Annotated in this window: 175 protein-coding genes and 1 tRNA gene (2 of these 176 cut by a window edge); 98 read left to right on the forward strand and 78 right to left on the reverse strand. The window is 38.4% G+C overall.

Annotation, left to right across the window (positions count from 1 at the left end; all coding sequences use genetic code 11):
* The 3 genes from IM793_RS07585 to IM793_RS07595 form a co-directional block, all read left to right on the forward strand.
* Positions 1–1,463, forward strand: the 3' portion of a protein-coding gene (locus IM793_RS07585; protein ID WP_193420436.1) for a DNA mismatch repair protein MutS. 352 nt of this gene lie to the left of the window's left edge; the window shows 1,463 of its 1,815 coding nt (coding positions 353–1,815); the start codon falls outside the window, past its left edge; it ends in the stop codon at positions 1,461–1,463.
* 253 nt (positions 1,464–1,716) lie between these two features.
* Positions 1,717–3,054 carry a GH1 family beta-glucosidase gene (locus tag IM793_RS07590; RefSeq protein WP_193420437.1) on the forward strand — a complete coding sequence of 446 codons (1,338 nt, stop codon included), beginning with the start codon at positions 1,717–1,719 and terminating at the stop codon, positions 3,052–3,054.
* Positions 3,055–3,107: 53 nt separating this feature from the next.
* Positions 3,108–3,545, forward strand: a complete 438-nt coding sequence (locus IM793_RS07595; protein ID WP_193420438.1) for a putative signal transducing protein — start codon at positions 3,108–3,110, stop codon at positions 3,543–3,545.
* Positions 3,546–3,921: 376 nt separating this feature from the next.
* On the opposite strand, the gene IM793_RS07600 is transcribed toward IM793_RS07595, so the two are convergent.
* From IM793_RS07600 to IM793_RS07610, 3 genes are all read right to left on the reverse strand, one after another.
* The gene (locus IM793_RS07600; RefSeq protein WP_193420439.1) at positions 3,922–6,201 is read right to left on the reverse strand and encodes an aconitate hydratase; all 2,280 of its coding nucleotides are present in this window, start codon (positions 6,199–6,201) and stop codon (positions 3,922–3,924) included.
* Positions 6,202–6,393: 192 nt separating this feature from the next.
* On the reverse strand, positions 6,394–9,159 hold the full coding sequence (locus IM793_RS07605) for a bifunctional aconitate hydratase 2/2-methylisocitrate dehydratase (protein ID WP_193420440.1): 2,766 nt from the start codon (positions 9,157–9,159) through the stop codon (positions 6,394–6,396).
* Between the two features lie 669 nt (positions 9,160–9,828).
* Positions 9,829–10,506, reverse strand: coding sequence for a polysaccharide deacetylase family protein (locus IM793_RS07610; RefSeq protein WP_193420441.1), 678 nt, complete (start codon positions 10,504–10,506; stop codon positions 9,829–9,831).
* A 19-nt stretch (positions 10,507–10,525) separates the two neighbouring features.
* On the opposite strand from IM793_RS07610, the gene IM793_RS07615 reads away from it, so the two are divergent.
* From IM793_RS07615 to IM793_RS07630, 4 genes are all read left to right on the forward strand, one after another.
* Positions 10,526–11,926: a TolC family protein gene (locus IM793_RS07615; RefSeq protein WP_121283801.1), complete on the forward strand. Its 1,401-nt coding sequence runs from the start codon at positions 10,526–10,528 to the stop codon at positions 11,924–11,926.
* A gap of 58 nt (positions 11,927–11,984) precedes the next feature.
* The gene (locus tag IM793_RS07620; protein WP_193420442.1) at positions 11,985–13,325 is read left to right on the forward strand and encodes an efflux RND transporter periplasmic adaptor subunit; all 1,341 of its coding nucleotides are present in this window, start codon (positions 11,985–11,987) and stop codon (positions 13,323–13,325) included.
* 174 nt (positions 13,326–13,499) lie between these two features.
* Positions 13,500–14,498 (forward strand): NAD(P)H-dependent glycerol-3-phosphate dehydrogenase, encoded by a 999-nt coding sequence (locus IM793_RS07625; protein WP_227256173.1) that lies wholly within the window; start codon positions 13,500–13,502, stop codon positions 14,496–14,498.
* A gap of 522 nt (positions 14,499–15,020) precedes the next feature.
* Positions 15,021–15,365, forward strand: a complete 345-nt coding sequence (locus IM793_RS07630; protein WP_121283797.1) for a hypothetical protein — start codon at positions 15,021–15,023, stop codon at positions 15,363–15,365.
* A gap of 180 nt (positions 15,366–15,545) precedes the next feature.
* Here IM793_RS07630 and rimO read toward each other — a convergent pair whose 3' ends face one another.
* The 6 genes from rimO to rpmB all read right to left on the reverse strand — a co-directional run bounded on the left by rimO (position 15,546) and on the right by rpmB (position 19,179).
* Complete coding sequence (gene rimO, locus IM793_RS07635; protein ID WP_193420443.1) at positions 15,546–16,877, reverse strand: 30S ribosomal protein S12 methylthiotransferase RimO; 1,332 nt, start codon at positions 16,875–16,877, stop codon at positions 15,546–15,548.
* A gap of 91 nt (positions 16,878–16,968) precedes the next feature.
* Positions 16,969–17,343, reverse strand: a complete 375-nt coding sequence (locus IM793_RS07640) for a GxxExxY protein (protein ID WP_193420444.1) — start codon at positions 17,341–17,343, stop codon at positions 16,969–16,971.
* A 75-nt stretch (positions 17,344–17,418) separates the two neighbouring features.
* On the reverse strand, positions 17,419–18,381 hold the full coding sequence (gene ftsY, locus IM793_RS07645; protein ID WP_193420445.1) for a signal recognition particle-docking protein FtsY: 963 nt from the start codon (positions 18,379–18,381) through the stop codon (positions 17,419–17,421).
* Between the two features lie 84 nt (positions 18,382–18,465).
* Positions 18,466–18,621: a DUF4295 domain-containing protein gene (locus tag IM793_RS07650; RefSeq protein WP_010599808.1), complete on the reverse strand. Its 156-nt coding sequence runs from the start codon at positions 18,619–18,621 to the stop codon at positions 18,466–18,468.
* Positions 18,622–18,718: 97 nt separating this feature from the next.
* On the reverse strand, positions 18,719–18,901 hold the full coding sequence (gene rpmG, locus IM793_RS07655; RefSeq protein WP_010599807.1) for a 50S ribosomal protein L33: 183 nt from the start codon (positions 18,899–18,901) through the stop codon (positions 18,719–18,721).
* A gap of 44 nt (positions 18,902–18,945) precedes the next feature.
* The gene (gene rpmB, locus IM793_RS07660) at positions 18,946–19,179 is read right to left on the reverse strand and encodes a 50S ribosomal protein L28 (protein ID WP_025145121.1); all 234 of its coding nucleotides are present in this window, start codon (positions 19,177–19,179) and stop codon (positions 18,946–18,948) included.
* Positions 19,180–19,480: 301 nt separating this feature from the next.
* On the opposite strand from rpmB, the gene acs reads away from it, so the two are divergent.
* Entirely contained in the window at positions 19,481–21,376 is a 1,896-nt protein-coding gene (gene acs / locus IM793_RS07665; protein WP_193420446.1) for an acetate--CoA ligase, read from the forward strand.
* Positions 21,377–21,461: 85 nt separating this feature from the next.
* Here acs and IM793_RS07670 read toward each other — a convergent pair whose 3' ends face one another.
* The 5 genes from IM793_RS07670 to IM793_RS07690 form a co-directional block, all read right to left on the reverse strand.
* On the reverse strand, positions 21,462–22,616 hold the full coding sequence (locus tag IM793_RS07670) for a S41 family peptidase (protein WP_193420447.1): 1,155 nt from the start codon (positions 22,614–22,616) through the stop codon (positions 21,462–21,464).
* The gene (locus IM793_RS07675) at positions 22,603–23,355 is read right to left on the reverse strand and encodes an outer membrane beta-barrel protein (protein WP_193420448.1); all 753 of its coding nucleotides are present in this window, start codon (positions 23,353–23,355) and stop codon (positions 22,603–22,605) included. Before IM793_RS07675 ends, IM793_RS07670 begins: the two co-directional genes overlap by 14 nt.
* 90 nt (positions 23,356–23,445) lie before the next feature.
* Complete coding sequence (locus IM793_RS07680) at positions 23,446–25,026, reverse strand: hypothetical protein (RefSeq protein WP_193420449.1); 1,581 nt, start codon at positions 25,024–25,026, stop codon at positions 23,446–23,448.
* A gap of 444 nt (positions 25,027–25,470) precedes the next feature.
* Positions 25,471–26,832, reverse strand: a complete 1,362-nt coding sequence (locus IM793_RS07685) for a RagB/SusD family nutrient uptake outer membrane protein (RefSeq protein ID WP_193420450.1) — start codon at positions 26,830–26,832, stop codon at positions 25,471–25,473.
* A 17-nt stretch (positions 26,833–26,849) separates the two neighbouring features.
* Positions 26,850–29,969, reverse strand: a complete 3,120-nt coding sequence (locus IM793_RS07690; RefSeq protein WP_193420451.1) for a TonB-dependent receptor — start codon at positions 29,967–29,969, stop codon at positions 26,850–26,852.
* A gap of 198 nt (positions 29,970–30,167) precedes the next feature.
* Between IM793_RS07690 and IM793_RS07695 the strand changes: the two genes are divergently transcribed.
* Together IM793_RS07695 and IM793_RS07700 are read left to right on the forward strand one after the other, a co-directional pair.
* On the forward strand, positions 30,168–30,353 hold the full coding sequence (locus tag IM793_RS07695) for a CsbD family protein (protein ID WP_121283788.1): 186 nt from the start codon (positions 30,168–30,170) through the stop codon (positions 30,351–30,353).
* A 66-nt stretch (positions 30,354–30,419) separates the two neighbouring features.
* Positions 30,420–31,469, forward strand: coding sequence for a glycoside hydrolase family 130 protein (locus IM793_RS07700; RefSeq protein WP_193420452.1), 1,050 nt, complete (start codon positions 30,420–30,422; stop codon positions 31,467–31,469).
* Between the two features lie 406 nt (positions 31,470–31,875).
* Here IM793_RS07700 and IM793_RS07705 read toward each other — a convergent pair whose 3' ends face one another.
* Positions 31,876–34,809 (reverse strand): pitrilysin family protein, encoded by a 2,934-nt coding sequence (locus IM793_RS07705; RefSeq protein WP_193420453.1) that lies wholly within the window; start codon positions 34,807–34,809, stop codon positions 31,876–31,878.
* Between the two features lie 221 nt (positions 34,810–35,030).
* Between IM793_RS07705 and surE the strand changes: the two genes are divergently transcribed.
* From surE to IM793_RS07805, 20 genes are all read left to right on the forward strand, one after another.
* Positions 35,031–35,870 carry a 5'/3'-nucleotidase SurE gene (gene surE, locus IM793_RS07710; protein WP_193420454.1) on the forward strand — a complete coding sequence of 280 codons (840 nt, stop codon included), beginning with the start codon at positions 35,031–35,033 and terminating at the stop codon, positions 35,868–35,870.
* Between the two features lie 12 nt (positions 35,871–35,882).
* Positions 35,883–36,155, forward strand: coding sequence for a stationary phase survival protein SurE (locus IM793_RS07715; RefSeq protein ID WP_167296916.1), 273 nt, complete (start codon positions 35,883–35,885; stop codon positions 36,153–36,155).
* An 86-nt stretch (positions 36,156–36,241) separates the two neighbouring features.
* Entirely contained in the window at positions 36,242–37,348 is a 1,107-nt protein-coding gene (lpxB, locus tag IM793_RS07720; RefSeq protein ID WP_193420455.1) for a lipid-A-disaccharide synthase, read from the forward strand.
* Positions 37,349–37,817: 469 nt separating this feature from the next.
* Positions 37,818–41,039 carry a SusC/RagA family TonB-linked outer membrane protein gene (locus IM793_RS07725; protein WP_193420456.1) on the forward strand — a complete coding sequence of 1,074 codons (3,222 nt, stop codon included), beginning with the start codon at positions 37,818–37,820 and terminating at the stop codon, positions 41,037–41,039.
* A gap of 10 nt (positions 41,040–41,049) precedes the next feature.
* Entirely contained in the window at positions 41,050–42,726 is a 1,677-nt protein-coding gene (locus IM793_RS07730) for a RagB/SusD family nutrient uptake outer membrane protein (RefSeq protein ID WP_193420457.1), read from the forward strand.
* Between the two features lie 198 nt (positions 42,727–42,924).
* Entirely contained in the window at positions 42,925–43,929 is a 1,005-nt protein-coding gene (locus IM793_RS07735) for a LacI family DNA-binding transcriptional regulator (RefSeq protein WP_193420458.1), read from the forward strand.
* Between the two features lie 198 nt (positions 43,930–44,127).
* A complete protein-coding gene (locus IM793_RS07740) occupies positions 44,128–46,572 on the forward strand; it encodes a glutaminase family protein (RefSeq protein WP_193420459.1) in 2,445 nt (814 codons plus the stop codon).
* 104 nt (positions 46,573–46,676) lie between these two features.
* Complete coding sequence (locus tag IM793_RS07745) at positions 46,677–48,944, forward strand: GH92 family glycosyl hydrolase (protein WP_193420460.1); 2,268 nt, start codon at positions 46,677–46,679, stop codon at positions 48,942–48,944.
* 69 nt (positions 48,945–49,013) lie between these two features.
* Positions 49,014–49,889, forward strand: coding sequence for an ROK family protein (locus IM793_RS07750; RefSeq protein ID WP_132398691.1), 876 nt, complete (start codon positions 49,014–49,016; stop codon positions 49,887–49,889).
* Between the two features lie 689 nt (positions 49,890–50,578).
* Entirely contained in the window at positions 50,579–51,139 is a 561-nt protein-coding gene (locus tag IM793_RS07755; RefSeq protein WP_193420461.1) for a discoidin domain-containing protein, read from the forward strand.
* Between the two features lie 132 nt (positions 51,140–51,271).
* Positions 51,272–54,472, forward strand: coding sequence for a TonB-dependent receptor (locus IM793_RS07760; RefSeq protein ID WP_193420462.1), 3,201 nt, complete (start codon positions 51,272–51,274; stop codon positions 54,470–54,472).
* Positions 54,473–54,482: 10 nt separating this feature from the next.
* Positions 54,483–56,315 (forward strand): RagB/SusD family nutrient uptake outer membrane protein, encoded by a 1,833-nt coding sequence (locus IM793_RS07765; RefSeq protein WP_193420463.1) that lies wholly within the window; start codon positions 54,483–54,485, stop codon positions 56,313–56,315.
* Positions 56,316–56,374: 59 nt separating this feature from the next.
* Positions 56,375–57,346, forward strand: a complete 972-nt coding sequence (locus tag IM793_RS07770; RefSeq protein WP_193420464.1) for a hypothetical protein — start codon at positions 56,375–56,377, stop codon at positions 57,344–57,346.
* 72 nt (positions 57,347–57,418) lie between these two features.
* Positions 57,419–58,399 (forward strand): basic secretory protein-like protein, encoded by a 981-nt coding sequence (locus IM793_RS07775; protein WP_193420465.1) that lies wholly within the window; start codon positions 57,419–57,421, stop codon positions 58,397–58,399.
* Between the two features lie 482 nt (positions 58,400–58,881).
* Positions 58,882–59,553, forward strand: a complete 672-nt coding sequence (locus IM793_RS07780; protein WP_193420466.1) for a basic secretory protein-like protein — start codon at positions 58,882–58,884, stop codon at positions 59,551–59,553.
* 40 nt (positions 59,554–59,593) lie between these two features.
* Positions 59,594–61,882 carry a GH92 family glycosyl hydrolase gene (locus tag IM793_RS07785; RefSeq protein WP_193420467.1) on the forward strand — a complete coding sequence of 763 codons (2,289 nt, stop codon included), beginning with the start codon at positions 59,594–59,596 and terminating at the stop codon, positions 61,880–61,882.
* Positions 61,883–62,023: 141 nt separating this feature from the next.
* On the forward strand, positions 62,024–63,427 hold the full coding sequence (locus IM793_RS07790) for a DUF1080 domain-containing protein (protein ID WP_193420468.1): 1,404 nt from the start codon (positions 62,024–62,026) through the stop codon (positions 63,425–63,427).
* A gap of 11 nt (positions 63,428–63,438) precedes the next feature.
* Entirely contained in the window at positions 63,439–65,400 is a 1,962-nt protein-coding gene (locus IM793_RS07795; RefSeq protein WP_193420469.1) for a c-type cytochrome, read from the forward strand.
* Between the two features lie 1,016 nt (positions 65,401–66,416).
* On the forward strand, positions 66,417–67,106 hold the full coding sequence (rpiA, locus tag IM793_RS07800; RefSeq protein ID WP_193420470.1) for a ribose-5-phosphate isomerase RpiA: 690 nt from the start codon (positions 66,417–66,419) through the stop codon (positions 67,104–67,106).
* Positions 67,107–67,514: 408 nt separating this feature from the next.
* A complete protein-coding gene (locus IM793_RS07805) occupies positions 67,515–67,904 on the forward strand; it encodes a LiaI-LiaF-like domain-containing protein (protein WP_193420471.1) in 390 nt (129 codons plus the stop codon).
* A 267-nt stretch (positions 67,905–68,171) separates the two neighbouring features.
* On the opposite strand, the gene IM793_RS07810 is transcribed toward IM793_RS07805, so the two are convergent.
* Positions 68,172–69,158: a GlxA family transcriptional regulator gene (locus IM793_RS07810; protein WP_193420472.1), complete on the reverse strand. Its 987-nt coding sequence runs from the start codon at positions 69,156–69,158 to the stop codon at positions 68,172–68,174.
* Between the two features lie 166 nt (positions 69,159–69,324).
* Here IM793_RS07810 and IM793_RS07815 point away from each other — a divergent pair, with 166 nt between their 5' ends.
* The 4 genes from IM793_RS07815 (at position 69,325) to IM793_RS07830 (ending at position 72,721) form a co-directional block, all read left to right on the forward strand.
* A complete protein-coding gene (locus IM793_RS07815) occupies positions 69,325–69,744 on the forward strand; it encodes a VOC family protein (RefSeq protein ID WP_193420473.1) in 420 nt (139 codons plus the stop codon).
* On the forward strand, positions 69,741–70,118 hold the full coding sequence (locus IM793_RS07820; protein ID WP_193420474.1) for a DoxX family protein: 378 nt from the start codon (positions 69,741–69,743) through the stop codon (positions 70,116–70,118). The genes IM793_RS07815 and IM793_RS07820 overlap by 4 nt, the downstream gene beginning before the upstream one ends.
* Before the next feature lie 154 nt (positions 70,119–70,272).
* The gene (locus tag IM793_RS07825; protein ID WP_193420475.1) at positions 70,273–71,592 is read left to right on the forward strand and encodes a DUF3887 domain-containing protein; all 1,320 of its coding nucleotides are present in this window, start codon (positions 70,273–70,275) and stop codon (positions 71,590–71,592) included.
* Between the two features lie 160 nt (positions 71,593–71,752).
* A complete protein-coding gene (locus IM793_RS07830) occupies positions 71,753–72,721 on the forward strand; it encodes a YihY/virulence factor BrkB family protein (RefSeq protein WP_193420476.1) in 969 nt (322 codons plus the stop codon).
* 1 nt (position 72,722) lies between these two features.
* Here the strand turns inward: IM793_RS07830 and IM793_RS07835 are convergent, their stop codons facing one another.
* The 9 genes from IM793_RS07835 to IM793_RS07875 form a co-directional block, all read right to left on the reverse strand.
* Positions 72,723–73,145, reverse strand: coding sequence for a secondary thiamine-phosphate synthase enzyme YjbQ (locus IM793_RS07835; protein ID WP_193420477.1), 423 nt, complete (start codon positions 73,143–73,145; stop codon positions 72,723–72,725).
* 146 nt (positions 73,146–73,291) lie between these two features.
* The gene (locus IM793_RS07840) at positions 73,292–74,326 is read right to left on the reverse strand and encodes a DUF2157 domain-containing protein (RefSeq protein WP_193420478.1); all 1,035 of its coding nucleotides are present in this window, start codon (positions 74,324–74,326) and stop codon (positions 73,292–73,294) included.
* A 95-nt stretch (positions 74,327–74,421) separates the two neighbouring features.
* Positions 74,422–76,635, reverse strand: coding sequence for a cation:proton antiporter (locus tag IM793_RS07845; protein ID WP_193420479.1), 2,214 nt, complete (start codon positions 76,633–76,635; stop codon positions 74,422–74,424).
* A gap of 690 nt (positions 76,636–77,325) precedes the next feature.
* Positions 77,326–78,312, reverse strand: a complete 987-nt coding sequence (locus IM793_RS07850; protein WP_193420480.1) for a bifunctional riboflavin kinase/FAD synthetase — start codon at positions 78,310–78,312, stop codon at positions 77,326–77,328.
* A gap of 147 nt (positions 78,313–78,459) precedes the next feature.
* The gene (locus IM793_RS07855) at positions 78,460–79,320 is read right to left on the reverse strand and encodes a YitT family protein (RefSeq protein ID WP_132398729.1); all 861 of its coding nucleotides are present in this window, start codon (positions 79,318–79,320) and stop codon (positions 78,460–78,462) included.
* Positions 79,317–80,048: a tRNA pseudouridine(55) synthase TruB gene (gene truB, locus IM793_RS07860; RefSeq protein WP_193420481.1), complete on the reverse strand. Its 732-nt coding sequence runs from the start codon at positions 80,046–80,048 to the stop codon at positions 79,317–79,319. Before truB ends, IM793_RS07855 begins: the two co-directional genes overlap by 4 nt.
* A gap of 26 nt (positions 80,049–80,074) precedes the next feature.
* Entirely contained in the window at positions 80,075–80,869 is a 795-nt protein-coding gene (locus IM793_RS07865; RefSeq protein ID WP_193420482.1) for an undecaprenyl-diphosphate phosphatase, read from the reverse strand.
* Between the two features lie 79 nt (positions 80,870–80,948).
* Positions 80,949–81,176 carry a DUF3098 domain-containing protein gene (locus IM793_RS07870; protein ID WP_121283753.1) on the reverse strand — a complete coding sequence of 76 codons (228 nt, stop codon included), beginning with the start codon at positions 81,174–81,176 and terminating at the stop codon, positions 80,949–80,951.
* On the reverse strand, positions 81,176–82,054 hold the full coding sequence (locus IM793_RS07875) for an ABC transporter permease (protein WP_090499014.1): 879 nt from the start codon (positions 82,052–82,054) through the stop codon (positions 81,176–81,178). Before IM793_RS07875 ends, IM793_RS07870 begins: the two co-directional genes overlap by 1 nt.
* A gap of 200 nt (positions 82,055–82,254) precedes the next feature.
* On the opposite strand from IM793_RS07875, the gene IM793_RS07880 reads away from it, so the two are divergent.
* Positions 82,255–82,662: a hypothetical protein gene (locus IM793_RS07880; RefSeq protein ID WP_132398737.1), complete on the forward strand. Its 408-nt coding sequence runs from the start codon at positions 82,255–82,257 to the stop codon at positions 82,660–82,662.
* A 218-nt stretch (positions 82,663–82,880) separates the two neighbouring features.
* Here IM793_RS07880 and IM793_RS07885 read toward each other — a convergent pair whose 3' ends face one another.
* Complete coding sequence (locus tag IM793_RS07885; protein WP_165902650.1) at positions 82,881–83,051, reverse strand: hypothetical protein; 171 nt, start codon at positions 83,049–83,051, stop codon at positions 82,881–82,883.
* A 219-nt stretch (positions 83,052–83,270) separates the two neighbouring features.
* Here IM793_RS07885 and leuS point away from each other — a divergent pair, with 219 nt between their 5' ends.
* The gene (gene leuS / locus IM793_RS07890; RefSeq protein ID WP_193420483.1) at positions 83,271–86,057 is read left to right on the forward strand and encodes a leucine--tRNA ligase; all 2,787 of its coding nucleotides are present in this window, start codon (positions 83,271–83,273) and stop codon (positions 86,055–86,057) included.
* Between the two features lie 372 nt (positions 86,058–86,429).
* On the opposite strand, the gene IM793_RS07895 is transcribed toward leuS, so the two are convergent.
* Entirely contained in the window at positions 86,430–87,734 is a 1,305-nt protein-coding gene (locus IM793_RS07895; RefSeq protein ID WP_193420484.1) for a DEAD/DEAH box helicase, read from the reverse strand.
* Positions 87,735–88,299: 565 nt separating this feature from the next.
* On the opposite strand from IM793_RS07895, the gene IM793_RS07900 reads away from it, so the two are divergent.
* Positions 88,300–91,569: a TonB-dependent receptor gene (locus tag IM793_RS07900; protein WP_193420485.1), complete on the forward strand. Its 3,270-nt coding sequence runs from the start codon at positions 88,300–88,302 to the stop codon at positions 91,567–91,569.
* A 15-nt stretch (positions 91,570–91,584) separates the two neighbouring features.
* On the forward strand, positions 91,585–93,297 hold the full coding sequence (locus IM793_RS07905; protein WP_193420486.1) for a RagB/SusD family nutrient uptake outer membrane protein: 1,713 nt from the start codon (positions 91,585–91,587) through the stop codon (positions 93,295–93,297).
* 329 nt (positions 93,298–93,626) lie between these two features.
* Here IM793_RS07905 and IM793_RS07910 read toward each other — a convergent pair whose 3' ends face one another.
* Positions 93,627–94,961 carry an MFS transporter gene (locus tag IM793_RS07910; RefSeq protein ID WP_193420487.1) on the reverse strand — a complete coding sequence of 445 codons (1,335 nt, stop codon included), beginning with the start codon at positions 94,959–94,961 and terminating at the stop codon, positions 93,627–93,629.
* 181 nt (positions 94,962–95,142) lie between these two features.
* Positions 95,143–96,480 (reverse strand): APC family permease, encoded by a 1,338-nt coding sequence (locus tag IM793_RS07915; RefSeq protein ID WP_193420488.1) that lies wholly within the window; start codon positions 96,478–96,480, stop codon positions 95,143–95,145.
* Positions 96,481–96,860: 380 nt separating this feature from the next.
* Here IM793_RS07915 and IM793_RS07920 point away from each other — a divergent pair, with 380 nt between their 5' ends.
* Positions 96,861–98,732 (forward strand): DNA topoisomerase IV subunit B, encoded by a 1,872-nt coding sequence (locus IM793_RS07920; protein WP_132398753.1) that lies wholly within the window; start codon positions 96,861–96,863, stop codon positions 98,730–98,732.
* 254 nt (positions 98,733–98,986) lie between these two features.
* Here IM793_RS07920 and IM793_RS07925 read toward each other — a convergent pair whose 3' ends face one another.
* The 5 genes from IM793_RS07925 to IM793_RS07945 all read right to left on the reverse strand — a co-directional run bounded on the left by IM793_RS07925 (position 98,987) and on the right by IM793_RS07945 (position 108,342).
* A complete protein-coding gene (locus IM793_RS07925) occupies positions 98,987–99,466 on the reverse strand; it encodes a DUF3368 domain-containing protein (RefSeq protein WP_227256174.1) in 480 nt (159 codons plus the stop codon).
* A complete protein-coding gene (locus IM793_RS07930) occupies positions 99,435–99,662 on the reverse strand; it encodes a UPF0175 family protein (protein WP_227256175.1) in 228 nt (75 codons plus the stop codon). Before IM793_RS07930 ends, IM793_RS07925 begins: the two co-directional genes overlap by 32 nt.
* Positions 99,663–99,913: 251 nt before the next feature.
* The gene (locus tag IM793_RS07935; protein WP_193420490.1) at positions 99,914–100,936 is read right to left on the reverse strand and encodes a YihY/virulence factor BrkB family protein; all 1,023 of its coding nucleotides are present in this window, start codon (positions 100,934–100,936) and stop codon (positions 99,914–99,916) included.
* Positions 100,937–100,943: 7 nt separating this feature from the next.
* A complete protein-coding gene (locus IM793_RS07940) occupies positions 100,944–103,256 on the reverse strand; it encodes a BamA/TamA family outer membrane protein (RefSeq protein ID WP_193420491.1) in 2,313 nt (770 codons plus the stop codon).
* On the reverse strand, positions 103,240–108,342 hold the full coding sequence (locus IM793_RS07945) for a translocation/assembly module TamB domain-containing protein (RefSeq protein ID WP_227256176.1): 5,103 nt from the start codon (positions 108,340–108,342) through the stop codon (positions 103,240–103,242). Before IM793_RS07945 ends, IM793_RS07940 begins: the two co-directional genes overlap by 17 nt.
* A gap of 37 nt (positions 108,343–108,379) precedes the next feature.
* Here IM793_RS07945 and IM793_RS07950 point away from each other — a divergent pair, with 37 nt between their 5' ends.
* The 4 genes from IM793_RS07950 (at position 108,380) to IM793_RS07965 (ending at position 114,997) form a co-directional block, all read left to right on the forward strand.
* Complete coding sequence (locus IM793_RS07950) at positions 108,380–108,868, forward strand: cytidine deaminase (protein WP_193420492.1); 489 nt, start codon at positions 108,380–108,382, stop codon at positions 108,866–108,868.
* A 1,107-nt stretch (positions 108,869–109,975) separates the two neighbouring features.
* Positions 109,976–112,873, forward strand: a complete 2,898-nt coding sequence (locus tag IM793_RS07955) for a DNA gyrase/topoisomerase IV subunit A (RefSeq protein ID WP_193420493.1) — start codon at positions 109,976–109,978, stop codon at positions 112,871–112,873.
* A 357-nt stretch (positions 112,874–113,230) separates the two neighbouring features.
* Positions 113,231–113,893, forward strand: a complete 663-nt coding sequence (gene pnuC, locus IM793_RS07960; RefSeq protein WP_193420494.1) for a nicotinamide riboside transporter PnuC — start codon at positions 113,231–113,233, stop codon at positions 113,891–113,893.
* A gap of 15 nt (positions 113,894–113,908) precedes the next feature.
* Complete coding sequence (locus IM793_RS07965) at positions 113,909–114,997, forward strand: acyl-CoA dehydrogenase family protein (RefSeq protein WP_193420495.1); 1,089 nt, start codon at positions 113,909–113,911, stop codon at positions 114,995–114,997.
* Here IM793_RS07965 and msrA read toward each other — a convergent pair whose 3' ends face one another.
* From msrA to IM793_RS08000, 7 genes are all read right to left on the reverse strand, one after another.
* Positions 114,998–115,540: a peptide-methionine (S)-S-oxide reductase MsrA gene (gene msrA, locus IM793_RS07970; protein ID WP_193420496.1), complete on the reverse strand. Its 543-nt coding sequence runs from the start codon at positions 115,538–115,540 to the stop codon at positions 114,998–115,000.
* Between the two features lie 370 nt (positions 115,541–115,910).
* The gene (locus IM793_RS07975) at positions 115,911–116,960 is read right to left on the reverse strand and encodes a hypothetical protein (RefSeq protein ID WP_193420497.1); all 1,050 of its coding nucleotides are present in this window, start codon (positions 116,958–116,960) and stop codon (positions 115,911–115,913) included.
* Positions 116,961–117,050: 90 nt separating this feature from the next.
* A complete protein-coding gene (locus IM793_RS07980) occupies positions 117,051–117,932 on the reverse strand; it encodes a class I SAM-dependent methyltransferase (RefSeq protein WP_193420498.1) in 882 nt (293 codons plus the stop codon).
* Positions 117,929–118,318 (reverse strand): type II toxin-antitoxin system VapC family toxin, encoded by a 390-nt coding sequence (locus IM793_RS07985; RefSeq protein WP_193420499.1) that lies wholly within the window; start codon positions 118,316–118,318, stop codon positions 117,929–117,931. The genes IM793_RS07980 and IM793_RS07985 overlap by 4 nt, the downstream gene beginning before the upstream one ends.
* Positions 118,318–118,560 (reverse strand): DUF2281 domain-containing protein, encoded by a 243-nt coding sequence (locus IM793_RS07990; RefSeq protein WP_193420500.1) that lies wholly within the window; start codon positions 118,558–118,560, stop codon positions 118,318–118,320. The genes IM793_RS07985 and IM793_RS07990 overlap by 1 nt, the downstream gene beginning before the upstream one ends.
* A 23-nt stretch (positions 118,561–118,583) precedes the next feature.
* On the reverse strand, positions 118,584–119,336 hold the full coding sequence (locus tag IM793_RS07995) for an ABC transporter ATP-binding protein (RefSeq protein WP_086547603.1): 753 nt from the start codon (positions 119,334–119,336) through the stop codon (positions 118,584–118,586).
* Positions 119,336–120,070, reverse strand: a complete 735-nt coding sequence (locus IM793_RS08000) for an ABC transporter permease (protein ID WP_056851567.1) — start codon at positions 120,068–120,070, stop codon at positions 119,336–119,338. The genes IM793_RS07995 and IM793_RS08000 overlap by 1 nt, the downstream gene beginning before the upstream one ends.
* A gap of 147 nt (positions 120,071–120,217) precedes the next feature.
* Here IM793_RS08000 and IM793_RS08005 point away from each other — a divergent pair, with 147 nt between their 5' ends.
* The 6 genes from IM793_RS08005 to IM793_RS08030 all read left to right on the forward strand — a co-directional run bounded on the left by IM793_RS08005 (position 120,218) and on the right by IM793_RS08030 (position 127,294).
* Positions 120,218–120,907 (forward strand): SDR family oxidoreductase, encoded by a 690-nt coding sequence (locus IM793_RS08005; protein ID WP_193420501.1) that lies wholly within the window; start codon positions 120,218–120,220, stop codon positions 120,905–120,907.
* Positions 120,908–120,926: 19 nt separating this feature from the next.
* Positions 120,927–121,622 carry a PspC domain-containing protein gene (locus IM793_RS08010; protein WP_193420502.1) on the forward strand — a complete coding sequence of 232 codons (696 nt, stop codon included), beginning with the start codon at positions 120,927–120,929 and terminating at the stop codon, positions 121,620–121,622.
* Between the two features lie 5 nt (positions 121,623–121,627).
* The gene (locus IM793_RS08015) at positions 121,628–122,617 is read left to right on the forward strand and encodes a LiaI-LiaF-like domain-containing protein (protein ID WP_193420503.1); all 990 of its coding nucleotides are present in this window, start codon (positions 121,628–121,630) and stop codon (positions 122,615–122,617) included.
* Positions 122,618–122,812: 195 nt separating this feature from the next.
* Positions 122,813–123,451 carry an RDD family protein gene (locus IM793_RS08020; RefSeq protein WP_227256177.1) on the forward strand — a complete coding sequence of 213 codons (639 nt, stop codon included), beginning with the start codon at positions 122,813–122,815 and terminating at the stop codon, positions 123,449–123,451.
* A gap of 350 nt (positions 123,452–123,801) precedes the next feature.
* The gene (gene ispG / locus IM793_RS08025) at positions 123,802–125,781 is read left to right on the forward strand and encodes a (E)-4-hydroxy-3-methylbut-2-enyl-diphosphate synthase (protein WP_193420504.1); all 1,980 of its coding nucleotides are present in this window, start codon (positions 123,802–123,804) and stop codon (positions 125,779–125,781) included.
* Between the two features lie 238 nt (positions 125,782–126,019).
* Entirely contained in the window at positions 126,020–127,294 is a 1,275-nt protein-coding gene (locus IM793_RS08030) for a mechanosensitive ion channel family protein (RefSeq protein ID WP_193420505.1), read from the forward strand.
* Here IM793_RS08030 and IM793_RS08035 read toward each other — a convergent pair.
* The 3 genes from IM793_RS08035 to IM793_RS08045 form a co-directional block, all read right to left on the reverse strand.
* A complete protein-coding gene (locus IM793_RS08035) occupies positions 127,291–127,740 on the reverse strand; it encodes a UPF0158 family protein (RefSeq protein WP_193420506.1) in 450 nt (149 codons plus the stop codon). The two genes, IM793_RS08030 and IM793_RS08035, sit on opposite strands and share 4 nt — an antisense overlap.
* 9 nt (positions 127,741–127,749) lie before the next feature.
* Positions 127,750–128,577 carry a S9 family peptidase gene (locus tag IM793_RS08040; protein ID WP_193420507.1) on the reverse strand — a complete coding sequence of 276 codons (828 nt, stop codon included), beginning with the start codon at positions 128,575–128,577 and terminating at the stop codon, positions 127,750–127,752.
* 395 nt (positions 128,578–128,972) lie between these two features.
* Complete coding sequence (locus IM793_RS08045) at positions 128,973–129,356, reverse strand: DoxX family protein (protein WP_193420508.1); 384 nt, start codon at positions 129,354–129,356, stop codon at positions 128,973–128,975.
* Positions 129,357–129,491: 135 nt separating this feature from the next.
* Between IM793_RS08045 and hemA the strand changes: the two genes are divergently transcribed.
* The 15 genes from hemA to IM793_RS08120 all read left to right on the forward strand — a co-directional run bounded on the left by hemA (position 129,492) and on the right by IM793_RS08120 (position 144,323).
* Positions 129,492–130,718 (forward strand): glutamyl-tRNA reductase, encoded by a 1,227-nt coding sequence (hemA, locus tag IM793_RS08050; RefSeq protein WP_193420509.1) that lies wholly within the window; start codon positions 129,492–129,494, stop codon positions 130,716–130,718.
* A 362-nt stretch (positions 130,719–131,080) separates the two neighbouring features.
* Positions 131,081–132,661, forward strand: a complete 1,581-nt coding sequence (gene hemC, locus IM793_RS08055) for a hydroxymethylbilane synthase (RefSeq protein ID WP_193420510.1) — start codon at positions 131,081–131,083, stop codon at positions 132,659–132,661.
* Positions 132,662–132,850: 189 nt separating this feature from the next.
* Entirely contained in the window at positions 132,851–133,819 is a 969-nt protein-coding gene (gene hemB / locus IM793_RS08060) for a porphobilinogen synthase (protein WP_193420511.1), read from the forward strand.
* Between the two features lie 98 nt (positions 133,820–133,917).
* Positions 133,918–135,288: a glutamate-1-semialdehyde 2,1-aminomutase gene (gene hemL, locus IM793_RS08065; RefSeq protein ID WP_193420512.1), complete on the forward strand. Its 1,371-nt coding sequence runs from the start codon at positions 133,918–133,920 to the stop codon at positions 135,286–135,288.
* Between the two features lie 114 nt (positions 135,289–135,402).
* Positions 135,403–136,269 (forward strand): sensor histidine kinase KdpD, encoded by an 867-nt coding sequence (locus IM793_RS08070; protein ID WP_193420513.1) that lies wholly within the window; start codon positions 135,403–135,405, stop codon positions 136,267–136,269.
* A gap of 8 nt (positions 136,270–136,277) precedes the next feature.
* The gene (locus IM793_RS08075) at positions 136,278–136,982 is read left to right on the forward strand and encodes a response regulator transcription factor (protein WP_025146905.1); all 705 of its coding nucleotides are present in this window, start codon (positions 136,278–136,280) and stop codon (positions 136,980–136,982) included.
* A complete protein-coding gene (locus IM793_RS08080) occupies positions 136,982–137,497 on the forward strand; it encodes a hypothetical protein (RefSeq protein ID WP_121283715.1) in 516 nt (171 codons plus the stop codon). The genes IM793_RS08075 and IM793_RS08080 overlap by 1 nt, the downstream gene beginning before the upstream one ends.
* Before the next feature lie 200 nt (positions 137,498–137,697).
* Positions 137,698–138,723: a uroporphyrinogen decarboxylase gene (gene hemE, locus IM793_RS08085; protein WP_193420514.1), complete on the forward strand. Its 1,026-nt coding sequence runs from the start codon at positions 137,698–137,700 to the stop codon at positions 138,721–138,723.
* A 46-nt stretch (positions 138,724–138,769) separates the two neighbouring features.
* Positions 138,770–139,003 carry a hypothetical protein gene (locus IM793_RS08090; RefSeq protein WP_193420515.1) on the forward strand — a complete coding sequence of 78 codons (234 nt, stop codon included), beginning with the start codon at positions 138,770–138,772 and terminating at the stop codon, positions 139,001–139,003.
* A complete protein-coding gene (locus IM793_RS08095; RefSeq protein WP_193420516.1) occupies positions 139,003–139,749 on the forward strand; it encodes a toxin in 747 nt (248 codons plus the stop codon). Before IM793_RS08090 ends, IM793_RS08095 begins: the two co-directional genes overlap by 1 nt.
* Positions 139,746–140,306, forward strand: coding sequence for a CopD family protein (locus tag IM793_RS08100; protein ID WP_193420517.1), 561 nt, complete (start codon positions 139,746–139,748; stop codon positions 140,304–140,306). The genes IM793_RS08095 and IM793_RS08100 overlap by 4 nt, the downstream gene beginning before the upstream one ends.
* Positions 140,307–140,495: 189 nt before the next feature.
* The gene (locus tag IM793_RS08105) at positions 140,496–141,653 is read left to right on the forward strand and encodes a hypothetical protein (protein ID WP_193420518.1); all 1,158 of its coding nucleotides are present in this window, start codon (positions 140,496–140,498) and stop codon (positions 141,651–141,653) included.
* A 473-nt stretch (positions 141,654–142,126) separates the two neighbouring features.
* Positions 142,127–142,696 (forward strand): RNA polymerase sigma factor, encoded by a 570-nt coding sequence (locus IM793_RS08110; protein ID WP_025146912.1) that lies wholly within the window; start codon positions 142,127–142,129, stop codon positions 142,694–142,696.
* Positions 142,677–143,432, forward strand: a complete 756-nt coding sequence (locus IM793_RS08115) for a hypothetical protein (RefSeq protein WP_193420519.1) — start codon at positions 142,677–142,679, stop codon at positions 143,430–143,432. The genes IM793_RS08110 and IM793_RS08115 overlap by 20 nt, the downstream gene beginning before the upstream one ends.
* A gap of 105 nt (positions 143,433–143,537) precedes the next feature.
* A complete protein-coding gene (locus tag IM793_RS08120) occupies positions 143,538–144,323 on the forward strand; it encodes an outer membrane beta-barrel protein (RefSeq protein WP_193420520.1) in 786 nt (261 codons plus the stop codon).
* Between the two features lie 116 nt (positions 144,324–144,439).
* Here IM793_RS08120 and IM793_RS08125 read toward each other — a convergent pair whose 3' ends face one another.
* Both IM793_RS08125 and IM793_RS08130 read right to left on the reverse strand, forming a co-directional pair.
* Positions 144,440–144,856, reverse strand: coding sequence for a PIN domain-containing protein (locus IM793_RS08125; RefSeq protein WP_193420521.1), 417 nt, complete (start codon positions 144,854–144,856; stop codon positions 144,440–144,442).
* Entirely contained in the window at positions 144,846–145,130 is a 285-nt protein-coding gene (locus tag IM793_RS08130; protein WP_116251742.1) for a DUF6364 family protein, read from the reverse strand. Before IM793_RS08130 ends, IM793_RS08125 begins: the two co-directional genes overlap by 11 nt.
* Positions 145,131–145,253: 123 nt before the next feature.
* Between IM793_RS08130 and IM793_RS08135 the strand changes: the two genes are divergently transcribed.
* Both IM793_RS08135 and IM793_RS08140 read left to right on the forward strand, forming a co-directional pair.
* Entirely contained in the window at positions 145,254–146,246 is a 993-nt protein-coding gene (locus tag IM793_RS08135) for an ABC transporter ATP-binding protein (RefSeq protein ID WP_193420522.1), read from the forward strand.
* Positions 146,247–146,339: 93 nt separating this feature from the next.
* Positions 146,340–147,548, forward strand: coding sequence for an ATP-binding protein (locus tag IM793_RS08140; RefSeq protein WP_193420523.1), 1,209 nt, complete (start codon positions 146,340–146,342; stop codon positions 147,546–147,548).
* 62 nt (positions 147,549–147,610) lie between these two features.
* Here IM793_RS08140 and IM793_RS08145 read toward each other — a convergent pair whose 3' ends face one another.
* Positions 147,611–148,024 carry a hypothetical protein gene (locus IM793_RS08145; protein WP_193420524.1) on the reverse strand — a complete coding sequence of 138 codons (414 nt, stop codon included), beginning with the start codon at positions 148,022–148,024 and terminating at the stop codon, positions 147,611–147,613.
* Between the two features lie 135 nt (positions 148,025–148,159).
* Between IM793_RS08145 and IM793_RS08150 the strand changes: the two genes are divergently transcribed.
* Positions 148,160–148,720 carry a DUF4230 domain-containing protein gene (locus tag IM793_RS08150; RefSeq protein ID WP_193420525.1) on the forward strand — a complete coding sequence of 187 codons (561 nt, stop codon included), beginning with the start codon at positions 148,160–148,162 and terminating at the stop codon, positions 148,718–148,720.
* A 145-nt stretch (positions 148,721–148,865) separates the two neighbouring features.
* Here IM793_RS08150 and IM793_RS08155 read toward each other — a convergent pair whose 3' ends face one another.
* From IM793_RS08155 to atpD, 19 genes are all read right to left on the reverse strand, one after another.
* Entirely contained in the window at positions 148,866–149,216 is a 351-nt protein-coding gene (locus IM793_RS08155; RefSeq protein WP_193420526.1) for a cupin domain-containing protein, read from the reverse strand.
* Between the two features lie 157 nt (positions 149,217–149,373).
* Positions 149,374–150,624 (reverse strand): threonine ammonia-lyase IlvA, encoded by a 1,251-nt coding sequence (gene ilvA, locus IM793_RS08160; RefSeq protein ID WP_193420527.1) that lies wholly within the window; start codon positions 150,622–150,624, stop codon positions 149,374–149,376.
* A gap of 304 nt (positions 150,625–150,928) precedes the next feature.
* Complete coding sequence (locus IM793_RS08165) at positions 150,929–152,089, reverse strand: 2-isopropylmalate synthase (protein WP_193420528.1); 1,161 nt, start codon at positions 152,087–152,089, stop codon at positions 150,929–150,931.
* Between the two features lie 10 nt (positions 152,090–152,099).
* Positions 152,100–153,191 (reverse strand): 3-isopropylmalate dehydrogenase, encoded by a 1,092-nt coding sequence (gene leuB, locus IM793_RS08170; protein ID WP_193420529.1) that lies wholly within the window; start codon positions 153,189–153,191, stop codon positions 152,100–152,102.
* Between the two features lie 142 nt (positions 153,192–153,333).
* The gene (locus IM793_RS08175; protein WP_193420530.1) at positions 153,334–154,797 is read right to left on the reverse strand and encodes an ATP-binding cassette domain-containing protein; all 1,464 of its coding nucleotides are present in this window, start codon (positions 154,795–154,797) and stop codon (positions 153,334–153,336) included.
* A gap of 70 nt (positions 154,798–154,867) precedes the next feature.
* The gene (gene leuD / locus IM793_RS08180; RefSeq protein ID WP_193420531.1) at positions 154,868–155,455 is read right to left on the reverse strand and encodes a 3-isopropylmalate dehydratase small subunit; all 588 of its coding nucleotides are present in this window, start codon (positions 155,453–155,455) and stop codon (positions 154,868–154,870) included.
* A 78-nt stretch (positions 155,456–155,533) separates the two neighbouring features.
* A complete protein-coding gene (locus tag IM793_RS08185; RefSeq protein WP_193420532.1) occupies positions 155,534–155,827 on the reverse strand; it encodes an antibiotic biosynthesis monooxygenase in 294 nt (97 codons plus the stop codon).
* A gap of 83 nt (positions 155,828–155,910) precedes the next feature.
* Entirely contained in the window at positions 155,911–157,317 is a 1,407-nt protein-coding gene (gene leuC, locus IM793_RS08190; protein ID WP_193420533.1) for a 3-isopropylmalate dehydratase large subunit, read from the reverse strand.
* Positions 157,318–157,377: 60 nt separating this feature from the next.
* A complete protein-coding gene (gene ilvC / locus IM793_RS08195; RefSeq protein ID WP_193420534.1) occupies positions 157,378–158,859 on the reverse strand; it encodes a ketol-acid reductoisomerase in 1,482 nt (493 codons plus the stop codon).
* Positions 158,860–159,054: 195 nt separating this feature from the next.
* Complete coding sequence (locus IM793_RS08200) at positions 159,055–159,516, reverse strand: DinB family protein (RefSeq protein ID WP_193420535.1); 462 nt, start codon at positions 159,514–159,516, stop codon at positions 159,055–159,057.
* Positions 159,513–159,911 carry a glyoxalase superfamily protein gene (locus IM793_RS08205; RefSeq protein WP_193420536.1) on the reverse strand — a complete coding sequence of 133 codons (399 nt, stop codon included), beginning with the start codon at positions 159,909–159,911 and terminating at the stop codon, positions 159,513–159,515. Before IM793_RS08205 ends, IM793_RS08200 begins: the two co-directional genes overlap by 4 nt.
* Before the next feature lie 98 nt (positions 159,912–160,009).
* A complete protein-coding gene (gene ilvN / locus IM793_RS08210; protein ID WP_121283696.1) occupies positions 160,010–160,648 on the reverse strand; it encodes an acetolactate synthase small subunit in 639 nt (212 codons plus the stop codon).
* A gap of 125 nt (positions 160,649–160,773) precedes the next feature.
* Complete coding sequence (gene ilvB, locus IM793_RS08215; RefSeq protein WP_193420537.1) at positions 160,774–162,525, reverse strand: biosynthetic-type acetolactate synthase large subunit; 1,752 nt, start codon at positions 162,523–162,525, stop codon at positions 160,774–160,776.
* A 21-nt stretch (positions 162,526–162,546) separates the two neighbouring features.
* The gene (locus tag IM793_RS08220) at positions 162,547–163,137 is read right to left on the reverse strand and encodes an ORF6N domain-containing protein (RefSeq protein ID WP_193420538.1); all 591 of its coding nucleotides are present in this window, start codon (positions 163,135–163,137) and stop codon (positions 162,547–162,549) included.
* Between the two features lie 46 nt (positions 163,138–163,183).
* Positions 163,184–164,866, reverse strand: a complete 1,683-nt coding sequence (gene ilvD / locus IM793_RS08225; protein WP_193420539.1) for a dihydroxy-acid dehydratase — start codon at positions 164,864–164,866, stop codon at positions 163,184–163,186.
* Between the two features lie 232 nt (positions 164,867–165,098).
* Positions 165,099–165,677: an O-methyltransferase gene (locus IM793_RS08230; protein WP_193420540.1), complete on the reverse strand. Its 579-nt coding sequence runs from the start codon at positions 165,675–165,677 to the stop codon at positions 165,099–165,101.
* Between the two features lie 119 nt (positions 165,678–165,796).
* The gene (ilvE, locus tag IM793_RS08235) at positions 165,797–166,687 is read right to left on the reverse strand and encodes a branched-chain-amino-acid transaminase (RefSeq protein WP_193420541.1); all 891 of its coding nucleotides are present in this window, start codon (positions 166,685–166,687) and stop codon (positions 165,797–165,799) included.
* Between the two features lie 737 nt (positions 166,688–167,424).
* Positions 167,425–167,670 (reverse strand): ATP synthase F1 subunit epsilon, encoded by a 246-nt coding sequence (gene atpC, locus IM793_RS08240; RefSeq protein WP_025145830.1) that lies wholly within the window; start codon positions 167,668–167,670, stop codon positions 167,425–167,427.
* Between the two features lie 85 nt (positions 167,671–167,755).
* Positions 167,756–169,258 carry a F0F1 ATP synthase subunit beta gene (atpD, locus tag IM793_RS08245; protein ID WP_116251722.1) on the reverse strand — a complete coding sequence of 501 codons (1,503 nt, stop codon included), beginning with the start codon at positions 169,256–169,258 and terminating at the stop codon, positions 167,756–167,758.
* A 161-nt stretch (positions 169,259–169,419) separates the two neighbouring features.
* Here atpD and IM793_RS08250 point away from each other — a divergent pair, with 161 nt between their 5' ends.
* The 3 genes from IM793_RS08250 (at position 169,420) to IM793_RS08260 (ending at position 171,068) form a co-directional block, all read left to right on the forward strand.
* Entirely contained in the window at positions 169,420–170,328 is a 909-nt protein-coding gene (locus IM793_RS08250; protein ID WP_193420542.1) for an SDR family oxidoreductase, read from the forward strand.
* A gap of 102 nt (positions 170,329–170,430) precedes the next feature.
* On the forward strand, positions 170,431–170,895 hold the full coding sequence (locus tag IM793_RS08255) for a redoxin domain-containing protein (protein ID WP_193420543.1): 465 nt from the start codon (positions 170,431–170,433) through the stop codon (positions 170,893–170,895).
* Between the two features lie 99 nt (positions 170,896–170,994).
* Positions 170,995–171,068, forward strand: a tRNA-Arg gene (locus tag IM793_RS08260).
* A gap of 416 nt (positions 171,069–171,484) precedes the next feature.
* On the opposite strand, the gene IM793_RS08265 is transcribed toward IM793_RS08260, so the two are convergent.
* Entirely contained in the window at positions 171,485–171,859 is a 375-nt protein-coding gene (locus IM793_RS08265) for a chorismate mutase (RefSeq protein ID WP_132400372.1), read from the reverse strand.
* A gap of 458 nt (positions 171,860–172,317) precedes the next feature.
* On the opposite strand from IM793_RS08265, the gene IM793_RS08270 reads away from it, so the two are divergent.
* The 7 genes from IM793_RS08270 to IM793_RS08300 all read left to right on the forward strand — a co-directional run bounded on the left by IM793_RS08270 (position 172,318) and on the right by IM793_RS08300 (position 184,121).
* Positions 172,318–172,896, forward strand: coding sequence for an RNA polymerase sigma factor (locus IM793_RS08270; protein WP_193420544.1), 579 nt, complete (start codon positions 172,318–172,320; stop codon positions 172,894–172,896).
* Between the two features lie 101 nt (positions 172,897–172,997).
* Complete coding sequence (locus IM793_RS08275; RefSeq protein WP_193420545.1) at positions 172,998–174,182, forward strand: FecR family protein; 1,185 nt, start codon at positions 172,998–173,000, stop codon at positions 174,180–174,182.
* A gap of 260 nt (positions 174,183–174,442) precedes the next feature.
* Positions 174,443–177,937, forward strand: coding sequence for a SusC/RagA family TonB-linked outer membrane protein (locus tag IM793_RS08280; RefSeq protein ID WP_193420546.1), 3,495 nt, complete (start codon positions 174,443–174,445; stop codon positions 177,935–177,937).
* 5 nt (positions 177,938–177,942) lie between these two features.
* Entirely contained in the window at positions 177,943–179,316 is a 1,374-nt protein-coding gene (locus IM793_RS08285; protein WP_193420547.1) for a RagB/SusD family nutrient uptake outer membrane protein, read from the forward strand.
* A 12-nt stretch (positions 179,317–179,328) separates the two neighbouring features.
* Complete coding sequence (locus IM793_RS08290; protein WP_193420548.1) at positions 179,329–181,326, forward strand: TlpA disulfide reductase family protein; 1,998 nt, start codon at positions 179,329–179,331, stop codon at positions 181,324–181,326.
* 4 nt (positions 181,327–181,330) lie between these two features.
* Complete coding sequence (locus IM793_RS08295) at positions 181,331–182,962, forward strand: S41 family peptidase (RefSeq protein WP_193420549.1); 1,632 nt, start codon at positions 181,331–181,333, stop codon at positions 182,960–182,962.
* Between the two features lie 10 nt (positions 182,963–182,972).
* Positions 182,973–184,121 carry an AhpC/TSA family protein gene (locus tag IM793_RS08300; RefSeq protein ID WP_193420550.1) on the forward strand — a complete coding sequence of 383 codons (1,149 nt, stop codon included), beginning with the start codon at positions 182,973–182,975 and terminating at the stop codon, positions 184,119–184,121.
* Between the two features lie 129 nt (positions 184,122–184,250).
* Here the strand turns inward: IM793_RS08300 and IM793_RS08305 are convergent, their stop codons facing one another.
* The 7 genes from IM793_RS08305 to IM793_RS08335 form a co-directional block, all read right to left on the reverse strand.
* On the reverse strand, positions 184,251–185,495 hold the full coding sequence (locus IM793_RS08305) for an arsenic transporter (RefSeq protein ID WP_193420551.1): 1,245 nt from the start codon (positions 185,493–185,495) through the stop codon (positions 184,251–184,253).
* Between the two features lie 14 nt (positions 185,496–185,509).
* Positions 185,510–186,631, reverse strand: a complete 1,122-nt coding sequence (locus IM793_RS08310) for a metallophosphoesterase (protein WP_193420552.1) — start codon at positions 186,629–186,631, stop codon at positions 185,510–185,512.
* Positions 186,632–186,774: 143 nt separating this feature from the next.
* Positions 186,775–187,992: an MFS transporter gene (locus IM793_RS08315; protein ID WP_193420553.1), complete on the reverse strand. Its 1,218-nt coding sequence runs from the start codon at positions 187,990–187,992 to the stop codon at positions 186,775–186,777.
* Between the two features lie 163 nt (positions 187,993–188,155).
* On the reverse strand, positions 188,156–189,493 hold the full coding sequence (locus tag IM793_RS08320) for a HAMP domain-containing sensor histidine kinase (protein ID WP_193420554.1): 1,338 nt from the start codon (positions 189,491–189,493) through the stop codon (positions 188,156–188,158).
* Positions 189,494–190,177, reverse strand: a complete 684-nt coding sequence (locus IM793_RS08325) for a response regulator transcription factor (protein WP_193420555.1) — start codon at positions 190,175–190,177, stop codon at positions 189,494–189,496.
* The gene (locus IM793_RS08330) at positions 190,174–190,902 is read right to left on the reverse strand and encodes a hypothetical protein (protein ID WP_193420556.1); all 729 of its coding nucleotides are present in this window, start codon (positions 190,900–190,902) and stop codon (positions 190,174–190,176) included. The genes IM793_RS08325 and IM793_RS08330 overlap by 4 nt, the downstream gene beginning before the upstream one ends.
* A 125-nt stretch (positions 190,903–191,027) precedes the next feature.
* The gene (locus tag IM793_RS08335; RefSeq protein ID WP_193420557.1) at positions 191,028–191,762 is read right to left on the reverse strand and encodes an OB-fold nucleic acid binding domain-containing protein; all 735 of its coding nucleotides are present in this window, start codon (positions 191,760–191,762) and stop codon (positions 191,028–191,030) included.
* A gap of 903 nt (positions 191,763–192,665) precedes the next feature.
* On the opposite strand from IM793_RS08335, the gene IM793_RS08340 reads away from it, so the two are divergent.
* The 12 genes from IM793_RS08340 (at position 192,666) to IM793_RS08395 (ending at position 212,427) form a co-directional block, all read left to right on the forward strand.
* On the forward strand, positions 192,666–195,653 hold the full coding sequence (locus tag IM793_RS08340; protein ID WP_193420558.1) for a TonB-dependent receptor: 2,988 nt from the start codon (positions 192,666–192,668) through the stop codon (positions 195,651–195,653).
* Positions 195,654–195,664: 11 nt separating this feature from the next.
* The gene (locus IM793_RS08345; protein WP_193420559.1) at positions 195,665–197,254 is read left to right on the forward strand and encodes a RagB/SusD family nutrient uptake outer membrane protein; all 1,590 of its coding nucleotides are present in this window, start codon (positions 195,665–195,667) and stop codon (positions 197,252–197,254) included.
* Between the two features lie 10 nt (positions 197,255–197,264).
* The gene (locus IM793_RS08350) at positions 197,265–198,329 is read left to right on the forward strand and encodes a phosphatidylinositol-specific phospholipase C1-like protein (RefSeq protein WP_193420560.1); all 1,065 of its coding nucleotides are present in this window, start codon (positions 197,265–197,267) and stop codon (positions 198,327–198,329) included.
* Positions 198,330–198,336: 7 nt separating this feature from the next.
* Positions 198,337–199,740, forward strand: coding sequence for an alkaline phosphatase (locus tag IM793_RS08355; RefSeq protein ID WP_193420561.1), 1,404 nt, complete (start codon positions 198,337–198,339; stop codon positions 199,738–199,740).
* A gap of 244 nt (positions 199,741–199,984) precedes the next feature.
* Complete coding sequence (locus IM793_RS08360; RefSeq protein WP_193420562.1) at positions 199,985–201,157, forward strand: CehA/McbA family metallohydrolase; 1,173 nt, start codon at positions 199,985–199,987, stop codon at positions 201,155–201,157.
* Positions 201,158–201,636: 479 nt separating this feature from the next.
* Positions 201,637–202,221, forward strand: a complete 585-nt coding sequence (locus IM793_RS08365) for an RNA polymerase sigma-70 factor (RefSeq protein WP_193420563.1) — start codon at positions 201,637–201,639, stop codon at positions 202,219–202,221.
* A gap of 115 nt (positions 202,222–202,336) precedes the next feature.
* Positions 202,337–203,500, forward strand: a complete 1,164-nt coding sequence (locus tag IM793_RS08370) for a FecR family protein (protein ID WP_193420564.1) — start codon at positions 202,337–202,339, stop codon at positions 203,498–203,500.
* A 202-nt stretch (positions 203,501–203,702) separates the two neighbouring features.
* Complete coding sequence (locus tag IM793_RS08375) at positions 203,703–207,176, forward strand: TonB-dependent receptor (protein ID WP_227256178.1); 3,474 nt, start codon at positions 203,703–203,705, stop codon at positions 207,174–207,176.
* Positions 207,177–207,198: 22 nt separating this feature from the next.
* Positions 207,199–208,776: a RagB/SusD family nutrient uptake outer membrane protein gene (locus IM793_RS08380; RefSeq protein WP_193420565.1), complete on the forward strand. Its 1,578-nt coding sequence runs from the start codon at positions 207,199–207,201 to the stop codon at positions 208,774–208,776.
* Between the two features lie 6 nt (positions 208,777–208,782).
* Positions 208,783–209,895, forward strand: coding sequence for an IPT/TIG domain-containing protein (locus tag IM793_RS08385; protein WP_193420566.1), 1,113 nt, complete (start codon positions 208,783–208,785; stop codon positions 209,893–209,895).
* A gap of 209 nt (positions 209,896–210,104) precedes the next feature.
* Positions 210,105–210,653, forward strand: coding sequence for a hypothetical protein (locus IM793_RS08390; protein ID WP_193420567.1), 549 nt, complete (start codon positions 210,105–210,107; stop codon positions 210,651–210,653).
* Positions 210,637–212,427: a glycoside hydrolase family 9 protein gene (locus IM793_RS08395; protein WP_227256179.1), complete on the forward strand. Its 1,791-nt coding sequence runs from the start codon at positions 210,637–210,639 to the stop codon at positions 212,425–212,427. Before IM793_RS08390 ends, IM793_RS08395 begins: the two co-directional genes overlap by 17 nt.
* 684 nt (positions 212,428–213,111) lie before the next feature.
* On the opposite strand, the gene IM793_RS08400 is transcribed toward IM793_RS08395, so the two are convergent.
* Together IM793_RS08400 and IM793_RS08405 are read right to left on the reverse strand one after the other, a co-directional pair.
* Positions 213,112–214,461 carry a paraquat-inducible protein A gene (locus IM793_RS08400; RefSeq protein WP_193420568.1) on the reverse strand — a complete coding sequence of 450 codons (1,350 nt, stop codon included), beginning with the start codon at positions 214,459–214,461 and terminating at the stop codon, positions 213,112–213,114.
* A gap of 12 nt (positions 214,462–214,473) precedes the next feature.
* Positions 214,474–215,796: a paraquat-inducible protein A gene (locus tag IM793_RS08405; protein ID WP_227256180.1), complete on the reverse strand. Its 1,323-nt coding sequence runs from the start codon at positions 215,794–215,796 to the stop codon at positions 214,474–214,476.
* Positions 215,797–216,470: 674 nt separating this feature from the next.
* On the opposite strand from IM793_RS08405, the gene IM793_RS08410 reads away from it, so the two are divergent.
* The 3 genes from IM793_RS08410 to IM793_RS08420 all read left to right on the forward strand — a co-directional run bounded on the left by IM793_RS08410 (position 216,471) and on the right by IM793_RS08420 (position 219,414).
* Positions 216,471–218,024, forward strand: coding sequence for a PAS domain-containing protein (locus IM793_RS08410; protein ID WP_227256181.1), 1,554 nt, complete (start codon positions 216,471–216,473; stop codon positions 218,022–218,024).
* On the forward strand, positions 218,017–218,379 hold the full coding sequence (locus tag IM793_RS08415) for a response regulator (RefSeq protein WP_193420569.1): 363 nt from the start codon (positions 218,017–218,019) through the stop codon (positions 218,377–218,379). Before IM793_RS08410 ends, IM793_RS08415 begins: the two co-directional genes overlap by 8 nt.
* Positions 218,380–218,805: 426 nt before the next feature.
* Complete coding sequence (locus IM793_RS08420) at positions 218,806–219,414, forward strand: hypothetical protein (protein ID WP_193420570.1); 609 nt, start codon at positions 218,806–218,808, stop codon at positions 219,412–219,414.
* Here the strand turns inward: IM793_RS08420 and IM793_RS08425 are convergent.
* Positions 219,411–219,884: an ankyrin repeat domain-containing protein gene (locus IM793_RS08425; RefSeq protein ID WP_193420571.1), complete on the reverse strand. Its 474-nt coding sequence runs from the start codon at positions 219,882–219,884 to the stop codon at positions 219,411–219,413. The genes IM793_RS08420 and IM793_RS08425 overlap by 4 nt on opposite strands.
* Before the next feature lie 260 nt (positions 219,885–220,144).
* Positions 220,145–220,702, reverse strand: a complete 558-nt coding sequence (locus IM793_RS08430; RefSeq protein WP_193420572.1) for a ferritin-like domain-containing protein — start codon at positions 220,700–220,702, stop codon at positions 220,145–220,147.
* Between the two features lie 351 nt (positions 220,703–221,053).
* Here IM793_RS08430 and IM793_RS08435 point away from each other — a divergent pair, with 351 nt between their 5' ends.
* The 6 genes from IM793_RS08435 to IM793_RS08460 all read left to right on the forward strand — a co-directional run.
* Positions 221,054–221,608, forward strand: a complete 555-nt coding sequence (locus IM793_RS08435; protein WP_193420573.1) for a ferritin-like domain-containing protein — start codon at positions 221,054–221,056, stop codon at positions 221,606–221,608.
* Between the two features lie 13 nt (positions 221,609–221,621).
* Positions 221,622–223,814 carry a catalase gene (locus IM793_RS08440; RefSeq protein WP_193420574.1) on the forward strand — a complete coding sequence of 731 codons (2,193 nt, stop codon included), beginning with the start codon at positions 221,622–221,624 and terminating at the stop codon, positions 223,812–223,814.
* Between the two features lie 258 nt (positions 223,815–224,072).
* Complete coding sequence (locus IM793_RS08445) at positions 224,073–224,264, forward strand: hypothetical protein (protein ID WP_193420575.1); 192 nt, start codon at positions 224,073–224,075, stop codon at positions 224,262–224,264.
* Positions 224,265–224,459: 195 nt separating this feature from the next.
* Positions 224,460–226,319: a malto-oligosyltrehalose trehalohydrolase gene (gene treZ / locus IM793_RS08450; RefSeq protein WP_193420576.1), complete on the forward strand. Its 1,860-nt coding sequence runs from the start codon at positions 224,460–224,462 to the stop codon at positions 226,317–226,319.
* The gene (gene treY, locus IM793_RS08455; protein WP_193420577.1) at positions 226,312–230,364 is read left to right on the forward strand and encodes a malto-oligosyltrehalose synthase; all 4,053 of its coding nucleotides are present in this window, start codon (positions 226,312–226,314) and stop codon (positions 230,362–230,364) included. The genes treZ and treY overlap by 8 nt, the downstream gene beginning before the upstream one ends.
* Before the next feature lie 257 nt (positions 230,365–230,621).
* Positions 230,622–230,686: the 5' end (the start) of a zinc-dependent alcohol dehydrogenase gene (locus tag IM793_RS08460; RefSeq protein ID WP_193420578.1), read on the forward strand. The gene runs 1,093 nt beyond the window's last position; the window shows 65 of its 1,158 coding nt (coding positions 1–65); its start codon is at positions 230,622–230,624; its stop codon lies off the right edge, out of view.

The following is a 230,686-nucleotide window of genomic DNA, read 5'->3' on the forward strand; positions in this document are numbered from 1 at the left end:
TCGAATCAGAGCTACATCCTTACACTTCTGATCTTGATATTTTTGGTACTGCATCACTGTTTGCCCTCATTAACCGCTGTAGTACCAAAAGCGGGAATAATATTCTGGCTAAAAATTTCGCAGAAAAATCGACGAGAGATAAGATATTACACCGCCAGGAAGCCATAAAAGAAATAAAAGATAAGATAACAGAAACGTATAGCTTTAGGGCTAATCTGCATGGTTACGATCCCGATAAAATAGAGCAGATTAAAATACAGCTTAAACACCAGTTGGGTGCTCAACTTGAATTTGTTAAGGGCAGTTTTTTGAGGTTGTACGTCAAGCTGGTACCATATATTTCGGTTGGGTTAATTTTAGCGGCAATTCTTATTAGCAGTGCTTTTTGGAAAGTATTGGCGCTTTTATTTGTAATCCATACAGGATGGAACGTTTTATTAGGCTCAAAAATTAATAAGGTTTTTTATACGTTTGGCGGAAGTTCGAATCTGTTAAATGGTTACGCCAGTGCTATTTTATGGACGGAGAATCAAAGCTGGAAAAGTTCGTATATTTTGAGTTTACTAGACTCAAAAATCCCGGTAAGCAAAGAAATTAAAGGGCTATCTAAAATTATCCAGAATTTTGATGCCAGGCTGAATATCCTTGTTGGAGGTATATTAAATGCCCTTTTACTTTGGGATCTAAAATGCTGCATCAGTTTAGATCGTTGGTATAAATCTTCATCAAAGGATGTGATTTCGGCCCTTGACCATTTAGGCGATTTTGAAGAACTGATCTCATTAGCGACAACTGCCTATAATCAGCCAGATTGGGTTTTTCCGGTAGTTTCCGGTCAGTTTGCATTAACCACTAAATATATTGGCCATCCGCTTATTAACGACCAAGTAAGGGTAAACAATGATTTTCATTTGGAGGCAAAACCAACCGTTGATATTGTAACGGGCTCTAACATGGCGGGCAAAAGTACTTTTTTACGTACTTTGGGTATCAATATGGTATTGGCTTATGCCGGTGCGCCTGTATGTGCAAAAACGATGCAATTATCTGTTTTTTCAATCAATACCTATATGCGGATTAAAGATTCGCTGAACGAAAGTACCTCTACCTTTAAGGCAGAGCTCAACCGTTTGAAGATGATTCTGGATAATGTTGTAAAGGATAAAGATACTTTTGTATTGATTGATGAAATGTTGAGGGGTACCAACAGCCGGGATAAATATTTAGGATCAAAAGTTTTTATACAAAAGCTGATTGCCGAAAAAACTCCTGCACTTTTTGCCACCCACGATTTGCAATTAGCAGATCTGATTGTTGATTACCCCGACACCGTTCGTAATTTTCATTTCGATATCCAGATTACGGAGGGAGAAATGAGATTTGATTATTTGCTAAAATACGGACCGTGCAAAACTTTTAATGCAGCTATTTTGCTGAAAGAGATTGGTTTGACTTTGGATTGATAGTTAGTGATATGTAAGTGGTGTTAGATGTTACCATCCTACACTGTAAAGAAATGTCGATTGTTTGTTCAATTTCATTAATCCGTAATTGGTGAATTAATATTTGGTTGTTTTTAAGATTTTAAGTTGTTTAATACTATCGAGGGTAGAAGCTTTGTTTTCTTTTTAAAATGACAAAATCTTAAAATTAAAATTTAGCGCTTAATGATTTGTTAATATTAAACTCGCAACTTATGGCAAATAATGGATAACAATGGTTAAGGCAAGCGATTTTGGTCAGGATTTTTTGTGGGGGGTAGCTACTGCAGCGGCGCAGATAGAGGGTACAGCAACCCAGTACGGTAAAGGCCCTTCCATTTGGGATACTTTTACGGCGAAAAACGGCAAAATAAAGAAGAGCCACAAATTAGATCCTGCCTGCGATTTTTATCATCGATATGCCGAAGATGTAGCTTTAGTAAAATTACTAGGCTTTAAAGTTTTTAGGTTTTCTATTGCCTGGTCCAGGATTTTGCCTGGCGGAAGGGGAGAAATAAATCAGGAAGGTATCCGTTTTTACCACAATCTTATAGACGAATGTTTAACACATGGAATTACCCCATACGTTACGCTTTATCATTGGGATTTACCACAGGCACTGGAAGATGAGGGTGGCTGGACAAGCTTTAGCATCAATGCCGCCTTTAATGCCTTTGTGAGCATCTGTGCGTTAGAATACGGAGATAAAGTAAAAAACTGGATTGTGTTGAACGAGCCTTTTGGTTATACATCATTAGGGTATATGCTTGGTATTCATGCTCCCGGTAAAACAGGTTTAAGCAATTTTTTCCCTGCAGTATTACATACGGCTTTGGCACAGGCAGAAGGAGGTAAAATTTTACGTGCAGAAATTAACAGGGCCAATATTGGAACTACTTTTTCCTGTTCGGAAATTATCCCTAATACACAAAGTGATAGCGATATCCTCACCGCTAAACGTGTAGACTGCCTGATGAACCGTTTGTTTATAGAACCTACACTAGGCATGGGCTTTCCCACAGCAGATTGGGATGTATTGGAGAAATTTCAGATCGAATATGGTACCTGGCGACTGCAGGAAAGGATGAAATTTGATTTTGATTTTATTGGTCTTCAGAATTACTTTCCTTTGGTAGTTAAGTATAATGCCTTTATTCCGGTAATCCAGGCCTGGGAAGTAAAGGCCAAAAGCCGGAAAAAGCCGCATACTACGATGGGCTGGGAGATTAATGCCGATAGCTTTTATAATATTGTAAAACAGTTTGCAGCTTATCCCAATGTCAAAAATATTATGATTACTGAAAACGGTGCAGCCTATCACGATAAATTGACAGATAAAAGGGTAGAAGATCCGGAACGGATCGAATATTTTAAACTTTACCTCAGTGCTTTACTAAAACTCAAAAATGAAGGGATAAATGTTACCGGTTATATGGCCTGGACACTCATGGATAATTTTGAATGGGCCGAGGGTTTTACAGCAAGGTTTGGACTGGTCTATAATGATTTTAAAACTCAGGAACGTACCATTAAAGATTCGGGCTATTGGTGGAAAGAATTTCTGAAAAGTTAGTTAATCGTTTACTGTTTTCACGTTCATAATTAAACAAATTCTTATGTTTGGATATGAATGATAGAACAGTAGTGTACAGCACCTATTATAATCCAATGGAGGCCAATATTATTAAAGCTAAATTGGAAGATAGCGGGTTTGCCTGTTACCTGGCGGATGAAAATTTTGCAACATTAAATCCACTTTACAATCAAGCTATTGGCGGTGTTAAACTTATTGTTTTTGAAAGAGATATAGAGGCCATCAATGCTTTACTGGCTGAAGACAATAGTTTGGCTTTTGAATCATCAGATGAAATTACTGATGAAGAAGAATCAGAAGAAGGTAAAACAGTTTGTGAGAAATGTGGATCTACTAATGTGGGCTATGGGATGGCTACGAATAAAAAATATAGTATCTGGGCAACTATACTTGCTTTCTTAACGCTTACCACTCCAGTTAAAGCCAATAAGTGCTATCATTGTTACGATTGTGGTCATGAGTTTAAGTAGATTGATTTTGCATTTTTTTGAAGCGCAAGGTCAGAGGCAGCTATTAAGGCTTGTTCCCGTGCTTCGCTGTATCCTTACGCTGCGCTTCAGGGATGCCGCTGCGCCCGGGGCTAAAAGGTTCTTTACTGCATTAAGGTGAAATTCCGCTCACAATTGTCATCCTGAGCATAGTGGAAAGACTTTTAAAACGATTTTATGGGATTTAGAATGAAATCTATCTTGATAGATCTCTCCGTTTCGTTGCACTTCAGTCGAGATGACGACTCTTTATTAGAAAATGCATTTTCGCTATAAAAAATCCCGTTCTGAATTAACAAAACGGGATTGATATTGTTTTCATCCAGACCTCGGACTTCCGACTCTGGACTTCGGACTATTAAAGCGCTGCCTTAGCCGCTGCTTCAGCCCTGATGATATTTAATGCACCACCAGCCTTAAACCATTCAATTTGTTGGTCGTTATAACTGTGGTTAACAGGGAATTCATCTTGAGTGCCATCAGCATGATGTAGTACTAATGTTAATGGTTTATCTGGAGCAAATTCTGTTAAGCCTAAGATATCAATGGTATCATCTTCTAAAATTTTGTCGTAATCATCTTTATCTGCAAAGGTTAAACCTAACATACCTTGTTTCTTCAGGTTGGTTTCGTGGATACGGGCAAAAGATTTTACCAATACCGCGCGAACGCCCAGGTGGCGTGGTTCCATGGCTGCATGTTCACGAGATGAACCTTCGCCGTAGTTTTCGTCGCCTACTACAATTGAACCTAAACCAGCAGCTTTATAATCGCGTTGCGTAGCCGGAACAGGGCCATATTCGCCAGTTAATTCGTTTTTAACGTTATCTGTTTTATCATTAAAGTAGTTAACTGCACCAATCAACATGTTGTTAGAGATGTTATCCAGGTGGCCACGGAATTTTAACCATGGGCCAGCCATTGAGATATGATCTGTTGTACATTTACCTTTTGCTTTGATTAAAAGTTTTAGACCTTTTAAGTCGGTGCCTTCCCAAGGGGTAAACGGATCTAACAATTGTAAACGGTGTGAAGTTGGAGAAACCAAAACCTGAACGGATGAACCATCAGCTGCTGGTGCCTGGTAACCTGCATCTTCAACAGCGAAACCTTTTGTTGGCAATTCAAAACCGGTAGGCGGGTCTAATTTAACCTGTTCGCCTTTATCGTTTGTTAAAGTATCCGTTAATGGGTTAAATCCTAAATTACCCGAAATGGCAATTGCAGCAACCATTTCTGGTGAAGCCACAAAAGCGAAAGTATTAGGGTTGCCATCAGCACGTTTAGCAAAGTTTCTGTTAAACGAGTGTACAATGGTGTTTTTTTCTGCTTTCTCTGCACCTGTACGATCCCACATACCGATACATGGTCCGCAGGCGTTGGTAAAGATCGTTGCATCTAAATCTTCGAAAGTTTTTAAGAAACCATCACGATCTGCCGTGTAACGTACCTGTTCAGATCCTGGGTTAATACCGAAAGCCGATTTGGTTACCAAACCTTTTTCAATAGCCTGGTTGGCAATAGACGCTGCCCTTGATAAATCTTCGTATGAAGAGTTGGTACAAGAACCAATTAAGCCCCACTCAACTTTTAACGGCCATCCGTTTTTCTCTGCCTCAACTTTCATCTGCGAAACCGGAGTAGCTAAATCTGGTGTAAAAGGACCGTTTAAGTAAGGCTCTAAAGTATCTAAATCGATCTCAATAACCTGATCGAAATAATTTTCAGGATCAGCATATACTTCAGCATCACCGGTTAGGTAAGCCGCAATTTTGTTTGCTTCGTCAGCAACTTCATTTCTGCCGGTAGCACGTAAGTAACGCTCCATGCTTTTATCATAACCGAAAGTAGAAGTGGTTGCCCCAATTTCGGCACCCATATTACAAATGGTACCTTTACCCGTACAGCTCATTGAAGTGGCACCATCGCCAAAATATTCTACAATAGCACCAGTACCACCTTTTACAGTCAGAATACCTGCCACTTTAAGGATTACATCTTTGGCTGCGGTCCAGCCATTTAATTTACCTGTTAGTTTTACACCGATTAACTTAGGGAATTTAAGCTCCCAGGGCAAACCTGCCATTACATCACAGGCATCAGCACCACCAACACCAATCGCAACCATACCCAAACCACCAGCATTTACTGTGTGCGAGTCGGTACCAATCATCATTCCACCCGGGAAAGCATAGTTCTCTAAAACTACCTGGTGGATAATACCAGCCCCTGGTTTCCAGAAACCAATACCGTATTTATTGGATACAGAAGATAAGAAATCAAAAACTTCGGCACTTTCTGTTTTGGCATGTGGTAAATCTATAGCAGCGCCTTCTTTAGCCGTAATCAGGTGATCGCAGTGAACTGTTGAAGGAACGGCAACCTGTGGACGGCCTGCCTGCATAAACTGCAATAAGGCCATTTGCGCCGTAGCATCCTGCATCGCTACGCGGTCTGGTGCAAAGTCTACGTAATCAGAACCACGCTTAAACGCCTTTTTAGGATCTCCATCCCAAAGGTGTGCATACAATATTTTTTCAGATAATGTTAAAGGTCTGCCAACAACTTTACGCGCAGCCTCTACGCGGCTACCAAAGTTTGCATACACCTTTTTAATCATGTCTATATCAAAAGCCATACTTTAATTTTTTATAATTATTGTCTATAAGGTACTATCTAAATTAAACAATTTTAAATAGATTTATTTTTGAGATTTGTCATAATATCTTATTTAAAACCATTCTATGCAACTATTATGCAAAAGAAAAGGCTACCAGATCTCTCGGATAGCCTTTTTTAAAGATTAACAAATAATATGCTTTTTTGTTTCTTATTGTTTTGTAGAAATAGGGGTAAACTTGGTTAAGTTAATGCCTTCTACTGCCATTTTATATTCTTCAATGCTCGGAATACGACCCAAGATAGCTGAAAGAACCACTACCGGGGTTGAAGCCAGTAAAGACTCTCCTTTTTTACCATCCCTGTCTTCTACCACACGGCCCTGAAATAAACGGGTCGACGTAGCCATTACCGTATCACCTTTAGCCGCTTTCTCCTGGTTACCCATGCAAAGGTTACAGCCCGGGCGCTCTAAATACATGATGTTTTCATATTCGGTACGTGCTGCAGCTTTAGGTAACGCATCGCTGAACTCAAATCCAGAATATCTTTGCAAGTATTCCCAATCACCTTCTGCTTTCAGTTCATCGATGATGTTGTAGGTAGGGGCTGCAACTACCAATGGCGCTTTGAACTCTACTTTACCAGTCTGCGTCTCTATGTTTCTTAACATTTGAGAAACGATTTTCAAGTCATCTTTATGCACCATGCATGAGCCAACGAAACCAAGATCTACTTTTTTATCGCCACCGTAGTAGGTTAAATCTCTGATGGTATCGTGTGTATAACGTTTAGAAACATCTGCGTTATTCACATCTGGATCGGCAATCATTGGTTCTTCAATGAGATCCAGATCAATTACAACCTCAGCATAATATTTAGCATTATCATCGGGCATTAAAGCTGGTTTGATACCGGTTTTAATTTCTTCAATACGTTTGTTTGCTTTATTAATCAAACCTTGTAGAACCTGGTTATGGTTGTCCATACCTTTGTCGATCATGATTTGAATACGGTTTTTGGCAATTTCTAACGATTGGATTAAAGTATCGTCCTGCGAAATACAGATAGATGCTTTTGCTTTCATTTCAGCAGTCCAATCGGTAAAGGTAAAGGCCTGATCAGCTAATAAAGTACCAATGTGTACTTCGATGATGCGGCCCTGGAATACGTTTTCGCCATCAAACTGTTGCAACATTTGTAATTGCGTAGCATGAACTACATCACGGAAATCCATGTGTTGTTTCATTTCACCTTTGAAGGTTACTTTTACTGACTCCGGAATTGGCATAGAAGCCTCGCCGGTTGCCAATGCTAAAGCTACTGTACCAGAATCGGCACCGAAAGCAACACCTTTAGACATACGGGTATGCGAGTCGCCACCGATGATAATTGCCCACTCATCAATGGTAATATCGTTTAATACTTTGTGAATAACATCGGTCATTGAATGATATTCCCCTTTAGGGTCGCGGGCCGTAATTACCCCGAAATCATTCATAAACTTCATCAGTTTAGGGATGTTTGCCTGTGCTTTTTTATCCCAAACAGATGCCGTATGGCAACCTGACTGGTAAGCGCCATCAACAATAGGAGAAATCACTGTAGCAGCCATTGCCTCTAATTCCTGAGCCGTCATTAAACCGGTAGTATCTTGCGAACCTACAATATTTACTTCAACACGAACATCAGAGCCGGCATGTAAAACTTTGCCTTGTGTTAAACCTACTGCATTTCTGTTAAATATTTTCTCTACAGCGGTTAAACCTTGCCCTTCTACAGATACCTCTTTTGCCGGAGCAAATACTGCAGAAGCTTCGATACCTAAGGTTTTAGCTGCAAAAGTTTGGATTTTTTTACCAAAAACGATAGCGTAAGAACCGCCAGCTTTGATAAATTCCATTTTTTGTGGTGTCAACGCTTTTGAAATGTCGATCAACTCCTGATCTCCATTATATAATTTTTTAGTTCTGGTATTAATGGTAAGTACCGTGCCCGTTTCTATGGAGTAAACCTGCTCTAAAATTGGCTCGTCATTTTCGTTACGGATAACATTTCCGTTCTCATCGGTTTTCTTTACCCAGTTTTTAAGGTCGATACCAATACCACCAGTTACATCAACTGTGGTTAAAAAAATTGGAGAAATACCATTGGTACCACCTACAATTGGCGCTATGTTTACAAATGGGATAAAAGGGCTGGATCTTTTGCCCGTCCAAAGTGCCACATTATTTACGCCTGACATGCGCGAGGAACCTACACCCATGGTGCCTTTTTCAGCTACCAGCATTACACTTTTATCTGGGTGTTGCGCCTGCAATGCTTTGATTTCTTCCTGAGCCTCTGGCGTAATCATACATTTACCATGCAGTTCACGATCAGAACGGGAGTGTGCCTGGTTACCTGGAGATAATAAATCTGTAGAAATATCACCTATCCCGGCAATAAAGGTTACCACTTTAATTTCTTCTGCTACTTCAGGGAGTTTGGTGAAAAATTCAGCCCTGGCATAACTTTCTAATATTTCTTTAGCGATGGCATTGCCATTGTTATAAGCTTCTTTTAAACGATCGGTATCGGCATCGTACAAGTAAACCTGTGTTTTAAGAACATCTGCAGCTTTATGGGCTTTATCGCCATTATCGGCTAAGGCAATGTCTAATAACACTTTGATAGAAGATCCACCCTTCATGTGCGATAACAATTCGAAAGCAAAATCAGGTGTGATTTCTGCAACGATAGCTCCGCCTAAAATAATTTCTTTTAAAAACTCTGCTTTTACACCAGCTGCTCCGGTAGTGCCCGGCAAGGTGTTGTATATGAAAAAATTAACAGCATCTGCCCTGTTAAAATTATTTACATTTTTGATTTGATCGATGATTTCACTTAATAATTCAGCGCCATCAATAGGTTTGGGATGAAGACCTTGAGCTTTTCTGTCTTCAATCTCCTGGATATAATCGTTATAAATACTCATCTTGGATAGTTTATTCTTTTTGTGATAAGATTGTGCAATAAAATGTACACCCACTTTTTACAAAAAAAGAATACTGCTTTTGTATATTAATTTGCGTTTATTGAGCCAATAGGGCACAATTTTTTGGTTAAAACAAAAATAGCAAAAAACAACCCTTAAATGTAATTTAGGTAGGTGATTCAGTAATTTGGAATTATTCTAAACAATGAAAAACGGATGTATATCAGAAGTCATGAAAACGTATAAATTATGACCACGTTTATGTGATTAAGAAGTGTTTTTTTGAGTGCCTGCTATAACTTAAAATCATTTCATCCTTACCAGTTTATTATAATCCTCGGGCTATACAATAAATATAGAATTTTCATCCTTAGGGATAATTTATTGTATAAAAATCAATATGAATGGACAAAATGGATAAAGAAGGGAATGGTCTCGAAGTATCGTCATTTCGACCGCAGTGGAGAAATCTTTGAACTATGTAAAAAGATTTCTGCTGTAGTTAGGTAAATTAGTGATAAACGATAGCATCTTAATAACTTGGTTAACCGTTCGTTATCGGACATGTTTGTGCGATCTTGAACAGTTATTTATTTAATAGTATATTAATGTGTTGATATTCAGTTTGTTGAAATGTATGTAAAGCCTTGGCATAAGATTGGCTTCGAACTATAATGTTGAAAATGTAAAACCTTTTTCAGTAAAATAAGCCAATACTTTGGGAAGTGCGTAAGATAAACGGTCGAATGCTTTTAAACTATCGTGAAATACAATTATAGAACCATTTTCGGTATGTTTAATCACATTTTGATAACATTTTTCGGGTGAGAGTTTAGTGTCGAAATCGCCGCTAAGTACATCCCACATTACGATTTTCAGATTTGAGATTTGAGATTTGGGATTTGAATCGGTTTGTGAATTTTGGGATATTGACTCCGAACTCCGGACTTTGGACTTCAGACTCAGAATCTGACTTTTCTTAATCCTCCCGTAAGGTGGACGGAAAAGCTCAGTTTTCGTAAGTTCTTGGCATTTTATTGTGTTTTGAAGGTAGGTTTCATCATCGGTTTTCCAACCTTTTAAATGATTGAAAGTATGGTTGCCAATGGCATGCCCGTCGGTTTTGACGCGTTCAAAAACTTCGGGGTGTTTAACAATATTATCACCGATGCAAAAAAATGTAGCTTTAGCATTGAATACTTTTAAAGTTTTTAATACAAAATCTGTAACATTGGGTATGGGTCCATCGTCAAAGGTCAAATAAATAACTTTTTCGGTGCGGGATTTATTCCATAACAATGATGGATAATACCATTTTAGCAGAAGCGGTGATTTGATCAGGTACATTTAAGTTCAAAGTTAGTAAATGCCTGAACAGATTGAAATTATTAAAGTTGTTTATATAGATTTGAAACAAATTATGAAGATGTTTACCAAGAATAAGTTAATTACCGGATCTGCGTTATTAGTGGCATTAAGTTTTAATCAGCAAATTAAGGCTCAAGAAGTGATCAGCATTCAACAAGCGGTCGAAAACACATTAAAAAACAATCTAAACATCAAACAAGCCGCATTTAATGCCGCGCTTAGCGAAGAAAATGTACGCCAATCTAAAAATGCTTTATTGCCCACTGTAAACGGTTCTGTTAACCAATCTATGCAATGGGGAAGGAGCCAGGTAACATCAGGGTTGTTTCTAAATACACAAAATTATACCTTAAATCCTAATGTATCTGCGAATGTGCAGGTATTTGGAGGTGGCGCTCAACTGAATCAGATCAGACAGAATAAGTTATTGCTGGCCGTAGATCAAACCAATGTAGACAAAGTAAAAAATGATCTTATTCTGCAGGTGGTGACCGCTTATTTGCAGGTTTTAAATAACCAGGATCAGGTTAAAGCTACGCAGCAACAATTAGACGTAGCTAATTCTACTTTAAAAAGAGAACAGGCCCTTTTGGATGTTGGTAATAAAACTTTAGCCGATATTTCGCAGGCCAAATCGCAGGCTGCAACCGCTGAGCTTAATCTAACCAATGCGCAGAATCAGTTGACAATATCCTATTTAACTTTAGGACAATTAATGGAAATTCAGCCACCAATGACATTTAAGGTACAGCCGCCATTGGTTAACGAATTGAATAACATTCAGAATAATTATGTGCCAAGTGATATTTACAGTCAGGCCTTAAATACATTTCCCGATATCAAATTGGCAAGTTTAAATACAAAAGCAGCAGAAAAAGCAATTGATGTAGCCAAAGGTAGTTATTACCCTAAAGTTACTTTTGGAGGAGGTTTAGGATCTTTCTATCAGTACCAGTTTGCTTTCCCTGGAAACAGTCCATTTTTTAGTCAACTGTCAGACAACTTCGGTAAATCAATTAATATGGGTATTTCAATTCCTATTTTTAATGGTTTTACAACCAGGTCGACCGTAAGAAAGGCTAAAATAGTATTCGAGCAGCGCAAAACAGATGAGCAAATCTCTAAAAACAACCTGATCAAAGTAATCAATCAGGCTGTCGCCGATTTAAATGCCGCGCAAAGCAGGTATTCTTCTACCCAAAATGCCTTTCAGGCACAAAAAGATGCCTTTTATGTTATCGAGCAGCGTTATGCTGTTGGCTTAGTAAACTCTTTGGATTACAGTACTGCACAAACCAATAAAAATAAAGCCGAAATAGATTTTATCTTAGCAAAATACGACTTACTGTTCCGTGCCAAAGTAATTGATTATTATTTAGGCAAACAGATTGTTTTTTAAGACTAAATGCTAAAGCTTAAATATTACAACTTTAAATAAACGAAATACAATACAAATTATGAAACTGAAGCATATTATTATTACCGTAGTTGCTATCGTAGTCCTTCTGGTTGTGCTCAAACTGGCCGGCGTGATAGGTGGAAATAAAACCGAAAAAGTAACTACAGAAAAAGCATCAGATAAAACTGTTGTGGAAACAGTTACCGCAAGTGGAAAAATCCAGCCAGAAACTGAGGTTAAATTAAGTTCTGAGGTATCTGGAGAGGTAGTAGAATTAAAAGTAAAAGAGGGAGATATTGTTAAAGCAGGCCAGTTGCTTTGTAAAGTACGTCCGGATGTGTTACAATCGGGATACGAAAGAACAGTAGCTAGTTTTAATGCACAAAAAGCCAGTGTAGCTGCAGCACAACAACAGCTTGCGCAAAACCAGGCTAATTTTGTGAATGCTGAAGCTACCTACAAACGTAATGTTGAGCTTTTTAATAAAAAAGTAATTTCAGCTTCAGAGTTCGATTCAGCTAAAGCGGCGTTTTTAACCGCTAAGGCAAATTTAGCCAGTGCAAAAGAAAATGTTACCGGCGCCAAATTTACTTTAGAGCAAACTGGTGCAAATGTTAAAGAAGCGGGTGCTAACTTAGCTAAAACCACTATTTACGCACCGGTTGATGGTGTGGTTTCTAAATTGTCAATTGAGCTTGGCGACCGTATTTTAGGAACTTCGCAAATGGCAGGTACCGAGATTATGCGTATTTCTAATCTTTCATCTATGGAAGTTAATGTAGATGTAAACGAGAACGACATTACCCGCGTTAAAGTTGGCGATAAAGCTTCTATTGAGGTTGACGCATTTTCTGATAAGAAATTCAGAGGTGTGGTTACCGAAATTGCTAGTTCATCAACAGCAGTGGGTACTGCAGTATCAACCTCAGTAGATCAGGTAACCAATTTTTCTGTAAAAATCAGGATTACCGAAGAAATGGAAGGCAAACAACAATCTATTTTCCGTCCGGGCATGTCGGCAACGGTTGATATTGAAAGCGAATCGTTAACCGGATTGGCTATTCCAATCCAGGCGGTGTTTACTGATAATGCAAAATCGGGTGGTAGCAACAATAACCAGGGCAACCAGGAAAATACCGATAAACAGAAATCGAAACTTACCGACAAAAAGGTAAAGCAATATGTTTACACTTACGATGCTAAAAGTAAAAAAGTTAAAAAAACAGAGGTGACAACGGGTATCCAGAACGATCAGTTTATTATTGTAAAATCGGGTGTTAAAGCCGGAGATGAAGTTGTAACTGGTCCTTATTCTGCCATTCAGAACAAATTGAAAGACGGTATGGTTGTAGAAAAAACAGCTAAAGACCAATTGTTTAGCAAAGACGGAAAGAAGTAATTTATAAATAATAGCAAGAAATAGTAACTTGCGTTGTTTAAGGTGTATTCCTAAGGTTTAGGGTGTAAGATTTAAGGTATAGGGCATTAAGCCTAACCTTAAGCCTTACACCTTTTGCCTTATACCTTTTGAAAAAGAGTTTTACACCTTTTACCTTAAACCTTTTATATAATCATGGTACCTAAAATAGCAATGATAGGGGGCGGGAGCTGGGCTACTGCCATCGTAAAAATGCTTGCAGATAATTTGTCTGAGAAAGAGATTTTTTGGTGGATGCGTAACGAAACAGCCATTGAACACATTAAAAAATTTAAACACAATCCTCATTACCTCAGTTCTGTTGAGCTAAAGCTCAATCAGGACAATATCTCGTCTGATATCAGTTCGATTATAAAATCAGCTGATTTTGTTATTTTAAATGTTCCTGCAGCTTTTTTAAAGGAAACACTGTCTGCCATAACCCCTGAAGATTTAAGAGGTAAGAAAATAGTATCTGCCATTAAGGGAATCGTACCCGAAGATAACCTGATTATCGGCGAATTTTTGAACGAAAAATACAACATCCCGTATCATGATATTCTTGTAGTAAGCGGCCCCTGCCATGCAGAAGAAGTAGCCTTTGAGAAACTTTCTTACCTGACTATTGCCTGTACCGATGTAGATAAGGCAGCAGCATTTGCCTCGATTTTAAATACACGCTACATTAAAACCAATGTTTCTGACGATATTTTCGGTACCGAATACGCTGCGGTTTTAAAAAATATTTACGCCGTAGCCAGCGGCATTTGCCATGGCATAGGTTATGGCGATAACTTTCAGGCCGTGCTCATTAGCAACGCCATACGAGAAATCAAACGTTTTGTAGATTTGGTTCATCCCATTGATCGCGACATTAAAGAATCAGCCTATCTGGGCGATTTGCTCGTAACTGCATATTCACAGTTTAGCCGCAACCGTACTTTTGGTAATATGATAGGCAAGGGGTATACCGTAAAATCGGCACAGTTAGAAATGAATATGGTAGCCGAAGGTTATTATGCCGCAAAATGCATGCACATCAAAAACCAGGAGTATAATGTAGACATGCCCATCTGTAAGGCTGTTCACAGCATCATTTACGAGAAACGATCGCCACAGATAGAAATGAAGCTATTGGCAGAGAAATTAAACTAAAATTAGCGTAGGTTAATAATTATAGTGATTTGATTCAATAATTATTTTTGTAAAGCAGGTTTCTTTGCTTTTCGGTTAGGACAGTCCTTCTTTCCGCTATTATCTTTTTGTGAGAGCTTAGTGGAAACATTCTTGTTTGTGCGCCAAAAAGGATAACCACTAAAATAAGGTTTATTTAACAGAGGACAGTGTAAGGAACATTAACGCTTTGCCTATTATAGACATTTTGTATTTTGTTCTTTGCAGGAACAACGTTTCTAGCCCCGGGCGTAGCGGCATCCCTGAAGCGCAGCGTAAGGATACAGCGTAGCACGGGACCAGGCTTTAATCATGATCACTGTCCTTGCGCTCCAAAAAAATAGTAAAACTAAAATGATACCCTGCATGCTAAAAAAGCATCCTGAAAATTACGTTTCTCAATCTCAAAAAAAATCTAATAACATTTATTAATAAATACTTTGCTATCAAACAAAAGAGGTGGCGAACTGTTATCATTATCAGTTAAATAAAAATATAGCTGTCATGAAAAAGAAATTAGTAATGGGTTTATTATCAATGGCCTTAATTGGCGGTGTAACCCTTAGTGTGAGCGCACAGGAAAAGAAAAAAACTGAGGTAGGTAAAGCAATAGATCATACCGGAAAAGCAATTGGTAAAGGTGCTAAATCGGTAGGGAATAAAACTGCTGAGGTAGCGGTAAAAGGTAGTTCGAAAGTTGCTGATAAAACCTGGAAAGGCAAAATGGCACCAGACGGTTCTGATGTTTATATCAATGCAAAAAATGAGAAATACTATGTAAACTCAAAAGGAGCTAAAATCTGGTTAAAACCTAGTCAGATTAAGACCAGACCAGCATCAAAAAACTAAGTAAAATGCACTATATCATAAAATAAGTTTTCCTAAAAGTTTGTATTGAGCTTGAATAGGGGAAACATCGAAATGCCTTAAATAATATATGGCAGTTCGTAAAAAGGTATGATTATAGTCTTAAAACAAAAAATCCCAAGAGGCTTACTCTTGGGATTTTTAATTGGTTAAGTTTTTTTATTAAACGATTGTTCCGTATAAATCGAAATCTTCTGCCCTGTCAACCTTTACATTAACAAAACTTCCATTAGCCGCATAACCTGTTGCAGCATCGATTAACACTTCATTATCTACCTCTGGCGAATCATATTCGGTCCTGCCTACAAAAAAATCACCTTCTTTTTTATCAATCAGCACTTTGAAGGTTTTGCCTACTTTTTCCTGGTTAATATCAAATGAAATGCCTTGTTGTATTTCCATGATATCATCAACACGTTGTTGTTTAACTTCATCCGGGATATCATCAACCAAACTATGGGCATGTGTTTTTTCCTCGTGCGAGTAGGTAAAGCAACCCAAACGATCGAATTTGGTTTCGGCAACCCATTCCTTCATTTCTTCAAAATCGTATTCAGTTTCGCCAGGATAACCGCAGATTAAAGTCGTACGCATAGCGATATTCGGAACTTTATCTCTAATCTGGTTAACCAGATCGATGGTTTTCTGTTTAGTGGTACCGCGACGCATCGATTTTAGCATGTTATCGGTAATGTGCTGTAGTGGCATATCCAGATAGTTGCAGATGTTGTCGCGCTCATTCATGGCATCTAAAATTTCCATCGGGAAACCAGAAGGGTAGGCGTATTGCAAACGGATCCATTCGATTCCGGGAACATCCGACAGGCGACGCATCAGCTCATCTAATTTACGTACGCCGTAAAGGTCTAATCCGTAATAAGTAAGATCCTGAGCAATTAAAATCAGTTCTTTGGTGCCGTTTTTGGCCAATATTTTAGCTTCGTTAACCAGTTCTTCCATAGGTTTGCTCATGTGCTTGCCACGCATTAAAGGAATGGCGCAGAAAGAGCAGGGACGGTTACAGCCTTCAGCAATTTTGAAATAAGCAAAATGGGATGGAGTAGTGAGCAAACGTTCGCCAATCAGTTCGTGTTTGTAGTTAGCACCTAGTTCGTGCAGAATATTTTGTAAATCATTGGTGCCGAAAAAGGCATCAACGTTGGTAATTTCTGATTCCAACTCAGGTTTGTAGCGTTCAGATAAACAACCTGTAACCACTACCTTACCAATTTTACCAGCTTCTTTCAACTCGCTGAACTGAAGGATGGTATCAATTGATTCCTGTTTAGCATTGTCGATAAAACCGCAGGTATTGATTACAACGATATCGTCTTTGCCCATTTTGTCTGATTCGTGCACAACGTTTAAATTGTTGCCACGCAACTGCCCCATCAACACTTCCGAATCGTATATGTTTTTAGAACAACCTAATGTAATTACATTAATTTTAGGTTGTTTAACTGCGCTTTTACTTCTTACTATTTTGGTATTCATATTGTGTATGATTCCACCGATTATTAACGATTTCGGTGATTAATCTTATGATTGGATTAATAGATTAAGGGTTTTAATGCCTGTTTTGCTGTTAAATAGATAAGCGTTTTACCTCACAGCTTGTGTTGCCAAAGTTAATCAATAATCCGGTTTTAATTTTGCTCGCTTTTAAGTATGATATAAGTTGACTTTGAAATAACTTAGGTTGATATCCTGTCACCGATTTTAATTCTACAATTACTTTATTTTCAACAAAAAGATCACATCTGAATTTTCCTACAACAATGTTCTCAAATACAACGCTGAATTCTTTTTCTGCCGTGTAATTTAAACCTGCCTGTTGAAGTTTGATTTTTAGCGCATTAACGTATATTTTTTCCAGAAATCCCGGACCTAACTGATTATGAACTTCATAACAACAGCCTATAATGGTTTGTGTTAAGGTGTCTTTTTCATATTCGATCATATATAAATCTATATAAAATCTGTGAATCCACTAATCGGCGTAATCACTTAAATCGGTGGAATCAACCACGAAGTGTTATTTAAACAAACTATTCACAAACTCTTTCTTGTCAAAAAGCTGTAAATCGCCAATTTTTTCTCCTACACCGATATATTTAACAGGAATTCTGAATTGATCTGAAATTCCGATCACTACACCACCTTTTGCCGTTCCATCTAATTTTGTAATGGCCAATGCATTCACATCAGTAGCTTCGGTAAACTGTTTGCATTGCTCAAAGGCGTTTTGTCCGGTCGAGGCATCCAATACCAATAAAATTTCGTGCGGTGCACCTGGTACTACCTTTTGCATTACCTGTTTAATTTTGCCCAGCTCATTCATCAAGCCGATTTTATTGTGTAAACGGCCGGCTGTATCAATAATTACGACATCCTCGTTACTGGCAACGGCCGATTGTAAAGTGTCAAAAGCCACTGAAGCAGGATCAGACCCCATAGGCTGTGCCACCACCCTTACGCCAACGCGTTCGCCCCAAAGTTTAATCTGTTCAACGGCAGCAGCCCTAAAGGTATCGGCAGCACCTAATACTACTTTAAGTCCCGATTCTTTAAGTTTATGCGACAGCTTCCCAATGGTAGTGGTTTTGCCCACACCATTTACACCAACCACCATAATTACGTAAGGTTTATGGTCGCCATATTCGAACTGGCGGAAATCGTTACTGTTATTTTCTGATAACAGCAGTTGGATTTCATCACGCAGAATAAAGTTAAGCTCAGAAGTGTTAAGATATTTATCTTTGGCAACACGCTCTTCGATACGTTTGATAATTTTTAAGGTGGTACTTACGCCTACATCAGAAGTAACCAAAACCTCTTCCAGATTATCGAGTACTTCATCATCAACAGAAGATTTTCCTGCTACGGCCTTGGTAATTTTATTAAAGAAACCGTCTTTGGTTTTCTCTAAACCTTTATCCAGTGCTTCCTGAGCTTCAGGCGCAGTTTCTTTCTTTTTGAAAAAATCGAATAAACCCATATCTAAATTTTTATATAACAAAAAAAGCCCTTCCGGTTAAAACGGAACGGCCTTTAATATTTTTAATATTAAAAAATATTAACCTTATTTAGATGCAATAGCATCTTTTACGTGGTCGTTGTGTACGATAAGTTCTTTGAATGAGTAAGCACCAGTTTTTGGTGATTTTACCATTGTAATTACTTTCGAATATTCTTTACCTGTACCTGTTTTAAGGGTTGCAACTACTTTCTTTGCCATGTTCTTATAATTTTAATTATTAGATTTGAGATATCAGACATTAGATTTGAGACTTGCAAATGCTTTAGTCTTTAAGCTTTGGTCTTTTATTCTTAACCTATTTAATTTCTTTATGTACGGTTACTTTTCTCAATACTGGATTGAATTTTTTCAATTCTAATCTCTCAGTAGTGTTTTTACGGTTTTTGGTAGAAATATATCTAGACATACCTGGCATGCCACTTTCTTTATGTTCAGTACATTCTAAAATAACCTGAACTCTGTTACCTTTTTTTGCCATTTTAATATAAATTGAAAACTGTTAATCTCAACAGTTAATGTTTTTTACAAAAATCCTTTTTTTACGAAACGGTTAATTGCTTCGCTAATGCCCACTTTATTGATGGTTTTAATCGCTGAAGTAGAAACTTTCAACGTAATCCAACGGTTTTCTTCAGGAATATAAAATTTCTGAAGTTGTAGGTTTGGGTAAAATTTGCGTTTGGTTTTAACGTTTGAGTGAGAAACGTTGTTACCTACCATTGCTTTTTTTCCTGTTAAATCACAAACTCTTGACATGACTTGTAAATATAGTTGTTAATATCGTCCGCTTAATTTTTTTAAGAGTGTGCAAATATCTGAATAATAATTGTAAACAGCAATAGCCTAGCTAATTATTTTTATAATTATTATTCAATAAGTCGAGAAGGGTTGTGTAATGCTTGTTCATGCCTTATATTAAAATCTTCAGATCTTAACTGGATTAAAATAAATATTCCAAAATCAAACGTTTGATATTCATTTTGATACGATTAGACTATTTCTCCTTATTATTATTTATTTAAATTAGCCCCACTAATACAATACATAAGAACGAGCAATGCAAATTACATCTTTCAAGCAATACGAAGAAGATTATAAGAAAAGCGTAGAAAACCCTGAGCAGTTTTGGGGCGAAGTGGCGCAGAACTTTCAATGGCGCAAGCCCTGGTTCAAGGTATTATCCTGGAACTTTAACGAACCAAATATCAAGTGGTTTGAAGGTGCTAAACTTAACATCACCGAAAATTGTTTAGACCGGCATTTGGCTACCAATGGAGATAAACCAGCCATTGTTTGGGAACCCAATAACCCGGAAGAAGAAAGTGTTACTTATACTTATAAAATGTTGCATGAGCGTGTTTGCCGTTTTGCCAATGTTTTAAAACGTAATGGTGCTAAAAAGGGCGACCGTATTTGTATTTACATGCCTATGGTGCCCGAACTGGCTATTGCTGTTTTGGCCTGTGCCCGGATTGGTGCTGTTCACTCGGTAATTTTTGGCGGATTTTCTGCTAAATCGATTGCCGACAGGATTAACGATTCGCAGTGTAAAGTAGTGATTACTGCTGATGGTGCTTACCGTGGCAACAAGCAAATTCCCTTAAAAGATGTAATCGATGATGCCTTAATTGGTTGCCCAACGGTAGAAAAATGTATCGTATTAACCCATGTCCGCACACCTGTTTCCATGCTGAAAGGAAGAGATGTATGGTGGGAAGATGAAGTTAAACACGTCAACGATATCTGCGAGGCAGAGGAAATGGATGCAGAAGATATGTTATTCATTCTCTATACATCTGGTTCTACAGGCAAACCCAAAGGTGTGGTGCATACCTGTGGTGGTTATATGGTTTATGCGGGTTATACCTTTTCGAATGTGTTTAATTACCAGCCTGGTGAAGTTTATTTTTGTACGGCCGATATTGGCTGGATTACCGGACATTCTTATATCGTTTACGGTCCACTTTCACAAGGTGCAACTTCTGTACTTTTCGAAGGGATCCCGACTTACCCAAGTCCATCTCGCTTTTGGGATATTGTAGAAAAACACAAAGTAAATACCTTATACACCGCACCTACAGCCATCCGTTCTTTAATGAGTTTTGGTGAAGATCCCTTAAACGGCAAAGATCTAAGCTCAATCCGTGTTTTAGGCTCGGTAGGAGAGCCCATTAATGAAGAGGCCTGGCATTGGTTCGATGAGAAAATCGGTCATGGCAAAGCGCCTATTGTTGATACCTGGTGGCAAACGGAAACCGGAGGTATTATGATTTCGCCTATTGCTACCGTAACGCCAACCAAACCTAGCTTTGCCACATTGCCTTTACCAGGTATTCAACCGATTTTGGTGGATGAAAACGGAAATGAAATTGAAGGAAATGGCGTAATGGGAAATCTTTGTATTAAATTCCCCTGGCCAGGCATGTTGCGTACCACTTATGGCGACCATGAGCGTTGCAAACAGACTTATTTCTCTACTTACGAGAATTTATACTTTACTGGTGATGGCTGTTTGCGTGATGAAGATGGTTATTATCGAATCACAGGTCGTGTTGATGATGTATTAAATGTTTCGGGACATCGAATTGGTACTGCGGAGGTAGAGAATGCCATTAACATGCATGCGGGTGTGGTAGAAAGCGCAGTTGTAGGTTATCCGCACGATGTAAAAGGGCAGGGGATTTATGCGTTTGTCATTTACCCGGAAATGCATAGTGAAGCAGAATTATCAAAAAAAGATATATTACAAACGGTTACCCGCGTAATTGGCGCGATAGCCAAACCTGATAAAATATTGTTTGTTTCTGGTTTACCCAAAACACGTTCGGGCAAAATTATGCGTAGAATTCTGCGTAAGATTGCCGAAGGGGAAACCACTAATTTAGGCGATACTTCTACGCTGCTTGATCCGGGCGTGGTAGAAGAAATTATTGAAGCGGCGAAGAAACTTTAATTGAAGAATTATTATTATTCAATTTTTTTTATTAAGCGATAAACATATAAGATATCTCTGATTTTGCATGGGTATTTTATATGTTTTATTTCGTAAATATATCTATGGCTTTTTGTAACTGGGAATCAATACCTGCCTGATAAGAGGGTAGGCTAAATGCTGCATTGATGTCTGGGGGAAAACCAATTTCTTCATAACTTTGGTTATCCAAATACTTAAATTCTCCAGAAGCCATAGTAACATTCATGAAGCCTTGTATATTGAAGCTTCCGTAATTATAAATATTATTATTAGCAATAGGACCAGTTGCTCCCCAAGTCCTTTCTCCAACAATAATCCCATTTGGTAATGTGTGGATAACCATAGCAAAAGTTTCTGATAAGGAGGCTGAATAATTGTCTACTAAAGCAACTATTGGATATTTAAATTTTTTAGATGTACTCTGAGGGCTTACGGTTGTATTTATCCAAGGAGTATAATCTAAGCGATTATTGCCATTTTTATACCTTACGAAACCAAAATGTACTGGTTTATCGATGATTTTTCCAAGTAAATAATTAAGATCTACAATATCACCACCATTGTTTCCTCTAAAGTCAAATATTAATCCTTTAATATCTGTAGATTCATTTAAATAAAAATCTAATTTATTTAAAAGCGATGTTGTGTTTGGGTCTTTTGATTGAATAGTCCTTGATATTGCAAACTGATTACATGCAAAGTACAGTATGCCATTATTTATAGTTCCTAGCCTTGTAAAGAGTAATTTAGAGGTATTGTTTTCGCTATAAAAGTAAGCGGAAGATATATATCCAGTATCTAAATACTTTGTTACTAGATTGCTGAAGTCATATTTATTGTGTATTTTTTTTAATATGATGTTTTTAGTATAGGCGGGATAGATAATTGAGTCTTTTAATATTTGCTTTTGAAAGGAAATACTGTAATGTGAATCAATGAGTTTGGTAGTTAGATTTTTAAAATATGAAACTGAACTTTTAATGTCGTTTTCATTATTAATGTCAAGTTTGTTGAATAGAGGTTTATATGTACTATATAAACTATCCCAGTTGGTTTTATCTATATCCCAGTAAACATAGTTAACATTCATTTCTCTCCAGAAAGTCTCATAAATTTCATTAAAACTTTTGGGATTTTCATTAAAGGGTTGTTCCTTTTTGCAACTAATTGCTATCGTTGTAATGAAGAAGTAAACAATAAACCATCTACTCATCTTCATGATGCTTTAATTTTTTAGAATATGCAATTTGAAGGGTGATCGACTGATTACTTCGCATTTCTTGATTTAACATATAAGTTTTTTGTTGACTAGTAATCGATTTAGTAATGAAAGCGTTTATGCTTAAAACTGTATTTCGGATATAAAAGCTCTCTCGGAAGCCTAAGTTAATCGCAATGTCATAACGCCTGTCTTTTTTTTTGTCAAAAGCATTTTTTTTGTTAAAATAAATTAAATTATAGTGCTCAGTATTGTTAAACGAACTAAAACTGCTAAAGATGTCAGGAAGGTATCCCCTTGTTTCTGATTTAATCCAGTAGCCTATGGTAGCACCTATAGTTAAATATGTTGTTTTTTTTTTGCTACTAAATATTTTGGTGTCCAAATTTATTGGCAACTGTAAATATTTATTAATAATGGTTTCTTCAATATATTGATTATCAATTGCTCTTCTCTGGTAATTTTTTTCACTTACTCCTGGTTCGAATACTAAATCAAATGATTTATTTAAGAAGAATCTTGAATGAAAAAATAGTGAGTAACCTAGTTTAGGTATGGTTTTTACGTTATTACCATTTTGATGCGGTATGCTTAAGGTATTGAAATTAAAACCTCCACCAATTCCTAATTCTTTTTGAGCAAAGGAATAATTGTTTATTGTTAAGATGAAAAAGATTATTAAATTAAATCTGATTAATAGTGAACAAGAATTGTGTATAAGTAATCTTTTAAGATTCAATTTTTTTTGTAAAAAAAGGTTTTAAAATATGTTGTTGAATTACAAGCTACATAATCCTCTATTGTAGCTTGTAATAAGTATTTAACTGTTTTAATTTACTGTTGCAAGAAAGGTTTTGACATACAGAAATCTTGCTGCAGGATTACTGTTTGGAGTAACATGAAACGAAATTCTAATTGCTGTTCTACCTTTTGGGAATGAATCTGGATTAGACTTAGTCCAATATACACCAGCTTTTCCATCAGTTCCAGATGCTGTGTATACTTTGAGTTTTCCAACAGATTCTAGTGTTCCGTTAAAACCTAGATCTTGTGCAGAATTGTAGGTGCCTGGCAGAAATACGATATCTTTTTTAATATCTGAAGGATCTATGGTTACACCATCCGCACTTGTATTAACAACATCGGGGTTAAAGATTAAATTTACAGAAGAGTTATCTATAGAATAAAGAGATTGATTAACAAAATAAACATCATTTCTGCCTCCGAAACCTTCCTGCCTAGAGTGATACACAACATTTGAATGAGGCGTATTAGATAAGTAAAATAAGCCCATAGGCTCATTATAATAAGGTAAGTAACCAACCGCAGATTGACTGTTTATTGTACCCGGAATACCCAGGCCCAAACCCGGATTCGGCCACAAAGCGCCATTCTGTGTACTGTTTCCTGTTAAATTAATATTAGTATTAGTTGTTAATGAAACAGATTGATTAACACCTCCGGTTTTTCCACCAAAAATGCCGCTAAAAAAACCTTTAACAATGTCTGATAAACCGCCTGTTAATGCCGTGCTTGAAGCATTAAATATTGCTGCTGGTAGACCTAATTTATTTCCTTCACCAGCATTAGCAGTATTGGTTCCCTTATTAGCAGCGAAAAAGGATGCTCCAACTGCATCTAAGGTACCTGTTAGAATTTTTGAAAGAGAAAAAGGGGAGCTACCGGGCGAAGTAATTGAGCCTTTAATTGTGCCTTCAGCTGTTCCGCCAAGAGAAATGGTACTTACATTTGTCCAATTAATAGTAGAATTTACACCTATTTGTTGAAATGTGCTTGTTTTAATATTGCTATCATAAGCAATCTCATATTGCGTCGCATACCAAACGCCTGTTGCTATTTGCGTAGGTTCAATTTTTGATGCAATTTTAATAGTGCTGTCAATATTCATATTAACAATGTCTTGACCGGAATAATTGAGCATATTTGAGTTAATAGCATTTGGGCCTAGATTCAGTCCTGTGGTTAAATAATCAGAGTTTTGAAAACCATTTGTTGTAACATAAATGTAGACTCTTAACAGCGCTCTATATTTATTATATAAAACAAAAAATGGATTACTCGGTAAAGGTTTAGCCGGATCAAATGTATTGTACAGTAATTTCCAACCATCAACAGGTAAATAATCATATTGAATATCAGATGTGAACCCTCTTACTGATCCATTGGCCCAAGGTACCAGTATAGTTTGAGAACCTGCGGGAGTCGGCATATAATCTGCCGTTGACCAATCAAAGTATGGAGTGGGTATTCCATTTTTGTTAAATTCATTGCTTTTAGATGAAATAACGCTTGGTTCTTGAGCTTTTTTACAAGCTGAAATCGATGAAATAATAAAGAAAACGAGAACTGTTTTCTTTAATAAGGTAGTTAAATTAGGGTTTTGTTTCATAAATAATTTTTTTAAGTATCAGAAGATGTGGTTTATACATCACAATGTAGTATTTTACAGTTGCATTTTTGAATTTGTTGTATTGTTTTTTTTGTAGCTTTTTAGATACTTTTTAATTTTCTATGGAGTACCTGTATTAATATATATAGCACAGCTTTAACAATAAATAGCGATTTAAGGAAATGTAAATCTTAATTTAGGTATAACGATGAAAAGAAAAATGCAAAACACTCTATTCTTAAAAGAATGGAATATTAGACTAAAGTCAAACAAGCTGATACAGACTCAGTAAATTTGGATAATTAACGGTTAGAAAGAGGCTGTGTCATAAGTTAACACAGCCTCTCTTTGTCATTTTTACTCGTATCCTTATGTAGAGCATTTTAGAATATTCAATTCCAAGAGGCGCAATTTTGTTTGTGATACAGCCGCTACAATTCATCTCTAGTAACCTGGGTTTTGAACCAGGTTTTTGTTGGCATCAATCTCCCTTTGTGGAATCGGGAAAACTAAGCTGGTAGAATTCCATGGTATGTTTCCAATATTAGTTTGCGTTCTTTTTGCATCGTGTAAAGCAAAACCTTCAAAAGCAAGCTCTAGTTTTCTTTCGTTAAGAATATCTGTGAGTGTAGCTGTAGTGGTTGTTAAGCCAGCCCTGTTTCTAACGGTTGCTAAATCCTGAAGCGGTGTGACACCGCCAACTGGAGCTGCTGGTGCTAAACGAACATTACTTTCTGCTCTTATTAAATACATTTCTGATAATCGCATTACAGGAACATTTCCATATACATTCGCATACTTTGATGTGAACATATCGCCATCTTCATAAAAAGCATTTATTCTGTCATCGTTAGTTGCATAGGTATTGGTAATCCAATCCTGAGAAATTATCGCCTCGCCTCTGCCTCCATAGGTTGATGAACCATAAAATTCGTTGAAGCCGTTAAAACCTGTTAAAGTTGTAACCTGCGTTGCGAAAATATCTTCACTTGAATTAACGCCGGGCGTTGAACCCATTGCTGGAAAGGCATCAATAAATGCCGGTGTTAAGGAATAATTACCTGACGCGATTACTCTGTTTGCTGCTGCTGCTGCTGCTGCATAATTTCCCATTTGCAGATATAACCTTGCCAGCATACCGGCAGCAGAAGATTTTGTTGCAAAAAAGCCATTTGTTGCAGGTAATTTTGCTTCTGCATCAGTTAAATCAGCAATTGCCTGTGTGTAAACAGCCGCTACAGTTGCCCGGCTCACATAACTAGCTTCAGTTACTGCTGTTGTTGGTGTTAAAACAATAGGAACACCTAAGTTTGTTGTTGGGCTCCCGTCATTATAAGCTTTACCAAATAGACGAACCAATTCGAAGTAGGAAGCACCTCTGATAAATTTAGCTTCACCCTCTACTTTGTTCTTTTTTGCCGCATCAACTTTACTAATTGCAGAAATTACATTATTTGCATCGTTTATGGCTGTGTAACCCGCAGCCCAAACGTTATTAACATAACTGTTTGTTTTTTGTAATGATTTTTTAATTGATTGAGTTAGTTCTTCATAAGTGCCGGTCCATTCTATTGCATTGGTATTTGCTAAAAAATCGGCCATTAGGAAAGGGCGGCCACCATAAAAATTTCTACTACCGAATTCTGAATATGCACCAACTAATGCGACCTCTACATCTTTTGAAGTTAAAAGTGCCTTGCTTTGTTCAATTGTATCAACCGGGTTTATTTCCAAAGCTTTTTTGCACGATGATACAGCTAAGAGCATTGATGCAAATATTAAATTATATATATATATCTTTTTCATAACGAATATCTGTTAAATTATAGGCCAATGTTTATACCGAATGATATCACTCTTGGTTGTGGAGCTGAATAAAAATCTACGCCCTGATTAATATTTGTAGACTGATAATCGGCATTCACTTCAGGATCCCAACCTTTATAACCTGTAATGGTAGCTAAGTTTTGTGCGGTAGCAAATAACCTTAATTTACTCAGTTTAAGCTTGCTTAAAACTGTAGGCGTAAAAGTATAACCCAACGTTAAGGTTTTTAAACGTAGATATTTGCCATCAGAAAGGTATCTGGTTGAATTACCGACACCGTTTCCAAATCCCAGACGTGGTTCAGGAACCATTGTAACATCTCCTTTTTTATCCCAGTAAGCCATCTGATCTGCTGTTTGGTTATCGTACCCGTTAGATGAACTCGCACTCATATAGGCACCACCTGCGTTAAAGATTTTATTACCGCTAACACCTTGTAAAAACACACCTAAATCAAAGTTTTTATAAGAAAATGTATTGTTAATACCGAAAGTATATTTCGGATTAGGATTCCCGGCAAATATCCTTTGGGCTAAGTTAATGTTACTAGTTGTACCTCTATCAATATTACCAGTTGTTGCATCAACTGTATTCAAATAATAAATCGCATCACCATTATCTGGATTTACACCAGCATATTCAGGCAGATAAAATACGCCGATTGGTTGACCAGAACTAGCAGCGTTAATTTCATTTGTGTTTAAAATTTGCCCACCTAAATCAGTTATCTTATTGTTGTTAATAGCTGCAGTTATGGCTGTAGACCATTTGAATGCTCCAACAAAATTTTCAGTATTAATCCCCAATTCATAACCTGTGTTGGTTAATTTGCCCAAATTCTGCGTTTTTGTTGCGAAACCTGTTGTTTGAGGTATTGGAACATCTAAAAGTAATTCTGTAGTTTTCTTCTGATAATAATCGAAAGTGGCCGACACTCTGTTTTTTAGGATACCAAAATCAAACCCCAGGTCTAATTGGGTTGTTTTTTCCCACGTTAAATCAGGATTTGCAATTCTCGAAGGTATCTGACCAGCCAAACCTCCGTAAGCGCCTGTACCTTTAAATAAACCACGTGCAGAATAGTTTCCGATTTCTGCATTACCCGTTAAACCATAGCTGGCACGCAATTTTAACAAACTAATGGTTTCGCTACTTTTTAAGAAATCCTCTTCAGATGCAATCCATGCCAATGAACCCGCAGGGAAGTAACCGTATTTTTGATTAGCTCCGAAACGCGACGATCCATCTGCCCTAACACTAAATCCAATTAAATATCTGTCATTGTATTTATAATTAGCTCTTAAGAAATACGAAAGAAAGCTAAACGCACCCTCATTACTTGAAGCCGTAACTTTGGTAGCGGCACTTCCCAGTTTTGTGTAAGAATCACTTGGGAAATCCTGACCTTCTATCGTACTGTATTTAGTAGTCGATTTTTGATAACTTGTACCTAAAATAGCATCAAATACACTTTTCTCTCCTAAATTAGTTCTATAACTAAAAAAGTTATTTGTATTTGCATTGATTACAAACGTAGAAATATTTACCCCATCACCATTTGATGTACCAGTGTTTTTGAATGTTAATGAGCCGTAATATGCTTCTTCGTTTTGATTTAAGTTATCAATTGAAAATTCAGATGTAAATTTTAAGCCCTTTGCGATGTTTACGTTAGCGAAAACCTTACCAATTGTACGATAAACAGTTGCTTTGTAAGCCGCATTTTCGATTCCGATAAAAGGATTATAGTAAAGCGGATAGTTTGAAGCAGCTCCAGGTAACGTTCCACTAATTAAGCCAGAACGCGGATCGATAAAAGGTGTAATAGGAGATAATGCAACTGCTTGTAAGGGACTTGAAAAAGCATTGTCATTTGATAACCTGTTGTTTATACTGTTTGAAAAGTTTAAATTAACACCAAGCTCTATAAAATCAGTAACCTTATTGGTTAGGTTTAATCTGCCGCTGTATCGCTTATAGCTATTACCAACAATAATACCTTGCTGGTCTAAAGCTTGACCGCCAATATAAAATTTAGTTTTCTCGTTGCCACCTGTAACATTTAAGTCATACTGCTGCGTAACAGGTTTATCTTGAAATGCTGCTCTCTCCCAGTTGGTATTTACCTTGTAGGTTTGATAATCATTGTTTCCTGCAGAATATCTGTTTAATCTGCCTTCAACAGCTGAGCTGTAATCATCGATTGCTTCTTGTAAGGTTGCATAATCGTCTGGTTGAGGGTCAGCAGGGTCTTGCGAGTTAAATTTGAAAGTAGCACCACCTATTGCAGCCCTGCGTAAAATTTTCACATATTGTTCAGCATTTAAGAATTCTCTGTGGTTTGACGGGCTGCTGATACCACCTAAAGCACTAAACGTTATTACACTTTTCCCAACTTTACCTTGCTTTGTCGTAATTAAAACAACACCATTTGATGCTCTTGCACCATAAATAGCCGAAGCTGATGCATCTTTTAGTACCTCAATAGATTCAATATCATTTGTGTTAATGTCTGCTAAAGCACTAGTGGGCGCTGAGGTGCCTGAAAAATCACCAGAAGTAATCGGGATTCCATCAACAATGTAAAGCGGCTCGCTACCTGCAGTTACTGATGCAGCACCCCTTACCCTAACGGTAATCCCCTGACCTAATTTTCCATTTTGTGCTGCAATTTGCACGCCTGCTGCCTTTCCTTGTAAGGCTTGCTCAAAAGTCGTAACTGGTAAGTTCTCCAGATCTTTAGATTTAACAGAGGCTACCGATCCAGTCACATCCCGTTTATTCTGCGTACCATATCCCACCACAACCACGTCTGATAGGGTATTGTTTTCCTCATCGAGGTTTACATTAACGGTCTGCCCGGTAACGGGCACTTCTTTGGCTTTGTAACCGATAAAGCTGAAAACGAGCGTTTTTGCATCGTCTGCAACCGTTAATTTAAAGGCTCCAGAGGCATCACTCTGCGTGCCGTTAGCTGGTAAGCCTTTTACAAATACGCTAACACCCGGAATTGGTCCGGAAGCTGATGTAACTTTCCCGGTAATTACCCTGCCTTGTGCGAAAGCAAATGAAATTACACCGAGAGACAAAAGCATACTAAAGAGTAGTTTTTTCATCAAATTAAGGAGTTTAGTTGATAATATGAATAGTTTGTTGAAATGATTTTTTAATATACTTAAAAATATCTGTAAAACCTTGTGGAGTAAAGTAAAATCAGGCCGTTATTTGGTTTTATCAGCTAAAAGCAAAACAAAAAGAGGCGATAACTGTTATGTATCTAGAAATTAGAATATTTTATTATAAAAAATACGAGCATGGATAAGTTAGAATTAAAAGGAAAGTGGAACGAAATAAAAGGTAAGGTTAAACAAGCGTATGGAGACTTAACCGATGATGATTTAAAACACGAAGAAGGCCAGGACGATGAATTGTTAGGCAAGTTGCAACAAAAAACCGGCAAGGGAAGAGATGAACTTGTGAAATGGATTAACTCATTATAACATCAATTTTATTAATCATAAACAGGCGGTCAATTTGGCTGCCTGTTTTGCTTTAAAACATTTTTTATGCCCGATATTGCAAGAAGATTTCCCGAAAACCCAATTTTATGTCCAAAAGATCTAAATTCCAGTAGGGCAGGGCTGGAAATCGTTTGTCTTTTAAATCCCGGTGTTTTTACCTTTCAAAATAAAACATGGCTGCTCATACGGGTTGCCGAAAGACCTGAGCAAAAACAAGGTATTATTTCTTTCCCTGTATTGAAAGATAATGGAATTGAAATTATAGCCATAGCAGAAAATCACCCCGACCTTGATGCGGGCGATCCGAGGGTGATCAATTATAAAGGCGCTGATTATTTAACCACACTATCACATTTAAGGCTGGTTTGCAGTGATGACGGTGTGCATTTTTACCAACCAGCCGGTTATCCTTTAGTGCAGGGTGAGGGAGAAGATGAAACTTTTGGCATTGAAGATTGCCGTGTATCCTTAATCGATAACACCTACTATTTAACTTTTACTTCAGTATCTGCGCATGGGGTAGGCGTTGGATTAAGAACAACAAAAGATTGGAAGCGTTTTGAGAAACACGGTATGATTATCCCACCGCACAATAAAGACTGCGCCATATTCGAAGAATGCGTTAACGGTAAATTTTATGCTTTACACCGGCCAAGCAGTGTGGCGCTGGGTGGTAATTATATCTGGCTGGCCGAATCTCCTGATGGAATCCATTGGGGCAAACACAAGTGTATTGTTAAAACCAGGCCTAACCACTGGGATAGTGCCCGTGTGGGCGCCGGTGCAGCACCCCTAAAAACCGCAGAAGGCTGGCTCGAAATCTACCACGGTGCAAACGAAAAACATCAATATTGCCTGGGGGCTTTTTTAATGGATTTAAATGATCCATCGAAAGTATTGGCCAGAACCGAAGAACCGATTATGGTGCCAACAGCAGATTACGAACTGCATGGTTTTTTTGGCGAGGTGGTGTTTACCAACGGCCACATCGTTAATGGTGATGAACTAACAATTTACTATGGAGCCGCTGATGAGTTTGTTTGCGGGGCTAAATTTTCGATCCAGGAGATTTTGAGTACCTTGAAATATGTTTAGCTGTAATTACGGATGGGGGTGTATATGCTTTACAGCCCTAAATAGTACCACAAATCTCGTTTTTAAACCGGATTGAAGGGGAGATCCTTTTTTGCAGCCTGGCCGTTTAGGTATTGGGCAAAAAAGATCGGATCGGAAAGCCGGAAGAAATGCTAACAAACCTACGGAACACTGCTTTCCCCAACCTTTATTGATAATTAAATATTCATCGCTCAATTCATAGCGAAACATCTTTGAACTAGCGTTGGTATTTGGCATTTCAATTTATTTGAACGACTATCCTCTGGAAACGAACTATTTTACCTAAATAAAAAAAGCGATCCCCGTTTCCGGGAATCGCTTGCAATTTTAGTTTTATGGCAAAGGCTTTTACCTTAAACCCTCCGCCTTCAAACCTTCAACCTTATTAGTATCCAAAAATCTGCTCTAAGCTCAATTTAGTTACCGGACCAAATTTGGCTAAATCGGCCATGTTGATTTTTTTCTCTGACGCAACAACACAATAGCTGTATGGCTTGCCCGAGAGGTTGTTTTGATGGAATGATTTTACATCATTAAACGTTAATGGCTTTAAGTTGGCGTATTCATCAATCCTTGAGTCGTGATCGAAACCTAATTTTTTATCTGCCAGGTAGCTGTAGATAATGCCATCTTTAGTAATACGGGTGGTTTCGAGGCCGTTTAAAGTATTGGCTTTAGATAAGGCAAATGATTTATCAGACTCTGGTAAAGTGGTTAATAACTCATTCATACCTGCTACTGCTTCGTTCATTTTATCGGCCTGTGTACCTACATAAGCAATAATTGCATTCTCTTTCTCTTTGGTGTTTGGCGAAGAATATACCGCAAAGGTAGAATAAGCCAGGGCTTTAGATTCGCGGATGGTTTGGAATACAACTGAACCCATGCCACCACCAAAATAGTTGTTAAATAAAGCAATTTTTGCAGCATTGGCCGGATCGTACAAGCCACCATTGCGTACCCAACGGATTTCGGCCTGTACCATATCGTAATCGGCAAAGTAAACTTTGTTCGAATCGGTTTTGGTATAAACAAATTTCTTAAGCGGTGCAGCATCAGTAAATTCTTTTGCCAATGGATGTGCTTTTACAATATCAGCAGAAAATGCAGGCAATGTTTTAGGTCCGTAATACGTAATGGTGTGTTTGTAATTGGTAAGGTTGTGTAAAAGGTAGATCAAATCTGCCGATTTAATGTTTTTGATCTCGTCATTAGTTAATCCGTAATTAAAAGGATTATCTGCACCATACTGTGCATAACTCATTAAACCACTTAGAATTGACGATTTATTTAATTTGTTGTTATCTCTTGATTTTAACAAACGGCCTTTTAAATCTTCTAAAGCTTTTTCGTTTGGTTTACAATGTGCTAAAACATCTTCAAGTAAAGCCACGGCCTTATCAAAATTCTCTTGTAAACCGGTGATAGAAACGGTAGTTACATCAGTACCTACATTGATGCTATAGCTACAGGCAATATTGTAGAATGCTTTGCTGATATCTTCTGCAGAATATTTATCGGTACTTAAAAAAGATAGGTATTGCGCAGCATAAGGCAGCAATTTGTAGTTATAAGAACCCATATCAAAACGGTAACCCATACGGAAAATGCCATTTTCGGTATTTTGTATGGCAATTACATCAGCAATACCTGCTTTACCAAAATTAAGGTCTTTGGTGTAATCTAAAAACTTAGGTGCGATCGGTTTTACCGGAGCATCGATAATGTTTTTTGTAAATGGAGAAACTTCGTTAGCATTGGTTTTTACTGCTGTAATTGTAGGTTTTTCTACTTTAACAATGCTTTTGTCTTCACCTTTATGTTTTAAGATAGCAGCATAGTTATTAATGAAAAACTTGTTGGCAAACTCTACAATTTCCTTTTTGGTTACTTTGGCCATGGCATCGGTTGATGCTAAGGTTTTATCCCATTCTGTGCCGCGGTTTTGGATAAAGGCATTCATTGCAAAATCTGCGCGAACGTCGTTATTGTCAAAACTTTGTAGTTCGGCCAGTTTAATGTTGGCAACAGTTGCTTTAATCAGGCTTTCGTCGAACTCGCCTTTTTTAAGCAATTCTACCTGCTCTAATAATAATTTTTGAGCCTCTTCTAAACTTTGTCCGGCTTTCGGAGAACCAGATAAAATGAAGATTCCGTAATCTTTCATGGAGTTATAACCAGCACCTGCACGCAACATTTTTTGTTGCTGGTTAATGTTGATATCCATTAAACCCGCTTTGCCATTAGATAAAATGCTTCCGATTAAATCTAAAAGTAAACTTTGATGGGTATTTTGGGCAAAGCCCCGGTAAGCAATATATAAGTTTTCGGCACTTGGACCGTAAATATCAACTGTTTGCACCTGGGTTAATGGTTTTTCTGGCGCAGGGTTGTAAAGTGCAAATGGTTTAGGAACCATGTAAGCAAAATCTTTATCGATTTTTTTAATTAAATCATCATAATTAATATCACCACTCATAATTAAGGCCATATTATTAGGCACATAATATTTGTTGTAATATTTTCTGATTTCGACTAATGATGGATTTTTTAAATGTTCAACAGTACCAATGGTGGTCTGTTGGCCGTAGTTATGTGTTGGAAACAATGCATATAACATTTTCTCATACATTTTACGACCATCGTTATCCATGCCGATGTTTTTCTCTTCGTAAACAGCTTCTAATTCGGTATGGAAGATGCGGAAAACAGGAGCGCGGAAACGCTCAGCCTGTACAGCCAGAAATTTATCAATGGCATTTGATGGAAGGTCTTCTTCGTAAACGGTTTCTTCTACAGCGGTATGCGCGTTGGTAGAGTTACTTCCGATCGACTTCATCATTTTATCGTATTCGTTTGCGATAGAATAATTAGAAGCTTCGCCCGATGTTTTGTCTATTTCCTTATAAATCTCCTTACGTTTGGCCGGATCGGTAGTTTTGGTGTACGTTTCGTAAAGTGCTTCGATCTTATCTAAAAGTGGTTTCTCTTTGGCATAATTTAGTGTTCCAAATTTATCTGTTCCTTTAAATAAAAGGTGTTCTAAGTAATGCGCCAAACCGGTATTGGTACGCGGATCGGTATTACTACCCGCTCTTACCGCCATTTTGTAAGTAATATTTGGCTCCTTGTTGTTTTGAGATAAAATTACAGTCAAACCGTTTTTTAACGTATAAAAACGTGTTTTGGTTGGATCGTTGGTAACGTACTTGTAGGTAAAGCCACCAGAAGTTCCTGTTTTCCATTGATAGATTGTTTGCGCCTTCGCTAAAGAACCTGTAATAAGAAAACAAGCCAAAGTAAATAGTTTAAATTTCATTGAATTGTTTTTGGTTTATGATCATGAATAGGTCTCTGTGGTTTAAGAGTGATCTTAAATACAGTATTCATTTTTAATAAGTTATTTGTTCAAATATAGATGCTTTATAGCAGGGAAAGAAATAATTTTAATTTCTAAACTAAAAAGCCAGGGATAAATGGTTTTAGTATAAAAATGGTGGTTTATTGTGCCTTGAATTTATAATCTGTATTTTTACAGGCATGACAAAGCAGGGCACAAAACCAAATATTTTAGTTGTAAATGATGATGGGATTACAGCTACAGGTATAAAGAATTTAATGGAGGTAATGCAGGAGCTGGGTAACGTGGTGGTAGTGGCACCAGATAGCCCTCAAAGTGGAATGGGCCATGCTATTACCATTGGCAAACCAATCCGTTTTGACAAGGTTGATCTTTATGCAGGTGTAGAAATGTATAAATGCAGTGGTACCCCGGTTGATTGCGTTAAAATTGCCGTAAATAAGATTTTTAAAGGTAAAAAACCTGATTTATGTGTATCAGGAATTAACCACGGATTAAATAATTCTATCAATGTGCTGTACTCGGGTACCATGTCTGCCGCGGTAGAGGGTGCGATAGAAAGAATTCCATCTATTGGCTTCTCTCTCGATGATTTTGCTGCCGATGCTGATTTCAGTTCTACCAAAAAATACATTAAAAATATCTGTGAGCAGGTTTTAGCGAACGGTTTGCCTGAAGGTACGCTCTTAAATGTGAATTTCCCGAAAGGCGACAACCTAAAAGGGGTTAAGATTTGCCGTCAGGCCAATGCCAAATGGATGGAAGAATTTGATGAGCGGACAGACCCTTACAAACGACCATATTATTGGCTAACGGGTGTTTTCGAAAATTTCGACAAAGGCGAAGATACCGATGTTTGGGCATTGGAGCATAATTATATTTCTATCGTGCCGGTGCAGTTTGATTTAACAGCGCATCATGCCATACAAACTTTGAACAGCTGGAATTTCATTAGCGGCAGCGATTCAAAAGCTGCGGGCGCTAAAGTTTCGGCAACAGATGGCATTAATTTAGGCTAAGCGCTTGCCATTATGATTGATCGGTTAAAAAGATTAAATAATTCGGTGTGGATAGGTTTAGGAATTGGTTTGCTTGTACCGGCAATATTTTGCTCAATTGCCTGGTATATCATTCACCATGTGGCTTCCCTGGCAAAAGCAGATTTGTTATACATTGGAGGCATTGCCATAAATGCGTATACCATGCAATACTTTTTTAAATACAATAAAGAAAATATAGGCAGAGGCATATTGGCCGCAACGTTTTTGTGTGCTTTTGTATTTTTTGCATACAAAGTTTTTTAAGGATGGAAAATGGAATAGGTAATACGGATGATGGGAATTTTACCTTAGATCTTCCGTTGTCCATTTTACATCATATATAACAAATTATGAAATACTATCTAGTAGCCGGAGAAGCCTCAGGCGATTTACATGGCGCCAACTTAATGAAAGCCTTAAAAGCTGAGGATAGCGGAGCGGTGTTCCGGTATTTCGGTGGCGATAAAATGCAAGCCGAAGGAGGTGAACTGGTTAAACATTATGCCGATATGGCTTTTATGGGTTTTACTGAGGTGATTTTAAATTTGCGCACCATTTTCAGAAACCTCAAAGCCTGCAAGGAAGATATCATAAAATGGAAGCCTGATGTTTTGGTTTTGATCGATTTTCCGGGTTTTAACTTAAAAATTGCTGAATTTGCAAAGGCCAATGGGATAAAAGTATGTTATTATATCTCACCCAAGGTTTGGGCCTGGAACCAGAAACGGGTGCTGAAAATCAAAAAGGTTGTGGATCATATGTTCTGTATCTTGCCCTTCGAAGTAGATTTCTACCAGGAGTGGGGTATGCAGGTAGATTATGTTGGCAACCCCCTGTTAGACGAAATTGCACAGTTTACCCCGGATGTAAACTTTCGCGTAAACCATCAATTGGGAGATGAAAAAATTATTGCTTTGTTGCCAGGCAGTAGAAAACAGGAAATAGAACGTTTACTCCCGGTGATGTTGAGCATTACCGAAAATTATCCCGATTGTGTATTTGCCATTGCTGCTGCACCAACTTTTACCGAAAGTTATTATCGGCAGTTTACGGGCGACAAAAAAGTTCACTTGCTTTTTAACAGTACCTATAATTTATTGCACCATGCCCATGCTGCAATTGTGGCTTCAGGAACAGCCACATTAGAAACTGCTTTGTTTAAAGTGCCGCAGGTGGTGGTTTATAAAGGAGGCACAATTTCAATTGCCATTGCCCGGATGCTGGTAAAAATTAAGTTCATTTCGCTGGTTAACCTGATCGTAAACAAAAAGATTGTCACCGAACTTATCCAGGAAGATTGTAACACTCAAAAAGTAGATGAGGAGCTTAAAATTATCATGACAGGAGCTGGCAGGAGCGAGATGTTAAAGCATTACGATGAGTTGCTTTTACTCATGGGCAAACCAGGCGCTTCAGCAAAAACAGCCACATTGATTGTCGAAAAATTGAAAGGCTAGTTTTACCTCCCTATCATTGACAGATTCTAAAAATCGGCGTCATCTCGACCGGAGCAACGCGTAGTGGAGAGATCTTTAGACTATATTAAAAGATCTCTCCGCTGCGGTCGAGATGACGATTTCTTAGAAACTTTTTTTGTGCCAAAAATCCTTTCATTCGTATTGATTTTTATACCATAAATAAAAATTCAAAATGATGGTATTGCGAATTAAGATACCTCCATAACCAATCAATATCCTAACTGTATTAATATTCTTTATTGCATTTTATTAGTAAATTTTTGTTTTACTTATAATGTAACATTTTAAGGTGTTTTCATTTTTTTTTAAAACAAAACCGCTTTTAAGGCGTTACTAAATCGTTTTGCGGAGAATCTAATCACAACTAATTAATCTTATAGCTCTTATTAATTTAGTGGAATTTTGGCCGCATTGCGTAACTAATTATAAACTAAACTAGTGAGTGCCAATGAAAAACATTTTACTCAGGACGACAGGATTCCTATGCCTTGTCCTACTGTCATGCCCCCAGTTGTTTGCGAAAATTAAGAGCGAAAAAAAGAATTTCAACCGCTATTATTTTCAGCAGGATACAACTAAAAAACAAGACACAACAAAAAAAGTTCCGGTAGCTAAACCTGCTGATTCGGTAAAGGTACCACCAAACCCGCTGGGTGGCTCACGTCCGGTTACTACCCCGGCACCAGCACCAGCTACAACAGCGCCTGCTGCACCGGCAAGCACCGCTCCTGCAGCATCAACAGGGCAAAAAACAATCACCGGTACCGTTGTAGATGAGCAGAAAATCGGTTTACCTGGTGTTGGAATTAAGATCCAAGGCAAAACAGGTGGTACCGTAACACAGGAGAATGGCAAATTCAGTATCAATGTTACTGCCGCAACCGATGTGCTCGTATTTAGCTATATCGGTTACCAAACCAGATCCGTTCCGGCTGGTAACGGAGCAACGCCATTAACCATCAGTTTAGTCCCGTCGCAATCTCAAAAATTAGATGAGGTAGTGGTGGTTGGTTACGGTACGTTAAAAACCAAAGAGGTTACTTCATCCGTTGCACACGTAGATACGGCTCAATTCAGGCAAAGTGGGGCCCGGAATCCACTCGACCTTATTCAGGGTAAAGTTGCAGGATTGAACATTACCAGGGGAAGTTCAAACCCTAACGCTGGCCCAAGTGTGCAACTAAGGGGTGTTGTTTCTGTAACCGGAAGTGCAAGTCCGCTTTTCGTTATCGATGGTATTCCAGGTGGTAACCCCGATCTTTTGCAGCAAGATGATATCTTATCGGTTGACGTTTTAAAAGACGGATCAGGAGCAGCAATTTACGGTACCAGTGCCAATGCCGGTGTAATTTTAATCACTACCAAAAAAGGTAAACCCGGTGCGCCTACTTTTAACTACTCGGCCTATGCAAGGAAAGAGTTTATCCAAAACCGCCTGGATTTTTTAACGGCGGATGAGTTTAGACAAAAAATTGCTTCAAAAGAGATTAATGCAATTGATTATGGTGGCAGCGAAGATCTGTACGATCGATTGGTTAATCACGATAACCTGTCACAAAACCATAACCTTTCATTATCCGGAGGATCTGATAAAACAAGTTACCGTGCAAGTATAAACTACAGGGATTTACAAGGTATTGCTTTGGAAAATGGCCGTAAAGAATATACTCTAAGATTAAATGTAAATCAAAAAGGATTGAATGATAAATTGAATGTTCAGATGAACCTGGCAACCAATTTTAACAATGCCAACCTGCTTGCGAATGGAACCAAAATTGATTTTTTTGACAATGAACTCACAGGAAGCGGTTGGGAAGAAGAAGCAACTAAAAATCCAACCAAGCTGATTTATAACCCTGATGGCTCTTATTATTACGATAACCAGAGTACCAATCAGTTTGCACGTTTATTTCAGGAAACAAGTTACCGTAAACAACAAACCAGTTCGGCAGATATTAAAGCTGATTTAGATATTTTGACAGGTTTAAAAGGAACTGTTTTTGGTTCAGTACAAAGAGACAGTTATATAGATGGTGGCTATGCAAATATTGCCAGCGAAAATTCTGTAGAGAACAGTGATTATCCTAATGGAGGTTATGCTTTTAAAAATAACTTCCTATCTCAGAGTTTTGCCTTCGAGCCAACTTTACAATATACCAAAACCATTGCAGATAAACATTCATTCACTGCATTGGCAGGTTACAGTTATCGCTATTATATCGAAGAAGGTGCAAAAGCGAGTAACCGCGGTTTCTTAAACGATCAGTTTCATGAAGATAATTTAAATGCCGGTCAGGCACTGGCCGATGGTAAAGCAGCGATGGGAAGTTTTAAAAACGACAATACCCTAATCGCTTTCTTTGGCCGTATTAATTATGCATTTGATGGAAAATACCTTGCTCAGTTCATTTTAAGAAGAGAAGGATCATCAAGGTTCGGAGACAACAACAAGTGGGGAAACTTCCCTGCGGTATCATTAGGATGGAATGTAAGCCAGGAAAAGTTTATGGAGAATGTAAAATGGGTTAACAATTTGAAATTAAGAGCGGGTTATGGCGTAACCGGTAACTCAGGTTTTCAGAACAATGCCTCAAGGGTTACTTTGAGTACTGGCGGGAAATATTTATATCCTGATGGTGCATACCGCGAAACGTATGGTCCCAGCCGAAACGCAAATCCATTCCTTAAATGGGAAAGCAAACGGGAGTTGAATGTTGGAGCTGACTTTACTTTGTTCAATAACAAGTTAACAGGTGCTTTAGACGTATTTAAACGTACAACCAAAGATTTATTAGATACCTATACTACACCTCAGCCACCATACGTGCAATCGAGCATTTTTGCCAATGTAGGGCAGATTTCATCAAAAGGTATAGAACTTGCTTTATCATACCAGGCCATTAAAACCAAAGACTTTACTTTTAGTATGGATTTTACAGGAAGTACCATCAAAAATACCCTGGATTCTTACTCTAACGATATTTATACCGTTAAATATAAAACTTTTGGTGACATTGGTGGGGCCGGAGCGCTTGGTGATGCCATTACCACTTACGAAGGGGAAGATGTTGGTATTTTCTATGGTAAACGTTTTGCAGGTTTTGATGCAGATGGAAAATGGTTGTTCTATAACAGAAACGGACAGGCCGTGCGTAACGACCAGATCAATTATTCAAAAGATAAAAACTTAACAGACCTTGCGCCAATTGGAAATGCCATTCCAAAATATTATGCCTCATACACCGCAAACTTTACCTACAAGAATTTCGATTTCAGGATATTCTTGCGCGGTAAATTCGATTATCAGATCTTAAATACCACAGCGCTTTCTTATGGTAACCCATCTATCTCAGGGATTAATTATTTAAAAGAAGCATTCGGAAAGTATAGTCAGATTAACGATACCTATATGTATTCTGATTACTATTTGGAAAATGGAACCAATGTTAAAATCGATGAGGTAACCATCGGTTACAATTTCAAACTTAAAACTAAAATGCTACGTAACATCCGTGTATATGCAACCGGGCAGAATTTGGCTACAATAACCGGATATTCAGGTAACGACCCTGACTTTATTCAGGATACAGGTTTAGGTCCGGGTATTGATAACCGCGGTGCTTATCCAAGTACCAGATCATTCTTATTTGGTGTTAATGTGGGCTTTTAATGATATAACAATGAAAAATAAAACAATATTACATACAGCATTAATTTTATTGGTTGGTATAGTTAGTGCCTGTACCAAATTAGATGAGAATGCATATGATGAGATTCCTTCTGATAAATTTTACACCAATAAAAACGAAGTATTATCGGCAGTTTTGCGTCCTTATACACACGCAAATGCCTGGGTAACGCCATCTGGCCAAGATGGCTGGTGGAGGCCTGCAGAATTATCAGCAGATCAGCTTGCCTGGCCAACAAAAGGGCCACATGGTGAAGATAGTGGGAAATGGAAGCGGTTGCATTATCATAGCTGGACAGTAGACGAAGCAGGATTAAATAATGCATGGTCGCTGATTTATGGCGGTATTGGATATTGTAACGATCCTATTGCAAATATTAGCAAACGCGATATTTCTACCATGGGAATTACCCAAAAGGAAAAGGATGAATTTATTTCAGAATTGAAATTATTACGTGCTTTTCATTACCTGAAACTGATGGATTTATTTGGTGGCGTGCCTATTGTAACTGAACCTGCAGATCCTGCAAATCCGGTTTATCCAGGTACCTCAAGCCGAAAAGAAGTATTTGATTTTGTGGAGAAAGAAATTAAAGACAATATTAACAACGTGCCGAAATTATCAAGGGCAATGTTAGGCAGAATGAGTCAGGCGAGTGGTTACGCCATGCTTGTAGAACTTTATTTAAATGCCGAAGTATGGTCTGGTACAGCCCGTTGGGATGATTGTATTGCCGCTGCTGATAAATTGATTAACAATGAGGCAGGTGGGCAAAATGGAACCATGCAATTGGATACTACCATAACCGACCAGTTTAAAAATACCAACGATTTATCTAAAGAGGTCATCTTTTCCATTGCTTATGATTACACAAGGGCTAAGTTCGAACCATCCTGGACAGGCGAATTTTATCATTTTGCCCAAAAAGATATTTATGGCGGCGGTAGAAACGGTAATGATGGTATTGTACTTATTCCTGGAGTTTATGATACTTATGAAGTTGATGACCGACGTAAAACAGAATGGTTATTAATTGGTCCACAATATAAATTTGCCGATACTAATCTTAAAACAAGAGCAGTATTGGGCACAGTAGAATACCAGGGTTTGCCATTGGTTTTTGTAGATAATATCCGAAAAAATAAGTCAGGCTCTACTGTTTCCAACATGAGTGAAGGAGAAGAAAACAGTGGTGTTCGTTTCAATAAATATAAACTTGGTAATTCAGTTCCTGGTTTTGTGATTAACGGAAAAGATACAACTGCTGTTCAGCCTGACCCTAACTATAACAATACAGACTGGAATGTTTACCGTTTAACGTGGATTTACTTTGCCAAGGCAGAAGCACTAATGCGTAAAAGCGGAGGTGTAGCCACGGCAGAAGCGGTAGCCTTGATTAATACCACAAAAAAACGGGCTTATGCACCGGCCATACGCGATGCTAAAGCTTATACAACTGCTACTTTAACTTTAGATGAGCTTTTGAAAGAACGCGGCAGAGAGTTTATTTTCGAAGGTTTCAGAAGAGATGATTTAATCCGTTTCGGGAAATTTGCAACTGGAACCTGGTGGGACCACACGGCCTCGTCAGCAACCAAAGCATTATACCCGATTCCTCAGCGGCAGCGGGACCTTAATCCTAAATTGACCCAAAACCCTGGTTATTAATTTTGATACAAAAGGCGCTTTAAACAGCGCCTTTTGTTGTTTTAAGCCTGATCATTCAGGTTATGCCAACCATTAATAACCGTTTCTAAAACGATTAATATAAAAAATGTTAAATTGCGCTTTTAAAATTGGCAAAAATTTAAAAGCTGCAATTTTTATTTAGCTTTGAATTGATTAACACAAAAGAAATCCAACCAAATGAAATCGCTTTCTATCAAAGATATAGCCGTAAAAGCCAATGTATCCATTACCACAGTTTCATTCATTATTAACGGTAAAGCAAAAGAGAAATCGATAAGCGAAGCAGTTATAGAGAAAGTAGAAAAAATTATCGAAGAAAGTGGTTATAAACCGAACCAGATTGCAAGAAGTTTAAGAACCGGTAACTCCAATATTATCGGACTGATTATCGAAGATATTTCCAATTCATTCTTCTCCAGGATTGCCAGGCTAATCGAAGATAAAGCTTATAAAAGAGGTTATAAAATTATTTATTCCAGTACAGAAAACAGTGTTGACAAAGCGAAAGAACTGATCAACATGTTTAAATCGCGAAAAGTTGATGCCTATATCATCTCTCCAATAAAAGGAATAGAAGAGGATGTAAAAATGCTGTTGGAAGATGGTAATCCGGTAATCTTTTTTGATAGGAACCTGACTGATATCAATACCAGTTATGTAGGGGCCGATCATTTTAATGCCTCATACCAGTCAATACAGCATTTTATCAATCAAGGTAAAAAGAATATCGCCCTGGTTACTACTGATATTAACGTGGAGCAGATTATAGAACGTTATGATGGTTATAAAAAAGCATTAGAAGATCACGGAATCAAGTATGACGAGAAACTTGTTTTAAAGATCCACTTTAACCAGGAAGAAAGCGAAACCATAGCTCAGATAAAAGAACTTTTCGATAATAAAAAAATTGATGCAGTGTTATTTGCGACCAACTATTTGGCAATTAGCGGCTTAAAAGTATTGAAAAAGATCAATAAGACAATTGGCGACGACTTTGCTGTTATTGCATACGATGACCATGAAGCTTTCGAACTGCACACACCTGGTATTTCAGCAATTCAACAACCACTTGAAGAAATTGCAGAGAATGTAATTAAGCTAATTCTTAAACAATTGTCGACCAAAGCCAAACCCGAAAACCAGGAAATCATTATTCCGGCTAAATTAATTATCAGGGATTAATTCAGTAGCTTAAATGTTACATTAAGCTATTTTAATATGACTTTTATTTCTCTAATATTGAATTAGTAAAACGTTTTACTTTATTTCTTATTGAATAGTATCAATCCAGCAGTCATTTAATATTTTTTATTTCCAGAATAAGAAATTGTCTGAAAGAATTTGGTAAAACGATTTATTAATGAAACCAAATATCTAATTATGAGAAAACTTTCCTTAGTAGCACTTTGTCTTTTTTTTAATTTAATTACAAAAGCACAAGATAAGGCACCCGCTTATCCATTAATTACACATGATGCCTATTTCAGTATTTGGTCCTTCGGCGATGGACTTAACCAATCGGTTACCAAACATTGGACGGGGAAAGAACAATCTTTATCAGGTGTAATAAAGGTTGATGGTAAATATTACCGGTTTCTAAGCGAAAAAAGTAAAACTTTTAAAGATATACTTCCAGCGGCTGATGCATTAACATATCAGGCCAGTTATAGCTTCGATAAAGCTGAAGCAGGTTGGGAAAGCATTACATACAATGATCATGACTGGAAAAAAGCCGAAGCTCCTTTTGGAGACGATAGTTCTGCCAAAACAAAATGGAATAGTGATGATCTTTACTTCAGAAGAACCTTCACTGTGGCCAAAGTATCGGTCGCAAAAAAATACCTTAAACTCAATCACGATGATAACGTAATTGTTTATTTAAATGGTAAAATAATTTACAAAAAGAACGGATGGGTTTCTGATTATAGCTATTTACCGATTGAAGATGGCATTTTAAAAACAGGAAAAAATGTATTGGCTATCTATTGCAAAAATACGGCTGGTGGCAGGCACCTGGATGCCGGAATAGTTGAAGAAGAAGCTGATCATTTAAACATTGCTCCAGCCATTCAAACCAATGCATCCATTCAGGCAACTACAACCAAATACACTTTTAGCTGTGGCCCGGTAGAATTACAGGTAGCTTTTACCTCGCCATTATTACTGAATGATATTAAATTAACCGCAAGGCCAATCAGTTATATTAATTATACCGTAAAATCTACTGATGCCAGGCAGCACAGCGTAGATATTTTCTTTGGGGCATCATCAAATCTGGCTGTAAATACACCAAACCAAAGCGTATCGGCGTGGAAGAGTGCTAAAAACAATCTCTCTATCCTAAAAACAGGAACCGTAGAGCAGCCGGTATTAAAGAAAAGGGGAGATGACCTGCGCATTGATTGGGGTTATTTGTACCTGGCCGTTCCAGCCAGGTTTAATGCTACTCAATTTATTGCTACACAGAACGAGAGCTTAAAAAGTTTCGTTGATTCCAAATATCCAAAACAAGCACAGGTTTTAAACTCAAAAAATCTAAACTTAAACAGTATTATCCCTTTTGGTTCTGTTTCTGCCACACCCGTAGAGAAATATATGATGTTGGGTTATGATGACCTGAAATCAGTTGAATATTTTGGCGAAAAGCTGAAGCCAGTTTGGAGACTTTCGGGTAGTCAACAATTTGAAGATCAATTGGCCGAAGCCGATGCCCAATACCCTTCGTTAAAAACCAAGTGCGCCACTTTTGATGCTAAATTATACACCGACGCAGAAAAGGCCGGTGGCAAAGCGTATGCAGATCTATGTAAACTAGCTTACAGACAGGCTATTGCAGCACATAAAATTGTATATGCACCAAATGACGACATCCTTTTTCTATCCAAAGAAAATTTCAGTAACGGTTCTATCAATACGGTTGATGTGACTTATCCCTCAGCACCGCAATTTTTGGTGTACAACCCTGAATTGTTAAAAGGAATGCTGAATGGTATTTTCTATTATTCAGAAAGTGGAAAATGGAAGAAACCATTTGCTGCACACGATTTAGGCACTTACCCTTTAGCCAACGGCCAAACCTATGGGGAAGATATGCCTGTAGAAGAGGCTGGGAACATGATCATTTTAACTGCTGCCATTACCAGGGCCGAGGGCAATGCCAAATATGCCGAAAAGCACTGGGAGGTACTGTCGGTATGGGCAAACTATCTGCTGAGAGAGGGTTTCGATCCGGCCAATCAATTATGCACCGACGATTTTGCGGGGCATTTGGCCAGAAATTCGAATTTATCGGTAAAAGCCATTGTAGCTTTAGGTGCTTATGCACAAATGGCGCAATTGTTAGGCAAGGCTGATGTAGCTGCAAAATACAGAACAGCTGCTTTGCAAATGGCCCAGAACTGGATGAAAATGGCTGATGATGGCGATCATTATGCTTTAACCTTTAATGATAAAAATACCTGGAGCCAGAAATACAACCTCGTTTGGGATAAATTGTTAAAACTTGATCTTTTTCCTAAAGAAGTATACAAAAAGGAGATTAACTTTTATTTAACCAAACAAAAGGATTTTGGATTGCCGTTGGATAGCCGCAGGACCTACACTAAATCGGATTGGATTATGTGGACAGCCACTTTGGCCGATAACGAAGCAAATTTCCAAAAATTTATAAATCCAATATATCGTTATGCTGCTGAAACAGAAAGTAAAGTGCCATTGAGCGACTGGCATGAAACTACTAACGGCCAAATGACAGGTTTCCAGGCGAGGAGTGTTGTTGGCGGTTACTTCATCAAAATGCTGGCCGACAAATGGAATATTAAATAATAACATTAATCAGCTTTGTCTGCAACCACTTACTTGAGCAGGCAAAAGCTGATTTTGAATATACAGTTGATCTGTATCGATTGAAAAGAACCAACAAATACACAATGAAACTTAAATTAATTGCATCCATTTTATGCTGCCTGGCTGCCAAAGGGTTGTTGGCGCAGCAGAAAGATTGGGTTCACTATGTGAACACGCTGCAGGGCACCAACTCTAAACACGAACTCACCAGAGGAAATACTTATCCAACAACAGCACTACCATTTGGCATGCACACCTGGACTCCACAAACGGGTAGAAATGGCGATGGTTGGAAATATCAATATTTTAAAGATAAAATAAGAGGCTTTCAGCAGGCACACCAATGCAGTTCGTGGACGAGAGATTATGCTGTATTTTCTTTAATGCCTGTGGTTGATGAACTGATTGTAGATGAAGACAAACGCGAAACCAAATTCAGCCATCAAAACGAGATTGCTAAGCCAAACTATTATAAGGTAACATTCGAAAATGATATCACGACCGAAATTTCGCCATCAGAACGTGGTGCACACCTCAGGTTCAGCTATCCAAAAGGCAAAAGAAGCTTTTTAATTTTAGACGGATACAACAGGTTAAGTGGTGTTCAGATCTATCCTAAAGAAAATAAAATAACGGGTTGGGTAAACAATGGCGAAGGTTTTAAAAGAGGTTGGAAAAGTTATTTTGTAATTCAGTTCGATCAACCGATTAAATCTTACGGCACCTGGGAGAACAAACATAATACCATTGCAAAAGATTCGATTTCAGCTGAAGGATTGGGTAAAGGCGCATTTGTACAGTTCGAATCGGGTACAAAGGTGCAGGTAAAAACTGCCTCATCTTACATCAGTTTGCAACAAGCCGAACTGAATTTAAAAAGAGAGTTAGGCAATGATAAAACTTTAGAAGATACCAAAGCCAATGCTGCTGCGGTATGGAATAAATCGCTCGGTAAGATAGAAGTAGAAGGCGGATCAAAAGCAGATATGGAAACTTTTTATTCCTGCTTTTTTAGAGCAAGTTTATTCTCCAGAAAGTTTTATGAAATAAACAAAGCGGGTAAACCATATTACTTTAGTCCCTATGATGGTAAAGTGCACGATGGCTATATGTTTACCGATACGGGTTTTTGGGATACCTTCCGGGCGCAGTTTCCGCTAAATACACTGATCCAGCCAGAAATGCATGGCCGTTACATGCAAGCCATGCTCGATGCCTACGAACAATGCGGTTGGTTGCCCTCATGGTCTTTCCCCAGCGAAGCAGGAAGTATGATTGGTAACCATGCCATTTCTTTGTTAGCCGATGCCTGGGCAAAAGGAATCAGAACATTTGATCCGAAAAAGGCTTTGGATGCCTATTACCACGAAGCGATGAACAAGGGCCCCTGGGGGCCGGCAAATGGCAGGGATGGGGTAACCGAGTATAACCAGTTAGGTTATGTTCCTTATCCAAAATATAGAGAAGCTACCGCAAAAACATTAGAATATGCTTACGATGATTATTGCGCTTACACCTTAGCCAAAATGATTGGCGATAAACATTACATGGAGGTTTTCGAGAAGCCGATGTTCAATTATAAAAATGTTTACGATCCGGCTACCCGTTTTATGAGGGGAAGGAATGCGGAAGGCAAGTGGTCGCCAAATTTCGATCCAACCGAATGGGGAGGTCCATTTACCGAAGGAAATGCCTGGCATTGGCAATGGTCGGTTTTTCAGGATACCAAAGGTTTAATTAATTTGATGGGCGGAAACAGCAATTTTATCTCAAAACTAGATTCGGTTTTTAGCGAACCTAATAAAGTGAATGTGGGTTCGTACGGCGGGATGATTCATGAAATGACCGAGATGGTAATGGCCAACATGGGCCAATATGCACATGGCAATCAGCCTATCCAACATATGGTTTATTTATATAATTATGCCAACCAGCCATGGAAAGCACAATTTTATGCACGTGAGGTGATGCATAAACTGTATGATGCCACAGAAAATGGTTATCCGGGAGACGAAGACCAGGGGCAAACCTCTTCGTGGTATGTATTAAGTGCTCTGGGATTTTACAGCGTAACTCCAGGTACTGGTGAGTATGTTTTAGGGAGCCCAATGTTTAAAAAAACAACCATTAACTTAGAAAATGGCAAAAAATTCGTCATCGAAGCACCTGCAAATGATGTTGCCCATGTTTATATAAAATCGGCAAGCTTAAATGGGAAAAATTATACTAAAAATTTTATAAACCATAGCGACTTGTTAAAAGGAGGGGTGTTGAAACTGGAGATGAGTGTTAAACCTTCGTTAAATAGAGGGGTATTGGAAGAAGATAAGCCATTTTCGCTCAGTAAATAGATATTGAATTACTACTTTTGGCGAATTAGTTCAGATTAATAAAGAATAGATAACAGAAATATATATAGAATGGAAAAGCCTGTTGCATTAGGTGTAGATATTGGCGGCTCGCATATTACGGCCGCATTGGTGGATTTGGAAACAAGAACTTTAGTGAAGGATTCCATCAAGCGTAGCCCTGTGGATTCGCAGGAGAGTAAAGAAGTGATTTTATCCGCATGGTGCGATATCATCAATAAGGCTTTTAAAAATATTAAAAACGGCAATAGGAATGTGGGAATAGCCATGCCGGGCCCCTTTAATTATAGTGAAGGCATTTCATTAATTAAAGATCAGGATAAGTTTAAATCACTTTACCAGATCAATGTAAAAGAAGAATTATCTGAAAGACTGGATATCCCTGCCGAGCATATTCACTTTATAAACGATGCGGCAGGTTTTTTACAAGGAGAGGTCTTTGCCGGCGCTGCAAAAGGAAATGTGAGTGTGTTAGGCTTAACGCTTGGTACTGGACTAGGCTCATCGCTTTGTCTCAATGATAAAGCTTTTGATGCTGACCTCTGGAATTCCGAATTTTTAGATGGAATTGCAGAAGATTACCTTTCTACACGCTGGTTCGTAAAACGTTTTAATCAGCTTAGCGGCAAAACGGTAAATGGAGTGAAAGAACTGGTTGAAATAGTAGAAACCAATCATTTTGCAACCATGGTTTTTATGGAATTTGGTTATAACCTGGCACAGTTCCTGATTCCTATTATTAAGAAGCACAAAATAGACACTGTAATAATTGGTGGTAATATTGCACAATCCTTTAATGCATTTGCCCCCGAATTAATTGCAACATTAAAAGGCAATGGAATAGATACTGATATTAAAATTTCAGAATTAAAAGAACATGCAGCATTGATTGGTGCTGCAAGCTGCTGCGATTTGAGCTTAACTTAGCCTGTTCTGCCAAAATATCCTGAAATATTTTAAAATTATTCTAATATAGCCGCAGAATTGCAATTTTCATAATGTAATTCTGCGGTATACCTCCGCTTTTTCTTTTTTCCTAAAAAAACAGCACTTTTCATAGTTTTTTTTTATTGTAATACGATCTGTTTATGCTAATGTTTACGATTTCAGGAAGTTAACTTTAATAAAAAAAATAAAATAATTTTTGATTTATTAATAATATGCTTATTATTGTTTAATAAAACGTTTTAGTATTCTATTCATTAAGCATTTACTTTATTTACATGAAGTGTTGATCACAAGATCAGGACTTTTTTTTATCAAACAAAAACTAAAACGTTTTAGTTTTTGTAAAATTAATTATCTATTCATATAAAAATAAAAGGAGAATCTCAATGAAGTAAAATTTACATTTTAATATTTCTCTTCCGTCTCCAACGGAAACCAAACCAAACTAAAACCCATTTATGAACAAAAAAATACCCGACCAGAACTGGCCATATCTTTGGCAATACCAATGTTTTTTCTCGACTTAAGAAGCCGACGCACAAGTTAGGTGTATGAGCTTCTGTATAATCTAACCCCTCCTGAAATCAATTTTATACTCCTGATCATTCATTGATCTGCGATTAACTATTGCACATTTTAATAACCACCAAACTATAAATTAATCAATTATGAATCTTTTAAAAATTACCAGGAGCACTTTCGGACTCTGTGTTGCCCTGGTTTTACTTTTTGGATGCGGTAAAGAAGAATACCCTTCGGTAGATCTTTTCACCTGGAAAGCCAAAGTTGATGTAACGGCAAAAGCCGCACTTTCTGTTAACATTGAGAGTTCTGGAGGATCAGCAGGTGCAGAAGGATCTGCAAAGGTGGTGGATAACGATCCAGCCACTAAATTCCTGATCAACCCTTACCAAAACAACTTTTATTTGCAGTTATCTTTTCCTGCTCCTCAACAGGTTGCGTCTTACACCTTAACATCAGGTAACGATGCTCCGGGAAGAGATCCGAAAAACTGGAAATTAAGCGGTTCTTTGGATGGCACCAATTGGGTAGATCTGGATACCAGAAATGACGAAACATTTTCAGGTCGTAACATGATGAAAACCTATAGCTTCAAAAACAAAGTTTTGTATAAGCATTATAGGTTGAGCATTACAGCAATTGGTAGCAGTTCATTATTCCAGTTATCAGAATGGCGTGTAATCGAAGTGCCAGAGGAGCAACAGTAGCTTTCAAGCCAACTTCTGTAAATAAGATACGCAAAGATTTATTCAGCCGGTTCAAGCGGTTAGGCAATAAATCTATTTCAACTGATCAATAGACCTATAACAGTAATCTGTTAACAACAAATGAATTTTATGATGAAAAAAAATACAAATTTAACTGGCGGCAGGCTCAGGCTTAAAGATTGTGCTTTTAAGGCTATCGCTTTTACTTTAGCTTTAAGCAGTAGTTTTTACGCAACAGCTCATGCTTCAGCGATTAATATAAACAGTTCGGTTTCAGTTAATCAAGCCAAGGCTGATATTGTGATACGTGGTATCATTAAAGATGAAACTGGTGCACCATTACCAGGCGCAGGTGTTAAAGTAAAAGGTAGTTCTACCAGTGCTGCCGCAGATGTAAACGGAGCGTTTAGCATTACCGTTCCTGATCAAAATACAGTCTTAATTATAACTTATGTTGGTTATGATACAAAAGAAATTACAGTTGGTACGCAAACCACACTGGATATCCGTTTAAAGGAAACAACAGGTTCTGATTTACAGGAAGTTGCCATTGTAGGTTTCGGTGTGCAGAAAAAGGAAAGTTTAGTAGGTGCACAGTCATCGGTAAACGTTGCAGATTTGAAACAACCGGTTTCCAGTATGAGTCAATTATTGGCAGGTCGTATCCCGGGTGTAATTAACGTATCAAGAAATGGTGAGCCAGGTGCCACCGGATCAGATATTTTCATCCGCGGTATCTCTTCATTATCATCTGGCGATAGAAGCCCACTTGTGATTATTGATGGTGTGCCTAACCGTAACTTAAACGATATCAGTGTTTACGATGTAGAAAACTTCACCGTACTAAAAGATGCAGCTGCAACAGCAGTATATGGTATCCGAGGTGCAAACGGTGTAATCTTAATCAACACTAAACAAGGTAAAACCGGTTCGCCTAGAATTAACGTAGAATATTACGAAGGGATAAGCCGTTTCACCAAAAGACCGCAATTGATTGATGGCGTAGATTACATGAACTTAGCTAATGAGGCCAAATACTCTGATTATTTAAGAGGAGGCGCTGCAGGTGCATTTACGCCGGCATACTCGATAGATGCGGTTCAAAAAACTGCTGCCGGAACCGATCCAATCCTTTACCCGAATGTAAACTGGTTCGATGCCATTTATAACGATTTTGGTAGAAACAGATCCGCAACAGCCAATCTGTCTGGTGGGGTAAGCAATGCAAAATATTATGTATCATTAGGTTATTATGGTGAAGATGGTTTATTTAAAACCGATGAAGCTGTAAATTCTGCGGTTAAACAAAACTATGGCCGCTATAATGTTAGTGCAAACTTAAACTGGGATATCACCGGTACCACCAAGTTGGATTTAGGGATCAAGGGTATTTTGGGGCAAAATAATTACCCAAGTAACTTGCTTGCACAGGACATTTTCAGTCAGGCCTTTTTAATTAACCCTACTTCTTTTCCAGTGCTTTATCCAAACGGCAGTTTACCTGGTATCAGCCCTCAAGCCGATCAGCGTAATCCTTATGGTGATATTACGAGAAATGGATATAGAACCAGTTACACCAACCAGTTGTATTCAAATATCCGTTTAACACAGGACTTAAAAGAAATAACACCCGGTTTATCGGTTACAACGATGTTTTCTTTTGATGTGAATAATACCAATGGAATTAACAGGACTAAAAGAGAGAGCTTGTACAGAATTAACCCTAGCGACCCTTACCTTACTCCTGGAGATCCAAATTCAGGTTATAAATATGGTTTAATTTTACAGGGACAAGACTTTTTAAATTACAACTATGACAATGGTGGCGATAAGAAAATGTACTTTGAAGGAGCTGTTAATTATAACCGCACCTTTGGTAAACATGCTGTAAGCGGCTTATTGTTGTATAATCAAAATGATAATACCAAAGCTTCTGCACCTAACCTAACCCTTTCACTTCCTTACCGCTTACAAGGTTTAGTAAGTCGTGCTACCTATGCTTATGATAATAAGTATTTCTTTGAATTTAACATGGGCTATAATGGTTCAGAAAACTTTGCTCCAAATAAACGGTATGGATTTTTTCCAGCTGTTGGCCTAGGATGGTTGCTTTCGAGTGAGAAATTTTTCGAACCGCTTAAAAATGCTATTCAAATGGTTAAATTCCGTTATTCTGACGGTATTGTGGGTAGTGGAGGTAGTGGCAATAGTTATGCAGATAACGAAGGGCAACGTTTCTACTATTTAACTAAAGTTGGTGATGCGGGTGATTATTTTTTCGGCCAAAATGGAAATCTTGGAACAAACGGTTTAGGTGTAACGGCTTATGGTGTAGATGTAACCTGGGCTGAAACCCGTAAACAGGATTTAGGATTTGAATTAAAAACGTTGAATAATAACTTATCGTTAATCGTCGATTTTTATAAAGAAAGAAGAAAAAACCAGTTTATCAGTAGAGGTACGGTACCCAATTATATCGGTTTGGCCAATACACCAATTGGTAACCTGGGTATTGTTGATAACAAAGGTATTGATGGTACCATCCAATATGATACACAATTCGGTAAAGATTGGTCGCTTAATTTAAGAGCTAACTTTACTTACAATAAAGATAAAGTAATCGAGAACGATCAGGCACCGAAACCTTACCCTTGGATGGAGCAACGCGGTTATAATGTTTTAGCTGCAACACGTGTTGGTTATATTGCCGAAAAGTTATTCGACAGCCAGGCAGAGATCAATGCGAGTCCAACACAATTTGGTACGCTAATGCCTGGAGATATCAAGTATAAAGATTTAAATGGTGATGGTAAAATCGATTCATTTGACCAGACGATAATCGGCAGGGGGGATATTCCGAGCACAACCTATGGTTTCGGGTTCTCGTTAACTTACAAAAACTTCGATTTTGGTTTGTTCTTCCAGGGGCAGGACAATGCTGATGTTATTTTAAATATTCCTTCATTCGCCAATTCGGGTGGTTTGGGTAATATGCTCGCCGTAGCTGCAGACCGCTGGACACCAACAAATCCTCGTCAGGATGCAGTTTATCCCCGTTTATCTTATGGTGGTACAAATAACAATAACTATCAATCAAGTACCTGGTGGAAACGCGATATCAGCTTCCTGAGGTTAAAAAATGCAGATTTGGGTTACACACTTAAAGAAGGTATAAAATCCATTGGTGTTAAACGCTTAAGGATCTATGCAACAGGCTATAATGTGTTCACCATTAGCAAATTTAAGCTTTGGGATCCTGAACTTGGTACTAATAACGGTACACGGTACCCACTAACCTCTAATTATTCTTTAGGTCTTACCGCTAATTTTTAAAATAAAAAGAATGAAAAAAATATTGATATATACAGTTGGCGCATTACTGATCGTTGGTAATTATGGCTGTAAGAAATTTTTAAATCAAGTACCTGATGATAGGCTAACCTTCGATCAGATGTACGAAAAAAAGTCTACTGTTGATCAGGCATTGGCAAACGTTTATTCTACACTTCCGGATCAGGATCAGGACCGGTCACCGTCAGCAGGTGGAAACATTGGTCCGTGGACAGCTGCTTCTGATGAGGCGGATTACACCTTGCCAAACTTTAGCGAGAACGTAAATTCGGGCGCTTGGGATGCAACCAGTGGAGCGGTAAACTACCACTGGCAAAGCTTTTATCAAGGAATACAATCTGCCAGTTCTTTTATGGCGAATGTTAACAGGTGTACTGATTGTAATATTGGTGGAATTGATATTGTTAACCGTTACTATAGCGAAGCCAGGGCTTTAAGGGCCATTTATTACTATTATTTAGTGAGGCAGTATGGCCCTGTAGTTCTATTGGGCAACGATCCAATCGCATCTGATGCTCCGCTACCGGAAATCAGCAAGCCACGTAATTCAATGGATGAATGTATCGATTATATTGTAAGCGAATTAGAGGCAGCAAGCTCGCGTTTACCTGCAACACCACAAGCGAGCCAGGATTATGGACATATTACTGCTTCAGTTGCTGATGCCTACAAAATAAAAGCATTATTAACCGCTGCACGTCCGTTATTTAATGGAAACACCGATTATGCCAGTCTTAAAAACCAGGATGGTAAACAATTAATCAGCCAAACTGCTGATGTTGCAAAATGGACAAAAGTGGCAACTGCTGCAAAAGCGTTTTTAACGAACTCGCGTTATGCAAATTATGCACTTTATAATGTTGCTGCTACCCCTGCCGGTTTGCCGGATAATGCTTTTAACAGGGCTTTCATTGCTACAAGAGATGTATTTTTGAACGGTTGGAACTCAGAAATTATTTTTGGTAGGGGAGGTGATGTTACGCTTTATCAATATTCATTGGCACCAAATCACAACGGTGCTTCCGATGGCGATAAAGGCGGATCTTTTCTGTCTCCTTCGCAACAATTGGTAGATGCTTATTTTACAGCAAATGGGTTACCAATTGAAAATGATCCGGCTTATACTGCAAATGGTACCTCGGCCTATCAGGCGCCAGATCCGAATGATCAGGACGGACCAAGGACAATCAGCAATATGTATGTTAACCGCGAGCCTCGTTTTTATGCAAATATTACCTATAGCGGCCGTAAGTGGATCAATCCATCATCAAATATTATCACAAGTTTTGAATTTAACGGTAATGCCGGCAAAAATGCTATTGCCAACAACGATTATACTAAAACAGGCTATACCTCAAGAAAGCACTTAACTGTTGCAGGTTGGACAGAGGGCAGACCTATTTTTACCATGATCAGATTAGCAGAGATCTATTTAGATTATATCGAGGCATTACAGGAGTCGAATCCTTCAGATCCTGATATCTTGATTTATTTGAACAAGATCCGTGTTAGAGCAGGTATAGCACCTTACGGAAGTGGCGCTGGTGCATTACCTGTACCAACCGATATGAGAGATGCGATTCGCAGGGAAAGACGTGTTGAATTGGCTTTCGAACTAGACCGCTATTTCTATACCAGGGAGTGGAAAATTGCAGAAACTACCGATACGCAGATCAAGGGCTTAAATATTACCCAAAATGCACCAGGATTTTTTACACCAGTGGTAACCGAAAATCGGGTTTTCCAAAAGAAACACTATTTATGGCCTATCCCAAATGGCGAAATTCAAAAAGTTCCTGTAATTGTACAAAATACAGGCTGGTAAAAAATATATAGCACCGGGTGTTTCACCCGGTGCTTTTTTTAAACATTAATACTAGTGCTATGAAAAATATTTTATCGTTATCGGCAATTGTATTATTTGCTGTGTTAGCTTGCAACAGTAAAAAAGTACCAGTTGAGACCGTAAAGCCCGCGCCGCCGTTGATAGAAAGTGTAGATCCACCAGATGCACCACCAAAAACATGGAAGGAGCATTGGTTTGAGCATGTGCAATTGTTAAACCGGGTTTATTATGACACCAGTGTAGTGGTTTATTACGATGGCGATGTTAAACCAACTATTGCCTGGCCAAAAACATACATGGCCGATGCGTGGAACTATACCAAAAAAACTTACGGCAAGTTTGGGGATGATAGTCGCTTATTTGTAATTTATCATGCCGGTAAATATAGCGGAGGCCATCCGGGTACTTACCTAGATGCAGCGCATGATTATAGAAACGTAACCGATTGCGGTGCCAGCAGTCTCGATGCCTGGACGACCGGCATTGATAATGATATTGATTTGTCTACCCACGAAATCGGTCACATCGTAGAGGGAGCATCAAAAGGAGTAAAAGAATCGCCGGCTTTCGATATCTGGCATGATAGTAAGTGGATGGAGATTTATCAATACGATGTGTATTTAGGTTTAAACAGAACTGCCGATGCACAACGTTGGTATAATAAAATGATGACTGTTACTGACAGTTACCCTAAGGCAGGAACACAATGGTTCAGGAATTGGTTTCTTCCAATTTATGATAACTATGGTAAAGCAAAGGTTTTAAATGGCTTCTTTACCTTATTGTCTCAACAATTTCCTAAGCAACAACTCATTGTACAAGGTAAAAGCTATCAACAATATACCCGGAAAATGAATTTTGGTGAATTTGTTCACTTTTGGAGCGGTGCAGCGCAAGCAGATTTGGCACCACTGGCATTAACGGCTTTTGGACCGAAGGACGAAAAAGGAGCAGACTGGGCCCCTATGCTGACAAAGGCTAAAACCGATTTTCCAGCCATCACATATTAAATACAATATACTATAGAAATGATTTTGCCAACAGCAAAATCATTTCTACTTTCAAAACCCACACAAAAGATCATGATTAAGAAGTTATTAATTTTCGCATCAATATCCTTTATAAATGCTTATGCTTTTGCTCAAAGCAGAGAACGAGAATACAAAATTACCATTAACGATAAGGACAGCGCAACAAACGCCATCATAGGTGCTAAACTTAAGGCTGCTTTTTTTCAGGTTTACCCAAAATTTGCCCAGGCAGATGGATACCGTACCAAAAGAAATGTAGTGTTAGATTTAGTAACGGAAGAAACACCAACAATACAAGCTAAAGCCGGAGAAATTAAAGTAAACAGTCAATGGGTTAAAAATAAATCGCAAAAGAAAATCCAAAAGGAACTATTTACAGCACTTTCAAAAAACTGGGTTTCTTACAGTAAAGAAAAACACAAAGGTTATGAATTAACATTTATCAGCAAAGACCCGAATTTAGATCCAATGGTAAGAAAGGAGTTAATTGCTACTTATTTCGAAATCTATCCAACCTTGGTTAAAACATTTAACGATAAATCTACACACGATGTGCTTTTTGTGGTAGACACAGCCTATAAAGCAGTTGCAGAAGCAAGCGGAAATAGAATTTTATTTAGTGCTGGTTACATGAAAGCACACCCAACTGATATTGATGTGGTAACACACGAAACCATGCATATTGTGCAGGGTTATGGCTATAGTGCAGGCCCGGTTTGGCTAACTGAAGGCATTGCAGATTATGTACGGTATAAATATGGGGTTGATAATGTAGGATCAAAATGGAGTTTGCCAGCCTATAATGAAAAACAGAGTTACACCAATAGTTACAGGATTACCGCGCGCTTTTTTGCCTGGTTGGAGCAGAATGTAAAACCTGGTTTAATTGCTGCTTTAGATCAGCAACTAAGGGCGCACCAGTACAGCGAGCAATCGTGGACTTCCTTAACGGGAAGAACCTTAGATCAGCTCTGGGCTGATTATGGCAAAGAAGCACAAAAAGTAAACCTTACTTATAGCAGCAAAAAGTAATTAAAGAGAAGTCAAGTTTTAAATAGCACACTTGCCATAAAACTTGACTTCTCTTTAGGAGGAACATTACAAAAAAGTTTGCATAGAACGGTCGTCATCTCGATTCCATAGCTATCGGATGAAACGCAGTAGAATAGAGATCCTTCGACTCCGCTCAGGATGACTGCTTAACGAAACGATCGTCATCTCGACTGGAACGCAGTGGAATGGAGAGATCTACATAGAAAGATTTAGCTTCGCTGAGCAATCGTGGTTCTCGACTGCATTGCACGCCGCCCGAAATGAAGACCGCTTAAAAGAAAATTTAAAACGAAGCTAAGCTTTACAAGCTATGTGCAAATAAAACTTGCTTCCTCCAGTGCTTGTTTGTAAAAATAATCATCACTAAAGTAAAATTTTTGATCATTTACTAAAACGTTTTACATATTATATTTATTTTGCAGGACTAAACACGCTAACCAAAATAATAATAACACAGATAAATGAAAAAAATAGCTATTCTTTCGATTTTTGTAATGTTTGTTTCCGCATTTTCATTACAACTAAAAGCACAGGAAATTACCAAAAAGAACGGTTATACCTTATCGTTCGAAAGCAATTTTGCGGCGTTGGATCCACAATTGAAAAAGCGCTTAGTTAAGACCTTTTTTGATGTTTATCCAAAACTGGCAAAAGAATACAATCCATCAACCATAAAAATGGTAAAATTTTTTGTTGATACTGCTTATGATGGCGTTGCCGCAACTGCTGATGGAAAAGTAACCTTCAGTTCCATGTGGATGATTAAACATCCCGAAGATATTGACGTTGTTACCCACGAAGTGATGCACATTGTGCAGGATTATGGTCGAAGCGTTGGTCCGGGATGGTTAACAGAAGGTATTGCAGATTATGCCCGCTATAAATTTGGTGTAGACAATGCGGGTGCTAAATGGTCACTCCCTGCGCTAAAACCAGATCACAGCTATACAAACAGTTACCGCATTACTGCAGGTTTTTTTGCCTGGATGGAAAAAAGCGTAAAACCAGGGATTATTAAAACCGTTGATGCTTCTTTAAGAGACCATACCTATACCAAAAATATCTGGACAAAATTAACAGGTAAAGATTTAGATGCACTTTGGGTAGATTATGTTAAAAATTCTCAAGTTTAGGAAAATAAATACAAGCATATAAAAAACACAAGCACAACAAATGAAAAGATTATTTATCGCTTTATTGAGTGTCGCGGCATCAACCAGTTTCGCGCAAACAATTGGCAAAATCACAGATCCGGTAGATTGGATTAATCCATTGATGGGAACAGCTTCGAAACCAGATCTATCAAATGGAAATACCTACCCGGCAATCGGATTGCCATGGGGAATGAACATGTGGTCGCCACAAACCGGTAAAAACGGAGATGGATGGGCCTATGTTTACGATGCCGACAAAATCCGCGGATTTAAACAAACACATCAGCCTTCGCCCTGGATGAACGATTACGGCGCTTTTTCTATCATGCCGGTTACTGGCAAATTAAGATTTACTGATGATGACCGTGCAAGTTGGTTCAGCCATAAAGCAGAGGTTTCTAAACCATATTATTACAGCGTTTATTTAGCAGATGCTGATGTAACCACCGAAATTACCCCAACAGAACGTGCTGCTCAGTTCAAATTTACTTTCCCTAAAACGGATAGTGCTTATGTGGTAGTAGATGCACAGAATAAAGGTTCTTACATTAAAATTATTCCTGCAGAAAGAAAAATTATCGGTTATACCACTAAATATGCCCGTGGTCCACTGCCTAAAAATTTCAAAAATTACTTCGTAATCTATTTCAATAAAGATTTCAAATTGGCTAAAACCTGGAATGATAAAAAACTGAACGACAAAGATTTAGAGTTAACTGTCGATCATGCTGGTGCTGTTATTGGTTTCGCTACACAAAAAGGCGAGCAGGTACTTGCAAAAGTGGCCTCTTCATTTATCAGTTTTGAGCAGGCCGATTTAAATTTAAAAAGAGAATTGTCTAACGATGGTTTCGATGCCACTAAAGCAAAAGGTAGAGCAATCTGGAATAAAACGTTAAGTAAAATTGCGGTTGAAGGTGGTACGATTGATCAAACTCGTACTTTCTATTCGGCAATGTACCGTACCTTATTTTTCCCTAATAAATTATATGAAATTGATGCACAAAACCAGATTGTTCACTGGAGTCCTTATAACGGGCAGGTTTTACCAGGTTATATGTTCGCTGGTACAGGTTTCTGGGATACTTTTAGGGCATTATATCCTTTCCTAAATCTGGTTTATCCTTCCATCAACAAGGAAATGCAACAAGGCTTAATCAACGATTACAAAGAAGGGGGCTGGTTGCCGGAGTGGAGCAGTCCGGGGTATGCCAATATCATGGTGGGTAACAACTCTGCTTCGGTAGTTTCTGATGCTTATATTAAAGGTATGCGTGGTTACGACATTGAAACATTATGGCAGGCTTTAAAACATGGTGCAAATAACGAGGGTCCGATGGAAGCCGTTGGTCGCGATGGTGTTAAATATTACAACGAATTGGGTTATGTACCTTTCGATGTAAAAAAGAATGAAAATGCCGCTAAAACCCTGGAATATTCTTATGACGATTTTACCATTTACCAACTGGGAAGAGCTTTAGGTAAACCGGCTTCGGAGATAGATATTTATAAGAAAAGAGCCATGAACTACAAGAATCTTTTCGATCCGGCTTCAGGTTTAATGCGTGGCAAAAATCAGGATGGAACTTTCCAAAGCCCGTTCAGTCCATTTAAATGGGGAGGTGCATTTACCGAAGGCAACAGCTGGCACTATACCTGGTCTGTTTTTCAGGATATAGATGGCTTAACCAAATTAATGGGTGGCCATAGTAATTTTGTAACCAAACTAGATTCAGTTTTTTCGATGCCTCCGGTATTTGATGAGAGTGCTTACGGTGGTGTAATTCACGAAATCCGCGAAATGCAGATTGCAAACATGGGCCAATACGCACATGGTAACCAACCTATCCAGCACATGATTTACCTGTACAACTACGGTGGAGCGCCTTATAAAACACAGTATTGGGTAAGAGAAACCATGAACAGAATGTACAAAGCTACTCCGGATGGATATTGTGGTGACGAAGATAACGGGCAAACTTCTGCCTGGTATGTTTTCTCAGCAATGGGATTTTACCCGGTAACACCAGCAGTTGATCAGTATGTTTTAGGTGCTCCTTTATTTAAAAAGGTAACGATTACTTTAGAAAATGGTAAAACTGTGGTAATTAATGCAGCAGCCAATAGCGATAACAATCGTTATGTTCAGTCGTTACAGATGAATGGTAAACCATATTCTAAAAATTGGATCAGCCACAGTGGTTTGCAAAAAGGTGCAGTATTAAATTTTAATATGACCGCAATGCCGAATAAAACCAGAGGTTCAAATCCAGCCGATTTCCCTTATTCATTATCAACAGAAAAATAGAGAAAGATAAAGACTGTATCATAAAAATAGAATGTTATCCTGAGCCTCTCGAAGGACAGATTTAGTTTACATTTTATGATACAGTCTTATTTTTAAAGCAATAACTGGCCTCAATAGGGCTAAAACTAACAAACCAAATATATGAACATCTCAAAGACGGGTTTTACAGCCATTTGCTGGCTTTTAGGAACCCTGTTGGCCTTCGGCCAGCGTATTGATCTCAAAGATCTTTCAGCCTTTAAAAATCCTTCAAATTCTTGGTCGCTTGCACAAAATGTAGTAGCCGACCTAAACGCCGAAAATGTTTTAAAAACAACCAAAGGTGAAGGGATTTTAGTTAATCAATCTACCGCGAAAAAAGCAGGTTCCGATTTATACACCATAAATGAATATGGTGATGTAGCCGTAGAGTTAGATTATTTAACTGCAAAAGGAACAAATTCTGGCATTTATCTTCAAGGTAATTACGAGATCCAGATTGACGATGCATGGGGATTGAAAAATGCCACATCATCAAACAATGGCGGTATTTACCAACGCTGGGATGATAGCAAACCCGAAGCCGATAAAGGATTTGGTGGTGTTGCTCCCCGTCAGAACGCAAGTAAGGCGCCAGGTTTATGGCAGCATATTAAAATTATCTTCCAGGCACCAAGATTTGATGCCTCAGGAAAAAAAACACAAAATGCTAAAATCATCAGTGCAGAACTAAATGGTGTGTTGATTCATGAAAATGTTGAATTATTTGGCGCAACCAGAGGTGCTGCAGGAGCTGAAAAAGCAAAAGGACCTTTACGTTTGCAAGGCGATCATGGTTCGGTAGCGTTCAGAAATATCCAAATCACTGAACTATCCGAAATTCCAAAACCAAACCAAAACGATGGTGCAGATCCAATATATATTGAAGCAGCAAGCAACAATATGATCAGAAGTTTTGTAGATGTTGCACCACGAGTGCGTTCGGTACACGCTATTTCGGTAGGCGGACCAGAAAAGGTTGCCTATAGCTACGATTTGGATAATGGTACATTATTACAGGGATGGCATGGTGATTTTATTGATGCTACACCAATGTGGGATGGCCGCGGAAACGGTACCTCACGTGCTTTGGGCAGTGTTACCCGTTTTACTAAAAAGCCAATTTTAGCCGTTGCAAAATTAGCGAGCGATCAGGATAAGTGGATTGTTGATACTACCGGTACTGGTTTCAGAACCAAGGGTTATGTAATGGATAAACAGGATCGTCCGGAGTTTAAGTACATCATTAATGGAACAAATGTTACTGATGCCGTTAAAGTGATGGAAAATGGACAAGGTTTAACGAGAGAGATTACTATTGATAAACCATCAAAAGATTTGTATTTCCTTTTGGCTACTGCTTCAAACATTGAAGAAGCTGGCAAAGGTTTGTATTTAATTGATGATAAAGCGTATTACATACAGCTTGGTGAAGGCACCGCAAAACCGGTTATTAGAAATACTGATGGCAAATGGGAAATTATTGCAGCCATTGGAAGTAAGTTGAATTATACCATTTTGTTTTAATTGTGATAGTAATGAGAAATACATTTAAAAAATTAGCAATACTGGCATTAAGTTTTAGCTTTACTACAGTTTTTGCACAAGAAACACCGAAAGAAGAAGATTTTTTCAGGATAAATAAGGTACGCGTACCCGAAGGCCCGATTTTAGAAGTTGGTGGTCTGGTTACCTTACCAAATGGCGATTTAGGCATATCAACCCGTAGGGGAGAGGTGTACATTGTAGAAAACCCCACAAGTGCTAAACCTTACTGGCGCAGATTTGCTTATGGTTTGCACGAAATTTTGGGCATCGCCTATAAAAATGGTGCAATCTACTTAGCGCAGCGCGGCGAGTTAACCAAATTGATCGATAAAGACCAGGATGGCAAAGCCGATGTGTACGAAACCATTTATGCATGGCCTTTAAGCGGTCACTACCATGAATATAGTTTTGGTCCGAAAATAATGCCTGATGGTACTTTTATGGTTACCGGAAACGTAGCCTTTGGCGATGAAGAATGGTGGCGTGCAGAAAGCCGTGTACCCATGCGTGGTTGGGCCATGAACATTACCGAAGATGGTAAAATGAGCCCTTATGCTGCTGGTTTTCGTTCGCCAGCGGGTATTGGCAGTATTGATGGTCAGTTTTATTATACCGAAAACCAGGGCGACTGGGTAGGTTCAGGTGGTTTATGGAAAGTAAACAAAGGCGATTTTATGGGTCACCCGGCCAGTTTAAGGTGGACAAACCTGCCTAATTCTCCGGTAAAACTTCAGTCAGATTTCTTTTATTCTCAAATGGATGAACGCCGTATTAAAAATGAACAGGGAAGGTACATTAAACCAGAAAACAGGGTAAACGAAACTTTCAAAACCTTATTCGAAATGAAAAAGGTATTCCCTGAACTGCGTTTGCCATCAGTTTGGTTGCCTTACGGTATTTTGGGTATCTCATCTGCAGAACCAGTTAAAATTCCTGCCAATACATTTGGTCCTTTTGCTGGTCAGATTTTGGTTGGCGATCAGGGTATGAGCATCATCTCCAGGATTTTCATGGAAACTGTAAAAGGTGAAGAACAAGGTGCAGCTTTCCTTTTCCGTAAAGGTTTTCGTTCGGGTGTGTTAAGGTTAGAGTGGGGTACTGATGGTTCACTATTTGTGGGCGAAACCAACCGCGGTTGGGGATCGGCCGGTGATGCCAACGAAGGTTTAGAAAGATTGGTGTACAACAACAAAACCCCTTTCGAAATGAAAGCTGTTAGGGCAATGCCAGATGGTTTTGAAGTGGAGTTTACTATGCCTGTTGATCGTAAATCAGCTGAGGATCTGGCTTCGTATGATGCAGAAAGTTTTATTTATAAATATCATCCTGTGTATGGTTCACCTCCGGTAAACACCGAAAAATTAAAAATCTCTGGGGTTAAAGTTTCAGCAGATGGTTTAAAAGTCAGAATTATTGTGCAAAACCTTCGCCAATATTATATCCATACCTTAACGTTAGATGGTTTAAGATCTCAAGATGGTTTTTACTCTTTAGTTCATCCGGTAGCTTATTACACCTTGAACCAGATTCCTGATGGAAATAAACTTTCTACCAATGAAGTAAGTACCAAAAACTCGGCAACACCGGTAAATGTTCCTGCTAAGAAAACAGCTGCACCAAAAGTAACAACTGGAAAAGCACCTGAAGCAAAAGGAACGCCTACTCCGGCTAAGCCTGTGGCTGCTGCTAAGGCACCTACCTTTAAAGAAGTTGAGGGTTTGCTAACTAAAAATACTTGCCTGGCCTGCCATAATCAAACCAAAAGACAAATTGGTCCGCCATTCATAGAAATTGCAAAACGTAAATATTCACCGGAGAAAATATTTCAGTTGATCCACAATCCACAACCACAAAACTGGCCGGGTTATTCAACAGAAATGCCACCAATGCCGCAGGTAACCAAAGCAGAAGCTTTAAAAATTGCAGCCTGGATAAACTCTTTAAATAAATAAAATAGTTTAATTATTAGGAAACGGTTGGTAGAAATACCAGCCGTTTTTTGTTTTATAAGAAAATGAAGTGTATTGGTGTAGCAGAAATTTTTAATTGAAGCGTCACCCTGATCCGATAGCTATCGGATTTATTTCAGGGTCTATTAAATGAAAAGATCCTTCGACTACGCTCAGGATGACAAAATGCTTAAAAAAAAGAATTAGAAAAAGAAATGGGGATTCCACTATTGCAGAATCCCCATCATCTAAATTAACGCTCTCATATACATAAACGCTGTAAATAGGATTTATTGTATTGTGAGTGATTTTTTTTGCCATGATTTGTGAGTGACTGTTCAGTCATTGCGTGTAGTCGTCCTTTCGACCCGATACCTATCGGATGAAGCGCAGCGAAATGGAGAAATCTATTATCAGGAAATTCCATCATTCCGAGTTACGAAACAATCTTATTTGGCTATAACAGCGATCGTTGTAAGATTGCTTCGTCGGCTGAAGAAGCCTGCTCGCAATGGCGATTCGCTTATTGGGACGCTAAAATACCTGAAAAAGAAATAGGGATTCCACTATTGCAAAATCCCCATCATCTAAATTAACGCTCTCACATACATAAACGCTGTAAATAGGATTTATTGCATTGTGAGTGATTTTTTTCGCCTTGATTTTGTGTGTGTTGAGTCGTTGCAGGTAGTCGTCATTTCGACTGAAGCGCAGCGAAATGGAGAAATCTATTGTCAGAAAATTCCATCATTACGAGTTACGAAGCAATTTTATTTGGCTATAATAGCGATCGTTGTAAGATTGCTTCGTCGGCTGAAGAAGCCTGCTCGCAATGACGATCCGCTTATTCGGACGCTAAAATAGCTGAAAAAGAAATGGGGATTCCACTATTGCAGAATCCCCATCATCTAAATTAACGCTCTCGTATACATAAACGCTATAAAAACGATTTATTGCATTAGTAGTAATATTTTTTTTCATTTTTTGCGATGTTTATCATTTAAACCTATTTTTACTTTATGGCTACCACAGATAAAACTCAACAAGATGCAGAAAAACTAGCAGCTGCCCTAGCTGCGGTAAAATTTGTTAAAGATGGCGATGTAGTTGGCCTGGGCACTGGTTCTACTACAACTTTTGCAATTAAAGAGTTAGGTAAACGTGTAAAAAAAGGGCTTAAGATAAAGGCTGCTGCAAGTTCCATTCGGACACAGGAGCTCGCAGAGTCGCTAGGGATCGAAATTCTTGACCTTGGGCACTTAAGCAAAATTGATATCAGTATTGATGGAGCAGATGAATTTACAGAATCACTCGATCTGATTAAAGGCGGAGGCGGGGCATTGTTTAGAGAGAAGATAACTGCTTCACTTAGTGAAAATGCCATCATCATTACCGACGCTTCTAAAAAAGTAAAAAAGCTGGGTGCTTTTACGGTGCCAATCGAAGTAATACCCTTAGCCTATCAATATGTATTAGATCAAATTAATAAACTTGGTGGAAAGGGCATATTGAGAACTGTAGAAAGCCAAACATTTATTACCGACAATGGAAACCTGATTATCGACGTTGATTTTGGCCTCATTGATGATCCTGCAAAATTAGCTTCTAACCTCAATCAAATTAACGGATTATTGGCCCATGGTTTATTCATTAACATCACTTCGAAAGTAATCATGAGCGAAGGGGCAGATATTATTATTTTTGAATAGGGTTAACTGTTAAATCGTATAGAGCGGTTAACTGCAAATTGGAAACTGGTTATGGTTCATTTGTTTGGTTAATCGGTTAATAGTATAAATAGGGTATTCATAAACAGCTAAATTCGTCATTGCGAACCGAAAGGGTGGGGATGTGAGTTGTGTGAAGCAATCTTTTTATTCAGCCACTTTGTTGTATTAATATGATCAGTTCTTCAAATCGATTAATTGACTCTGGACTTCGGACTGCCGACTCCGGACTAATCAACAATTTCACCGATAATTTCTTCTTTTCTTAAATAGCCGTAAATTTTTACCGACAGTTTTATTTCACTCACCGATAAAACATCACAACTAAGGGAAAAGCCATTCCCGAGCATTGCTATTCGTGATACATTTGAATCATAAAAACAAACGGTCATGGAAAATTTAATCAAAAAAAATCACGCAGATAAACAATTTGGTCTAGGCATTTTAATTATCACTATCGGTTCGGTATTCTTATTAAGAAACTCGGGAATAGATGTTCCATACTGGATCTTGAAATGGCACACCATTATGTTAGGTATTGGTTTGTGGGTGGGTTATCGTAAAGATTTTAAGGGAAGCAGCTGGTTGGTATTGACGATTATTGGTGGCTTATTCACGTTTAGAGCGATAAACATATTTGATTTTGATCTGTTTAGGATTAGTATTCCAATGGCATTAATCGGATTAGGACTGTATGTAATTTTAAAACCTAAAAAAGCACAAAACTTCGATCAGTATTTTGAAAAGAAACCAGTTGATTTTACTGATAGGCAAAGCTAAAATTCTTAACTCCATCATATAACTTAAAAAGAGACATTTTTAAAAATGTCTCTTTTTTTGCTTAGTAGCATAGGGCACGGAGCTTCGAGTTTTGATCGCTATGGGCTTTGCTCCATGCCCTATACATTTTTGCCAAAAAAGAAACGGGGATTCCACCCTTAGGCAGTATCCCCGTCATCTAAATTAACGCTCTCACATACATAAACGCTATAAATAGAATATATTGTGTGCAACTTAATTTTTTTTGTTTTTTTTCTGAAGATGCACTTAAACCTGCAAAACAGGTACGGCTTTATGGTATTTATTCCGGTACTCAATCGGTGTTAAACCAGTAATTTTCTTGAAAACATCTCTAAACGATTTTGTGTCGGTATAACCTACATCAAACATTACCTCTGTTATATTTTTTCTGCTTGATTCGAAACTTCGCTTTGCAGCCTCAATTTTAACCCTCTGAATGTACTCGATCACAGTGTTTTTAGTCGCACTTTTAAACCTCCGCTCAAAACTCCTTCGCCCCAATGCCAGCATATCGGCCAGTTGATCAACAGTAATCCGTTCCTGGTAATTGCCATCAATAAATTCCTGTGCTTTTTTAATTTTAGCATCTTCATGACCTTTTTGCCCCTGAAACATCATAAAAGCCAGCTGACTTTCACGGTCGATATCTATGGCAAAGTATTTGGCCGCTAAAATGGCAATATCTCTATCTGTATGTTTTTCAACTAAATATAAAAGTAAATTCCAGTAGGAGTTTGCACCACCGCTGGAGTATAAACCCTGGGCATCGGTAATAATGCTACCATCAACCAATTCAACACCAGGAAACATTTCCCTGAACTGATTGGCAAACAACCAATGTGTAGAACATTTCCGGCCGTTTAACAAACCGGTTGAGGCCAATATAAATGCGCCTAAACAAAGTGAAGCTACTTCGGCCCCTTTTGCATGCTGTTTTACAATCCACGGTACCAGATCCTGATTTGCCTCCATGGCATAACCTACATTACCACTTATTGCTGGAACAAAGATGAGATCGGTATGTTCCACTTCATGCAATAATTTATCGGCATGTACCGTGAAAAGACTATTGTTCAGCTTTACCTCTTTTGTCATGGCTACCAGCTCCACTTTAAAAAGCGGCAATTTACCCGATGCCTGTAAAAATTCGTTAACAGCGGTAAATAGATAGCGGGGATCTGCAATGGCTTCAATCACGGCAGTCTCTGGAATTAAGATAGATACGTGTTTCATATCCTCAAATATAGTAAGGCTAATTGTCGTAAACAACCCCCGCAATTGTCGTTTCTACGTGTTCAGTTTGCTGTAATCTCCCAGTATGTTTGTACTGTTAAGGCTGATGTCAAAGTGTATAATAGAGGAAATGATTGCTGAATGGCATCAAATAAATAGAAACAAAATGGCTAGCATAAATTCATATCTCACTTTTAATGGGAATTGCCGGGAAGCAATGACTTTTTACCAGGATTGCCTCGGTGGAGAGTTGATATTCGAAACCATTGGAGAATCAGCTTTTGCTGAAAAAATGCCCAATATCATACGAAGGAGCGTGATGCATGCCGTTTTAGTTAAAGATGATATGGTAATTATGGGTACTGATATGGTTGAAGAAAGGGGGCTCGTTAAAGGAAACTCCGTAGCTATGATGCTCAACTGCAATTCAGAAAAAGAGGCAAAAGCTTTTTACCATAAACTTTCAGTCGGTGGTAGAGCCTCGCACCCTTTACAGGAAAGCTTTTGGGGCGCACTTTTCGGCGATTTAACAGACCGTTTTGGGAATAATTGGTTAATTAATTACGATAAAAATAGAGAAACATGAAAAAGTTAACAACCTGGTATTGGATTGCGACCATTATTTTCGCTTTAATGATGATTATGGATGGCTTTGGTGGAGTAACACAGGAGGAAGCAGGTAAAGAAGTGCTTAAACACCTCGGTTATCCTATGTATCTGCTCATCATAGTAGGCATTGCAAAATTGCTTGGGGCAGTATCAATTTTACAGAATAAATATACAGCCATTAAAGAATGGGCTTATGCAGGTTTTGCCATCAATTTTATTGGCGCATTTGCCTCCAGGGCATTTGTTGGCGATGGCGTATCGCTGCTGATCCCACCACTTGTTGCTTTGGTAATGATGTTTATTCCTTACATTTTATGGAAGAAACTTAGATCAAATGTTAAAAATAGTTAAAACTAAATATTTAGTTTAATTAAAGGCTTTTGAGAACCAAATATTGTTAACTTTGGGTATTGTAAACAACCAAACACAACAATAAAACGATCATGATTCCAGATTTAATGTGGAATCATAATGGTTTAATCACCCTAAAAACAATATTACACGAATGAAAAAGAGCCTTTTATTCATAATCGCTTTATTATTTACCACTTCAGCATTTTCTCAAAATGTGATCCAGCTTTTCAATGGCGCAAACGACTTTTTTAAACTGTTACAGGAAGAGAAATTTAAAGATGCCCACGCTTTCTTTGATGATACTTTGAAAACGAAATTAACAGAAGAAAATTTAAAGAAACTTTGGGGGGATATCGGAACAAAATACGGAAAGGCAGAATCGTTAGATGCCATTCAAAGTAAAGCCCAGGGCGAGTTTTTCGCTGTAACGGTTGAAGGTAAATTTGCTAACGGTGATCAGAACTTTATTTTAGGATTTAATAAACAACAGAAAATTGTCGGAATCTTTCTGGCACCTTCCCGAAAATCGTCCACTTATTTAAAACCGACTTATGTAGATACCAGTTTATACCAGGAAAAGTCGGTATATATTGGCCCGGCAGGAAAACAATTGGCAGCCATTATCACAACCCCAAAAAATGTTAAAAATTTCCCCGTAGTGGTTTTTGTACACGGCTCCGGACCTGCTGATATGGATGAAACTGTTGGTGTGAATAAGCCTTTTAAAGATTTGGCTGGCGGTTTAGCCTCCAAAGGCATTGCTTCAGTTCGATACGTAAAACGAACTTTAATTTATCCTAACGAATTTAATAAGACTTTTACCGTAAAAGAAGAGGTACTGGATGATGCAACTGCAGCTATTGCACTTGCAAAAACAGTTGTTGGTGCTAATCCTAAAGCGGTTTATGTATTCGGTCATAGTTTAGGCGGAATGTTAGCACCTAGAATAGCCACATTTACACCTGATTTAGCAGGGATTATTTTGGCGGCAGCACCTGCGAGAAAACTCACAGATATTATTGTTGATCAGAATAAGTATATGTTCGATCAGGCTAATGATACAACAGCTGCCTTTAAAAAACAATTGGCAGATGCTGATGTGGAAATTAATAAAAGTAGAATTTCACAGTTGGGAACTACCATAAAACCTGATTCTGTAATTTTAGGGTTGCCTGCTAAATATTGGACAGATTTAAATGCCTACAATCAGGTTGCTGTAGCAAAAAGCCTTTCGAAGCCTAAAATATATGTATTGCAAGGTGGTAATGATTTTCAGGTAGGTAAAGTAGATTTTGATTTATGGAATGCTGCTTTGAGTAAAAAGAAAAATGTGGTTCTTAAATTTTATCCTGATTTAAATCACCTGTTAAGTTCACAAACCGAAAAAGGTACAATGGCTCAATATCAGGCTGCTGTAAGCGTATCTGAAACCTTGGTTAATGATCTAGCTTTATGGATTAAGGCCAAATAAAACTAAAATGACTTATCGATAAAGAAAAAGCTCCGACTAAAACCGGAGCTTTTTTGTTGCATTTGATTTCCTCATATCCTTGCCTTCGTTAATTAATTAACAAACAATTCAAAAAATAAGCGGTTTAAGTTTAGGGCGTCTCATCTTAAATAGTTTATTTATGGCAAAGAATAAAATCACTTTAAAAGGAATATGGAGCATTTTAAAAGCATCGTTTACAGGATTTAATGATCACAAAGTAACGAAGCTCAGTGGCTCATTAGCTTACTATACGGTGTTTTCTATGGCGCCACTACTTGTAGTTATTATTTCGTTATGCGGTATATTTTTAGGGAGGGAAATGGCCGAAGGACAGGTTTATGCCCAGCTTGAAGGGTTTTTAGGTAGAGAATCGGCCATTTCTTTACAGCAATTAATCAAGAGTGCTTATCTGGATGGGAAAAGTACCATCGCTTTAATTATTGGTATCATCACCCTACTCATTGGAGCAACTACTGTTTTTGGTGATATTCAGGATTCGATTAATACCATTTGGGGTTTAAAGCCTAAGCCAAAAAGAGGGTGGGTGAAACTGTTACAAAACCGTTTCCTTTCATTTTCGGTAATTGTCAGTTTAGGTTTTGTACTATTGGTTTCTTTAGCAGTTACCTCTGTGCTTGATGCGTTTAGTAACCGTTTGCAGACCCGCTTTGCCGAAGTATCTGTTATCGTATTTTACATTGTTAACCAAATTGTAACACTGGCTGTTATTTCATTAATATTTGGCGTAATATTTAAGGTATTACCCGATGCAATTATAAAATGGCGTGATGTAATCGCCGGAGCAATAGTAACTGCTGTCCTGTTTATGATCGGCAAATTTGCGATCTCAATTTATATTGGGCAAAGCAATGTGGGTAGCACTTATGGCGCGACTGGATCATTGGTAGTGGTTCTTCTGTGGACCTACTATTCTTCTATCATTTTATATTTTGGTGCCGAATTTACCAAGGCCTATGCGGTTGCTTTTGGATCGGAGATTTACCCTTCTCATTATGCGGTTACCACCAAAGAAATTGAAGTAGAAATGGATGGAAAATCTATACAGGATAATCATCCTGAAATTATGGAAGAAGTGAAAAAAGAATAATTTATTCTCCCCAGGCAGTAATAATTAATCTTCTTTGTCCTCCATGGTTGCGGTGTTTGCAAAGGTAAATTCCCTGCCAGGTACCAAGCGCCAATCTGCCATTTCTAATCGGAATGGTTACAGAACTGCCCAAGAGTGCAGATTTTAAATGGGCTGGCATATCGTCAGATCCCTCGTAGTCATGCTCATAATCCGGATCGTTCTCCTTAACAGTTTTATTAAAAAACATTTCAAAATCTACCCTCACTGTAGGATCTGCATTTTCGTTAATCGTAAGTGAAGCCGAGGTGTGCTGTATAAAAACCTGACAAATACCAATGTTAATCTCGTCAATTTGGAGCAGGGCATCCTCAACCTCATCGGTAATGATATGGAAACCCCTTCTACGTTCTCTGAGTGTTAAGGCTTGTTGATATATTTTCATTTGAATTAATTCATTTTAAATTTTCGAGGTAGATCTGAAATTTTGAGATTTTCAAATTCGTCAGACAGCGTCTGACTTTTTCAATTCATAGATCTCTCCACTGCGGTCGAGATGACGATTAGTGTATTTTAATTAATCTCAGGATTCTATTTCAAAAACTCCACATTCCATATTTTCTCTGCTTTTCTGCCAATCAACCAAAAAGATGCAGCCAATACAGAAAAAAACAGAGCCTTATGCCAACTGTCCCAAAAATATTCAAAATAGCGTGTGTAGAGGTTAATAAAGAGAAAGGTAATGCCGAATTCCCTTGCAATATCGTCGTGGTATTTTAAGCCAAATAAAGTGCTTACTACACATATTGCAGCCGAAATTAAGGCCCAATAAAACAAACTTAACTGCCTCACGGTATACCATTCTTCTAAGCTGGCGAAATTACCGAACACCGATAAAGCCCAAAGTGATACAAACAAGTAAACCATACCTGCGATATAGGTAACCTGAAAGAAATTTTGCGTTTTAGGAAAAGCTTTCATAATAAACGATGCTGCGGTTAATGCTGCTCCGAAAACCACGAAACGTAAAGGATAATTCATACCAAGGAAGTAATAATTCCAACGGCTTAAATATCCCGTTTCTGTGCCAAACCAGGCACCTAAAGATATTAAAGCAAAAATCCAGATTAAACGTGAATTGAAGATGTAACCTAAAGCACCATAAATAAAAACAGATGTTAAAATCAGGATGGAGAAATTGCCAGAACCATTATCCACCACCTTTCCAAAATAAGCAATAGCATTTGCTGTGAGTAAAATTGCAGAAAATACAATGGCTTCATTGCTAAACTTTAAATGAGTCAGTTTCTTTTTTCGCCTAAAACCCAGGATGTAAAGCCATCCCGCCAATCCGCCAGAAACAATAGCAATAACTATATTAGGTGTATTGTAAACCCTTTTTAAATAGTTTAAGATGGAATTATCAATAAGGAGTGATCCAAGAGCAATAAAACCGCAAGCTAAGGCTACCCAAAAAGCATATTGTGCCAGGCGTAACCAATCGAAGTTTTTGGCTTCATAACTTTTACGGAGTTTATCGCCTGTTTCATCATTAATTAAGCCATCGCTTTGCCATTGCTCAATCATGTCATCTAGAAACTCACTCTTTTCTCTGTCAACTTTCATAGGTTAGGTTATACACGAAGATATGCTTTTTAGTCCTTAGTCAAAAGTCCTCAGTCAATAGACTCCCGACTTCGGACTAATGACTCCTGACTAATCTATATAACCTCCTTGATCTTCTTGTTATTCCCAACGATCCAAATTACATCGCCGTTGTCGAATACAAAGTCGGATGAAGGATTCAATATCCGATCAGTACCCCTTTCTATACCAACAATTAAAGCCTGTGCTTTTTCGCGGATCCCTGCATTTCTGATACTCATGCCATAAACAGGCGATTCGGCATGAACAACAACCTTTTGCAAGGTCATTTCTTTATTCGGAAAATTACTTTCTTCAGCTATTTCCGGAGCATCAACTTCTAAAAGTGCTTTAACAGCTGCCAGCTGATCATCAGCTCCGATCAACAACAGTTTATCGTTTGGATAAAGCCGCTCATCTCTGCCTGGTGTTGGAATGTTATTTCTTCCCCGCTCAATTAGGGCAATATTTACACCATATTTTTCCCTGATCATTAATTCGGTAAGCGTTTTTCCTACCACTTCCGATTCAGGTGAAACAGTGAGTTCTGTCAAATGGGTATCCCAAGGCAAAATGTCAGGTTTTTGATTTTCACGGGCATTTAAATTCAGCATGAAACGTCTTTCCAGTTTATCGTAAAAAGACTGCAGTTTCCTGGAGAAGATAACCATGCCTAAAATAATCAGGCCTAATGCGATTACAGCTGCAATCCAGGTATCAAAGAATTCATACATTAAAAATCCTACAAAGAAGATCCCTAAGGCTATTCTGAAAAATTCAATTGCAATTAACGGACCACGGGTGTATTTTTTATTCAGCCAAAGGTGAGAATAGGCTGTTCGTTGAATCCTTCGGATAGATAATGCCCATAAAAATGGCGACATTAAAATGAACGAAACCACTACGCTGATGATAATAGAAGTTAAGCTATTGGAAATATTGCTTACAATAAAAGGCTGAACGTATCGGTAAGCCAGAAATATGATGGCTATGATGATTACCGAGTGGATAATTGTATTAAAAATATAAGACCTTAATAAAACTTTCCAATCGCTTAATGTGGTAATCCCTTCAGTACTGGAGCTGTACCTTTCTATACCATCAAGCCATTTTTTTGGTAAAACACGGTTTAAATACTGGTAAAAAGGTTCAGATAGTTTAATCAGATATGGTGTGGTAAAGGTTGTAATAGCTGCCGCTGCCACAGCAATTGGATAAAGGAAATCGCTGGTTACTTTAAGGGTTAATCCTAATGAGGCAATGATGAATGAAAACTCGCCAATTTGGGCCAAACTCATGCCTGACTGTACCGAAGTTTTTAGCGGCTGACCAGACAATAACGCACCTAAAATGGTAAATATAATTTTCCCAAAGATAATAACCACGGTGGCCACTAAAATTGGAACCCAGTACTTAACCAGCATAGCAGGATCAATCAGCATACCAACCGAAACAAAGAAAACTGCGGCAAATAAGTCTTTTACCGATTTGGTTAAGTGTTCTATTCTTTCTGCCTGTGTAGTTTCGGCTAAGATGGAACCCATTATAAACGCACCTAAAGCAGGAGAGAACCCAACCTTATCAGCCAGTAATACCATCACCAAACATAAACCTAATGATACCACCAGCATGGTTTCATCATTCATCAATTTTTTTGTTGCTTTAAGGAATGAAGGAATTAAGAAAATTCCGCCTAAGAACCAAAGAACTAAGAAGAATGCCAGTTTAAGAATAGAATACAACATTTCTGTACCTGCCGATTGCTGACTTACCGCTAAAGTAGAAAACAACACCAGTAACAAAATGGCAACCAGATCTTCAACAATTAAAACGCCGAAAACCAGACCAGCAAACTTTTTATGCTTTAAGCCAAGTTCTTCAAAGGCTTTAATGGTAATCATGGTTGATGATATGGATAAGATCCCGCCTAAAAATAGACTATCCATATCTTTCCAGCCCATTGCTTTACCAACTAAGTAACCCGCCAGAATGATAAAAAGGACTTTTACAATTGCGGTGATGGAAGCGGAACCGCCAACTTTAACCAGTTTTTTGAAACTAAATTCTAAACCTAGGCTGAATAAGAGGAAAATTACACCAATTTCGCCCCAAATGTTAATACTCTTGGTATCGGTAACAGATGGAAAGAAATCTAAATGAGAACCAACTAACAGGCCAGCCAGTATGTAGCCTAAAACCAGTGGCTGTTTAATTTTTTTAAATATCAGAGTGGTTATTCCTGCGGCAGCAAGAATTAATCCTAAATCGGCTATTAAATCGGGTAAATGCATCTATAAAAATGGGTAATATGAATTAAATAATTTATTCCCAGGCATTGTTCGCTACCTGGCATTTTACTGAAAGTTCCACGTTAATGTGGTTCAAAAAAATGAAATTACTTACCAAAAAACATGTTTTGGGTAGAGCATCTTAAAAAGGCACCAATAGTTATATTTTAATCTTCTAATTACAACTTTAGCGGTGATCGTTTTGTTCTTAAAAAAAAGAAATATCAAAAAAGAAAGAAGTATAAAAGCGGCAAAAGATATTTTTACAATAGAAGAGTTGATGAAATCTTTTTGCAAATTTTCACTGTCCTGATTGAAATCGGAATTATGTTTATTGATTTTTTTATCGGTTATAAAACTTATTTTTAAGTTTTTGGTTGGCGCACCGTTTCTTTTTCCCTGCGATGCGAAGGCCGCAAAATTAATGGAGATACATAGAAAGAAAATGATGTAAAAAAGCCTCATTGCCGCTAATATAACGAAAATGAGGCTTTTTTGAAAGGGAAATATGATTTAAACTTACTTGACAGCCTTTTTACTTGGGTTACCAAATTGATTTATACAATCACTCATGTCTCGCTTTACCGTCATTTCGAGCGAAGTGCAACGAAGTCGAGAAATCTGTTTAGATAGATCTCTCCATTCCACTGCGTTTCAGTCGAGATGACGATCGTGTTGAATAAGCTAAAATATTTACCTGTTAAAATAATCCAGCGTCGCTTCTTTGTCTTTTTGCAATTGAACGGTCAGCGCTTCTAATCCGGTAAATTTTACATCGTGACGCAAAAATTTTAAGAAATTCATCTTGATGTCCTGGCCATAAATTTCCTGGTTAAAATCGAAAATATTTACCTCAATGTTTCTGGTCATCCCGTTAATAGTTGGACGCTGCCCGATGTAGGCCATCCCTTTATAAGTCCGAAGTCCGGAGTCCAAAGTCGGAAGTCTGTTTGTTGATTCTGAATCTTCTTTAAATTCGGCGCTCATTTCTACCGTTACCGCATAAATGCCATCGCCCGGAATCAGTTTATAAGTTTCTTCTACAAAGATATTAGCAGTTGGAAAACCGATTGTTCTGCCTATTTTATCGCCTTTAATTACCCTTCCAAAAATAGAAAAAGAGTAGCCGAGGTAATCATTAGCTAAACTTACATCTCCAACCAAAAGTGCCTGGCGGATTTTAGTTGAGCTTACCGCAACGTCATGGATATCCTGCTCCATAATTTCCTCCACAGTAAAGCCGTAGTGTAGGCCAGCAGCTTTCAAATCGGTTAGGTTGCCCGAACGGTCTTTACCAAAGCGGTGATCGTAACCAATAATAATATGTTTGGTGCCAATGTTGTTCACCAGGATGTTTTTTATATAATCTTCAGGAAGCTGATTGGAGAAATCTCTGGTAAAAGGTGTGATGATTAAATGATCTACACCCAAACCTTTTAAAATTTCTGCTTTTTCATTAATGGTATTAATCATTTTTAGATCCTGGTTTTCAGGATCAATAATCATTCTCGGGTGTGGAAAAAAAGTTAATATTACACTTTCTCCTTTATCGGACTTTGCTTTTTCTACCAGTTGTTTAATGATTTTCTGGTGTCCGAAATGCACGCCATCAAAAGTGCCAATGGTTACAATGGCATTATCTAATTTTTTGAAATCCGAAAGGTTATGGTATATTTTCAATGGTAAAATCTATTTTATTGGTGTGGGTTTGCATGAGGGATGGAAGCGGTATCCCCCGTCCCGATAACTATCGGAATTTCCCGGGGATTTAGCATACAGCCCGACCCTTTGCGTAGCTTAGGGGCATGCCCAAATTCCTGTTATTTATTAATGTAAAGCGTGGCGTTTCACTACCCCGCCTTTTAAATCGGCAATTTGTTGTTGTATCACAAATGCATCCTGATCAATCTGGCGAATAGCAGTTTGTAATTTGCTCATTTCTAGTTTGGTCACAACGGTAAAAATAATATCGATATCTTTCTTTTCTCCATAGCCACCTTCGCCTTTATAGATGGTTACACCTCGTTTCATTTCGTTGATGATAAACCCTTTTATAGCTTCCTGATGTTCTGAAATAATGGTCACACCAGTGTATTGTTCTATGCCATTTACGATGAAATCGATAGTACTGGATGCCGATAAGTACGTTAGAATGGCATAAAGCGCAGTTTCGATGTTTAAGAAATAAGCTGCGAAAGCAAAAATAATGATATTTAAAATCAGGATGATATTTCCAACAGTTAAAATGCTGTTTTTACTGATGTAAAGTGCTAAAACTTCTGTACCATCAATTACGCAGCCGCCACGCATGGCCAATCCAATTCCGCCACCTAAAAACAAACCCCCAAAAAATGCAATAAGCAATTTATCGTGTGTAATGGGCTGAAAGGGTAGGATAATTAGCGCCAGTGAAAGCGCAGCAATGGCAATAGCAGTTTTGATGGCAAAACCTTTACCAATCTGCCTGTAACCTAAAATTACAAATGGGATATTGATGATGGCAATGAGGTATGATAAATTCCAGCCTGTTAAGGTGCTTAGCAAAAGGGAAATACCGGTAACACCGCCATCAATAAAATGGCTCGGCATTAAAAAGCTTTTTAGGCCAAAACACGCCGAAGTTACACCTGCAATAATTAAAAGAATTTCTTTTATAAATCTGGTGTGCCTGTTTTTGATTCGGTTCATGCTTCTGTTTCAGTTTTAGCTTCTTCTTTCTTACTGCGAATATAATTAACAAGTTCTAATACCTCAAACGCATCTTTTAGTAAAAAGTTTCCGCTTCGGGTACGGGTAAGTTTAGAAAGATAAGCGCCATTATTTAAAGTTTTACCAAAATCGGATATTAAGGAGCGGATATAAGTGCCTTTGCTACACACAATCCTGAAATCTATTTCTGGCAGTTCGATCCGTGTAATTTCAAATTCCGGAACGCTTACAAAACGTTTCCTTAATTCAACCTCTTCACCTAATCTTGCTTTTACGTATAAACGTTCGCCATTTACCTTCACTGCTGAATGTGCAGGTGGATATTGTTCAATATCGCCTATAAATGGTTTGCAGGCAGTATGAACTTCTTCTTCAGTAATGTGGCTGATCTCGAAAGTTTGATCAACCTCGGTTTCCATATCGAATGATGGGGTAGTAGCGCCCAAAATCATGGTGCCGGTATATTCTTTCTCTTCAGCCTGAAAAGTGTCTATCTGTTTCGTTAGCTTGCCGGTGCAGATAATCAATAAGCCTGTAGCAAGGGGATCTAAAGTGCCGGCATGACCAACCTTTAGTTTTAGTGGTTTTAAAGAATTACGGATTTTGCCCACCACATCAAATGAAGTCCATTTGTATGGTTTGTTAATTAAGAGCAATTCGCCTTCAGCAAAATTGAAATCTTTAAATTTTGAATTTTCGGTACTCACAAATCTTTTTTGCGCAAAGATACGGATTAGTTTATATCAATATGATATCCTGATAAGAACAATGCCAAGATGATAATTCCCAAAGCAATACGGTACCAGCCGAAAACTTTAAATCCGTGTTTGGTTAAAAAGCCGATAAATGATTTTATAGCAATTATGGCTACAATAAAGGCAACAATATTACCCACTAATAACAACTTAATATTTTCTGTATTTAACAAATGATAGCCCTTTAAAAGCTTGTATCCTGTTGCTGCGCACATTGTAGGTACAGCTAAAAAGAATGAAAATTCTGCGGCCGCACTTTTTGTCAATTTTTGACTCATTCCGCCCAAAATTGTCGCGGCACTTCTACTCAGGCCAGGGAAAGCAATAGCAAGTACCTGAAAAAAACCGATCTTTAGCGCAGTTGCGTTTGTGATTTCTTTTTCACTATCAATTGTAGCGTTTTTAAACCACTTATCAACCAATAGGAGTATTATACCTCCAATTAATAAAACTGCAGAGATAAATATAGGATTACCTAAAGTATTATCGATAAAATCATTCAATAGAAAACCAAAAACTAAAGCAGGTATAACAGCAATAATTAATTTCAGATAAAACTTCCAATCAGAAAAGTTGAAGAATTTTTTCCAGTAAATTACCACTACTGCCAAGATTGCACCTAATTGAATAGCAACTTCAAAAAGCTTTACAAAGTCATCTTTACCGATCCCCATAAGGGCAGATGTTATGGCCATGTGTCCGGTGCTCGATACAGGTAAAAATTCAGTTAAACCTTCAATAATTGCCAGAATAATGGCTTCGAAATAGTTCATGTTTTTAGGAAAGAAAGAAAATAAAGAAAACGCTCAATCAATTAATTAAGCGTTTTAATATAAACCTAATAGGATAAATTTATTTTTTTAAGATGGCATAAATACCAAAAGCAAAACCTGCCAATACCACAATAGGTGCCAGTAAAGTTCTTCTGAAATCATAAATATCGCCAGTAGTACCCATCATTAATATAAAACCTACCGCTACAATTGCTATGCTGATTAACAATAATTGATAGTTTTGTTTGGTAAAAACCAATTCGCTTTTAACGTCCTTTACAACCGGACCTGTTTTTTTTTCTGCCATTATCTATAAAGATGATAAGATTTTAAACGTAAATATCTGCTTACCGCAAACCATGTACTAATGCCTGTTATAAAAATACCCACAATTAAGAGGCCTATAAATACGAAGCCAAATTCCTGGTAGTTATTTAAAATAATAATTTCAGGTACCTCTTTGCGGGCATAAATTAAAGTTGCCAATAAAATTATAATGGCAATAAATGCGGCAATCAGGCCGTGCAAAGCAGCGTATAATAAGAAAGGACGTCGAATAAAATTTTTCGTTGCACCAACCAGTTGCATACTTTTAATTAAAAAGCGCTGCGAGTAGATCGCTAATCTTATCGTATTGTTAATCAGGGCGATAGAAATGATGAGTAATAATGCTGCAAAAGCTAAAATAATCAAACCGATAGTATTGATATTTTTATTTACCATATCTATTAAAGAACTTTGATAAACCACTTCTTTAACTACAGGATTTTTAGAAATACTTGTTTTTAAGGCATCTATGCTTTTATTATTAGCATACTCTGCCTTTAAATACACATCGAAGGTAGAAGTTAGTGGGTTGTACCCTAAAAAGTTAACAAAATCCTCACCTAAATCCTGGGTTAAATTTCTGGCTGCAAGCTCTTTATTTACATATTGGGTTTGCTTTACCGCAGGGTTCGCATTTAGCTCTTTTTGGAAAGCCAAAACATCCGCTTCTTTTGCACCTTCATCAACAATAATGTTTAAAACGATGTTTTCTTTTACATAGTTAGATAGGTTTTTGGCATGCACAAGTACCAAACCAAGTAGCCCCAGCATTAATAAAACCAAGGCAATACTGATTATAGTGGAAATATAAACGGTTTTGGTTTTCTTAGATGCATCACTCACTTCGAATTCTTCCATGTATTTCATTTTTGTTTCTGCGAAAATATAAATTATACCTGATAAACACCAATTAATGATGGCTAAATGAATAATAACGTATGCGATTAGCTTTTAGTTTGAAGATTAAATTCCTCAGTAAATCTGATTCTTTTTCGAATGGCGGTACGAAATTTGCTAAAACGGCGTTAATTATGGATATCTTAAAACTAAATTTAACTATGAAAAGACAAATTACAATTCTAAGCTTGTTAATGCTGCTTACCTCAACCATTATTTCATGCAAAAAGGATACTACTTCTTTAAAAGCTCAAATGATGGGCCGTTGGACGTTAAATAAGATTGTGACCACAGGTTATACTGACGAAAAACTTAATGGAGAGGTTAATTACGGCAAAACTACTGATTATATTGATTATAAATCAAATAATGATGACCAGGTGGAGATAAGTTTATCTGGAAACAGGACAATTGGTGAATATGTGATTATTTATTCTGATCAGTTTAGTATGAGTATTAATGATGGACTTAATTATTGTAAAATAAACAGTATTACTGCAAACAAATTAGAGTTTACTGCTAAAATTGATAAAACAAATGTGACTAAAGTATATTCTTTATCAAGATAAGATCTTAATCCCCCGATTATTTGCTGCGCCATTGGTTTATATCAATGGCGCATTTTTTTTGTGGATTGATAGTTGGCTGTGGTGTCGGTTGTTCCCAACTGACACTGAATAGCATATAAGATTTATTTGATAGTAAGTCAGATGGTAACATCTGACTTCACGGGTATTCTAAATGCAAAGAAACTTCTGCAATACTTTCTGCAACAGATTCCTTATTGTTATTTTTCTGTTGCCCATTTCCTGATTAACTTTTTGCTATGAGCACGCGCTTCATTAATAGAAAATGTTTTTTCAGGATGATGTTTTAAAGCTGCATTTTTTTGTAATTCTTGATAACTTTCTTCTGGGATGAGTACGTATTTCTTATTTTCAATGGTAAGATGTGTCATAACAGTCGTTTTTTGATATACGAAGATACTAAATAATAAATTATGCATTTACTTTCTTTTACAGTCGGATGGTAACATCTGATTACACAAAAGGTGCCTAGGTTTTACCCTTAACTTCTTCTAATTCTGCATTTCTGTTGGCAAAATAATATCATGAATCTCCTTCTTTAAGCCCCTTAATTTCCGTATTTTCGCCCCTTTAAAAATTTAAAACTTGCAATGGATTACCAATTCAAAGAAATAGAACAAAAGTGGCAGAAATTCTGGGCGGATCATCAAACATTTAAGGCCGAAAGCAATTCTGATAAACCAAAATACTATGTATTAGATATGTTTCCTTATCCATCCGGAGCAGGTTTACACGTTGGTCACCCGCTGGGTTACATTGCATCAGATATTTTTTCAAGATACAAACGCCTTAAAGGCTTTAATGTATTGCACCCAATGGGATATGATTCGTTCGGATTACCTGCAGAGCAATACGCCATACAAACCGGACAGCATCCGGCCATTACTACTGAAGCAAATATTGCAACTTACCGCCGTCAGTTAGATCAGATTGGTTTTTCTTTCGATTGGAGTAGAGAGGTGCGCACCAGTGAGCCATCTTATTATAAATGGACACAGTGGATTTTTATGCAATTGTTCAACTCATGGTACAATATCGAAAACGATAGGGCAGAAGATATTACCACCCTGATCGAAAAATTCAACGCGTCTGGTACAGCTGATGTAAAAGCCGTTTCTGATGAAGATACAAAAGAATTTTTGCCAAGCGACTGGGCAACTTTTACCAACGAAGAGAAACAGATCGAATTGTTAAAATACCGCTTAACTTATCTTCGCGAGAGTACCGTAAACTGGTGTGCAGCTTTAGGTACCGTTTTAGCAAATGATGAGGTAAAAGATGGTTTCTCTGAGCGTGGTGGTTTCCCGGTTGAGCAAAAGAAAATGATGCAGTGGAGTATGCGGATTACAGCCTATTCTGACCGGCTTTTGCAAGGTTTAGATACGATTGATTGGCCTGAACCGATTAAAGAAATGCAACGCAATTGGATAGGCAAAAGTGTTGGGGCATCCGTTAAATTTCAGGTAGAAGGAAATGACAAACAGATTGAAGTATTTACAACCCGTGTAGATACGATTTTTGGTGTTTCTTACCTTGTTTTGGCGCCGGAACATGAATGGGTAGCCGAATTGACCACTCCTGAGCAAAAAGAGGACATTGCAAATTATATCGCTTTAACGAAAAAGAAATCAGAATTAGACCGCATGGCGGATACTAAAACGGTATCCGGTGCTTTTACAGGGACGTATGTTATCAATCCGGTAAGTGGCGAGTGCGTTCAGCTTTGGATTGCTGATTATGTACTAGCTGGTTATGGAACAGGTGCAGTGATGGGTGTGCCAAGTGGCGATCAGCGCGATTGGTTATTTGCTAAACACTTTAATTTACCGATTATTCAGATTCTGGACGGACAAAAAGATATTGATGTACAGGCAGATCCGACTAAAGAAGGAAAATACATCAACTCAGGTTTTATTAACGGAATGGAATATAAAGAAGCCGTTTCATTTTTAAATAACTGGTTAGAAATAGAAAAAGTAGGAAAGGCAAAAGTAAACTTCCGTCAGCGTGATGCGATTTTTGGTCGCCAGCGTTATTGGGGTGAGCCAATTCCGGTTTATTTTAAAGATGGATTGCCTTATTTGGTAAAGGAAGAAGAATTGCCATTATTGCTTCCTGAAATTGATAAATATTTACCAACTGAAACAGGTGAACCGCCTTTAGCCAGGGCCGAAAACTGGATTCCAAAAGATGGCGGACATTATGAATTAAGCACCATGCCGGGTTGGGCAGGAAGCAGCTGGTACTGGTACCGTTATATGGATGCCAATAACAATAACGATTTTGCTTCAAAAGAAGCTGTTGAATATTGGAAAGATGTAGATTTATACATCGGTGGTTCTGAACATGCAACCGGTCACTTATTGTACAGCCGTTTCTGGAATAAATTTTTAAAAGATTTGGGGTATACCAAAGAAGAAGAGCCTTTCAAAAAACTGATTAACCAGGGGATGATCCAGGGCAGGAGTAATTTTGTTTATCGTATTAACGACGAGAACGGAAAACCTACCAATACTTATGTGTCAGCAGGATTAAGAAAAGAATACAAAACTTCAGCCTTACATGTTGATGTAAACATTGTTGAAAACGATACTTTAGACGTTGCTAAATTTAAAGCCTGGAGAGAAGAATATGCCAATGCAGAATTTATTCTTGAAGGTGGGAAATACATCTGTGGTATTGAGGTAGAGAAAATGTCGAAATCAAAATTCAATGTGGTTAATCCAGATGATTTGATTGAGCGTTACGGTGCCGATACCTTGCGTATGTACGAAATGTTTTTAGGTCCGTTAGAGCAGAGTAAACCCTGGAACACGAATGGCATTGAAGGCGTATTTAAGTTTTTGCGTAAATTCTGGCGTTTGTTCCACAACGAAGACTGGACTTTCCATGTAAACGATAACGTACCTTCAAAAGCAGAGCTGAAATCGCTGCATAAAATTATTAAAAAAGTACAGGATGATATTGAGCGTTTCTCGTTCAATACTTCTGTGTCAAGCTTTATGATTGCGGTAAATGAGTTAACCGATCTGAAATGTAAAAACCGTCAGATTTTGGAAGATATGGTGATTATCCTTTCGCCTTATGCGCCACATATCTGTGAAGAACTTTGGGTATTATTGGGTAATGAAGCCGGGACTTTATCCTATACTGCTTTCCCAATATTTAAGCCTGAGTATCTGGTAGAAGATGAGTTTGCTTACCCGGTTTCCATCAACGGTAAAATGAAAATGAATCTGAATTTGAGCTTAACTTTAGCCCAGCCAGAGGTAGAAAGCATTTTATTAGCTGATGAGCAATTCCTGAAATTTTTAGATGGGAAACCAACCAAAAAGATCATTTTCGTTAAAGGGAAGATTATTAATGTGGTTGTTTAAGGTAGAAGGTGTAAGGCTTAAGGTTTAGGGTTTTTCTTTCTCTTGCCTAAAAAAATAGAAAAACCCGATTTGCGTTTTGCAAATCGGTTTTTTTGTTTTATAAAAGTTTCATCATTCTCGCGCAGGCGGGAATCTTAAAGCTTATTGCATTATGATTCCCAATCAAGTTGGGAATGACGCAACGTTGGTAGCGGTCGTTGTAAGATTGCTTCGCTGGCTGAAAAAGCCTTCTCGCAATGACGACCGCTTTTACTTATTTTTCGCCCCCAAATTAGATAGGTGCAAAAAACAAAACCCGAGCTGTGTTTACAACTCGGGTTTTTATGAGATTTGCAGGAAAGCTTTAGTCTTTCTGCTTTAGTCTTTCTAATCCTATCTTTCTCCTTTTTTCCTGTTTCCACCAAACCTTCTGTTGTTGCTGGCATTGCGTGGTTTGCCACTCATATTGCCATCACTACTTTTTTTAGCACCGCCGCCACCGCCTTTAGATTGGGCTTGTGGTTTGCGTTTAACCTGGTTTTTGGCCAGCATACTTTCCCAGCTTAACGGGTAAGGGTGGTCATCAACTACTGGCAAAGTAATTTTGATCAGTTTCTGGATATCCAATAAGTATTCGTTTTCTTCTGCATCACAGAAAGAAATTGCAATACCGTTTGCACCAGCACGGCCGGTACGGCCAATTCTGTGAACGTAAGATTCAGGAATATTTGGTAATTCGAAATTGAATACATGTGATAGCTGATCAATATCAATACCACGGGCAGCAATGTCTGTAGCAACCAAAACGCGGATTTTACGGTCTTTAAAATCAGTTAATGCCCTTTGTCTGGCATTTTGCGATTTATTGCCGTGGATAGCAGCAGATTTAATTCCTGCATGGGCTAAATCCTTAACAATACGGTCTGCACCATGTTTGGTACGGGTAAAAACCAGGGCTGTCTGAATATTTTTATCTTCAAGAAGATGGATCAATAATTTTTTCTTGTCTGGTTTATCAACAAAATAAACAGATTGAACAATCGTTTCAGCAGTAGAAGAAATTGGAGTAACCTCTACTTTTGTGGGACTAGATAAAATGGTATTCGCCAACTTCTGGATTTCATCTGGCATGGTTGCCGAGAAAAATAAAGTCTGACGTTTAGCTGGTAATTTAGCTACTACTTTTTTCACGTCGTGAATAAAGCCCATATCCAGCATACGATCGGCCTCATCCAGTACGAAAAGCTCAATGGTGTTTAAGCTAATGAAACCCTGGTTCATTAAGTCTAATAAACGACCAGGTGTTGCCACTAAAATATCAACACCTTTTCTTAAGGCTTCTACCTGCGAGTGTTGGTTTACACCCCCAAAAATTACCAGATGGCGTAAGTTTAAGTGACGGCCATAAGCTTTAAAGCTTTCTTCAATCTGAATGGCAAGCTCGCGTGTAGGTGTTAAAATTAAAGCCTTTATGTTTTTTGTTGCTTTGGTATTGACGTGTTTTTCGTGCAGTAACTGCAACATCGGGATGGCAAAGGCAGCGGTTTTTCCGGTACCTGTTTGTGCGCAGCCTAGTAAATCTTTGCCTTTTAAGATCGTTGGAATAGATTGCTCCTGTATTGGTGTTGGTTGTGTATAACCTTCGGTCTCAAGGGCCTTTAAAATGGGCTCAATGAGGTTTAATTCTTTGAATAACATGTATTTTCTGTGTAATATTTATCGAAGAAGCTAGAACAATCATTTGTTGAAGGACTAACTTGCGGAGAGAATATGCCATTCAGAATGGCAAGCCCTTATTCCTGCTTCAGCGGCAAAGATACAAAAAATGTATAAAGAATGTGTTTTTGATAATGTAAATCTCAATCATCACCGCATCACTCATGTTTGCTTATATGACAATCTGTTTAATTGGTATTTTATAAATATATAATTTGTAGTATAATTATTTTTTATACGTATATTTATTTTTATTAAAGTGTATATATTACACTAATTTATTTTTGTTTTAAAAATACCAGTATGTAGACTATAAATAAAAACAACTAATAAAACTTATCTAACCAAACTACTTATGAGAAAAAAACTACTCCCTAACGGAAGAAATCCATTCTTCCTGCATTCCTTCGTTTTTTTTAACGATGGTAAATCCTGTAAAGCAAATTACTTAAATACGCCTTCGTAGCAGAGCTAACAAACTGATGTTGTCTGTTTATTAGCTATAAGAAGTATGAGTACGCATTATTAACCTAATCATTATAAACTTATGAAACAAAATCTATTTTGTATCAAGAGGAGTTTTCTTCTCTTGTGTTTGGGGATGCTGTTTGCCCTTGGTGCAATGGCCCAATCAAAAATTACTGGTAAAGTTATTGCCAGTGATGACAAATTACCTGTTATTGGTGCCACAGTTAAAATTAAAGATGCCGCCGGAGGCACCACCACCGATGGCAACGGAAACTTCTCTTTAAGTGTAAAGCCTGCAGATATTTTGGTGATTTCTTTTGTTGGCTACGGTAATAAAGAAGTGGTAGTGGGTAAACAGACCAATATCACGATTATTTTACAGGCCGAGAATAACAATTTAACAGATGTGATTGTAACCGGTTATTCTTCTCAACGGAAAAAGGATTTAACCGGTGCCGTTGCTGTGGTTAATATGGAACTATTAAAAGCGCAACCTGCTGCAAGTGCGGTAGAGGCCTTACAAGGGAAAGCCACAGGGGTGCAGATTATAAACGACGGTGCGCCGGGTTCAACACCGCAGATCAGAATCAGGGGAATCAGTACCATCAATAATAACGAACCACTTTATGTTATTGATGGCGTTCCTTTTGAAGGTAAATTATCATGGCTTAACCAGAATGATATCGAAAGCCTGCAGGTATTGAAAGACGCTTCTTCAGCTTCCATTTATGGCTCAAGGGCAAATAATGGCGTAGTAATTATCACCACTAAAAAGGGGATAGCTGGTGCACCCAAAATTACGCTCGATTCTTATTATGGTACACAGGTTCCCAGAAAAAATAGTTTTCCTGAAATGATGAATCCCCAGCAATATGCTCAGTATATATTTGATGGTTATGCCAATGCAGGACTTCCAGTTGCGGCAGGGAAAAATTATGGTTCTGGTTCTACCCCTGTATTGCCAGAATATTTGGTTGCCGGCTTAAGCCTTGGTCAGGATGTTACTGCTGCTGATGCGGATCCATCTAAGTATAACTATAGTCGTGATCCTGACCTTTTTTATCAGATTACAAAAGCAAACAAAGCAGGCACCAATTGGTTTGACGAAATTACTGAAACCGCTCCTGTTCAAAATTATCAGCTTAGTGCTACCGGAGGTGGAGAAAATGCAACTTATACTTTCTCCGGCGGTTATCTTGATCAGAAAGGAACCATTAAATACACTGGATTTAAACGGTTTAATTTTAGATCGAACACCAATATTTCGGCATTTAATAAAAGGGTTCGCTTTGGCGAAAATGCACAGTATAGTTATTCAGAAGGCTTTGGTTTAGGGGTAAATCCAAATGTTTCCGGCGATTATCAGGATCAGGGCAGCGCACTGGGTTGGGCCTACCGGATCCCTACCATTATTCCGGTTTACGACATTGCCGGAAATTTTGCCGGTAGCCGGGGAAGCCAGCTGGGAAATGCAGAAAATCCCGTTGCTTTTCTGTACCGTGCCAAAGACAATAAGAATAAAAGTAATTTCTTTTTCGGAAACGTTTATGCAGAGGGCGATATCATTCCTGGATTAGTATTAAAAACCAATTTCGGTTTGCGTTATGAAAACTTTAATGGTTTATCTATGCGTTATCCAAATCTGGAATTTTCTGAAGGTAACAATTCGAATAACCTGAACGAGTATCAGGGATACAATACCGAATGGACCTGGACGAATACCTTAAATTACAGCAAGGTATTTAATGAAAAACACAGGTTAAATGTGTTGGTGGGTACTGAGGCTATCAGATCGCGATCAAGACAATTGAATGCCGGAAGAAATGGCTACTTTATTTTAGGCAGTCAGGATTATTATTACCTCAATACAGGTTCATCTAACATCAGCAATTCGAGTTATGGATCAATAGGCTCCCTTTTCTCGTTGTTTGCCAAAGCAGATTATTCTTATCATGACCGTTATCTGGCCAGTGTTACGGTTCGCCGTGACGGTTCTTCAAACTTCGGTCCTGCAAACAAGTATGGTTATTATCCGGCAGCAAGTGCAGCATGGAGGTTATCGGAAGAAGAATTTATGAAAAGTGTTAAATGGATCAGCGATTTAAAATTGCGGGTTGGATATGGCCAAACCGGTAACCAGCGGATACCTCCATATCAATACATCAACAGGTACCAGAGCTCAATTGTTAACTCGGCTTATGCTGTTGGCGGTGGCAATGGCCTTACGACAGGTGTGTGGCAAAATGCTTACCAGAATCCTGATGTAAAATGGGAGTCGTTAAAAGCCTTAAATATTGGTCTTGATTTTACGCTGCTAGGCGGTGCCATTGATGGATCATTAGATTGGTACAACAAAAAAACCTCCGATATGCTTTATAATTTGCCATTACCATCGAGCGTAGTTGGTTTAGGTAGTTCGCCTTATGTTAATATCGGCGATATGAGCAATAAAGGGGTCGAATTTAATGTTGCTTATCACTACGGAAGAAGCGCAGATAATCCTTTTAAATTTGATATTGGTTTAAACCTCTCCAAAAACGACAATAAAATTGTAAGGTTAGCGCCTGGTATTTTTAATCAGATTTATGGCAATTACAGAAGCCTACAGACCAGTGTGTTGCAGGAGGGTGAGTCTTTTGGTTCTTTCTTTGGATATAAAACAGCCGGAATCTATCAAAGTGCTGCAGATATTCAAAACAATCCTTCGTATGCTGGCGCAAGGGTTGGCGGTTTGCGTTACCAGGATATTAATGGCGATGGTATAATCGATCCTAAAGACCGGACGATTATCGGCGATCCGAATCCAGATTTTACTTATGGTGTAAACTTAAACGCATCTTATAAAAACTTCGATATTTCAGCTTTCTTATACGGTGTTCAAGGCAATGATTTGTTTGAGGCTACCCGTTATTTTACAGATTTTCCATCTTTTGCAGGTGCTAAAAGTACAAGATTGTTAAACGCCTGGAGCCCTAGTAATTCATCAAGCCTTATTCCATCTGCTTACGTGGGTGCATCAGATGTTGAACTGGCATCTTCAAGTTATTATGTTCAGGATGGCAGCTTTTTAAGGCTGAAGAATGTTCAAATCGGTTATTCTATCCCAACAGCTAAAGCATTTGGGCCTAAATCGGGCATTACCAGAATCAGAGTTTATGTAAGTGCGACTAACCTTTTCACCATTACCAATTACACAGGTCTGGATCCGGAGGTGAGTCAAACCAGAGATGCTGCTTCTTCTGTAGGAAGTTCGGGTCCTCCTGCCGATACTTTTTCGGCACTTGGGGTTGATAAAGGCGTTTATCCTTCGCCACGTCAGTTTTTAATCGGTATTAATGTTGGGTTTTAATTAAAAGATATCAAAATGAAACATATAAAATATATTCTTCTTTCCTTATTGATTTGCAGTACGTTTTCCTGCAAAAAGGAGTTTTTAACGCTTCAGCCTCAAGGCGAATTAACAGAAGCCCAGCTGACTACGCAAGATGGGGTAGAAGGTTTGCTGGTGGGGGCCTATGGTTTACTTAATGGCAATGTAAACGGAACTTATGGCAATTATGGCGCAGCGCCAAGCCAATGGTTGTTTGGCGAGGTGGCTTCTGATAATGCACACAAAGGGAGTGAAATTGGCGATCAGCCACCAATGAATGCCATCGAGCAACATGCGCCAACCAGTACAAATGATAATTTATCGAATATTTGGGACAGGTGTTTTGAAGGGATCCAACGTTGTAACAATACCCTTAAAATTCTGGCTAACCTCCAGGCTGGAAAAGGTACCGCAAAATTTAGCGACGCCCGTGCAAAGGAAATTCAGGGTGAAGCCAGGTTACTTCGGGCGCACTATTATTTCTTTCTGGTACGGATATTTAAAGTTGTGCCATACCTTACAGAGGCCACAAGTGGTACTTTTGTTCCGAATGATAAAGATATTTATCCAAATATTGTAGATGATCTTCAGTACGCTGTTGCTAATTTAAGCACAACCAAACCAAAAAATCAAAAAGGCAGGGTAGATAAATATGCGGCTCAGGCTTATCTTGGAAAGGTATTTTTGTATCAAAAAAAATATCCTGAAGCCTACGATTTGTTGAATGCTGTAATTTTGGCAAAACCATCTCTGATTGATATGCCGTATTCGGATAACTTTGATATCACTAAAGAAGACGGACCTGAAACCATTATGTCTGTTCAGCATTCTGTTGGAACAGATGGCACCGGAGGTGATAATGGCAATGTGGGCGATATACTAAACTTTCCGTATGGTAATGCACCGATTAACTGTTGCGGTTTCTTCCAGCCGACTATAGATTTGGCAAACTCATTTAAGGTGAGTGCTACAGGTTTACCGTTATTGGATGGAAGTTACCGTACTAATCCATATAAATCTGATTATGGATTAACGGGAACAGATAAAACCAATTATACTGTTGACAAAACCTTACCGTTAGACCCGAGAATTGAATCGACAATAGGAAGACGCGGTGTTCCATATCGCGATTGGGGTTTAATGCCGGGCGATACCTGGATTCGTGATGCCAGTAACGGTGGTCCTTTTTTAGCCGTTAAGAATACCATTGATGCGGCTCAGATCTCAAGCGGAACCGCTCCTGGCACTACCAATGTAACCGGACTAAATGTGAACCTCATCCGCTTAGGTGATGTTTATCTAATGGCAGCAGAATGCGCGGTAGAAAAAGGCGATTTAGCCAGGGCCTTAACTTTGGTTAATATTGTGAGGGCGCGGGCGGCAAAAATAACACCTCAATCTATAAATGGGGTGCCGGCTGCAGCCTACAAGGTTAGTGAGTACGTATCGTTCCCGAACGATACCTATGCCAGAAATGCGGTACGTTTCGAACGCAGATTGGAATTGGCAATGGAAGGCCACCGTTTCTTTGATTTGGTACGTTGGGGTGTAGCCAAACAAACCCTCGAGAGTTATTTTGCTTTTGAAGGGGGATACTTTAACTACTTAAAGGGCATTACCATCGAAGCCAGGGACGATTATTTTCCTTTACCTCAGGATCAGATTGATCGAAGTAAGGGCACATTAAAACAAAGCCCGGGATATTAGGATTTAGGTTATAAATGAAATACATTGGCGGAGCGATGAGCATTAACATTGCTCCGTTGATGTATTCGAGTTGATATGGATTTAGGCGGATGAAACTGCTACTATTAGTTGTAAAATAAACCCGACCGCCAGCGTTATCCCGATTAAGAATGGTTTAATTTGAACGTTTCTTTTATCGGGATTAAGCAAAGGGCGGGGCTAAAGGAACCGAAGCACCACAGAAATTGCTTTCCATAAAAAAAAAATGGAAATTAGAGCAGCCACTTTTATTAAGGAAATTAAGTTATTAGATGGTTCCGACTTCCAGCTTAAAATGCTCAACGCCAAATTTATTTCTCCTCTTTAAACCTGCTAAAAAACAATAACGCGATTAAACAGAGGCCGAAACCTACAATTCCATTTAATCTTAATCCGAAATCATTTCCCGGATCTTTGCCGTAAATGGTGAGCATGGCAAAAATGGCAATGCCTAAGGTTTGACCAAGTTTTACAAAAAGGTATTTCACCGCGAAGAACATGCCCTCATGGTTTTCTCCGGTTTCTAAGGTATCTCTTTGGGCAATGTCGGCTAAGATGGCTGTCGGTAAAATACCAAGTGCTGCTAATGGAAAAGAAGCGGATAGTACCAGGATGTAAATCTGTGTATGTGGACCAAATGGTAATTTGCCTAAAAAGAAAATGGTGACAAAGATTAAGCACAACACGCCAAAGGCAAGCAATACAAAAGGTTTTTTGCCAATTTTAGCAGAACCAAAATTAACCAGCGGGTAAAATAGCAGAGAAGCTAAAACCATGGCACCCATAAATTTTCCGCCTTCTGATTCTGGCAGGCCCAATAAAACGGTGCAGAAAAATAATAAACCGCTAGAAATAATGCTCAATGCCGTATAAAAAGCGAAATCAGATATCAGGTAGTATTTAAAATTGCTGTTTTTAAAGGTACTCTTAATTGCTGGCCATAAAGGTACATGGGTAGGCTTGGCAACCGAAAATTCCTTTTCGTTAATAAAAAAAATGGGTAATAACATCACCAATCCGGATAAGATACACAACCCCCAAATTGCGATCTGGATAGCCTCGCTGCGGTTGGCCACATGAAAATGAGCCTCAACCAGATCGGCAAAGTTGTTGGTGCAGGCCGATAAAATGATGCCGATTACAAAACCGACCTGCTGATAACTTGATAATTTAACTTTTTGTCTTGGCGTATTGGTTACTTCAGCCAGTAGCGCGTTATAAGGGATTATATAAGTGGTAACCGATACAAAAAACAAACAAAGCGTTATGGTTAACCACCAGGCATTGTGCAGGCTTTCTGTTTTCTGGAGGGGGTAGAATACCAGTGCGCAAAATATCATTGACGGAATAATCGCCCATTTCATAAAAGGCATCCTGCGACCATTTTTATTGGTGCTGGCATCACTTTTTGAGGCAATAAACGGATCGTAAAGGGCATCGACCAATCTTCCTGAAGCAGCAATAATTGAAAGAATATTAAACGCGCCCAATAAAACCAATTGTGGTACCAAAGGAGGTAAGCCAGCGTTGCTTGGGGGCAGATAGAAAAAGGGAAGCATTACGATGATAATATTTGTCATCGTGCTCCAACCAATCATACCGGCGGCGTAAGCAATTTCTTGTTTTAAGGAGAGTGTTTTGTTCATTAAAATTTTATAATTAATTTTTTTTTAAGTAGGTTTCTGTGTTAATCGATTAGATCAGTCTTGCTTTCCATTTTATCCCAATGAAAAATCGGGATGTTCATTCCAATCAGTTTATTACTTTGGTTAGTCTCATTAAACCTCGCAGGTTTTTAAAACCTGCGAGGTTTAAATCATGAATAAACTATTTCTTGTTAAACCATCTGTTCACAAAATAGACTACCAGAAAGCCAACAAAAATATATAAACCATTAAGTGCTGCATTCGGATCGTCGGCATAAATGCTAAAGGCAACAAAAGTATAAGCAGCAATAAAAATAATAGGCAATATAGGATATAAAGGAACAGTATAGATAGATTTTTTATCAAGATGTGCTGTTCTCTTTCGAAGGATGAAAATTGTGGCTGCCGAACTGGCCATACTGATGCATTCTAAGAAAATGGTATAGTTTAAAATTTTGTCGAAAGTTTTCGCAAAGAAAATAATCACCACGGCAATTAACGTAAAAACTGTTAAGCTGATGGTCATTACCTCTGTTTTTTTATTCATCCTGCTGAATATTTTTGGTAGGGCACCTTCTTCGCCCATAGCAAACATAGCCCTTGGGTTACTCAACAGGTTTACATTTATATAACCCATTACTGAAAAAAAGATAATTACAGAAAGCGCATTAAATCCGGCGGGACCAAATATCTTCGAAGCTAATATCGCTGCTATACTTTCTGCTGATTTTAATTCTTCAAAACCAATCACCTTTACATACACATAGTTGATGGCCAGATAAAGAATTACAATAATGGTTAAGCCAATAATGATCGCACGTGGAATCACTTTTTTAGCTTCTTTAATTTCGCCGCCAAAGTTGATGGTTTGTGCATATCCTGCATAAGAAAAAGAAACGGCAATTAAGCATAAGCCCAAAGCTTTTCCATAATCAGACCAGATTGGTAAAGTACCTGTTGCTGTTTTAAAAACAGGAGTTATTGTTTCGGTTTGTCCGCCAAAAAATACCGCGCAAATCAACGTTAAAATCATTCCAATTTTAATTACCGTTAGTACATTTTGCGTTTTAGAACTCGCTTTCAAACCTAAAAGGTTAATGAAATAGAATGTTAAAATAGTAATAATGGCAATGGCGACCCGGTAGGTTTCGGTTTGTTTATCAAGAGGCAAAATAATTTTACTCAGGTATTCTGCACCAATAATTGAAATCGCCGCTACAGATGCTGCACTGGAAATAATCACAATACAATTAATTGCAAAAGCGATAGAGGGATGATAGGCTGCAGAAAATATTTTATAATATCCACCTGTTACGGGAAAACGGGAACCAATTTCGGCGTAGGTTAATGCGCCGCAAAAGGCTACAAAACCACCAATAAACCAGGCCATGTAAAATAACTCTGGAATTTGCGCTTTCGCCGCTACGTTTACAGGCGTACGGAATACGCCCATTCCAATAACCAAACTCACCACAATCATGGATAAGTCGAATAGCGAAAGCTGCTTCTTTTGTTGCATTAAATAGGATTTTGAATAATCGGATGAAGATAGGGAAATTATGTAAAGATGGAAGATGTAGGATGAGTTTATGGCTTATGGTCTTTTGGTTCATGGTTGATAGCTTAAGGGGTTATCAACAATTGCCTATAAAAACCATGAACTATCAACGATCGCTCTGCTACCTAGCCATCGTCCATATTACCTAATACCTCTTCCATCTTTTTGTTGATATTTTCTTTTGCGAGCCTCACAGAATAAATCTATTATTGTATAATAATTCTGAAGAGCGTATTTAAAAATATTTTTATTTCAATCGTCAGGGTTATTTCTACAAATTCTTCATCGCTTTGCAGGACAATAAATGCAAAGTTTTTCATTGAAGAACAGATAAACACATTATGGCAGAAGTAATTTATAACGACGACAGTATTCGTTCATTAGACTGGAAAGAGCACATCAGGCTTCGTCCGGGGATGTACATTGGTAAACTTGGCGATGGTTCTGCCCAGGATGACGGTATTTACGTTTTGCTTAAAGAAATTGTAGATAATTCTATCGATGAGTTTGTAATGGGCACCGGAAAAACCATCGAAATTACCCTTTCGGAGCAAAAGGTGAATGTGCGCGATTACGGCCGTGGTATTCCATTGGGTAAGGTGATCGATTGTGTAAGCAAAATTAATACCGGCGGTAAATACGATAGTAATGCCTTCCAAAAATCGGTAGGTTTAAATGGCGTAGGTACCAAGGCGGTTAATGCACTTTCTACCAGTTTTACCGTACAATCTTACCGTGATGGGAAAACGAAAAAGGTCGAATTTTCTAAAGGAGAAATTGTAACTGAACAACCTGTTATTGATACTACTCAACGTAATGGTACGGCCATTACTTTTTATCCGGATGAAACGATTTTCAGGAACTACCATTACATTCCTGATTTTGTAGAGAGCATGGTTTGGAACTATGTTTTCTTGAACACTGGTTTAACTGTAAATTTTAACAACCAGAAATATTTTTCAGAAAGAGGTCTGTATGATTTGCTTTCTAAATTTAATAAACCAGAAGAGATCCGCTACCCGATTATTCATATGATTGGACCAGATATCGAAATTGCCATGACCCACGGTCAGCAATATGGCGAAGATTACCACTCATTTGTAAACGGACAACACACTACGCAAGGTGGTACCCACCAGGCGGCATTTAGAGCTGCGGTGGTGAAAACCGTTCGGGAGTTTTTTAAAAAAGAGTTTGATGCGGCCGATGTGCGTTCTTCTATCATCGCGGCAATTTCTGTGCGTGTACAGGAGCCGGTTTTCGAATCGCAGACCAAAACAAAACTGGGTTCGCAGAACATGGGGCCAGAAGGCCCATCAGTAGCTACTTTTATTAACGATTTTGTTAAAAAAGAGCTTGATGATTATTTGCATAAAAACCCCGACGTTGCCGATGCGTTACTGAAAAGAATTATGCAGTCGGAGCGCGAGCGTAAAGATATTGCAGGCATTAAGAAACTGGCAAACGACAGGGCAAAAAAAGCATCCTTACACAATAAAAAACTGCGTGATTGCAAGGTGCATTTTAATACTACGCATGAGAAACGGTATGAAACTACCTTGTTTATTACTGAGGGAGATTCGGCATCGGGTTCAATCACAAAATCGCGTGATGTGGATTGCCAAGCCGTATTTAGTTTAAAGGGTAAGCCGCTTAACTGTTATGAACTTACCAAAAAAGTAGTTTACGAAAATGAAGAATTTAACCTGCTACAACATGCTTTAAATATCGAAGATGGTTTAGAAGGATTACATTATAACAATATTGTAATTGCGACTGATGCCGATGTAGATGGTATGCATATCCGTTTGTTGATGATGACTTTTTTCCTTCAGTTTTTCCCTGATCTGGTAAAAGCTGGTCATGTTTATATTCTGCAAACGCCACTTTTCAGGGTGAGGAATAAAAAGGAAACCATTTATTGTTATAGTGACGAAGAACGTAGAAACGCCATCGAAAAACTGGGCAATAAACCAGAAATTACACGATTTAAAGGTTTGGGAGAGATTTCACCAGATGAATTTGGTTTGTTTATCGGGAAAGATATCAGGTTAGACCCTGTTATTTTGAAAGATCAAACGATTAAAAGTTTGCTTGAATATTACATGGGTAAAAATACACCTGACAGGCAACAACACATTATCCGTAACCTGAGGGTAGAGAAGGACGAAGTAACCGAAGAACCTAAAGTGATTACGGAAGAGGTAGCTTAGCAATATCCGTGGTTCGTGTCTTCACGAACTACGTTTACATTACCTAAAAAGGAAGTCAAGCTTTTAAAGCTTGACTTCCTTACAGGGCCCATAGAAAAATCGTCATCTCGACTGGAGTGTGACGAAATGGAGAGATCTTTGTACCGAGTTATTGAAATCTAATTTAAAAGATTTTGCTTCGCAGAGCCTTCGGGTTCTCCACTGCGGTCGAAATGACGATACTTCGAGACCATTCACTTGAAATTGCAATAGGACTATTCTCCGGCGTCTTTAAGAATTTGTGAAGCCAACCAGTCAGAAATCCTGAAATTAGTTTCCTGTATTTTAATGATGTAAGGTTTAACAGCGGGAATAATGCCATTAAGTTTTGCGCTAAGTATTATCCCAATTGTACCAGTAATATTAAGCTCAAGCTTTTTAGCAAATCTCCTGGCTTTCGCATCATCTATAATAAGTAAATCTGCACGGATTTCTGTTGCAAGAGCCATTGCACTCGCTTCTCCAATATCTACAGTTTCAGCATAGTCATATAACAAGTCACGATTTAATACCGCTTTTACATTAACCCAATCAGGTAGTCTTTTGCCGAATTCAGCAGCTATCTCGGGAGTTGTTATTACCTGCTTGTAAAGGGAGTGGAGTAAATTTATACCATCTATTTTGTCCAGCGTAATGAAACAGCTGGCATCGGTAATGACAATTTTATCCTTTAAGAGCATTTCTGAATGTTTCAAGATCTTCAGTCGCACTCTCGTCCAGATAATGGACATTGTACTTGATCAGGATTTCAGCAAAATCCCATTTTTTCATTTTGCACATTTCAGCGGCTTGTCTTAACGTAAGTTTACCCGCTTCATATAGTTTGGCTGCAATAAGGCGCGTTGTCTCCTCATGCTCTTTCTCAAGAGCATCAGGAACTTGTATGGTCATTGTAGTCATTATATAAAGATACATATTATTAAAATTTAAAACAAAATGTAGGCTGGTAGGTTTTCTACTCTAATTTTAAAAGTAGGTTTAAATAGAGATGTAATTATCTCCGCTGCGGTCGAAATGAATATTTATATTGACTTGTTATTGAGTTATTTAGTTTTTTTGAAAAACAACAGTTGGTAGCGATGACCGTTTTTTGAAAAGATCCTGAAACAAGTTCAGGATGACGTTATGATCTCAAATGGTAATTATTCTTTAGGGGCATTCACCGTATCTTCCGGGTGTTGCGGTGGCAATACATCTACCTTTTTCTCTATTATGGTGATTTTGGTGAACACTGCATATTTACTAGGGGAGATGCCGTTATCATATTTTTCGGCATAAGCCTGGGTAAATTCTGCCCCGAAATATAAAATGATAGAGGTGTAATAAATCCACAATAAAATAACAATGATGGAACTTGCGGCTCCGAAAGCAGAACCTGGATTACCTTTTTCGATATAAATCCCGATCAGATATTTACCTAAACTGAAAAGTACAGCAGTAAATAATGCGCCAATTATGGCCGATTTCCATCGGATGATCACATCAGGTAATACTTTAAAAATAACAGCAAATACGGCGGTAACTGCCGCTAGTGTAATTACGTTATTCAGGATATAAATAATCAGCGCCATGGTATCATTAGCAACCGGAATGACTTCGTTAATATTGCTCCGCGAAAGCAGACTGGCCAATTTAGAACCCAAACCCACAACTACGCTATTTACCACCAGCGATACCAGCAATAAAAAGCCCATCGAGACGATTAATGAAAATGATAATAATCTGTTGGTAAGCATTTTTATCCAACCCTTTTTGGGTACGGCCTTTACTTTCCAGATCATATTGATGCTATCCTGTATTTCGATAAATATAGCCGTCGAACCAATAATCAGTACCACAATACCTACAATTAAACTAAAGGTTGATTGCCCGGTTTTATTTGCGTGTTCTACAAAACCCTGGATCTGGCCTGCCGCATCTTTCCCCACCAGTTCGGTCACCTGTCCAAAGAATTTCCCCCGCGTTTCTTCATTTTTTTTATCGCCCAAAAATAAGGTGGCTGCAGAGAGGAGGATAATGATCAGCGGTGTAAGGGAAAAAATAGTGTAATAGGCCAGCGAAGCACTTAATTTAGTTACCCTGTCTTCTACAAAGCCTTTTCCTGCCGCAATAAAAAGATGGTAAAGCGCTATAAAGAAATTTTTGATCTTATGGAATACTTTCATCGAAGAATTAAAACGGATATCCTATCCCAATGTTATAAATTATATTCTGTTTTCGCCAGTCTTTGTTTCCAAAGGCAATATCATCTAATACCCATCTTTGTCCTTCAGGTAAATACGGCTTACGAATTGGGAAGGCTACATCTAAGCGGATTACAAAAATGCTTACATCTACACGTAATCCTGCACCAGTACCCACGGCCAGCTCGTTAAAAGTATTTTTCAGCTTAAAGCCAGATCCAAGCCTGGCCGTTTCCGGTTTGCCAGGTTCTCCAAGATCTTCTTTTCTTAACCAGACATTTCCCGCATCTACAAACAAAGCGCCATACAGTACACTTACTATTTTAAAACGCAGTTCTGAGTTAAGCATCAACTTAATATCACCACCCTGATCGGCAAAAATTGCATCATCTTTAACCTTAAAAGTTCCGGGACCTAAAGTTCTGGCTGGAAAAGCCCTGATGTCATTGCTACCACCAGCAAAAAACTGCCTAACAAATGGCAATGAGGTAGAGTTTCCATAAGCATAACCATAACCTAAGTTTAACCGGTTTGCCCAGATTAAGTTTCTGGTAATTTTGTAATAGTCTCTTAAATCGGCTTCTGCCCTGATAAACTGGGTTAGTGGCACATTAAAAAGTGTACGTTTCCCTTCTTCATCTTTTGGTACAAAAGTTCCCCAAACATTACCCCCGGTTTCTAATCCTCCAAAGAAGTAGGTGTTATTTCTCCGCCTATCCTCCATCTGGTTGGTATAGGTGAAATTATAGTTACTGCCAATAATAAACTGACTTTCCAAAGTAGTTCTTAATAGTGGATTAACTTCATAAAGACTATCTCTTGTATTATTGGGAAAACTTGTAGAAATATAGCTGATAGATATCGGATTAAAATTATGCTCTTTGTACAAATTCTCTTTAAAGTTGTAACCATATTGGCCTTTAAATGCATGTAAGGTATATTCAGAACCACGATTAAGCATTTGATAAGAAAGCGACGTAATCGTTTTCGGGATGAAAGCGTTTGTGCTATTCGGTTTGTAAAAAGGAACAATAAACCTGGGGAAGGTTAGTTTTCCTTCGGCAGTTAACGATAAGGAGTTTTTGCCTAAAGAAGTTCCTTTAGTCTGGGTTTCAAAACCACCACTAACACTCAAATCCAATTGTTCTGCATTTCTAAACAAGTTTCTGGTGGTTTGTGTTACTTTCACCTCCGAACCGACGAAATTGTTCGATTTACTTGTGCCTACAACCGAAAAGGTAAGTGAGTTTTTCTTTAAAGGAGTTAAATAGATATTCAAGTCGAGTTGATTGTTTTTGAAACTATCAACAGGTAAAAATTCGGCTCTTACATCCTGAAAGGCACCCACATTAACCATGCGGTTTAATGATTGGTTATGGTCTTTACGATTATAAAGTTCATTTTTTTGAAAGAATACCAAACGGTCAAAAAGTCTTGGTTTAAAGGTGTTCCGGTCATCGTATATATTGAAATCGTTATACTGAAGCGGTTTTAGTTTTCTTAATGTACTATCTCTCCTTAACGAATAATTAGGGTAGATGTTAATGTTTTTTATAGTATAAGGTTTTAATCCAGCATCAGGAGCAATGTCTTTTACTTTAACCGAAACATTAACCAGGTTTTTACCTATAGTACTATCTACCTGCATAATTAAATAATCGGGGCTGAAATAGAAATAACCACTTTCCTTTAAGTCGTTATCAATCCTGATCCGTTCATTTTTGTAAGTATCGATATCGTAATAATCGCCAACTTTTAGCAAGGTTTTCTCTTTGTTGGCATTGATGATTTTTGTGAGTGCCCCGGTATCAGGAGGGAAATTAATCTTGTTGATTTTATATCGTTGCCCGGTAACGGCAGTATAAATGGCCTTACCTTTTTTTCCTTTTACAAGGGTATCGCCGGTAACGGTTGCCTGTAAATAGCCTTCACTAATAAGATAACTAGATAATACATCATTGTCGTATTTTAGCTTTACCTCGCTTAATAACACAGGAGCTTCCCCTTGTTTGCGTAACCAGTTTCTAAAACCTTTTGGCTTTTTGGGCTCGCCAGCAAAATTGTAAATGCCAAGTTTAAATTTTATACCCAAAAACGACTTATTAGGGCGTGGTCTTGTTTTAGCTTCCAGATCGGTTTTAACCTGTTTTTCATTGTCAATTTTCCCCGATGAGTCTGGATTGATTTTTACTTCAGCACCGGTATACAAAATCTGCCCTGGTTTTAAGGATTTGGTACTGCTGCAAGCCGCCCAAACTAAACAGGCCAATAAAAATAAAAGCGGTCTAGTTAGTTTTCTCATCTTGTGCTTTCTGTTCAATGTTTCTTATTCTTCTTATTCTTTTCTTTTGAAAAATCTCTCTAAACTTATTGTAATCTACTACCAGGGTAAAGCCCAGGCCTGTTTCAACAATCTGTCCCTGTACAATCATATCATTCTGATTTCGGCGGTAAGCCCTCAAACGGTACCGTCCATCAGCAGAGAGGGCATATTCTACGTTTACGTTTCCGGCAATATTAGTCGATTTTTCTCCTGGTGCCTGAGGCCCTTCTAAAGCAAAAGAGCTTCCTACGCTAACGGTTAATCTATCGTTTAGCAGTTTTTTAGATAAGCCAACCTCCAGATCTGTTTTTTGCTGCATCGAACCGGTTGAATAATCTTCAGATGAATTTACGCCGAAGTTAAGATCAACACCCTGAATTAAATCAGAGGTTAAATTATTCAATTGCTCGGTTAACAGTTTGCTTACGCTCGAACGGGCAAGGGTAGAAACACCACCACCTCCGCCTGCCAGACTTTGAAAAGGATTATTCGCAATAAACCTGTTTAAGGCAAGTAAAGCAAGAACCTGTTTGTTCAACTCACTTTCATCGCGGTTTACATTAATTAATTTAGTATAAACCTGGCCATTTAAAGCACCACGTTCATTTTCTGGCAAGTCGAGTTTAAATGAAATAGTTGGCTTTAATAATTCGCCTTTTATCATCAGATAAACCTGGAAAGGTAGTTTTGTTCTCGCCTCGTAAAGATCTGGTTGGTTTAACAGATCGATAGGAGCAGCATTAACTTCGTATAAAGCAGTAATGTTTGCAGTTGCAGAAGTAGGTTCGCCTGTCCAGACGATGCTGCTGCCTTTAACCAGTTTAAATTCCTTTTTTACAACGGCCAGTGTTAAGTTATACGAACCATCAACAATGTCATAGCGGCCAGTCATGCTGATTTTTCCGCTTGGATCCATCGTTACATTTAAGTCTGCGTCGCCTCTAACTTTTAAATTATCGCCGGTAGATGCATCTACAACCACATTCAGTTCTGCCTCCGGATCTACTTTTACAGCTGCTACAAGGTTTAAACCTTTAATAGGGGATTTACTAATGCTATCAACCTTTAAAGCTTTTTGTCCGTTAAACGGCGGTGCATCAGCATCAATAAACTGTACTATACCCTCCTGGTCAATAATCGCCGGATCACTTGAAGGCAAAGCGAAGAAGAATTTTGTTCCCTTATTCACGTTGATATTCATGTTTACATCCGGCTGATTCAAATCTCCGCGTACTTTGATATTGCTGGTTAAAAATACCGTTCCATAAATCATATCATTATCGGCAGCGGTAGAATTGATTGCCCTGAAATTGTTCATCCGGATATCTAAACCGAATCGATAATTTTTAAAATCGGTCGTATAAACTTTTCCGTTGATGGTTGCTTTCTGATTTAGTGAATCAATCAGTGTAAAGTTGTTAAAACTGATACCTTCATTGGTAAATGATATTTTTTCATTCGGCAAACGGAAATAGGAGTTTACATAAGCCACTCTGATACCCGCATTATTGAAAGTTAAATCACCGAGTATTTTAGGGGCCGTTAATGCGCCTTTAACAGTAAGGGCGCCGGTTAAGGTACCTGTGCCATTTTTAAGCTGACCTGCGGATAAACTCTCGATATTTTTCATTTCGATTTTATCGATGTTCACGGTAAGATCTAATGCGCTTTGAGGTGCAGTATAATAAAATCCATTTACCCTCAGTTCATGTACGCCAGTTAAGGCCATATTTACCTCGAAGGCATTTTGGGTATCGTTGTTTACCGCTAAACGTAAAGTACCCAACTGATCTTTCTGATAGCGCAACTGGTCGATGGTTAAATTCGCTTCAAATTTTGGTGTGCTGGCCAAATCTTTAACATTTGCGGTTCCGTTTAAACGGCCACCAACCAAAGTGGTATCGGTTTCTGCAAATTTGGTTAAGGTTTCCAATTGGAAATCTTTAAATGCTACGGTTAAAGGTGCATTTGGTTGGGTAGGGTTACTGTTAATGGAAAGCGACTGCCCGCTGTTGCTGATCTGGAACTGATTAACCAATATGCCTGATGCACCAAATTGAATGTAATTATCTTGCGAAACCACCCATTTTTGATAATCAAGCAATAACTTTTGAGGATCTAAAGCAAATTTAAAATCCTTATTAATCGATTGGAAAGTACCGCCTATTACATATTTGTCTTTAAGTTGTCTGTCGCGAAGGAAAATATTAACGCCTAAATTATTATTTAAAGCCTCACCGCTTACTTCTGTATTAAATAGTGCGACAGACGGGCTTTGAAGGCTTTTAACCGTTAAACTATAGTCCAGTTTATTATTCTCGTTATTGATGTTTAAAACCGTTGTATCTACTTTGAAATCTCCATAAACTACCTGCGGGAAATTACCTTTGATCTGTAGGCTGTCTTTTTGTGTATCAATCAATCCGTAAAATTGAGATTGTTTAAAAACCGTTAATTCAGGTACAAAACTCTTTAATAGTTTAGAATCATAAACCTGAACAAAAAAGCGCAAACGCTGATCCGGAACCTTTTTAACGGTTCCGAAAGCATAATATTTATTGATTTCGTTAATTATTGCACTACTTACTTTGGTCAGTTGGTATTTTCCGTCAATTTTTGCTGAGAGTATTTCAGATTTTAGTGTAAGTTCATTTTCTGTTGCGGTAGATTTTGCACGGATCGAAATCGTATCGACATTAATTCTCTGTTTATCTTTCACCAGTTGTAAACCCGTAACATCAACCGATCCATTCAAATAATCTGCATCGGCAGTGGTCAGATTTACTTTAACCACTCCTGCGGCACTTAAAACCGTCGGACTAAAGTTTAGTGCCTGAAGGTTTACCTGTTTTAAATTTAAATCGGCTTTTACCGCCGGATATTTACCCGCCATATTTACTTTAGCATCTAAATTAAAGTTGGCATTGCTATCGGGCATGCTACTTTTAATGCTGATGTTCTGGTTGCTATAATTGCCGGCAAGAGTTAAATTGCGATAAGTATATTTATTGTAATAAGCACTTAACACCCTGGCATTAAACTTAGCATTGATTTTTTTGGGATCTAGGCCGGTACCTGCTACATTGGCCTTAACCGAAACACGGCCCAGTTTTGGCTGCATTTTTAACAGCCTGCCTACGTTGAAGTTGTTTAAACTGATATCTGCCTTGTAACTTTCTTTTCCTTTAGGGCCATTCATGCCTGCAACTATCACTGCACCACCCATATCGGTGTTGATGTTCAGGTTGGTATTGAAATCAGTCATTGAGCCTTTAAAATTACCTTTTGCATCGATTACATTAGGCAGTTCAATTGAAGGAGGAATTGATTTTTTAGGTACAGCTACCAAAATATCACCTTTGGTAATATGAAGTTTTTTAATGTTTAAATCAAGAAAGGTTTTTTTAATATCGGGCAAACCTTTGGCATTTCCGCTGATATCAATCTGGGTGTTTTTTAAGCCGCTGATCTGCAGTTTTGGGATATTCAGGTTGTTTAAATAACCATTAACATCCGCATTGATTTTTATTTTTTCGTTGCGGTAATTGGCCGGTATGGCAGTGCTGAAAAAGCCAGCATCTTTCAAACCAATGGTGGTGTTTTTAAGGGCAATATTCAGTTTTACACGTTCAGGATGTTTGGTTAAATCCTCCATTGAGGTGAAATTTAACTCAGTTGCATTTTCAATAGAGGTATTTGGTGTTTTCAGGATGAAATTGTTCAGTTTAATCTGTTTGTCGTTATACACCGCGTCGCCACGTAATTCATCCAGAACAAAGCCGCTTTTCTCTTTTAGTGATCCATTTTTAACATTTGCTTTTATACCTGCGGCGCTATAACTTACATCACTAGCCCCCAAATTAAGCTTGTTAATTTTAAGGTGGTTAAAATCCATTCCTTTAGGAGCAGGTTTAGCTGCCAGGTTATCAAACTGTACATCGTTATCGGCTAAACTAATGTTTTTGATAACGAGGCCTAAAGCTGATTTTTGGGGCGCTACAGTATCTTTAACTTTCTTTAAATCGTTGCTTGGTGCTGGCTTAAAGGCGAAAAGAATATTCGATTTGTTTAAATGTGCATCATCAACTGAATATTTACTATTGGTTAAATCTACTTTCAGGTTTGCCAGGCCAAGGTCGTTTACAGTGGCAATGGCTTTGGTTGTCGAGATCTGGTCGTCGTAGTTTACCTTTACATTGTTAAAAACGAAGTTCTGTACCTCGATTAATGGCAATTTGCCCTGTTCTTTTTCCGTACTATCTACGCTGTTGGTAATATGCTGAACCAATTTGACAAGAGGTTTTTGCTGTAAATAACGAAGCGAAGTATTCACCAGGCTTAACTCTTTAATTACATAATGCTGGTTGGCCAGATCGAAATCTTTAATTTTTGTTTTAAAGGCGCCTAAATATAATTTCACATCATTACCTGCAACATCATCACGGTAGTTAATGCCAATATCTTCGAAAGAAACTTTATCAACAGAGAATTTTAGGGTAGAAGTGGTATCTTTTTTTACTTTTTCTTCTGGCTTTTTCTGATCGCTTGTAAAAGCATCCACCAGGAAAGAAAAGTTAAAGGTGGTTTCGGGAGTGATGCGCTTCACATTGGCGCGTACATTTTTTAGTTCAATATTATTGATCTCAACTGTATTTTTTAATAGCTTAAATAAACTGATATCAACCGCTAGTTTTTCGGCATATAATAAAGTATCACCTTTACGATCTTCGATGTAAAATTTGTTTAGAACCACATCTTTTGGCAATGCGATTTTAATGCTTTCTAAACTTACCTCTGTTTTGGTCTTGTTTTTCAGGTAATTTATGGCCTTGCCTTTAACAAAATTTTGAACAGCTGGAATATTTAAGGATAGCGCTACACCAACTACCAGAATGATGATGGAAGCAATTACCCACAATAGAATTTTTAGACTTTTGCGTACGTATTTATTCAATGCTAAGTGTGTTTGGTGTTTGATAAATGCTAAAAGCAAGCCATTAAAATTAATTTTAAGGCCTGTTTTACTAAATAATACAAAAAATAACTTAAATTGTTCGCCCGCCATAAAAATTTAATATTGGCGGTTTACTAATTAGTTACAAATGAATTCATTAAATCTAAATATATCTTTTGAACAATACGAAAGTATTACAGAATTAACATTGGCAGATAGAACCCTTTGCGAACTTTCAGAACAGGCTTTAAATACCTCTTATTCTCCCTATTCTAAATTTAGAGTTGGTACGGCAATCCGCCTGGCCTCAGGCGATACCGTTCTGGGCAGCAACCAGGAAAATTTAGCTTATCCATCTGGTCTTTGTGCAGAACGTGTAGCTCTTTTTAGCATCGGCGCTACCTACCCAAATGCAGTGATTGAAAGTATGGCTATTACTGCCCAAACGGATAACTTCGAGATATTAAAACCTGTTACCTCTTGTGGCGGCTGTTTGCAGGTGATGGCAGAGTTTGAACGTAAGCAAAATGCACCAATCGAGGTGATTTTTTATTGCTTAAACGGAGAGGTTTTAAAAGTACCGAGTGTAAAGAGTTTACTGCCTTTTTCATTTGTAGAGGATCGGTTGGAGCGATAGTGGCGAAAGAAAAATCGTCACCCTTTTAAAGGCTATCGTGTGGACACATCTTTTTGAGGTTGATTTTTTAGGCGTTTTGCTAGCTTCCTTAAATAATACCTTGTTTTAACCGAAGAACGCAGTCAATCCCAAGGGCCAGAGAAATCAAAAAAACAGTTGTAGGAAGGAACAAATAGCACTGCCAAACCTAGAACGCAGTGGTTTTGTGTTCATAGACGCTAATTTAAAGCTTTAAGAAATATTGAACACAAAACGAAGTGCCGCTGTTTTTTTGATGAGTGTAGGGTGTGTAAAAGGCCCATTGCTGGATTGACAGAGCGCTTTGGGTACTTTGGCACTCCAAAGTACCATGCCCCGCGGCATAGAGCGATAGAAGAATGTTTTACTTAATTGTGTCGACACGGATAAGGCATAGAGCGGAAAAAAATTAACTTTTATCTCCAAACTATAGTTTTTGAGATATCAAAGCTCGTTATTTAGCAGGAAAGATGCTGAAATAAATTCAGCATGACGATCGAATTAGAAATATGCGCTAAAACAAATACAGGCTAATGTAGATGTGTCGATAGCCTTTAAAGGGGTAAGGGGGATGATGTAGCGTTTACTATTTCTTGTTAGCCTTTGTAAACATAGGAGACAATTTAAGAAGAAGATGTAAGCTCTAAACATCAGCTGTGGATAGTTCTACGTTTTGCCACCCTAAATAGCACCACAAAACTATTTATCTAAACCGGATTGCAGGGGAGATCCTTTTTGCTGCCTTGGGCTGAGCTGGAGCATCAAAAAGATCGTATCGGAAAGCCGGATTAACACTTAACAAAACTTACGGAACCCTGCTTTCCAAATCAACATAACAAATTTAGATTTCGGCAGGTGAGACACCAGCCGATAGGATAAATTACAATATTATTTTCTAGAGATGGGTACCCAACGATCGTCATTTCGAGCGGAGTGCAGCGCAGTCGAGAAATCTATCTGGATAGATCTCTCCGTTCCACTTCGTTTCAGTCGAGATGACGACTTTTTAGATCTCAAAATGTGAATAACCTCTCTTCACTCTGTGTAATCATTTTTATTATATTTACGGCTGCCAATTTTTGTAGATAAATGAGTGAAGAATTAGATCAAAACGTAAACGAAGAGCACAAACATACCATAACCCCAATCAACGGTTTATACGAAAACTGGTTTCTCGATTATGCGTCTTATGTAATTCTCGACAGAGCAGTTCCACACATTAACGATGGTTTAAAGCCCGTTCAACGACGCATTATGCACTCTTTGAAAGAGATGGATGACGGGCGTTTTAATAAGGCGGCCAACGTAATCGGTAACACCATGAAATATCACCCGCATGGTGATGCATCTATTGGCGATGCGATGGTACAGATTGGTCAAAAGGATTTATTAATTGATATGCAGGGTAACTGGGGCGATCCGGTTACTGGCGATAGTGCTGCTGCACCCCGTTATATCGAGGCACGTTTATCAAAATTTGCCAACGATGTGGTGTTTAACCCTGATACTACCGAGTGGCAGTTAAGTTATGACGGGCGTAATAATGAACCAATAACTTTACCGGTTAAATTCCCTTTGTTATTGGCACAGGGTGCTGAGGGTATTGCCGTGGGTTTGGCTACCAAGGTAATGCCACACAATTTTATCGAATTGCTGGATGCCTCGATAGATGCGCTGAAAGGGGTGCGCCCAAATATATTACCCGATTTCTTTACGGGCGGGATGGCCGATTTCTCGAATTATAATGAAGGGCAGCGTGGTGGTAAAATCCGCGTTCGTGCGAAAATAACCGAGAAGGATAAAAAGACTTTGGTAATTACCGAAGTACCATTTAGCACCACCACTGGTTCTGTTATTGATAGTATTTTATCGGCCAATGATAAAGGCAAAATCAAGATTAAAAAGATTGAGGATAATACAGCGGCCAATGTAGAAATTGTAGTGCATCTGGCACCGGGTATTTCGCCTGATGTTACCATTGATGCATTGTATGCATTTACAGCTTGTGAGGTGTCGATTTCACCAAATACCTGTATTATTCAGGGTGATAAGCCACTCTTTTTGAGTGTGAACGATATCCTTATTGAAAATACCAAACACACTAAAAATTTATTAAAGAGAGAGCTGGAGATTCGCTTGCACGAGCTGCAGGAGAAAATTTTCTTTAGTTCTTTGCTTAAAATATTTATTCAGGAGGGGATGTACAAAAATCCTGAATATGAAAACTCATCTAATTTTGATACTGTAGTTGAGGTATTACATATTTTATTTGAGCCATTTAAACCATCGCTTTACCGCGAAATTTTACCTGAGGATTTTAAGAAGCTGATTGATAAGCCAATGAGTAGCATCACCCGTTTTGATGTGAAAAAAGCCGATGAGCAGATGAAAAACCTGGAAGATGAGATTAAAGTCGTTAAAAACCACTTAAAACATCTTACCGATTACGCGATTGCCTGGTACCAGAAATTATTGAGTAAATATGGAAAAGGAAGGGAGCGTAAAACCGAAATCCGTTTATTTGATCGGGTAGAAGCATCTAAAGTTGCATTGGCTAACGTAAAACTATATATGAACCGTGAGGATGGATTTATTGGATCAGGTTTACGTAAGGATGAATTTGTGGCTGATTGTTCGGATATAGACGAGGTAATTGTTTTCCGCGAAGATGGTAAATGTATCATCACCAAGGTGGCTGATAAGACCTTTGTAGGTAAAGGTATTATTCACGCCCAGGTTTTTAAGAAAAATGATGAGCGTACCATTTACAACATGGTTTATAAAGATGGTGCCAGCGGTACATCTTATATTAAAAGGTTTGCCGTAGTTGGGGTAACACGCGATAAGGAATACGATTTAACCAAAGGATCTAAAGGTTCGAAGGTTTTATATTTTACTGCCAACCCGAATGGTGAGGCGGAAATTGTGAATGTTGCCTTGAAACCGCATTCTAAATTGCGTAAACTTCAGTTCGATCAGGATTTTGCAGAAGTGGCCATTAAAGGACGTGGATCGCAGGGGAATATCATTTCAAAATATCCGGTTAAGAAGATCATTTTGAAGAGTAAGGGTGTTTCTACCTTATCGGGTCTGAAGATCTGGTACGATGATTTATTGAAACGCTTAAATGTTGATGGTCGTGGAAAATACCTGGGCGAATTTGATGGTGATGACCGCATTTTACAGGTACATAAAGATGGTTACTATGAGTTAAGTTCTTTCGAACTGAGCAATCACTTTGATGATGGATTAATCCTGATTCAGAAGTTTGATCCTGAACAGATTTTTGCCGCTGTTCATTTTGAAGGCAAAGCGCAGAACTATTTTATTAAACGTTTTGTATTCGAACTACAAGCTAACGGGAGGAAAACCATTTTTATCAGTGAGGAGCAGAAATCGAAGTTGCTGTACCTTACTTCAAATCCGGCAGCGAAAATTATCGTCGATGTTTTAAAAGGTAAAACCCAGATTCCGGAAACGTTGGATTTAACCTTAGCTGAATTGATTGATGTTAAAGGATTAAAAGCAAATGGTAATCGATTATCGCCACATGATGTACAGAAAGTGGTATTAGAAGAGCCTGAAGTGGCTGTTGAAGAACCTGAAGAAACCAGTGTTGATGAAAATGAGGATGATGGCATAACAGCTAATGAGGCGGTTAATAATGAAGAAACGGCAACTGATACTGAAGCCAATGATGCTACAATTACGGATGAAGCTGTTGCAACGCAGCTAAAGCCTAAATTTGAACGTGCAGAATCGCCTGTAGTTAAAGCGGATAAGCCAGAGGTAAAAGAAAAACCTGTTGCAGTAGAAAAGCCAGTAGTAGAAAAAACAAAGCCAGCAGCCGAACCTGTTAAAAAGGAAGAGGTTAAAACCGAAGAGAAACCTGAGTTAGAAGAAAAACCTGCTAAAAAGATAGATTTCGAAATTACCAATCCGGATGATATTGATATTGACGATAAGGGGCAGTTGGGCTTGTTTTAAATAGACTTGAGAGTTGTCAACTTTAATGGCCTGGTGGCAAGAAAGTTGACAACTCTTCGTATTTCAACCAAAACATTTCATTTTTAAAGCTATATTTGCCATGCTCAAAGGGGTGCTTTTTGATGTTGCAATTTCTGTTGCCATCAATTTGCTGAGATTATACCCATTTAGAGGTTTAAGCCAAAAGGTTTAAGGTATAGGGTTTGACCTTATGCCCTATACCTCAAACCTTACACCTTCTAATGAACCTGATGCGGGTAATGCCGCCGTAGGAAGAGGTTAAAATTTACAAAACTGTTTCGCCCTGAAAACAGTAGCTAATTGTTTTTTTACCGGCTGCAAAGCAAATTATTGTAAATGAATTTTCAAGATTGGTTTAAGCTTTTTCAGGAGCAAATTTTACACACCTCATTAATCGAATGGCTCGCTGTTGGTTTCGGCGTATCTGAAGTTTTATTAGCAAAGAAAAATAGTATCTGGCTTTATCCAACAGGGATTATTTCTATTTTATTGGTGATGAGCTTACTATATAGAGCGAATTTATATGCAGAAATTGTACTGAATGTTTATTATTTGGTAATGAGCGTGTATGGTTGGCTAATTTGGAAAAATCAGGAAAATCATCACCATAGGGAGGTTCTATGGTCAACAAGAAAAGAATTACTTATAGCTGTTTTAATTTCTGTAATAGGGTTTGGAATTTTCTACACCGCTCTAATCAATTTGCCTGAACATTTTGTGATTGCTAAAATAGATATTTTCTTTACCAAATCGGATGTTCCAATCGCAGATGCCTTTGTTTCTGCTACTGCCTGGGCAGGCATGTGGCTGTTGGCCAAACGGAAAATAGAAAACTGGATATTCCTTAATATTTCGAATATTGTGGCCATTCCGTTGCTATTTCATAAAAAGCTTCCGCTTATGGCCTGTTTAACTACGTTTTTGTTCGTCGTAGCTATATTTGGATTTTTTGACTGGAAGAAAATTATTAAAAAAGCAAACTCAAGTTGGCTTAATTAGATTCTATAAAAAAACATGAGTGAAACATTAGCAACTACCTGGCAGGAAAAAGTAAAAGATTATGCCGCACTTTCTGAAAAAATGGGTAAACTTCATCCCGAAATTTTAGAACTGGCCTATCAGGAAAACTGGTTTAAACTTTTTGTACCCGAAATTTATGGAGGACCAAACAAAAAGCTCCCTGAAATTTTAAGACTGGAAGAAGAATTAGCAGAAGCCGACGGAAGTTTAGGTTGGACCATTACACTTTGTGCCGGTGCAGGCTGGTTTGCAGGGTTTTTAAATCCCGAATTGGCCGCAGAGATTTTTGCGAATCCCCAAGTTTGTTTTGCCGGAAGTGGTGCTGTTGGTGGTGTGGCCATTAAAACGCAAACTGGTTATCTGCTCAATGGAAAATGGAGTTATGCCAGTGGTGCATTACACGCCACTATATTTACCGCTAACTGTACACTTAAAAACGAAAATGGTGATGACATTTTGGATGAAAATGGAGAACCGGAAATTAAGTCATTCATCCTTAAAAAAGAGGAAGTAAATATTTTACCTGGTTGGTCTTACTTTGGTTTAATAGCCACAGGGAGCCATGCTTTTGAAGTTTGCGATTTAAAGGTTGAAGAAAATCGTGCCTTTAAAATTAACCAGCAAATTGAAGTGGCCGATTCTGGCTTTGACTATCCCTTTTTGCAGCTCGCAGAAACCACGTTAACGGTAAATAGTTTAGGGATGACCAATCATTTTATTAAGCTGGTAGAGCAATCATTTTACTCCCGTTCCGGGTTAGGAAGATATAGCGAAGCACAAATTTTGTTTTTTAATCATGAACTTAACCGCTGCAAAGAAGAAGTGTTAAGCCTTCGTGCAAAATTCTATTATAATTTTGATGCGTCCTGGAATCAGTTAATGAGTAATGGAGAAATTACTGATGACAAACTAAGCGAGGTAAGTTCAATCAGCCGTAAATTGGTCCATACCTGTTGGAAATCGGCAGCTACTTTATTTCCATACTGTGGCCTGGAGGCTGCAAAGAAGGAATCAGAAATTAACAGGGTTTGGAGAGATATTCATACAGCTAGTCAGCATGCTTTACTTACTTTCGAAATTTAATTATTCCAAAAGCTCTGGTTTAATTTTATCTCTAAAATCAGTAGCAAACTTATTCAGTTTTGGTTGTATTACAAATGCGCAATAAGGTTTTCCCTGGTTGTTGCTAAAGTAGTTCTGATGGTAGTCCTCAGCCTCATAAAATTCGGCTACAGGACAAACTTCTGTTGTAATGGGCTTATCGAAAATTTGCTGTTTGGTTAAATCTTCGATCATTTTCTCCGTCAGTTTTCTCTGATCTTCATTTTTGTAAAACACTACCGATCTGTATTGCGTACCCACATCATTACCTTGTCTATTCAGGGTTGTTGGGTTGTGGGTTTTAAAGAATACCAATAACAACTCACTAAACGAAATTACGCTCTCGTCAAACGTAATTTGAATTACTTCTGCGTGTCCGGTGTTGCCATTACAAATTTCCATATAAGTAGGATGCTTTAAATCTCCTCCCATGTAGCCTGATGTAACCTGGCTTACCCCATTCAATGTCTGAAAAACGGCTTCGGTACACCAAAAACAGCCTCCGCCAAATGTTGCTATTTGCATATCCTACATATATAAAATCTGTTCCAATTTTTGGATCAATCAAAAAAAAGACATTTTTTTGATATTACAGTATAGTTAAAGATTAATTATTCCTGGGTGTTTTAAGGAAGACATGTTTTATATAAAACCTAAAAATCTTTCTCTTAAATATACGCAAAGACATTTAATATTCCCCTAATTTTTGAAAGTCACGGCGCGACGCTAAAACTAGATAGAAATATTTCAATAAACGCTGGTCTTAGCATCTCGCAAAGAAATTTATTATTTTCTAATTTTTTGAAAGTCGTAGCGTGATGCTACGACTTGATATGCTTTTTCCAACTGGGAAGCAAATAAAAAAAGCCTGTAATCGTAATTACAGGCTTCAGTTTTATTGATATTGGATATATATCGGTTTTGGTTTAAGCTTTAATAGCTCTTCCGGAGTCATTAACCGTTTAGGCTCTTTCTTCAGATCATTTTTATAAAACAGCTTAAATCCAGTAAACTGTACAGGCTCGCCCTGTATAAAGTGGCGGTAGGTACCTATTTTTAAATCGGGTTCGCCCCATCCATCCATATGCATTACCACCTGCACTTCAGGACGTAATTTAATGTTAGCTGAGTTGGTTACCATTTTCTTTGTAAAGCGGTGCAATACAAATACTTTTGGAGGCAAATTGTGTTTTTTAACAATATCGGCCAGGTACTGCGTTACATAATTTACATCTGCAGCATCATAAGTACCGATTTTTCTGCCAGGTAATGAACCATCCTTCATTGAAAATTCCGGGTCGATACCTAAATGTACATAAGGCAGTTCAAGATATTTTTCGATGTGCGGTAATTCTGCTTTTATAGTACTTAAAGCCACCTGAAGATCTAAAAATACAATTGTGTTGGGTTGCATTTTGGCAATTTTTAAAACAGAATCGATCTGTTTATTGCCCATCCTGTTGATATATTTTCCATCTTTCCCAGGTGTTCCACTTGCTACTGCGGCAATGTAATGTAATCCTGGTTGTACAGGGGTGGTAGGATCAGCCTTTTCCCAATGTTTAACCTCAGCATTTAACCGTTTCCACATTTCTTTAGGCGCATACTCGCCAAGAGCGCCCATTTTTTTTGAATGCAGGTTTCCATAATAAACAACAATGCGTTTAAACGGTAAAATAGCCCCAGCTAAAGGATATGGTTGTTTTTTTACCGGCCATCTTCCGGTAGTATCTCCATTTGCCAGTTTTTTTACTAACGAATCGTAAAGTTTTGGATCAACCGGTTTCATTACGTTTACGGTCGAGTCGGTTTTCTTTTTAGTGGTATCAGATGAGAAGATTTTACCAATGCCGCCACTGCTCTTACCGTCTGAATTACAGTTGGCAAATAAGCTGATTGCGGCAAAACCAAGTATTAGGGTGCCTGCTAATTGAGGGAATTTCATAGAATATATTAGATAATTAAAATTTAGTCTTTTTCCGGACCGATGAAAGTAGGACGGAAATCTGATAGTTTAAAATAAAGTAATTAACATTTACACATTACAGAATTTACCGAAAACGCCTAATGGCAATTTAATGCCTGATGTAGCCTGTAGAAACAATTCTCCTGTTTCGAGATTTTTAACCGAAGGAAAAGAAGTACGGATTAAATTTTCAACAATTACCGAAGAAAAACCAAGGGAGTAGGTATTTAAGATTAAGAAATGTTCTTTTTCATCTAATAATTGTACTACATCCTGCATCATTTCCTGGATATGGTCTTCGAGTTTCCACTTTTCGCCATTAGGACCGTGGCCATAAGCTGGTGGGTCTAGAATAATACCATTGTATTTTTTGCCCCTTTTTAATTCTTTCTTTACAAATTTTAATGCATCCTCAACCATCCAACGGGTATCTTTCAATCCTGAAAGCTCCTGGTTTTCATTTGCCCAGGTAACAACCTGTTTAATCGAATCAACATGGGTAGTTTCTGCACCTGCTGCATTGGCAATTAGTGATGCGGCACCGGTGTAGGCGAAAAGATTTAAAACTTTAGGCTGTGGTGTTTTAAATTTTTTAATCGATGAAGATATGAAATCCCAGTTTACTGCCTGCTCGGGGAATACGCCCACGTGTTTAAAAGACGTTAAACCTAAGCGGAGTTTAATGGCCACTTCATCATTTTTATATTCTACATGCCAACGATCAGGAATAGATTGGTTTTTCTTTACCCATTCGCCCGAAGTAGCCGAACGGCCCCTGAAAGTGATGTTGGCCGTTTTTTTCCAATCCTGTTCTGAGTATGTTTTTTTCCATACCGCCTGAGGCTCAGGACGGATAAGGGTTACATTTCCAAAACGTTCTAATTTTTCAAAATCCCCGCAATCAATCAGTTCATAATCTTTCCAATGAGTTGGGGCAAGTAATTGTATCATGTATTAAATAACTTTAAATTTGGGTAATTTATAATGTATTGATCGTCAGTTATCAAAGTGAGATTGTCTGCTAATGCCTGTGCAATAATCAATCTGTCAAATGGGTCTCTATGGATCAAAGGCAAAGCCAAATACCTGTCAAGATGTTGTTTTTGGATATTCAATACTGATATACTGAAATTATTTATTACCTCATACATCTCTTCCAGGTTTCTGGTAATAATCAGTTTTCCTATGTTAAGCTTTATAATGATTTCCCATAAACTGGCAATGCTTATAAATTTTTCATTTTCAGAATCAATAATGCTGTTTATTGTTGACTGATCAAGATTATGATCTTCATTAATTAATGAAATGAAAATATGCGTATCGAGTAAAAGACGCATTACATATAATCTTTTAAATCGTCTATTGGATCATTAAAATCTTTAGGAATGATAAATAAGCCTTTTGCAGCACCATACAAGCTTTTTGGTTCTTCGACAATATTTGTTTTTTCGTTTTCCGATTTAGGAAAGCTCTTCGAATGTTTGACTTTTAAAAAATCAATAAAATCTTCTACCTCGTTTACCATGCTTTCTGGTAAGGTTTCTAATTTGTGAATGATATTTTTTGTAGCCGCAGTCATAATAAACAAATATAAGAATTTTCTTAAAACTTATCTTTTGCAGCCTTCATGAAGCGGCTGGCAAATACGAAATCGTTTAGTTCCTTAATGTCTGTATGTGCAATTTCTTTATTACTACCTTCCCAGAATTTTTTTCCTTCGTGTAAGAACAAAATGTAATCGCCGATACCCATAACCGAGTTCATATCGTGTGTTACTACAATGGTTGTGGTTTTGTATTCTTCGGTAATTTCCTGAATTAACTCATCAATTACGATCGAAGTTTTTGGATCTAAACCTGAGTTAGGCTCATCACAGAACAAATATTTTGGGTTCATAGAAATGGCACGTGCAATACCCACACGTTTTTTCATTCCACCAGATAATTCTGCCGGGAATAATTTGTTTTTACCCGCAAGGTTTACCCGTTCTAAACAAAAATCAACTCTTTCCAGCTTTTCTTTTCTGCTTTGATCAGTAAACATGTTTAATGGAAACATGATGTTTTCTTCAACAGTCATACTATCGAACAGGGCAGAGCCTTGAAACAACATGCCAATTTCTTTACGTACTTCAATACGTTGCTCGTAAGTCATTGGTGTAAAATCGCGGCCATCGTACAATACCGAGCCCGAATCTGGCTGATGCAAACCAACCATGCATTTCAGTAAAGTAGTTTTTCCTGATCCGGAACCACCAATAATTAAATTGGTTACACCTTCTTCAAACTTTCCGGAAATACCTTGCAATACATCATTTCCGGAGAAAGATTTATAAATATCTTTAATTTCGATCATTACAATAAAAGTTGAGTAACTAAATAATCGCAAACAAGAATAGAGATACAGCTAATTACAACTGCTCTGGTACTGGCCTGCGAAACTTCTAAAGCACCGCCACGAACATAAAAACCTTCATACGCCGGAACTGATGTAATGATGAATCCAAATACGAAAGCTTTTACTAGTGCTACTACGATGGTATAAGGATTAAAATCAGTGGTAATACCCTGAATATATTCTGAAGGTGTAACCGCCCCAGAAATAGAACCGCCAATATATCCACCGCTTATACTTAAAAACATAGAAATGATCACCAACATGGGTACCATGGTTATGCCCGAAATAATTTTAGGAAGAATAAGGTAGCCAGGTGCGTTTATACCCATAATTTCTAAAGCGTCAATCTGTTCAGTAACACGCATCGAACCAATTTCTGATGAAATGGCTGATCCTATTTTTCCTGCCAGAACAATTGCACTAATAGTTGGACTTAACTCTAAGATGCTGGAGTCGCGGTTTACAGAACCGATAATTGTTTTTGGAATAAAATCACTAACCAACTGGAAAGCAATTTGTAAAGTCATTACTGCACCTATAAAAGTAGAGATAATGGCAATTAAACCTAAAGAGCCTACACCAACATAATCCATTTGTTTGGCGATTTCTTTCAGGTATATTTTCAGTTTTTCCGGCTTTCTGAATACAGACTTGAGTAGCAGGATGTATCTGCCGAAATTGGTAAAATTCATTCCGTATGTATTTGCTTAATTTAAATGATCGTTCTATACTACTACAAAGAAACGATAAAAAAGTTGGAGCGCTTTGTTAATTGTAAAAATATTCGTGGTTTTGAATATAAATATGGTTTTTTGTCAACAAAAATTAAACCATAAATAATGAAAGCTGTAATTACGGGTGCAACTAAAGGAATTGGCAGAGCTATTGCGACTAAATTTGCTCAAAATGGATACGATTTAATTTTGGTAGCAAGGGGGGTAGATGAACTCAAAAAGTTTCGGCAGGAATTAATTCCTTATGGGAATGCTGTTTTTACGCATTCAGCTGATTGTTCGGTTAAAGAAGAAGTATATAATTTTTTAAATTCGACCAATGTAGATTTTGATCACGTAACCGTTTTAGTAAACAACGTGGGAATCTTTTTGCCTGGCAGCATGCTTGATGAGGATGACGAAACCTTCGAAAAGCAACAGCACTTAAACACAAATGCCTGTTATTACATCAGTAAATTTTTTGGGAAAAAAATGCGTTCAGCTCAGCGAGGCCATATATTTAACATCTGTTCGGTCGCCAGTAAAGTACCTGTAAAAAATGGAGGCAGTTATAGTGTAACAAAAGCAGCGATGTTAAGTCTTAATCATGTATTGCGGCAAGAGTTAGCACCTCACAATGTTAAAGTAACTGCATTTTTGCCAGGCTCTACTAAAACTTCATCCTGGGAGGGAACAACAATTCCCGATGAAAAATTTGTACAGCCAGAAGATATTGCAGAAACTTTGTTTACCATTTTAAACTTAAGTAAAGGGGTAAATGTAGATGAGGTTTTGATTACCCCGCTTGATTTTTAAACACAAAATGAACAACGTTATGGAAAAGAAGCTTTTTAGAAACGAACACGATAAGATGATTGCCGGTGTAGCTTCGGGACTTGCAGATTACATGCAGGTGGAGGTTACCATAATTAGGTTATTGTTTGCATTATCGGCAATATTTATGGCTGGAGGAGGCTTGGTTGCCTATATTATAATGTGGATTATTGTTCCGGTTAATAACGATCCGGCGGCAAGATTCTCAAAATTTAATGATTACTTCGGTAATAAAAACCCAAATCCACAACCATTTGGAACAGCCGATCCCTTTGCCGGACCTGCTAATCAGGAAAATCAGAATTGGACACAACCTGTGGACGGTACACAGAAAACACCTTTTGAAACGCAGCCCAATTTCGACAAATTCAATAAATCTAATGATACTGGTCGCACGATAGGCGGATTGGTGCTGCTCGTAGTAGGATGTTTTTTCCTGATGCGAGAAATGGATTTTATACCTGATTGGTTTAGCATCCGCAACTTATTCAGGTACATGTGGCCGTTAATATTTATTGCTTTAGGCATAAGTATCATAGCCAAATCAAAAAGAAAGAATGACTGGGCGGCTTTTCAGCACCAACAGGAAGCTGAGCAACAAAAAACAGCTGATTTTTCTGAAACCATTGAAGAAAATGAACCTGCGACACCAGTTAACAAAGATGATAATTCAACATCCGCTAACCCTCAAGTATAATTAAAATGAAATTAGATAGATTAATCTGGGGTATTATCCTGCTTTTTATTGGCGGTGTACTTCTACTCGAAAACTTTGGCGTAATCACTTTTTATTGGCGCAATGTTTGGAGCTTTTGGCCGGTATTCTTAATTATAGCAGGCTTAAATATCCTGTTTAATAAAAACAATTCGCAAACAGGCAGCATCATTTCTCTTGGTGTTTTAGTGGTGGCCCTGTCGTTCCTTTTTTATAAAGGCCAACAGGTTCCCGAACACGGCAGTTGGTGGGGTCGTCAATTTAAAAAAGATGTCGACATTAATATTGAACACAATAATGACGACAACGATAACGACGACGATGATCATGATAACGACACATCATATAATCACTTAAGTTTATCTGAACCATTTGTAGCTGCAGATAATGCAAAAAAAACGGTATTAAATATTTCCGGAGGTGGCATCTCTTTTAATCTTGATGGTGAAACAGCTGAGTTGATCAATGCAGATGTAAAGAAAAAACATGGCAACTTTTCTTTAAAGAAAGTCCTTACTGATAGTGCTACCGTGCTTACGTTCCAAATGGACGATAAAAAGAATAAATGGAATTTTGGTGATGGTGGTAACGATGTTGACTTCAAATTAAATAAAGAAGCCAACTGGGATATATTGATGAAACTGGGGGCTGGCGAAGCAAACTTTGACTTTGCCAATTACAAAGTACGTACTTTCCGATTTGATGGTGGAGCTGCAGCTTTGGATATTAAATTCGGAGATTTATTGCCAATAACCGATGTAATCGTAAAATCGGGTGTTGCCGATGTTAAAATCAAAGTTCCTACTAACTCAGGCTGCAGGATTAGAACCAAAACAGGTTTATCAGCTAAAGATTTCGATGGATTTGAGAAATTGAGCGATGGTGTTTACGAAACTTCTAATTATAAAACTTCCGCTAAAAAAATCTTTATCAATTTAGATGGCGGATTGAGTAACTTTGAGGTAAGCAGATATTAGGAAGGTAGAAGGTTTTAAGGTGGAGGGCGTAAGGCTTAGACTTCGCTAACTGAAGTCTTAATAGAGTTTTTGATCCTGCAATCCTAAAATCCAAACAATCCTGATCCTATCTAATGAATCCTGATATAAAGGCAGAAGGTTTTAAGGTGGAGGGTGTAAGGCTTTAGTCGGTCTAACTTTTATAAAACGCTGATCTTGAAATCTTATAATCCAATGAATCCTGATAAAGAAAAAGTATATATAGTTGTAATTAATGGTAAGCCACAAGGGCCGTATAGTTTAAACGAACTGAAAGATTTAAACATCAGTGCGAATACTTTTATACGCAAACCTGGAATGGACGATTATAAAGAAGCTCATGCAATTCCCGAATTGCGTGAGCTTTTAGGTTTTAGCTATCAAAAAACTGCACCTCAATATTTCGCCGCTTTTGATCAAAGATTATTGGCATCAGTAATTGATCATTTTATTATTTTTGGAATATATAGCATCATTATTTTAACGAGTTATATTTTTATTGAAGGAAAAGATCAGCGGATTATGGCTTTTCTGATCCCATTCCCATCCATATTTATTATAAAACTCATTTATGGCAGTATTGCAGAGGCATCAGCCGGTCAGGCCACCATTGGTAAAAAACTGCTCAATATTAAAGTAACTGATTTAGAAGGAAGCCGGATTTCTTTTGGTATTTCCTTGGTAAGGAATTTTTCTAAAATCTTATCTGTAATTCCTATTTTTTTTGGTTATTTATATAGCTTTTTGAATAAGAAAAACCAGTGCTGGCATGATATTGCTGCAAATACTTTGGTCATAAAAGATAGATTGATCTGATTAGAAAAGCAAGATTATCACATCTATTTTCGTTACCCGGGCTGTCCGCTATATCTTTGGCTGTCCTTCGACTCTAATCTAGCTGACAGCAAAAGGATGCCGCTTCCATCCCGTTTATGAAACTTAGGCCAGTGCAATGATGCTAAACCCACCCACCGTTAAAAATAAACCCGATCAAAGCGGGATGCCGATATTTCCATCGGCAGAAGCTGGAGCGGGCTACATTTTCCAAGTAATATTGCTCTCCCGTTTCCAAAAACAAAAGCTTTGATTTTCTGAAATAATCAGGCCGATTTAATTACAACATTCCAACATTAAAACATTCCAACAATCCTTATCTTTGCAAACAGATGGAAAATATATTGGCAAAACATGATCTGGCTGGCGGATATTGCAACAGTTTAACCACTTATTCGAGGTATTTAACCCGGGAAGTAAACATTGGTGATATCGCATTGGGGGGGCACAATCCGATCCGTATACAATCGATGACCACTACCGATACCATGGATACTTTGGGTACGGTAGAACAGACGATCCGCATGGTAGAATCGGGTTGCGAATATGTTCGCATCACCGCACCTAGCATTAAAGAAGCCGAAAATCTGGCTAATATTAAAAAAGAACTGCGTTTTCGAGGTTATAATGTGCCGCTAATTGCTGATATCCATTTTACACCAAATGCTGCCGAAATGGCCGCCAGGATTGTAGAAAAGGTGCGTGTTAACCCAGGTAACTACGCCGATAAAAAGAAATTCGAAAATATAGAATATACACAGGATGCTTATAACGCAGAGCTGGCCAGGATTTACAAAAAGTTTATCCCTTTAGTTAAAATCTGTAAAGAGTATGGTACGGCCATGCGCATCGGTACCAATCATGGTTCATTATCTGACAGGATTATGAGCCATTACGGCGATACACCCCGCGGAATGGTTGAATCGGCAATGGAGTTTATCCGCATGTGCGAAGACCAGAATTACTATAACCTGGTAATTTCGATGAAAGCCAGCAATACCCAGGTGATGGTTCAGGCTTATCGCTTACTGGTAGAAACCATGGCTAAAGAGGGCATGAATTATCCTTTGCATTTAGGCGTTACAGAAGCTGGTGACGGCGAAGATGGCCGCATTAAATCGGCCGTTGGTATTGGAACTTTATTAGAAGATGGACTGGGCGATACCATTCGTGTTTCCCTAACCGAAGATCCTGAATTTGAAGCACCCGTAGCTAAAGCTTTGGCAGACCGCTATGCTTTGAGGAGTCCGAAGTCCGAAGTCGAAAATCCGGAGTCGATTAATTCACACCCAACGCCTCACGTCCCACGCCCAACTTACTCTCCTTATGAATACAACCGCCGCATTACCACTCCGGTTCAGCACATTGGTGGTGGTCACCATCCGGTTGTAATGATTGATGTTTCGAAAGAAAATTTAAAAGATCCTTACTTTTTAAGTTCGGTTGGTTATAACTATAGTGCAGGTTTAGATAAATATAACTTGGCCGATCAGGCTTGCGATTTAGCTTATTTAGGTGATAATTTACCTTCTTTCTCTTTTCCGGGAAATTTAAAACAGGTTTATAATTATCAAGCCTGGTTAAAACTTAACGATAAAAACAATTGCCATCCTTTATTTACGCTTGCAGAATATGATTCAGCGGATGTTAAAGATGAATTTTTGAATTTTTTACAGATTGATTCAAAACAATTTAGCAATACAACAATTGCACAATTGGATAGTACGGTTGTTTTAATTCTAGAGACTTCTGCAATACATGGCATGGCCGAGCAAAGGGCCTTTTTTGTAGCCCTGCAAGAACAAAAAAATCAGGTTCCGATAATTATTAAAAGGACTTACCAGGATGCAGATGCTGATCATTTAATGCTTTATGCCGCTACCGATATTGGTGCTTTATTTACTGATGGTTTTGGCGACGGCATATGGATTGACGCACAAGGGCAAAATCTCTCGTTGATCAACTCAACCAGTTTTGGAATTTTACAGGCAACACGTACACGCATCAGTAAAACAGAATATATTTCTTGCCCAAGTTGTGGAAGAACACTTTTCGATCTACAAGAAACCACACAACTCATCCGATCGCGTACCGATCATTTAAAAGGTATCAAAATTGGTATCATGGGCTGTATTGTTAATGGTCCGGGCGAAATGGCTGATGCCGATTACGGTTATGTTGGCACCGGACCTGATAAAATTACTTTATACCGTGGTAAAGAGGTGGTAAAGAAAAATGTGACTACGGCTTATGCTTTGGATGAACTCATCGATATCATTAAAGGTGATGGAAACTGGGTAGAAAAGAATTAATAGGAAAGAGGTTTAATAGCTCCGTGGTCTGTGCCTCACAGACCACTATACTTTCATTTTTAGCGCAGCGAATAATCTATATCCTGGTAGCACCGAATTACAAACTATGGCGCCATTATCAATACTAGCATAGTTTTAACAGCACCAATATTCTCACAGCAGATTCTTCATTGCATTCAGAATGACAAAGACCAGAGCAACATTAAATTTTCTGACCAATAAATACTAAATTGCCTAGATGAATATCCCCGAGTTTCAATACCTGTTTAGTGAACTTAGAAACGGGCTGGCTGGTAAAGGCTTTGTCGGTAGTGAACTTGTTTATTCTTATTTTTTCATCGGACTGGTAGGCGTTACGTTATTCTTATTTATCACTATTTTTGTAACTCGACAGGCTTTTATCGTTGTCGTAAAAAGTGCCAAAACCAAATCCGATTGGCAAAAGGCGTTGTTCGAGTTTAGGGTTTTTAGGGCATTTGCCCTAATATTTGGAGCATACATTATTCATAATGTTGTTCCTTATCTTTTTATTGATTTTAAAAACGGGTTATTTTATGCTTTAATATTTGCTAAAATCTACATGGTTTTAGCTGTAATGTTTGCTGTAAATGCATTTCTGAATGCTTTGGTGTCCATTATGGAATCATCAAAGAAATATGCTGATAAGCCCATAAGGAGTTACAAACAGGTAGCCAAAATTGTGTTTTATATTGTTGGCTTCGTGTTAATTCTATCAATTATTCTAGGTGAATCACCCCTATATGTATTTGGTGGTTTCGGTGCCGTTACTGCTGTTTTTATCCTTGTTTTCAGAGACCCGATTTTAGGTTTTGTAGCTTCTGTACAAATGAGTGCCATCGATCTGGTAAGGGTAGGCGATTGGATTACAGTAGAAAAATACGGCGCCGATGGCGAAGTAACAGAGATTAATTTAACTACCATTAAAGTACGTAACTGGGATAAAACGGTAACCATTGTGCCTAGTTATGCTATTGTAAGTGAGTCGTTCAAAAATTGGCGTGCCATGGAAGAAAGTGAGGGCAGGAGGATTAAGCGCCACATTAACATTAAAATTTCCAGTATTAAATTCTGCGATGAGGAACTGATCGGGAGGCTACAGAGCATCGATTTTTTAAAGGATTATCTGAAAGAAACTCAAACTTTTATTGAACGTTATAACGCCGAAAATACGGTAAACCCAAATAACTTGGTTAACGGTCGCCACATGACCAATATTGGTACTTTCAGGGTTTATGCTGAAAAATACCTCGAAAGCAATCCGCATATCAATAAGGAACTCACCTTTATGGTACGCCAGTTACAGGCTACAGAAAACGGATTACCGATTGAAATTTATGTATTCTCGAAAGAGAAAGGTTTAAAACGTTTTGAAGAAGTGGCTGCCGATATTTTTGACCACTTGTTGGCTGCGGTTCCCTATTTTGATTTGGAGATTTTCCAAAGCCCTAGTGGAAGTGATATGCGTAATTTTGTAAGGAGAGGGGATGATTAATCATCCCCGGCGTTCTCTAGCATAATAATATCTTCAATCCTGTCCTTTACATACTCAATCATTTTTTGATTTTTAAAATCAAACCACAGCTGTCGGTAATCTCCTGAATTATCTATTTCATATTTAAATTCTCTGAAAGGTTTTCTTTTATTAAGTGCCTCGATTAGTGTAACTTTTATCCGTGTATTATCGGGTAACTCATCTGTGAAATCTTTCATAAACCTAAAAGACTCAGTCGAATCTGGTTTTTCAATTTCCTTATACTCACTTGAATTTATTTTTAACTCTTTTATATCCTCGTCCCATGCATCATTGTCGGCAGGATCAAAGCCTTCGTCGTTTGGTATAAAAATCAGGCTGTTATTTTTAATGTTCCAGTGGCATACGAAACCGCAATCGATTGTGTCTGCAATTTCTTTAATTTGTTCTGAGGTTAAAGCAGTCATAACATTTAATTATTCTTCCCCCAAAAATATCAAAACCTTTTCACCAACCTTAAACAAAAGCGGTGGTAAAGTTTCACTGGTATAAGGCTGCGTTGCACCATACACGTGATTAGCACCTTCAATTTTAACCAACCTGCTGCCCGGATTGGCTTCTGCCAAAGTTTGTGCGGTTTCAAGAGGAACATTTACATCATCATCGCCATGGATAATCAACCAGGGAATGTTTACCCTTTTTGCTGCATCTAAAATATTCAATGCAGCTGCATTTTCCTCTAAATCTTCCAATAAACTAACATTTAATGGCATCTGCTCTTTGGTACGGGCATTGGTGACGAATATTTTGCCGTTCTTTTTCCATTCTGCCTCCTGTTCTTTTTTCCACAGGCTGGCAAAATCGGCAATGGCACTCCAGGTAATCAGTTTGTTGATCCTTAAATCGTTAGAAGCCTCTATGATGGATAAGCCACCGCCGCGGCTATGGCCGATCAAGTTTACCTTGGTGTCTTTACCGTAGGCTTTTTCGATAAAATCGAGTACCGCATTTACATCAAAAAGTTCTTTCGATACGGTATTACTGGCAAAGGCATCCATATCCGTTACGTCAATAGGATCATCAACAGGAACACCGCTATGTGATAAATTGAACTTGATGTAACGGTAACCATTGCCGGCAAAATGCCTGGCCACTAGATTATGAGCCCCCCAATCTTTAAAACCTTTAAAGCCATGTATAAAGAGTATGATGGGCGTATTTGGATTTTTTTCATCAAAAGTGATGTCGCCGATAATTAATTTTCCGTCAGCACCGCTAAGGCTAAAATTGTTTTGTGTAATCATAGTTTAAAGGAATTGGTATAAAATATAAACCTACAAAATCTAATTTTGTTGTATTTGGGATAGTAAGAAACTGATTACAACTTTTAGTATAATAGCCCTGATGGAAATGGAAATCCCTTTTGGAACCGATGAATTGTTGTTTAAAGATTTTATCCAAAAGGATTGCAATGTACAGCAGGACAGTACCTTTCCCAATTGCACTGGCATTGCGCTTCAAAAAAAGCATATTATTTTAATAGGGCCTGTTTAAAAATTAAATAAAATTAATTCGTATGTCAGTCTGAGCGTAGTCGAAGACCATTTTAACACATTAATAAAATCAATCCATTACGCTCATCGTGAAAGCAAAAGGCTATGTAATATTTGCTATAAAAATTAAACAGCCTAATAATACCTTATTCTTTTGTGTAATAATACGATGCCCAGCCAATAAGCAACAACTGAAGTGGCAACCTCGCCCACGCTATAAATGGCGTTACCAGCATTTCACCCAATATAAAAGGTGCCTTTTGGATCATGTAGATGTGCGCAGGCATAAAGGCAATTAACATCATGATAATCAGTACAGCGGCCAGCTTTCTAGTCTTCTTAATCAATAATAAAAAACCGAAAACGATTTCTAATACTCCGGAAAAATAAATTAAAAATCCATGTGCAGGCAACCATTTTGGCATGATGCCGTAATAGACTGTAGTGGATAAAAAATGGTTACATCCTGCCAGAACGTAGAAAAGGGCATAAACCCAGAGAAAAAATTTATAAATTGGTCTGTTTATCATGATCGATATATAGTTTAATCTTAGAGGGTTGTTATTTAAAACCGTTCTAAATTGATGTAAATTACAGGTTAATGACAGTCACATGCCTTCACCATGTTACTTTTGTATCCCGATAATAGTTAATAACGGAAGCACTTGGAATATTTAAAAGTAATAGCTTTTACGCATCACCACATCGACCTGAAATCTTTAGGGAAATTAGTTATTTGTGATCAGAGTTTAGATAGCAGGTTGAAGAATGTTCAGGCAGAACTTCCCGTTAGCGAAATTTTCTATATCGGAACCTGTAATCGCGTGGAGTTTGTTTTTCTTACCAAAGAGAAAACCGACAAGGAATTTGTAACCAGGTTTCTTACTGTTTTAGACATGGGATTGCCTCCTGAATTTATGGAGCGTTTCCTGGATAATGTTACGGTATACGAAAACGAAGAAGCTTTTAACCATTTGCTCAGAACATCATGTTCTTTAGAGAGTTTGGTAGTTGGCGAAAAGGAAATCCTTGCACAAATCCGTAAAGCTTACGAAAACTGCCGTGATGCTGGTTTTACCGGCGATTACATGCGGATGATTATGGATCGTGTTGTTAAAACTGCAAAAGAAGTTTACACGCATACCAATATTTCGAAAAATCCGGTTTCTGTTGTTTCATTGGCCTACCGCAAACTAAAAGAGTTAAATATGTGTGGCAACTCGCGGATCTTAATTATTGGCGCGGGCGAAACCAATCAGAATATAGCAAAATACCTCAACAAACATAAATACTCCAATTTTTCAATTTTCAACCGTACGCTTTCTAAGGGCGAATCTTTGGCAGGAGAGCTGGGTGGTAAGGCTTATCCTTTGGCAGCACTTGAAGATTTTAATGAAGGATTTGATGTGATCATTACCTGTACGGGTTCAACCGAGGCGATTATTGACGAAGCTTTATACGCTAAATTGTTAAATGGCGATCAGGGCAAAAAGGTAATAGTCGATTTAGCCATTCCAAATGATGTTACACCTGCAGTAATCCATAACAATCCTGTACATTATATTGAAGTCGAATCGCTGAAAGAGGTGGCACGCAAAAATATCCAGGAACGTTATAATGAACTGGTGCATGCCGAAGAAATTATCAGCAATAACATTACCGAATTTTTCTCTGTTTTAAAACAGCGCCGAATCGAACTAGCAATGCAAGAAGTGCCAAGAAAGATTAAAGAAATCAAAAATACAGCCATAAATGGCGTGTTTGCAGATGAAATTGGTCAAATGGATGAAGCCTCGCGTGAAGTTTTAGAACGTGTAATGAACTACATGGAGAAAAAATACATCAGCGTTCCGATGGTAATGGCTAAAGAAATTTTGGTTAATCAATCTTAAGGTTTAACCGCAAAGATCGCTAAGTTTAGCGCACAAAGAACACCAATTTCAGTTTTTATCATTCTTCGGTTGTGTCATCCTGAATGAAATGAAGGATCTTTCTTTTACCAGGCATTTCCCATAACGAATTTCTTATCATTATACTGGAGGATAGTGAATTCGGGTATTGTCACCTGACTTAGCCTATCAAAGGGATTAATGTAAGATGGTAACATCTTACACCACGAATAGGATAAACTAGTCTCCTAATGTCACAGAAATCCTTTAAATTATCTCTTCTGTAACCTCACTGTCTCATTTTTAAACAATTCATGGTATAAACCACTAATTAAATTAAATTTGCAACTCATTTAACCTTTATAGTGAAGAAATTAACCATTGGAACACGCGGTAGCGACCTGGCTTTATGGCAGGCAAATCATATAAAAAATGAATTGTCTGTAATTGGAATAGAAGCAGAAATAAAAATCATTAAAACTCAGGGCGACAAAATCCTGAATTTAAGATTAGATAAACTGGAAGGCAAAGGCTTTTTTACCAAAGAATTGGAAGAAGAACTTTTGGGTGGAACAATTGATCTGGCTGTACATTGCCTTAAAGATTTACCCACTACACATCCCGAAGGATTAATTATCGCGGCTTTACCACCAAGAGAGGAAGCAAGTGAATATCTTTTGATTTTAAAAGATTGTGTAGATGTTTCGCAAAAGCTATCGTTAAAAAAAGGTGCTATGGTTGGTACTTCATCCAATCGCCGTAAAGCCCAGCTATTGGGCTTACGTCCTGATTTAGAGGTTGAGGATCTCCGTGGGAATGTACCCACCCGTATCCAAAAGCTCCGTGATGAAGATTACGATGCCATTCTGATTGCAAAAGCTGGTGTTAAGCGCTTAAATCTTGATGTGAGTGATTTACATGTGGAAGAATTGGAAACCACTGAGTTTATTCCTGCTCCCGCACAAGGCGCTTTAGCCATTCAGATCAGGGAAAACGATACTGAACTTTTTGATGCACTGCAAAAACTGCATGATCCGGAGACCGCGGAAACAGTAAACTTAGAACGTAAGGTTTTAAATCTTTTTGAAGGTGGCTGCCACATGCCTTTAGGCTGTTATTGCAGAAAGGAAAACGGAAAATTCGAAATTTGGACTTCAAAAGCCGAAACCGCTGACCATTTTCCTGAGCGTTTGTTTTTGCGTGCAGAAAGTACCGAAGGTTTAGCAGAAAAAATTGTAAGCAAATTTAATGCAGAAAGAAAGAAGCCAGCAAAGGTTTTCATTTCACGGGAAATCGGCGAGCACAGTTATTTCCGTAGGGCATTAGAAAATAATAATATTGAAATAGAAGGACGTTCATTAATTCGGACGTTCCCGATAGTAACTGTTTTAGATCAGTTTATCTTGAAGCATGTAGACTGGGTTTTCTTCAGTAGCCGCAACAGCGTTGAATATTTTTTCAACTTAAAACCGGTACTGCCAAAGAAAACAAAGTTTGGTGTGGTGGGAAGAGGTTCAGAAGATGCTTTACGTAAATTTAATCATGTTGCTGATTTTGTTGGTGAAAGTGGCGATATTACTGAAGTAGCTGAAGATTTTGCAAAATTGGTTAGCGGTCAGCAAATATTGTTTCCAAGAGCACAGGATTCTTTGCAGTCTATTCAGAAATCATTACCAGCCGATGCTAAAATAATCGATCTGCCAATTTATGAAACGGTAATTGAAGAAGATATCGATCAGAGTTATGCTGATGTGCTCATTTTTACCAGCCCTTCAAATGTTGATGCATATTTTGCTGATAATTTATTGGAGCCAGAGCAACAGGTAATTGCTATTGGAAACTCTACAGGTAAGAAGTTTGATGAAATGGGCGTGAATTATACTTTGCCATACTCGCCTGATGAAATTGGATTGGCTGAAGCAGTTTTTGGAATAGAAGTAAGGTAGAGGGTAGGGAGGTTAGGGTTAAATGTTCCTGTCTTGATACTCGATACTTAAATCTTAATACTAAATGTAAAATCCAAAAATCTGTGTAATCACCCCATTAGGAAAAAATTAAAAGATATTCAGGTCTTGATACTCGATACTAAAATCTCGATACTTCAAATCTTGATACTAAATACTTGATACAAAAAAATGTTAAATCGTCCGCGAAGATTACGGAAAAATCCGTTAGTGAGAGAGATGGTAGCCGAAACAAGGTTATCGAAAGATATGTTTGTGTACCCTTATTTCGTTGTGCCGGGCAATAATGTCATCCATGCCATTGATGCAATGCCAGGTGTAAACCATTATTCGGTTGATACTTTGATAAAAGATGTTGAAGTTGGCATAAAAAAAGGGCTCAACAAAATTATGTTGTTTGGCGTTGGCGACGAAAAATCTGAAGATGCAAGATCAGCTTATCATGATCATTCTTTAGTGCCAACGGCGGTGCGCGAGTTGAAAAAACAATTCGGTGATGATTTATATGTAATTACCGATGTTTGCGTTTGTTCTTATACCAGTCACGGCCATTGTGGTATTTTAGAAAACGACTATGTTCAAAATGATAAAACAGTTGAGGTAATCGCTAAAATGGCTTTAACGCATGCCGAAGCTGGTGCTGATATGTTTGCGCCATCGGATATGATGGATGGCCGGATTGAAGCTATGCGTAATCTTTTAGATGAAAACGGTTTTGTAAATGCAGCTATTATGAGTCATGCTACAAAATTTGCTTCTGCATATTACGGACCTTTTAGAGAGGCAGCGGATTGTGCACCAAGCAAAGGCGATAGAAAAGCTTATCAGATGGACTTCAGAAACCCGCTGGAAGCTTTAAGAGAAGCGCAGCTGGATGAACGGGAAGGCGCTGATGTGTTAATGGTGAAACCAGGATTAGCTTATTTGGATATCATCCAAAGGTTAAAACAGGACACCAATTTACCCATTGCTGTTTACAATGTATCTGGCGAATACTCCATGGTAAAAGCAGCTGCGGAACGCGGTTGGATAGACGAACAAAAAGTAGTAATGGAAACGATGCATGCCTTTGCCCGTGCAGGTGCAAGCATTGTTACCACTTACCATATTAAAGATATTTTAAATAACAATTGGATGTAATTTGAGCTGAAAGCTTAAAAGCCAAAAGACCAAAGCTATTTTATAGCGCTTTACTTTTCGCTTTAAGCTTTAGTCTTTCAGCTTTTAGCTTAATAAAAATGTTAGATTCATTAAAGAAAATGTTTTCAGGCAACGAAGCCGATATTCCGGTAAATACAGGGAGTAAACCTGATATTTCTAGAGTAAAATCAGCGGAACTGTACGAGAAATCAAAAACGTATTTCCCTGGTGGGGTAAACTCTCCGGTAAGGGCTTTTAAATCTGTTTATGGTACGCCACTTTTTATCGAGAAAGGGGACGGCTGCTTTATCTGGGATGCCGACGGTAATCAATTTATCGATTTTTGTGGTAGCTGGGGGCCACTAATTTTGGGGCATAACAATCCCAAAATCCGCGAAAAAGTTACCGAGGTGATGCAGAATGGAATGAGCTTTGGTGCGCCAACGGCTTTAGAAAATGAATTGGCTGAGCTGATTATTAAAAACAACCGTTTTGTTGAAAAGATCCGCTTCACCAGTTCGGGTACCGAAGCGGTAATGTCGGCTATACGTTTGGCAAGAGGTTTTACCGGTCGGGATAAGATTTTAAAATTTGAAGGCTGTTACCATGGCCATAGCGATTCGCTTTTAGTTAAAGCAGGTTCAGGTCTGGTTACTTTTGGAGAAACTTCCTCAGCAGGTGTACCAAAATCTTTTGCTGAAGAAACCATTGTGGTGCCTTTAAATGATAAAACAGCTATCGAACAAGCTTTTGCGCAGTTTAAAGATCAGATTGCTGCGGTAATTATCGAAGGTATTCCGGCGAATAACGGTTTAATCATGCAGGATGAAGAATACATTCATTTTTTGCGTAAAATTTGTACCGATAATGGTTCCCTTTTAATTTTTGACGAAGTAATTACTGGTTTCAGGGTAGGTTTTGAAGGAGCAGCAGCACATTATGGTATTACGCCTGATATTGTTACTTATGGCAAAATCATTGGCGGTGGATTACCCGTTGGTATGTATGGTGCGCGCGCTGAAATTATGGCGCATATTTCTCCTGATGGTGGTGTATACCAGGCAGGCACGTTATCTGGGAATCCTGTGGCTATGGCAGCTGGAATTGCCACTTTAACAGAATTAAATAAATCGGGTTTTTACAAAGACCTGAATAATAAGGCACAAGAATTTGTAGCCAGTATTCAGCGTTTTGCCACCGCGCGTAATTATAAATTTAAAGTATTTACCATTGGCTCTATCTTCTGGTTTGCTTTTACCGATAAAGATAAAATCCAATCGGCTGATGACATCGATGCTGGAAGCATGGAGAAATTCAAAGTGATGCACCGGGAATTATTGAATAGAGGGATTTATTTAGGTCCATCGGGATACGAAGTTGGTTTCGTATCTTCAGCACATACAAAGATTGAATTGGAGAAAGCGAAACGTGCTATTTTTGAAGCATTAGATTTGGTATTTAAGAAGTAGCTTTTAACCCATTATATGATACTGTGCGATGGTTCGTGGAGACACGAACCATGGAGAAAAATAATCTGTGTAATCACCCAATCTGTGTAATCAACCCGAAGGAAAAACTGATAAATGAAGAAATCTATAATTATATTTTACGCATTATTGCTTTATGCGATGATTCAGCTCATTTCATGGGGAACATTGGTGGTGCGTTTGCAACCCAGTCGCATGACGATGATTATGGGTGAAGGATCGGTATTTGTATTTTTGCTTTGTATTGGTGGCTACTTTCTCCATCAATCCTTAAAACGTGAAGATAAATTAAGAGAACAGCAACAGAACTTTTTAATGTCGATTACTCATGAATTAAAATCTCCTTTAGCGGCAATCAAACTTTCCATTCAAACTATTGTTAAACGGGATTTGGATAAAGCACGTCAAATCTCCTTATTAAATAATTCGTTAAAAGATATTGAGCGTTTGGACGATCTGGTCGAAAATATGCTATTGGCTACCAAGATCGAAAACCGTTCTTACACTTTTCCGAAAGAGGAATTTAATTTTTCAGAACTGGTATATAAAATCACCGATCGGTTACAGGTTCACTCTTGTGGCAACGAACAATTGATAAGTGCCCAAATTCAGCCAAATTTGCAGATAATGGGTGACAAATTTGCCTTATCGTCAGTTGTAACCAATTTGATCGAGAATGCAGTTAAGTATTCAAGTCCATGCGATGAGATAAATGTGCATTTAAATGATGTAGATGGTCATATTCACTTAAGTGTTATAGATAAAGGGCCAGGTATTTCAGATGCGGAAAAAATGTTGATATTTGATAAGTTTTACCGCGTTGGTAACGAGAATGTCAGAAAAGCGAAAGGAACAGGTTTAGGCTTGTTTATTGTGAAAGAGGTTTTACAATACCATGATGCAGATATTACAGTAAAAGACAATTTGCCTCAAGGAAGTATTTTTGAAGTAACATTTAGTTAATCTCAATTATGTCACAAAAATTAAGAATTCTATTGGTAGAAGACGAGGATCACTTGTTAGATGCTATCAAATTAAACCTTGAACTTGAGGGTTATAAAGTTCACGCCGTTAAAGATGGCAAAACCGCTCTTAAAATTTTTAAAGAAGAACGCTTCAATCTGATTATTTTAGATGTAATGTTGCCTGAAATGGATGGTTTCCAGGTTTGCGAAACAATCCGTTTAGAGAATGCAGAAGTTCCGATTATGTTTTTAACAGCTAAAAACACTTCGGAAGACCGTGTTTTAGGTTTGAAAAAAGGAGCTGACGATTATTTGGTTAAACCATTTAACTTAGAAGAATTAATTCTTCGTGTGGGTATTTTGGTTAAACGCAGTTTAAAATCTGACGATTTAAAAGAATTAAATTCTTACAAAATCGGTGATAAAACGATCTATTTTAACTCTTTCGAATTGAAACATGATGATGGTACCATTACGCCATTAACCAAAAAAGAAACGATGTTGTTGAAACTGTTGATCGAGCGTAAAAACGATGCCGTTTCGAGAGAGCAAATTTTAGAAACCGTTTGGAATTATGATGTTTATCCATCAACCAGAACGATTGATAATTTCATCTTAACGTTCCGTAAGTATTTCGAACCAGATCAAAAAAATCCAGTTTATTTCCACTCCATCCGTGGTGTAGGCTATAAGTTTACTGATAGTCATTAATGTACAATAATAAAGGCAGATATGCTTTAATGGCAGTTTTTGTGCTGGCTGCGTTGGTTTGTATTTTTTACAATCAATACCAGTTAGCCGCTGTCTCAGGGCTTTTATTTGCTTTTGTTGTTTGGAGCCATTTTAAGCATAGTTCAGTTTTGATGGCATCGAAACATTTCAAAAATAACGAATTCGGTAAAACCAAAGCCTTATTGGCAGAGGTGGTTAAGCCAGAGCGCTTAGCTAAAAATCGAAGGGGTTATTACGAATTTATGCAAGGCAATATGGCTTTGAAGGAAGAAGACTACGATAAGGCTGAATATCACTTTCAGTTGGCGAGTCGTTTTCCGGTGGGCGGAAAAAACGAGAAATCGTATGTGCTGATCCATTTGGCTAATCTCGCTTTACGGAAGAAAGACAGAGAAAGGGCCGAAGCTTATACTAAATTGGCTAAGGAACTTGCCGAATCGCAACGCTCGAAAGACATTATCGTTAAGATTGAAAAAGAAATAAGCAAAATATAATAGGACTATTGTCGTTTTGAATAAACGAAGCACCAGTTTTTGATAAAAAGGTACTTCGTTTTTTTTTTATTTAATACCTTTGCCCAATTAAATTTTAAGCTATTAGTCATCCTGAATTCAGTTCAGGATCTAAAAAAGATGCTGAAATAATCCGATAGCTATCGGATCAGCATGACGCGTAGTGACACGAAATACAAATCATGAAGAATAACTTATTTTTAGACGCTGCATTTTCAAAACAAACAGAACGCCCGCCAGTGTGGATGATGCGTCAGGCAGGTCGTTTTATGCCACAATATTGGGAAATTAAAAACAAATACTCTTTTTTAGAGATGTGTAAGACTCCCGAAATTGCAGCCGACGTAACGATGTTACCTGTTGATTTATTAGGAATTGATGCCGCGATTTTATTCTGTGATATTTTGGTAACAGGTGAGGCTATGGGTGGCGATTTGAGTTTTACCCAAGGTGTTGGTCCAAAGTTTGCAAACCCTGTACGTAATGCCCAGGACATTGAAAACCTAAATGTTGATTGTCTGGACGAATTGCAGTATGTAGCTGATGCCATTAAAGTGATTCAACAACGCTTAAATGGAGACATTCCTTTAATTGGTTTTGCTGGTGCACCATTTACAGTAATGAGTTATTTAATTGAAGGAGGTTCATCTAAAGATTTTAAATTAACCAAGTTATTTATACACAACCAACCAGAACTGGCACATAAACTTTTGGCTAAAATTGCTAAAGTAACAGCCGATTATCTTAACCTTCAAATTGCTGCCGGCGTTAATGCAGTGCAGATTTTCGATAGTTGGGCGCTTGCTTTATCATGGAATGATTATCAGGAGTTTTCTCACCGTTATATCCAGGAAATTATTGCCAACTTGAATAGGAAAGATATTCCGGTAATTTCTTTCTGTAAAGGAAGTTCGGTTTTTGCACCGATTATGGCAGAAGCTAAACCAGACGTAATTTCAGTTGACTGGAATGCAGATTTATTGAACATTAAAAATGCTTTGCCTGCTGGTATTGCTGTTCAGGGGAATTTAGATCCACATATTTTATACGCAGATAAAGCAGTAATTAAAGCACAAATCCACAAGTTATTCGAACGTATGCGCGGTACCGAAGGATTTATCTTCAACTTAGGTCACGGTATTATGCCTGATATTCCTTTCGATAATGTGAAGTATGCCATTGATGTGGTGAAGGAGTTTAGGTATTAACCGAATCATTTGATTTTTTGTATATTAGCTTTATAACTTCAATAGTATGACTGTTAAATCTTTGAATGATGAGGATAAGCTGCCGATTAAACAATTAATTAGAGCCGTTAATAAGAAGATGGAGGATGTTCTAAGGGTTGTTGATGCCTTAAATTTAGGTAGGACCGAAGTTAAAGCGGATGGTGTTTACAGAACATTCAACAACGGAGATACAGTTAAAGTAGCGGAAGGTAATTTTAAAAGAAGAAGAGTTTCTGTAAAGAGAATTAAGCTTTTTTAATGCCCAAAAAACTTAAATTAAGGATTTTTGCAGGACCAAATGGTTCTGGTAAAACTACTTTTTTTGATTCTATAAAATCAAGCTATTTCTCCACCCGAATTTTTGTTAATGCAGGTTTATTGGAAGAAGAATTTAAGAAGAAGAATTTTCTAAACTTATCTGATTTTGAAATCGATGCTACTAATGAAGATTTTGAATCGTTTTGCTTTCAAAATGGACTTTTCATAAAAGCTGGATTTGACAAAAAAAACTGGAACTTAGCTGTAAGAGAAAATGTTATTGTTAAAGCCTTATCAAGCTCAACAATTTATAATTCTTATCATTTTGCCATTGTCGCTGATTTTATTCGATACTCATTAATCAGAAATAAAAAGTCTTTCAGCTTCGAAACGGTGTTTTCACATGCTTCTAAATTAGATCTTATCGATTTTGCTCATCGTAATAATTATAAGGTCTATCTTTATTTTATTGGTACTGAGACACCAAAGATGAATTTAGAACGAGTAAAGGATCGGGTTTCGAAAGGAGGCCATTTAGTTGATGCAGAAAAGATTGAGAAACGATATTTTTTGACAATGGATTTATTAATTGAGATGCTTAAAAAAGTAGATCAAACCTATCTTTGGGACAATTCTGAAACAAAACACAATTATGTTGGTGAAATTTGTGATGGAATATTAAATCTACAACTTACTAATATCCCAAATTGGATTGATACTTACATTTTGAATAAAATAAAACAATGATAGAAATCCTATTGCCATTTTACCAATATTTTAAAGCTGTACACATTGTGTTTGTAATTAGCTGGATGGCTGGTTTATTTTATATTTTAAGTCTTTTTATTTACCATACCGAAGCTAAAGATAAACCTGAACCTGAAAAAAGTATCCTCCAAAAACAGTTTGTTAAAATGGAAGCTACTTTATGGAAGATTATTGCTACCCCGGCCATGATTATTTCTGTTTTGGCAGGGGTATCTATGCTAACTTTAAATCCAGACTTGCTTCAAGCCGATTGGATGTGGGTAAAGCTAGGTTTTGTAATTGGCTTACTCATCTATCATTTCATTTGTCAAAACATCGTTAAGCAGCTTAAAAATGATCAGTATAAACTAACTAGCTTTCAGTTGAGGTTATGGCGTGAACTGGCTACCATTTTTATGATTGCCATTGTATTTGTTGTGATTCTTAAAAGCGCTATTAACTGGATTTACGGTTTAGTTGGCATAATGGGCGTAGCAATGGCCATCATGATTGCAGTTAAACTGTATAAAAATTATCGTAAAAAAAGTGGCGAATAATCTTTAAACCACAAAGTCACCAATGCACAAAGAATATTGTTTGTAATTAAAGGTGTCAAAAAAACTTGGTGTCCTTTGTGCCTTGGTGGTCAGCCTATGTTAACTTTGTTTCCTTTGCGTAAACTTCGCGTTCTTTGCGGTTAAATAAACGAAAAACTATTCTAAATTTGGGCGATAAAATCCAAGCTCATGTTTACAACTACAGGTCAGAAAATGGCCTTAATCTTAATAACTTTTCTTTTCAGTTCTTATTTTGCTTCGGCACAGTTTAATCAATCAGCCTTCGAAAACAGGATCCGTCCTGATAGCAGCTTAACTAATGAGGTTCACTTCAATTTCTACAATTTAAACTACGTCCGTAATTACGAGTATACCAACGATTTTCATGACGGTTATACCCTGTACGGAACACAGTTGCAACCTCAAATTGTTTATTATGCGCATCCTAATCTTGCCATTACTGCTGGTGCTTTTATCAGAAAAGATTTCGGGCGGAACGGGATTTCTGATGCTAAACCTTTATTCAGCTTAAAATACCATAAGCGTAACCTCACTTTAATTTTTGGTAGTTTAGAAGGAAACATTCAGCATAAATATATTGAACCTTTATACGATTTCGAAAGAACTTTAACTACGCCGATTGAATATGGAACGCAATTATTGGTTGAGCGTAAGAAATTTACCTTAGATGCCTGGATTGCCTGGCAAAAAATGATCTACAAAGGTGATCCGGCTAAAGAAGAGATTATTGGTGGTTTATCAACCGAAAGTTTCTTAATCAAAAATGACGACTGGAAATTGAGTATTCCTGCACAGTTTTTAGCTTTTCACCAGGGCGGACAAATTGATGTGTTAAAAGAAATCCCGATTACCACCATGTTTAATGGCGCAACAGGTATAAAGCTGCATAAAGCTATTAATTCCAATATTAAACAGGTATATACTGATAACTATATTGCCGTTTACAAAGATTTCTCGCCCGACAAAAGAAGGGCTTACCAAGGTGGTTTTGGTTTATGGTTAAATGCTGGTTTAGAAAGTAAGTGGGGCAGTTTGGTTGCTTCTTACTGGAAGGGCAATAACTTTATTTCGATTAAAGGTATGCCACTTTATGAATCGGTTTCAGATAACCTGTACAGTCCGGGCTTGAGGCAAAGTTCAAGAAACATTGTTTCGTTGCGTTATGCGTACCAAAAAGAATTAATTCCGCATTTATATCTTGATGTTCGTTTCGAACCGCATATCGATCTTGATCATACCGATAAACAACTTCAGTTTAACCATTCCTTCTTTTTGACCTATAAACAGGATTTCAAATTGTTTAAGGTGAAGAAAGCTGAGAGGTAAAAGGTGTAAGGTTTAGGGTTGCTAAACTCATATCATTTCAAACCCCGAGGTATAAACCTGCGGGGTTTGTTGTTTGTAGACTTCCGAAGTTACCCCTGCGCCCAACTCCCTTTGAAACTTCGGAAGTCCCTGCCTGCTAAACCCGATAGCAGTGGAAATCCTTTTTTCTGTAGCAACCTTGAATATACTGTCATGCTGAGGCACGAAGCATCTGCAACCGATGAAACAGATGCTTCGTGCCTCAGCATGACAGAAGTATAAAAAAGATTGCAGCGGATAGCGGGACTAACACCTCAAAAATGCTCCTGTCTTTGCTTTTCAAATCAAAAAACTATATCTTTCTTGAAAATTATTTTAATCATATCTGTCTGATAATCAATAGCTATATTTCTAAATTTAACTTTATTTAACTTTTTTTCTCACCCCATGCAACCATTGTTTGTAATTGCCCATCTTCTATATACAAACACACAATGAAATTGACGCGAAGCTATACGATAAACGATTTGATGGAAGGCTGCAAAGCTGGCGACCGGAAGATGCAAGAGCTGCTTTACAAGCAAACTGCATCGAAGATGTTGGCCGTTTGTATGCGCTACGCCAAAGATAGAATGGAGGCAGAAGATGTGCTGCAGATGGGGTACATTAAAATTTTTCAGAAAATAAAAGAGTATAGGGGCGATGGCTCTTTTGAGGGCTGGATTAGAAGGGTTATGGTGAATACTGCAATTGAAAGTTACCGTAAAAATTTACGCAGCTTAAATGTTGTAGAAATAGATGAGGCTTACGAGCAACCATCAACCGGATTTGATTTTGGAACTTTAGGGATGCAGGATTTAATGAAGGTGATACAAAAACTGGCAGATGGTTACCGAATGGTTTTTAACATGTACGTAATTGAAGGTTATTCGCACAAAGAAATTGGAGAAACGCTTGGGATCTCAGAAGGCGCGAGTAAATCGCAACTGTCGAGAGCAAGGGCAATATTAAAAGAAGAAATTATAAAAATGGAGGGATTTGGTTATGCAACCTATACGGGATAAAGATTTTGATCAGTTATTTAAAGATGCTTTTGTTGATGCGGAAGTTACACCTTCGAGAGATTTATGGAGCAATATAGAAAGTAAAATAATACCTAAGAAGAAAAGAATTATACCAATTTATTGGTTATCGGCTGCAGCGGTTTTGCTTATCGCCACAGTTGGGATTTTGCTTTATCAACAGCAGAATAATATTAATAAGGGTAAACAATTAGCCAATAATACAATTGAAAAGCCTAAGCCAGTAGTGGAAACACCAGTTGTAAAAGATCAGCCACCTGTAGTAGTTGAACCGGTCATAGATGTTGCACCAATTTTACCAGTTGAGGCTAAACCAGCAAGGACTATTGACAAAACAAAGGTGAAACAAGATAAACCTGCTTTAGAGCAACCGCGAATAATTACGGCCCCTGAAATGCAAAAGCAAGAAACCATTGTGGCTAAAGTTGAAGAGCCTAAAAAAGATATTAGAACGAAAATCGAAGAGGCTATTCTGCAACCTAAAGAAGAAACGGTAATAGTTGCTAACCCTACAGCGATTAAAACGGATGATCCTGTTAACGAAAACGAACAGAACAATAAAGGTATCCGCAACGTTGGCGATGTAGTAAACCTGATTGTTAACAAAATGGATAAAAGAAAAGATAAGCTAATTCAGTTCCGTACTGATGATGATGATTCTTCTTTGTCATCAATCAATATCGGTCCGTTTAAAATAGGCAAACGTAATAAGAAGTAAACAGTTGTCAGTTTACAATTAACAGTTTTTAGTTAGCAGTATTCGACATTTAAACTTTACAACATTCAATAATTCACTCATTTAATAACTCAACAACACACAGATATGAAACGTCTAATATTTACAACACTTTTGGTAAGCGGGCTTGCCGGTGTTATGGCTCCAGGTGCTTTTGCACAACAAGACAGCACCAAAAAGAAAATGGATTATAGTGAAGGCCATGGTATTATGATTACTACAAAATCAGCAGATTCAGCAAAAAAAGGCCGTTTTGTAGGTGGAATCACTTTTACCAGGGTTGATTGGGGATTTTCCAGATTGATAGACAATGGAAGTTTTAATTTATCTCCTAATAATGATTTTTTAGATTACAAAGGTGGAAAAACCAGTACATTCTCTTTTGATGTTTTACAGTTTGGCTACCGCTTTAATTCTAACTTTAAAGTTTATGTAGCAGGAGGATTTGACTGGACTTTAATCCGTTTAAGAAAAGACATTACGATCGCTAAAAATTCTAACGAGTTTGTTTATACTGATCAATCACCAGTACATTTCTCTAAAAACCGTTTCTCCAGCAGTTATGTACATATTCCATTAAACTTCGAATTCCGTACCAGCGAAAACAAAAACGGTAAAAGATTTTACCTGGTGTTAGGTCCGGAGGTTAGCTTTTTGCTAAATGGAAAAATTAAACAGATAAGCGAAGAACGTGGTAAAGAAAAACAATATGATAGCTACCACTTTCAATCGGTTCGTTACGGAGGTACAGTTAGATTTGGTTACGGAGGTATAGGATTGTTTACCAAATATTACTTTAACGACATGTTTACTACTGCTCAACAAGCTGGCTTAAAGAATATGAGTTTCGGGGTTACTTTCGGATTAAATTAACGAGTTGATTAATTCTCTCCTTCAGGAGAGATGTCCGAAGGACAGAGAGGTTAAAACTTTAATACACACCAAATGAACAGATCCTGTTTCGGTTAGGCGAGACAGGATTTTTTGTTTTATAATGTTTTTAGAAACATTTCAGGAGTTAAAACACTTAATTTACTCTTTTTATAATCTTTAATATTCCGGGTAACTATAGTGTTAATTAAACCATTGCTTTCCGCAGAGAAATTTTGGAGTGCATCTTCAAAATCAGAAAATTCTGAATCGATGGATTCCATAATAACATTTTTGTCAATAATTAAAATATCTAAAAACGTAAATAGAATCTTGAAGTCGGCCAAAATGTCTTTATGTTGAAAGTGTTTTCTCAACAAATAGTATATGTTTGCTATAATTAAGCCTGTAACAAAACCATTAATTACCCTATTTGCGCATAAATTTAGAATTTGGGCTGAATGATCAAGATGAGGTTCCCTTTTTAGGAAAAAATCGAGTAAAATATCTGAATCAATCAGTATGTTATTTTTCATTATTATTTAAATACTTTTGATACTTCTCATCTCTGATTTTTTCCAGTTCTTTTTTATAGTCGTAATCTTCAGGTAAGTCTACTTTAGGGCGAAGCATTAATGATTTTATCAGCGGAGAAAGTTCAATATCCTTACTTACAGTTTCTTCTTTTTGAGTCACTGATTTTAGTAAATTTTCTATTACTGATGACAAGCTCTTACCTTGATGCTGTGCATATATTTTTGCCCGTTTTATAACAGATTCATCTATTGTCAGGGTTAATTTTGCATTCATAATCTTTTATTTATCTAAAGTTAAATAAATAATATTGTACGTGCAAAATTTTAAAAAAACACACGTGTATTTTGCTTTGAGCTTTAGTCTTTCCACTTTAAGCTTATTCACTATCTTTACCGCGTGAGCAATACCTTAATCAGCGTTAAAAATTTAACCAAGCAATATCAGGCAGAACAGGCCGGTGGAATTAAAAATGTAAGTTTCGAGATAAAAAGGGGTGATGTCGTGGCCATTATCGGCGAGAGCGGTAGCGGAAAATCGACTTTACTGAAATCCATTTACGGATTGCTGAAAACAGATGAGGGTGAAATCTTTTTCGAAGACCAAAGGGTTAAAGGTCCGGATGAACAATTGATTCCTGGCCACAAGCAGATGAAAATGGTGACGCAGGATTTTTCGTTAAATATTTACGCTAAAGTTTACGATAATATTGCCTCACAGTTATCGAATACGGATCTGAAAACCAAGGCCGAAAAAACTTTGGCTATCATGGAACATCTGCGGATTCTTCCATTACAGAACAAAAAAATAATAGAGCTTAGTGGCGGCGAGCAGCAGCGCGTGGCCATAGCAAAGGCAATGGTTGCCGATACGCAGGTTTTACTATTAGACGAACCCTTTAGCCAGGTTGATGCCTTGCTTAAAAACCAGCTAAGGGCTGATATAAAACGTGTTGCAGCAGAAACTGGCGTAACAGTTATTCTTGTCTCTCACGACCCTGCTGATGGTTTATTTCTTGCCGACCAATTACTCATTTTGCGAAACGGCGAACTTTTGCAAACAGGTAGGCCTATAGATATTTATCAAAATCCAAAACATATTTATACTGCTCAAATTTTAGGCAATGCAGTTGTTTTGTCTCGTGGGGATGCAGAGAAAATAGGCTTAAAAACTTTTGCAGGAAATGTAGTTTTTTATCCGGAATGGGCAGAAATCAGCAATAATTGGAGCAGTAGACGTTTTGAAGTAAAAGATGTTTACTATAAAGGATTTTATGACGAATTGCTGTTAGAAAGAAATGGCGTTAGCGTTCGGGTCTTACAGTTGAACAGGGGAGAGCATAAAAAAAACGACCATGTTCAGCTGAACATTAGTCGGTATTTAGAGTTTTAAATGTAATTATATATTTGATGATTTTTTACAAAAGTTATAATTATAATTATAACTTTTATGTATATTTGATTTAGTTATAGTTATGATTACAATATGAATATACCTATTGATGTTTTAAATCGCGATAAGTACATATACCAAATACAACCTTTCATACGTAAAAATCTGATTAAAGTTTTAACAGGGCAACGTAGGGTGGGAAAGAGTTATCTGGTTTTTCAGATTATAAACAATATTATTGAACAGGATAGGGATGCAAATATTATTTACATTAATAAAGAAGATTTACAGTTCGATTTTATTCAAAATGCAAGTGATTTAAATGATTACATCCTATTAAAAGTAAAACCTGATCTGTATAATTACATATTTATAGATGAAATACAGGATATAACTGATTTTGAAAAAGCATTAAGATCACTTTTACTCGATCAAAATAACGATATCTACATTACAGGTAGCAACGCAAAATTGCTTTCGGGAGAGTTAGCAACTTATTTAAGCGGAAGATACATTGAATTTACTATTTATAGTCTGTCGTATTCTGAATTTTTATTGTTTCATAAATTGAAGAATAGTGATAAAAATATGGAATACTATTTTAAGTATGGTGGATTACCCTATCTAATTAACCTAACTTTAAATGAGCAGGCTTTCGAATATCTTAATAGCATTTATACCACTATATTATTCAGGGATGTTGTTTCGAGATATAATCTGAGAAATACTAATTTCTTGGAAAAACTCGTTCTTTTCCTGGCAGATAATATTGGAAGTTTGTTTTCCGCAAAAAAAATAAGCGATTTTCTTAAATCTCAACAAACCAATATAGCCCCGAATCAAATACAAACTTATACCAAGTATTTGGTAAATGCATATATTATTCATGAGATAGACCGTTATGATATTATTGGGAAAAGGATTTTTGAAACAGGTAGTAAATTTTATTTTGAAAATACAGGCATTAGAAATGCTATTATTGGATATAGGCCGCAGGATGTAGGGAAACTACTCGAGAATGTAGTATATAATCATCTTCTGTATTTGGGCTACAAAATAAAAGTTGGCACAGTAAATACAAAGGAAATTGATTTTATTGGTGAGCGCAAAGGTGAATTTATTTATATCCAGGTTGCCTTAAAATTAGAAGATGAAGCAACAATTAAGCGCGAATTTGAAAACCTACTACAGATTGACAACAACTATCCAAAATATGTAATTACCAATAGTCAATTTAATGGCAATACATATCAAGGGATACAACATGTTTACATCCGTGACTTTTTAATGTGGGAAAATTAGAGCATAAAAAAAAACGACCACATTCAATTGAACATTAGTCGTTTTTTAGCGTTTAGATGTTTTTAATTTCCAGCGTAATCAGACGGAATAATAACAACTTTTACTAAAGTATTGTAGTTAGGTGGTACAGTAGCTGTTAAATTATTGGTATCTTGAACATCAAACCTTAAACCTCCATTAGAAACTTTATAGCTAAAAGCATTGTAATTGAATGTATAAGGCAACTGGATATCACCATTTGGATCACTAGGGTGTTCAAAATAGACTAGTACGCCTTCATCATCCAATGTTACGCCATCAATTGCGGATAAGGCCTTACTTACAGAGTAACTCCCATTGCTGTTACGTAACCATTCATTGGAATTGATTGTAAAATTATACGTTTTGGCTCTTAGTTCTTGATAAACAGTTTCTTTTTTGCAAGAGGCCAGACCTAGTGTGGCGATGCAAAGCATTAAGATGGTAAATTTTTTCATTTTGATTTTGTTTATTTGTGTGTGTGATATTGGTATTACAAATCTTTTGCCAAAAAAATATTTAGTGTGAATAATGGATTAATTATTGTGCAACAGATTAAATACACAAATGTTATTACCCAATATTTTTAAAATATGAAGCTCTTTTTCCGACTTTTACCCTGGTTAATTTTAGTCGTTGCAGGTTACTTATTTATTTCCAAAAAGTTTAGTATCAATACTACTGTAGAAAGCAAACATCAGCTTCTGGTAGAGAAAATTGAGGCTATTGGTAAATTGGAACTAGTGAGATATCAGATTAGTGACGTTTTGGAGCACAAAAATAAAACAGATTTTTTACCTGAAGCCAGTATTTTATTGATTGTAAAAGCCGAGGCGGTAGGCTGTATCGACCTTACCAAAATTACCCGCGAAGATATTAGCATTGATGCGGACACTGCTGTAGTAAATTTACCACAGCCCGAAATCTGTTATGTAAAAATCGACCATAAAAACTCACGTGTTTACGATACAAAGATGGCTTTCTTCCGCGAGGCCAGTTTAGTAGACGAAGCTTATAAAGCAGCCGAAAGACAAATTACTACAGAAGTTAAAAAATCGAGCATTTTAGCACAGACGAAAACCAATGCGACAATAGTGCTTAAGCCAATTATTGAAGGATTGGGTTATAAAAATGTAAAGTTTACATTTGAGTAGGGCTTAGAGTTGAGGATATAAGGTTCCTAGCGATCTTTACACATAGTGTCGTCATCTCGACCGGAACGCAGTAGAGCGGAGAGATCTACCTCGAGATAGATTTCTCGACTGCGTTGCACTCCGCTCGAAATGACGATCACCGGTCTTACTTCAAAAAATCTTCCCGATGCGGATTAAAAATATCAACCAATAAGCCGGCTTCCAGGCAAACCACACCATGAAAAACGTTTGATGGGGCAAAGAAAACATCTCCTTCGTTTAAGATCTTCTTATCATCGCCCATACTCACTTCAAAACTTCCTTTGGCCACATAACTCATCTGTAAATGAGGGTGATTGTGAATGGTACCAATGGCATCTTTTTCAAATTCTACTTTGACCAACATCAGGTTGTCATCGTAAGCCATAATTTTGCGTTTAACGCCTGCACCTAAATCTTCCCAGTCGATATCGCTATCTGAAATTAATGTTTTGTTGCTTAAGTCTTTGAAATTCATTTTTTATAAGTATATATTAAAAGAATTGTCGTCTTTTCCGCGTGGGCGGGAATCTTAAAGCGATTGCATTAGGATTCCTAATCAAGTTGGGAATGACGAACCGCCTTTGGGTACTTCGCGAAAAACTTTGCGCCCTTTGCGGTTAAAGATTAGACCATTAAACCAAATACTCAAACAAAGTCTGATCCTGGTTTAGTTCAATAATTTCAAATTTAAAATCTTTCATACGCTGCAACAAGCTGGCATAATCATTTTTGTTCGAAAGTTCTATGCCCACCAACGCGGGGCCGTTTTCTTTATTCGTTTTTTTGATAAACTCGAAACGGGTAATATCATCCTGCGGGCCTAAAACCTCGTTTACAAATAATTTTAAAGCACCTGGTCTCTGTGGGAAACGTACAATGAAATAATGTTTCAAGCCCTCGAAAAGTAAAGATTTCTCTTTAATCTCCTGCATGCGCTCTATATCGTTGTTTCCGCCACTAACAACACAAACTACAGTTTTACCTGCGATCTGATCTCTCAGTTGATCTAATGCGGCTATAGATAGTGCACCAGCAGGTTCTACCACAATGGCATCTTCGTTATACAGCTTTAAAATGGTTGTGCAGATTTTTCCTTCAGGGATTAAATGCATCTGATCAAGAAGTTCCTTACAATATTCGTAAGTAATGTGGCCGATTCTTTTTACAGCAGCACCATCCACAAAGCGGTCTATTTCTTCTAAAGTGTAAGGGCCGCCGTGTTCCATGGCCGTAACCATCGATGGTGCACCGAGCGGCTCAACACCAACCAGTTTTACATCGGGTTTAACCGTTTTCATATAAGCACTCACGCCCGAGGCCAAACCACCACCGCCAACAGGCATTACTAAAATGTCTAAATCAGGCAGGTCTTCATAAATTTCTACACCAACCGTTGCCTGTCCTTCAATTACTTTTTCATCATCGAAAGGTGGAATAAAAGTAGCCGATTTTTCGGCACTATAGGCCAGCGCTTCTTTCAGGCAATCGTCGAAGGTATCGCCAACTAAAATGACTTCTACGCTGTCGCCACCAAACATGTAGGTTTGTTTAACTTTTTGTTTCGGGGTAATTTCTGGCATAAAAATAACACCCTTGATGCCGAGTTTTTTGCATGAATAGGCTACGCCCTGTGCATGGTTGCCCGCACTTGCACAAACCACACCGTTAACTAACGATTCTTGAGGTAGTGAACTGATTTTATTGTAGGCACCACGTAATTTATAAGAGCGTACAATCTGCAAATCTTCTCTTTTTAAATAAATGTTGGCGTTGTAGTGAGAAGAAAGTCCGGCATTAAACTCAAGTGGGGTACGTTTTACCACGCCTTTAAGCCTTTCTGATGCAGATTTAAAATCTAGTGTATGTGGTGTTGTAGTATTCATTGTTGTAGTATCAGGTATAGAGAATCAAGTATCAAGACTTAAATTCACTTATATGTTTTTGTAAAGCAGGGTTTGGTGCTTTTCGGTTATTGCAGTCCTGCTATTCGTTCCAATCTTTTAAAACCACTGTAATGCTGGGGAACGAAGAGTCTGTTTCATCGGTTGCAGATGCTTCGTGCCTCAGCATAACATTGTATCCAGGGTTGCGCAATTAAAAAGTATTTCCACTGCTATCAGGTTTAGGGAAGCGGAGTCGGTGCGTCAAATTAAAACGCTTACCGCTCAACACCAAACCCGTATCGCATTAAGCTAAGTGTAAAGCAACCAATTGGTTTAAATCCTGGTCATTAATGCCCTGTTTGCCATCAGCCAAAACTAAAAACTGTTTGTAAACAATATCTAAATGATCCTTTTCTAGTTTATGGCCTAAACGGTCTAAGTGATGTTTTAAAGCATGGCGACCGCTTCTTGCCGTTAATACAATTGTAGCATCAGGGAAACCAACATCTTCAGGTTTAATAATTTCGTAGTTCTCGCGGTTTTTCAAGAAACCATCCTGGTGGATACCTGAACTGTGCGAAAATGCATTTCCTCCAACAATCGCTTTATTTGGTTGTACTGGCATGTTCATCTGGTTTCTCACCATGTGGCTCATTTCGTAAAAACGGGTAGTATCAATCTGGGTGTTTAAACCCAAAATTTTGTGCGTTTTCAAAATCATGACGACTTCTTCCATAGAAGTATTGCCAGCGCGCTCTCCGATACCGTTAATGGTACATTCTACCTGGCGGGCACCATTTTGCAAGCCAGCAATTGAGTTTGCGGTAGCCAAGCCTAAATCGTTGTGGCAATGCACAGAGATAATGGCTTTATCGATATTTTTTACGTTTTCTTTTAAATAAAGGATTTTAGAACCATATTGGTCTGGCAAGCAATAACCATTGGTATCAGGAATATTTACCACAGTTGCACCTGCAGCAATAACTGCTTCAACCATTTTAGCTAAAAATTCAATATCGGCACGGCCGGCATCTTCTGCGTAGAACTCAACATCTTCCACAAATTTTTTCGAATACCTCACGGCTTCTACAGCACGTTCCAATATTTCTTCGCGGGTACTGTTAAATTTATGTTTAATGTGGAAGTCAGATGAGCCAATTCCGGTGTGGATCCGTGGTCTTTTGGCATAACGCAAAGCATCTGCAGCAACATCGATATCGTTTTTGTTTGCACGGGTTAAGGCACAGATAATCGGGTTGGTAACCGCTTTCGATAATTCGATTACGCTATTAAAATCGCCTGGGCTTGATACCGGGAAACCAGCTTCAATCACATCAACACCTAAAAGCTCAAGTGATTTTGCGATTTCTACTTTTTGGTTTGTATCTAACTGGCAGCCTGGAACCTGCTCGCCGTCACGCAATGTCGTGTCGAAAATATAAACTTTGTTTGGGTCGTGAATCATAATCTTAAGTTTAGGAAGTGATTAATTTTTGTGATAAGAATTTAATTACCAATTTGCCCATTTCGGCGGTGCCTAAAACTTTGAAACGGTTTGTGTTTTGATCGGCAATATCATGGGTTCTAAAGCCCTCTTTTAATACCTGATCGATGGTATCAACCAATAGCTTGGCTTCTTCCTTAAGTCCGAAACCAATTTCCAGCATTAAAGCTGCCGATAGGATAGAGGCCAATGGATTGGCTAAATCTTTACCCGCAATATCATGTGCGGAACCGTGGATTGGCTCGAAGAAACCTGTGCTTTCGCCAACAGATGCTGAAGCTAACATTCCCATTGAACCTGCAATCTGCGAAGCTTCATCGGTTAAAATATCACCAAATAAGTTGGCCGTTAAAACCACGTCGAATTTTTTAGGGTTTTTGATCAACTGCATCGCTGCATTATCAATAAACATGTGCTCGGTTTCTACATCAGGGTATTGTTTAGCAATTTCCTGAACGGTTTCGCGCCATAGGCGTGAGCTTTCTAAAACATTTGCTTTATCTACCGAACATAATCTCTTGTTGCGTTGCTGTGCGGCCTGGTAAGCTTTATGTGCAATGCGCTCTACTTCGTAACGGTGATAAATCATTAAATCTGAAGCCGTATTGCGATCTTCCGTGCGTGTTTTTTCTCCAAAGTAAACATCTCCGGTTAATTCGCGGAAGAATAAAATATCGGTGCCTCTTAAAATTTCTGGTTTAATGCTCGATGCCTGAAGAAGTTCATCAAATAGTAATATCGGGCGGAGATTGGCAAAGAGACCAAGTTCTTTACGGATTTTTAAAAGGCCTTGTTCAGGTCTAACTTTTAAACTTGGGTCGTTATCGTATTTGGCGTGACCAATTGCTCCGAAAAGGATCGCATCGCTTTTTCTTGCTTTTTCTAAAGTTTCATCCGGCAAAGGCTCGCCAGTAACTTCAATAGCCGCATGGCCCATTAAAGCTTCGTCAAACGTAAATTCGTGGCCAAAAATTTCAGCAATTTTTTCTAATGCTGTTTTTCCCCAAGTGGTTACTTCGGGTCCGATACCGTCTCCAGGTATTACTAAAATGTTCTTCTTCATTATTGACTCCTCTTTTGCTGCTGCTGTTTTTACCACAGATTTTTACCGATAAATACAAATCTATTTCTGCTACGCTTCGTGGCTTCACGAATCATTAGATTTTTATCTGTGTTCATCCTTTTTATCTGTGGTTAATTTTGCATCAGCTTAATATTTCTGTGTTTAAACTTTCGACGACTTTTACCCCGCCTTTTTCTAACAATATTCTTTTTTCTATGCAGGTTGGCAGCTGCGATTCAAAATGGCCAACATAAATTAAGGTCATCCCATTGCTGCATAATTCATCAACCAATTGGTTAAAGTGCTGTGTTTGCTGTTGGTCTAAGCCCTGGCAAGGTTCGTCCAGAATTAACAGTTCCGGGTTTTTTATAATCGTCCGCGCTAACAATACCAGCCGCTGTTCGCCGAGTGGAAGTGCGGTTAATAATTCATTTTTATTTTCAGTTAGTCCAAAATATTCTACCAGTTCATCAACCTGTGTGCTTTTGGTATAGGGTAATTGTTGGAATAAACCTACAGTATCATAAAAACCAGAAGCGATGCTTTGCCAAACGGTGGCGGTTGGATCGAAATACCAGTGAAACTCGGGTGATATTAAGCCGATATGCTGTTTAATATCCCATATACTTTCGCCGCTTCCACGCCTGTTGCCAAATAAATAAAGCTCATTGGCATAAGATTGTGGATGATCACCATTCACTAAACTCAGTAATGTCGATTTTCCTGAACCGTTATGTCCTTGCAAAAGCCATTTTTCTCCCGCCTTAACTTCCCAGTTGATATTTTTTAAAACCTGCTTTTCGCCATAGTTAATGTTTACATTAACCATTTTTACAATATCATCAGAATTGTAAACAGGAGATTCTTTTAAGAAATCCGGAATTTCTCTTAAATGGATTTCGGTAGCTGAACTTTCTAAAGCATCTACTTTAACTAATTGGCCATCTCTTATTTCAGCGAAAGAATCAATGCAGTCTGGTAATTCGCTGTCGTTGCAAATTAAGATCAATTGAACACCTTCTTCTGCAACCTGATCCAGTAAAATGTTCAGGTTTTTGCGCGAAGCAGAATCTAAACCAGTATAGGGCTGATCGATAATTAATAACTGCGGTTTTAACCAAAGTGCCTTTACCAGTTGCAATTTTTTGTGTTCGCCGCTGGATAATTCAATTAATTGTGAACTGGCAAATGTTGCAAAACCCAAAGCTTCTAATATCGGTTCAACCTGATCGAAATGAAGTCCTTTTCCATTACCATAACCAACCAGTTCTGCATGAACGGTTAAAGTTTCTTTAGCCTGCTGACTGGTATAACGTTGCTGGTAATAAAAATTTGCAACACCTTCCAGATTTTTAAACTGGTACCAGCTTTCGACAAACAAGGTTTCAGCAGGTAATAGACTTTCGCGGTCAAAATAAATTTTTACATCTCCAGGTGCACTTTGTAAGCCAGCAATTATTTTAGCTAAAGAGGTTTTTCCGCTTCCACTAATTCCTCCCAATACCCAATTTTCGCCTGGATTAATGGTCCAATTCAAATCCCTTAGCACAGCTTTTTGCTGAAACTTTAAGCTTAAATTTTTAATGCTGACGAAACTTTCTTTCATATTTCCTTTCGGGGTGATTACACTGATTAAGTGATTACACTGGTTTTTTTCTTTGGTCTTTTAGCTGTTTCTATCCTCTGGCCTCTTCGAATTCTGCTATTAATTTTGTTTGTGCCAGGATAAAGTCGATATCATCATAACCGTTGATCAGGCATGATTTTTTGTAAGGATTGATTTCAAATGATTCCTGAGTACCAGTTTCTACAATCGTAACAGTTTGATTTTCTAAATCAACTGCTAAAGCTGATTTTGGATTGCTGTCAACGGCTTTGAAAATCTGCGCCAAAAATTCTTCACTTACCTGAATAGGCAATAAACCGTTGTTCAATGCATTTCCTTTAAAGATATCGGCAAAGAAACTGCTGATTACGGCGTCAAAACCTGCATCCTGAATAGCCCAAGCAGCATGCTCGCGACTACTACCGCAACCAAAGTTTTTTCCTGCCACTAAAACCTGACCACTATAGGTAGGATTGTTCATTACAAATTCTGGTTTTGGTGTATTATCGCCATTGTAACGCCAATCGCGGAATAGGTTCTCGCCGAAACCTTCGCGTGTAGTCGCTTTTAGAAACCTCGCAGGAATAATCTGGTCGGTATCAATGTTCTCTATGTTTAAAGGCACTACTGCCGATGTTAATTTTGTGAATTTTTTCATTTTTTAATGATGATTACACAGATTAAATGATTTCACCGATTGGGGTGATTTCATTGATTTAATATTTATAATAAAGCTTCAGCCTTCTACCTTGGTAAAGTGTTCAACTGTTGGAAAAGGATCATAAAAGTGATGTAATAACTTTTTCCAATCCTGGTATTCTGCCGATCCTCTGAAACCTTCGGTATGTGCCTCCAGTGTTTTCCAGTTTACCAACAGGATATATTTGTTTTCTACCTCTACACATTTTTGAAGCTGGTGCGAAATGTAACCTTCCATTGAGGAAATGATTTTTTGCGCTTCGCTAAAAGCTTTTTCAAAATCAGCCGATAATCCGGCTTTTACATTTAATATGGCAACTTCTAGTATCATATATTTTAAAAGTTGTCATTCTGAGGAACGAAGAATCTGTTTCTTAGCTTGCAGATGCTTCCTTCGTCAGCATGACAGTTATTTTAAACTTTCTCCAAAAAATCCCTTACATCAGTAATTTTTCCGGTTACTGCTGCTGCTGCTGCGGTAAGCGGGCTAGCCAATAAAGTACGTGCATTTTGTCCTTGTCTACCCTCAAAGTTTCTGTTCGATGTAGATACACAGTATTTACCTGCCGGGATTTTATCTTCGTTCATCCCTAAACACGCACTGCAACCTGGTTCACGTAATTGGAAACCAGCGGCTTCGAAAATTTTATCTAAACCTTCGTTTTTGGCCTGCTGTTCTACCTGCTTCGATCCTGGTACAATCCAAACCGTTACGTTATCTGCTTTGCGTTTATCTTTAACAAAATCAGCCACTTCACGTAAATCTTCAATGCGGGAGTTGGTACAGCTTCCGATGAACACATAATCAACCGGTTTTCCGATCAAAGAAGAGTCGTCATCAAAACCCATATAATCCAGTGCTTTCTGGTACGAAAGTTTTTCTTTTTCTGGCTGTGCACCAGTTGCTGGAATATGTTCCTGAATACCCATGCCCATTCCAGGGTTTGTACCGTAGGTAATCATAGGTGCAATATCTGCTGCATCGAAAGTTAAAACACTATCGAATTTTGCATCAGCATCGCTATATAGTGTCTTCCAATATGCTAAAGCTTTATCCCACTCTTCGCCGGCAGGAGCAAACTCTCTTCCTTTAATGTAATCGAAAGTGGTTTGGTCGGGTGCAATTAATCCACCACGCGCCCCCATTTCAATACTCATATTACAGATGGTCATTCGGGCTTCCATACTTAAAGCCTCGATTGCCGAACCTGCATATTCAATAAAATAACCTGTACCGCCCGCTGCAGAGATTTTGGCGATAATGTATAAGATAATATCTTTTGCGCCAACACCATTTCCAAGTTCGCCGTTTACCTCAATTTTCATGGTTTTAGGTTTCGACTGCAATAAACATTGCGTTGCAAAAACCTGCTCTACCTGCGAAGTGCCTATACCAAATGCAATAGCGCCAAAAGCACCATGGGTAGAGGTATGGCTATCGCCACAAACCATAGTTTTACCTGGTAGCGTTATACCCAGTTCAGGACCGATAACGTGTACAATACCCTGAAAGGGATGTCCTAAGCCATAAAGTTCTACACCAAATTCTGCACAGTTTTTAGTCAGCATATCAACCTGATAGCGCGAAAGCTCTTCTTTGATTGGTAATAACTGATTTAAGGTAGGTACGTTATGATCAGCTGTTGCTACAGTCTGCTTTGGACGAAAAACAGGTAAACCTCTTTTGCGCAAGCCATCAAATGCCTGCGGAGAAGTTACCTCGTGTATTAAGTGTGTATCAATGTATAAAATATCAGGAAATCCTTCTTCACTTTTTACAACGTGAGCATCCCAAATTTTTTCTACTAATGTTTTTGACATCTTTTTATATAATTATTTAAACCTCGCAGGTTTTTAAAACCTGCGAGGTTTGTAAGTTTACTATGCTGTTTTAATCGCCTTCATTGCAGTCATTGCTTTACGCAACGTTGCGCCAATCTGCTCTACTTCGTGTGAACGGATAGCTTCGTTAACATCAATTAATTTTCTGTTGTCAACCGCACCATCTTTGCCTTCGTTAAAGTTTTTACCAACTAAATCGGTATCTACTTTTTTCATGAAATCGCCTAAAAGTGGTTTACAAGCCTGATCGAATAAATAACAACCATATTCCGCAGTATCAGAAATTACACGGTTCATTTCGAACAATTTCTTACGTGCAATGGTATTTGCGATAAGTGGCGTTTCGTGTAACGATTCGTAGTAAGCAGATTCTGGTTTGATACCTGCCTGTACCATGGTTTCGAAGGCCAATTCAACACCGGCACGTACGAAAGCAACCATTAAAGTATAGTTATCAAAATATTCCTGCTCACCGATTTTAACATCACCAGCAGGTGTTTTTTCAAAAGCAGTTTCACCCGTTTCAGCTCTCCATTTTAATAAGTTTTTATCACCATTTGCCCAATCTTCCATCATGGTACGGCTAAATTCACCACTCATAATGTCGTCCTGGTGTTTTTGGAATAATGGACGCATAATGTCTTTCAATTCTTCCGAAATTTCGAAAGCTTTGATTTTCGCTACATTGCTTAACCTGTCCATCATGGCAGTAATACCACCTTGTTTTAAAGCTTCGGTAATAACCTCAACACCATATTGCACTAATTTAGAAGCATAACCAGCATCGATTCCTTTTTCTACCATTTTATCAAATGATAAGATAGAGCCTGTTTGCAATAAACCACAAAGAATGGTTTGCTCGCCCATTAAATCTGATTTTACCTCAGCTACAAAAGATGATTTTAATACACCAGCCCTGTGGCCGCCTGTACCTACGCAATAAGCTTTAGCCTGTGCCAATCCTTTACCTTGAGGATCGTTTTCAGGGTGAACTGCAATTAAAGTAGGAACACCAAAACCACGAACATATTCTGCTCTAACCTCACTACCCGGGCATTTAGGTGCAACCATAATTACGGTTAAATCTTTACGGATCTGCATACCTTCTTCCACGATATTGAAACCGTGAGAATATAACAAAGTGGCACCTTCTTTCATTAAAGGCATAATTGCATTTACAACAGCAGTGTGTTGTTTATCTGGAGTAAGGTTAATTACTATATCTGCATCTGGAATCAGTTCTTCATAAGTGCCAACAGTGAAATTATTTTCAGTTGCATTTTTCCACGAATCGCGTTTGCCTTCAATTGCTTCCTTACGTAAAGTGTAGCTTACATCTAAACCACTATCTCTTAAATTTAAACCTTGGTTTAAGCCTTGTGCACCGCAACCAACAATTACCAGTTTTTTGCCTTTTAATGCGCTAACGCCATCCAGAAATTCAGAACTGTCCATGAAGTCGCAAACACCTAATTGATTTAATTTTTCTCTAAGAGGTAATGTGTTAAAATAATTTGCCATTGTTTTTATTGGTTAATTTCTATTTAATTATCGTTATATATTCTTTTTCCTTCGGTTTGATTACACAGATGAAGTGATTTCACCGATTTTATCTATTTTCCATCTCACATCTTCCAATTTTTTCCTTCGGGTTGATTACACAGATGAGGTGATTACACCGATTTTTTATCCATTTTCCATCTGACATCTTCCATTTTACATATACTTTTTCAGTGCCGATGCGTAACCGCAATGCACGTTATCATGACCAATGGTTGTAATCAATACCTCTTCTATACTGTTCAATTGCACGCCATAAGTTGCAGTTATAAAAGGAGTGATGCTTGAAAATTTTCCGTTCGCATAATCTTCTTTTATTTTTTCAATGCTTTCTAATGCGATGGTTTTCAATTCAGCTACTTCTTGTTCTGTTACGGTGTAAGTTGGCTTCGTATCTTTTTTATAATACTCGTTAAATTTTACCGAAGCAGCATCTTGTAATACACCTGTACGAACATAACAAAGCGTTTGCGTACTCACTACAATATGGCCAAAGTTCCAGATGATGTTATTGTTATAACCATCGGGAATTTTATTCAATTCTTCGATTGTTAAGCCATCTATTAACTTAATAAATGCCTTACGTGAGTTTATTATGAAATCAAATACTTCGTTCATATTTTTTCTTTAATCTCTGTATTTTCAGCTTCGTTTCGCTCTTCGTTAAAAGTAATCTGGTTAAAGAACGGGTCGTTTACGGTTACTGCCCAGGTTCCATGAAAAGTTTCCTCTAAGCCTGGTCTGTTATATTTGTAATTCTTTGCTGTTATTTCTTTATGGAATTCCTTTAAACCTACACAATCAATGTAAACATGTGCACCAGGGGCGCTATCTCCATGGTGTTCGCTTAAATGAAGTTCAAGACCGTTCAATGAAACCTGGATATAAACCGGGGAATTCTTTTCCAAGGGGTATTCCCAGTCTATTTTAAATCCAAGCCAGTTTACATAAAACTCGATTGCTTTATCGTAATCGAATATTCTTAAAATCGGTATGGTTTTATTGCATTTCATATTAAAATTGTTTTAACCGCAAAGGGCACTAAGGTTTTCGCAGTGATCATTAAGCATGATGCTTTTTACCTTCAACCTTTCTGCCCTCTGCCTTTATACTACATCGTAAAAATTTTCTCTCCTTTTTCTAAAAATTCATTTTCTACCAATTCTTCACCAGGTTCGAAAGCTTCAAATTCCTTTAGTTTTTCGTGGAAACCGGCGCTATCTTTAATAATGGCCACTCTTGCAGATCTCACAAATTCAATTAATTCGTAAGGTTCTAAAGCTTTTACCAAAGCATCAGTTTCTTCTCGGTGACCAGTTACTGCAAAAACGGTATAATCTTTACGGATTACTACTGCACTTGCACCGTATTGACGTAATAAACGCTCTACCGTTACTTTTTCTGCAATTTCATCTGTCGAAACCTTGTAAAGTGCCAGTTCTTGCCAAATAATTTCGTCGTTGGTATTAAAGTAAACTTTTAATACCTCGATCTGCTTTTCTATTTGGCGTGCCAGCTTTCTCACTACTTCGTAACCTTCCTGGATAACGATATTGAAACGGTGTATTCCTTCAATTTCTGATGCGGAACTGTTTAAACTTTCGATATTGATTTTTCTTTTCGAGAAAATAATCGCAATCCTGTTTAATAAACCAATGCGGTTTTCGGCATAAACCGTAATGGTGTATTCCTGCTTTCCGTCTAAATCGGCTTTATCTATTTTATGTTCTATTGTATTTTCAGTACTCATGATAATTTCTTATTTACCTATTCGTCATTCGACCTTGTGGACAAATCTTTAAATGTTGTTAAAGATCTCTCCGTTTCGCTACGCTACAGTCGAGATGACGATTACGCTAGCTTTTACCTTTATGCTTATTTCAATCTGATTTCGCTTACACTCATTCCTTGTGGAACCATTGGGAAAACGTTGTTTTCTCTACCAACCATTACTTCTAATAGGTAAGAACCTTCATGGTTGATCATGGTTTCTAATGCCTGTCTTAAGTTTGTACGTTCATCAACTTTGCTAGCTTCGATATAATACGATTTTGCTAAAGCAACAAAGTCAGGGCTGGTGATATTAACAAAAGAATAACGTTTATCATGAAATAATTGTTGCCATTGGCGAACCATACCCAAAAAGCGGTTGTTCAGGATCAGGATTTTTACGGCTGCACCAAACTGCATAATGGTACCCAGTTCCTGAGGTGTCATCTGGAACCCCCCATCACCAATAATGGCAATAACAGTTTTGTCGGGAGCGCCATATTTAGCGCCAATTGCTGCTGGTAAACCAAATCCCATGGTACCTAAACCACCAGAAGTAATGTTGCTGCGGGTATTGTTGAATTTAGCATAGCGGCAAGCTACCATTTGGTGCTGACCAACATCAGTAACAATTACAGCATCTCCACCACAGATTTCGTTGATGTTGCGCAATACTTCACCCATGGTCATTTCATCACCAGTTGGATAAAGTTCTGGAGTAATGACCTGGTCTATTTCTTCCTGGTTATATTGTCTGAACTTAGCCAACCAGTCTTCGTGTTTATTTTCGTTAACCAAATTGGTTAATAGGGGTAACGTTTCTTTACAATCGCCCCAAACCCCAACTTCAGCTTTAACATTTTTATCAATCTCAGCAGGGTCGATATCTAAATGGACAACTTTAGCTTGTTTGGCATATTTATCTAAACGACCAGTCACGCGGTCGTCGAAACGCATACCAATGGCAATTAGCACATCACATTCGTTCGTTAACACATTTGGTCCGTAATTGCCATGCATGCCCAACATACCTACGTTTAGTGGGTGTGAAGTTGGAATAGCGCCTTCGCCCATGATCGTCCATGCAGCAGGAATTCCTGATTTATTGATAAAAGCCTTGAATTCTTCTTCAGCTTTACCCAAAATAACACCTTGTCCAAAAAGGATGAAAGGTTTTTTTGCTGAGTTAATTAATTCGGCTGCTTGTTCGATATATTCAACCCTAACTTTTGGTTTCGGGCGATAACTGCGGATGTGGTTGCATTTTACATATTCAGGAAATTCCTCCAATTGTAACTGAGCATTTTTGGTAATGTCGATTAAAACTGGTCCGGGTCTGCCGCTTTTAGCAATGTAAAAAGCTTTAGCCAATACTTCCTGAATTTCTTTGGCATCGGTAACCTGATAGTTCCATTTGGTAACCGGAGTGGTAATATTGATCACATCGGTTTCCTGGAAAGCGTCTGTTCCCAATAAGTGAGCGAAAACTTGTCCCGTAATACAAACCAATGGTGTACTGTCAATTTGAGCATCAGCCAAGCCTGTAACCAAATTGGTTGCACCCGGTCCGCTGGTTGCGAAACAAACACCAACTCTGCCGCTTGCTCTGGCGAAACCTTGAGCCGCATGGATACCGCCTTGCTCATGGCGGACTAAAATATGTTCTAATTTATCGGCATAATCATAAAGAGCATCATAAATAGGCATGATAGCTCCTCCCGGATAACCGAAAATGGTGGTTACACCTTCTTCAATTAATCCATTCAACAAAACCTGCGAACCTGTTCCTTTGAATAAGGTTTTTGAGCTTTCTGCTTTCGCCTCGGTTTGTTGTATTGTATCTTGTGCAGTTTCCATAATTATGTTTTTGCGGTTCTGTTATTCTTTAATTTTAAACCCAATTCTTTGTCTGTCGTTCCATTTTAATTGAGCAATTTTCTCGTCTATTAAATTTTCCATGGCATCATAAAGCTCGTTAAGCTGAACATCATGTTCGCCAATCCGTTCTTTAATTTCTGTTAGCTGTTCGTTAATGTTGCTCTGCTTCAGCAAAATTTTCCGAACATCAACAAAGGCTCTCATAATGGCAATGTTCATGTTAATGGCTTTGTCGCTATTTACAACGCCGCTTAACATAGCCACACCCTGCTCGGTAAAAGCATATGGCAGCTTTCTGGTGCCGCCCCAACTTGAAGTCACAAATTGTGACTTCAAGTTGGGCTGATCTTTTATCACAATTTGTGATGAAGCACCCTCATTAATCGCTTCTCTTTGAAATCTTATCTCTTCAAACTCTGCAGAAGTTAACTGAAACATAAAGTCTTCAGGAAAACGCTTTATATTTCGTTTTACTGCTTGGTTTAATACTCTAGTTTCGACTTCGTAAAGTGATGCCAAATCAAAATCGAGCATTACTCTTTCTCCCCGGATCTCATAAATCCTATTCTGAATACTTTTAATTATTTGCATAATCTGTTTTTTTAGTAATCAACTAATCCAGGGATGATTTTTGATTTTAATATTCGTCAGTTACGCAACCACTTGCTGCGTCTGAAACTGTTTTAGCATATTTATATAAAACACCTTTTGTTACTTTTAATGCTGGCTGAACGTAGTTTTTTCTCCGCTCAGCAATCACTTCTTCGCTCACCTGTAAACTGATGATGTTATTTACGGCATCAATCAAAATCCTGTCTTCATCTTCAACCAAGCCGATTAAACCACCTCTGTAAGATTCAGGTGTAATGTGACCAACCACAAAACCGTGTGTACCACCAGAGAAGCGACCATCGGTAATTAGAGCAACCGATTTACCTAAACCTGCACCAATAATAGCTGAAGTTGGTTTTAACATCTCTGGCATACCAGGTGCACCTACCGGACCTGAGTTCTTAATTACGATAACATCGCCAGGTTGAACACGGCCGCTAGAAATACCCGCGATCAAATCATGCTCGCCATCAAATACACGTGCAGGGCCTTCAAATTTTTCGCCTTCTTTTCCACTGATCTTGGCTACTGAACCCTTTTCGGCAAGGTTTCCGTAAAGAATCTGTAAGTGACCAGTTGCTTTTATAGGTTCGCTTAATTTTTGAACAATTTTCTGATCGTAATCCATAATCGATTTCACATCAGCTAAATTCTCAGCCATCGTTTTCCCGGTTACAGTTAAGCAATCACCATGCAACAAGCCTTCATTTAATAAATATTTTAGTACAGCAGGGATACCACCATATTGGTGTAAATCCTGCATTAAATATTTTCCACTAGGTTTAAAATCGGCAAGTACCGGAGTTACATCACTCATTTTCTGGAAATCATCCTGCGTAATTTCTATGCCAATGGCTTTACCCATAGCGATAAAGTGCAAAACAGCATTGGTACTACCACCTAATATAATGATGGAACGGATTGCATTTTCGAATGCTTTTCGCGTCATGATATCTGATGGTTTAATATCTTTCTCCAGTAAAATCTTAATGTATTTACCGGCATCTAAACATTCTTGTTTTTTCTCCGGGCTTATGGCTGGATTTGAAGATGAATAAGGTAAACTCATACCCAAGGCCTCAATTGCTGATGCCATGGTATTTGCGGTATACATACCACCACATGCCCCGGCACCAGGACAAGTGTGTTTAATAATGCCCTGATAATCTTCTTCTGAAAGGTTACCACAGATTTTTTGGCCTAATGCCTCGAATGCCGAAACAATATTCAATTCTTCTCCTTTATAATGGCCTGGAGCAATTGTACCACCATAAACCATAATCGAAGGACGGTCTAAACGTGCCATGGCCATGATGGCGCCTGGCATATTTTTATCACAGCCAGGGATGGAGATAATGCCATCATAATATTGTCCGCCGCAAATGGTTTCGATACTATCAGCAATTACGTCACGGCTAACCAATGAGTAACGCATACCGTCTGTACCGTTACTCATCCCATCACTTACCCCAATGGTGTTAAAAACCAAGCCGACTAAATCATTTTTCCAGACCCCAACTTTGACGTCTTTTGCAAGGTCGTTTAAGTGCATGTTGCAGGTGTTACCATCGTAGCCCATACTTGCAATGCCGACCTGTGCTTTAGCCATATCAGCATCGGTTAAACCGATTCCGTAAAGCATAGCCTGTGCGGCCGGTTGTGTTGGATCTTGTGTAAATGTTTTACTGTACTTGTTTAATTCGCTCATTGTTTAAAATGTATATTCTGGTTCTGTTAGTTGTAATATTTTGAGGCAAAAAAAAACCGCCTCTTTTAGGAGGCGGTTTCGATAGAGTATATTTTGTATTATACGCAACGATTTCCACCTCTCTTTTGAGAAATGACAATAATTAGGTTGCTAATAATGTTTGTGCTTAAATTCATGAATCACAAACATACTAACTTATTATAAATGCAAAGAACTATTTTAATGTATTTCTCTATTTTTTTACTCCGATTACAATTCCTGTAGCCCAAACCTGCTTGGTTAAATGCAAATCATCACGCGATTCTAAATCTTTAACCAATTTAATCGCTTTATCCTGATGACCTTCAGGCCAATTAGCTTGAGGCAGCATATCATCAATGATGTAAAGTCCGCCGGTGTTGAGCATGGATAGTGCCTCGTCCAAAAGCAAATATTTTCCATGCCAGGTATCGGCAAATATGTAATCGAATTTTTTGTCTTTATTCTTTTCAATCCACTCCGCACCATCGGTATCAACTAAGGTTAAACGATCGTCACTACCAAGAAATTTGTTGGCAATGGCTAAAAATTTAGCATCGTTATCTATCGAAGTAAGTGTACTTTCCTGATCTAAACCCTCTAAAATCCACGAGGTAGATAAACCTGTTCCGGTTCCAAGCTCCAGAAATTTACCTGAAGGTTTGGTTGCAGCAAGGGTTTTAAGCAAAGAGCAGGTTAACACGTCCGATGCCATATCAAAACCCGAAGCCTTGGTAGCTGTATTTATTTGCTGGTAAGCTTTTGGATAATTTTGATTGATTTCTTCAGTCATCTGTTTTTAATTGCTCGTTGTTATTTCAATTTCTTTTGGCTCATAGTTAATGGTCTTTTGGTTAATAGCATGTATGCTAATCTGCTATGATCCATTTTACTATAAACTATCAACCCATTTTAAATGATCACTTCGTAATTCACTTTTTCAAGCACCAGGTTTTTATAGGCACGTTGTATGGTATAACCAATAGATTCCCGCCATAGTGGGCGATAAACAATACCATCGATGGAGGCAATGCCGGCTATCTCGGTGGCTGTTCCGCATAAGAAAGCGCCATCGGCATTTTTAAGGTCTTCTATGGTTAGTTTTTTCTCAGTACATTCTATATCCAAAACATTACAAAGTTCCTTTACAGTTGCACGTGTAATGCCTGGTAAAATGTTCCCTACAGATGGGGTATATAATTTTCCATCTTTTTCCAGAAAGATATTTGCTCCAGATGCTTCGGCAACAAAGCCATGCATATCTAAAAGTAAAGCTTCGTCGTAACCTTTAATGTTTGCTGCTGTAGTTGCTAAAATAGAATTGACATAGTTTCCACTCAATTTCGCTTCCATTGGAGTCGATTTTGGGTTTGGCCTCTCGTAATCAGAAATAGTTAAATTTAACAATTTGTTGCCCGAGTAAGCATCCCATTCCCATGCACATATTAAGATCGAGACTCCGCTTGGCTCGTTTAATTTCATGTTCGGGTGGCAAAATACCAAGGGGCGGATATAAGCATCTTTCAGTTTGTTCAACTGAAGTAGTTTATAGGTTGCAGCAATTAATTCTTGTTTATCCCATGGGAAAGGAATGTTTGCCAACTGGCAAGAACGCTCTAGGCGGTCGAAATGGGCAGCAGCTTTGAAAATGCGGTTACCATTATGTGTTTTATAGGCTCTAATACCCTCGAAAGCAGCATAGCCGTAGTGTAGCGACTGTCCGTAAAGATCAGTACTGCTGTTTACAGCCTTTTCAAACTGTCCGTCAAGGTAAATAATCGTATTAGAATTATAGTATTTCATCTGTTTATTCTTATTGTTCTTTTAACCTATTTGCATGAATGGGTCATAATACTGTCTTTGGTTATTTAAAAAAAGCGTCCCGTTTGTATCGGGACGCTTTAGATATATTTAGTTTTTTAAAATCTATTTAAAAGCTGCCCATTTTCTTACTCCATAAAATGTTTAGGAGTAGGAGGTTAAGTAAAATGACAGGTAACAGGACTACATTGCCAGCTGCTTTTGCAGTAGTATAAGTAGGAAATATGTTTCTCTGAATGGTCATTATTATCTTATTGTTTATGAAAACCAATTTAGTTTTTGGTTCATTAATATGCAAGAGAAATCAGAAAAAAGTTAAATAAGAATATTATTCTTGTATTTGTGTTATAATCAGAATAATATTCTTAACTGGAGTTAAATTAGTTATTTAATGCCGATAGCTGTAGACCAGATATCAAAACGGTATATGGTCTTTTTGTTATGCTTGCATTATAAATTTTCTATTTTTCTGCCTAAAATGCCTAAACACGCACTAAAAATTGAAAATTTACATGGTGTTTTTGGTGATGAAATGTAAAGAAAAATTAGTGTTTGAATATAGACCCTGAAATAAATTCAAGGTGACGGATCGATTTTAAAAAATCTCTAAATATTTTTTAAAGTTTAATTCTGGTTATGATTGTTTTGAAATACTAAGTTAAATAAAAAGCCTTCTGATTTTAAATCAGAAGGCTTTCTAAATGAGTTAATTATTTTGCTTAAGCGATACCTTCAGCTAAAACCACAATTTTGTTGTGGATGGCCTCAACCACACCGCCTTTAATAAAAAAGCGCTGTTCATCAGCTTTATTTGCTTTTATAATAACTTCTCCATCTTCTAAAGTAGAGATGATGGCGGCATGGTCTTTTAAAATCTGAAAAGAACCTAAAGTACCAGGAACCGTAACTGCTGTTACTTCACCTTCGAAAACTTTTTTATCTGGAGTTAATATTTCTAAATTCATTCTTTTTAGATTGGAGTATCTGGTAGTTAGTATCAAGTATCAAGATTATATTTCAGTCTTGATACTTAATACTCAAATCTCGATACTAGTTCGCTTCTGCTAATAATTTTTTACCTTTTTCGATTGCATCTTCAATGCTACCAACTAAGTTAAATGCGGCTTCAGGGTACTCATCAACTTCACCATCCATGATCATATTAAATCCTTTGATAGTGTCTTTAATGTCAACCAATACACCTTTTAAGCCTGTAAATTGCTCAGCTACGTGGAAAGGTTGAGATAAGAAACGCTGAACACGACGTGCTCTTGATACGACTAATTTATCTTCTTCAGATAATTCATCCATACCTAAGATCGCGATGATATCCTGTAATTCTTTATAACGTTGTAAAGTTTCTTTAACACGTTGTGCAGTGTTATAGTGCTCATCACCTAAAACAGCAGGAGAAAGGATACGTGAAGTAGAATCCAATGGATCTACCGCAGGATAAATACCTAACTCGGCAATTTTACGTGAAAGTACTGTAGTAGCATCTAAGTGGGCAAAAGTTGTTGCCGGAGCCGGGTCAGTTAAATCATCCGCAGGTACATATACCGCTTGTACTGATGTAATTGATCCACGTTTAGTTGACGTAATACGCTCTTGCATTAAACCCATCTCAGTAGCAAGGGTTGGTTGGTAACCTACCGCTGATGGCATACGACCTAATAAAGCGGATACCTCAGAACCTGCCTGTGTAAAACGGAAGATGTTATCAACGAAGAAAAGGATATCTTTTCCAGCGCCTTCGCCATCACCATCACGGAAATATTCTGCAACAGTTAATCCTGATAATGCTACACGTGCACGTGCACCAGGAGGCTCGTTCATTTGTCCGAAAACCAATGTTGCTTTAGATTCTTTTAATTTTTCAGTATCAACAGCTTTCAAATCCCATCCACCTTTTTCCATAGAGTGTAAGAATTCGTCGCCATAGTTAATTACACCTGATTCGATAAACTCACGAAGTAAATCGTTACCCTCACGAGTACGCTCACCAACACCTGCAAATACTGATAAACCAGCATAAGCTTTCGCGATGTTGTTAACCAACTCCATGATCAATACTGTTTTACCTACACCAGCACCACCGAATAAACCAATTTTACCACCTTTTGCATAAGGCTCTAATAAATCGATTACTTTAATACCTGTAAAAAGTACTTCAGTTTCAGTAGATAAATCTTCGAACTTAGGAGGAGTAGCGTGGATAGGACGACCATCAGTTTTATCAACAGCTGTAATACCGTCAATCGCTTCACCAACTACATTAAATAAACGACCTTTAATTTGATCGCCTACTGGCATCTTAATTGCTGAACCAGTATCAAGAACCTTCATTCCACGAACTAAACCGTCTGTAGAGTCCATTGAAATTGCACGTACACGGTCTTCACCTAAGTGCTGTTGAACTTCTAAAACAATTTTTTGTCCATTTTCTTTCGTTATCTCTAACGCATCAAAAATTTTAGGTAGATGGGCATCATCAGCAAAGCTAACGTCAACCACTGGGCCGATAATTTGTGCTATTTTTCCTAAGTTAGGCATATCTGTTGTGAGTAAATTTATTACAGTCAATGAATTAAAGCTGTTTATAGGGGCTCCAATTCGGTTGGCAAAGTTAAGTTATTCTTGCTTAATTTTAAATATATATTATAAAATTTTTTAAGATGACTTTAATAGATAATTTAGAGGTCTAAATAGGGGATATGAAAACCATTTTAACAACCGGTAGCAATGGTCTTTTGGGACAGAAAATAACAGAAAAAGTGTTGTTCGAGGGGCGGGTAAATCTGATAGCCACTTCGGTAGGGCTAAACCGTTATCCTGTTAAAGAAGGATATGAGTATGCAGAAATGGATATCTTAAACCCGGAACAAGTAAAAGAGGTTATTGAAAAATATCGTCCTGACGCAGTTATCCACACCGCCGCAATGACGAATGTGGATGCCTGTGAGGCAAATAAGGAGCTTTGCCATCGGTTAAATGTTGATGCAGTTGGAACCATGTTATCTATCTGTGAGAAAAAAAACATCCACTTGATCCATTTGAGTACCGATTTTGTTTTTGATGGAATGGACGGGCCTTATAAAGAGGATGATGCTGTAAATCCAGTCAGTTATTATGGCAAATCGAAAGTGCTGGCTGAAGAACTGATCAAAAAATCAAATGCAAATTGCGCTATTTTAAGAACAATATTAGTATACGGAATCAGCAATGATATGAGCCGGAGTAATATTGTGCTTTGGGCTAAGGGAGCCTTAGAAAAAGCATCACCCATAAATGTGGTGAACGACCAATGGCGCATGCCAACCCTTGCTGAAGATCTGGCCGAGGCCTGCCTGTTGGCTGTTGAACAAGATGCTAAGGGGATTTACCACATATCGGGTAAAGATTACATGAGCATTGCCGATTTAGTGCGGAAAGTTGCCGAATATTGGAAACTGGATCATTCGTTTATTAATGAAATTAGTTCGGCAAGTTTAAACCAAGCCGCTAAACGGCCTGTAAAAACAGGGTTTGTGCTGGATAAGGCCATTAAAGATTTAGGATACAATCCGCATTCTTTTGAAGAAGGATTGTTAATTTTGGAGCAGCAAATGGATAAAGCAAATTAGCTCATTTGTCATTGGTTCATTAGGCTGATGTAACACGAATGAACAAATGTCTAATGAACAACTGAACCAATTAAATATATTTAACCTATAAAAAAAGTACAAATGGCATTACAAGTTGGCGATACCGCCCCTGATTTTAAATTATACAGTTCTGATTTAACAGAGATTTCTCTTTCTGGCTTTAAAGGCAAAAAAGTAATTATTCATTTTTTTCCAATGGCTTTTACCGGAACGTGTACCGAGCAGTTGTGTACCATGCGTGATAATTTCAGTTATTACGAAGGAATAGATGCACAGGTAATTGGCATATCTGTTGATTCTCCTTTCTCTTTGGCTAAATTTAAAGAAGTACAAAGTTACCAGTTTCCATTATTGTCTGATTTTAACAAAGAAGTATCGGCAGCTTATGGTGCTTTTTATGATGAATTTGTCTTCGGATTAAAAGGTGTTTCGAAAAGAGCGGCATTTGTGATCGATGAAGAAGGAAAAATTGCTTATGCTGAAGTTTTAGAAAATGCAAAGGATTTGCCTGATTTCAAAGCAATTAATGATGTATTAGTCGCATAAGGCAAATTTCGCAAAGAATTATTTTAAGATTTTTTTAAAAATTAATTGGAAATTAAAATATCAAGTTATACCTTTGCAGTCCGTTAACGATACGGAAACGCATTTGTAGCTCAATTGGATAGAGCATCTCACTACGGATGAGAAGGTTTGGGGTTCGAATCCCTACAAGTGCACTAAAAGGGAGAATTGAAAAATTCTCCCTTTTTTTTTGTCTTTATTTTGTTGTAAGTGCGTCATTTTTAATCGATTGATGGATTAAAAATCTAGTGTTACAGGTGTTGGATAATGACATTTCATAGTAGAGATTTGAGTCGAACAGATCTATAAACTCTCTTTTTTCCATGGTGTCCGTATACTTAAACGTCTGGAAGAAGCTCCATTCATCGATCCAGAATATTGAATCCTCATTAGAAGTATTTCCAAACCTAAGAACAGCGGTTTCCAAGACATCAATTTTCTCTTTGTAAGCGTTAAACTATCTGCGGTATTGTCTGAATGTAGGATGGATTAACCGGGATTTACTGAGGGATAAACTATGATATACAATAAAATCATTGATTTTTATTGTATATCATGAAGCTGAATGCGTTTATTGTCCGGAATGGCCTGATTTTATTTCCTCTTCTTTTCTTAAGCTTTCTTTATGAATGGCATTGAAAACTTCAGTTACAAAATCCGGCGATAAATCATGCTTTTTACCCGCTGCTATATTTCTATCCAGCACCTGCTGAAAACGTGCGGCCTGTAGGGGTGGGATGTGGTTCTTTGCTTTATAAATCCCTATTTCTTTCACTACAAGTTCGCGCTGCCCCAATAATTCAATGAGTTGCTGATCTAAGGAATCTATTTTCTTTCTATTACTTTCCAATGGGTTCATGGTAGAGGATGGAGAAGTTGATTGTGCAAACAGGCGGTCGCTACCAATGATAAGTAAGGTAACGAGTAAAAATTTTTGAAGTTTCATAACCCATTAACGTCAATTGAAACGTAATTGATATTAAAAGTTTCATTATTATTTATAGAAAGCAGACTATAATAAATTTTTAATATTAAATAAAGAATGGCTTTATAATGATTTAACATTAACGATAATTTACTGTCCTGGGAGATAGTATGTTTGCATAACAGTTCTCCATTACCAATAACTCTAAACAAAATTGATTGCCGTTTCGGATAAATGAGGGTTTCTTTTCAGTATTCTCCATAACATTATTTATTTCCAGATTAAAAAATCCACACTCATCTAATATTAAATATTTCAATGGATAAAGGCGGATACTTAACGTTGAGCATATTGGGCTATTTATTCTGAATAATATTCAATTAAGAAACAAGATTATATCCGAATCATTATCATATTGTTATTGGTGTGCTTTTTACCTATTTCTATTTACAATAAATAAGTTCTATTTTTACTCATCAATGGACCAAGACTATGCCACATATGATGACGACAAGTTACTTTCGCTATTAATAGATCGGGATAACAGGGCTTTTTCAGAAATTTATAACAGATACTGGCCATTATTGTACAAACATGCGCTACGGATGCTCAAAGAAGAAAACGAGAGTGAGGATGTAGTTCAGGAGGTATTTACAAAGTTGTGGCAGAAAGCACCTCAATTGCCGTCCAATACTTCACTTGGTGCCTATCTTTATGTTTCTACCAGAAATGCAATTTTGAATTTTTTTAGTAAAAATCAAGTGCATCATGCTTATTTAACCGATCTTGGTCAATTTTTGGATCAGGCACAGGAAATCACTGATCATCTTATTAGAGAACGCATTTTAACTAAACTAATTGAAGAGGAAATTGAAAAATTACCTCCACGAATGCGTGAGGTTTTCGAGCTAAAACGAAAACAAAATCTTTCCTATAAAGAAATTGCGGGCATTATGGATATTTCTGAGCTTACTGTTAAAACGCAAATGAACAAAGCTATTTCTACATTGCGAACCAAATTTGGTAGTCATTTACCCTCTTTCTTTATCTCATTATAGCGCTGTTTTCAATAAATTAATAAAAAAGTAACTTTTTTTTAATATTGGATACAACATTGCCTTGAGCTAGCTGTCATACTATTATACTACCTGTAATAAACATGAACAAACAAACTATAAGTGGATTTATCAGAGACTATCTTGATAATAAACTTACAGCAAAACAAAATGCCCGGCTTGAAACCTGGTATTTGTTAAAAGCTGAAGAAAATAAATCTGTTGATCCACCACCAATAGAATATGAAAAGTTACAAGCCAAAATCTGGGCCAAAATTCTTTCCGATGTTTCACAAACAGCACCGGAATTGCCTAAGGTTCAAAAGTTAAACCGTTCATATAAAAGAATAATTTCAATAGGAATTGCCGCAAGCATATTATTGATCGCTGGAATAGGTTACCTGATGCTTAAGAATAACATTACCACTCATGATCGGTTTGTTATTGAAAAAAAATATGACCTGCCTGCTGGTACTGATAAGGCAATATTAACTTTATCTGATGGTAGGGTAATTGATTTAAATAAGGATGCTGTTGGCAAAATTGCAACCGAAGCTGGAATTGAAATTACAAAATCCTCAGAGGGAACTTTGGTTTATAAGGCTTTAAATACAAAAGGTAAAAGTGTTGGGTTTAATACCATTACTACACCTATTGGCGGACAATATACTATTATACTGCCTGATGGGTCAAAAGTTTGGTTAAATTCAGGATCATCTTTAAAATATCCGACAACTTTTGCGGCAAGTGGAAGAAATGTAGTCTTAACTGGCGAAGGATATTTTGAAGTTGCGCATATAGAGGGAACTAATGGGAGAGTGCCTTTCTCGGTATCAGTGATTAAAAACAATGCTCAATCAGAAAAGGTGCAGGTGCTGGGAACGCATTTCAATATCAATGCCTATGCGGATGAGCCTTTTATTAAAACTACTTTACTTAAAGGAAGCGTAAGCGTTGCTTTAAATGATAACAAAAATACATTGCTCAAACCAGGTCAACTGGCAAAGCTGAGTAATCAAAGCATACAGGTACAAGAGGCAGATACTGAAATGGCGGTTGCCTGGAAAAATGGAGCGTTTGTATTTAGAGAAGATTTACGCAGCGCTATGAGAAAGGTAGCCCGATGGTATGATGTAGAAATAGTTTATGAAGAAACTGCACCAGAAAATTTAATGCTGGGCGGTTGGATGTCGAGAGGCACAAATATTTCAGAAGTGCTCAACCATATTCAGTTAACAGGAAAAGTACACTTTAAACTTGAAGGAAGGAGGGTAATCGTTTCTAAATAAATTAAAAACGATTCCAAAAAAAACCAGAAGTGCTTGGCGGCACCCCTGGATAATTGGTAGTCGACAATAATTAATCAACTAATAATCGCATAAGGTCCTGATTTCGAAGCCCGGGCCGAATGCAATAACCAAACAAACAAATGTATAAAAATTTTACTTCACTCGGATTGCTTAACCGGCAGTTCCGAAAACTGCTACTCGTTATGCGACTAACTGCTGCGATTCTTCTTTTAACGTTCATGCAAATCAGTGCATCAACAATGGCACAAAAAGTTTCCATTGTTGAAAAAAATGCGCCATTGGAACGCGTGCTGAAAGAGATACGTAAACAGAGTGGTTACGACATTATTTATGACCTCAATATTATTCTGGATGCTAAACCTGTTTCCATCAATGTAAATCAGGTTAGTGTATTCGAGGCTATTCAAAAATCATTAAATAACCAGGCCCTTTCTTTTTCGCTAGATGGTAAAACCATTGTAATTAAAGAAAAAAGTGTAACTGATAAGCTGGTTGATATTATAAAGGCCATTGATGTAAAGGTTTCGGTAAGGGATTCTTCAGGCAGGCCACTCCCGGGAGCCAATGTGTACAACAAAACAATCAATAAGATGTACAGTACCGACAAAAACGGAGACTTAGTGATTAATGATGTCCCTGCCAATGGTTATGTGCTGCAAATTAATTATCTGGGCTTTAAGGGCGAGGAGATTTTCGTTGACCGGAAAACGATTACTTATTATGTTACACTCCGACAGTCTTCAGCTTCGCTGGAAGAAGTGTCAGTGGTTTCAAACGGATATCAGAAAATAAGCAAGGAGCGTGCCGCGGGTGCTTATACAGTTATCACCGGTAAAGAACTGGCAGCTAACCCTGCTGTAAACATTCTGGAGCGCTTGGAAGGTCAGGTAGCGGGAGTAAAGTTCGATATCAAAGGCAATAGTGTTCAGATTCGTGGTGTAAATAATTATTCTGGGAGCAACGGTATTCCACTTATTGTGGTGGACGGATTTCCTTTAATGAATCCAAGTGATGCCGCAACCCTCACTAAACAGGTGGCCGGCAATACCTTTGGCAATTCAGTGATCAGTAACATCAATATGGCTGATATTGAGCAGATTACTTTCCTGAAAGACGCTTCGGCAACTTCTATATGGGGTTCAAGAGCCGCAAATGGCGTAATTGTTATAGAAACTAAGAAAGGAAAAAAGATTGCACCTTCCTTGAATGTCGGTTATATTTTCGGCATTTCAAAAAATCCATCTATTGCCGATTTGCACTGGATGAACAGTGCGCAATATATTGATTTAGAGCAGGAGATGGTGGATAAAGGAATACTTGTAGATCCCGTTGCAACAATCGCAACAGATCCGAGCAATGCGATCTACACACCTAACAATAGTGAAGCAACGGAATGGATGTTCAGGGTTAAACGGGGTACAGCGACTGTTGCACAGCGCGATGCTGCATTAGCTGAAATTGCATCGAGAGATGGAATGAAACAGATTGAAGATAAATTATTGCAAAATGCCGTAAATCACCAGTATAACCTTTCTTATTCAGGCGGTTCTGAAAGCAGTACCTATTACATATCTGGAAATTACACTAAAGATATACCGGTTTTTAAAAGCAATTTTGCTGAAAACGCCTTTGTAAATGCCAATACCTCAACCGATTTTTTTAATAAAAAAGTAACACTGAGGGCATTATTTAATTATCAGTACTCCAGGTCGCAATATAATGCAGCTGCAACAAATGCACTATCAATAAGCACTACAGCATTACGCCCTTATGATTTATTGCAGGATGCAAATGGTAATAGTATCGGCAGAAATATTATCATTACCGATGCTTTTGCAAATCAAATGGTGGGGCAAGGTTATTTACCCTTTACTTACAATACATTAGATGAGTTAAATTATTCAAATTCTATCAATAAAAATAATGTATTGAGAATGAGTGCAGGTTTAAATGGCAAAATTGCGAAATGGTTGAATGCTGATGTTTCCATATCTAATCAGCGGCAGTTTGGTAGCTCTTATACGCTGGATGATGCAAATAGTTATGCAGGCAGACTGCTTACAAATAACTTTACCCCACTTGTTAATGGTCGGGCAGTTCCACCATCTTTTGCGGGTGGACGTTACATTACATATGGAACTACATCATCAGAAACATCTCTAAGAGGTCAGCTGAACTCTGACGTTAATATCGGCGGTAAACACCAGTTCAATGCCATCGCTGGTGCCGAAATCAGGGAAACCAATTCGGATAATACATCTGAAACCAGGTACGGATTTAATGCAGACACACGTACGACCGCAACCGTTAATCCTACGCAAGTATATCCAGATATTTATGGTTATGGCCAGTCTTTAGGTGCTAATTTAAGTAGTCTGATTGCTTACCGTAAGCGGTATTTATCCTATTATGGTAATGCATCATACAGTTATCAGGAAAAATATTTTGTTACAGGTAGTGTGCGGTTTGACGATGCCACATTGCTGGGAGTTGACAGGCGTAAAAGAGCCGTGCCATTTTGGTCGGTTGGTTTGAGGTGGAATGCGAACAAAGAAGAATTTTTACAGAATACAGAATGGCTGAATGCCCTTAGCGTTCGTGCAACTTTAGGAACGGCTGGTGTAGCACCACTGACTGGCACAAATGTGCCTATATTAGCAATAACAGGTACCGATCCACGAACCAACCAGCCAGTAGCCAATATCGATTTACCTGCCAATTCTGATCTGGGTTGGGAAACGACAAAAATGGCCAACCTGGGAATTGATTTTGGATTTTTTAAAGGCAGATTAAATGGAAGCTTTGATGTATATATCAAAAGAACAACAGGGATTTTAGCAAGCTTTGCCTTCAACCCAACTTACGGATGGTCGAGCCTCAATTTCAATAGCGGAACTTTAAGTGGCAGTGGTTATGAGTTTACTTTAAACGGTGAAATTATCAGGGCTGGAAAGTTCAGCTGGAAATCCATATTGAATTTTGGCTATAACACCAATAAGGTTACTGATCAGCGATATGCCAATAACGCCAGTAGTATCGCGGGAACAGCGGCGACAATTGAGGGCATGCCATTAGGGGCTACCTACGTTTATCGTTTTGCAGGGCTTGACAATAAAGGGCAATCTCAGATTTATGACCGCAACAACAACATTATCAGCAATACAACCAACCTCACCAATGCATTTACGAAAGATGATTTAGTTTATGCGGGCAGACGTTATGCGCCTTATACGGCTGGTTTCAATCATAACTTTAGCTACGGCCAGCTAGAGTTGGGCGTGAGGTTTGTAGGTTATTTCGGCCATATTTTCCTGAAAAATGCCGTGACCAATTATCCAACAGATACAGATTTTGCCTATGGCGGCGTTTTAGGCAGACAGGGAGAACTGGCTAATCGTTGGAGGAAACCAGGTGATGAAGCCAATCCTGATGTTATCCCCGGGATAACAGGCGTAAACTTTAATAGCATTAACCGCTACCGTTTTTCAGATGCATTAGTTCGAAATGCCGATAACATCCGTTTACAGCAAATTTCCCTTGCTTACATCGTTCCGCAGCGCTTCTTGCCCCGCAACTTTGTGAAATCTTTGTCGCTATCGGCAAATGTGAGAAACCTGGGAATTGTTTGGCGCGCAAACAAGGATGGTATCGATCCTGAATTTATCAATACGGGAAATTTTGGTAGCGTAACACCTACGCCAAGTTATGTTTTTGGAATTAATGCAACGCTTTAATCAACATGAAAAATAGATATTCAATTATATTGTTTGCCTTAGCAATTACTTTGGCAAGCTGCAGAAAATATGTGGAGATTGATCAGCTTTCAGTCCAGACACTAAAATATACTTCCGATTACAGGAATACCATGAATAATAATGATGTTCTGGAAGGAACTTATTCTTATCCGATTCTGTCAGGGGATGATATAGAAATCACAGATCCAACAAGGCAAAACTTACTTGGAGACATTTTAGGCAATGTATATACCTGGGCGCCAAAATATACCTCCGATAGCCAAAGCGATGCCGATTGGGATAAGCTTTATAAAACAATTTATGTATGTAATCAGGTTCTGGATGGCGTTTTAACATCTCAGAACGGAACGGAAGCGGAAAAGCAGCGGATCTATGCAGAGGCTTTGGTACACAGGGCTTATACTTATCTGGTGCTGGTAAATACGTACGGCAAACAATATAACGCGGCCACCGCATCAACTGATTTAGGGGTTCCGCTTCTTACCACACCAAATTTGTATACGAAACTCAACAGAGCCTCTGTTGCGGATGTTTATAAACAGATATTAGGTGATTTAAGAAAATCAATAAGTCGTTTGCCTTCGGTTGCAGAGTATAATGTACGCCCGGCGAAAGTATCGGGCTATGCCATATTTGCCAAGACCTATTTAAATATGCGCGATTTTAACAATGCAGCTTTATATGCAGATAGCGCCCTGGCCTTGCAAAGCGTCTTACTCGACCTGAAAACTTACGAAAATGCCCCTGGAACCATTCCGGTAAGGTTGTTAAATCCTGAGATCATGTTTTCCAAAATTGCAGGCGTGGCATATGCTGCTACTTCCCTAAGTAGTGATTTACTGACTTCTTTGGGAACAACAGACTTACGTTACAAGCTTTTTACTGATGTTGGGAGTCGGTTTAGGGGCCAGTTTAGCGCTTCTTTTACCGGAAGGGCATCTACCAAATACATGATCAATGAGTTTAACAAGCTCAGTAACGGCCCTACTGTGCCTGAGATGATGCTAATTAAAGCAGAATGTCTGGCCAGGGGCGGAAAAACTGCAGATGCGATGAGTTTGGTCAATAATTTGAGAATTAAGCGCTTTACAACCGCCAATTATGTTCCGTTAACAGCGGCAAGTGCCAGTGATGCACTTCGAATAGTTATTGAAGAGAAAAGAAGAGAGTTTTTTGGAACAGGTATGCGCTGGTTTGACCAGAAGCGTCTGACTCTGGATAACGATTTCGCCGTAACAAAAAATCGCAGTTTCAAGGGAGTTAATTATACTTTACAACCCAACAGCAACCTTTATTTATATCCTATCGGAGACAAATACATTCTTTTGAACCCCGAAATGCAACAAAATCCTAGATAGAAAAATCAATCCATGAAAAAACATTTTTTTAGAAAATGTATGCTACTGCTTTGCCCGTTTTTCGGGCAGCAGTTAGCTGCACAAACGGTAACCTGGCAGCCCGAAATACTAAAACAAAACCAGAAAATCAGCTTTCAATACCAGCCGAAAGGTGGCGATCTCGAATTTAGTGACGGGCCTAAAGCACTCGCGGCAGTATACAGCGGTAGCAAATGGAGTACTGTTCCGGTTCAGTTAGCGAAAAAGAACGACATGTGGACTGGGAGTTATCAGCTTCCGGAAAATGCCGTATTAATTGCTTTAAAATTTTATCAGGGTGATGACCTTCAGAATCCTGAAGCACTTGACATTCAAAATGGCAGAGGTTATTATCATCAGGTTGTGGATACTAAGGGAAAAATAGTTCCGGGTACCTATTTAGCAGAAGCCGGTTTGAAAGCAGGCGCGACCGGCGATTGGACAATGAACAGCTTTGTTAGTCCTTCCAAGGATCAAAAGATGATTGATTCTTTGCTGCAAAAGGAAGAAAAGCTTTCTAAGCGTATCCCAAGAACACTTTTATTCAATTATCTGGATATTAAGCAGCTCACCATGCCCGCTTCTGATTTCAGCGTATTGGCTGATAATCTGTTAAAAAGCGAACTAAAAAATGGGAATCTTAACGAACAGTTTTTAGCACAGGCACAACGCTATTACGAAAAGTTAAAAAATGAAAGTGGTTCAGCAGCAGTGAAATCACTTATTTTTAAAGATTATCCAAAAAGCAGCACGGCCAGGTTTTTAGCCTTCAGAAAGTATACGGAGGGAAAATACGGAAAGGATTTTGAAATAGGTGCTGAAGATTTTCTTAAGGCTTTTCCATATATGGAATGGAAGAAATCACCGGACAGCCAGGAATTTGTTTACTATACAATATACAGAAATTTAGCAACACAATACTTTGAAGACGGGCAAAATGAAAAATTTTTAGGACTCTTTAAGGATATTGATTTTAAAACTGCAAACGAAATCTACCGCTGGAATATAACGCGTAATCAAATGTCCATGTCAGGTAAAGCCGATTATAAATTACTTTATGAGTTGAGCAAAAAGATTATTCCTTACCTGTTGGAACGCCAGCGTGATCAGTCTTATCTAACCGACTTCGGTAGGGATGCGGTAAAAGCACAGGAAAACGCCGATAAGCAAATGGATGATCGTTTATTTACTCATGTTGCGTTAGCCGTCAACCAAAAAGATTTCGCCGCAGCAAAAAACTTTTTTCAGTACCTATCTAAAGAGGGCACTTATGGTAACGCCGATATGAATGCCATGCATCTTCGTGTATTGAGCGAACTGAAAGATGACCAGGCCATTAAACCCTTGCTTGAAAACAGCGTAGCAGCCAATGCGGTTACTCCTGAAATGTTTGCCAAATTAAAGGAAGTATATAAAAGCGAACACCAGGGCCAGGAAAAAGGCTATGAGCAGTATCTTGCTGGTTTAATGCCATCTAACAAGAAAAATGAAATGCGGGCACATGTAATGTCGAACATGGTTAATTATCCGCTCACGCCATTTAGTTTAGAAAATGCCGACGGCAAAATGGTTAATTCTAAAGATTGGGCCGACAAGATTGTGGTGATCGACTTCTGGGCAACCTGGTGCAGACCATGCATTGAAGCTTTCCCTGGGATGCAACTTCTGGTTGACCAGTATGCTAAAGACCCACAAATTGGCATTTATATGATCGGCACGATGCAATCTGGCGATTACAAGGCTAAATCTGTAAACTACGTAAAAAGTCAGGGCTTTCGTTTCAACCTTTTGCATGATGCTATTAGTTCAACAGGAGAGCAAGATCAGGTATTTAAGAGCCTTTTACCACTGTTTAAACAGTCATCTATCCCACGCAAAATCATAGTTAAAAACGGCGTAGTGCGCTACAGCTCAGAAGGATATTCCGGTAGTCCGAGTCAGTTAAGCAATGAATTATCTACCGCGATTGAAATATTAAGAGCAGAGAAATAATAAAATGAAGAGAGCGAAAATATTGTGGAGCATACTTGTGCTATTGATTAGCTATAATGCCCATGCACAAATGAATCCGAAAATAAAATTGCAGGATGCACTTAAACTTATTCAGGATAATTATGTAGATCCCGTAAATGATGAGCAAGTTGTTGATGCGGCTATTAAAGCGATGTTAAGCAGCCTGGATCCGCATTCCAGTTACATCAGCCGCGAAGAGATTGAAGCTATGAATGAGCAGATGGCTGGCAGTTTTGCGGGCATCGGTATCTCATTTGCGATGGTGGCTGATAGTACCTTTATAACGGGTATCAATCCTGATGGGCCGGCAGCAAGGGCAGGTTTGCAGGTAGGCGACCGGATTAGTACGGTTGACGGAGCCTCTATTTTTGGTAAAGGTTTAAGAAACCAGGATGTGATGCGACTGCTGCGGGGCGAAAAAGGGAAGGCTGTTAAGTTAGGCATTATGCGCAAGTTGCAAACCGCACCGCTCGAATTTAATGTAATGAGGGAACAGATCGCTGATCTCTCCATTAATACCAGTTACATGGTCAGCAAAAATGTAGGCTACATTTCGTTAGCTATTTTCAGCCAGTCAACCAGAAGGGAAATGGATGCAGCACTAAAGAAGTTAAAGGCTTTAGGCATGACCAAATTAATTCTTGATTTACAATCTAATGGTGGCGGACTTGTTGAAGCTGCTATTGGCGTAGCTGATGAATTCCTTCCGAAAGAGAAACTGGTTTTCTATTCGGTAACCAACTCCGGTGTAAAAGATAATTATATGACTGGTGGTTTTGGCCAGTTTATGACAGGCGATCTGGTGGTTTTGATTGATGAATCAACGGCTTCGTCAAGCGAAATATTAACAGGCGCTCTACAGGATTGGGATAGGGCAGTGGTCATTGGCAGAAGAAGCTTTGGTAAAGGCATCATGCAAAAAGGCCTTGAACTGAGCGATGGTTCAGTAATCAAACTGACAGCAGCACGTTACTACACACCATCTGGCAGATCGATTCAAAAACCCTATGCTAAAGGTAAAACGGATTACTTTGAAGATTTTAACCGACGCATGGCTTCTGGTGAACTTACAGAAGGAGGACATGTGAACTTTCCGGATTCTTTAAAACATACCACACTCCTGAATAAAAGAACGGTTTATGGTGGGGGCGGGATTATGCCTGATAAGTTCATACCAATTGATACGGCAATTTACAGTGCATGGTTAAATAAATTGATGAACAGCGGGCGGGTAACCCAGTCGGCTTTCAATTATGTACAACAAAACCGAAAAAACTTAACAGACAAATATGCTGACTTTGATGCTTTTGATCATTCCTTTAACATAGATGAGCAAATGATTGATCAGATCATGAACAGCGCGATTAAACAGGGTCTTAAACTACCACCGGTAACGGATAAGGTAGCGAGAAAAACCATTGCTGTAGAATTAAAGGCAGAAATGGCCGATATGCTCTACTTAGGTAAAGGCTACGCACTTCGCGTTCGAAATGCAGCGAGTACCGCTTTTAGTACAGCATTGGATATCCTAAATAACCAAAAGATTTATAATCAATTCCTGGAAGCTAAACCTTCTAAAAATACAACCGCTCCATCCAAAATCACGAAAAAATAATCTATAAACCATGAAAAAAACATTATTGGCAGCAACATTAGTGATTAGTGCTTTTGTTGCCTCTGCACAAACAGGCTATGTGATCAAAGGCCAGATCGGCAAACTGGGCAAACCTGCAAAAGCCTTTCTCTTAACTAAACTGGAAGGGAAGGAAAAACTAGATTCAGTAGAACTGGTTAACGGGGCTTTCACATTTAAAGGTTCAGTTCCTTCACCAATGGAGGCTACGCTTCGCCTGAAACACGACAAATCCATCGATACACCCGGACGACGCATTAAAATTGATGGCATGGCAATCATTCTAGGAAACGAGAATATCACCATTACCGGAAAAGATTCCATTAAAACCGCTACAATCAAAGGTTCTACTTTAACTGATGAAAGCAACAGAGTGGATGCCCTTTTAGCTCCTATTTATGGAAAACTGAAAGGTCTGGAAAAAGAATTTGCTGATCAGCCAGAAGCTAAAAAACAGGATAAAACCTATATCATGGATCTGGAAAAAAGAGCGAAAGTGATAGAGAAAGAGATTTTTGATGCCAAAATTAATTATGTGAAGCAAAATCCGAATAAGTATATGGCCTTGATGGCGCTTAATTCAACCTTAGGTCCGGGTTTCGATGCCATAGAGATGGAAAAAATCTTCGCCAATATTTCTCCTGAACTGAAGTCTTCTTTTTTTGGAAAGCAAGTAGCTGAGCGTATTGCTCACTTTAAAAAAACACAGGAAGGCGTAGACGCGCAGGATTTCTCTCAACCTGATGCAGACGGTAAAATGGTTAAACTTTCTGATTATAAAGGAAAATATGTATTGGTCGACTTTTGGGCATCATGGTGTGCACCATGCCGGAGAGAAAATCCAAATCTTGTTAAGATTTACGAACAATATAAATCAAAAGGATTCGAAATTTTAGGCGTATCAATGGATAAGGCTGCTGATAAAGCAAAATGGCTTAAAGCCATCGCTGATGATAAACTGACCTGGAAACAGGTTGGAGATTTAAAAGGCTGGGAAAACGAGGCGGCGGCTAAATATGATGTTAAAGCTATCCCTATGAATTTTTTAATCGATCCAAAAGGAAAAATTATTGCCAAAGATCTTCGCGGCCCTGTACTGGAAGCGAAAATAAAAGAGATTTATGAAAATAAGTCTAAGTAGTACAAGTTTTTTTAGTTAATGATGACTAATGCAGGTTGATGGATGTCGCCTGCATTTTTTTTATCATTTGTTTCTGGCATATCAATTGAATACAGGGTAGAGTTATTTAATGGCAGGATACCTAACAGATCAAATCCATAAGGATAGTATGGCAACTATCAAGGCTGCAGTCATAATTACACTTCCCAATTTTAAAAATGTCCAGGCATTTACTGCTTGCCCCTCACGTCTTAAAGCCACCAGCCATAGTATAGTAGCCAATGAACCTGTTATGGAGAGGTTGGGGCCGAGGTCTATGCCAATCAGCACCGCGCTTTTAACCATATCTGGTGTATGTGTGCTTTGCAGCACATTTCCTGCTATTAAACCGGCCGGCAAATTATTCATTAAATTGCAGGCTACAGCGGTCACAGTACCACTAAGCCACACAGCTGCCGTCTCAGATCGTGCTATCGCATCATTTAACATTGCACTTAAATGTTGGGTCATCCCGGTTTTATTTAAAGCTTCTACTACTACAAATAAACCTGCTACCAACGGAAGTACTGCCCAGGATATCCCCTTAATAACATTGACCGGGTTTTTTCTTGCTCTGGCCAATACAATTGCGCTGGTGGTAACACCAGTAATTAATGTAGGCAATCCAAGTTGAATATTCCATGCCGAAGCAGCCAGCAAAACAGCAGCAGTTCCACAGATTCCAATTAAAGCTGTTTTACCGCCAGGGCTTAATTCAGGCAAACTAATGTCAGTTCTGATTTTCTGTTTAAAACATTCGCGCTGAGAAAATCGGAGCATAAAATAAGTAACGGTAATGGCGCATATAGAGGGGATAAGGAACAAACTTAGCCAATGCATTAAGGATGGCATGTGTTTGCCATAAATGACCAGATTTGCAGGGTTTGAAATGGGCAGCATAAAAGAAGCTGCATTAGCAATGAAAGCACAGATCAATAAATACGGCAGTGGTTTTTCTACTTTAGCTGCTTTAACTGCAGCGGCCACGGCTGGCGTTAGCACCACAGCTGTGGCATCATTGGAAAGAAATGTAGTTACAATAACACCAACAAGATAGATCAGCAAAAATAACTTTCCTGAAGATCCATTAGCCCTTAAAGTGGCATGGGCAGCCAGCCAATCGAACAGTTTTTCCTCCCGGGCTGTTTCGGCCAGCAACATCATGCCCGTCAGGAATAAATAAACATCTAAACCTTTTTCTACCCCATAAAAGGCATCAGATGGGCTAATCAGCTGGAATAATAATAATAAGGCAGCCCCACTTATGGCGTACACTGCTTCTGTAACTTTAAAAGGCCTGATGATCACACCTGCTATTGCCAGGAAGGAAATGATCCAGATTAGAATGTTATTCATATTTTTTTATAGCGCTAAGATATTGGTTTTCCATTACGGTTAGGGCCTAGTTGTGTACCCATGATCCCGTTTTCCGGCCAGGTGCCAATAGTATTTGCATCGCTGCCATCTTTAATACTTTGGGGCGAAATGTATTTTTCTGTAGCAGGCTGTATGGTCCAGATACCGGGACGGCCTGTAACATCGGTCGCTTTGATGATCAAATTATTCAAAGGTTGTTCTAAAACGCCGACTTTGGCTTTCCATAATCCATCTTTTTCTTCAAAGGTCATATCTTGCCAATCCAATAAACCAGATTTACATACTACAGACGAGATTTTCCGTGAACCCAATACTAAAGCAGAAGCTTCATATTCTCCTTTAACCGTTTGGTTGTCTCTGTTCAATAAACGGTAATCAGCCGGCCAGGTAACCATTACAAATGGAAAAGGTTCTGCCAGTTGTTTAAAACGCCAGCTAACAGCAGATTTATGAACAGTAATGATCGAATAACCAACCGGCCCCTCTTCAATCTGCCCGGTCGATCTGGTCGCGGTGAAAATCGTTTGACCGTTATTGGCGATCTCGTTGTAATGCGTGTGCCCCATATCCACCAGCACTACATCATATTTTTCCAACATCTTATTGATGGATTGCCGCTCATCCGGTGCTTTCAAATCAGCAGGAAAAACATGCATAAACAGAAGAATCTTTTCCCCGCTATCTGTAGCCGCAGCCATTTCTTTTTCCAACCATTCTAATTGTTTAATATCTAATCTAAAATCCGGTCCGCCAGCTCCAAATCCGCAAACATCTATAAACAGGCATCTGTTATCTTTATGTAAAACTGATAGTGGTAGTTTTTGGGTTTGAGGCATTTTATACATATTATCGAGGCTGCCTTGTTCCATATCATGGTCACCTGCCAGTATATAGACCGGTATGCTTAACATTTTAAGGGCAGTAGCGACTAATTTATATTGTTCAGGCAAACCGTTATCGGCATTGTCGCCGGGTAACAGGACAAAATCAAGCTGACCGTTTAGTTCTGTTTCAATTTGAGCTATAATCGACAGCAGATCTATGTAATTCTGTTCTTTGGCTTTAGTAATGTGCAGATCTCCTAAATGAGCGAAGATTAATGGGGCTGAACGCATAAATTTATTTTTTTGTATTCTCGAAGTGTTTTTAAAGATCCTGTAGCATCTTGTTTCTCTTTTGTTATCATGTGATGTGTTTTTTTAACCTTCTATAATGGCGTTCATTTATTACTATGCTATCATATGAGAATTAATATAGATTAGCAAGCATCCTTGATTGTTTTTGCAAATATGATCCACAACAGGATGGAACCGATGGCGAACGCACCAAGGATCATAAAAGTAGTACTATAACCTATTCCCTGAGCTATCCAGCCTCCAATTGCCGGGCTAAATGAAGCACCTAGTCCCTGTACTGTCATCACTGCGCCCTGTCCGATATTTACGCGTCCCGTGCCATTCAATATATGAGCAACCAATCCGGGAACTGCAACACTTTGCAGGCCGGCTCCAATTCCGTCTAAAATTTGTACGGGATAGATTCCTATGTGACTGTGCATATAAGCGGCAAATAAACCACGGATAGGTAACGATAGGAAAGAGATGAATAATACCAACCAGTAGCCTTTTTTATCTGCCATCTTCATGGCTAATAATGAGGTGCCGATCATGACCAGTTGCGCGATAATAATAGTCATAGCCACAAACATGGAAGCATTACCCTGGCCATTAGCGGCAGCGGCAAGGCCATAAAGTGGTAGCATAGCGCCGTTCCCCAAATGAAAAAATGCCAATGCACCTGCAAGTACTAATAATGATTTACACTGAAATAATACTTTAAATCCACTTGCTTTCTCATTTTTATCCCCCTCTTTCATGCCTCTTGCCACATGATCGTCAATGGATTTAGCCGGAATCAATAACACTGAAATAATGGATAGTACGCCAAAAAAAGCAGCTAAAATAAATATTGCCGTTATGCCGAATTTATAACCCAGATAACCAGAAAGCGCAGAACCTACCACATTGCCTGCATGATTAAATGCCTGGTTATAACCGTTTTGTTTGTTAAACCCTTTTTGCTTCACTATGCCCAGCGTGATTCCGATTATAGCCGGACCAATAGCCGATCCGGCAATAGCTGTTGCCACCTGCGAAATACTAACCAGCCAAAACTCCTGGGTAAATAAGATTATAGCCGATGCCAATATGGTGAAGATCGCTGATATAACCACATAAAACCGCTTCCTTTTGGTGGCATCGATTAATGCACCAGCCGGAATGGTCATAATCATTCCGGCAACTCCGCCTATGGTCATGACTGAACCAATCAGTCCGCTTTTCCAGCCATGTGCTAAAAGGAATATTCCTAAAAATGGCCCGATTCCAGCCTGGAGATCAGCCATGAAAAAATTAAGAGATTGTAATGGCCAGATTACCCTCTTATCTGTTACACCTGTTGCTACTTGTTTGCTCATATAATTTCCTTAACATCTTGAGCATTATTATGTTTAAACCCTTAATAGGAATAATTTATGTTAATTAATTGTAAATCAGTTTTTTGTGCTCTTTTTTGATGGGATTAATTTTTCTTCATATTAAAAAGTGGTGCGAGATCACGTTTTAGATCGATACTGACCGCTATGCGCTGATTGGCAAGTCTACTATTGCTTCAAATGAAAAGTTGCTGCTTTCCATCCGGAAATTTCCATCATGTAAGTGTGTTATCTCTTTAACCAGCCAAAGACCAATGCCTGCACCATTTGAGTCTATAGCCTCTCTATGGAAGGCATTTTGGAGATTTTCAGTCGGGAAACTTTCTTCGTTAATCGTATTTTTAAAGCTTATGGCAATATGATCCTTCAATGTAGATTGCTGAACAGAGCAGCTGATGGTGGTATCTGGAGTAGCATATTTAACTGCATTTTCTAGGAGGTTCATCAGTAAGATATTCAATTTATCATCATCGGCAGTTATCAAAAATGTCTCTGCATCTTTATCAAAATCAATAGTTGAGTTTAATCCTTTTTGTTGCAGAAATGGTTGGAACCTGTGAAATAACCGAAGTATAACCAATGAAAGATCTATTTGTTGCTTGTGCAAAGTAATACCACTACTTTTTAACTGGCTCACCAATAAAAATTCCTGTACCACTTGTTGCAGCCTGTTAATTTCAGCGAGCTGACTTTTCATCAGGTTTGATAACTCGGGCGCCAATACCGGTTTAGATAGGTGGACTTCTATTTCGGCACGCATAATGGCAAGCGGTGTCTTTAATTCATGTGAGGCCGAGGCAAAAAAGTTTTGCTGCTGCTGTAACGATTCATCGATCCTGACTAACATCATATTTATGGTTTCCGTTAATTCCTGCAATTCATCATTCGTTTTCTTAACAGGAATTACATCCCTGAGTTGATGCGCATTGATGAGCTTGGCAGCTTTAATGATACGCTGCACGGGCTGTAATAAATAGAACGATAAAATATAGGCAATTAAACCTGCAAGCAAAACACTCAACAGGCTACAGGCAAATAGCAGTAAGAGCAGGTATTGTAAATTATTATTTAATTGCTCTGCACTGCGTACTAGGATCAATTCGGCGGGGTTATCTTCATTACTGCTGATTACGTAGGCAACCCTCATTCCCAAGGTATCGGTTACGCCTGTCTTTGTAGGTGTACGGATATTTTTAATAATCCCCGGCGACTGAAAAACTGTTATGGGCTTTCCTGCTGAATGGTATAATACCCTAATTGAGGTGTTGTTATCAGGCAGAGGAATAATTGCCGGTAATACTTCGGTTTTATCCAAAAGTGTTTGGGCCCTGGCGATTAAATAAGCATCATTATCGGATATCATCAGCATCCTGATCTTCCGGTAACAGTAAAGGTTGAAGGAGAAACTCAACAAAATAAAGATCAGGCTGAATGCTGCCGTTATTTTTAATTTGATGCCGAACTGACGCTTTCCTGTCATCATTTAATCTTGTTTTACATCGCCTTTCAGTACATAACCCCGCCCAACAACCGTGTGGATCAATTCTTCATCATAACCTCTATCCATTTTTTTCCGAAGCTGGTAAAGGTGTACTTCTATTACATTGCTACCGGGATCGAAGTTTATGTCCCATACTTTTTCGAGAATCTGTGATTTTGTTACTACGTTGTTCTGATTAGCAAGCAGGAACTCCAGCAAGGCAAATTCACGATTACTCAATATCAATGGTTTACCGGCCCGGCTTACTTCTCTTGTCAGCAGGTCTACCTTTAGATCAGAAACCTGTAATTTGAGTGAACCCTGTGCTAAAGACCGGCGTTGTACAGAGCGTACCCTGGCTAACAGTTCATCAAGCTCAAATGGCTTTTTAAGGTAATCAATAGCGCCATGGTCAAGCCCGTTTATCACGTGCTCTGTATCGTTTAATGCACTTATTATAATCACCTGCGTTTGATTATTAAAACTGCGCAGGTTTTTTAAAACTTCCAACCCATTAAGTGTGGGTAACATCATATCCAATAAGATAAGATCATAATTGCCAACCATAGCCGTTTCCAAGCCTTTATTACCATCGGCAACCTGATCACAGATGTGACCGGCCTGCGTAAGGGCGTCAGCAATAAATCCTGCTAACTTTAACTCATCTTCTATTAATAATATTTTCATCTTACCAGGAATGTTTTGTTATCTATCGTAATGCTAAGCACAATGTATACTTTATCATGATTTATATTAATAAAGCCCTGGTCATCCTGACGTCTCACCGCTACAAGATGAAATATGTCGCTTTCTTTGATGAGGTGTGCGATATCATCTACCAGCCCCGGCTTAAAGTGAAATAAAAGGTTATTCTTTCTCAGGGCCACAATACCACCATATTGATCTGTGATCAAAACAGGTTTCTCCAGTTTAAATTTTTCTGTTTGCTGATTTGGAACATCCGGAGGTGGGGGTAAATCCTCGAGAGTCTGACTAATGCCCGTTCTATTATTCTTAATGGCTATTAATTGGTAACCAACTACTTCATCGCTCGGATTTAAACCATAAGTTACCGTAACCAATTCTCCTATGGTACCAATCCTGGTTACCCATGCTGCTGTATGTGGCCGAAAATCGATAGTGATTGAACCAGCCTTTTCGGTTTTTAGTTCCAGTGAATTGATATCTAAATGAGGATTGTTTTTATACCTGGTAACGATTCCGGTAATTATCCGTTGTTTTTGCAGGCGTTCCATCGGTGGCCTGTCAAGTTGTATTGGAGCTTTCGGTAATAAAGGCACAGGAGGTTTTATTAATAACCAGATAATAACCAATAGTAAAATAATGATTACTACCAACAGGGGGCGGTAATTTTTCATCGTTAATGGCTCTACGTCATTATCTTGCTCCATTTTCATACAATCTGCAAAATACCATTATATTTTATCAGTTAACAGCGAAGCAGCCAATTAGTTCATACGCGTCAACAATTAATTTTAGATTGGGAGAGCGAAATAGCTCTCCCAATCTAACCAGATTATCTTAACAGATAAGTCTGTCCATTAATCTCTATGGTTTCCGGATGAATGATCGTTGGGGCACCGGTTTCTAAGGCCACACCTGATGGTGGCGTGTCTTTAATGCCGGTTACCTTTACTTTATCTCCAGCTTTTAGTAGAGATTGTAACTGTTCAATTGCAGGTGGAGGCAAATCTATCTGGATCTTATTATCGAGATTAAGCCCGCGGATTGCGCCTCCCTGGTCACGCTTAAAATCACTGATTTTTCCTGTAAAGGTTCCAGGCTGTGCATTAACCGGTACAATAGGTACAGTTGGCGGGGTATCTACTATTTGCGTTCCATCAACCAGCAAACTCGCCATTTGGAATACATTTACACCATCTGGTCCATTATCTGTAAAGCCTTTTACAGTTACCGATTTACCTTTAGCTGCTGCACTCATCAATTGTTTACCTAGTTGTTCAGGAAATCTGACTGTGATTACCTGACTGCCATTTTGCAAGGTGAAACTATTATAGATATACCTGTCATTCGTTTGGTAGGCAATAACCTTTCCGTTCAGCGAAGTTAAAACTTTTAAAGCACCGCCTTCCAAACCGCCTCTGTTTCGTCCAGGAAGAGGAAGCATTTCTCCAGGCCCTCCTGCCGGTGGTGTCGGAGGGTTATCATTTGGGCGTACCTGCGCTAGTGTTACTATACTCATCAGCGCGAAACAAGCAGTTATTGCTGTTTTTTTGATTTGACTTTTCATATGCTCTCTTTTTTTGATTTTCAATAATTTTATGATTCAAAACTACGCTTGCGATCTGAAGAGGGTATGAAAAGCGAATTAAATTTAATTCATTTGATTATCCTCACCGGTTTAAAATGCGATCGTTGCCCTGAGGGGTAACTTATTTTATAAAAATCAACATGAGTGACGTTTAATTGATTTCTTTTGCCCTAAGGCGCGGTCTTGCCTCGGCTCGCCGCCGCCGAAGGGCTCTTTCTTTTTGGCATCAAAAAGTAACAAAAAATGCCGGCTGAAAATTTATTCATTTATTGTTTATAACTTTCAACTGCATTCATGAGGGCTACGCCGTTTTCTTTTGAAGCCAGTTGTACGGCCAGAACAGTGCAGCCCGAAAAATTTGTTAGGCCGGATTTAAGTAGAACGGGGATACCGTGCTATGGCCTAGCTGGGTGGAAATGTGAAAGCAATTAAAATTCTGATTAATAACGATTTGTTAAATAACGTCAATTGTAGCTGTAGCGAAGCGGAAAACTATTGAGTAAACCGAGCCTTAAGCGAGCTCACCGAAGGAATAGTAGATCCAAAACGTTAAGTTCTTAAGGAGTACAAACTTAGGAAGAACGATATTAGTGTCAGATGGAAACATCTGACAACACGAATAATCTTAATCAAGATGACCTCAATATTTTGATTTGCAAATGATTGTTAAGCTTCATGTTAAATTAAAAAATCTAACATGAAGTTTAATGACTGTTTTCTTAACATTCCAATGCTTTTCCTTCCCGAATTTAACAATTCAGTATTTTTTACATCATAAATTCCTAACCAACCAAGCTCATCTTTGTAGCAAATTAGTCATTGGGTTTTGACCAAATGAGGTGCCGTTCTGGCTAATGCAAACAAACTATAAATTATTCATTCATGAAAAAAATTTACAAACTGATTTACTTTACTGAGGTACGCAGGCTGCAGGGTGTATTGATTATGCTAATGCTTTTCTCCATAAATGTAATGGCGCAAAATACCCGGAACATCAGCGGTAGGGTTGTTGATGAAACCAACCAGCCGATTCCTGGTGTAACGATAAGAATAAAAGGTTCAACAGGCGGAACTTCTACAGATCCTGATGGAAACTATACCCTATCAGTAAAATCATCAAACGTTTTAGTTTTTTCCATGTTGGGTAGCATCTCAAAGGAAGTGCCTGTTGGCAATCAAACACGGATTAACGTAACGCTTATGCCAGACAATCAAACTTTGAAAGATGTTGTGGTAATCGGTTATGGCACAGCGAATAAAAAAGATGTAACCGGTTCAGTAACCTCCATTAAGTCTGAAGAGTTTAATCAGGGTGTAATGGTAAATCCCGCCCAATTACTTCAAGGAAAGGTTGCCGGTTTAAATGTAACCAAAAGTGGTGATCCAAATGCTAAGCCATCAATTACACTTCGTGGGCCTTCGTCATTTAGAGAAGGAGCAGCACAGGAGCCTTTTTATGTTATCGATGGTGTTCCGGGAGCATCAATTGATTTATTGGCCCCTGCCGATATTGAAAGTATAGATATCTTAAAGGATGCATCTTCAACGGCAATTTATGGTTCGCGGGCATCAAATGGTGTAATTATGGTAACCACAAAAAGATCTAAAAATGGACAGGCACGCCTTTCATACAATGGTTATGCTGCGGTAGAAAAGGTTTCCAAGAAATATGATATGCTATCTGCACCAGAGCTAAGGCAGTACCTTGCAGATAATAAACAGACTTTAAACCCGATTGATGATGATGGTTCTGATACCAACTGGCAATCGTTATTGGAGAGAACAGGCTTTTCACAAAATCATAATGTTTCTTTCGGTGGTTCTGGTCAGGCATCAGATTATGGCGCCAGTGTAAATTACCTGGATAACAAAGGAATATTAAAAAACAGTTCTTTAAAGCGGACTATTGTAAGAGCATACATAAACCAGAAATTCTTTAACGATAGGTTAAAACTGGGTTTAACGGTTACCAATAGCAATTCAAAAAGCTCAGATATTTATCAATCGCAGGCTTTACCCAACATGTTGTTTTATTTGCCAACGGTAAGTCCTTTTAATACCGATGGATCTTATAAGGAAAATTATAATCGTACCGGAAGTGGTACCCGTAATCCTTTATCCATTGTAGATAATAATGTTATCAACAACCTGAACAATAAAACACTGATTAATGGAATGGCGCAGGTGAATATTCTTGATGGCCTGAAGTTCACAGCCAGTGCTTCTTCGCAAAGGGATCAGAATAATTACAGCACTTACCTGAACAGTCAATCGGGATTAGCCAGAGGCGCTAACGGACAAGCGCAGAAGATTGATATTTTAAATAAAAGTGAAGTATTGGAAGGTTATTTTAACTATGATAAAACCTTTGGCAAACACAGTTTAAAATTGCTTGCAGGTTATTCATGGCAGGAGGATAGAACCAATGATGGATTTGGCGTAACCACACAGAATTTCTCAAATGATAATTTAAGTTACAATAATCTATTTCTTTCAAATCCAACTGCACTTTCTCAGATACTTTTCAATGATGCTCCTATTTCTACCATAAGATTTATCTCCTATTATGGAAGGGCACAATACAACTACAATGAAAAATATTTATTACAGGCATCTTTAAGAAATGATGGTTCTTCTGCTATTGGAATAAATAATCGCTGGGGCTTATTTCCTGCGGTTTCTGCCGGATGGAGAATCATTGGCGAGGATTTTATGAAAGCTGTTCCGGTAGTGAGTGATTTAAAACTACGTGCAGGTTATGGTGTTTCGGGTAACAGTTTAGGGTTTAATGCCTTTTCTGCACTACTGATTTACGGTACGCCTACCGGAAATAGTAAGTTCTTAAATAATGGCAATATCAGCAATGCAATTGGGCCGGTAAGAAATCCAAATCCAGATTTGAAATGGGAAAGTACAGCAACCACCAACATTGGTTTAGATTTTGGTTTATTTAAAGATAGAATTACAGGTTCAGTTGATTTTTATGTGAAGAAAACTTCTGATTTAATTTATGAAAATTACCAGGTTTCAACCACGCAGTTTTTCCTGCCAACCATTCCTGCCAACGTTGGTAAAATCAAAAATACAGGTGTAGAGTTCTCTTTAAATGCAATTGCGGTTAAAACAGATAACTTCAAATGGACAACCTCTCCAAATATCGCCCACAATAAAAACGTTGTAGAAACCTTATCTGATGATTTCTATAAAATTGCAGCCATTCAAACGGCTCAGTTGGGTGGTAAAGGCCAGTCAGGAAATTACAGCCAGCTGATTCAGCCAGGTTATGCCCTGGGTACCTTCAATTTATGGAACTATGCGGGTAAAAATGCAGCAGGTGTAAGTACCTATGTTAATGCCGCCGGACAAACCATCGCTACACAACCCTTAACCACTGATGCTAAAATTGCTGGCGATGCACAACCAAAATTAATTTACGGCTGGGCAAATACGTTCAACTATAAAAACTGGGATTTAAATTTCCTTGTTCGTGGGGTATTGGGGAATAAAATCTTAAATGCAACAATGGCATCATTAAACAATCCGGCTGATGCCAAGCTGCAAAATATTCCAAGATTTACTTTAGGCGAATCTTTCAACGATACAAATGCATACCTGATCTCTGATCGTTTTGTGGAAAGTGGTTCATACCTGCGCTTAGACAATGCTACAATCGGTTATACCATCAAACCAAAAACACAATCAATTAAAGCCATCAGACTTTATGCTACTGCGAATAATCTTTTCGTGATTACAAACTATAGCGGTATTGATCCTGAGATTAATATGGGCGGTGTAACACCAGGTATAGACAATAACAATTATTATCCAAAAACAAGAACCTATAGTTTTGGTGTAAGTGCATCATTCTAAAAAATAAGAAAATGAAAAAGTTTATCATCCTGTTTAATATTCTTGCCTGTTTAATGGTTTTCGAATCATGCAGCAAGCTAGATGTCGATGTAGAATCGCAATACGTTAAGGAAAATTTTCCCTATACCACTGCAGATTATACGGCACTTTTTGGCACCATGTATTCTAACTTATCATCACAGTACGGCGTGCCTTATTGGAGAATGCAGGAACTTTCTACCGATGCGGCTATCCTGCCTGCACGTGATGGGAATTTTGATGATGGCGGCCAGTACCGCCAGTTGCATTACCATACCTGGACCATTGATCATCCAAATGTTAGGGATATCTGGCAGTGGGGCTTTGGCGGTATTAACAATTGCAACCGCTTAATTAATCTTACTACCGAATCAGTTGCATCTGATGCTTCAAAAGCTAAAAGTATAGCTGAAATAAAAGCAATGAGGGCCTTGTATTATTACTTTATGATGGATTTGTATGGAAACGTACCCATTATAGATACCTTTCCAGTGAGTACGCCTCCTGGAAATCAAACCCGCGAAAAAGTATTTGAATTTATAGAAAAGGAGCTTTTAGCTGTAGTTGCTCAATTACCGGTAAAAGATAACACTAACCGGATTTTGGTTTACGGCAGACCCACACAGGCGATGGTTTATGCCTTATTGGAAAAAATGTATTTAAATGCTGAAGTATACACTGGAAAAGCGAGATATACTGATGCGGTTACCATGGCCGATAACATTTTGAAAAACAGCAATTATAGTTTGGATGCAAAATATAGCGATATTTTCGATGTAAATAACGGTCCGCAGATTAATGAAACCATTTTTGCAATTCCTTATGATCAGCAGATTCCTGGTAATCAGATTACAAGGTTTGGTTTTTACCCTGCTTTAGCAGCAGCTTACGGAATAAACGTAGGTTTTAGTATTTCGATGAGTACTACGCCTGAATATTATAACCGCTTCAATTTGACAAACGATATTCGCAACAGCTTCTGGTTAATTGGTAAGCAATATGCACCTGATGCAAACCGTAAACCTGATTTAACCAAACCTGTTTATGTTGCAGGAACAACAACGCAAATTGAGATTACCCCTGACCTTATTCTAAAACCAGGTAAACCAATGGATTTAGGTAATACGGTTGCTGATCAGGCAAAAGGTGTCCGCTCAGTAAAATACTGGCCAGATCCAAATGCCATTCAGGCCACCAGGTTAAACGGAAACGATATGCCGGTTTTACGTCTTGCCGATGTAATGTTAATGAAAGCCGAAGCCATATTAAGAGGCGCAACAGCAACTACCGTTAATAGTGAGTTACAAACGCCTTTAGTTTTAGTTAATAAAATAAGAAGCCGTGCTGGTGCTGAAGCCGCAACAACGGTTACTTTGAATACTTTACTTGATGAACGCGCACGTGAATTTAGCTGGGAGGCCTGGAGAAGAAACGATCTGATCCGTTTCGGACAATTTGAAACAGAATATCCTTTACCAAATGATGTTTTAAAAATGAATAAAGATCTTACCAGAAGAATTTATCCGATCCCGGCAAATGAGCTGAAGCTGAATGCAAATTTAAAACAGAACCCTGGATACTAAAATTAAAAATATGAGACTGATTACCTGTTTTGGTTTATTGCTGGTGCTACCCGCAATTGCCTTAATCACTAAAAAGGACGATTTGCCAATCAATCAAATACAGGTTATCGGCTCGCATAATAGTTATAAGCAAGCCATTAATCCTGCGCTGTTCAATGTAATTAAATCACAGGATTCTGCAGCTGCCAACAGTCTGGATTATGAACATATCCCTATGCCCGGGCAATTGGATATGGGTTTAAGAAATCTCGAAATTGATGTTTATGCTGATGAGAAAGGTGGTAAATACGCCCATCCCAGAGGTTTTGAACAGGTAAAGGGGCAACCTGCATTCGATAAAGACGGTGAAATGAATAAACCTGGATTCAAGGTATTTCATGTTACGGATTTAGATTTCAGGTCGTCGGCACTAACTTTTGTGATTGCATTACAGCAATTAAAGAAATGGTCGGATGCTAATCCAAACCACACACCAGTTTTTATTACTTTAGAAGCTAAAGATGACTCGATAAAGCGTAAAGGATTTACGCAGCCTGAGGCTTTTACAAGTAAAACTTTTGATGAACTGGATGCTGTGATTATTCAAAATTTAGGGAAAGAGCATATTTTAAGTCCGGATGATGTAAGAGGCAAATACAAAACTTTGGAAGAGGCTGTACTGGCCAAGAACTGGCCGAAGCTTAGTCAGGCTAAAGGTAAATTCCTTTTCGTGCTGGATGCCAAAGACAGAAAACGCTCCACCTACATTCAAGGTCATCCTTCACTTAAAGGCCGTGTATTATTTGCAAATGCAGAACCGGGAACGCCTGAGGCGGGCTTTATGATTCGAAATAACCCAAAAGATGAACAAATCCCTGAATTGGTTAAGAAAGGTTACCTCATCAGAACAAGGGCAGATTCGGATACCAGGCAAGCCAGAAATAATGATTGGAGCGATTTCGAAGCTGCCTGTAAATCTGGCGCCCAAATCATTACAACAGATTATTACAAAAAGAGTACGCATTTTAAATCAGATTATGCCATCAGTTTTGCTGATGGAAAATACTTTAGAGCGAACCCTTTATTTAAAAAGTAAGTTAGATATGAACAGAAGATCGTTATTAAAAGGAGGCTTATTAACCGGTTTAGGTTTGCCTTTTTTGGGTATTAAAGATGTAATAGCTTCGCCGGTAGTTGGGCGTAAAAAGGCGAAAAACATCATTATGATGGTGAGTGATGGGATGAGTATCGGAACGTTGAATATGGCAGATATCTATTCCAATCGCATATTTGGCAAAAGCAGTAAGTGGTTGGGGCTGTATAGAGATAATAAGGCCGTAAGAGCGCTGATGGATACCGCTTCCGCGAGTTCTTTGGTGACCGATTCTGCTGCGGCAAGTTCATCCTGGGGTGGAGGCATGCGTGTTAGAAACGGATCACTAAACGTTGGCATGAAAGGAGAAAAGCCTCAGCCGATTCTTCAAAAGTTTAAAGAAAAAGGTAAAAAGGTAGGTTGTGTAACCACTGTACCGATTACGCATGCAACTCCTGCAGGTTTTTGTATAAATATTGATAACCGCGGCGGTCAGGATATTATTGCAGAAATGTATCTGGGTCTGAAATTCGATGTGATGATGGGTGGAGGGCATAAATACTTTGGGGAAAAAAGAGTAGGTGGGAATCTGATTCCAAAATATTTAACTCAGGGTTATAAAGTTGCAGAAAACAGGGCCGAAATGTTAGCCTTAGATCAATCAAAGCCTGTTTTAGGTTTATTTGCAGAAGATGGCATGCCTTACGAGGTCGACCGTCTGCACGACCAGGAACTCATAAAATCGACACCAACACTGGCAGAGATGACCATGAAAGCAATCGAACTAATGAAAGACCATAAAGATGGTTTTGCATTGCAGGTTGAAGGTGGTAAAGTGGATTGGGCTGCACATTCTAATGATTTGAGCGGTTTAATTTTCGATCAGCTTGCTTTTGATGAAGCTGTTGGAAAAGTAATAGAATTTGCTGAAAAAGATGGTGAAACCTTAGTGATCATCACTACAGATCATGGTAATTCGAACCCTGGTTTATTTTATGCTGATGAGGCCAACAAAAAGTTCGATAGCCTGCAAAACTTCAAACACAGTAATACCTGGCTTTTGGCTCAGCTTAATCAATCATTTAGCGAACAGAAAATAATTGATTTGATCAAAGAAAATCAAGGTTTTGAAATGAAATCAGAAGATGTAAAATCTTTATTGGTTCACTTTAAGGATATTGTTCCGGGGCAGCTTTACAACGAATCAAACCTGCCATTTTATGAATACGGCAAAATTTTGGGTAAATATACTGATGTACAATGGGCGGGTATGAACCATACCGGTGATTATGTGGAGTTGACAATGTTTGGTCCGGGATCTGAAAATTTAAAACCTTTTGTTAAAAATTACGAGCTGCATAATTTTATGCTTAAAGCTGCAGAAATGCCTGAAGCATTTTTAGTAAAAGCTTAATCTTAATTACACAGCAAACAAATAATCAGGAGGCTGTATCAAAAGTAAAATCTAGCAGTTAAGGTCAGAATTTTATTTTTTTTACGTCATTCTCGCGCAGGCGGGAATCTTAAAGCGCGATGCAATAGCATTAGGATTCCCAATTAAATTGGGAACGACGACGTATCAAAATATAATTTGCTTAGTGAGCCAGCGTAAATCTTTTGATACAGCCTCTTTTTTAATTCTATCTTTAAACCAGATTATGACTATTCAATCAAAATATTTTCGTTTTTTAATTTGCCTTATTTTAATGCTCAATGCTGGCTATCTCCAGGCACAGGAAACTACTAATCCTCCGGCAATAATAAACACATCCGGAGTTTGGTTAAAGGGCGATTTACATGTGCATTCGAGGCACAGTACTGAATCATCAAACAATTCGATTTCGAAAATTATTAATTTTTCAAAGTCAGTTGGTATGGATTATTTGGCCATAACAGACCATGATAATCATGTTAATGGAGATGTTGCGCACCATACCTGGGCCGATCCGGAATTTAAATCAGATTCGCTGCTTTTGCTTTATGGTGCCGAATGGACAACAACCAGGGGCCATGGAAATGTATTTTCTGATAAGCCTTATGACCATCAACGTCTTTATGATATCAGAGATGCCCGTGACGTCAACATCGGGAAAGTTAAGAAATCATTAGGGATCCATTTGTCGGCAAATCATCCTAGTGGAAAAGATAATTTTGGCTTTTCTTACGATTTGGTTAAATCTATCGAGGTTTGGAATTCGGCTGTTTGGCCGAAGAATGCCAACGCAATAATGATTTGGGATGACATGCTTTCTTCGGGCAGGATGATGACAGGCAGAGGTGGAAGCGATACCCATCATGGGGTACCTACTGCAGCTGAAAAACCTAGTGCAAATACATATCAGGCGGAATTTAATTATGTAGGTACACCAACAACCTGGGTTTTTGCAAAACAACGTAGCCTTACCGCAATTATAGATGCTTTAGATCATGGAAAAGCTGCTGTAAGTTCCAATCCTTTCGCGCCAAGAGTTGAGTTTTATGCTGATTATAAAGGCAATGGTAAGTTTGAAATGATGATGGGTGATAATGCGGTTTCAAATGGTAAACCAATAAAGTTTCAGGTGCAATTGATTGGCAATAAATTACCCAAAGAGCAATATACTGTTACTGTAATCAAGAATGGAGCAAAGCTGAACAGCTTTCAGGTTAGCGGTGAAGTTCCTGCTTTTCAGTTTACCGATACACCAGATTTAAAGGGCCGAACCTATTACCGTGTTACAGTAGAAGGTAAAAATACTGATTACCCTCAGGTGCCAAAGTCTGCGGGGCTAAGCGAAAAAATGGTGGCGCTATCCAATCCGATTTACTTTAATTTTGATCCTAAATTTTAATTAGCGCCAGTGTCAGATGGAAACATCTGACACCACAAATAATTGACAGAGTCTGGAGTTCCATCCAGTCTAATAGAATGGTCGTCATCTCGACTATAGCCGCAGCGAAATGGAGAGATCTTTGAACTATGTTAAAGATTTCTCCACTTCGGTCGAAATTACGATTTATCTCAATCTGTCATCCCAACTCCTTAGATTTTCAATAAAATGATCGTCTCGATCCGATAGCTATCGGATGTAGCGCAGCGAAATGCAGAGGTCTATCCGGACAGATTTAGCTATGCTGAGACAATCGTGGTTCTCAGGATTAAAATTCTATATTTATAACACAGCCTCCATTTTTTTTGAATCAGAATTATAGATTAGATTTTTAGAATCATCAAAGCAAAATGCCATAAATATCAGCATTTTAATATATCGCCAGCTTTGGCTTTATGTTCGTAGTTTTGGATTCAATTTTTTTTATAATTTTACTGGCTATGAGCAACCAACACAATCATACTGATGAAGAACTGATCGTAATGTTGAGGGAGAACGAAGTGGTTGCTTTCAAGAAAATTTATACTAAGTATTGGTATGAGTTATATTTAATTACCAATAAAAGATTAAGGTCTAAAGAAGCGGCAGAAGAGATTATCCAGAATTTCTTCACAACATTCTGGATCAATCGGGAAAAAATAAATATCACGGGGTCTTTAAAGGCTTATCTCCATTCCGCTATCCGCTATTCAATTATTGATTATCTGGCTAAGGAGGCTACCCGGAACAATTACCTCGAACTGCTTTCATTTAGTTATCAGGAGGCTACGAATACTACTGAAGAAACCATATTTATAAAAGAGTTGGAAAACGGAATCAACGGCGTGATTTCGAAGTTACCTGCAAAATGCAGAAAGGTATTTGAACTCAGCAGGAAAGAGCATAAATCTAATAAAGAGATTGCCGAATTACTGGGGCTGTCTGAAAAGACTGTTGAAAACCATATTACCAATGCCTTAAAGCATTTTAGGGTGCATTATAAGGTGATTTTGATTGCTTCTGGTTTTGCCTGGTTACTCCGTTAAATACAGTCGCCCGCACATCCGGGATACATTTTAATTTTTTTTTATTTTTTTTTGGGGGCTAGGGGCAGGCTATCCGACTATACTATTAACGAACCAAATATAACTACGTATCAACATGGGCAGATCAATAGCCGTTTCCCTACTTAAAAAATATCTTTCTGGTGATTGTACTGTTAGTGAGATAAAAGAAGTAGATCAATGGTTTGATAGTATGGATGAGGTACCTGAAGATCTTGCAGGCCTTTCTGATGACCAGCGTAAGTTCGTGGAAGATAAAATTTTTGAACGCATTCTGCTCAATATCGAAACTAAAAGTCAGCAAAAGATCATATCAGTTCCTAAAAAATCAATACGTATAAGTACAATATTTTGGGCGGCAGCATCACTAGTTGTGGTTCTGGGTGCGGTGCTCACCTGGAGATATAGTTCGCAGCTGCACCTGCAAAATCAAACTGCGAAATTACATCAATCCATTCATATAAAACCAGGTGGCAATAGGGCGGTTCTCACGTTAGGTGATGGATCTTCAGTGGTATTAACCGAAGCCAAAATAGGTGCATTGGCCGACCAGCAAAATGTTAGTGTTGTAAAAACAGCTGAAGGTGAACTCAGCTATAAAATGCATACCGGATCTGCATCTTCAAAGATCAGCTTTAATAAGATTACCACGCCTCTTGGTGGGAAATACAGCGTGGTTTTGCCTGATGGAAGTAAAGCCTGGTTAAATGCGAAATCAAGCTTACGGTTCCCAACTGCTTTTAAGGGTGCTGAAAGAGTGGTTCAGATGACGGGCGAAGTGTATTTCGAAGTGGCCAAGAATCCTAAACAACCCTTTAAGGTACAATCTGGTGGAACAGAAATTAGGGTACTGGGTACGCATTTTAATGTAATGGCTTATGGCGATGAGGCCGAACAGAAAACAACGTTAATTGAAGGCAGTATCCATTTATCATCTGGTAAATTTTCACAGCTATTGAAGCCCGGACAACAAGCCCTGGTAGATCCGTTTGGCATAAACGTGAATAACAATTGCGATCTGGAAGCTGTAATGGCCTGGAGAAACGATCTTTTCATTTTTAAGGATATGGAGATCAAAGAAATTGCCAGGCAGTTGGTTCGATGGTATGATATTCAGGTTGTATTTAAAGGAACGCCTTCCAAAGTATCTTATACAGGAACAATATCTAAAGATGTAGAACTTCCAGAGTTGTTAAATATGCTTCAATTCACAGGATTAAAATATGAATTGAGCGGACGTGTGCTAACTATAATCGATTAAAGAGACGTAATCGGTAAAAAATAAATTTTAACCAAATAAATATTCAAACATGAGAAACTACTACAACACTGTATAATGTAAAGGCGTAACTATGCTTTTTAAGAAAAAACCGGATAGTGTTTGCACCACATCCGGTTATTGTAAAGGTTACTTACAATCCGATTTAGACAACATTATAATTTAACCAAAACTCCATAAAGATATGAATTTATTTTTTAGGATCAGGCAGGTATTGCGCCGTGATTCTTACCAAATCCTGTTAACAATGAGACTCGTAGTGCTTTTTTTTACGCTTACCCTTATGCAGGTTAGCGCTAGCAGCTTCAGTCAGAATCTAACGCTTAAACAGAATAATTCTGACATCATTTCCATCTTAAAGCAAATCGAAAAACAGAGTGGTTACCACTTGCTTTTCAGGCGTGCTGATATTGACGATAAATATAAAATAAACCTTAACGTAACCGACATGCCTATTGAGCAGGTAATGGGCGTAGTTTTGAAAAATACCAACCTTGATTTCAAAATCATCAAAAAAACAATTATTCTTAAAAAGAATGGCTATTCGCCATTTACCACCATCTCCGTTCGCGATATAGAGATTTCTGGTACGGTGAGTGATGAAAAAGGAGTAACGCTGCCCGGGGTAGTCGTTAATGTAAAGGGTACCAAACAATCTACCATGACAGATATCAATGGTAAATACAAGATTTCGCTGCCTGCCGGATCAACTACCCTCGTATTTTCTTTTGTTGGGATGGAGTCACGGGAGATTAGTCCTGGCAATAATCGCGTACTAAATGTGGTACTTAAGGCACAGACTACATCACTTTCTGATGTGGTGGTAATTGGTTACGGAGATCTAAAACGTACAGATCTTAATGGATCTATTTCGTCTGTAAAAGCTGCTGATATTGCTAATGTGCCGCAAACCAGTATCGACCAGATGCTGCAAGGCAGGGCTTCAGGACTTACGATTACACAAAACTCTGGCGCACCAGGTAGCAATACATCTGTACGTGTACGTGGAGTAACCTCTTTAAGCGGTAGTAATGAACCTTTATATGTGATAGATGGTGTGCCAATTTCAGGCGATGCGGGTAATCAGAGTACCAGCGGAAGATCCCCTCTACAGGCTTCATCTTCTAATGCCAATTCGCAGACTACCGTAAGTCCGTTGTCATTGATCAATCCAAATGACATTGAGTCGATTGATGTACTAAAAGATGCATCTGCAACAGCAATATACGGAAACCGGGCTTCAAACGGGGTAATTATCATTACTACCAAAAGGGGGAGGAACGGTAATTCTTCGATAAATTATGATGGTTATTATGGTTTCCAGCGTGTGGCAAGGTATATGGATGTGATGAATCTTCGCCAGTATGCAGCACTTCAAAACTCACTGGGTGATATTTACGGTACCGGAAGAAGGGTTGAATTTGCAGATCCTTCAGTACTGGGCGAGGGCACCAACTGGCAAAAGGAAATATTTAAAACAGCACCACAGCAGAGTCATCAGGTAGCTGTTTCAGGGGGTAAAGAAGGATTAAACTACTACATTTCTGGTGGATATCTTGGACAGGACGGCACCGTTATCGGTTCGGATTTTCGCCGCTATAGTCTTCGGGTAAATGCTGATGCCCAGGTGAAGGAATGGTTTAAACTCGGAATTACTTTAACCGGAAGCCGATCTGCAGAAAATGTAGTGACCAGTGATAATAACGGGATCATTTACAATGCTTTACTACAGGCTCCTGATTTAGCTGTAACCAATCTTGATGGTTCATATACTGGTCCTTCTGTGTTTGATCCACTGGCTGCTGCAGCAGCATTAAATCCGGTGGCACAGGCCCAGCAAATCAAGAATGTATTGAACAGGAGTAACATTAATACTAATATTTATAATGAAATTAAGTTTATCAAATCATTGTCGCTGAGATCAGAACTTGGAGGTGATTTTAATTTCTCAGATAATAATGTTTTTACGCCCAGCTATTCATGGGGCCGTTTTACCAATCCTACTGCATCTTTGAAGGAAAGGTATCAGCAAAGTACATTTTTGATCTGGAAAGAATATTTTAATTATAACCACACTTTTGGTCAAAAGCATAACCTTAATGCAATTCTGGGTTATGAAGTTCAACAGTCAAACTGGAGAGGGATTGAGGGAACACGCCAGGGGTTTTATAGTAACGACGTGCAGTCGTTGAATTTAGGCCAGGCCATAACGGCTACCAATGATGAATATATTGGTACACAACGCCAGGAATCAATCTATGCGCGTGCCATTTATACCTATAACTCCAGATATAACCTTACTTCTACAATCAGGAGAGACAAGACTTCCAAGTTTGCCGAAGGGGCCCAATCAGGTTATTTTCCATCATTTGCTGCTTCATGGAAATTGTCTGAAGAACCATTTATGCAGGGGATTAAGAAAGTCGTAAGCGGGCTTAAAATCCGTTTGGGTTACGGCCAGGTGGGCAACCAGGATGTTCCCAATTATTTATACAGTTCTTTGTTAAGATCTTCACAAACAGGTTTAGGTACAGGTTTTCTTGCCGGACGGATTGATAACAAATTATTGAAATGGCAAACCTCTATCCAATACAATGCTGGAGTTGATATGAACTTTTTAAACGGTAAGATCAGTACGAGTATCGATGTTTATAAGAAAACGTCAAAAGACTTCTTATTTCAGCTTACCCTTCCTGCCTATTTGGTAGGTGGTCCTGATTATTTAGGAGGTATTAACCCTCCATATGTAAATCTTGGAAAGATTGATAACGTAGGCTTTGATTTGAACATTAACTCGCACAATATTGATAAGACAGATTTTAAGTGGAATACAAGTGTGGTACTTTCGCATTATAATAATGAGGTTAAAGAGCTTGGTAATGGCCTTACCGAACTCTTCGGAACAGTAACCAATGCTTATCTGCAATCCCCGGTTACGCGTACAGTAGTAGGCGGATCTGTAGGTGAATTTTATGGTTATAAAGTAAAGGGAATATTTAAAACACAATCGCAACTTCAATCTGCTCCGGTACAATTCGGGCGTACTATTGCCAATAACAGCAGCAGCACCTGGCTGGGCGATGTGCAATATGAAGATGTAAATGGCGATGGCGTAATCAATGAGAAAGACCGTACAGCGATCGGAAATCCAAATCCTAAATTCACGTATGGTATTACCAATACTTTTAGTTATAAAGCTTTTGATTTTACTTTGTTCCTAAACGGATCTTATGGTTCAAAAATTATGAATTTGTTAAACAATACCATGGGTAACCTGGCGGCTGTATATCAAAATCAATATGCAGCATATAGTAATTTCTGGTCACCACAAAATCCGGATTCCAATATTCCTGCACCTAAAAGCGGTATCGATAATCCCAATCTGTTCGTATCTGACCGTTATGTGGAAAGTGGCTCTTTTTTACGCATCCAGAATGTTAGTCTTGGTTACAGGGTACCTGCTTCGTGGATTAGAAAATTTAAATTCTCTAATTTAAAAGTTTACTCAAGTGTACAAAACCTTTACACCTTTACAAAATATAAGGGCTACGATCCGGAAATCGGAGCGATGAATCAGAGTGCCATTTTAAATAATATCGACCTGGGAAGATATCCAATTGCCAGGACCATCACTTTTGGAATAAATGCACAATTTTAGTGACCTACAATTATTTAACAATATGAAATCATATTTAATATACAGCTTTATTTTTACAGCCATTGTTTGCACTGGCTGTAAAAAAGACTTTTTTAATATTCCTCCACAAGATGCACTCAGTGCCGATAATTTTTACCAAAACACCGAACAGGTTCAGGCCAGTACCATTGCCTTGTACAATTCTCCGTGGTTTGATTGGAATGCCAAGGCTTCCTGGTGTATTTCTGAATTATTAAGTGGCAATGCACATACTTATTCCCCGGATGTGATCAATTTTGGAAATTTTTCTGTAACAGGAGATAATACCCAATTGGCATCTGCCTGGAATTCTCTATACAGTGTAGTTGCCCAATCTAATGCCTTGATTAATAACCTGAAAGCAAAAGTGCCAGCGAGCGTGCCGGCACCAATAGTGAATAATGCAATTGGCGAAGCGAGATTTATGCGCGCTATGGCCTATTTTTATTTGGTAAGAACATGGGGAAATGTGCCGATTATCGAAAATAGCCTGGATCATGTGAGCAATTATCAGATTAACACCAATCCGGTAACTGATGTTTATAAGTTCATTATAAATGATCTCAAGTTTGCTGAAGAGAATTGTGATAAAATGATCAGAACGGGCTCTGTTTCTCAGGGTAAAGTATCCAGCGGATCAGCGTCTGCATTATTATCTAAGGTTTATTTATACATGCGTGACTATTCGAATGCCCGGATAAAAGCAGAACAGGTGATCAATAGTGGCGAATTTAAATTGTATGGAATAGATATTTCTAGCAAGACTTATGCTGACTTGTTCAAAACTGCCAATAATAATAACGAAGAGAGTATTGCTGCTATTCAATGGTTGGGTGGATCTTCGTATGGCCATGGTAACGCACTACAATCTTTTCTTGCATATAACTCTGAAATTACGGGTACAGGAGACGGTTACGGAAGCGTTACGCCTTCTATCGATTTGCTTACCGCTTTCGAGGCAGGCGATTTAAGGAAAAAGCCAACGGTAATGACGCAGGGAGATGTTTATCCTGAGATTAACCAGGCCAAAGGTGGCTACACTTTACCTGCCGGAGCGGTAGCTCAAGGCATGCCAGCTTTTATTAAAAAATATGTAGTAGGAACACCTGCAGATAATGGCGGTAAAGGTGCATCATTTTCGGCAGGCAATAATACTTACCTGATGCGTTATGCTGATGTATTGTTAATCGAAGCAGAGGCAGTTCTTGCAGGTGCCGATCGTACTGCTGATGATGCGGCGCTGATACCTTTTAACAAAATCAGAAAAAGGGCCGGACTCATTCCTAAAACCTCCATCACTATCCAGGATATTTATCAGGAACGTCGTATGGAATTTGTATTTGAGGCTGATTATTGGTTTGACCTGGGCCGCTTAGATGGTTTTAATGTTACCTCGCATCCTAAAGCAATTGCAATTATTGCCAATCAGGAAAGAGGAATTTACAGCAACACCACACCTGTTGTAATCTGGGGGCAAAAGTATACTCCGACTGATGCAAATTTCCGTTTGCCTTATCCTACAACAGAAACCATCCTAAATCCCAAATTATTATTGGCTCCGGTGCCTTACAATTTTAAATAAGCTATTATGAAAACGTTATATAAAAATACTATAGCCCTTTATCTGATTGGCATCTGCTGCATGCTGATCTTTGCTACCTCCTGCAAAAAAGACAAAGAAGGACAGGGCGCACCGAGCATTAACAGGATTCGTACTTTAGTAAGACCGGGAGATAGTAAACTTACTCCGCTGGATTCAACAGTTACTTCCGGCGATGTTGGTGTTACTTATGTTATAGAAGGGGTAAATTTGAAATCGACCAACAAAGTCGATTTCAATGGGGCATCAGCCGATCTTAATACCGCTCTTTTTAGTGATAACAGCATTGTGGTGATGATCCCAACAACCGCTACCTGGATCAATCAAACAGGGAAATTAACACTAAGCAATTCGTTCGGTACCACTTCCTTTAATTTTAGTATTAAACAACCTGCTCCGGCGATTAGTGATTTGAGTCAGTTTGCGGGTAATCCCGGCGATGTAATTACCATTACCGGCTTGCGTTTTGATCAGGTATCAAGCGTTAAGTTCGGTACAACAGAGGCTAAGGTAATTTCTTCAACCAGCACTGAACTGAAGGTAACTGTTCCAACAGGTGCGCTGGGTGCAGTAAGTGTTACTACTCCGGGAGGTACGGGCACTGGTCCATACGTATCCTACGATGGCGTTGTGGTTCCAATATTACTGCCATTTGGATTCAGCCATTTATTTTATGATGACGGAATAACAGCTGGTTACGATTTCAACTTCGGGGGCGCTAATGCAGATGTGAATAATACCGAGATGGTAAAACGCGGTACCCATTCAATCAAACTTACCTATACCGGAAATTACGCAGGATATGCAGTAGGCAGTAATAACGCTGTTGATCTGAGTGACAAAACCTATGTTAAGTTTTCTATTTATGGCACAGCGGGTACTGAAGGTAAAGTGGTAAAGGTTGCATTAGATGATTTTGACAACCGTAATGTAAGTGTTGTACTGCATGCTGGTAAGTGGACAAATTATGTGGTTCCGTTAGATCGTTTCCAGAATGCCAGTCATCCGGGCAAACCTGCAAGTCTAAGTTGGATCGGGTTTCAGGAATTGAGTGGCAACGCACCGGAAACGATTTACCTGGATGATATTGGTGTATATTAGTTTAACTAAAGGGAATATTTAATTTAATGAGGCTGTATCATAAAACAAGTCTCTCTAAGTTTTGTCGCGTTGAGCTCAGCTTTTGCTGAGCTTGGCGAAGACATCGAAATACCTTAGAAAATTTATGTCAGACCATATACAGGCCCTTGATGACAATTCTATATTTATGATACAGCCTCTTCCCGATTTATGATTTAAAGTAAATATTAATGAAAGTGATAAAATATATTGTTGTCGGCATCATAATGCTGGCAGTCAGTACTCATGCTTTTGCACAAAAAAACCTGGTGGTTAATGGCGGCTTCGAAAATGAGTTGGATGGGTGGGTTGATTACTCGGCAAAGGTAACTCCTTACATGTATAGCTCTGGGAAAATGAGTAGTGCTATATTTTCTTCAGACTCTTCTAAATGGACCGGTATGCATCAGGTCGTTTTTTTGCCTAAAAATACCCAGTATATACTCATGAGTGCAAAGATTAAAGCAGATGCAGTAAGTACCGGAACAAAATCATGGAATGGGGCATTATTTCTTTTCGAAACCCTTAACAAACAGGGTGCTAAAATTGGTGAAGGAATCAACATTGCTTCAATTACAGGAGACGAAGATTGGAAGTTATATGAAAAAGCATATATTATCCCGCCAGGTGTTACGCAAATAAAATTGTTGTTCGCGCTGGGTTATGTTACTGGTACCATGTTCATAGATGATGTAAGTCTGAAAGTGATTACACAATCTGAGTTTGAAAAATATTTGTAGTATGATGAATGGCATGGTATATAAGTGGTTTTTAATATTGTTATCGCTGGTTACAACTGCGGCTACTGCTCAACAAATAGGCCCCCCGGAGATTGTTCTAAACCAGTCAGGTTATTATCCGAAGCTGGAAAAAAGTGCGGTTGTACTCCAGTCAGTTTCAGGTAATGATTTTGAGTTGTTATCTATGCCAGACCGAAAGTCTGTGTACACAGGTGCATTATCTGAACCAAAGGCTACTGGCTACTCGAAAATTAAAACCAGGATAGCAGATTTTAGTGCCTTCGACCAACCTGGCCAATATATAATCCGTATTCCCGGAGTTTCTGAATCCCCTGTTTTTAAGATTGCAGATGGTGTGCACCACGATCTTGCAGTGGCTGCATTAAAAGCATTCTATTATCAGCGTGCCTCATCTGTACTGGATGCAAACTATGCAGGGAAATGGAATCGTGTTGCCGGGCATCCGGATACTGCAGTTTATATTCATCCCTCGGCTGCTTCTAAAAACAGAAAGGCCGATAGTAAAATTAATGTTGCTGGTGGATGGTATGATGCTGGAGATTACAATAAATATGTTGTTAATAGTGGGATCTCTACCTCCACCTTACTTTCTACTTATGAAGATTTTTCTGCGTATTTTCTAAACCTGGAGGCGCATATTCCCCATGCGAAAAACAAAGTTCCGGATATATTAACAGAGGCCGTTTACAATTTGCGATGGATGCTCAAAATGCAGGACCCTGCTGATGGTGGAGTTTATCATAAATGTACCAACCTGGATTTCGACGCCATGGTGATGCCCGATAAGGCCATATCGAAACGGTATGTAGTAGCGAAAGGTACGGCAGCCACGTTAAATTTAGTCGCTGTTGCCGCACAAGCTTATCGTATTTTTAAATACTTTCCGGAACAATATCCCGGGCTGGCAGATAGTTGCCTGTTAGCCGCTAAGAAGGCCTGGAGCTGGTCATTAAATAATCCGAAGGTGGTTTACGATCAGGATCTGCTCAATAAGATGTCAGACTTAAAAGTAAGCACGGGCACATATGGCGATAAGGACTTAGAAGATGAATGGACTTGGGCCTCGGCAGAACTATTAGCGTCAACAGGAGAACAAACTTATTTTGATGCTTTTTTTGCCCGTTTAAATGCTCCGGTAAGCCTACCCAGCTGGAGTAATGTAGGCATACTGGGATATTATACATTGATTAGATGCGAGGGGCAGCTTCCTGAACGTTACAAAAGTGTAACCAGTATTCTGAAGAAGAAAATACTTACACTTGCTGATCGCTATCTAGCTGCTTTTAACACAGGCCCATATCATACCGTAATCGGCGCCTCGCTTTACGACTTTGCATGGGGAAGTAATTCTTCAGCTATGAATCAAAGCATACTACTGATTAATAGTTATTTGTTTTCCAAAAAGGATGCTTATCTCGATGCTGCGGTTAGTAATCTGGATTATATACTGGGTAAAAACGCAACTGGTTATTCTTTTGTAACGGGTATAGGGTACAAATCACCGCTGCACCCGCATCATCGCCTTTCATTTGCAGATGGTATTGCCGAACCTATTCCGGGCATGCTGGTTGGAGGGCCTAACCGGGAAAAACAAGATGGAATAAAATATGATTCCGAACCGGAAACGTCATACCTGGATGATGCCAACTCTTATGCAAGTAATGAAATTGCCATCAATTGGAATGCCCCATTGGTATATGTAGCAAATGCAATGGAGTGTCTCGAAAATGGGGTGAAAGAAGGAAAAAAATAACCCTAGTTGCAAAACTTAATCCATTTCATGGAACTAGGAATGAGTGAGGACTTGAGGAGATAGCGGGACTAAAGTTCAACATTAGAGCAGAAGTGTTCGTTTCCAAAATCTTTAATTAGTGCTGCTCTTCGTGTCGATCTATTTTCAGCTGCATATTTGCTGTCTATTTTTTGGAAAGCAGCGTCTGTAGCTTTTTTTAATGTTATTCGGGCTTTCCGTTATAGTTCCGATGAAAAATCGGGAGCTACCACTTCATCCGATAGCTATCGGATCCCGTTTAGTTAGTTGGGTTTGTGCTGCTATTTGGGCTTACATGGTGCTTAGCTGTACCTCCCGTTAATCACAAACCCGATAGAACGTAAAAGCCCACAGCGCAGCGAGGACTTGAAGAGATAGCGGGACTATAGTCTGCCACAGGAGTTGAACTGCTCGTTTCCAAAATCTTTAATCAATGCTGCTCGTTGTATCAATCTTTTCTCAGTTATATGTTTGATAACTATTTTATCAAATACTATTGCCCGGACAAGCATACGCTTTGGTATTTTTGACCATGTGAGTTTTGAGCCTATTTAGCTGGCAGTACTCAGTAGAATACCGAATGAAAATGTACTGCCTTTCCTAAATTCACTAATATACGGTCAAAATTTTTTTGTTATGCCTATTCATTTTACCTTAAAATCTCTGCTAATTGCAGGGACCATTTTGTTCATCTATGCGTTTGAGAATGGAAGATAAGATGATATTATAAGCTACATAAGCAACAAATATGAAGAAGCCCAACTGTAGTGCTGAGTTGTTTACGGTAACTACTTTTAAGGCCTCAGTATTGATATTAAGCCCTGATAACTGGCTTTTTAATATCCCGTTGAGACCAATATAGGTCATTGCTATCCCGACTACCATAACGTCAGCCATATCCCATTTGCCGAGATCAAATGCCAGAAATCGGATGAATTTCGAGTTGCCCAGTAATTCAGTACAAGATACCTGCAGCCCACGGGCAATAAGACGTAACAGCGGCAATATCACCACAAAGAGCATCAGCAGTACGCCAACCAATACCGCATCTGGTTTAGGCTGTTCTACCAATGTACCAATAATACCCAGTATACTCTGACTTTGGAAAAAGAGCACCTGATTGGTGAAAACAAGTTTTTCTCCAAGCAATGCAAATTCAAGAGTATGAATTCTGGCATCTACTTCAATAATAGGTGAAGATACACCTACTGCAAGTAAAATAAAGGCAAAAAGCAATGAGATCACAAAAAGGGTAACCTCACTATTTACCCGCTTGCGCAACATTAGCCAGAGCAGTAGGGCAATAATGATGCAGGCGGTCATACCTATTGCATATTGATAGCTTAACTCCTTAATCTGCTTAAGTTTTGAATTTACAGCTCTGTCAAAAGCAGCTGCATTGTTTACTTTATATTTTTGATAAATGTTATGCTCTACGGACGAGATGGTTTGATCGCTTAGGTCGTAAGTCTGTGCTTCCAGTTCATCAAGTTTACCTACTGCTACAGATTTTAACTTTTTCAGGCTTTTGGGGCTGGTTACTTTGGTAACAATGGTACGGGAGAAAGATGGAACCATCGCATGGATCTCTTTTACATCGACAAATGTATTGAAAGCAAGTTTTTTGAGTTTCGCTCCAAGCCCTTTCTGAGGCCTGGTAAATTCAGCCACAGCTTTATTAACCATACCGTGCAACTGTTTTTCAACTTCTTGCTGCATATCAGCTTTCTGGCTTTTAGTGAGGTTAAAGCCCTTTACCCGGCGATCAACTACTGCTGATATTTTATCTCCCCAACGGTCAACCGAAAATATACCAAAAGTGATGTTGTTCGAAAGACTATAATCTTCCTTAATGTGTTTCTGCTCATAGGCAAGTGCCCGGAAGCGGTATCCACAGTATGCTGCAGCCACTAACAACAGCGAAAGCGCTGCAATCAGGATAAAAGATGCTGATCCTGATCGACCTGGCTTAACCTGGTTATGGGTACTGATGTTATCTTTTTGCAATTCGCTCATTCATTTTCGGATTTAATGCACGTCGTGCGGAGTAATAGATTTAAGAATTGTCGAAAGGATCAATCCGTAAAGTACAAAACAGATAAAAATAATGTAGCCCGGTTGCAGGGCAGTGTTATTGGTCGTAAGGATAGTCAGCGAATCATTATTGATATTTAATGCCCGCAACTGGTTTTCAAGCAGTCCGTTAAGGCCAATGTATGCCATTAAAATAGCAATTACGATCACATCTGCCATGCTCCATTTTCCTGATTGAAAAGCAAAATACCGGATGATCCCGTTTTCTGCCCACCTTTTGCCACCCAACAGGTGCACACCTGTTGAAGTTAGCTTAACTACCGGGAACAGGATACTGAAAGCCAGGATCAATACACCAACCAGAACAGAATCTATTGCCGATTGGCTGATCAGGACCCGAACCACATCCATAATACTCTTGCTCTGGAAAAAGAGTACCTGGTCACTAAAAACAACGTGTTCTCCGAGTAAAACAAAATCTAAAGAGCGGATCCTGGCGTCAACCTCAATCATAGATGCAGTTAGGCCTACAGCTAAAATGATGAAGGCGAAAAGTAATGACATAATAAAAAGCGTGGTGTGCAAATCTGTGCGTTTGCGTAACAGCCACCAGAATGCAAGTACTGCAATCACGCAGCTTAACATGCCAAAACAGTAGTAGTAGGTTTGTTGCCGAATGTTGCTTAATGTACTGCTAAGTTTTTGGTTTAGCTGTTGATTAGAAGATACGTTATAGCGGTGATAAATTTTTTTCATTATGGCATTGTTGGCAACAAATGCCGTATCCTGGCTTTCCTCTTTTGCTATTTCATTAAACTGGCCCAAAGCCATTCGGCCCAGTTGCTTTTTATTTTTTGGATTATCTATTTCTGCAATAATTTTCCTTGCAAATTCGGGTACCTGCGCACGGATACTATCAGAATTGACAAAATTTTTAATAGCAAACTTTTGGATCTTGCCACTAATGGTTTTTTTGGGTTTGTTTACCAGGGCTTCTGCCTTATCAATAAGTGCCAGCAATACCTGCTCAACTTCACCCTGTAGTATCTTTTTTTGTTTGCTGGTTATTTTAAGTCCGGAAACCTGGTGGTGAACAATGTCGGCTACTTTATCTTTCCATTGCTGTACAGAAAACAGCCCATAGGTAATGTTATTTACCCTGGAATAATCATGTTTAATCTGTTCCTGTTTTTCCGATAATTCATGCAGCCTGAAACCAAAAAAGCCTTCGGCCACAAGCAGTACGCCTAATGCAAGGATCAGCAAAATGCGGTAAATAAGCTTTCCTTCTGCAGGTTTGTTGATTATTTTTTCCAATCTGTGCGTTATAATAGTGATTACATCTCCCCGAAAGGAACTATTTGCAGATAAACATTAATTTTTGGAAAAATGTTTTAGCCCTTTTTAAGCCAGCATAAAAAGATTATTTATGGCTAACTATATGGCTTTCAGTTTTGCAGGGCAAGCCACCAGATCAATGCCATTAAGTAAGGAATAAATCGTGAAAAGATGTCACCCTGAGCATAGTAGAAGGGTATTTATTTGCGATTTATCAATCTCAAGAAGTCTTCGACTAAGCTCAGACTGACGATCTCGGTGTTTAACTTAGGCTGCCGGGATTACCGGCAGCCGGATCGATTTTCAACTAACCGATTTTATAGTCATTGTAGGTAGATGTGGGTTTTTAACAGATGTAGTTTCCGAATTGTTTTGAAAAAAATTATTTTAGCAGGATATTTTAAGCTAATTGTATTTCAGAATGCCACAAAACCAAGCGAGTGTAGGAGAAAACATTCTTGGTTTATCTATTTTTATCCCGCAGATATGATCTCAAACAGTCTCCCATATTTTAGCAATATCACCGCATTTTAGTTGTAAAGAAAAAAACAAAATATCGTTTAATGGGTTATTACATGGATTTAATTTCATTAAGCGTGATTAAATCATTATTTAAAATATAAGTAAGATCCTCACATTTTTATACTGATCAATTGGAAACATCAAATAATCGAAAATTCGAACTTTCAGGAAATGCAGGCGCATCTAATTTCCAGCTGATGACCATGGCATTAGATGCCTCTATTTCTGGTATTATTATAACCGATCATACCCAGCCAGACAACCCAATTATCTATTGCAATAAGGCCTTTGAAAATATTACAGGATATTCAAGGAAGGAGATTATAGGTCATAACTGCCGGTTTCTGCAGGCGCAAGACCGAAACCAAAAAGAAAGGGCGATTTTAGCCAAGTGTATTACCGAGGGTGAAGAATGCCGGGTAGAAATCAGAAACTATAAAAAGAATGGAGACCTGTTCTGGAACGAACTCTATATGTCGCCGGTTAAAAATCCGGATGGCGAGGTAACCCATTTTATTGGTGTTCAGAATGATATAACCTGGAGAAAAAATGCGGAGCAAGATCTGCGGCAGCAGAACTTGGTAATGGAAAAGAGGATCAAGGAACGCACAAAGGAACTTCGCGAAAGTGAAGCATTTTTTTCGAGTATTATTGAAACAGTACGCGAGGGGCTTTTAGTGCTCGATCCTGATTTTAATGTACTGAGTGCAAACTATCATTTTCTGAGGACCTTTAAGGTAAGTAAGGAAGAAACAGTAGGTCGTCAGTTATATGATTTAGGTAACCATCAGTGGGATATCCCAAAGCTCCGCGATTTGCTCGTTAAAATCCTGCCAACCAATAACCCTGTTGTAGATTTTGAGGTTGAGCATGATTTTCCACATATTGGAAGGAAATTAATGCTCCTGAATGCATACCGGGTAGAATTTGAAGGACAATTTAAAGATCAGATCTTACTGGCTATTGAAGATATTACCGAAAAGCGTGAGGTGGAAACCAGAAAGGATGATTTTTTATCTATCGCCAGTCACGAACTACGCACGCCGCTAACTACCATAAAAGGTTATGTGCAGCTGTTGGAACGCGCTATGCCAGAAAATGCCAGTGAGAAATTTTTGTCGACTTTTGGTAAAGTATCTGTGTATGTAGAACGGTTAAACTCGCTAATTAGTGAGTTGCTCGACGTTTCGCGTATCCAAAGTGGTAATATGGAACTGCACATGGCGAAATTCGATTTCGATGTTATGATTGCAGAAGCCGTTGAGGGTATGCGCGCTACAGTTCCTGGTCACCAAATTGTACTGAATGGCCAAACCAGGGCAAACGTAATGGCTGATGAGTCGCATATTGCCCAGGTAGTGAGCAACCTTTTGTCAAATGCCATCAAATATGCGCCTGATTCTGATAAAATTGAAGTGAATATTGCCAATGTAAGTGATTACGTAAAGGTATCAGTAAAGGATTTTGGACTGGGAATGAGTCCTGAAGACAGGAAAAAAGTTTTTGAACGGTTTTACCGGGGAGTAGAAATCCAGAAGAAATTTCCAGGTATGGGAATAGGTCTTTATATCTGCGACCAGATTATTAAAAACCATAATGGTACCCTTTGGGTAGATAGCGAAATAGGCAAAGGTTCTATATTTAGTTTTACTTTACCTAAGGCAGGAAAGGAACCGAATGGATAAAAAGAAAATTATAATCTGCGATGATGATGAAGGGATTATTGATGTGTTGGAAATGATTCTGGAGGAAGTAGGACATACGGTAATTTCGGTAAACGATAGTTTAAAGGTACAGTCGGTTATAGATCAGGAACAACCAGATTTATTGATCCTTGACTTGTGGATGCCTAGACTTTCAGGGCAGGACGTATTGAGGCAATTAAGAAGCCATTCAGGCCATGATGATCTTAAGGTTATTGTAATTTCAGCCAGTAGGGATGGAGAACAGATCGCAATGGCTGCGGATGCAGATCAATTTATTGCCAAACCTTTCGATTTGAACAATATTTTAGATTCGGTTAATGCCCTGCTTAATTAGAAGAGATTAGCATTGTTTTGGTTTTATATTCTTCTGGTTTGCAAAGTAAATTCTGCGGTATTTATAGGATGATAATAGAATTAATAGTTTCACAAGTATATAAAGTATATCTCACAGGCGGCAGATAAAGATCCCATAGGCAGTTGCCAGATGATCCACTAAAGCAGATTGTCCGATACCAGCCTTAGCCCCATAAATATGTTTGTTTCTGTTTCGTATTTCATTTTCAAAGCAGTTGATAAATTAAGAGCCTGTTATCAAATGTAAAAATTTGCAGGACTTCTTTTTAACCGCTTACGCTATTCTGGATGTTATTTCAACTATGTTTCTTGTAAATTTTATTGGCTATTTCACACCTGGTCTTATCATGTTTTAATAAATAATCAAACCATGTGCAAGAACAGATGGTTCTATAGAGAAAAGACAATGAAAAAATTAAAGAATAATCTGGTTCCCGAACAGGTTATCGGAAGCCAGATGGATGTGGTTGAAGAACGTGAGTTAAGCAGCCACAGTCAGGCTCAGGAATTTTTCTCAGCAGCTACAAAACGATTACTTGCAGTAAATGAATGGGGTGAAATCGCCGGACTTTCAGACTTTAAGATTTTTGCGCCTGATGGAAAAGAAGTGATGCGATCAGCTCAGGAGGGAGATTTTATTAGCATTGATATCCCTGGGCCAGGTCCTGTATCAGGAGGTGGGTATGATTGGGTGAAGATTGAAGAAATCGGAAGCCAGCATGACGGTGATCAGGAAATGATCAGTATGCGTGTCCGGCCATGTCCTTCACCATTTAATCAAGATGAACAGACTGCTCATTTTTTAAAAGACCATGCCACTTCTACCTTTACTATCCGCAGAGATAGAATTACGGTATGGGCAGAAGAACATGGCAGGAACGAGGAGGCGAACACGGATGAAGGAAATTTAATCGATAGGACACGGAATCTTATTGTTGGTTTTAGTGCAAAGCTGGGTTTATCCTATCCTCAATGGAAATTACTGGTAAAAGGACTGCTTGATGGCAGACCTTAATTTTGTAAAATTGCGAGTCCTTCTTCATTACCCTGCATGGCTGCAAGCTCTGCGGCACGCTGTCCGCGGATATCGGTAAGCGAAGGATCTGCACCTTTTTCAAGTAAGAGTTTCAGCAGGTCGTTCCTGCCGAACATGGCTGCAAACATAAGCGCGGTTCCGCCATTTCCATGTTGGAGATCTAATTTTGCACCCCTGGCAATCAGCAGTTCTGCAATGGGCAGATAGCCCTTAAAGCAAACCCCCATCAGCGCGGTATTGCCGCCATAGTCTGCAGCATCTATATCTGCTCCTGCATCTAAGAGGATCTCTGCACTTGATAAACGATTATTATAACAGGCGATGATTAACGGGGTATAACCTTTCTCGTCTCTGGCATTAACGTTGGCTCCCCTTTTGATAAGCTCTTTTAATACTTCTGTTTCTCCCTGTCTTGCTGCGGGTATTATCAATAGGTCTAAATTTTCCATGTAAATATAACTGTGCTTGTAGAGAAAAGGTTTTCACTATGTCATTCTGGTTTTTATTATGTCATTCTGAATGCAATGAAGAATCTTTCTCTTTTTGGTCGTAATTTCAACAATTATTTCAATTAGTGTTTTAGTTGCACAAGTAGTTAATTCTGCTGAAGTATCTTTTTGCAAAAAAAGACCCTGAAATAAATTCAGGGTGACGACCAGGAAAATAAAACAGAATAAACGAAAAAAGGCTCCGAAGAGCCTTTTTTCGTTTATTCTGTTACTGCTTCCGCATTAACTGCGTTAACCGCAATCTCGGTTAGGGCTACATCTGTTGCCTTTTCATTTTCGAGCGTTTGCGTAAGGAGTTCAGCTACATCATTGTGGCCAATATTCTCTGCAAATACCCTTAAAGTTCCGTAGGTTGCAATTTCATAATGCTCAACTTTTTGAGCAGCCAGGATAAGTCCGGCATCGCGAATCATGGTACCTTTATCAGTATCAGCGATAATTCCGTCTGCCTCTTCCAGTAAACCGGCCATGGCATCACATTTTTTTGCAGTCGCTTTTTCGCCTAAAAGGCTAAATACTTCTTCAAGGGTACTGATATGTTGCTCAGTTTCCTGGGTATGCTTTTCAAAAGCGGCTGCCAGTTCCGGGCTAGTAGCAGCCTTCTTCATTTTCGGCAGTGCTTTAACAAGGTGCTTTTCTGCCCAATAAATATCTTTTAACTCATCTACAAAAAAATCATGGAATTCTGAATTCTCAATTTTTCCTGTTTTACCTGTAGATTTTGCGGTTTTCTTTGCCGGTGTTTTTGTAGTTGCCATAATTATATTTTTAATAGGTTCTTAATTATAGAACAGGATAAAATTGTGGAAGGTTTTGAGTTTTTTACTTGTTTGTATTTTTCGATACTAAAACCTTTTATTATTTCTTTCTGACCAACGGAGTTCCTCTAAAATTTTTCATTAAAATTGGACTCATCACTAAATTTTAATGAAGCTCACGGTATCAGCTCGGTAGGTATTTCCCAGTTTTTGAAGTGAAGGTTAGGCGGGTAGCTATCTTTTATTAAAACACGTATTAAAACGCGGATAAATTTCGGAAACTAAATAGCAAAATATAGGGTTCTAATAGATGATGGTCAACGACGAAACATCTTAAACATAAAACATACCATGAAAAAACAAGACAACGGCAGTAAACCAAAACTTAGCGCTAAAGATACGGTAGCGGCTTCTCCGGCCTTGAAAGAGCTTTTTAAAGATGGAATAAGTGATCTTTATTGGGCTGAGAATCATTTGGTTAAGAATTTACCTAAAATGATTTCTAGTGCAACATCACCAGTGCTCAAAGGCGCAATTGAATCACATCTCACTGAAACTAAAGGGCATGTGGCCAGACTTGAAAAGGTATTTGAACTCCTTGGAGAAAAACCCATAGCAAAAAAATGTGATGCGATGGAAGGATTGAGTAAAGAGGGGGAAAGTATCATTGAAGAAACAGAGGCTGGAACAGCGACCCGGGATGTGGGCATTATATTAGCCAGCCAAAAAGTAGAACACTACGAAATTGCTTCTTACAGCGGGCTTTTCCAATTGGCAACAACACTGGGTTTAACAGAAATTGCAGATTTACTTGAACAAACACTTGCAGAAGAAAAACTTGCCGACGTAAAGCTTAATGATATTGCTCAGAATGAAATTAACTATAAAGCAGCTGAAGAGGCTTAAGAAAGGGAAAAAAATGGCAAAAAAAACAACAGTAAAAGATACCAGTCCGATAAAACAGGACAATGATAAAACAGCAAAACTTGAAGCCTTTGTTGCAGATTCTACCGGTAAAAAACTCACCACCAATCATGGAGTCAAAATAAATGATGATCAGAATTCGCTTAAAGCTGGCGATCGCGGTGCAACATTGTTAGAAGATTTTATATTACGGGAAAAGATAACCCATTTCGACCATGAGCGGATACCTGAGCGTGTTGTACATGCAAGGGGTTCCGGAGCGCATGGCGTATTCAAGGTTTATGAGGATATGTCTGAAATTACAAGGGCGGCTTTCCTTTGTGATCCGGGTGTAGAAACGCCTGTTTTTGTTAGGTTTTCAACTGTAGCAGGATCAAGAGGTTCTACCGATCTTGCCCGTGATGTTCGGGGGTTTGCAGTAAAATTTTACACTCAGGAAGGTAATTTTGACCTGGTAGGGAACAATATGCCTGTATTTTTTATTCAGGATGCGGTTAAATTCCCTGATTTGGTGCATGCTGTAAAGCCAGAGCCAGACAATGAAATGCCCCAGGCTGCATCTGCTCATGATACTTTTTGGGATTTCATTTCCTTTATGCCCGAATCTGCCCATATGATTATGTGGTTAATGAGCGACAGGGCTATTCCAAGAAGCTACCGGATGATGGAAGGTTTTGGGGTACATACTTTCCGCTTTGTTAATGCAGCGGGAGTGGCAAGTTTTGTGAAATTTCACTGGAAACCACTGCTGGGCGTACATTCGGTTGCATGGGATGAAGCACAGAATATTTCTGGAAAAGACCCCGACTTTCATAGAAGGGATCTTTGGGATGCAATAGAAGCGGGTGCCTTTCCGGAGTGGGAACTTGGTGTTCAGATTGTTGCAGAAGAAGATGAATTTAAGTTTGGCTTCGACTTATTGGATCCGACAAAATTAATCCCTGAAGAGCTGGTTCCGGTGCAACGCATTGGGAAAATGACTTTAAACCGCAATCCCGATAATTTTTTCGCAGAAACTGAACAGGTTGCTTTTCATGTCGGGCATGTTGTTCCTGGAATAGATTTTACCAACGACCCGCTTTTACAGGGAAGGTTGTTTTCTTATACCGATACACAGCTGATCAGACTAGGCGGACCAAATTTTCACGAGATTCCGATTAACAGACCTGTTGTTCCTGTAAATAATAACCAGCGCGATGGCTACATGCGTCAAACCATAAACCGCGGGAAGACCAGTTATGGTCCTAATGGAATAGCTGCAAACGATCCACAACAGGCTACAGCTGCAGATGGCGGTTTTGTAAGTTATAACGAACGTATTGATGCGAAGAAGATCCGTGCAAGAAGCAGGAGCTTTTTCGATCACTTTTCACAGGCGTGGTTATTTTTTAACAGTCAGTCTGATGCCGAAAAAAACCACCTTACAGATGCTTTAAGCTTTGAGCTGGGCAAGGTAAAAACGGTTGCGGTAAGGGAACGCATGCTTGGCTTACTCAACCATGTCGACAAAGGACTTGCTGCAGCAGTAGCCTATGCCCTTGGGCTTCACGTTCCCGTTATTCCTTTACAAGAACTTAATGGTGGTATACCTGCAGATGCTGATCCTGCTGATTATAGCCCCGAACAGAAAGAAGGTGAGCTTGCAAAATCGGATGCATTAAGTATGTCTGGAACACTTAAGGATACCATTGCTACCAGAAAAATAGCCATACTTGCGGCAGATGGGGTTGATGGTAAATCGCTCAGTCAAGTTAAGGATGCGCTTATTGCTCAAGGTGCAGTTGTGCACATTATAGCGCCAAAACTGGGTGCTATCATTTCACAGGAAGATCAGGAAATCGAAGTAGATGAGAGTTTCCTTACGGCTGCCTCGGTACTTTACGATGCCGTTTATCTTCCGGGAGGAACAAATAGTTCTGCTACATTAGAAGCAGAAGCTAATGCGGTACATTTTCTGAACGAGGCCTTCAAGCACTGTAAGGCAATAGCTGCTGATTCAACAGCAATACAAGTTTTGGAGGCGACGTATTTCTATAAAAAACTTCCGGATGAATATTCGCAGGAAACTGTTCTGCGTGAGGGGATAATGGTTTCAGACGATCTTTCTTCATTAGTAGAACTGTTTATCAGGATGATTGCCCAACACAGATTTTGGGACCGGGAAGTGCCGAGAAAAATTCCGGCATAGCATGCCGTTTAATTTTAGAACAATATAATTTAAACATTATTTCAACCAGGTAATTATTCAGCCTGGTTGTTTTTTTAAAATAAAACCAAACTGCCAAAGGTTTTACTGGTTCTATAATAGCGAGGCATTTTATTCCTGTCCCATGATGATGCAGCTCGTTTGCAGAGTACTTATACCCTTTGCGGGTGAGTACATAACACATTACATATAAGGGTAGAATTCATCTGCCCGCTAATATCATTTAACAACTTTAAAGTTATGGAAAATAAAAGAAAAGAAATCGAAAAGCAGAACGAAGATAAAATAGGAGTTATCCCGGTATCGCAGATAAAGGGGAGCGATGCCGACACTATTCAACAGGATGATAATGCTGCAAATAAACTGGCTGAACAGGCAGCAAAATCTGATTCGGATATTGATGAGCAGACTGGCAAAAGCAATACTGACTAAACAGACTATTATTTATAATGGCTTGATTAACCTGGAAAATTCGTCGTCATCTCGACCGGAGCAACGCGGAGTGGAGAGATCTTTGGACCTGCAGATGAAGTTTTAGATGGTTTAGTTTTCTTGAACTTTGGGAATGAGCTTGCTGCCTCCAAAACTATTGGCTTATGTTTTTTGTTTTTTTTCTAAAGTGCTTTAATGGAAATCGATATACGAAAGAGAAATATTGGATTAAATTTTAATGAAAACGGAGAAGCTGAAATCAGGCTTTGGGCACCACTAGCTTCACAAGTTTCTGTTTTAAATAGAGATGACGAACTCACTTTAGCGCTGGTTGATGAGGGTTATGGTTACTGGTATTTACAAACAGACCAGCTCAAAGCACGTGATCAATATGCCTTTAAAATTAATCCTTTAACCGGTGGAGAAAAACTTGATCGTGCAGATCCAGCGTCTTTATTTCAGGAAGAAGGACCTCAAGGGTACTCTACGGCATTTGACGTAAATGCTTTTCAATGGACGGATGCTGACTGGAAAGGAGTAGACCTGAATGATCTCATCATCTATGAGCTTCATACCGGAACCTTCACATCAGATGGAGATTTTGCCTCAATTGAAACTAAACTCGATTATCTTGTTGAACTCGGCATTACAGCTATAGAGATTATGCCGGTTGCACAATTTTCGGGCAACAGAAACTGGGGTTACGATGGCGTATTTCCCTTTGCTGTGCAAAATAGTTATGGCGGACCACTGGCCCTACAGCATTTGGTTAATGCCTGTCATGCTAAAGGTTTGGCCGTAATTTTAGACGTTGTTTATAACCACGTAGGACCTGAAGGGAACTACTTCTCCGATTTTGGTGAATATTTTACCGATAAATACCACACCCCCTGGGGAAAGGCCATTAATTTTGATGATGCAGGCTCTGATGCCGTACGTGATTTCTTTATCGAAAATGCCTTAATGTGGTTCAGGGATTTTCATATCGATGCCCTTAGATTGGATGCGGTACATGCAATTAAAGATTTCAGTACCGTTCATATTCTGGCGGAGATTAAAACGTATACCGAAAAACTTTCCCAATTTACGGGCAGGGCATACCAATTGATCGTTGAGCTTGATTTAAATGACGAACGTTATATCCGGCCTCAAAGCGAATACGGTTATGGAATGGATGCCCAGTGGGTCGATGAGTTTCATCATGCACTCCGGGTTTGTACCGGGCAGGTAAAAGAAGGATATTATTCCGATTTTAATGGCATAGCAGATCTGGCCAAATCCTATCGGGATGCCTATGTGTACACCGGACAGTACTCTACACATCGGCAGCGCAAATTTGGAATGCCTGTACACCAAGCTTCAGGCGCTAAATTTGTCGTTTTTTCACAAAACCACGATCAGGTGGGTAACCGTATGCTGGGCGAAAGAAGCAGTACCCTGGTTAGTTTTGAAATGTTAAAGGTGATGGCTGCGGCAGTCTTTTGCAGTCCGTTTTTACCCCTAATATTTATGGGCGAAGAATGGGCAGAAACCAATCCTTTCCAGTTTTTTGTGAGCCATAGTGATGAGGAGCTGGTAGAGGCAGTAAGGAAAGGAAGAAAGGCAGAATTTGCTGCTTTCCATAATGATGGTGTTACACCTGATCCCCAGGCAGTCTCTACTTTCGAACGTTCTAAACTCGACTGGGAAAAAATCACTGAATCAAACCACCAGATCATGCTCAGTTATTATAAAACTTTGATCGCATTGCGGAAACAACACACCGTACTCGCTAACCTGGATCGTAAAAGTGTGGATGCGGAAGCCTTTTCTGAAAAAAACTGCCTGGTGGTAAAACGCTGGAAAGGTAGCGAAGAAATCATTGCCTTTTTCAATTTTTCTAAACAAATACAAACCCTATCCATTGATCCGGCATTTCAACATGCCCCGGTGCTGTTAGATTCTGCTTTAATAAAGTGGAACGGTCCAGGCCAGGAATCAAACAATATATCTGCTGAAGGCCAGATTACTTTATTTTCCGAATCAATTCTTATTCTTTACAAAACAGATGTATAAACCAACTTCTACCTATCGGATCCAGTTTCATAAAAATTTCAATCTTAAATCCCTCGATCATATCATTCCGTATCTGATAGAGCTGGGGATCTGCACAATATACGCTTCACCAATTTTTGAGGCTATGCCCGGAAGCACACACGGTTATGACGTGGTAAATCCCCTTAAAATCAATCCAGAGATCGGTACCGAGGCCGAATTGATAAAAGTTTCTAAAAAGTTAAAAGCTGCTGGCATCAGCTGGCTCCAGGATATTGTTCCCAACCATATGGCTTTTCATCCAGATAATATGTGGTTAATGGATATACTGGAAAAAGGAAATGAATCTGATTTTGTACATTTTTTTGATATTGATCTGCAAAAAGGAGATGGACGTTTGATGGTTCCTTTTTTAGGTGAGGATCTTGAAGTAGCAATTGCAGAGCAGAAATTAAAGGTACTCGAGATTAAAGGCAAATACTACTTAAGTTACGGCGATTCCAATTGGCCGGTAAATGCGGAAACAGCCAGTACCATTTCCACACAGGACCTTAATAAAATAAATAGGGATACTACTGCTTTAACGAGAATTGTCCAAAATCAGCATTATCGCTTGTGCAACTGGCAGGAAACCGATTATAATATTAACTATCGCAGGTTTTTTACTGTCAACGCCCTGGTCTGCCTCAATATGCAACATCAGGAAACATTCGATCTTTATCACCATTACATTTTTGAATTGATTGATAAAGGAGTTTTCCAGGGTTTGCGGATTGATCATGTTGATGGCTTGTATGATCCTAAGGAATATTTGCAACGGCTTCGGAAAGCTGTGGGTAAAGATATTTATATCGTCGTAGAAAAAATTCTCGAAAGCGGTGAAGAGTTACCTAAAAACTGGAAAGTGCAGGGAAGTACTGGCTACGATTTTTTGGCAATGGTAAACAACCTTTTTACAAACAAAGAAGCAGAAAAACCCTTTAATAAACTTTATCAGGAAGTAACAGGTAAAAAACTCGATCCATCCAGTCTGATTTACGAAAAGAAAAGTAACATCTTGTTTAAGCACATGCAGGGCGAACTTGATAATTTGTTTGAAATCTTTTTGGCACTTAAACTAGCAGATTTTTCGATCGTTAAGCAAGCTGATCTTAAAAGGGCACTTGCCGAAATGCTTATCGCTATGCCTGTATACCGATATTACAACTATCGCTTTCCGCTGGCAGAGGCTGAATCACTTCATATTCAAAATCTGCTTACACCCATTCTCCGTGATAAAAAGCTGGCTAAAGCAGGAGAGTTGTTGAACAAAATTTTTCTTGAAACTCCAAAAAAGGCAAACAGCAACTACAACAAAAAGTTGAGTCGTTTTTTTCAGCGTTGTATGCAGTTTACAGGTCCGCTAATGGCCAAAGGGGTAGAAGATACTGCCATGTTTACCTATAACCGTTTTATAGGCCATGCCGAAGTAGGCGATGCGCCTGATGCCTTTGGAATGGCAGTGCAGGAGTTTCATAATGAAATGCATAAACGCCAACAAGACTGGCCATTTAGCATCAATGGAAGTTCCACTCACGACACCAAAAAAGGAGAAGATGTTAGGGCAAGATTAAATGTACTTAGCGATCTTCCGGATGAGTGGTCTCAATTGGTACAGCAACTCAAAAAAACTTTCGAATCCTTAAAAAAACAGCATGCGTCTTTTAATCTATTACATGATAATGATGTTTATTTAGTCCTGCAGACCATTATTGGCGCTTTGCCCTTTCGTGAAGATGATGATCATGAAATCGAAAACCGTTTGGCACAGTTTATTGTAAAAGCATTACGGGAATCGAAAAAGCGATCAGACTGGGCAAATCCAGATGAAAATTACGAGGAAAAACTCACCGAATTTTCGCTGGCTATTTTAACTGAAAAGCAGGAAAGTAATAGTTTAATCAGAAATTTTTTAAAACGCATCTCCGATTTTGCAGCCATCAATAGTTTAGCTCAGCTTACCCTGAAATTCACTTGTCCGGGCATCCCGGATATCTATCAGGGAACGGAATTGTGGGATTTAAGTCTTGTTGATCCAGATAACAGAAGACCTGTTAATTATGACGATAGGACGGATCTGATGGCAGCATTTGATGTGCCTGCTAATTTTAAAAAGCTTTGGGAAGACAGGTTTTCGGGAAAGATCAAAATGTGGCTAACTAAAACTTTGCTGAAGATCAGAAAATCTGAGTCCGAAGTTTTTGAACGTGGAGCGTACCTTCCTTTACAGGTTCAGGGTAAATATAGCCAGCATATTTGTGCTTTTGCAAGGCAATATAAACAACAATGGCTAATTACCGTCGTTCCTTTAGGTTTTGCTAAATGCTGTAAAGTTCAGGATGTAGCGGCTGATAATTTTAATTGGGAAGATACCCAGGTGTTGTTGCCAAATGAGGCACCTCTTGGCTGGCAAAACTTGCTGACGGGGAAAAAGGAGTACAAAGATCCCCTAAACGAAGGTATCCTGATCAGCCAATTGTTTAACCACATTCAGTTGGCGGTAATTAAGTTGATTCCAGATAATAACCCGCGTTCCGCTGGTGTGCTTATGCATATTAGTGCTTTGCCATCCCGTTTTGGCATTGGCGATTTAGGCCCCGGCGCCTATAATTTTGTAGATTTTCTTGCTGCATCACGTCAGCGGTTCTGGCAGGTTTTACCGATTAATCCAACTAAAAAAGAAACTGGGTATTCGCCCTATTCCAGCAACTCTTCCATGGCCGGAAATATGATGCTGATTAGTCCTGAGCGCTTATTTGAACAAGACCTTTTAAGTAAAAGTGATTTGAACGCCTGTATGTTAGCAGAAGCAGGGCCTGTAGATTTCGAAAAAGTAGAAGAAATGAAACAGCGAACTTTAAATAAGGCCTATCAATCGTTTAAAATTAAAGGTAACGAAAACCTGGTAAATAAATTTAATCTGTTTTGCAAAAATGAGCAAAGTTGGTTAGCTGATTTTTCACTTTATACTTGCATAAAGCAATATTTTAAGGGTAAAGAATGGTTTAACTGGCCAGAAAAATTTAAATTAAAGGATGCCCAAACCATCATTAAATTTGAAAAAAGCAATCAGTCTGAAATTGAAGAAATAAAATGGAACCAGTTTGTTTTTTATCACCAATGGTACAGGTTAAAAAAATATGCAAATGCGAAAGGCATAGGCCTGATTGGCGATCTCCCATTTTACCTCGATTATGATTCCGTTGAAATATGGGCGCAGCGTGAAAATTTTTTACTGGATAAAAACGGAAACAGAACGGAGGTTGCTGCCGTTCCTCCTGATTATTTTAACGAAAAGGGGCAGCTCTGGGGCATGCCGATATACAACTGGGAAAAGATGAAAGCGGATGATTTTAAATGGTGGGAAAACCGGTTAAAGAAAACCCAACAGCTTTACAATCTCCTCCGTTTAGATCATTTTAGGGCTTTTTCTACTTATTGGCAGGTTGATGCCAGTAATGAAGATGCCGTAGATGGTACATGGAAGCCTGGAGCGGGTGCCATATTTTTTAAAACAATGGAAAGGAAATTGGGCAAACTACCATTTATTGCCGAAGATCTGGGTGAAATTTCAGCGGATGTAGAGCAGTTGAGAAAACAATTCCGATTGCCTGGAATGAAAGTACTGCAATTTGCTTTTGGCGAAGATTTAGCCGGATCAGTGCATATTCCACATCAGTTCGACTCAACAGATTGCATTGTTTACACAGGAACACATGATAACAATACCACTCTGGGCTGGTTTAAAAATGAAACAGATGCAAACCTTAGACAACGGCTTTCGAAGTATGTAGGTGCAGCGGTGAATGAAAATAATATCAATGCCATCCTGATCAAACTCTGTTACGCTTCAATTGCCAAAATTGCCATTATCCCTATGCAGGATATTCTGCAATTAGATGAAACTGCCCGGATGAATATACCCGGTAAGGCAACAGGCAATTGGTCATGGAGGGCAAATAAGCAATTTATAGAGGAGAAAACGATAAAGTGGCTGAAAGCAGAAACCGAACTTTATGGGCGCTAAAAGCTTCAGAAAAGTTGATTCCATTCAACTAGCGCGGTCAATTTTATTGCGTAAAATCATTCTTGGTAACTGCTATTTAATGTGTTGTTTATTGCCAATCAAACCAGAATAAGCATGATGTGGGTGATTATTAAACCAGGATTGAATGTTTTTAAAAATGAAAATTACCTAAACCATAGCTGATTTTTCATTGTTGATTATTTAACACCACCGATGATTTACCAAAGTTTAAACATCAATATCTTAAAATCAATACTATGAAAGCAGCAGTATTTCACAAACCTGGCGATATCCGGGTAGACAATGTTCCCGATCCGGAAAT

The organism is Pedobacter sp. MR2016-19 (assembly GCF_014947265.1).
Taxonomy (GTDB): Bacteria; Bacteroidota; Bacteroidia; order Sphingobacteriales; family Sphingobacteriaceae; genus Pedobacter.

What these genes read in the sequence shown, in the direction of transcription:
- IM793_RS07590 (WP_193420437.1), top strand. Translation starts at nt 1,717, where the DNA reads ATGGTTAAGGCAAGCGATTTTGGTCAGGATTTTTTGTGGGGGGTAGCT.
- IM793_RS07595 (WP_193420438.1), top strand. Translation starts at nt 3,108, where the DNA reads ATGAATGATAGAACAGTAGTGTACAGCACCTATTATAATCCAATGGAG.
- IM793_RS07600 (WP_193420439.1), bottom strand. Translation starts at nt 6,201, where the DNA reads ATGGCTTTTGATATAGACATGATTAAAAAGGTGTATGCAAACTTTGGT.
- IM793_RS07605 (WP_193420440.1), bottom strand. Translation starts at nt 9,159, where the DNA reads ATGAGTATTTATAACGATTATATCCAGGAGATTGAAGACAGAAAAGCT.
- IM793_RS07610 (WP_193420441.1), bottom strand. Translation starts at nt 10,506, where the DNA reads ATGTACCTGATCAAATCACCGCTTCTGCTAAAATGGTATTATCCATCA.
- IM793_RS07615 (WP_121283801.1), top strand. Translation starts at nt 10,526, where the DNA reads ATGCCTGAACAGATTGAAATTATTAAAGTTGTTTATATAGATTTGAAA.
- IM793_RS07620 (WP_193420442.1), top strand. Translation starts at nt 11,985, where the DNA reads ATGAAACTGAAGCATATTATTATTACCGTAGTTGCTATCGTAGTCCTT.
- IM793_RS07625 (WP_227256173.1), top strand. Translation starts at nt 13,500, where the DNA reads ATGGTACCTAAAATAGCAATGATAGGGGGCGGGAGCTGGGCTACTGCC.
- IM793_RS07630 (WP_121283797.1), top strand. Translation starts at nt 15,021, where the DNA reads ATGAAAAAGAAATTAGTAATGGGTTTATTATCAATGGCCTTAATTGGC.
- rimO (WP_193420443.1), bottom strand. Translation starts at nt 16,877, where the DNA reads ATGAATACCAAAATAGTAAGAAGTAAAAGCGCAGTTAAACAACCTAAA.
- IM793_RS07640 (WP_193420444.1), bottom strand. Translation starts at nt 17,343, where the DNA reads ATGATCGAATATGAAAAAGACACCTTAACACAAACCATTATAGGCTGT.
- ftsY (WP_193420445.1), bottom strand. Translation starts at nt 18,381, where the DNA reads ATGGGTTTATTCGATTTTTTCAAAAAGAAAGAAACTGCGCCTGAAGCT.
- IM793_RS07650 (WP_010599808.1), bottom strand. Translation starts at nt 18,621, where the DNA reads ATGGCAAAGAAAGTAGTTGCAACCCTTAAAACAGGTACAGGTAAAGAA.
- rpmG (WP_010599807.1), bottom strand. Translation starts at nt 18,901, where the DNA reads ATGGCAAAAAAAGGTAACAGAGTTCAGGTTATTTTAGAATGTACTGAA.
- rpmB (WP_025145121.1), bottom strand. Translation starts at nt 19,179, where the DNA reads ATGTCAAGAGTTTGTGATTTAACAGGAAAAAAAGCAATGGTAGGTAAC.
- acs (WP_193420446.1), top strand. Translation starts at nt 19,481, where the DNA reads ATGCAAATTACATCTTTCAAGCAATACGAAGAAGATTATAAGAAAAGC.
- IM793_RS07670 (WP_193420447.1), bottom strand. Translation starts at nt 22,616, where the DNA reads ATGAAGATGAGTAGATGGTTTATTGTTTACTTCTTCATTACAACGATA.
- IM793_RS07680 (WP_193420449.1), bottom strand. Translation starts at nt 25,026, where the DNA reads ATGAAACAAAACCCTAATTTAACTACCTTATTAAAGAAAACAGTTCTC.
- IM793_RS07685 (WP_193420450.1), bottom strand. Translation starts at nt 26,832, where the DNA reads ATGAAAAAGATATATATATATAATTTAATATTTGCATCAATGCTCTTA.
- IM793_RS07690 (WP_193420451.1), bottom strand. Translation starts at nt 29,969, where the DNA reads ATGAAAAAACTACTCTTTAGTATGCTTTTGTCTCTCGGTGTAATTTCA.
- IM793_RS07695 (WP_121283788.1), top strand. Translation starts at nt 30,168, where the DNA reads ATGGATAAGTTAGAATTAAAAGGAAAGTGGAACGAAATAAAAGGTAAG.
- IM793_RS07700 (WP_193420452.1), top strand. Translation starts at nt 30,420, where the DNA reads ATGCCCGATATTGCAAGAAGATTTCCCGAAAACCCAATTTTATGTCCA.
- IM793_RS07705 (WP_193420453.1), bottom strand. Translation starts at nt 34,809, where the DNA reads ATGAAATTTAAACTATTTACTTTGGCTTGTTTTCTTATTACAGGTTCT.
- surE (WP_193420454.1), top strand. Translation starts at nt 35,031, where the DNA reads ATGACAAAGCAGGGCACAAAACCAAATATTTTAGTTGTAAATGATGAT.
- IM793_RS07715 (WP_167296916.1), top strand. Translation starts at nt 35,883, where the DNA reads ATGATTGATCGGTTAAAAAGATTAAATAATTCGGTGTGGATAGGTTTA.
- lpxB (WP_193420455.1), top strand. Translation starts at nt 36,242, where the DNA reads ATGAAATACTATCTAGTAGCCGGAGAAGCCTCAGGCGATTTACATGGC.
- IM793_RS07725 (WP_193420456.1), top strand. Translation starts at nt 37,818, where the DNA reads ATGAAAAACATTTTACTCAGGACGACAGGATTCCTATGCCTTGTCCTA.
- IM793_RS07730 (WP_193420457.1), top strand. Translation starts at nt 41,050, where the DNA reads ATGAAAAATAAAACAATATTACATACAGCATTAATTTTATTGGTTGGT.
- IM793_RS07735 (WP_193420458.1), top strand. Translation starts at nt 42,925, where the DNA reads ATGAAATCGCTTTCTATCAAAGATATAGCCGTAAAAGCCAATGTATCC.
- IM793_RS07740 (WP_193420459.1), top strand. Translation starts at nt 44,128, where the DNA reads ATGAGAAAACTTTCCTTAGTAGCACTTTGTCTTTTTTTTAATTTAATT.
- IM793_RS07745 (WP_193420460.1), top strand. Translation starts at nt 46,677, where the DNA reads ATGAAACTTAAATTAATTGCATCCATTTTATGCTGCCTGGCTGCCAAA.
- IM793_RS07750 (WP_132398691.1), top strand. Translation starts at nt 49,014, where the DNA reads ATGGAAAAGCCTGTTGCATTAGGTGTAGATATTGGCGGCTCGCATATT.
- IM793_RS07755 (WP_193420461.1), top strand. Translation starts at nt 50,579, where the DNA reads ATGAATCTTTTAAAAATTACCAGGAGCACTTTCGGACTCTGTGTTGCC.
- IM793_RS07760 (WP_193420462.1), top strand. Translation starts at nt 51,272, where the DNA reads ATGAAAAAAAATACAAATTTAACTGGCGGCAGGCTCAGGCTTAAAGAT.
- IM793_RS07765 (WP_193420463.1), top strand. Translation starts at nt 54,483, where the DNA reads ATGAAAAAAATATTGATATATACAGTTGGCGCATTACTGATCGTTGGT.
- IM793_RS07770 (WP_193420464.1), top strand. Translation starts at nt 56,375, where the DNA reads ATGAAAAATATTTTATCGTTATCGGCAATTGTATTATTTGCTGTGTTA.
- IM793_RS07775 (WP_193420465.1), top strand. Translation starts at nt 57,419, where the DNA reads ATGATTAAGAAGTTATTAATTTTCGCATCAATATCCTTTATAAATGCT.
- IM793_RS07780 (WP_193420466.1), top strand. Translation starts at nt 58,882, where the DNA reads ATGAAAAAAATAGCTATTCTTTCGATTTTTGTAATGTTTGTTTCCGCA.
- IM793_RS07785 (WP_193420467.1), top strand. Translation starts at nt 59,594, where the DNA reads ATGAAAAGATTATTTATCGCTTTATTGAGTGTCGCGGCATCAACCAGT.
- IM793_RS07790 (WP_193420468.1), top strand. Translation starts at nt 62,024, where the DNA reads ATGAACATCTCAAAGACGGGTTTTACAGCCATTTGCTGGCTTTTAGGA.
- IM793_RS07795 (WP_193420469.1), top strand. Translation starts at nt 63,439, where the DNA reads ATGAGAAATACATTTAAAAAATTAGCAATACTGGCATTAAGTTTTAGC.
- rpiA (WP_193420470.1), top strand. Translation starts at nt 66,417, where the DNA reads ATGGCTACCACAGATAAAACTCAACAAGATGCAGAAAAACTAGCAGCT.
- IM793_RS07805 (WP_193420471.1), top strand. Translation starts at nt 67,515, where the DNA reads ATGGAAAATTTAATCAAAAAAAATCACGCAGATAAACAATTTGGTCTA.
- IM793_RS07810 (WP_193420472.1), bottom strand. Translation starts at nt 69,158, where the DNA reads ATGAAACACGTATCTATCTTAATTCCAGAGACTGCCGTGATTGAAGCC.
- IM793_RS07815 (WP_193420473.1), top strand. Translation starts at nt 69,325, where the DNA reads ATGGCTAGCATAAATTCATATCTCACTTTTAATGGGAATTGCCGGGAA.
- IM793_RS07820 (WP_193420474.1), top strand. Translation starts at nt 69,741, where the DNA reads ATGAAAAAGTTAACAACCTGGTATTGGATTGCGACCATTATTTTCGCT.
- IM793_RS07825 (WP_193420475.1), top strand. Translation starts at nt 70,273, where the DNA reads ATGAAAAAGAGCCTTTTATTCATAATCGCTTTATTATTTACCACTTCA.
- IM793_RS07830 (WP_193420476.1), top strand. Translation starts at nt 71,753, where the DNA reads ATGGCAAAGAATAAAATCACTTTAAAAGGAATATGGAGCATTTTAAAA.
- IM793_RS07835 (WP_193420477.1), bottom strand. Translation starts at nt 73,145, where the DNA reads ATGAAAATATATCAACAAGCCTTAACACTCAGAGAACGTAGAAGGGGT.
- IM793_RS07840 (WP_193420478.1), bottom strand. Translation starts at nt 74,326, where the DNA reads ATGAAAGTTGACAGAGAAAAGAGTGAGTTTCTAGATGACATGATTGAG.
- IM793_RS07845 (WP_193420479.1), bottom strand. Translation starts at nt 76,635, where the DNA reads ATGCATTTACCCGATTTAATAGCCGATTTAGGATTAATTCTTGCTGCC.
- IM793_RS07855 (WP_132398729.1), bottom strand. Translation starts at nt 79,320, where the DNA reads ATGAACCGAATCAAAAACAGGCACACCAGATTTATAAAAGAAATTCTT.
- IM793_RS07865 (WP_193420482.1), bottom strand. Translation starts at nt 80,869, where the DNA reads ATGAACTATTTCGAAGCCATTATTCTGGCAATTATTGAAGGTTTAACT.
- IM793_RS07870 (WP_121283753.1), bottom strand. Translation starts at nt 81,176, where the DNA reads ATGGCAGAAAAAAAAACAGGTCCGGTTGTAAAGGACGTTAAAAGCGAA.
- IM793_RS07875 (WP_090499014.1), bottom strand. Translation starts at nt 82,054, where the DNA reads ATGGAAGAATTCGAAGTGAGTGATGCATCTAAGAAAACCAAAACCGTT.
- IM793_RS07880 (WP_132398737.1), top strand. Translation starts at nt 82,255, where the DNA reads ATGAAAAGACAAATTACAATTCTAAGCTTGTTAATGCTGCTTACCTCA.
- IM793_RS07885 (WP_165902650.1), bottom strand. Translation starts at nt 83,051, where the DNA reads ATGACACATCTTACCATTGAAAATAAGAAATACGTACTCATCCCAGAA.
- leuS (WP_193420483.1), top strand. Translation starts at nt 83,271, where the DNA reads ATGGATTACCAATTCAAAGAAATAGAACAAAAGTGGCAGAAATTCTGG.
- IM793_RS07895 (WP_193420484.1), bottom strand. Translation starts at nt 87,734, where the DNA reads ATGTTATTCAAAGAATTAAACCTCATTGAGCCCATTTTAAAGGCCCTT.
- IM793_RS07900 (WP_193420485.1), top strand. Translation starts at nt 88,300, where the DNA reads ATGAAACAAAATCTATTTTGTATCAAGAGGAGTTTTCTTCTCTTGTGT.
- IM793_RS07905 (WP_193420486.1), top strand. Translation starts at nt 91,585, where the DNA reads ATGAAACATATAAAATATATTCTTCTTTCCTTATTGATTTGCAGTACG.
- IM793_RS07910 (WP_193420487.1), bottom strand. Translation starts at nt 94,961, where the DNA reads ATGAACAAAACACTCTCCTTAAAACAAGAAATTGCTTACGCCGCCGGT.
- IM793_RS07915 (WP_193420488.1), bottom strand. Translation starts at nt 96,480, where the DNA reads ATGCAACAAAAGAAGCAGCTTTCGCTATTCGACTTATCCATGATTGTG.
- IM793_RS07920 (WP_132398753.1), top strand. Translation starts at nt 96,861, where the DNA reads ATGGCAGAAGTAATTTATAACGACGACAGTATTCGTTCATTAGACTGG.
- IM793_RS07930 (WP_227256175.1), bottom strand. Translation starts at nt 99,662, where the DNA reads ATGACCATACAAGTTCCTGATGCTCTTGAGAAAGAGCATGAGGAGACA.
- IM793_RS07935 (WP_193420490.1), bottom strand. Translation starts at nt 100,936, where the DNA reads ATGAAAGTATTCCATAAGATCAAAAATTTCTTTATAGCGCTTTACCAT.
- IM793_RS07940 (WP_193420491.1), bottom strand. Translation starts at nt 103,256, where the DNA reads ATGAGAAAACTAACTAGACCGCTTTTATTTTTATTGGCCTGTTTAGTT.
- IM793_RS07945 (WP_227256176.1), bottom strand. Translation starts at nt 108,342, where the DNA reads ATGGCGGGCGAACAATTTAAGTTATTTTTTGTATTATTTAGTAAAACA.
- IM793_RS07950 (WP_193420492.1), top strand. Translation starts at nt 108,380, where the DNA reads ATGAATTCATTAAATCTAAATATATCTTTTGAACAATACGAAAGTATT.
- IM793_RS07955 (WP_193420493.1), top strand. Translation starts at nt 109,976, where the DNA reads ATGAGTGAAGAATTAGATCAAAACGTAAACGAAGAGCACAAACATACC.
- pnuC (WP_193420494.1), top strand. Translation starts at nt 113,231, where the DNA reads ATGAATTTTCAAGATTGGTTTAAGCTTTTTCAGGAGCAAATTTTACAC.
- IM793_RS07965 (WP_193420495.1), top strand. Translation starts at nt 113,909, where the DNA reads ATGAGTGAAACATTAGCAACTACCTGGCAGGAAAAAGTAAAAGATTAT.
- msrA (WP_193420496.1), bottom strand. Translation starts at nt 115,540, where the DNA reads ATGCAAATAGCAACATTTGGCGGAGGCTGTTTTTGGTGTACCGAAGCC.
- IM793_RS07975 (WP_193420497.1), bottom strand. Translation starts at nt 116,960, where the DNA reads ATGAAATTCCCTCAATTAGCAGGCACCCTAATACTTGGTTTTGCCGCA.
- IM793_RS07980 (WP_193420498.1), bottom strand. Translation starts at nt 117,932, where the DNA reads ATGATACAATTACTTGCCCCAACTCATTGGAAAGATTATGAACTGATT.
- IM793_RS07985 (WP_193420499.1), bottom strand. Translation starts at nt 118,318, where the DNA reads ATGCGTCTTTTACTCGATACGCATATTTTCATTTCATTAATTAATGAA.
- IM793_RS07990 (WP_193420500.1), bottom strand. Translation starts at nt 118,560, where the DNA reads ATGACTGCGGCTACAAAAAATATCATTCACAAATTAGAAACCTTACCA.
- IM793_RS07995 (WP_086547603.1), bottom strand. Translation starts at nt 119,336, where the DNA reads ATGATCGAAATTAAAGATATTTATAAATCTTTCTCCGGAAATGATGTA.
- IM793_RS08000 (WP_056851567.1), bottom strand. Translation starts at nt 120,070, where the DNA reads ATGAATTTTACCAATTTCGGCAGATACATCCTGCTACTCAAGTCTGTA.
- IM793_RS08005 (WP_193420501.1), top strand. Translation starts at nt 120,218, where the DNA reads ATGAAAGCTGTAATTACGGGTGCAACTAAAGGAATTGGCAGAGCTATT.
- IM793_RS08010 (WP_193420502.1), top strand. Translation starts at nt 120,927, where the DNA reads ATGGAAAAGAAGCTTTTTAGAAACGAACACGATAAGATGATTGCCGGT.
- IM793_RS08015 (WP_193420503.1), top strand. Translation starts at nt 121,628, where the DNA reads ATGAAATTAGATAGATTAATCTGGGGTATTATCCTGCTTTTTATTGGC.
- ispG (WP_193420504.1), top strand. Translation starts at nt 123,802, where the DNA reads ATGGAAAATATATTGGCAAAACATGATCTGGCTGGCGGATATTGCAAC.
- IM793_RS08030 (WP_193420505.1), top strand. Translation starts at nt 126,020, where the DNA reads ATGAATATCCCCGAGTTTCAATACCTGTTTAGTGAACTTAGAAACGGG.
- IM793_RS08035 (WP_193420506.1), bottom strand. Translation starts at nt 127,740, where the DNA reads ATGACTGCTTTAACCTCAGAACAAATTAAAGAAATTGCAGACACAATC.
- IM793_RS08040 (WP_193420507.1), bottom strand. Translation starts at nt 128,577, where the DNA reads ATGATTACACAAAACAATTTTAGCCTTAGCGGTGCTGACGGAAAATTA.
- IM793_RS08045 (WP_193420508.1), bottom strand. Translation starts at nt 129,356, where the DNA reads ATGATAAACAGACCAATTTATAAATTTTTTCTCTGGGTTTATGCCCTT.
- hemB (WP_193420511.1), top strand. Translation starts at nt 132,851, where the DNA reads ATGTTAAATCGTCCGCGAAGATTACGGAAAAATCCGTTAGTGAGAGAG.
- hemL (WP_193420512.1), top strand. Translation starts at nt 133,918, where the DNA reads ATGTTAGATTCATTAAAGAAAATGTTTTCAGGCAACGAAGCCGATATT.
- IM793_RS08070 (WP_193420513.1), top strand. Translation starts at nt 135,403, where the DNA reads ATGAAGAAATCTATAATTATATTTTACGCATTATTGCTTTATGCGATG.
- IM793_RS08075 (WP_025146905.1), top strand. Translation starts at nt 136,278, where the DNA reads ATGTCACAAAAATTAAGAATTCTATTGGTAGAAGACGAGGATCACTTG.
- IM793_RS08080 (WP_121283715.1), top strand. Translation starts at nt 136,982, where the DNA reads ATGTACAATAATAAAGGCAGATATGCTTTAATGGCAGTTTTTGTGCTG.
- hemE (WP_193420514.1), top strand. Translation starts at nt 137,698, where the DNA reads ATGAAGAATAACTTATTTTTAGACGCTGCATTTTCAAAACAAACAGAA.
- IM793_RS08090 (WP_193420515.1), top strand. Translation starts at nt 138,770, where the DNA reads ATGACTGTTAAATCTTTGAATGATGAGGATAAGCTGCCGATTAAACAA.
- IM793_RS08095 (WP_193420516.1), top strand. Translation starts at nt 139,003, where the DNA reads ATGCCCAAAAAACTTAAATTAAGGATTTTTGCAGGACCAAATGGTTCT.
- IM793_RS08100 (WP_193420517.1), top strand. Translation starts at nt 139,746, where the DNA reads ATGATAGAAATCCTATTGCCATTTTACCAATATTTTAAAGCTGTACAC.
- IM793_RS08105 (WP_193420518.1), top strand. Translation starts at nt 140,496, where the DNA reads ATGTTTACAACTACAGGTCAGAAAATGGCCTTAATCTTAATAACTTTT.
- IM793_RS08110 (WP_025146912.1), top strand. Translation starts at nt 142,127, where the DNA reads ATGAAATTGACGCGAAGCTATACGATAAACGATTTGATGGAAGGCTGC.
- IM793_RS08115 (WP_193420519.1), top strand. Translation starts at nt 142,677, where the DNA reads ATGCAACCTATACGGGATAAAGATTTTGATCAGTTATTTAAAGATGCT.
- IM793_RS08120 (WP_193420520.1), top strand. Translation starts at nt 143,538, where the DNA reads ATGAAACGTCTAATATTTACAACACTTTTGGTAAGCGGGCTTGCCGGT.
- IM793_RS08125 (WP_193420521.1), bottom strand. Translation starts at nt 144,856, where the DNA reads ATGAAAAATAACATACTGATTGATTCAGATATTTTACTCGATTTTTTC.
- IM793_RS08130 (WP_116251742.1), bottom strand. Translation starts at nt 145,130, where the DNA reads ATGAATGCAAAATTAACCCTGACAATAGATGAATCTGTTATAAAACGG.
- IM793_RS08140 (WP_193420523.1), top strand. Translation starts at nt 146,340, where the DNA reads ATGAATATACCTATTGATGTTTTAAATCGCGATAAGTACATATACCAA.
- IM793_RS08145 (WP_193420524.1), bottom strand. Translation starts at nt 148,024, where the DNA reads ATGAAAAAATTTACCATCTTAATGCTTTGCATCGCCACACTAGGTCTG.
- IM793_RS08150 (WP_193420525.1), top strand. Translation starts at nt 148,160, where the DNA reads ATGAAGCTCTTTTTCCGACTTTTACCCTGGTTAATTTTAGTCGTTGCA.
- IM793_RS08155 (WP_193420526.1), bottom strand. Translation starts at nt 149,216, where the DNA reads ATGAATTTCAAAGACTTAAGCAACAAAACATTAATTTCAGATAGCGAT.
- ilvA (WP_193420527.1), bottom strand. Translation starts at nt 150,624, where the DNA reads ATGAATACTACAACACCACATACACTAGATTTTAAATCTGCATCAGAA.
- IM793_RS08165 (WP_193420528.1), bottom strand. Translation starts at nt 152,089, where the DNA reads ATGATTCACGACCCAAACAAAGTTTATATTTTCGACACGACATTGCGT.
- leuB (WP_193420529.1), bottom strand. Translation starts at nt 153,191, where the DNA reads ATGAAGAAGAACATTTTAGTAATACCTGGAGACGGTATCGGACCCGAA.
- IM793_RS08175 (WP_193420530.1), bottom strand. Translation starts at nt 154,797, where the DNA reads ATGAAAGAAAGTTTCGTCAGCATTAAAAATTTAAGCTTAAAGTTTCAG.
- leuD (WP_193420531.1), bottom strand. Translation starts at nt 155,455, where the DNA reads ATGAAAAAATTCACAAAATTAACATCGGCAGTAGTGCCTTTAAACATA.
- IM793_RS08185 (WP_193420532.1), bottom strand. Translation starts at nt 155,827, where the DNA reads ATGATACTAGAAGTTGCCATATTAAATGTAAAAGCCGGATTATCGGCT.
- leuC (WP_193420533.1), bottom strand. Translation starts at nt 157,317, where the DNA reads ATGTCAAAAACATTAGTAGAAAAAATTTGGGATGCTCACGTTGTAAAA.
- ilvC (WP_193420534.1), bottom strand. Translation starts at nt 158,859, where the DNA reads ATGGCAAATTATTTTAACACATTACCTCTTAGAGAAAAATTAAATCAA.
- IM793_RS08200 (WP_193420535.1), bottom strand. Translation starts at nt 159,516, where the DNA reads ATGAACGAAGTATTTGATTTCATAATAAACTCACGTAAGGCATTTATT.
- IM793_RS08205 (WP_193420536.1), bottom strand. Translation starts at nt 159,911, where the DNA reads ATGAAATGCAATAAAACCATACCGATTTTAAGAATATTCGATTACGAT.
- ilvN (WP_121283696.1), bottom strand. Translation starts at nt 160,648, where the DNA reads ATGAGTACTGAAAATACAATAGAACATAAAATAGATAAAGCCGATTTA.
- ilvB (WP_193420537.1), bottom strand. Translation starts at nt 162,525, where the DNA reads ATGGAAACTGCACAAGATACAATACAACAAACCGAGGCGAAAGCAGAA.
- IM793_RS08220 (WP_193420538.1), bottom strand. Translation starts at nt 163,137, where the DNA reads ATGCAAATAATTAAAAGTATTCAGAATAGGATTTATGAGATCCGGGGA.
- ilvD (WP_193420539.1), bottom strand. Translation starts at nt 164,866, where the DNA reads ATGAGCGAATTAAACAAGTACAGTAAAACATTTACACAAGATCCAACA.
- IM793_RS08230 (WP_193420540.1), bottom strand. Translation starts at nt 165,677, where the DNA reads ATGACTGAAGAAATCAATCAAAATTATCCAAAAGCTTACCAGCAAATA.
- ilvE (WP_193420541.1), bottom strand. Translation starts at nt 166,687, where the DNA reads ATGAAATACTATAATTCTAATACGATTATTTACCTTGACGGACAGTTT.
- atpC (WP_025145830.1), bottom strand. Translation starts at nt 167,670, where the DNA reads ATGAATTTAGAAATATTAACTCCAGATAAAAAAGTTTTCGAAGGTGAA.
- atpD (WP_116251722.1), bottom strand. Translation starts at nt 169,258, where the DNA reads ATGCCTAACTTAGGAAAAATAGCACAAATTATCGGCCCAGTGGTTGAC.
- IM793_RS08250 (WP_193420542.1), top strand. Translation starts at nt 169,420, where the DNA reads ATGAAAACCATTTTAACAACCGGTAGCAATGGTCTTTTGGGACAGAAA.
- IM793_RS08255 (WP_193420543.1), top strand. Translation starts at nt 170,431, where the DNA reads ATGGCATTACAAGTTGGCGATACCGCCCCTGATTTTAAATTATACAGT.
- IM793_RS08265 (WP_132400372.1), bottom strand. Translation starts at nt 171,859, where the DNA reads ATGAAACTTCAAAAATTTTTACTCGTTACCTTACTTATCATTGGTAGC.
- IM793_RS08270 (WP_193420544.1), top strand. Translation starts at nt 172,318, where the DNA reads ATGGACCAAGACTATGCCACATATGATGACGACAAGTTACTTTCGCTA.
- IM793_RS08275 (WP_193420545.1), top strand. Translation starts at nt 172,998, where the DNA reads ATGAACAAACAAACTATAAGTGGATTTATCAGAGACTATCTTGATAAT.
- IM793_RS08280 (WP_193420546.1), top strand. Translation starts at nt 174,443, where the DNA reads ATGGCACAAAAAGTTTCCATTGTTGAAAAAAATGCGCCATTGGAACGC.
- IM793_RS08285 (WP_193420547.1), top strand. Translation starts at nt 177,943, where the DNA reads ATGAAAAATAGATATTCAATTATATTGTTTGCCTTAGCAATTACTTTG.
- IM793_RS08290 (WP_193420548.1), top strand. Translation starts at nt 179,329, where the DNA reads ATGAAAAAACATTTTTTTAGAAAATGTATGCTACTGCTTTGCCCGTTT.
- IM793_RS08295 (WP_193420549.1), top strand. Translation starts at nt 181,331, where the DNA reads ATGAAGAGAGCGAAAATATTGTGGAGCATACTTGTGCTATTGATTAGC.
- IM793_RS08300 (WP_193420550.1), top strand. Translation starts at nt 182,973, where the DNA reads ATGAAAAAAACATTATTGGCAGCAACATTAGTGATTAGTGCTTTTGTT.
- IM793_RS08305 (WP_193420551.1), bottom strand. Translation starts at nt 185,495, where the DNA reads ATGAATAACATTCTAATCTGGATCATTTCCTTCCTGGCAATAGCAGGT.
- IM793_RS08310 (WP_193420552.1), bottom strand. Translation starts at nt 186,631, where the DNA reads ATGCGTTCAGCCCCATTAATCTTCGCTCATTTAGGAGATCTGCACATT.
- IM793_RS08315 (WP_193420553.1), bottom strand. Translation starts at nt 187,992, where the DNA reads ATGAGCAAACAAGTAGCAACAGGTGTAACAGATAAGAGGGTAATCTGG.
- IM793_RS08320 (WP_193420554.1), bottom strand. Translation starts at nt 189,493, where the DNA reads ATGATGACAGGAAAGCGTCAGTTCGGCATCAAATTAAAAATAACGGCA.
- IM793_RS08325 (WP_193420555.1), bottom strand. Translation starts at nt 190,177, where the DNA reads ATGAAAATATTATTAATAGAAGATGAGTTAAAGTTAGCAGGATTTATT.
- IM793_RS08330 (WP_193420556.1), bottom strand. Translation starts at nt 190,902, where the DNA reads ATGGAGCAAGATAATGACGTAGAGCCATTAACGATGAAAAATTACCGC.
- IM793_RS08335 (WP_193420557.1), bottom strand. Translation starts at nt 191,762, where the DNA reads ATGAAAAGTCAAATCAAAAAAACAGCAATAACTGCTTGTTTCGCGCTG.
- IM793_RS08340 (WP_193420558.1), top strand. Translation starts at nt 192,666, where the DNA reads ATGAAAAAAATTTACAAACTGATTTACTTTACTGAGGTACGCAGGCTG.
- IM793_RS08345 (WP_193420559.1), top strand. Translation starts at nt 195,665, where the DNA reads ATGAAAAAGTTTATCATCCTGTTTAATATTCTTGCCTGTTTAATGGTT.
- IM793_RS08350 (WP_193420560.1), top strand. Translation starts at nt 197,265, where the DNA reads ATGAGACTGATTACCTGTTTTGGTTTATTGCTGGTGCTACCCGCAATT.
- IM793_RS08355 (WP_193420561.1), top strand. Translation starts at nt 198,337, where the DNA reads ATGAACAGAAGATCGTTATTAAAAGGAGGCTTATTAACCGGTTTAGGT.
- IM793_RS08360 (WP_193420562.1), top strand. Translation starts at nt 199,985, where the DNA reads ATGACTATTCAATCAAAATATTTTCGTTTTTTAATTTGCCTTATTTTA.
- IM793_RS08365 (WP_193420563.1), top strand. Translation starts at nt 201,637, where the DNA reads ATGAGCAACCAACACAATCATACTGATGAAGAACTGATCGTAATGTTG.
- IM793_RS08370 (WP_193420564.1), top strand. Translation starts at nt 202,337, where the DNA reads ATGGGCAGATCAATAGCCGTTTCCCTACTTAAAAAATATCTTTCTGGT.
- IM793_RS08375 (WP_227256178.1), top strand. Translation starts at nt 203,703, where the DNA reads ATGAATTTATTTTTTAGGATCAGGCAGGTATTGCGCCGTGATTCTTAC.
- IM793_RS08380 (WP_193420565.1), top strand. Translation starts at nt 207,199, where the DNA reads ATGAAATCATATTTAATATACAGCTTTATTTTTACAGCCATTGTTTGC.
- IM793_RS08385 (WP_193420566.1), top strand. Translation starts at nt 208,783, where the DNA reads ATGAAAACGTTATATAAAAATACTATAGCCCTTTATCTGATTGGCATC.
- IM793_RS08390 (WP_193420567.1), top strand. Translation starts at nt 210,105, where the DNA reads ATGAAAGTGATAAAATATATTGTTGTCGGCATCATAATGCTGGCAGTC.
- IM793_RS08400 (WP_193420568.1), bottom strand. Translation starts at nt 214,461, where the DNA reads ATGAGCGAATTGCAAAAAGATAACATCAGTACCCATAACCAGGTTAAG.
- IM793_RS08415 (WP_193420569.1), top strand. Translation starts at nt 218,017, where the DNA reads ATGGATAAAAAGAAAATTATAATCTGCGATGATGATGAAGGGATTATT.
- IM793_RS08420 (WP_193420570.1), top strand. Translation starts at nt 218,806, where the DNA reads ATGAAAAAATTAAAGAATAATCTGGTTCCCGAACAGGTTATCGGAAGC.
- IM793_RS08425 (WP_193420571.1), bottom strand. Translation starts at nt 219,884, where the DNA reads ATGGAAAATTTAGACCTATTGATAATACCCGCAGCAAGACAGGGAGAA.
- IM793_RS08430 (WP_193420572.1), bottom strand. Translation starts at nt 220,702, where the DNA reads ATGGCAACTACAAAAACACCGGCAAAGAAAACCGCAAAATCTACAGGT.
- IM793_RS08435 (WP_193420573.1), top strand. Translation starts at nt 221,054, where the DNA reads ATGAAAAAACAAGACAACGGCAGTAAACCAAAACTTAGCGCTAAAGAT.
- IM793_RS08440 (WP_193420574.1), top strand. Translation starts at nt 221,622, where the DNA reads ATGGCAAAAAAAACAACAGTAAAAGATACCAGTCCGATAAAACAGGAC.
- IM793_RS08445 (WP_193420575.1), top strand. Translation starts at nt 224,073, where the DNA reads ATGGAAAATAAAAGAAAAGAAATCGAAAAGCAGAACGAAGATAAAATA.
- treZ (WP_193420576.1), top strand. Translation starts at nt 224,460, where the DNA reads ATGGAAATCGATATACGAAAGAGAAATATTGGATTAAATTTTAATGAA.
- treY (WP_193420577.1), top strand. Translation starts at nt 226,312, where the DNA reads ATGTATAAACCAACTTCTACCTATCGGATCCAGTTTCATAAAAATTTC.